Consider the following 192907-nt stretch of genomic DNA (forward strand, 5'->3'; position numbering starts at 1 on the left):
AAGTGGTTTTATGGCGAAGCTTTTTGGGTTCAAAGCACCCATTGTTCATGGCATGGATATGGCAGGGAGACTATTAAGTGTTGCTAGCAAACAAGTTGGCAATAACGAGAGAGTGAACCAGTGTCATTTTAGCTTCAAACGCCCAATATTTGTTTCGCAAATGCTGGACGTTGTTAGTGATGGCAGTCAGGTTTTGCTGGTCAATGAAGAGGGCAAAACGTGTGTGATGATGAGTGCTTCACAGCGCATTAGTTAGGCTTTGACAGCAGTTTCTGGCTTAACCACTCAGCACTGCTCGTCGATTGCCCATCACAGACCACTTTATACGCTCTACCGGTAAACCAGCTTTTAGATGCCACTTCATCAATGAACACTTGAGTGGAAGTGACATTGTCTTTGGCATAATCCCATTTTCGGCGCAGGTGCGCCGCTGCTTCTTGGCCATTATGCTCATCACCATTGCGAATAAAGGTGCAAGGGGAGCTGTTCATTTGCTCGATGAGGTAGAGCACATCGCTTTCTGTACTTGCCAGCGCACTTTGGCTGGCAAAACTTAGAACCAAAGCGGTGATCGGCAGCGTTCTCATTGCTGCCACCACTTAGTGACTGGTATTGGGTTCGCAATATCGAAGGTGCTGTTGTGGATTGGCATCATGACTTTACCTTGTACATCTATGTGTGCTTGGACGCTTTGTTCTGGAAACATGTGGATCTGTGACCAGAGTTCATTGTATGCACTGGTTTCGATCATCGTAAAGTCAAACGGCAATATTTTTCGCCAAAACCACCAAAGTAGCCAGAATCACCACTGAAGTACCTTACTCATAAAATTGTCCCAGCTCTTGCACCAAAAGCTGTGTTGCTTTGGAATAAATATGGCGCTCTTCTGATCCTACTAACTGCACCAGAAGCACCTTGTTCGAAGCCAAACATTGGCGAAGCACACGCAGCACCATATTGATGTCCAACTTATGCTTCTCGCTACTAGAGTTGTGCTTTGAAATCGAGGGAAGGTCGATAGTTAACACCAATTTGTCGCAGTGACTAATAAAACGAGCAAGCTGCTCTTTGAGCATAGTACGACCGCGGTAATTGACCTCATCGGCAAGCAGCCAGTTACAACCCATATCTTCTGCGTACTCAAGCTGTTTTTTGTCGCAACGATTGCGATCAATACCTATATGAAATGAACGGCATTCATTAAAGCGGTTTAGAGCGAAATGGAGCATAGAACCCATCGTCAAATCCAAACACTGATCCATGAGTAAATGGGCGTTGATATTGATAATGCCCACATCCTCCTGATCAATGATAAGGCTTGGTAGAACATCGAGTAGAGTTTCATGGCAATTGGTGATCACCAGCGGCATTGCACCAACAGTCAGCTGTTCAATTAGTTTGTCGTTGAAGTTCAAACTTGTTGCGGGATTCTCGAAATATGGCGGCTTGGTACAAGTGACCTTGAGGTCAGGGAAGTGCCCAATATTTCTCATTAAATGAGAATTGTGCTGCGCGCTCAGCCAATCGTAGGCAGTATCGAGTAAAGAGTCAGCGTCTTCAACTTGAGCGTTGTTAAGAGGTTTAATCGTTTCACAGACGGTCAGTATCGACAGTTTGTTTTCCAGGGCTGGATGATAACAACGTTTCCATAACTGTTTGAAGACGCTGAGCATGATGAATTACCTTTCTGGTGGCAGCGCTCTGGCCGCTTGTAATACATGTAGAATAAATCTGTCCTTGTTTGCCTCTACGCGGTGGGCAGGGGCCATAATGGAAACCGCACCGATCAGCTTTGTGCCTTTAGTCACTGGAGCACTGATACCGGTTACGCCAGGATCAAACTCTGAAGTACTGATAGCAAAGCCTTGACGACGGATCTGTTCTAACTCACTTTGCCAACTCTCTGCGTTCGTTTCTTCACCAAAGTGACGAAGGATTTTTTCGCGGCGAGCCTCTGGCAAATAAGCCAACATCACTTTAGAAGACGCGCCTCGAAGTAATGGCTGACTTTGGCCACGAACATAACTGCAGCGGAGTGCCTGTGCGCTTTCTTGTAAGCTAACACAGAGAGCTCTGTAGCCCACTGGCACCATGTAGGCTGCCATTTCACCTGTTTGTTTTTGTAAACGAAACAAGATGCTTTCAATTGTTTCCAGATTATGTGGACTCGATTGGTAGCTGTGCATAAGCAATAGGGCGGCTGGACCAACAATCAGTGTTTTATCGTGAGCGCTCTCTTCAATTAGGTTCCATTCTTTGAGCAGTTTTATATGTCGATACAAACTACTCAAAGGAACACCAAGTTGCAGGCTTAATGCTTTGGCAGAGACGGGCTCATCCGATACGGCAACTTGCATAAGCAGTTGCAATGGCTTTTCGTTGACCTGAGTCGAGGGTTGCTGTGCGTTTCCCATAATTGGTTATCTATCATCAATAAGGACTACGCAATTTATATTCCTGTCAGATAAGAAAGGGAACAAAATTCATCGATCCCTTTCTCACCAGATGAAAAATACGCAAATTCTGACATGTTATGAATCTTGCGATGCATCAATGCAATTGGGTGAGTATCTAATTAGAGTGTGCTTAATACTTAGGGAGAGATGGAAAATGAAATTTGTTTGTGGAACCTGTCGCCAATTTCAAAGAGACAAAGAGAATGATAAATTTATCTGCAGTGCTTGGGGAAACCCGACGACAATGAAGCGCGATGGTTGTCAGTTTTGGATGCCTAAGAGTGAGCGGCTGTATCCGATTGAGGAATCTAATTTACGGGAATGAAAAAACGCCCAAAGTCTACGGACGGTGGGCGTTGGTTTTATTACTACCAGGCTAGTAAGCGCCGAGATTATTAGAACTTGTATGAAGCACCTAGGTATACAGAACCTGCTGAGAAAGTTACAGTATTGCCGTTGTCGATATTTGCTACATTGAATGCGTCAGCCTCATAAGCCACGCGAACTGCAAGGCCTTCGACCATTTGTGGTGCGTATTCAAGACCTAACCCGTAACGGAAACCTGTTGCAGAATCACTTTCTTTATGACCGCTGTCATTGATATCCATGTTAACGCGAGACAGACCTAGCGTAGCGAATGGGCGTAGACCATTGTCGAAGCTGTAGCCTAGGTTTGCTGCGAGTGAGAAGGCACTTGGGGTCATTTTTAGATCGTTAGCACCTTGAGGAGATAACTCGCCATAGTTTGTGTAACCACCTTCCAAAGCAACGATACGGTTGAATTGGTAACCACCGTACACACGAAGAGAGCGCGCACCGTCAATAGTTGGAAGGCCAGAAATGTCACTCGTTTCTAGCTTGCTTTCAGTAAGACCAAAACCACCACCAATGTAGAAACCTGGTTCCGTAGAGTTTGCCCACGCGCCAGTTGCCGTTAGTGCAGAAACTGCAAGTACTACTGCTTTTTTCATTCCGATACCTTAAAAGAATTTTTAGAGTGTTTGATTGTTGGGGTGTAATGTAAGGGATCTCTATGGGGAACTCTGTGCGAGAAGTGTCGTGAAATGTGGTGGAAGTGTCACAGAACTGTTTGCGACTAACGTCAATAAGTGACATTCCAATACGCAATCGTTTACTCGAATATTATTGAGTCTCATCACACTTTTTTGGAACGTCAGGGTGGTTTTGTCGTACGTTTATCAGTATAACTGCCAACGATTACGACTAGAGAGGTAACGATGAATTATAAACAATTGCCAAAAATCGACCTTCACTGCCACCTAGATGGAAGTGTGCGCCCAGAAACTATTATCGAGTTGGCGGAGCAACAGAACATCGATTTGCCTAGTACGGACGTCAACGTTATTCGCGATATGATGATCGCTCCAGAGACCTGTCCTAACCTCATTGAATACCTAAAGCGTTTCGACTTGCCGCTATCGGTCATGCAAACCAAAGAAGCGCTAGAACGAATCGCTTTTGAAGTGTATGAAGATGCAGCACTTGAAAACGTCACTTATATGGAAGTTCGATTTGGTCCACTTCTACATCGTGAGAAAGGTCTGAATGTTGAGGAAATCATCGGTGCAGTCGTTGCGGGTATGCAGCGTGCTGAAAAGGTACACGGTATCAAAGGCAATATCATTTTGTCGTTACTGCGTCATATGCCAACCGATGAGATTAACGATGTGATTGATGTTGGTTCGCAATATGTAGGCAAAGGCGTGGCTGCATTTGACCTTGCTGGTGGCGAGGAGCTTGGCTTCTGTGAGAAGTTCATTCCGTTTGCTCAGTATGCAAAACAAAAAGGCCTTAATGTTACGATCCATGCTGGCGAGCAGGGAGAAGGTCAGAACGTATATGATGCGATTACAATGCTAGGTGCGGAGCGAGTGGGACACGGTATCCACATTGCGACACATCAAGCGGCATTTAACCTGGTTCATGAGAAGCAAGTGGCACTGGAAACCTGCCCAAGTAGCAACGTGCAAACCAAAGCGGTAGAAAGTATGGACGTTCACCCGATTGAAGACTTTAGACAGCGTGGTATTCCAGTAACGATCAATACGGACAACAGAACGGTGTCCAACACGACTATGACAAAAGAAGTACAAAAAGTGATGGAACAGTTTAACTTGAGCGAAGAAGATTATATGCACATCTATCGCAATAGTGTGAATGCTGCATTTACGGACGAAACTACGAAGTCACAGCTCCTAGCTGGTTAGAAAAACTGAGTTAGTGTTGCCAGAGTTATAAAAAAGACCCTCACCATTGGTGAGGGTCTTTTATTAAAAGTCGACTTCGTAGCCTAAGCTAAACGTCCTACCGCGACCCGAGAAGTAATAGGCACTATGGTGACGGATTTGGCTAAAGTAGTTAATGTACTGCTCATTAAACAGGTTCTCAATACCGACACTGATGCGGCCATACTGTTTCATGTTGTAGAACATCGAAAGGTCCATCAGACCATAGCCATCAAATTTCTGTGCACTGCCCGCACCGTTCTGCTCTTTTGAGCGTGAGAACATGTGGTTGTATTGTACTCGGCCATTCCAGTTATCAGAAAACTGGTGGTTCATTGCGACCAACAGGCGATCTGGTGATAGGTTTTTCAAATCCATATCGCTGTCTACTCGGCCGTCTTGGTTAGTATCTACCTGACCTTCGACGTGCGAGTATAGCGCTTGAAGCTGAGTGGTTGGTAAAATGTGGTAGGTGGAGCTTAGCTCATAACCTTTGATGTCGGTTCTTTGGCGAACAACATCATAGGTTCCGCCTTTGTTTAAGCTCAGGTTAGCGCCATCTTTTGCAATAGACATGTAAGTGCTACCGCTAATGAAGAACTTATCGTTGCTGTAACTTAGTCCAACTTCGTAGTTGTCTGTTACGACTGGCTTAACCGCTGGCATAGTATTGAAATCGATAGGGTGTCCGCCAGATGGCGCATCAACACCAGGCCCGCCGATCCAGTTGCCGCGAAGTACTCGGCCAATATCTGGCAAACCGAACCCTTGACTAAAGCCAACGAATGAAGACACGTTTGGTGTGAAATCATAGACGGCGCCAGCGTTAAATACAGCTTGGGAGAAGGTTTGTTCACCACCGATGATGTTCACTTCACGATGACCGCCGTTGCCGTAGCCCCAAAGTGTTTGACCATTCGCCACTTTCACGCGTGTATTTTCAAAGCGCACACCACCAGACAGGCGCAGTGAATCAGTGACCAGCATGTCACCTTGAACGAACGGTGCGATGCTCTGATACATCATATCTGGCGTCACATCGCGGTTCGATTGGGTCAGTTTTTGTTTGGTCGAGTCTTCTAGACCATCAAGGCCAATCACCCAGCTATCGTCAAGGCCAAGGAGATCCAGCTTCACATAACTGAGTTTGAAACCCTTTTTGGTAGAGACGATTGCGCCTTGGTCATACTGTTTGTCTGGTGTAGGCCACCAAGATGCTTGTCCGTAGACAGCTTCAAAGTTTTGGTAGAAGGCCTGGAATTTAAGCTCACCACCTAAGAAGTCGTAGTGATCATAACCAAAGTTATAGAGCTCAGCGTAGTTAGAGGTTGGATCGCCACTTGGTGTGCCTTTTACAACGGTACCTGGTACGCCATTTTGCCAGTCGCCTTTTACAGCAACGTAGTTTTGGTTGCTTTGTAGTTTGAATCGGCTGGCACTAAAGCTGACGCGTTGATTACCACCATCAAAGTTGTAGCCACCTTTTGCAAGAAAGTTGGTCGCGTTTGAATCTTGAGTTTCACCTTGGATCGAGTTCATGCCAATTGGGTTGCCATTACCGTCGTAATACAGACCTTGCTGCTCCCACGCACCACCGATAAACAGATCATAATCTTCATCGTATTGGCTCAGGTTGTAGTAAACCTTGCCGCCTGTACCGTCTTCTTTGAGGTTAGAAGTCAGTCGTGTACCGATCGTTTGTTTCCAGTGATCGCCTGGTTTGGCACTCTTGGTTACGTAGTTAATGATACCGCCTGTCGCGCCATTACCCTGCACAGCACTCGCGCCTTGCACAACTTCGACACGCTCAAGCATTGAAGAGTCAACGGTATAGCCATTACGGTTACCATTTCGAAGGGGGTTATTTTGTGGAACACCATCGACCATGATAAGTGCAGTACGGCCGCGAAGGTTTTCACCTTGCGTCGATAACTTCTGACGACTCGGGGTCATGCCTGGTACCAAGTTTGCGATAACGCTGGTCAGGTCGTCGGCGACCGCAGTTTGCTGTTTGAGCTCTTTTTCAGAGATAACGTGGATTGACCCTGGGATCTTATCTGCGTCTTGGCTGTAGCGTGTTGCCGTTACCACCATGTTTTCATCGGCGTTATCTTGTTCTGTTTTTGTCGATGACGCTGTTGTTTCAGCTGCGTTGGCTTGAGCAATGGATAGTGCGAGTAGTGAAAGGGATAAAACTCGGTTCCCTGTTGATGATGCCATTAGATGTAATTACCACTGATTTTAAATTTCGTTGCAATGGTAGTGCTTATGATAATGATTATCAATACTTAAATTTCAATGTGTTGTACTTAATGTATAACACATTGAAATGATTAGCGTGCGACGCACATTGGGGTGTTGGAGACAGGGTCTTCAATCACCATCGCATCTAGGTCGAAGACGTGTTTGAGTAATGACTGGGTAAACACTTCTGACGGAGCGCCCTCGGTCATGAGTTGACCATCCTTAAGAACAATCAAATGGTCACAGTAGCGGCAGGCTTGGTTGAGATCATGTAAAACGACAACTACAGTTTTACCTTCTTGATTCATGGTTTGCATGGTGTGCATTAGCTCGACCTGATGAGAAAGATCAAGGTAAGTGGTGGGTTCATCTAGCATGACGATTTCGGTGTCTTGCGCGATGATCATCGCGATCCAAGCACGTTGACGCTGACCACCAGAGAGAGCATCGATAGGCAGTTCGGCTAACTCGCTTATGCTGGTGGCCGCCATAGCACGTTCTACGATTTGGTTATCCTGTTCGTTGAGTTTTCCCCAATGTGAGGTGTAGGGTGCACGCCCATACTCAACCAAGCGGCGTATAGAGATACCTTCTGGGCTAGTATGCGTTTGAGGTAACATCGATAGCCTTTGTGCCAGCGCTTTAGTTGGGATCTTAGTTAGTGGCGTATTGTCAATAAACACCCCGCCAGATTTAGGCTGATTGATTCTTGCCAGTGTTTTCAACAGGGTTGATTTGCCACAGCCATTCGGTCCAATAAGAGCCGTAATTTTTCCCTTTGGGATCGACAGGTTGAGATCTTGGATAATGGTTTTGTTGCCATAGGCAACGTGTAGATTTTTAACAGACAGCATTACCAACCCTTGTGTCGTTTTAATAGAAAGATGAAGTAAGGTGCCCCAATGACGGAAGTCAGAACACCAGCAGGAAGTTCGATTGGTGGCGAGATACCTCTAGCAATAGCATCTGCGATGAGCACCAATAACGCTCCAATCAATGCTGAGCCGATGGCGAGCGCTTTATGATTGTGTCCAAATAACATGCGAGCTAAATGCGGTGCGAGTAATCCAACAAAACTGATGGTTCCGGCGATGGACACACTAAGGCTAGCGAGCATGACGGCGCTGAGTATTGCGGCTATCTGTACCTTTTCGAGTTGCACGCCCAGAGCAATGGCGGATTCGTCACCAAGGCCGATGATATCAAGACGCCATGCGTACCATAGGGCAATTGGCAATAAAATGGCCAAGCCTAGCCAAATATAAGGGAGCTGCTCCCATCCTCTGCCCCACAGACTTCCTGTCAGCCAAATCATGGCGGTGTTGATCTCGATAGGATGGACAACTAAGAGAAAGTCGATACCACTGGCTAATAAGGCGCTGATAGCGATGCCGGTAAGCGCCATTCTCGCTGGTGGTAGTTTTGCCGCTTGGGCGATGATAACCAAAGCAAGTCCTACGCTAACGCCACCAAAGATGGCCGCCAAAGGAAGATACCAAACTGGCGCATTGGGATAGATGGTCAATAGCAGTGTGGCAGCGAACCCAGCGCCAGCACTCACCCCTATCAAGTCTGGAGAAGCAAGAGGGTTTCTGATCACGCCTTGTACCAGCGCACCAGAGACACCAAGTCCCGCACCGACACTAATGGCAAGCAATAGTCGTGGAAATCGATATTGATTAACGACAAAGTCATAGTCTCCACCCTGAAAAAGGGTATCGACGATTTGTGCCAATGACAATTGCGTGACACCAACTAGCATGCTTACGATGCCTACAGCAATCAGAACCAGAGCTAGAATTAACCAAGAAAGCTTCATGAGTTGATGCGGCCTTTTATGGAAATATAGATGAAAAATGGCGTGCCAATCAGCGCTGTCACTACGCCTACTGGCGTCTCGCTTGGGAAGGCGATGGCACGAGCCAAGGTATCAGACAGCATCAGTAACAATGCACCAAGAAGCGCACTGGCTGGTATCAAAACGAAGAAGTTGTTACCAACAAGCTTGCGTGCCATGTGAGGAACAAGTAGCCCTAAAAAGCCAATTGGACCCGCTGTGGAGACACTGACACTGGTCAGTATAACAATGGCTAGGCAAGCAAGTAGACGTATGACAGTAGTGTTGACGCCAAGCCCAGTCGCGACATCGTTGCCCAGTACCAATAAGTTTAATTGATGAGCTAGCCCCCAACTGAGTAGCAGGGCAAACAGACTAATCGGGGCGAGCAGACTGATAGAGTCCCAGTCGAGGTTACTAACAGAGCCAATTAGCCAAGATTGAATGCTATAGGCTTGATCGTCTGCAAGAATAATCGTGGCTCGAGTTAACCCTAGTAGCAGAGCATTAACTGCAATACCAGCAAGCACAAGCTTGACTGGGTGAGGTCGATTTTCGAAGAAACCGCCAAGATAAATAACCAGTAGACCACTTAGCGCACTTCCCAGTGCTCCTGCTACGAAAGTAGGTAACGGTAGGGTCAGTATTCCAAAGCTGGTCAATACAATCATAAGTGCCGCACCCGAATTGATGGCGAGCACCGACGGTGAAGCAAGTGGATTTCGAGTAAGGCCTTGCATGAGCACACCAGCCACGGCTAAGTTGGCACCAATCAGCGCACAGCCCAACACTCTCGGCATGCGGAGCGTATTGATTATCTGATGCTCCATATTATTAGCATCGAAGGCAAACCAATAGTGACTGAGAGCGGAGATCGTTAAATCGAAACTAGACCAAGCGATCAGGGAGATGTTTAGGGAAATAAACATTCCCAAAAAAAGTGCAAGCCAAAGCTTGCACTGTTGGAATTGGAACATAGGTAAACTACGGCTTCTGGATGATGTCAGTTAGGTTTTTAGCAATGCCTTCTGCTGCGATTATCCCTCGGTTTAGTGACCACAATTGCGGCGACACTTTCACTGCTTGCTGTGACTTTGAAACGTTCAGCATCATAAAAAGAGGATTGTTCGCCCAGTCATCATAGACGGTATGGGGTTTATATGGGCCAAGTAGCAGCCAATCTGGGTTGATTTTTAAAAGCTGCTCAAAGCTCACTTCAATGTACGCTTTGTCTGTTTTCGGAACGGCGGGCCCTTTCAGTCCTAATGCAGTAATAACCCCACCCGCGTAGGAGTCTGGTCCATGTAGCCACATGCCTTTGTCTGTTACGACGGCAAACTGAAAGTTGTCTGCTGATGATAGATTCTGGCGATACTGAGCCATGATCTCGTGGTGCTTTTTAATTCGAGCTTTCATTGCAGCTTCTCGGTTTACCGCAATACCGATCTTCAATGCCGACTCTAAGTTTTCCTCATAAGTTTCACCACGGCTTTTTAGAAGAACGGTCGGGGCTATGCTTGAAAGATCGTTGTAAATGGTAGCGTGACGCTCAGCATCCGCGATGATGAGATCGGGCTTGAGCTCTGCGATGGCCTCTAAGCTTGGCTGTGGGCGCACGCCAACAGATTGCCAGGGTTTAATCAGCTCACGAATTTCAGGCAGAATACGTTCGATATTCTTGTCATCGGCGACCCCGACGGGGGAGATGCCTACCGCCGCGAGCGCATCTACAAAAGAGTACTCAAGAGCGACAACACGACTTGGGCTGCCTTGAATAGTAACTTGTCCTTGTTGGTCTTCGAAAACTCGGGTGTCGCTTGCTACAGCGGAAACACAGACAAAAGCGAGAAAATTGACGATAACAGCACGAAGTCCTTGTGCAAAAGAGATATTCATAGCGAGCTCAATGTAAAAAATAACAGGAGCGCAATCCTACATTGATTGGGAATGGTTATCAATAACATTAAAGATAAGTTGCTAATATGAAGCAAAACAAAACATTACATAGAATGAATGGTTTGTTTTGCTGCTGAAGGCCAAAAGAGAGGTGCTATTGAGGGCGTTGTACCGTGATGGTTTTGTCTAACGTGGCGTAATCATTGCCGCCCAAGCGAGATACCGGATCAACTTTGAGAGCATCGATGACCAAGCGCTCGTTCTGCACCGTGACGACTTGGTCATCGATGTAAACTTTTTCTATTTTGGCGATGAGCAAGTGTTGAGGGGTATTACCGACCTCTAGAACATCATGAAGGGTGCAACCAAAGGCGATGGGACATTGCTTTACTCTAGGTAGGTTGAAGCCGTCTAGATCGTCGAGTTCGACCTGACTGGCGATGACTTCTGAGTCACCGTGGCTCAATGTTGCAGAGGTTTGAGTCATGGTTTCAGCGCTTCCAGTAGACGCAATGTGAATGACAAGCTCTTTATTCTTGATAGCGTTCACCGCGGTGTCTTTTAATGTTCCATCTGGCTTTTTACCCACTGAGAGCATCAACAATGGAGGATTGCTCGATATCGGAGCGAAATATGAAAATGGGGCGAGATTATAATTGTCGTCGGATGATTCTGTGAGCGCCCAAGCTATCGGGCGAGGGATGACGGTTTGTGTCATTAAATGATAGATAGCGTTATGGGATAACTCATCGAGGTTGAGCTGCATACTGACTTCTCCGTGTCGTCATTTTTAGTATGTCAAAACAGTATCATAATCAGTTGAAAGTGTGGAGAAAGTGAGCCTTAAACTTACACTAAAGCGTGAATATGGATAAAAAACGCTCCGTCATTGCGGAGCGTTCTACCATTCATTTTCTTACACTCTAAAGTAGGCCAGTTTTTGTGTTAGCTCGTCGGAAGCTTGAGCCATTGACTGTGACTGCTGCGCCAAACTTTGGCTAGCCTGTCTGATCTCGCTAATCGATAAGTGCACGACGCTAACGTTTTCATTCACGTCATTGGCAACGGTACCTTGTTGCTCAGCTGCCGCCGCAATTTGCGTCACCATATCGTAAGTATCGTTGAGTTTAGCTACTGCAGTATCCAGTTTTTCTTGTGTTTGCGAAGCCAAATCCACACTCTCAGACACCTTAGTTTGGTTCGCCGCCATCACTGACAATACGCTGTCTGTGCGCTCATTGAGCTGGTCAATGGTGGCTTGCACTTGCGCGGTAGACTCTTGAGTGCGGCTGGCCAAGTTTCGAACCTCATCGGCAACTACGGCAAAACCGCGACCTTGTTCGCCAGCGCGCGCTGCTTCAATCGCTGCGTTGAGGGCAAGAAGGTTGGTCTGCTCTGAAACTTCGTGAATCACGTTTACCACAGAGCTAATGTCGCTTACGCCTTGTTTTAGTGCTTCCATGAGCTGATGGGTGCTGGTGATGTCATCAGAAATACCGGCGATATTATTCAGCGTATAGCCCATACTGCGACTACCTTCAGCAGCGAAGTTTTTGCTTTCTTCTGTTGTCGCAGAGGTGCGCTCAGAGTTGCCGGCGATATCTTGAATAGTTGATGACATTTCACTCATGGCTGTCGCAAGCTGCTCAAGTTGCTGGCTTTGGGAGTCAATACTAGTAGAGGTTTCTTCGCTTGCCGCGGCAATGCTACTAGAAAGTTGGCCAGAATAATCAGCCGAAGCCTTCGCCGCGGTGATCGTGTCTTTAAGTGCCGACATCATGCGTGCAAGTTCATTGCTTAAATAACCCAGTTCATCCTTACGGTCGCTCGACATGTTTACGGTTAGATCTCCATCAGCGACTCGATGAACGCGTTGTACTAGGCTCTCAATAGGCTTGACGATATTACGAGCAATGAAAACGCTAATAACAATTAACACAATGGCAGCAATCGCATCGACAATCAGCTCTTTTATTAACTGGCTTTGGAATGCTTTGTCGATATCTGCAGTTTGAACACCCGAACCGATAATCCAGTCCCACTCAGGAATGTAATTTACGAAAGAGATTTTTTGTGATTCTTCACCGTTGCTACCAAGCCAGTAATAAGTAACAAAGCCACTACCTTGTTTGGTTGCAACCGCACTCATTTCTTGCCAGAAATAATTACCACGAGAATCTTGTAGATTACTTGCTTTAGTGCCGTTTAACTGTGGGTTAGTTGGATGCATGACTACCTTTTCATCGCTAGTGGCGATAAAGAAGTAATTGTTGCCATCGTAGCGTAGCGCTTCAATGGCTTTCGCAGCTGCTTGCTTTGCTTGCTCTTCACCCATAGATGCACTGAGCTTTTGATAGTGACTTGCTAAGGTGTACGCCACTTCGACATTCGAGCGTACCCGGTCTTTGCGTTGGTCGTAACTTGAGTTTTTTTGAATGATAAGATTAAAAGTACCCAGTGAGAATAAAATGAGTACGGCAAAGCCGACAAGAGCCTGTAATTTCGCTCTGATCGACAAATTATTCAGTTTCACAAAAATATTCCTCTTTACCTTTTGAATGCAGCAAGTTCCATTTGAAATACCATTGACGGTATTTAGATTGCTCAGTAGCAAGTCATAGTATCACTTATTACTGATAATATTGGTACTTATTGACTGGGATTATTTATTAACTGCCGGAATTTTGATCTATTTAATATAATTTACTGTGGTTAGTGTGAAAACTGGGGTGTAAATAGATGATTAGATTATAACTCTCACTATTGTTAGGGTTATCTATATGTTTTTGTTATGGTTTAATGAGGGGTTGATGGTGGGTATATCAAACTGAGTGATTATTTTTGAGAGTAATATATCGTATCGAGTCTGGTATTTTGTCGCTGACATCAAATACATTGCAAGAGAAAAAGTGCTAATTACTAGCACTTTTCATCAACACAACATTCATCTTGCAAGAAGTCAATGACGCCCGCGAGATGCTCGTATTGTGCAACACAAAATAGAGTTCGACCTTCACGACGCTGCTCAATTAAATTAGCCGAAGCAAGACTAGAAATATGGTGTGATAGTGTCGAACCTGGAATATCAAGTCGCTCTTGTATCTCACCGACAGGGATACCTTGTCGTCCTGCCTTGACGACTTGTCGATAGATAGCGAGGCGGGTAACATGTCCCAGCTCTTTTAATGCTTTTGCTGCAACTTCAATCTGCATGTGTCTCTCTCCGCAATGACTATTTCGATAGTAATCGAAATTTGGAGTCAGCGCTAGGGACAATCAAGAAAAGCACCATTGCAAATGCCAATGAACCAAATAGATCTTCCGGACGGTGCATGCCAAGCCAAAGTCGACTAGTCGCCACGCCAACTGCCCATAACATGACTAACGATGAGAGAACAGGACATTGGTGGTTGGCAAATAACCCAGCAAAGAAAAGAACACACACCGCCACGAAAATTGTGTGACCAGAAGGAAAAGAATAGTCAGTTTCACCCAACCAGTGCTTGGTGCGCCATTGGCTCACTTCATCACTCGCTAGAACGATTATCTGGTCTTGGTCACTGCTATCAAGCGTGTAGAACTGCTCGGGTGAAGAGAGTAGCCCCTTTGCTGCTAGTTCATGGGTATATGGTCGAGGGCTTTCTGTCCACTGCTTCAAGAACGTCTTGGCGCCAAAGCTGAATATTAACAGTAACCCTAACTGTGCAATCAGAATCACTTTGTACTTACTGGCTCTCGTCACCCAGAGTGTTATCACTCCAAATATCGCTAATGTGATGAGGAACCCTTGGTGACCAGCAGAATAAGACAGTAGTTGCATCACGGTACCTAGCTCGTTGCTTACTTGGGCACTGAGCTCAAATGGGTAGAGCAGAGATGAGAGAACGAACAGAATGGTCGCAACGATAGCAAGGCAGACAATCCCCAACATTTTATCTTGGGTAAAAAATCGCAGTTGATGAAGGTTTAAATTTGGCATAGAGAGTAGGGAATGCTGATGTAAAACAGGGTGGATAGGGTATTGGATTGATTGTATTGATAATTCAGAGGAATGTCATAATTTGTTCGAATTGCCGTTTTGAGCCGCATATGCTCAAAGGCGCATCAAAACAATAAGGTATAAAGAAGTAAAAAGCAGCATTAAGTGGCAAGCAATGTCGCCACTTGCCACACTAATTCGAGATGCCCCTCACATTCTTAAAGATCACGCATTAGTTCTTCATAATCATCATTTGCTCGTTTGACTATGGTACTTAGCTCATCCGCATCGTATTTACATCAAGCATAGTATTTAGATTAAACATGGTATGTACAATTGCATTATTTGGTCGAGAAATGCTCTCGCAGTGCGGAACGGCGGTTCTGAGTTGGATTGTAACCATCCATAGGAACGGTATCTTCGTAGCCCTCAAGAATAAAACGTTGCGGAGGCAAAGCAGGTGTGACGCGACGAAGTTGAGGAGAGCGTGGTGTACCGACACGTTCATACACCCATAAGCCGCTGCCTGTTTTAAGACGAACAATGCGACCATCAAACTCGAAGGATGTTGTCACGAGTCGATGGTTACGAAGCGCACCAGCGTCGGAAAACGTCAAGATTTCGGTGCTTTGCTTGGGAGCGCCAATTTCAATCCAATTGCCGTAGACGCGGGTTGGGGAAATATGGTTTTGATGACTGGTATAAAACGCAAAGCCGAGCAAGCCAGACAGCACGACGATGACCAACAGTATGACTGCCAGCATATAAGAGTCAGTGTTGGGGGTTGCTCTAGCTCTGATCCTTGTCATTCGCTCGGCCTTCCTTGTCGCCTAATGGAGTCGGGTGCTCAGTTGTGTTTTGAGCGTCTATGTAGGTTATCGGCTAATGCCGTTATAACTTTACCAAACACTAGCTAGGGAATGTTGCCCCCTAGCGATAACCATAGCGCTAGACATGAAAGGCTGACAGAAAGGCTTTGTAATACTTTGTTATTTCAAGACTTCGGTCAACTTAAACGGTAAAAACAGCTGGTTTACATCGACTTTGGCCTTTAGGCGAGCCGCCAATAGATACAAGCCGCCAATTTTACGGTGCAAGAATAACGCATCTGCGGGAGGCGTATGCCAATAGTCTTGCTCCATACTGATAACCGTGCCTGCTTCACTGATGCGCTGTGCAAGGTTGCTGGCACCAAAATCATAGCCGCCTTGATGCTTAAGTGGCTCGCCGGCGAGCTTAACTAGGTTCACGACTGCATCTCTCTGCGCTGGTAGGATTTGTTGAGTAAAGAAGCCTATTTGCTGTAATGCACGATAGAGTGCTTCGTCGTCGCCGTCGAGAATGGCACTGAAAGCGAGACGGTAGCCATCGCTGATACGGTCGTTGTAAGCTCGAGTCGCACCAAAATCGAGCAGGATGACTTTTTGTTGTCGCTCGTCAAAAAGAAAATTAGCGAAGTTGGGATCCGTTTGTACCAGTTTAAAATCGAAGATCTCTTTGAAAAGGAGCTCCAACAGTAAGGTGACCACGCGGTCGCGAGTCTCCTGTTTACTGTCAACTAATGACTCTATCGCAACGCCATCCACGTAGGTCATGGCTAGCACATTGTCGGTTGTGAGTTCATCTCGGACATCTGGTAAGACAAATTGCGGGGAGCTTGCGAGGTAGTCGCGAAATTGGCGAAGGAGTTTGGCTTCTAACAAGTAATCAGCTTCGGCATGAAGCTGTTTTTTGGCCTCTTCCAGTAATCCTTTGTAATCGACATCCTTAGGAATCAGTCCAATCACATTGAGTAGGATGCCTACATTGTCGACGTCACTGTCGATACTTTTCTTGATACCGGGATATTGCACTTTAATCGCCAGTTTAGTGCCATCGTCTGAGTGGGCTTGGTGTACTTGACCAATCGATGCGCTGGCGATGGGTTTGAAGTTAAATTCGATGAAGTTTTGTTTCCAATCTGCTCCCAATTCTTGTGTAAGAACCGAGGAAAGCTGACTGGCAGGCATTGGTGAAGCATCGGAACGCAGCCTTGAAAGAATGTCAGCCAATTCTGGGCTAATAAGATCGCCTGCATCCATCGACATTAACTGACCCACTTTCATCGCTGCACCGCGAAGATGGGCCAGTTGATCGGCCACGCGTTTAACGTTGCTTGGGGTCAGTAGCAATTCGCGAGCCTTGGGGCGCTTGCCTTGAGCAAATTGTTTAGCGCCCTCTGTGACCATAGAGCCGGTAACTCGCGTTGCCAATGAAGCTAATTTCCCGAAGCGGGTGATACGATTGGTTGGGACTTTACTTTCCTGATTGGACATACCGTGTCTCTGACTAATTGATACTGTTTATTTATACCATCACAGACTAGCAAGTGATCAATGACTTGTTTTCGATAACTTTGTGAGGTAAAACGATGTTTTGCCTAAAGTAAATTACAAGGAAGTCATTATGATCAAAGAAAACACGTATTTCGAAGGAAACGTGAAATCCCTCGCTTTCACTCAAGCAGATGGCGACAGCAGTGTCGGCGTTATGGCACCGGGTGAATACACGTTTGGTACCGCTGCTCCAGAGAAAATGACAGTCGTCAAGGGCGCACTGACGGTTCGCTTGGCAAACACAGAGGAATGGAAAACATACACAGCGGGTCAGGCATTTGATGTCGAAGGCGATTCAAGCTTTGATTTGCAGGTAGAGCAAGCAACCGCTTATCTTTGCGAATACCTTTAATAAAAAAGAACGCATCGACTTAATCGGTCGATGCGTGACACACAGGCAGTGGATTGGGGTGTCAAATCTAAAATTCAGTTGCCGGCGTTCAACCCTCAGTAACGTTCAAATTCACCATTGTTGTAATCATTGATCGCCTGCTGGATCTCTTGGTTGCTATTCATAACAAATGGGCCGTAATGAACCACTGGTTCGTTGATAGGCTCGCCTACGAATACCAATAATCCTGTATCTTCCCGTGCGTTGACTTCCATAGCCTCTCCTTTTGAGACTAGTGCAAGTTCGCCTGTAATCAACTTTTTCTCACCCAGTGAGACTTCACCTTGATAGACAAACACCATGGCGTTGTGGTGCTCGGGTGTTCCGATTAAAAGCCGATCACCTTGTGTTGCACGCCAGTCTGCGACGGTAACCGGCACACCAGTTTGTGTTAGAGGCCCTTCCAAAACTTCACTACCAACAGTCAGTGCCCCCGCCAAGAGACGTACTAAGCCAGCTCCTGATTTCCGATATTCAGTAATCGTTTCCGGTTGAAAGTCGTGATATTGCGCAGGCTTCATTTTGTCTCTGGCTGGCTGATTAATCCAAATTTGAAAACCGTGCAGCTGGCCGTCATCCATAATTGGCATCTCGCTATGTATCACACCACGACCTGCCGCCATCCATTGAGCGCCACCAGAGCGTAGCTCCCCAACGTTACCCATATGGTCGCGATGCTGAAAGTGCCCTTGCATCATATAGGTCAGCGTCTCGATACCTCTATGTGGGTGAGGAGGGAAGCCACCAATGTAATCTTTTTTGTCGTCAGATTTGAGCTCATCAATCATAAGAAACGGCGAAAAAGCGCGGTTATCAAAACCATGAACTCGACGAATTTTGACCCCATCACCATCTGAGGTGGCATGCGATGGAATGATTTGTTGAATAGTTCGGTATGAAGTCATCTGGGACCTCCTTGTTAACTGATGATCACACTATAGGACTCTGACGATACAAAGAGCAGAGGGTAAATGTGAAAGAGACGTTCAAATAGTTTGAGCTTAAAACTACATTGGTATTTATCTAAAACTATATAGTTTTGTGACTGGTTCGAGATTTTGAGAGTCTCGTCCTTTAGAAGAGCAACAAAATTTGGTTTATTAGAATGAACCCAACAAGTCGTTGGTGGACGCATTTTCAATGATTGGCGAACAGACAAACCAAGAGAGCAGAGCATGATAGTAGGACTAGATATCGGTGGCACAAAAATAGAGGGTGTCGGACTTGATGCCAGCAGCTACGAAACCTTGGTTGTTCATCGTGAGCCAACGGCAAAGAACAGCTATTCAGATTTTTTGAGTACTGTGATGTCGGTTATTGAAGCGGTTGGCCAGCATGGCGATATCGAATCCATCGGCATTGGCTGCTGTGGCTCGGTTGGGAATGATGGCCTAATGCAGGGCGCTAACGTGACCGTACTGAATGGTCAGGATTTCATCGGTGATATTCAAAAGCAAATCGACGTTCCTGTGGCTATCGCGAATGATGCCAATTGCCTAGCACTTTCAGAGTACAAAGATGGCGCCGCCAAACATGCAACAAACTCTTGTGTAGCGGTCATCGTTGGTACGGGTTGCGGTGCTGGCGTTGTGATTAACAATGGTTTGGTGACTGGCCTTAACAAACTTGGTGGAGAGCTCGGGCATAACCCACTGCCAAACTTTAATCCGGATATCGATGGGAAGCCTCACGAATGTTACTGCGGTTCGATGAACTGCGCTGAGTCATTTGTCTCAGGAACGGGCTTCGCGCGTACCTTTGCTGAAAAGTACGAGCCGGCAGACTCCCGAGAGATTATGGCATCCTATGAAAAAGGGGACGCACGAGCCATCGCTCACTTCGATTTGTATTGTGATCAGCTTGCAAGAACGCTAGGCGCTATCGTTAACTTTGTCGACCCTGAGGTCATCGTACTTGGCGGTGGAATGTCCAACGTAGATGCAATTTATCCTTTAGTCCAACAAAAGCTCTCTCAATACACCTTTACAAAAGCGGTGACGACGCAGGTTGTAAAGAGCGTACACGGTGACTCGTCAGGTGTGCGGGGCGCTGCCTTCTTACACTCGTTCTAAATAGATAAACAAAGCCATACACGCACAAATACTGAATAAACAATGACGACTATGACGCAAAAAGAAGACTTCTTCCTAACCCTAGATTTTGGTGGCTCATCGGTAAAAGGTGCAGTCATGTCGAGAGATGCACAGATCCACGAAAGGTTTTCACTCCCAAGCGAAGCTGCGAGCTATAACCAATGGCTTGATACATTCGCCCCTAAGTTCGATGAGTTGGCCGAACGATTTGCGCTGAAAGGTATTGCGATCAGCACTTGTGGTGCGGTCAATGTGGATACGGGTGTGATAGAGGGCGCAAGTGCTCTAACTTACATTCATGATATCGATGTCAGATCGCTATACCAAGATCGATTTTATCTACCTGTAGAGCTAGAAAATGACGGCTGTTGTGCGGCGCTTGCTGAAGATTGGCTCGGCGCTGGACAAGACGATGATGAGTTTTGCTTACTCGTCTTGGGCTCGGGTATCGGCGGCGCCATTGTCCGTGACGGTGAAGTAATTAAGGGCACACATTTGCATGCTGGTGAGTTTGGTTACTGCATATTGCGTTTTGAAGAGGGTCAGCCTCTTACCTACTCAAATGCAGCGTCAACTCGTGCACTCGTTGAAAATGTGGCGATGGCGAAGCACCAAAATGTTAACGAGCTCGATGGAATACAAGTTTTTGCACTTTATGAACAAGATGACAGCGATGTGGTACCAATGGTCGAGCAATGGTATCGCGACCTTGCCACAATCCTCTTTAATGTTCAGTACTGTTTAGACCCTAAACGGATTCTTCTCGGAGGAGCGGTTAGTAGAAGCCCTCGATTAATTGACAATATCAATCGCAAGCTGGACGAGCTGCAAGCTAGCATCCCGATTGCTCGAATACGTCCAGTTCCCGCACTGACACAATTTGGTAACGACGCCAACCTCATTGGCGCTTTGAAGCATTTTCTGAATAGACAAGGTTAGTAAGATGACGACATACACTTTTCCGCAAAATTTTTTGTGGGGCGCGGCTGCGTCTGGCATTCAAACAGAAGGCACCACAAATAAAGCCAACGATTCTATTTGGGATCTTTGGCACCAACAAAGCCCAGAACGTTTTTATCGTGGCATCAGCTCTCAAACAGTAACGGATACCTACCACCGTTACAAAGAAGATGTTCAAGATATGAAAAAGGTCGGCTTTAACTCTTTCCGTACCTCTATTCAATGGTCTCGACTCATCAAAGACTACGAAACTGGCGAAGTATGCCAAGATGCGGTTGAGTTCTACAACAACTACATTGACGAGATGATCGCAAACGGCATTGAGCCAATGATGAACCTCTACCACTTTGATATGCCAGCAGAACTTCAAGAGAAGCTTGGAGGATTTGAGTCAAAGAAAGTCGTCGATCTTTTTGCAGACTACGCGGAGACCGCGTTTAAACTGTTCGGTAACAAGGTGAAGCATTGGATCACCTTCAACGAACCAATCGTGCCAGTCGAAGGCGGCTATTTGTATGACTTCCATTACCCATGCAAGAAAGATGGCAAACTTGCCGTTCAGGTCGCTTTCAACATCATGCTTGCTCATGCGAAAGCAGTACATCGCTTTAATGCTTTGGAGCTGAAAAACTCGCAAATTGGTGTGGTACTTAACCTAACGCCATCGTATACCCGAAACGACAGTGAAGAAGACAAGAAAGCGGCATGGTATGCGGATCTACTGTTCAACCGCAGCTTCCTAGATCCAATGGTGAAGAATGAGATCCCTCAAGAGCTATGTGATGTGTTGGCTGAGCAGGGCGCGACGCCGGATACTACTGCCGAAGAGATTACGGCGATCACCACGGCGAAGGTCGATTTCTTGGGCGTGAACTACTACGTTCCACGCCGCGTTAAAGCGCGCGAAGCTGAGTATGATCTTGACTACTTTACGCCAGAAGTTTACTTCGAGAATTACGTAAACCCAGAGGGTCGATTCAACCCATATCGCGACAACAACGAAATCTTGCCGACGGCTATCTACGATATCGCTAAAAACGTTCAAGATAACTACGGCAATATCCCTTGGTATCTAGCTGAAATCGGTATTGCGATGGATCTTGAGTCGGAAGGAGAGCCGGGTTCAGATGGTCTGATTGACGATTCATTCCGCACAGGCTTGATGAAAGAGCATCTTGTACAACTGCACAAAGCCATTGAAGAGGGCTCAAACTGTTTTGGTGTGCACCAGTGGACCTTTATCGATAACTGGTCTTGGTTGAACTCTTTTAAGCGTCGTTATGGCTTCTTCCGCCTAGATCTAGAAACAGGTAATCGAATTTCAAAGAAACATGGGGTTTGGTTTAAGGAGCTTGCTACTAGTGGATCATTCGAGAAATAACTTCAATCTTTAGCACAAACAGGGACTGTAGGTTGTCAACGACCTTTATCATTCGATACAGTCCCCACAGCTTCGTATAACCCCAATGATATGGTTTGGGGTTCTCTACCAGTTCCCGAAAAGTGCTGATTACGAAGAGTTAGGATGGCATTGCTGTCTTTACTCTTTGTATTGGCGTTAGAAATTTCTCTTCATCTGTTCCTATACTCAGAGTAAGTGCATCCGCAAGCCCCATAAGCCGTATAGGCTCTCATAAGCATAATAGGTGGTATATGAACGCATTTATTCAAGGCCTTCCAAAGGTCGAGCTACATCTTCACATCGAAGGCTCTCTTGAACCAGAGCTACTCTTCAATTTGGCAAAACGCAATCACATTGATATTCCTTACGACTCCCCTGAAGCGCTTCGCAAGGCGTATGAGTTTGATGACTTGCAGTCGTTTCTCGATATTTATTATCAAGGTGCAAACGCCCTGCAGACTGAGCAAGATTTTTATGATCTTACTTGGGCCTACTTGGAACGTTGTGAGCGTGACAACGTGATTCACACCGAAATCTTTTTTGACCCTCAAACTCATACGGACAGGGGTATTGCCTTTGATACTGTGGTTAAAGGGATTGTTAGCGCGCTAAAAGATGGCCAACAAAAGCTTGAGATTAGTTCGCAGCTGATTATGTGCTTTTTACGCCACTTATCAGAGGAAGCGGCCATTCAAACACTCAAGCAAGCCATTCCATACAAAGAACACATAGTCGGCGTAGGTCTGGACTCTTCTGAACAAGGACATCCACCTGAAAAGTTTGCCCGAGTATTCGAGATGGCGAGAGAGCATGGCTTTTTAACGGTGGCTCATGCCGGGGAAGAAGGGCCAGCACAGAACATTACTGATGCCATCTCAATGCTGGGCGTTAGTCGTGTTGATCACGGTGTGCGCTGTGTTGAGGATGAGGTGCTGGTGGCACAGCTCATTGAAACTAAGATGCCACTGACGGTATGTCCGCTATCTAATATCAAGCTTCGTGTTTTCGATGATATGCAGGCGCACAATATTGTCGAACTGTTAAGAAAAGGCGTTGCAGTGACGATCAACTCCGATGATCCGGCTTATTTTGGTGGTTACATGACCGACAACTTTATAGCGGTTAGTCAGGCTCACTTAATGACACATCAAGAGCTTGCACAGTTCACGTTCAATGCCATTGACGCCAGTTTTATTAGCGATGCTCACAAGCAAGCACTTAGAACCAAAGTCACTGACTATTTGGACTTAGTGATTTAATTTAACGTTAACTGAGGGCGTGTAAATATCCGAGAAGAGTTAAGTCGTCACTCCCGAAAAAGGTGGCAGCCTCAAAAAAGGAATGACGACTTTAGTGGTAGACTCAGAGTTGGTTAATCAACTGAGTGATTTATTTGTAGCGCGTTCTGTTATTAGCTGCAATACAACAAGTTATGAAACCCTAATTAGTGTCCGGTTTTGTGAAACATTTCACTTTATGTAGAGGAAAATTGATGTAGTGCACTTTGTTGTACTACATCGTTTTGCGTTTGATTCTGTGCAACCTCTATTGAGCGCGCTATCCTTAAGCTAGCGTCTTCTCAGCATCCAAAGCGAGGAAATGACATGGAGAAATTGGCTTGGCTAGTGTTGTTTATTGTATCTTGCAACGTTAATGCTTTGCAGCGCTCTTGGGATGAAGTGTCGGTGCCGAGTGAAGGGGAGTCCAATTCAATAGGCAGTTATGCCAATGGCTGTTTAGCTGGGGGACAACAACTTTCTCTAAGCGGTGAAGGCTATCAAGTTATTCGTTCTCAGCGTAATCGTTACTACGGTCATCGTGATATGATTGCTTACTTGACCGATTTAGCTCGGAACGTTGATAAGCTAGGTATAGGACACTTATTAGTGGCTGACATCTCAATGCCAAGGGGAGGGCGATTTACCTCTGGTCACGCAAGTCATCAAACCGGACTTGATGCGGACATCTGGCTGCGACTTCCTAACGCTCCTTTAAAACCCGAGGAAGCCGCTAATCCTAAGCCTTACCCCGTTGTGGACGTTGAAAACTATCGCTTTAAGCAAGACAAGTGGACGACAAACCACGAACTCTTGCTTCAAGTGGCCGCGGTGGATGAACGGGTAGCGCGAATATTTGTTCATCCTCTAATCAAAAAGCAGCTTTGTGAAGTAGAGTGGAAGGACAGAGATTGGCTTCGTAAAGTGCGTCCTTGGTGGAGGCACTATTACCATTTTCACGTAAGACTTCATTGTCCTGAAGGGGAAGGAAAGTGCATTGCGCAAAATCCTCCACGATCGGGAGATGGCTGCGGGCAAGAGCTAGCATCGTGGAAGCCCTACACTCCAGCTAAGAAAAAACCTGCAGAGCAAGTTACTAAAAAAGCACCGCTTAAAAAACGCGTATCAAAACCTAAGTTTCAAGAGTGTATAGCGCTATTGGCTGAGCCTTAGAGGTACTGTTATTGAAGCCGATATTCGATGGTGACTTGGTTGCCATCGACTCGAATATTGGTAATGTCACCGTCGACGGTAAGGCGAGTATTGAACACTCGGTCAGTTTCACTCACAAAATGGCTGCGCATCGATGGTAGGTGGTGGCACGGGTCGATATGCAGTAGGCGACAAAAGCGATCGACAAAGTTGGCGTCTAGAGGTTGGTTGCCATTGAGTCGATTGGACAGCTCAATTTGACTAACGTTAAGGCGCTTGGCCACTTCCATTTGCGTAATGTGCATTTTTGCCTTTTGTGACATCCAGACACGGTAAAGCGCTTCTGTATCTTGTTGTGTAAAGTTCATTATTAACCCTGCAATTAACTGGAATTGTCCCATTCCCTTATGGCGCGTATTTCAGCTTAGCTTCGGCCTGATGTTGTCAGAGCCTTGCAAGCCAGGTAAAGCCACTGTCCGATTGAGGACAAATGCGCGTCAATATTTTGAACTACGTTGTGTCACACTTAAGCTGTTCTCACTATGTAAGAATCCACTCAACTTTTTTCACAGAGTTCCTTGTATGTCGACATAATCGTTATGTCATTGAACAAACGAAAGTAATCTTCTTCTTAAACATTCTACTGTCGAAAAATTGCACGTATTGATAACAATATTAGTGATGCGCTTCTCAAAAAATACTCACTAATTCCAATTTGCTGTCTGGTTGTATAGCATTTGTTAATTATTGTGGAGCTATCGATTTGCAGTGGTAATTGACATAACTATAAAGCTAGGAAGTGGATGGATACATTGACTGCATTTTCTCTTGATATGAGAACGCTGAATTTTGTGATGATTTTGTTCAGCGTAATATACTGCATTGGATTGCTGTTATTCGCTCAGACTCAAGAGAAAGTCAAAGGAATAAGACTGTTTGCATTAGCGCTTCTGGTCATGGGCTCTGGTCCGCTATTAATCAGTTTCCGCGGTGTGGCACCTGACTGGCTGTCGATTGTTACTGCTAACACGTTAATCGCCGTTTCGTTTCATATGATTCTTCATGGCATGTGTTTGTTCCGAGGGGTTCAAGTATGGTTCGCGCATAGCTTCAGTTGGGTCATTCCACTTGTTTTGGTACTGAATCTCTATTTCACTTATGAAGTGAACTCGATAAATCTGCGCATTTTGGTTAGTGCGTTATCAATAGCAGTCGTTACACTGGCAACAGCGTTGGTAGTCATAGTGGGTAAACACAGAGACTACCAGCCTGCAGTTTTTACTATGGCCGCGACGTTTGGATTTTACGGGTTGTTTATGTTGTGTCGGGCTGTTTATACCTGGGACAGTTTTGAGATCCTTCAGTTTATGGATGCAGACTTAGTGCATAAACTAACTTTTCTTTTCAGCATCTTTTTAACGGTAGCCTCAAGCTTTAGTATGATGTGGCTGATCAATGCTCGTCAGTTGGATGATATTTATGCGCTGTCTTATTTTGATTCCTTGACCAATCTGCGTAATCGCCGTGCTCTTGATAGTTATACGTTGGCGCTGGCAGAGAGTGGGGACAAGCCTAAACAAAGCATTATTATGCTTGATATAGACAGGTTTAAATTGATCAATGATCGCTACGGCCACGTCATTGGCGATAAAGTGATAAAGGCAGTGGCTTCGCAGATAAAAGGCACTTCGAATGCGCCTAAAGCTATTTATCGATTTGGCGGCGATGAATTCATTATCGTCTTAAGTAATCAAACCATCGATTTTGCACTGCTCCTTGCGGAGTCCATGCGCAAACGCGTCGCAGAGCACGTACGCGTTGATAGTATGCCCGTCAAAGTGAGTTGCAGCTTTGGTGTCGCAGAGTCCCTTTGTGATGAAAGTTGGGATGCACTGATTGCACGAGCAGACGAAGCCTTATATCGAGCGAAGCAAGAGGGGAGAAACTGTGTTCAAGTCGCTTCTGAACAAGCTCAGCTTAGAGGGAGTCACAAATGTCCTAATAGCAACGGCGCATGAGCTTTACCTATGGTAAAGATGGTCAACCATATTCCGCATGTAATTAACATCGAAAGTAATCGAGTACGTTTTTTGAGTGGGAACTGGAAGATAACCATAGTGCTGATAGCATAAACGATAAATAATCCGAGCTTCTCGGTAAGCCACGGGTTTGATAATGGAAATTGCCCAATAGTCATACAAAGTCCCGCCGCACTCAGTAACATAAAGGCGGTAAGTACTTGATGGATGACCAGAGCAAACTTGTTTTCGACTAGGGCGGAATGGCTAAAACCCCACCAAGCTCGAATGATGAAGCTGATGAAGCTAAGTAACGCCAATGTGACGTGTGTTTTTAATAGAAGCATGTACATAAATATCTAACTAACCTCAAGCGCCATCACCCAAGTTGTGCTCGCTGACTCAAATGTTGAGCTCAGTGTCACTAGCACTAGCAGGGTATAAAGTTTTTACACAGTGTTTACAATTTCATGTCGCCACGATAGGGAATAGTGTTGAGCGGGTCTTTGATGTAAATCAAGTGTTACTTCATTGTTTCTTTTATTTGCTCAATAGGGTTCCTAGAACGTGACGCCCGCCGGACAAAGTGGCTACTTTTACAAACTCATACTTTTTGCTGATGCTCCAATGCACTGAAATTAGGGGCGATACTTTAACTATTTACAGATCTCATACAACATGCCGTTTAGTCATGTTGTTTCCAAATTGATGTAAGTTTGCCTAGTTGTTTCTTGATTGTTTCCGGGTGTATGTTGTTTTCACAATAAATACAACGCACTTAGCGTGACTATTTTTGGTCGGTACTTGCCGACTTACTCTTTCCCCCGGAGAAACAACATGGCGATTAGAACATTAAATCCATATACCAATCATATAGAACAGAAGTTTGACACGTGGCCAGACGATCACGTTGTCGAGCGTATTGACGCGGCGCAGACAGCGTACACAGCTTGGAGGGCAACAAGCTATCAGGAGCGAGCAGCTTTACTTTCCCGCGTTGCTACCCTTTTAGAGGAGCGTGCGGAGCACTATGCTGCTCTTATGACAACAGAAATGGGTAAACTGCATAGCCAAGGTGTTGCGTTGGAAATCCCACTCTGCGCTCATTATTGCTGACAAGCGAGTGCAGGGCGTGTCACTGACAGGAAGTGAAAAAGCAGGAGCGAGCGTCGCTGCGCTCGCAGGAAAGCATTTAAAGAAAGTCGTCATGGAACTGGGTGGTAACGATCCGTTCATTGTGCTTGGTGATGCCGACGTGGACAAAGCAGTGGAGCTGGCTGCAATTGCGAAAATGTTTAACTCAGGTCAGGTGTGTATCAGTGCCAAGCGGTTTATCGTTGCTGATGAAGTTTATGATGAGTTCATGACAAAGTTTGCGGCTACGCTAGGTAGTTTAAAAGCGGGAGACCCTATGGATCCTCAAACAGGTTATGCACCTGTCGTGAGCGTTCAAGAGCGTGACCTCCTGATCAAACAAGTCCAGCGCGCGGTTGAGCAAGGCGCCAGCTTGGTTTTAGGCGGTGCGCCGGAAGAGCTTGAGGGAGCATGGCTTAAGCCTACTATCCTTGCCGATGTAACCCCAAAGATGGACGTGTTTGACCAGGAGTTATTTGGTCCGATTGCTGTCGTTTATCGCGTTAGTAGCGATGAGGAGGCAATAGAACTTGCTAATAACAGCTCTTATGGGTTGAGCTCTGCTGTGATTTCAGAGGATATCGACCGCGCCAATGCCGTTGCTGGTGCTCTCGAGTGTGGCGCATCGTTTATTAATACCTTCTCAATGTCTGAGGCATGTCTACCGTTTGGGGGCATCAAAAACTCAGGTTTTGGGCGAGAGTTGGGCCGCCTTGGGCTAGATGAGTTTGTAAATAAGAAGTTGGTTAGGTTCGCTTAATCCTAATTTCGGTGCCGAGCATGTCCAATTGGGTGTGCTCGTCGCTACTCTGGGTCACTGCGCTGACTATGTTGGACCCGGCCCAAAAGCATGTCGTAATAGCGCTGCCTATCTTCTGTGCTGCTACTGCGGTGAGTGAGGTAGCTAACGTGTTCATGTTGGTCAGCACTTTTAGAAAGGCCAATACTCCATAATGCATTGAGTTCATTTGGTACGATGGAGTATCGAACATCGATAATCTGGCTATCACTACCCTCACTAAGTGCAACAAAACCATCAGAGAACCAAGAGAACCGTTCGATATCTTTGGCTTGCTGAGATGCTAGATCTAACCAAGGAAATGTCTTTTCAATATTGAGCTTAGCCACACTATTCCCGGGATAAAAGGTAAGCCCCTGTCCTGCTCTTACTGCGTCAACGTAGAACCTTCCGTTGTCTTCATAGATGATCTTCCAGACCAAAATATTGCCAAAACTCGGTTTTGCTTCGAGCCTTACAGGGTCGTGATTACGCTCGTTGGCGAGCTCTAAACCAGCGCGTTCGGCTCGATCTCTTTGTAGCATACCTAAGGTTGGATAAACCAGCGCCCACAGAAACGCGATTCGAGCAATGGCTGGGCTTCGCTTCCACAGTGCAAAAGCCAAAACGATGAGCAAAGGGAGCGTGAAGAGCGGGTCGATGACAGAAATGCTGTTCCAAGCAAAGCGATCATTGGTTAGCGGCCAAAGTAATTGTGTGCCGTATGACGTGCACGCGTCTAAAAGCCCATGAGTTGCATAACCAAGTGTGCAATAGAGCCAAGACTGCTTGAATGAAAAGCCACGCTTTTTGGCAATCAATGGGTGCAAAAACAATGTACAAATAAAGCTCCCTATCGGGATAAATAGCAGTGAATGGGTAAATTGGCGGTGAAACTCCAAGAACAATAACGGATCGTGCGAAGAGCGGATTAACACGTCTAGATCGGGTGCTAGTCCAGAAAGCAGACCTAAAACCCCAGCGACCAGAAACCGAGGTCGGTTACTCGCCGATTGCGATAATGATGCTCCCAACAGCCCTTGTGACAATGGATCCATAAATTACGCTGTGACCGCCTGAGAATAAATAACTGAGAATACAATAAGCTATAGCAGCAAATCGGTAGAAGAGACAAGGAGAACGGGAAAACTATACGGGAAAAATGAATCTGCCATTGAAGCTTCTATAATTCAATGGCAGATAGATTAGGGTAGGTGATCAATATTCGATTAGGACTGAGCTGAAGAGGCCACCTCATCGACAAGATAAAGAATCGATTGATAAGGGATCCCGCTGTGATGAGAGAGGCCAATTTCACAGGTAATACTGTTACTAAAGCCTCTGGTACACCCTTGTGGCACTTGTGCCTTGAGAGGAGCCATAGCCGCTTCATTGAGCTCTGGAGTTGTAAAGCCTTTGTCACCCGCCCAACCGCAGCATTGAATATGCTCTGGGATAATGACATCGCTAGCACAGGCTTTAGCAAGCGATAACATCGCGCTCTCCAATCCCATACGTCTTGAGCTACAAGTGACATGCAGCATCACGGTTTCATTTATTGGTGTTAGTGTTAGCTCGCTGAGGAGATAATCACTGACGAATTTTACCGGCTCGACAATGGTCATCGACTTGGTGAATTGTTCGATGCTGCGTTTTGCGCATGGGCTGGTGTCCATCAGAATAGGATATTTGCCGTGCTCCGAAGCTTCCCACAAAGCAAGCTCGAGCTGTTCACTCTTTTGTTTGGCGATGTCGGTCATGCCTTTGCTGTCATAAGGCATACCGCAGCACTGATCACTGAGGGATTTTGGAGTGATGAGTGATACTCGCGCTTTTTTAATAAGTGACAATGTCACTTCTCCAAGGGAGCGTTTATCAAACGCATTGGATTGAGTGCTCATATTGCGGCTTGCGCATGATGGCAAATAGACCACTTTTTTGTCGTTCCCTGCCATGTTGTTTAGGCGGACATGGCCGTCGAACTTGGCGCCTCCGGGTGTTTCCGGTAGCCAAGCTGGGATGGCGTTTTTGGTAAGTTTGCGCATACCTTCGGCGGCCTTAACAACGCGTTCTTGGCCTAAGATGTTAGTAGCAACAGCGCCGCTCTTGAGGCCGAATCGGGCAATAGCAGTCGTTGCGGTAAAGTGATCCGCTGTCCATTTCGCTATCGGGCGGAATTTCTTGTATTTCGGCTCTCGAAGTTTCTTAACTAGATCACCAGTGTTGATGCCGACAGGGCAACGGTCGGCACATAAGCCCGTGGCAGCACATGTGTCGATACCTTGGTATTCAAAGACTTGCTCTAGCTCAGTCGCCTCGACGGTTTCACCAGCTGCTTTGCGACGTTGAAGTTCGCGGAACAGAACGATGCGCTGACGCGGCGATAGGGTGAGGGTACGAGACGGGCAAACTGGCTCACAAAAACCACACTCGATACAGCGATTCACAATGTCATCGGCAGCGGGCATGGGTTTGAGATTTTCGATGTGCGAATGCGGATTATCGTTGATAATCACTCCCGGGTTGAGCAAACCCTCTGGATCGAAGAGCGCTTTGATTTGTTGCATCAGCGCGTAGCCTTCTTGTCCCCACTCGAGTTCAACATAAGGTGCCATATTGCGTCCGGTACCATGCTCCGCTTTTAACGAACCTTGGTATTTGACAGCAACAAGCTCGGCCACATCATCCATAAAACCGCCGTAACGGTCGATCTCTTCCTGACTATCAAACCCTTGGGTAAACACAAAGTGCAGGTTGCCCTCTAGTGCGTGCCCAAAAATGATGGCTTCGTCATAGTAATATTTGTCGAAGAGCTGCTGTAAATCACGTACGCCAGCTGCGAGGCTTTCGACAGGGAAGGCAACGTCTTCAATGATGACGGTGGTGCCGACTTCGCGCACCGCACCAACCGCTGGGAACATACCTTTGCGGATGCCCCAAAGCGTCGCTACCGTCGTTGGATCTAGCGTGAATGGGACAGACTCAATGATGGTGTAATCATTCAGTGCTGTCATCACGGTATCAGTGTGACTGTCTAATGTGTGTTTACAAGATGCATGAACTTCAACTAGGAGTGCGGTGGCTTCAAGGTCTAGCTGCTGGATAAACTCTGGCATTCCCGGTTTATCCGCGACCGAACGTAGAGCACGTCCATCCATCATTTCAACGGCTGCAACCGGTGTATTGGCGATGGTTGCTACCGCTTTGCTGGCAGTTTCAATATCGGAGAACACCAGCAAAGTTGAGGCTTTGTATTTGTGTTCCTTGACCGTGTTATAGGTAATGTCAGCAATGAAACCTAGGGTGCCCTCAGAGCCAATCATCAAATGCTCAAGGACTTCGATAGGATCGCTGTAATCAACGAGCGCATTGAGTGCGTAACCTGTGGTATTTTTTAGACGGTATTTGTGAGCAATTTTCTCAGCGAGCTCACCGTTAGCCTTGGTCGTCTCTGCAAGATATTTAAGCCCTTCAATAAACTCAGGCTTGTCCGCTTTAAAGCGCTCGATACTTGCCTTGTCTCCGGTATCTACCAAGGTGCCATCACTTAAAACGATCTTCATACTATCGACAGTTTTGTACGAGTTTTGCGCGGTACCACAGCACATGCCGCTCGCGTTGTTTGCAGCAATACCGCCAATTTTACAGGTGTTGATAGAAGCCGGGTCTGGACCAATTTTACGTTGAAATGGGAGCAGGTATTTGTTGGCGTCGGCGCCGATGACGCCCGGCTGAAGGCGGATTTTCGCGCCTTCATCGAGGATAGTGTGTCCGCGCCAGTCATCCGTGAGAGCAATCAGTACCGAATCAGACACCGCTTGGCCTGACAAACTGGTGCCTGCGGCGCGAAAGGTAAAGGGAATGCTGTGCTCGCGACAACACTGGATAGTAAAAATCACCTCATCGAGATCTTTAAGGCGCAGCACGATCTGAGGGATCAGTCGATAGAAGCTAGCATCGGTACCATAAGCTAGGCGCTCAGCTTCACCTGTGATGATACGCTGGGAATCGATTCTTGTAGCGAGTTGCTGCTTGAGCAGTTCATAGTCGCGTGTGTGATTCATCTTGGTGTCCTTTATACGTTCTTATTCGTCTTCCAATAACAGTACGATCAACTGACTCGGGCCATGGGCACCGTAGGCGAGCGTTTGTTGAATATCGGCGGTTTTTGATGGACCAGAAATTAAAAGTGCATTGGTCGGCATGTAATGATCCCAATTGTTTTCTTGCATCACTTGCAAAAAGTGTCCGTACAGCGCTGACTTTTTCACGACCGCTATATGGCTTGGTGGTACTAACGATAAGGTGCGAGGCTCGTGCTCATTGGGCCACAGGACCAGTGCACCTGTATCTGCGATGCCACCCAGTGTATGGGTGATGCCGACATCAATGTCGTTAAAAAGCTCTGATTTCCAATCTTCTATCTTCTGGTTGAATGGCGTAACTTGTTTGTCTTGGGCTGCATCTTCGAAATCACGGATATACTCGCCTGCCGTGCCCATAGCAACGCGACTAAAACCGTAACTGTCCATCACATCACGCAAGGCTTGGGTAAGCTCAGAGCGTTGAATAGTTCGAACGTCGGCATGGTTGGCGCTCATCATGTCGACAAAGCGGTCGGCTTTATCGTCCATAGTGATATCTGGATGGCTGCCCCAAGGGAAAAAAGCTAACTCCTCCGCCGATTTTGGGCTCCGCTTCGCTTGCTTGAGTCGGCCAAGAATGTTGTCTTTGGCAAGTCTAGTGTTCATCTTGGTCTCCTCGTTACTGTTTATCGCTATTGGCTTTACTTCGTTCTGCCATGATCTGGTGTAGGGTTTGCTTAGCGGGCTTTGGACTGGTTCGACATTGTGTCCAAGCGCCGAGTTTATTCGGGATAAGGTTTTGCAACTTGGTCGCCATGTACGTACCAGTGTGATACAAGCTCGGATTACTCGCGGCGAATGCAAAGCCTTTCATTGCGGCGGTTTCAAGGCCACTGCTGGCGGCATTTTGCCCTTTTAGTGGTGGCGTCTCTTTTTCCGCTTTGTTTTTGGCTTCTTTACGTAGGCGAAGCAACATATCTGGGATCGGTATTCTTACAGGGCAGACTTCGCCACAGGCTCCGCAGAGACTGGAAGCGGTAACAAGATCTTTGGTTTTATCCATACCCAGCAAATGAGGGGAGATGATTTTGCCAATCGGGCCCGGGTAAACCGTGCCATAAGCATGACCGCCAATTTTGGTGTAGACCGGGCAGTGGTTCATGCACGCGCCGCAGCGAATACACTGTAGAGTCTTACGAAGCTCTTCATCGCGGTAGGCTTGACTGCGTCCGTTATCGAGCAGAATGAGATGTACTTCCTGCGGGCCGTCTTTTTCGCCGTTTTTACGAGGAGAGGTGATCATGTTGAAGTAAGTGGTGATGGCTTGCCCTGTCGCTGAGCGAGTTAGCGCACTGTATAGCGGAGGGACATCAGACAAAAACTCAACGACTTTCTCGATACCAGTGATGGCAATGTGCACGTTTGGCACCGTTGTTGACATGCGCCCGTTGCCTTCGTTTTCTACAAGACAAAGCGTGCCTGTTTCTGCAACGGCAAAGTTGACACCGGATAAACCAATATCGGCTTCAAAGAACTTTTGTCTTAGGCGCGTGCGACCTGTTTGAATCAGGCTATCAACGTCTGTAGTCGGTTTGAAGCCATCGAGATGTTGCTCGAAGGTGTCGCTTACTTCCTGCTTATTCTTGTGAATCGCTGGCATGATGATGTGAGAAGGTTTGTCGCCATCGAGTTGGACGATGTATTCGCCCATATCACTCTCTAAGCATTCAATACCGAGTTTCGCCATCTCGTGGTTCATCTCGATCTCTTCGCTCACCATGGATTTGCCTTTGATGATTTGCTTGGCATCGTGCTCATTCGCAATAGCGGCAATAATGGCGTTCGCTTGTTCTGGGTTTTCTGCCCAATGAACTTGAATGCCATTTTTGTAGCAATTGAATTCTAACTGTTCGAGAAGCTCAGGCAGTTTACTCAGGCATCGTTGGCGAATGGATTCGGCAAGATCTCTTATTTGCTTCTCTTCATCGGCGTCACTAAACGCTGTCTTACGCTTATCACGCAGATAATCCATCGCACCACGGAAGTTGGCTCTGAGCTGTTTGTCACCCAGTGCATTTTTGGCGAGCTGGTGGAACTGTTCAGGAGTTTGACTCATTGTGCATTCTCCTGTGTTCGTTCAAGAAGAAATGAAGCGAGGTGACGCCCTTTGATGGGGTTGCCCTGATACTCAAACGCGCCATTGATGTTAAGAAGGCATCCCCAATCGGCGCTTACCAGTGTATCGGATTGGGTTGCTTCGATATGGTGAGTTTTGTCTTTCACCATGGCTTCGGAGATATTCGGGTGACGTACAGAGAAACTGCCACCAAAGCCACAACATTCGCTCTCATAGTCTTGCATGCGAAGCTCTACATTAGAGAGTTGACTAAGAAGCTCTGTTGCTGTGACGTGGACATTCATTTCACGCCTTGCTGCGCAAGAGGTGTGCATGACGACACTTGTAGGCTGACCTTTGTCATCGAGTTTGACGCGACAAACGTTAACGAGAAATTCGGTGAGCTCAAACACTCGGTCGCAGAACGTATCGACTTGAGCTTGATTGCTGTCGCCCTTAAATAGGCGGCGATAATGGTGATGCATCATGCCACCACACGAACCGGACAATACAATAATCGGGTACTCTTCAGGAAACAGATCCATTTGGCTCTGCGCGACTTGCTTAGCTTCTGATTCATAGCCTGATGTGTAGGCAGGTTGTCCGCAACAGGTTTGTTTTTCAACAAACACAACCTCGATGCCTTGCTGCTTTAAGAGGGTCATAGCATCTAAGCCTGCTTCGGGGTCAAATACGTCTACTAGGCAGGTGGCATAGAAGTAGACCTTGCTCGGTTTAGAGGGATAGATTCGCATTGTATTGCTCCAGCACTAGACCCATTTTTTTGGGTTCCTGTTTTTATATAGACTAGTTGTAAGGTTATGAAAAATAAGCGCGCTTACCTTCTTGAAGTGTTTCACAACTTTGCCGACAGTCGGCAAGTGCGCCTTTGACTAAAACCTAAATCAGTTCATGAGTGCATCGGTAACATGGAAACCGTACACTAGTGCAAGTCCGATAAGGCCAGTGACAACTAGGTAGTAGAATGTAGGAATAATGGTTTTTCTCAATGTCAGACCTTCACGGCCCAGTAAGCCTACGGTGGCAGAGGCCGCGACCACGTTGTGGATGGCAATCATGTTACCTGCAGCCGCACCAACGGCTTGTAGGGCGATCACGGCGGTCGTTGAGATAGTGAGCGTTTGAGCTACCTCAAACTGGAACTGACTAAACATCATGTTCGAAACGGTGTTCGACCCAGCGATAAAGGCACCGAGTGCGCCAATAGTGGCACTCAAAGCAGGGAACGCTTCTCCTACTAAAGCAGAGGCAAAGTTGGCGGTGGTGACTGGCATACTTGCGAGATCGGCACCGTTTACACCCGAGTTAATGAAGATACGAACCATAGGAATGGTAAAGACAAGCACAAAGCCTGCACCAACCAGCGTTTTACTCGACTCACCAAACGCAGCCAGTAATGGTTTCGCAGAGCGTGATTGAATCATGACAGCCAATAGAGCAACGAAGACTAAGATCCCACCCGGTAGATACAGCGGTTGAATAGCCGTGCTAATACCCGTTTCACCAAGAATATTGCTAAACGACAGGCTCACACTGGTCAGGAAACCCTTGAACTCGCTACTCACGCGGCTTGCAACAAGGATAACGGCTAGAAGAACGTATGGTAACCATGCCACCGCCATTGACATCGGTTTTCCAGCATTTTGTTTAAGATCCATTTTTAGCGAACCAAGCCACTCTGTCGGCCATTTATCTTCGCTTTCAAAATCCCACTTTGATTTAGGAACTAGGAAGCCACGTTTGGCCGCGCTGACGACAATCGCAAGACCAATCAGACCACCAATTAGTGATGGGAACTCAGGACCGAGTAGAACGCCTGTTAATGCGTAAGGGACAGTAAACGCAACACCCGCAAAGAGCGCGAAAGGTAGGATATCTAGACCTTCCGTCCAACTGCGGTTTTTGCCAAAAAAGCGAGTTAGCATCATTGCCATCAGAACTGGCATCAGCGTACCCACACAGGCATGGATAATGGCAACGTTAGCGGTGATTTGCTGAAGGTAGAGATCCCACGATGCTCCCTGGGAAACTAGTGACTCACTAATGTTATGCGTATCTAGTCCCTTGTTCACACCAACGATGATTGGTGTGCCAACTGCACCAAAAGAGACGGGAGTCGATTGAATCATCATACCCATTAACACTGCGGCAAGAGCAGGGAATCCAATTGCAACCAATAGAGGTGCTGCTATTGCAGCAGGCGTACCAAATCCAGATGCGCCTTCGATGAAGGATCCGAAACACCAAGCGATGATGATGGCCTGAACGCGGCGGTCAGGTGATATATCGGTAAAGCCATTACGAATCGTTGTAATAGCACCAGTGTGTTTCAGTGTGTTTAGCAAGAAGATGGCGCCAAACACAATCCAAAGCACGGCAATGGTGATGCCGAACCCTTGGAAAATGGATGCTAAAACACGTGTAACGGACATGTCCCATGTAAATAGGGCGATGACTACAGTTAGGCCAAACGCAACGGGCATGGCTTTTTTGGCTGGCCAGTTCAATCCCACCAGAAGTATGGCAGCAACCACAATGGGAGAAAAGGCAACAAGGGCAAGTAAAGTTTCAGACATTAGCGACTTCCTTTTGTCTTGGCTGACTCTTGGTATTGAATGAGTCAGCCGTGTCGTGCTTATTATTTTTGTAATAGGGTTGTTAAGGTGGGGTAAATTTATCCCTTTCTTTTTTGGTGATATAGAGAAATAATGAAAATGATTATTTCCAAAAATGACATAAAAGTATGCGTGCAGACGATTTAATCCTGTTTTATCAGGTAGTAGAAACTGGGGCGTTCAGTCGTGTGGCTGAACAAAATAACCTTACAAATTCAGTAGTTAGCAAAAGAATTGCGAGGCTTGAGGAAGAGTTAGGGGTTCAATTATTATATCGAACAACGCGCAAATTAACGCTAACTGAAGCAGGTAAGGCGCTTGTCCACGGCGCTAAAAATGTGAAGCAAGCCACCCAAGAGGCTATGGAATCAGTTTCAGGTTATGGAGAGAACGTTAGCGGTCATATCAAGATGTCAGTACCAACGATTTCGGGTGATCTTATTTTGGCGGACGCTGTAGCAGAGTTTTGTAATATGCATCCGGGATTGTCAGTCGATATGTCGTTGGACAACCGCTTTGTTGATCTTGTCGATGGAGGCTATGACTTGGTCATACGCACTGGTTATCTGGAAGATTCAAGCTTGATTGCACGCCATATTCTGGACTCCCAGTGGGTGGTGTGTGCCTCTCCATCTTATATTGCAAAAAACCGCAAGCCACTAGAGCCGGAAGATCTTACTCAACATAACTGCTTGCAGTATGCCTATCAGACCACGGGTGCGTCGGAGTGGGAGTTTAAAGGAAGTAAAGGTAATTATATTGTCCGAGTCTCAGGGGCTTTTTCTACCGACAATGCGACAGCACTTCGCAAGGCTGCCTTGGGTGGGCATGGTATCGCTTATGTTCCAAGGTGTCTGGTGTACCACGACATACGTAATGGCCAGCTGGTGGATATCTTTCCGGACCAAGTAGGTAAGAGGCTGGGTATTTATGCTGTCTATCCTTTTACCCGTCAGCCTCCCAATAAGGTGAGGTTGCTGATAGAGCATATCCGTACACGCTACCTTGCGATTTCTCACTATTTTTGAGTATGAGTTTCGATAGTGGCCTGTTTCAACGGGCGACTGATCCACCAAGGGTTAGATTGTCTGGCCACTTCGTAATCACATTTCCGCCAAGAAAAATGTTGCCGTTGACAGTCATTGTTTTAGGGAATTGAGTGATTTTTGAACCGCCGATATAGAGATTACCTTCAATAACAATACCTTCGGGTAGCTCGGTGATAGGTGTTCGCACTACGCTTAAATCACCGTTAACCACCATGCCATTAGGGAGTTTTTCTATAGGTGTCTCGCTGAGATTAATGTATCCACCTGGAATAACGCCTTGCGGCCAAGCTTTGAGTTGGCTACCTAAAAAGTTAGCGTAACCTGTGATTTTGGTTCCTCTTGGCATGAATTCCACTAAACTATCTGAGGCATCTAGGCTACCTTTGATCTCAAGGTTTTGCGGCATCATTTTGATCGGTGTTTTGGCGATATTCAGGTTGCCTTTAACCACTAAACCATCAGGGAGGCTGGTATAAGGCTTATTGCGAAGATCCAAGTTCCCATAGCTGTCTAGATGGTTGAGAATTTTGTAGTAATCAAGCTCAATGGCACTTGTGCTGGGAGTGAGTAGCAATAGAGACAATAAAGCAATGGTGGATCGAAGCATAATGGTTTGGGTTCGTGGTAGTTTGGAACGGAATCAATTTGAAAACGTTAGGTAGTTTGCAATGGAAAAAACAATTTCACAATGGAAATCCATACGTGTTGTGATACTCGGCGCTGTTGGCGCATTGCTGGCATCGACAGTATCGGCGAAAGTGATTACCACGCCGGGTTCGGATGTCGGTGCTGCGGTACTGCTGTCCGACTCTAAGTTAGGGAAACGGGTTTGTTATTACAACGATAAAGCGTACTCATTAGGCGCGGTTATCAATGTTGAAGGTGTGGTTCTTCAATGTGTGGCCGAACAAGATTTTGAGATGAATGGACAGCTCAAATGGAAGGCATTAAAAAGCGAGCAATAATGCTCGCTTTAGTAAACTTGTGCTTTTCAAGTCCCCGCTAATTGCGGTATTAGCGCGCTAGAGAGCGCGTTTTTAGTTCAAAAATCAGCTTCTCTGCGCTCACTTCAAACTTAAATCGAGCTGTAAGCTCTTTACTCTCTTCAACAAGTTCAGACATTTCAAATTCAACGTTCTCTGACACAGTCTTTGCTAAATCGATGTATTTTTGAATTTCTGCTTGAAGCTGGACTTGCGATTCGCCGAATAATTGTACTTCTGCGACGTCATCGCCTTCCTTGATGATGAAACCCATTTCTCCAGCAACGCCGCAAGCGTCGCATACGGTTGGTTCTTCATAGGTGTTTGACATAACGATACCTCTCATAAAATCTGTGGTTATTCTATAACTGTGGAATTTAGGTATCCAGCAATAAATTCATTGCTCCTAAGCTAAGTGTTAGCAAATGATGCACAGGCTTAAGCATGATCCTGTGAACATTAGGTTTCATTTGATATAAATTGTAAATATCTATTTGTTTATCAATATTTTTTTAGTATGCAAGTGGTATGGCTTGTTTGTGATTAACTTCTCAAAAATGAGACTCCTGTACTAATGATATAGTACAGATTAGTACAAGCCGTGGTGCGAAATGGTAGACTTTATAAGTTACTAATCAATCACTTGATTTTTTATATTATTTTAAATGGTATCTGTACCAAGTATGTGTTTCGTGTATGGTTTGTTGACGGGTTGCCGTAACCTGAGTTTGAGCAAATTGATACATAAGTGGATAGAAAATTACATCGAGCACTGCTTTAATTATGGTATAGCATACAGCGTACGCAGATAACGATTAGAGAAGCTTAAGAAATGCCAAAGCGTAGTAAAGAAGATACTGAGATTACGATCCAGAAAATCATGGAAGCGGTCGTTGATCAGATCATTCGTCTTGGTTATGACAAAATGTCGTATACCACATTAAGCCAGCAGACAGGTATATCAAGAACCGGGATTAGTCACCACTTTCCTAAGAAGACGGATTTTACAGCCGCACTCGATGGACGTATCTTTAAAATGTTCGTCGAACATTTGGAATTTGAAAAAGGCATAGATGGATTTACAGGAAGCTGGATTGAAGCTCTTAAGAACCAAGAGTTTTTGGCGATCCTAAAACTTTTGTTCCATCACATCGTTACTTCAGAAAACTCACATGAGTTCGCTTCCAAGGGAATCGACCGCCTTTATAAGCTGGTTGAGACACAGTACGGTGAAGGTAGTGATAAGGAACTAGAATGGCTTATTGGCCGTTCGTTGATCCAGTTGACCAAGTAGTCATCGACTCATAATAATACTGCCCAAACAGTAAGATGAAAACCGCTCAAAGTAGAGCGGTTTTTTTATGTCTGAAGATTATCGAGTTAGAGGGCTATTGAGGTAACACAATCGGGAAGTCATGTGTTGGATGTTTAGTAACAAGTGAAGAGTATCCGTATACTCCTTCGATCAAGTCACTAGTGAGCGCTTTCCATGGTTCATTGTCAGCGATGATTTTCCCATTATCCAGAACAATCAATCTATCCGAGTACTGGGAAGCAAGGTTGAGATCATGAAGTACAACGACAACCGCTGCATTTTGTGTATCCGCTAACTCTCTAGCAATCGCCAATGTGTTGTGCTGATGTGCAAGATCCAGAGCTGATGTTGGCTCATCCAGCATGAGAATCTTTTGGTTGCCGGACTGGTGTAGTTGAGTCAAAACTCTCGCAAGGTGAACCCGTTGTTTTTCCCCTCCAGAGAGCGATGGATAAAGTCGCTGCGCCAAATGTTCTACGTCTGCTGTCCCCATATACCGCTTTGCTAATGAGCGTGTTGCATGATAGCAGAGTTCAAGGGGGATTGCCCCCAGTTCAACGACTTCAGATGTGAGAAATGGGAAGGAGAGTGTACTGTGCTGAGGCAGCAATGCTAAGTGCTTCGAGCGTCGTTGAGCCGGCCATTGGGTCCTTGGTTTACCAAAGTAACGAATATCAAAGTCAGAGGGTGTTTCTCCGCACAGCAGCTTTAGCAAGGTGCTTTTTCCAGCGCCATTGGGCCCAAGCAAGGTTGTAACTTGGCCTGCGTAAAGGTCGATATCGATATCGTCCAATATGACTCTGTTATCAAATCGCATGTTGAGCCCGCGTGCCGAGATGGCTATATCGTCGAGGCAAGTTTCCAGTGTCATACAATTTTCCCTTTTTGCTGAAACAGGAGATATAAGAAGAATGGGGCGCCGACAATCGCAGTTACGATACCGACCGGGAGTTCCGCTGGTGCAACTGCTATACGAGCGACCATATCTGCAGCAGTCATCAAAAGAGAACCCAACAGAGCGGACAAGGGGAGTAGTGTGCGGTGATCAGGACCCGTCAACATTCGCCCAAGGTGTGGGATAACCAGCCCAATAAAACCAATCAGGCCAGAGACGCTCACTGTCACGCCAACCCCAACAGCGGTTAACAGTATCAACTGTCGTTTGAGTCGTTGGACTGGAATGCCAAGGTGCTTGGCTTCTGACTCTCCAAGTAATAATGCATTGAGTGCCATCGCTTTCTTGTAAAAGAACCAGAACAAAACGAATAAAGTGGCTGCCGACAATGAAATCTTGCCCCAACTCGCACCGGCTAATGAACCCATAGACCACAATGAGAGATCTCTAAGCATCTGATCATCGGCAATAAAATTGAGATAGCCAATAGCGGCACCAGATAAAGCGCTTATGGCGACTCCAGCAAGTAACATGATAGTGACAGAGGTGCCAAATTTGCTGGTACCTAATCGATAGACCAAAATCGTGGTCAGTGCACCGCCAAAAAAAGCAAATACTGGGACAACCATCAACGCCATAAAGTCAGGAAACTCAATGCCTAGGGCTGCAAAGCCAACAATCGCCAATGCCCCCCCAAGTGAAGCACCCGCAGAGACCCCAATAATGCCCGGTTCAGCGAGTGGGTTACGAAACAGCCCTTGCATCACAGTACCGCAAACAGCAAGTATGGCGCCGACAAGCATGCAAAGTAGCGTTCGGGGTAGGCGAATATCATGAATGACTAGGTTGACATGAGGGGCTAGATCGTTGGTCTTTAGAGCTAGAGATTGAATGCTCTGCCAGAACGAGATGTTCATCGGCCCAACGGTAATCGAGTACACCGATGACAACACCAGCAATAACGCGAAGGCAGTAAAAATGAGAGTGTTTGAGAAATTTCTTAGCATATAAATCTTAAAGAAAACTGAGTGTTGAGCTTCGAAAGCTTTTAAGGGGTGGCACTCTATGGATAGAGAAGTGCGTTAATGCGCTTTGCCTCTTCTAGGCTTTTCAAGCCAAGTCCACCGACTAATGCATGCCCATCTACGGTCCAAATAGCTTTGTTTTGTCCCGCGGGTGTCGCTGATAGCATCGGCAGAGCTTCTATAATCGCTTCGATGCCACCAAGCTTTGCGTAGCTTCGACCACTGACAAGCACGACATCTGGTTGCATCTCAATAATGGCTTCATTGGATATAGGTTTATAAAATGCAATTTCTGTAGCCGCAGGATTGGTACCACCCGCTAGAGAAATAATGGCATCAGGAGTTGTCTCTCGGCCGGCAACGTTTGCAGGACGGCCTTCGTGAATCAGCAAAAACAAAACCTTTTTCGCCGTTACTTTTGGTTGATTTGCTTCTAACTCCTCAACTTGTTTCGCCACTTTTTCTTTGAGGGCGGTAGCGCTGTCTTCAGAACTAGTCAGTGCAGCAACTTGGTCAATACGCATGTTTAAACCAGTGATGGTTGGGGCGTTATCGACGACTTCCACCTCTACACCAACGCGTTCTAATTGGTCTAAGGTTGGCTTGGGACCCATTTCATCTGAGCCAATTATCATGGTTGGTTGAAGGGCGAGTAGCCCCTCTGACGATAATGCTCTGTGATAGCCAACTTTGGGGAGCGAAGAATCTTCTGGAGTAACGCTAGTCACATCAACGCCTACGAGTTGTTCTTGTGCATTTAGCGCGTACACAAGTTCGGTAACCGATGCACCAACACTGACGATTTTCTCATTGCCTGCAGCCATCGCCTGACCATATGTCAGGGAAAAAGCGGTGCCAACGAAGAGTATTTTTTTTAGAGCATGTTTCATTGCGAAAATCCTAAACAAACCATTTATAACCCATAGGTGGGTGTTTTTTGGGGGGCTAACGAATCGTCTTTGCCCTGAACTTGAATGGATTATGCATGCTAGTGAAAATAATATCAATTATCATTTGCATAATCATTTTGTGGCTATTATGATCTTCACCGTTTTAGATTAAGCCTTATACAGCAAGGCGTTGAAAGATATCGTGAGCAGTTATGAAAATTGATTTAAGTCAACTCAATGAGTCGCACTTTGGTGTCAGCACCCCAGATCCCTTGCGTTTTGCATTTGGGAAAAAGACATCTCCCCATGCTGGTGGAATGGGAATGTCAGTTCCCTCCGAGCAATATGAAGGGCTGTTTAACGACTTGACTGCTGAACGTACGATGCGCAGTAAAAAGCGTTGCTTGTATATTCATATCCCTTTTTGTCGTGTTCGCTGCACGTTTTGTAACTTCTTTCAAAATGCCTCCAGTCGTCGACTGGTTGACGACTATTTCGAGGCACTGCTCAAAGAGATCGAGATAAAGTCAAAGCTGGAGTGGACACAAAGCGGCCTGTTTCATGCGGTTTATATTGGTGGAGGTACGCCAACGGATCTCTCGCCAGATCAAGTCCGTCGTTTAGGAAAAGCCATTCATGCCTCTTTCCCATTGGCAACGGATTGCGAAATTACTCTGGAAGGGAGGACTAATCGATTCAGTGAGGAGATGTTCGATAGCGCGCTTGAAGGGGGCTTTAATCGCTTCTCTTTTGGTGTCCAGAGCTTCGATACCAAGGTAAGGAGAAGCGCTAAACGTCTGGATGATAGAGAAGTTGTAATGGAGCGTATATCCCAACTTGCTGCGCGTGATGAAGCGCCAGTGGTCATCGATCTGTTGTATGGGCTTCCTTATCAAACTCTCGAAGTATTCGAGCAAGATCTGAAGGATTACATGGAGACAGGCGCTCATGGTGTCGATTTGTATCAGCTCGTCGTGAGTGGCTCTGCACCTATGGTTGGGTTAGTCGAAAAAGGTCGCTCTGAAGCGCCAGCATCGTCTGCCGAGAAAGCGGAAATGTATAAACTCGGCGTTGATTTTATGGCCAAGCATTTCGTGAAGCAGTTAAGTGTCAATCACTGGGCGAGAGACAATCGAGAGCGTAGTCAATACAACAGTGTTGCAAAAACCTTTGCTGAAGTACTGCCAATCGGTGCTGGAGCTGGGGGCAATATCGGCGGCTACGGAATGATGCATCATCGCACCTTAGATGCCTATATGGAGGCAATGCGTTCAGGCAAAACAACGATTGCAATGATGAGCAAGCAAAGTCGTTATGAACCCGTATTAGCGAGCCTTAAAGCAGGGTTTGATAGCGGAGTTTTACGTCGAAGCATGTTAGTGAGCTTTGAAGGTGAAGATACTTTTGATTTGCTGACACCTCTGTTTGATATCTGGCAGCAAAACGGGCTTGTAGAGTTACATGACGACTACGTCGTGCTAACCGTCGCCGGTGCATTTTGGTCCGTTACGCTTGCACAGGGCGCAATTGCGGCCATCAACACAATGATTAAAGATAAACCAACAATGCCAAATGGCATTGGCCATGCACATTCGATGCTGGCCAAAAAACATCAAAAAGCGAAAACTCACGCTGCATAGGAAATACAATGACCACTGAATTGAAGCAAAACGTTGCAAATATCTTAGAAACTGAGCCGTCACTACTCCCCGCTGCGATTGCAGAAAAGCTGGGTGTCAGTGAGCGTGATGTTGTTTGTGCCATGCCAGAAGAGATGGTGGCTTATGAGAATGGAGACATTGCTCAGAACATTCTAGAGTCCATTACCACTTGGGGACCAGTGACAACGATTGTGCATTCATTCGGTTCTATCTTTGAAGTTAAGGCGCCGTTCCCAAAAGGAAAAGTTGCGCGAGGTTACTACAACTTAATGGGTAAAGAAGGTGAGTTGCATGGCCACCTAAAATTGGATCTGATTAAAACCGTCGCTTTGGTCAGCAAACCATTTATGGGTAGCGAAAGTCACTACTTTGGCTTTTTTGATGAAGCAGGTAACAACGTGTTCAAAATCTATCTAGGTCGAGACAAAAAACGTGTGTTGATTCCAGAACAAGTAGAAAGCTTTAAAGCACTTCAACAAAAACTGCGTGGCTAACACCGCAGTTACTAGAGATGACTGAATAGAAAATTTATTATAATTATTAGAGAAAGTGAGGTTTCAACATGGATCAACAAGTTAAGCAAGAGCGCCTGCAAGGACGTTTAGGCCCGGAAATCAAAGAGTTTCGTCAAGAGCGCAAAACCATTCAATTGGCAACGGTTGATCAAGAAGGTCGTCCAAATGTCAGTTATGCACCGTTTGTACAAAACCAAGATGGTTATTTTGTTCTTATTTCTCAGATTGCACGTCATGCGCGTAACTTAGAGCAAAACCCAAATGTGTCATTGATGATGATTGAAGACGAAACTGAGAGTAAGCAACTGTTTGCAAGAAAACGCCTGACCTTTGACGCCGTTGCCTCAGTTGTAGCCCGTGATACTGACCAATGGAAGTTGGTCGTTAGTCAGATGAAAGAGCGTTTTGGTGAAATTATTGACGGATTAAGTCAGCTAGAAGACTTCGTTTTGTTTAACTTGAAAGCGGAACATGGTCTGTTTGTCAAAGGCTTTGGTCAAGCGTATCAAGTGTCTGGCGATGACCTTGTCGATTTTGTACACCTCCAAGAAGGCCACCGTAAAGTAGCAGATTCTGAAGCTTAAACAGATTTTGGAGTGAAGAACCTTTACGTAATAAACGTAAAACCATTCAAACATTACTCCATCCAACACAGCGTCATCCCCTTGAAAAAGGGGATCTTTCACCATGAGTGACTCGCACAAATTGGGAGCATTACTCGCTGACAAAGATCCTCACGTGCGTGAGGATGGCGGTTTAATGTGTTCCGTACAAACTGTTATGGCCTAGGTTTGGTCGAGAAGCCGCCTTTAGTTCGTAAACCAATTGAGCGAGCAAAAGCACTCCAGTCGCAGCGAGGCCGACCAGTATACCGCCCCAGATCCCAGCAAGTTCATAGTGAGACATCAATAACCAAGCTGCGGGAAGGCCAAACATCCAGTAACCGATAGCGGTCATGATGGTCGGCAAAACCACAATTTTCATTCCACGTAGGAGGTTTATTGCCAGTAGTTGCCAAGCGTCAACGACAAAACAAAGTGCCACAACCCATATCAATGAAGAAAGCATATCAGTGAGCGTGTGTTCACCTTCGCCATCAAGTTGGAAAAGGCTGGCGATGGCTTCTGGCCATATAATGAAAACAACCGCGAGCACTGCGCTTAAAATAGTCACGAGAGCAAAACTGCGCTTTGAGACCGCTTTCACACCGTCTAGATTATCATTTCCGAACTCTTTACCCACTAAGATAGCAGCAGCTTGCGAGAAGCCGAAGTTGATGTTCCATGTAAAACTAAGACATTGCAGTAAGATCTGATGCAGCGCGAGTGCCGTAACGCCAATAAATCCAGCCATAAGCGTACCGCCGTAGATCAACCCCATTTCGAGCGCAGCGGCAATAGCAATGGGAATGCCCATCGACAGCAGTGGCAACATGAGTCGCCATTCGTATTCCTCTAGGTGAAGCCAAGGCGCGAAACGATAGTAGGTTGGGCGCTTGAATACCCAGTAACCATAGCCAATCAATACCAATGTGGCGGCTAGAGCTGTGCCAAGCCCCAGTCCGGTAATGCCCCAACCCAAATTGAACGCGAGGACGTAACTAAACGGTACGTTAAGGGACACGGTTGCAAGTGACATGATCATCACGGACTTAGCGTCGCCGTAGTTGCTGGTTAAGCCTCGTAGAATGAGGAGCAGCAAAGTTGGTAACATTGCCCACTTGAGTGTGTCAAGGTAGGTCATTGCTACCACAATCACTTCTTCTGGCTGTTTGGCCATTCGTAGGAAGTCAGGGGCAAAAACAAACGCTGAAGTCAGCACAACGGTTAGAAGTAGCGATAGCATCACAGCGCCTTTAACCGCGAGTCGCACTTGTTTTTTACCATGTTCAGGTCTCGCGACACTTTGACCGTAAGCAATGGCAATTAAGTTAGCAACACAACCAACGGTGCTGCCTGCAACAAGGAAAACAAAAGTATAAACAGATGCACCAAGACCGCCGCCAGCAAGGTCGCTAACGCTTAGTTGTGCCATCATCCAGACGTCAGTAAGTACCAGCGCCATAGCAATGAGCTGTGAAATGATAAGCGGTGTTGCGAGTGACAGAATACGCTTCATGAATAATCCCTGGTGATGGTATGCATATTTTAGATGCATACTTATGGTGTTCAATTAACATTTATGTCACTCTGTCATTACTTCAGATCATGTGATTAATTATGAACCCATATTCGAATATTCCTTACTCACATAATGCTTTAAAAGTGTTTGAAGCTGTTGCAAGGCTTATGAGCTTTACGATGGCTGCCAAAGAGCTGCATGTCACGCAAAGTGCTGTGAGTAGACAAGTGAAGCAACTTGAGGATGAGCTCAGTGCATCTTTGGTTATTCGTGGTCACCGTTCAATACAACTTACGCTAAAAGGGCAGGCGTTGTATGAAGTTCTGGGACGAAATTATGCGGCACTGCAGTCGTTACTTGATTCTTGGAAGGAGCCAGACGCCAGTAAAATTGTGATACGGGCTGCTCTGAGTTTCGCAACACGTGCCTTGCTACCGAAAATACAGCAGTTAAATGAGCGATTTCCCAGTTATGAAATTGCCGTCATTCCAGTGATTGATGAGGAAGAGAGCTTAGGAAAAGGGGACTATGATTTGTTTGTATTCACTACGCGCAACAGTAAAAACTACGAGAATGACCCTGAGATATTCTTCATGCGTGAAGAGTACATGGCGCCAGTGTGTACTCAGCAGTTGATAGGTGATAGACGTGATATAGAGCATCTACTTACACTACCTAGACTGCACCCAACTCTTGATCATCTTGATTGGAGAGCTTGGTTGAACAAGATCCATCACACAGACAGAAGTGTGCCCCGAAATTCCACCTTTTTTACGCTTGATCTCACGCTTAGCGCATGTCTGTCAGGTCATGGGGTCGCGGTAACCGATCTATTACTAGCATTACCCGAGCTGGAGCGAGAATACTTAGTCTGTCCAGAGGATGCTCGGATACATTCAAGCGGTTGGCGATATTTTTGTCACCAGCGAACGCAATCACCTATCGTTGAAGAGTTAGTGGATTGGCTCAAACAGGAAACTGTTGAAGAGCTCAGAAAGCTCGAGCAGCTTTCTGAGCGACATGGTTGGGGGCCGATTAGTGATTAGGAAGGCGCACTACTGAGCAGCAAAAACTCGTAGCCATAATCCCATCGGCGTCGTCACGCCTGTTGAGATGTTTTCTATTTTGCCTTTGTTGATCACAGCAATAGTTGGTGTAACGCTGATATTCCACTGGCGACTTATTAAGCCATTTGAATCGTTGATGACTGGAAACTCATATTCCTTGGCCTGCATATATCGATCAACGCGCTCATCGGTTCCTGAAGAGAGTGCCACCGAGACCACTTGATAGTGGTTTGAAAACCAATCTACTGTAGGGCTTACCAATTTGCATGCTCCGCACCAAGTTGCCCAAAAATAGAGTACGACCGGCTCTTCGTGACTTTGCTTAATAATGTTTACCGGAGCGTTATCCAAAGTTATTGCTTCAATTGCAGGAGCATCTCCTTGTGGCATGTTTAGGCTTCGGTACCAATCGATTGCAAGTGACACAAGGGTTATCAGGATGAAGATACTGACAAGCTCTTTGCTCCATTTTATGAGTGTAGGTTTCCATCCAGAAGGTTTAGAAGGTTTAGTCATTTGATGTTCCACTTGCAGCGTTGAGTGCTTGTGTGACACTTTCTGAGGTTAATATAACGGGTAGCGCAATCCCTTCTGGGTGTTTAGGACCATAGACAATATTGAACGGCACCCCATATCGACCATAGCTCTGCAGATAGCCTGTGACACTGTCACTTGATGTGGTCCAATCGCCTCGCATAGTGACGACATTAGCTTGTTGCAGGTTACTGTAGACTGGGTTTTGAAGGACGACACCAATTTTGTTGGCCTTACAGGTAATACACCAGTCTGCGGTAATATCAACGAATACTGTTTTACCTTCTGCTACCAACGTAGGAATGGATTGGGCGTCCAGTCGTTTCCAATTGAGATCATCGACAACCGGAGTCGACCAACTATCTGCAGTGACGCTGCCAATAATCAAACCGCCGCCTAACGCAAACACCGAAAAACCAGACATCAAGATGAGTGCTTTTCGTCCATAGACCTTTCCGATCAGAATGACACTTGTAAGGACTATTAGGCCGATAATCGCAATCGTTGCGGTTGTACCAATAAATGCGGAAAGCAAAGAGGTCAACCAAAGACCGGTTAATAACATCATTGCGCCAAACACAAGCTTGATTTTATTCATCCAAGCTCCTGGTTTAGGGAACGCTTTTACTAGTCCTGGAAAAACGGTAAACAGCAGCCAAGGAATGCTCATGCCAATGCCTAAAAAGGCGAAAATTAGCCACAGTTCAACGTAGCTCGCACCCAAGGCGTAAGCGACGGCCGTTCCAAGAAATGGTGCGCTGCAGGGCGTTGCTAACAAGGTCGCAAACATACCTTGAATGAAATGCCCGCGGTAGCTATGGTCACCTTTTGTGGCGAGCCAAGTACTCATCGAACTTGGTAGTTGAATGTTGAACAATCCAAGTAGATTGGCGGAAAACAGCAAAGTAACAACAGCCATAAGAATGATGAATCCGCTGCTTTGGAACTGAATCCCCCAACCAATCATGTGGCCAGCCATCTTTAATCCACTAAGTGCGCCTGCCAGCAATAGAAATGAGGTGATGATACCGGCAGAAGATGCCAAAAATGATAATCGAACTTGGCTTCTTGATTGGCTTGCACCTGAGATGATTGAGTTGAGTTTCATCCCTAATACCGGGAGAACACAAGGCATTATGTTGAGAATAAGTCCACCCAAGAGCGCAAAACCAAGCATCACAAAGAGTCCACCTCGATTGGGTATTGCCATTGGGCTTGTGGAAACGATGGTCGACGTTTCAGCCAGAACCAGTTCATCCGACACGGTAACCTGAATGCGTTTACGAGCAATATTGGCGTCACCTAGCCAGTTGCTAACGTCAAAGTTGGCGTAGAGTGTTTGTCCATCAATAGTGAGTTTAGGCTGAGAGAAAAACTCATCTGCTACATCTTTCCCATCAACAAGAATAAACGGTTTTTGCCAAGCAACCTTGGAATCAAGCTTAAGCGTTAAAGTTTGCGCTTGTTGATCCCAGTAGCTATTAGTCACTTGGACCTGTTCGCTGGTTTTTGGGGTTAGGCTCATACCTTGCCCAAACAAATAGGCCGCGTCGGAATCCAGAGTAAGCAAGTCTGGGTCGATGGTCAGTTCGATGGGGTAGTCGGTAATCACACAGATATTGGTGCAACTTGGCAAACGTAGGTTTGCTTTTAGTATAGCCGGCTTAGCTGGGTCACTAACCGTTACGATTAGCGGAAAACTCACTTTGTGTTTATAGCCTAAAGTGAGCACGCCTAACTGCTCATAGTACGCAGGTATCGGCCAGTGCCAATTGACGTGCTCTATGTTGATTGAGTCGCTCCAGTCAAACTCAGGCGCAACACCACCTTCACCGGGACTGCGCCAATAGGTTTTCCAATCTCCGTCTAGTTCGACATCCAGAACCATCTCCATTTGACGGGATGAGGGGTCGATATGCCCGGTGGACAGCACTCGAACTTTGACAGGTGGGTGCATGGGATCTGTCATCCAACCTGTCGATTGAGCAGAAGTGTTCACGCTGTAGAGGGCAGCGAAACTTGTTATAACGAGCATTAACATAATGCTTGGTAGCCGGCTCATTAGCGGGACAATAGGGCGTGCCATAGAAGCGGCGCGTTTAGCTTTAGTGTATGTATTCGACACGGTATTCTCCAAAAAGTGATTAATAGACCTTGGTGAATACTTTTTTATTCCCGAAATGTGCAGAGCGTTAGATGTAGCCGGTATTTGGTAGACTTCTCATCTGAGCGATTGAAGCGCTTATATTGTGTGAGAGGAGCAGAAGCTATTGCTATCAGTGCAATGAGAACCAGAAGAGGGACTAGATCTTCAATATTAGGAAGTGATTGAGTGAGTAGCTTCTTAGTGACAAAACACGGTTCTTTTCCCGAAGCAGAGTCGTGAACAAGTTTGTTTAAAGATTCTCTATCGAGTAACTCCGCTAGCTCTAGAGTACTTGTTGATGCTACTGAGGGCATTTGGATGTTGCTATGAAAGGCGACAGTGGTTTTTAGCGTACACAAACCCACTACCAAAAGGGCAGTGAGAAAGAGCAAAACGCGAAACGTAGAGTGCCTAAAGGTTTGCAATATCGTTCTCTAATTGTGAGAGTGGGGTGGAAACGCAGGTTTAACAGCTCCCTACGGTAACGTCTTACCGAAAAAGATCAAGTGAAAATGATTCTCACAATGGCTAGGCTTGGATTTGCCGATAGGCTGGGTTGATGTGCTTTGCTAAATAACTGCACAAAAAAGAGCAACGCGATGGTTGCTCTATTTGGGCTGCTTTGCCTAGGCGGCTTTGCTGACTAATCGCAAAATCGCTTTATTAATACCGATAAGATCATTGACGGACGTAGCGCCATTAATCGCATCAAGCAGTGATTCCTTGCTACAGCTTGGGATAACATCAATGTTTTTTACTTTTCCCTGAAGTGTGTTTTTCATCAATTCAAATTGTTTTTGTTCGAACATGATATTGAGCCTGTGACGTTGTTTATTATTTGCGTTGCGCCGCTATCTTACCTTCTTATTGTGACAATTGTTTGGTTTTTATTGCAACAGATTGTGGTTTGAGCGGCGTAGTCTCTCGACCGAGCGCTTATGATAGGGATTTATGCTAACTGATTCCAATGCGAACTGGCAATGAAACGGCGGCTCTTATAGGTGGTGCATATCCTAATTGAGACTCACTTCATTAACTGCTTGATACTCAAATTGTATTAGTAAAAAAGTTTGTAACCTGTTGTTAACGCTGTGTGTGCTGTTACAAGGTGTGCACGTATTTGTGTGATCTTAATCGAAAGAATCGTTGTAAGGTCGTGCTGACGAGAGATAAAAAAAGCCCCTTAACAAAAGGGGCTTGGTGGGAGAATTTAGCTTTTACTTACCAGAGAGCCAGAATACGGCATCATTCACCTTATCACTTCGCGGCGTACCCTTAGCGAGAATCTCATACTCAGTACCCGCTCTGAGGCCCATAAACGAAATGATTTCCTGCGTTGAATTACTTCTATCTAAAAGTAGGTAGTCGTACTCTGGATCGACGCCATCAAGGATCGCTTGCGCACGCTCTTTATCGACACGTGGTACAGACCAATCGTGATATAGGAAGAAAATCGAAGTCATTGTCTCTGAGAAACGAATGCTAGCAATACGATCGCGTTTCTCTTCTGGTACCTGTTCGACAAACGTCGCCAGATCCGGCTTCATATCTTTGGCAATATCGATCGCAGGGAATAAATAGGTGAATGCACTTGAGAAAAACAGTGCCGTTATAATCGCCATTTTACTCCACTGTGGCCAACCTTTACGTTCAACAACAATCATCAGAGCGATAGCTGCCAATGGGATCAGCGCTACTAAATGCCACGAGCTCAGCCATTCCATGAGTGCTGGTGGAATTTTATGTTCTGGAAGTAAACCAGACCAAAGAGGAACCACAGCGAACGCAACCAGTACAAATGACATCAGAGCAAGCCATGCGCGGCGATACCAGTCAAACCACTTGCCCGCAAAAGTCATCAAAGTATCTGCGATAATCAATGCAAACAATGGCATTAGTGGCGCCAAATACATAGAACGTTTTGTCACGGAGTAGGACAGTACGAAAATTGCCAATGCGAACCAGAATGCGAGGAAACCATCAACCCAAGAAAGCTGCTTAGGTTGACGTAACTTGTAAATAAAGTGGCCCAGCCAAAGTAGCAGTAAAGGTGTCCACGGTGCACTATATTCCAAAACCCCTTTTACGTAGTAGAAAGGTTTGCCAGCGTGGTTGTGGCCCAATGTATTCGTCGCTGAGCCTGTCAAACGGCCTACTTGGTTGTCCCAAAACCAAGCTTTCCAAAGCTCCGGAGACGCGGTTTTGTAGAATGGGTATATCCAACTTGCTGCTACCAAACACATAGTCGCAATACCGACAAGGTGCATAACGATAAACTGCCCCATAGGCGCGGCTTGCTCTGGAAACTTTTTGCGTAGGTGAAGTGCGCGTAATACTAGCGGCACCCATGAAAGGCCGATACACAGTACGATCGCAACAGGACCCTTACTTAAGAATGCCAATCCTGTGAAAGCACCGGCAACAATCAAGTAACCAAGCTTCTGGCGCAGGTAGGCTTCACTGAAGGCCCATGTAGCCGCAATCGTGGTAAACATTAACGCAGCATCAACACGAAGCCAGTGGAAGTTGAGTATAAAGCCTTCTAAGGTGCCCAGAACAGCGAGTGCCATCCATGCAAAGTTTTCACCTTTAAAAAGGTAAGCAATGCGATAGGTAGCAGCCAGCGAACCAAGACAAAGGAGTGAGAGCGCTAAGCGTCCTGCCATGATGGCATCGAGACCTGTAGCATGCATCAAAAGAGTCGAAATAATAAAGAAAACAGGAGGCTTTTCGACGAATGAAATACCGGCGAACTGAGGGATGATAAAGTCCCCAGTGAGGTACATACTATGAATAATCGCAGCTACTCGAGGTTCGTCTGGTGTCCAGACATCGTGATCGAAAAGACCACTAAACACCACGGCGAGAATGGCGAGTACCAGAATAAACTTCCAGTTCTGGTTTTGATCACCGGATTGCGTTGTTGACACTTTTTTTCTCCACTGTTGCTGCAAGTCAAGAGGCTTGCAAGCACCATGTTAAAACATTCATTAAGATAAAAGGGTAAATTCTAGTCAGCTAGAATTGATGCATCAATAGTTTGTATCTGAAATACAAGCGTATTTCTACAAGAATTGACGTCGTCCTGACAGGAGGATACCTTTCTATAAGTTAGCTTTATATGTTGTTTTTGTAACGATTGATAATTCTATACTTACAGCGACATGGGTATAAAGCGATAAATTGCCATTGCAAATGGTTCTCATGGTACCTACTGCCAAAAAATGTGATATGGATCTACTATTATCGCCAAGGTGATGGGGTTCCACCTACTTAACCGCCACTTGGCTGATGACTCCTACAGTTTCTAAAAACACCTGCAATATTCCCTTGCCCACGACTTTTGCTCTCGATGTTGTAAGGTATTTGGCTCAGTCTTATCACTTTACAGTTTGAACTCAATGACGTTGGACTCGCTTTCATTAATTATCTTCTTAACAAAGTCATCGACCGGCATCGGTTTGTCAAAATAATAACCCTGACCAATTTCACAGCCAATTCTAGCCAAAGTATTGGCTTGCTCTTCGGTTTCGATGCCTTCAGCAACCACGAGTAAATCAAGGTTATTGGCCATAGCAACCATGGCTTGAACGAGCTGCTGATCTTTGGAGTCGGTAATGATGTCACGGACGAACGACTGGTCAATTTTTATACCATCCACCGTGAATCGACGAAGGTAACTTAGAGACGAATAGCCGGTACCAAAATCATCTAGCCAAACTTCAATGCCACTTGCGCGGATTTCTTTTAGTGTTCGTTCCGCCTCATCTTCATCTTGCAGTAGTAAACTTTCTGTAATTTCCATGCGGATAGTGCGCGCAGGGACATGGTATTTCTCCATATAGAACGCGAACATTTCCACTAGGTTTTGTCGATAAAGCTGTTTGGACGAGATGTTAATAGAAACATGAAAGTCGTACGCAAAGTAAGGCATCCATTGCTGAATCTGGAAGCATAAACGCTCTATCAACCACTGACCAAGTGGCAGAATCATCGCCGTTTCCTCAGCGATCGGGATAAAGTCGGCCGGTGGAATTATGCCCAATACGGGGTGGCGCCAGCGAACTAATGACTCTGCGCCCATGATCCGGCCAGTCTTTAGGCAAACCAAAGGCTGGAACCAAAGCTCAAATTGTTGTAAATCGGCGAGGGAGCGTCGAAGTTCGCGCTCGATATTCGCTCGGTGCGTGACCGACTTGAGCATTTTTGGTGTAAACATTTTATGTGTGTTTTTACCATCAGCTTTTGCTCGATACATTGCAATATCGGCGTTTTTGATCAGATCTTCTGCCGTTTTACCATTTTGTGGATAGCGAGCGATACCTATGCTTCCGCCTACCACTAGCTCTTCATTTTCCATTAGAATCGGAGAGCGAACGGCAAGAAAGATTTTCTTCACTAAACCATCTACATCTTCTGTCGTTTTAAGATGTGGGATCAACATTAAAAACTCGTCACCGCCGATCCTTGAAATCATAGTCAGGGGATGATCGTTGGTGATTTCACGCGTACATGTGGACAGTTTTTCTGCTAGTCGCATCAGCAAAAAGTCGCCACTGTCATGACCATAGTTGTCATTGATAACCTTAAACTCGTCAAGGTCCACAAATAACACGCTAAACGATGTTGCAGGGTAGGATTTAATCGTACCTTGCAAGTGTTGAATGAAGCGGGTTCGGTTCGGGAGATCGGTTAGCGCATCATGGTAAGCTAAATGCGAAATTTTCTGAGTGCGCTGTTCAAGCTTTGACGCCATAGACTGAACGGCGATAGTCAAATTACCGATTTCATCTTGCCTTTTCATTGTGTTCATTGCTTGCGCAAGTTTAAAATCACCGCGTCCAATGGACTCTGCCTGCTCAGTGAGTTTAACCAATGGTCGGCTCCAGTGACGAGAGATAATGGCAGCCATCAGCGCCGAAAAAGAGAGTAACAGTACTGCCGCGCCTAATACTCCAAGATATAAGGCTTTTTGAGAACGGTCATTGGTAGATTCAATCAGTGTCGCCATATTGGCGATGTCGCGATCTACTTTGTCCAACGAAAACTCTAGATATATTCCACCTATGATTTCATCCGCAGCTTGAATAGGACGAATAATGACTAAGCGGTCATCCGAAAACTCATGCACTCGCTGACCTTGGCTTAGGACTGCGCTGACATCTTGGGAAAATGGCAGCTTTCGTCCAAGCATTTCTAAAGAGTGGTCACCGTTATGGAATACATGCCCTTTACTATCAAAAACGACGAGTTTTTCTAGCTCATCCATTTGAAGTAGAGGTTCAAGTAGATAGCCAGCCTCTTCTAAGTTGTACATATAGAGTGGATCAAACATCGACTCGGATAGATAACTTGACATCTGATCAGCACGTTTACTGAGCTCGGTGCGAAAGGTTTTACTGTTTTGCACAGTCAATTCGTGAAGCAACCTCTGTGAGTGATTGGATGCCAACCACAGATGTACTGCTGCACTGGTTAGTGTCATCACTACTGCTAGTGCAAATGTCACTAGCATATACTGCCCTTGTAGTCGTAACTTCAGCTTCATTGCCCGTCTACCTATTGAAACCACATGCGTTCAATTTGCATGCGGCTTTGATTGTAATCGGTGAATGATTGCAATTGTTCGGGGGGGATGGCCTCGAACTTTGAGGTTTTCTGAAACTTATACAGTGCGGCTTTTCCTTCTGTAGATTGATTAGCGTTGATTAAAGCGGTTTCGACGACTTCTTTAACTTCAGTCGGTAAGTCGCGACGCAGCAGTATCACACTGCGAGGCACAAATTCGGTGCGATAGATGATTTCCATTTCCGGTTTAATATGAGGTGGCATATCACCGGAGTCTTCCCAGTTGGTGTTGGCAAACGCCCCCGCATCCGCTTGACCATGCGCAACCCAAGTCGATAGGGAGATCTCGTCGGCTCTACGAAGAACGTCACCTGCAACGACGATGTTGATATCGTCAGGATTGGCCCCTTGGCTTGGAGAAGTTTGAGAACTGAGTGCTAATGGTTGTTTGAGTAAGGTTTGTAGTGGCATGTAAAAGCCCGAAGTAGAGCTTCGGTCTTCAAGTACCAATGTTTTTCCAATAAGGTCTTCAAGAGAGTGTATTCCACTGTCTTTGCGCGCAAAGAAAACCGTTTGGTAGTCTGCTTGCCCCTTTTTCCAGCGATGTAAGCGGATGTCGGCGCTGTGCTCTTGTTGAAGCTTCAATGCAGCAAACAGAGTCTCTGAAACCATATCGATCTCGCCGTTGTCTAGCCATTGGCCGAGTTCCATGATGGAGTTGGTAACTTTAACGCGTCCACCGACATAACCATAGGGAGCGAGTTGTTGACCGACGTACTTCGCTAATGGTGAAGTAAAGCCGATATGTTTTCTTGCTTTATTACTTAATACACCAACAGTGAACGTTTTGTTTTGCTCTGCGTGTAATTGGCTGGTGGTCGATGTTGCTGTGTTGAATGAACTAATGCTGATCTCACCGTAGCTGACCGCGCTGTAGCTCACGACTCCAAACCCTATAGTTATCGGCACTAGCACGCTCAGAGTCTTGCCAAGCAAGTTCTGGGCGGGGGCAACTATGGATCTTAGGAAGGAACTTATAGACATTACAGCAAGCCTTACGAATTACGATACAAATATACTAGGTGATAGCTCTCGACTTTCGAACAAAATGGATGCGTTAGATACATTTTGAAAGTGATTGATGGAACATTGCCTATTGATGTGGCGAGCAGAGCCTGTTCAAAAGCAAATTTTATTAACGGAACTATCTGTTATGATTCGGGATGTTAACATAATCATTCATCATGTGAATGTTTATATTGCTAAAAATAATCAGCTCATATCTGGTGCATGTCTCGCCTTTTGAAGTTGAGCCCAATAATGGATTAAACTTCGCGTTATCCATGTCGATATAGTGATTGGAACGGTGCATTACGGCGCCGGGATAATAGAGTAGGTGGTTTTTTGTGAGAAAGTTATTGTTGGGGCTCGGTGCCACTGTCTTGTTATTAGGCGCCGGAGGCGGGGTAGCCTATTATCTAGGCTATTTTGACGACTCTCAAGAAGCTCAAAACAATACCGCGGACAAGGTACCAGCACCTATTGTAGCGGTAGAGCCCACAAAGATAGGAGAACCTACACCAGAGCCTGAACCTCTTCCAACACAATATTATGTTTCACGCGCCGCTGAAACTGTATTCTTGCAGCCGGAGCATTCAGCAACCCCCGACGGAGTCGCTTACTATGGCGAGCAGCTAAACGTGATGGAACGACGTGGTGACTGGATCCGAATTGCTCCGATTTACCAGTTGGAAGAAGGTGCAGATGAAGTGTCACAGTGGGTCAATAGTGCGAACTTGTCGGTTGAACCTGTCAAGTTGTCGGGAAGTGATTGGTTCGATGTGCTTCAAAAATACATAGAAAATAGCGACCACTACATGAGCTTTCAAGAAGCCTTCCTTGAGGCCAGCACTCAACTCATCAAAGGCAAACAATGTCGACTTGCTGATTTTGAAGAAGTCGGCGGTTGGATCAAGTCAATCAATCATCAAGATAGGGTTTACTTTACCTACTGTGGTGGTATTGAAGCCGAACATAAGATCTATTTGAATGTTGCTAGTGGTGAGATTTTTTAGCAAACGTATACCACCACTACCATTAGCACTACCATTAGCACTACCAAGGCGACTGTTCTCGCTCCTTTGCTGCCGCTCGAGCCATCTCTTGTACACATTGCTTAAGTCGCTTTAGTGAGGTGAGGTCGCCATGCTCGATGTGCTCGATAGGGGCGTATCCATTGAATACCGTGGAATTATTGCGAACGTTGATGAAGTTATTAACAAAATGAGAGCTTTCAAACGCAGTGCGTAACAAGCCGTCTATTTCGACAATAAGATGGACGCGTTCGAATGTCGATGGGCTTACTGGCACGGTTGCTGGCGTGACCTTAAGTCGTGCGTGCTGCTCCTGTGAGAGTTCAAGTATGGCTTCGGTTTGTTGATTTGATGCACCCCAGCTATCGAGCACACTTAGCGCATACTTGATGAGTGTAAGTCTTTCATTCTGTGACAGTTCCATTACCTTATCCTTTTTACCACTCCTCGTTTGAATATAGATGCTGAGTGTTGTTACCTCAAGATGGTGTTCATTTAAGCTTGTCGTGGAATGGTTTAGTTTTTTTTATTTGTCTTCTAATTAGGTTAGGCACATAATGCGAGCCTATTCGTATTGAGATCGTTTCTTTGAGTCAGTTCAGTGTGTCATTTTTGCTTGCTTTTGTTGTCGCGTTTTTCGCGCCAATAGGGTTTGCTGCATCTGATACTAATGAAGGAGACCGTGTTGTAAGTACAAGCATCACTGCTTGGACTCAATCCGGCCGTTCTTACGACGAGAGCACTTATGAAGGAAGCTCTCATAACGATCACAACGACTCGATAACAACGCCAAGTCAACTGTCGAGTAGACTCGCGTCTAAGCTTAATCAGCGTTCGTCTCATTCACGTAAACCGAATCGACCAACGTCCAATTCATTAGGTGACCCTGACGCGCAGGGTATCCTATCTTCTTGGCGCTGGCTTAATAATGTTCAAGAGTCACGTGAACAAGAAGCGCCAGATTACACTCAAATCGCCGACTTAGGCGCCTCATGCTACGTTGAACAGTTTATTTGTTCAGCTGCATCAAAGCTACTTACCCCTTTTTATCTTCGTCACGCTGCTTCAAACCACCGTTTAAGTGGTTGGAAAGATAGCAATGCTTTATACGTCTATCTAAGCTCGCTCTACGCTTAATTCTCCCTTGTGATTTCTTAGTTACTAAGCTTGTGCTCCATATCGCACAGGCGATCTAGTGCATTTTATTATTTTTAAGTTCAGCCATCAGGCTGAGGGAAAACTATGCGTACAAAAAAACAACCCAGAGCAGTGTTGAATCAATACTCCACATGGAAATACCTTGTATTGGTGGTCACCATCGTGATTTTAGCTCTTAGTGCAATGCCATCATGGTTCGGTGAGAAACCAGCGATTGAAATTAAGTTAAGTCAGCAGAACACGCATTTAGATACGCCATTTAAAATCCATTCACTGCTGACAGGGCAAGGTGTTGAAACGACCTCTATCACTGTTGAAAATCATGTTGCTCAACTTGTATTTGATAATGAAGCTGAACAAACGGATGCCCGTGATGCGTTGGGTAAATGGGTGGGTAAAGCGGATACTATGTCTTACTCCTACACATCCGTTGCACCTCAATGGCTTCAAACGATGGGCTTTACTCCGATCAAACTGGGCCTCGATTTGCGTGGTGGTGTTCAGTTTCTATTGAATGTTGATGTGGACCAAGCGGTCTCTGAGCAACGTGACGCTGTAATTGATGAAATCAAGCAGCAGCTTCGCGATGAGCGAATTTTTGGTGTATCTGTGCGACCAGACGCGCACACAGCTATTCGTGTTACTGCCAAAGATAAACAAGGCGAAATCGCTGTTCGTAAGTTCGTTAATGCCACTTACCCTGAGTGGCAAGCCAAAGGGGAAGGTGATGCTCTGTCGATTACGATGAAGCCACAGCCTTACACTGAGTTTGAAACGCTAACCATGCAGCAAAACCTAAAGATCATGCGCCAGCGTATTGAAGAGCTAGGTATCACAGAAGCGATGGTTCAGCGTCAGGGTAGTACGGGTATTCGTATCGAGTTACCGGGTGTTCAAGATCCTTCTCTCGCAAAGCGCGTGATTGGTGCAACCGCTAGCCTCGCATTTCATGAAGTCAGCACGTCATCCAATCCAGTGTCGACCTTGCGTATTAAAGACGAGCAAGGTCAGTTTGTTACGCTGGTTAAAAAGCCAGTATTGACGGGTGAACACATCGTGAATGCGCGCGTGGGCTTTGACCAAATGAAACGCCCAGAAGTCGATATATCGCTTGATCACGCTGGTGGCAAGAAAATGAGTGATTTCTCGTCTACACATATTGGCAAGCCAATGGCAACTGTGTATCGCGAGTATGGTGTGAATGCCCGTGGTGAGACTGAGCGTAGTGAGAAAGTCATCAGTGTGGCGACGATTCAATCTCAACTGGGTAGCCAATTCCGTATTACTGGTTCGGGTAACCTAGAGGAAGCCCAACAACTTGCACTTCTGCTACGTGCAGGTTCACTGACGGCACCGGTCACGATTGTAGAAGAACGTACTATTGGCGCGTCGCTGGGCGCAGAGAACATACAAAACGGATTTGCGGCGTTGGCACTAGGTATGGGACTGACCTTGACGTTTATGGCGCTATGGTATCGCCGCTTGGGCTGGGTTGCGAACGTGGCACTGATTCTGAACATGTCTTGTTTACTTGGCTTGATTGCTCTGGTTCCGGGAGCAGTGTTAACACTACCCGGTATTGCAGGTCTAGTGCTTACTGTAGGTATGGCGGTGGATACTAATGTACTTATCTTTGAGCGTATTCGAGACAAGCTGTCAGAAGGTCGTAGCTTTGCTCAAGCGATTGATCAGGGTTTTAACTCGGCTGTGGCGACCATTTTGGATGCCAACATCACGACAATGATCACAGCGGTGATCTTATACGCTATTGGTAATGGCCCTATTCAAGGCTTTGCTTTAACACTTGGGCTTGGTCTACTCACTAGTATGTTTACGGGAATTTTTGCCTCCCGCGCTATCATCAATCTTGTTTGGGGTCGCGACACTCGTCGTGAGGTAAGGGTTTGAGCATGAAACAGTTTTTTAAATCGCACATTCGTAACGTTCGTTATTTTACAAACATATTGTCGATTGCTTTAGTGGTGTTGTCTATCGCTGCGGTGGGAATCCGTGGATTGAACTTTGGCCTAGATTTCACGGGAGGTGTGGTATCTGAAGTCCAATTGGGCAGTGCTACGACTCAAAGTGAGCTGCGAGACACCCTGGTGCCTGTATTGGGCGAGGGGATTTCCGTCACCAAATCGGGTGAAGAAGGTCGTTGGAGTATTCGTTACGCTGCAGACCAAGACGCAGCGAAACATCAAGCGTTCAAAGAAGCGCTAGCGCATGCCTATCCGCAATCGAAAGTGGTGAGCGACAGCATAGTAGGTGCTCAGGTTGGTCAAGAGTTATATGACCAAGGTGGCCTAGCTCTGTTGGTTTGTTTGCTGTGTATTCTTGGATACTTGAGCTTCCGATTTGAGTGGCGTTTGGCAAGTGGTGCATTAGCGGCTCTGTTGCACGATGTGATCTTAGTCTTGGGTTTCTTCGCGCTAACCCACATGGAGTTTAACTTAACGGTATTCGCTGCGGTTTTAGCGGTGCTAGGCTATTCGTTGAACGACTCTATTATTATCGCCGACCGAATTCGTGAAATCCTAAAACTGAAACCGAATGAGGAAACGGCAGACGTTAGCGATCAAGCCGTCATCGCCACATTCGCTCGAACCATGGTGACTTCTGGTACAACGCTCATTACCGTTGGGGCGCTTTGGCTTCTAGGTGGTGACGCGCTGCAAGGGTTTGCTACGGCGATGTTTATCGGTATTTTTTCTGGTACATGGTCGTCGATTTCGATGGGCACTGTTATCCCAGAATGGTTACATCTTGAAGCGAAGCATTATCAACCCGTTGAAATTGACACGGCACCTTAATCAACGACGGATTTAAAGTTGGGGCACCTCGTGGTGCCCTTTTTGATTTTGGCTGCTCTAACTGTCAGAGAGGTACTTACTCTCATCTACCGTATCAATTTGGCTTTGCTCTAAGAACTGGTTGGCGTAATCCATATACACTTTGCTGCGAACAAACAAACGAAAGACTTCGATATCCACATGCTTATCTAGCGCCATATTGTGCAGAATATCGAGTGATTGGCTAATGGTTTTCGCTTTTTTGTACGGTCTATCTGACGCAGTGAGTGCTTCAAAAATATCGGAAACCGCCAGAATTCGCTCGGGAATGGATAGTTCGTCTCCAGTTAATCGCCGTGGATAACCTGTCCCTTTCATTGTTTCATGGTGAGTGGTGGCGATACGCTCAACGTTTTGTAAGTCCTCTGGGAATGGAATGCTACTTAGCATTTGGATACCAGTGATCATATGTTCGTTAATTTTAAAGCGTTCTTCAGCTGTGAGTGTACCTCGTGATATGGTGAGGTTGTGCAGCTCGCCTAGGTTATACAGATGTTCAGGGACATCGACTTTGATGCCAAGCTCCGGTGGGTAAGAAATCTCACTGTGATGAGGAATAACATGCTCGATTTTATCGCTGAGGAGTGATTCAGTGACAGGGAGAGAGTCACTCTGCTGGGGCATGCGTTTCTCTTCTACCGGCGACAGGCCTAGTTGGTTATCGAAATACCGTTGCCACGGCTGTTTAGCAATCTCGATGAGCCTCTCTTTGTCTTGGTCAATTAAAAATTCACCACCGATATTGATGTTAGCAACAAACGCAAACTGCTCGCGAAGCATTTGTTGGCGGGCTTGGAGCGTTTCGATGATTTGCTGTTTATTCTCTGGCGCGTCAATTTCAGACTTCAGTGCCTCAATTTCTGCATCACGCCATAACACTTCAAAGCGAGTTCTGACTTCATTGATGCGGTTGTAATTGGTTTCAAGCTTAGTCCCTTTATCTACGACGTATTCTGGCGTGGTTATTTTGCCGCAATCATGAAGCCATGCGGCTATCCTAAACTCACGGCGCTCCGCGTCATTTTTAAAATGGAAATTCTCAAACGCGGGATCTTTCGCCTGTTCAGCCGCGTCAACCAACATGAGTGAAAGTTCTGGGACGCGCAGGCAGTGCCCGCCTGTATATGGAGATTTGCTATCAATGGTTTTCGCAATAAGTTGGATAATCGATTCTATGAACGCCTCTTGTGATTGCTGATATTGATTTAGGGATTGAGACATCTCGTAGATAGCGCGAGAAAGCTCGTCCACTTCACGAACAGGACTGCTGTATTTTTTGACTTGAGCGTATTGACGACGTTTGACTTTGTCAGTTTCCTTAACGAGTCGATATATTGGAGCCGATAGGGGAGTACTGAAATACCAAACAATAGGTACCATGATCACCAGTGCCGCGAGCGTCCAGATTACATTGTAGATGACGTACTTATAGACATTGCCAAGCACTTTTTCTTCGGGTAACGAGATGATTAGGTATTCTTCGGGTGTTATATTCACTTGATCAACGAAAACATAACTTGGCTTATTGTCGATATCAATGGCAGTGATATCACCAAAACTCGCAGGATCGGCGAGACGAGATAATAACGTTTCGTTGTTAATGTGTCCCAAAGTTTGTCTTGGGGCTGCAAGCCAGCGAGATCTCAATTGTTCTACTACGCCAAGATCGACTAGGTATTGAAGAGACTGGTTGATAAGCGAGACATATGGACGCAGTTCCTCTCTTGCAGCAAAGGTAAAGCCTTTCGGTAAAATACTATCGTCGGCAATAGTCCGAAGAATTAAATCTCCTTCATCATGGCGTTCTAGCTTGTTGAAGAGGATCGCCCGATTGTCTAACACTGCACCTATTCTTTGCTCTTTAGCATCCTTTATTGCGTCGCTGTAGGTATTATATCGATAAACAGTAATATCAGGATACGCATCGATGAGTTTTTGCGTCACTGACCAGCCATCAATCATACCAATGGTTTTGCCGGACAGATCAGATAGTGAGTTTATCGGTGAGACGTTTCGGTGCGAGATCACTGCATAGTCGAGCTCGTAGAGTATATCGCCTTCAAGGTGTGAATCGCTGATGGTGTTGCTCGTTGCGATAGACTGAAGAATATCAATATTTTGTTTTTGGAATCCTTCGACGAGCTCGTTCCAATGCAAACCATTGATGTATTGGAACTGTAAGCCAGTTGCATCGGAAATCAGTCTAAATAGATCGGGTGCTAATCCAAAGGGCTGACCGCTCACAGCAAAGTCGATAGGCTCCCAATTGAGCTGGTTAGAAACGGTGAGTACCGGAGCATTTATCACAGTGGTGATTTGATCGTCACTCAGCGGCATAGTGCCGACGTAAGGAAGGTTATTACCCTTTGAATCAAAATGATTGCCTCCGATAATTCGACCATCGAAACTGCTCACATAAACTTCTGCTCCCTTAAGAAGTTCGACATCTTCTAAAGACCGCTCAAAATGACCACCAAGCTCTGCCAGAGAGATATCGACACCAATGACAGCATTTCGCCCTGGTAAGCGTTTGGAGAAGGTTTGCCCAGTGATTCTGATGTTGTGGAACAGATAGGGTTGAGACTTACTCACTGAATCAGGTTTCGCACGTGTGTACCAGCCACGTTCGGTTGGATAGTAATTGCTAATACTGGTGACTTTTCGGCTAAGTTCTAGGTTGTCGAAGAAATATCGAGTGCTTTTGATTCGGTTATTGCTGTTGGTCTGGTGTTCAACCACCATCCACTTTTCGCCTTCCATTAAGTCAAGCTGCCCGCGGATATATTCAGGTTCTAGGTTAAATAACTGAACAAAGTGGTCATCATCAAAACCGACATAGATACTGTGCAAAAATTCGTTACCAACAAAAGCAGCACCGAACAATTCGATCAGCTCTGCAGTGGTTTTTTTTCCTGGTGTGGTTGAAAGCAAATAGGCCAATTGATTGGTTGTATGTTCTCCAACATGATCAAACTGTTCGAGGCGGTCGGATACAATGGAAGAGACAAGTTCAAGCGTTTCGAGCGCAGTATCAACTTCTCGTTGTTTGGTTAGCGAATAAATCACGGTGGCAGACAGTATCGCAGTGGCTGAGATCGCGATGATAAAGAGCAGCGCTACTGCGCGGCGAATAGAGAATTTTTTAAACCCACTGGACTGTTTAGACATGGACAAGCGAAACCTAGTTGAGGCCAAGGTTCCCCTGCACAGTATGAAAGAAACCTGACTCTATTTATCTAATTTTATTGATTTATTTAAATATAGTAGACATTTTCGTTTGCGAATAAAAAAAGCCTCGCGAACGCGAGGCTTAATGATAGTTTTATCGTGTTTATATCTCTTTGTCTTTGCCAAGAGAGAGCAGCCAAAGTGATACCGCTGCAACCCCGACAAATCCAGATAAGATGATGACCGGCATTGCCGCGTAGCCAAGCACGTGCCAAATAACCGATTCTAATGTGCTCATTCAGTGCTCCTTTATTGCCAGCCTTCAACGCCTTCCATATCAGGTAGACGGTGTGCGATACCTTTGTGGCAATCTACACATGTCTTTTCGCCTGATGCTAGCGCCGTTGAGTGTTGTTGTACGCTTCGTGGACCTTGTTCAGAGAAGTCCATAAAATCGAATTCGTGACAGTTTCGACATTCTAGTGAATCGTTACCCTTCAGTCGTGCCCATTCACGTTCTGCAAGGTGACCACGTCGAGCTTTAAATTTCTCTTCCGTACCAATAGTGTCGAGTACGTAGTGAGCGAACAGCTCTTTTGATGCTTGAACCTTACGAATGATCTTATCTGTCCAGTTATGTGGAACGTGACAATCAGAACAGATAGCACGAACACCAGAACGGTTTGACCAGTGAATGGTTTCCTGGATTTCCGCTACGATAGGAGCATGACAGCCCGAGCAAAACTCCTCGGTGTTGGTCATTTCCATACCCGTGTTAAACGCACCCCAAAACAAAAGTCCGCCAGAGAAGCCGAGAAACAGAACAACGCCTGCCGCGACTTTACTTGGTGACTTAAGACGTTTCCAAAACGCTTTTAAAAATTTCATATATAGCCTCTCTCTACTTCAATTGGCTATTCAGTACGCAATGAATCAACGCGCTCAAAGTCGTTGCCAACCAACGGTTGAGCATCAACTTGAGGTACGTGGCACTGAAGACAGAAGTAGCGACGAGGAGACATATCAGCCAACACAGCGTCTTCACGGTTCATGTAGTGAGTCACACTGATTTTGGTTGCACCTGCTTCTTTCGCATTTTTCCAGCTATGGCATGCCAAGCACTTGTTCGCGTTAAGCGATACTTCATAGTTACGAATTTGGTGAGGGATCAGTGGAGGCTGATACACATATGAACTCTCTACCAGTTGGTCTTTAGGTGTGTGTTTGAAGTCATCCGCAGGACGAGTGTCTTCAAGGTTTGTACTCCCACGAAGTGAATCTAGACCACCAGTTCCACCCGGGTTATTCAATTCTGCTTGTGCTACGCCGGCGATAAGTGCACCAACAGAGAGAATAGCAACAATCATTTTTTTCATTTTTGTTTCTCCGCCTTTAGGCTAATTCTTCGATGGCTACTCCATATGGAGTAGCCGCTTTGCTCATTCGTTCTCTGTTAAGCCAATTTAGTGATCTTAACAGGGCACTTCTTGAAGTCTGTCTGTTTGGACAGAGGATCAGTCGCATCGAGAATCAACTTGTTGATTAGGATACGAGCATCGAAGAATGGTACGAATACCAAACCTTGAGGTGGACGGTTACGACCGCGTGTTTCTACACGTACGCGAACTTCACCGCGTTTGTTTGCCATGAGAATTTCTTCACCGCGGCGAACACCGCGAGCCTTGGCATCCTCTGGGTGCATGTAACATACCGCATCAGGGACTGCTTTATACAGCTCAGGAACACGACGAGTCATGGTACCTGTGTGCCAGTGCTCAAGAACACGGCCTGTACATAACCACAAGTCAAACTCTTCGTCTGGCACTTCTGGTGGCGCTTCGTACGGTGCTGAAATAATCAAAGCTTTGCCGTCTGGCTTGCCGTAGAAGTCCCAACCTGAACCTGCTTTCGCATATGGATCTGAACCTTCTTTGTAGCGCCAAAGTGTTTCTTTACCATCAACCACTGGCCAACGTAGACCGCGTACTTGGTGGTAAACATCGTATGGTGCTAAGTCGTGACCATGGCCGCGACCAAACGCTGCGTACTCTTCGAAAAGACCTTTTTGAACGTAGTAACCGAAGTGGTGTGCGTCATCGTTCAACTCACGAGCTTCTTCGATAGGGTACTTGTCGACTTGACCGTTCTTAAACAGCATGTCGTACATTGTTTTGCCACGGTATTCTGGTGCTTTCGCTAGAAGCTCTTCTGGCCAAACGTCTTCCATCTTGAAGCGCTTTGAGAACTCCATTACTTGCCATAGGTCAGACTTCGCTTCGCCCACGGTTTCAACTTGCTGGTACCAAGCTTGAGTACGACGCTCTGCGTTACCGTAAGCCCCTTCTTTTTCAATCCACATAGCCGTTGGAAGAACAAGGTCAGCCGCTTGTGCTGTTGCTGTTGGGTATGGGTCTGACACAACGATAAAGTTCTCTGGGTTGCGGTAACCAGGTAGACGCTCTTCGTTGATGTTTGGACCTGCTTGCATGTTGTTATTACACTGAACCCAGTAGCAGTTTAGAACGCCGTCTTTCAACATGCGGTCTTGCAGAACTGCGTGGAAGCCAGGTTTCGGTGGAATGGTACCTTCAGGCAGTTTCCATTCTTTCTCAGCAATCGCACGGTGTTTAGGGTTTGCAACCACCATGTCCGCAGGTAGACGGTGAGCAAAAGTACCTACCTCACGAGCAGTACCACATGCTGATGGCTGACCTGTTAACGAGAATGGGCTGTTACCAGGAGTTGCGATCTTACCGGTTAGTAGGTGGATGTTATAAACCAAGCCGTTCATCCATACGCCACGAGTATGTTGGTTCATACCCATTGTCCAAAGTGACATCACTTTAGTGTTTGGATCAGCGTATTGTTTCGCAAGTTCAATCAATTTCTCTGGCTCAACACCTGAGATTTCTGACGCTTTTTCTACTGTGTATGGAGCAACAGACTTCTTGTACTCTTCGAACGTGATATCGCTCATGTTGCCAGAGTTAGGGTTTGCTGCCGCTTTTTGCAGTGGATCGTCATCGCGCAGACCGTAACCGATATCGGTGTCAGCTTGCTTGAAGTTGGTGTGCTTGTTTACGAAATCCCAGTCAACAGCGTCATTTTCAATGATGTAGTTAGCAATGAAGTTTGCGATCGCTAGGTCAGACTGAGGATTAAAGATGTAACCGTGATCAGCAAGCTCGAATGAACGGTGGTAGTACGTAGAGAGCACGTTAACGCGAACATGAGGGTGGCTTAGACGACGGTCGGTAATACGAGTCCATAGTACTGGGTGCATCTCTGCCATGTTTGAACCCCAAAGCACGAATGCGTCAGCGTTCTCGAAATCATCGTAACAACCCATAGGCTCATCGATACCAAAGGCACGCATGAAACCCACTACCGCAGACGCCATACAGTGACGTGCGTTCGGGTCGATGTTATTTGAGCGGAAACCTGCTTTCATCATTTTTGCTGCAGCGTAACCTTCCATGACGGTCCATTGGCCAGAACCGAACATACCGATGCTGGTAGGGCCTTTGGCTTTGAGAGACGCTTTCCATTTCTCAGCCATGATGTCGAATGCTTCGTCCCAAGAGATAGGCGTAAACTCACCGTCTTTGTCGAACTTGCCATCTTTCATACGAAGTAGAGGCTGTGTTAGACGGTCATTACCGTACATCACTTTAGACAGGAAGTAACCTTTGATACAGTTCAAACCCTTGTTAACTGGCGCTTCAGGGTCACCTTGGGTCGCAACAACTTTACCGTTTTGCGTCCCTACTAGTACAGAACAGCCTGTACCACAGAAACGACAAGGTGCTTTATCCCAGGTAATTTTTGTTTGGTCGGAGCTAGCAATCAGGTTGGTTGCTGACGCAGGAAGGGTAATACCTGCTACAGCCGCCGCTGATGCCGCTGCGTTCGCTTTCACGAACGCACGTCTTGTCATTTTCATACTTCACCCTCTAATTGGGAATGGTTACTTCCAGTGTTGTTTTGATCGTCATCTAGTCCTGTCTCGATTTGGTGAAACACCAAGGCGCAGGTTAGGACGTTAGGTAAGTTGTTGATAGCGTCGATAGTGTCAGTGACGAAACCTTGATTCTCAGTCTCAAGGACGACAACAATCTTGCCTTCTTCACTGTCTCCATAGATCTCCGCGTTATCGAATTTTTCGATTTCGCTCTTAACTTCTTCAAGGTGTTCTGCCCTGCAGTTAACTACCAAGCTTGAGATATGTACTTCGTTTAGTGACATTAAACGGTGTTCTCTTTGTTATTTTTAATTCTGTTTTTAAACATTGCTCACTGAGATAGAAGAGGTAGGGCACGGAGACACACAGGCTCCACATCCATTACAATCTGCTAACTCCAATTGAGGTAACGCGACACCACCTGCACGTAACTTAAACGTAATCGCCATTGTTTCACAGCTATCACCACAGCTTCTGCACTCAACATTGTTATGTGCTAAGCATGTGTCGTTAATGACGGCTTTGGCGTTCCATGGTTGTGTCTCGATACCATTAAATATAGGCTCTGGGCAGATTTCTGCACACTTGTAGCAAAAGGTACATTCATCAACTGTGAAGTTGATAGCGGGATAGCCGCCGTCACCTTTATAGATAATTCCTGTTTCACAAACTTCTTCGCATTTTCCACAGCGGGTGCATAAGTCTGTAAATTGTTCAAGATTGTTGACCCAAGGGAGTCTGATTTGAGTAGAATCGATGGCTTTGCGTCTAAACAAGCGTCGTTTTGCAATATCTACCATTCATGGCACCAATGAAATGTGTAATAACAAGAGTGTAGCAAATCCCATCTGTTAACAATCTTTAATTAATAGTCATATGAATTGTAGTTTTCGACACATTTGTATAAATACCTCCTAGGAGGTAATTGAGTGTTAAGCTTGTTTTGGATCAATAAATTACTGACAATAGATAGATAGTGTTGCCTTCAACTAAAGCCTATTGGATACGAAGGTGTTTGCGGGCATTTGATAGTTTGATGAGATGAATGGATTATGAAAAAACCGACAAAATCCGTCACTGGTACTATCGCGAAGGCGATGATTTTAATTTTGTTGCTCTCGTTAATCACAACCAATTTCGCGATTTTGACCTTAGCATCGAGTTTGAACGATGCAGAAGCGGTCAATGTGTCGGGCTCTATGCGAATGCAAAGCTATCGATTGGCAAACGACATTCAAATGGATTCACCTGAGTATCAAATCCATGTGGAGCAATTTGAACGTTCCTTGTACTCACCCTCTATGAAAGCGCTCCAATCTTGGGATGTGCCAGAGGAAATTACTCAAGATTATTATCAAGTCATCATACGTTGGCATGAACTCAAGAAAATCTTGATGAGCGAAGACCGCCAGCAATATTTGCACCTGGTAGCAGACTTTGTAGATGGTATTGACCACTTCGTACTGCAGCTTCAGGAACATTCGGAAAACAAGCTGATTCGTTTAGCGTGGGCGGGTGGTATAGGTTTGGGCGGGATCCTTATCGTTGCTATCTATGTAGTATTGTTTGTACGTAAGCAGATTGTAAGGCCGTTAGGCCAGTTAATTTCAGCCAGTGAGCAGATTCAAAATCGCTACTTTGATGTGAAGGTTGATCTACGGTCTGACAATGAGCTTGGTATTTTAGGCCGTGCTTTCAAAAACATGGCCGATGACTTGGGTAAACTTTACCGAGGGTTAGAGGATGCGGTAAATGAGAAAACACATAAGTTGCAGCATGCTCATCAGTCATTGGAAGTGCTTTATCAATCGTCCCAAGAGCTCACAGCCACACGTATATCTCATGAAAACTTCAGAGCCATCCTTAGTTACATCTACAGTATTGAAGGCATAACGGCAGTTGAGCTTCAAGTTTCTGAAGTAGAGGGCACACCATGGGTAGCCAGTGAAGGTCGATTCAATGGCAATTCTGAACGCATTAAGACTCTGAGACTCGATGGTGAAACCTTAGGGCAATTGCGATATCAAATTGGCTTGCCTTGCCCTGATGAACAGCTAGTGGACAACTTTGCGCAAATTTTAGCGCGGGCGGTTTACTACAATAAATCACAGCGGCAGACCGAACAGCTTATATTGATGGAAGAACGAGCGACAATCGCGCGTGAGCTTCACGATTCTTTGGCTCAGTCGCTGTCTTATTTAAAGATACAGGTTACACTGCTCAATCGCTCTATTAGCAAGGAGTTTGGCAGTCTTGAGGGCAGCCGCTCTGCTGTCGTGCTCAAGGATATACGAGAAGGTTTGGATAATGCTTACATCCAGCTTAGAGAGCTACTTACTACATTTAGGCTATCAATCAAAGAAGGCACGTTTGGAGAAGCGTTAACAGAAATGCTGAATCAACTCGATAGCCAAACCTCCGCCGATATAGCGTTAGATAATCAAATGTCATCTTTGGAGCTAGGTGCCAATGAGCAAGTGCACATACTGCAGTTGATTCGAGAAGCTGTGCTAAACGCGATTAAACATGCACAAGCCTCAAAAATTCAGGTCTCCTGTTTAGACGAAGACAATGCAGTGGTAACGGTAAAAATAACCGATGACGGCGTAGGGTTCGATCAAGCGATGGAGAAGTTGGATCACTACGGAATGAGTATAATGAAAGAACGTGCAGCGCGCTTAAACGCAGATTTTTCGATACATTCTGTGAAAGAGCAGGGGTGTGAAGTGCGATTCACGTTTCAACGAATAGATGCAGTATAGAATGTTTTCTGTACCGCAAAAATATAACCAAGCTAAGGAGCCACTCAGTGAGCGAATGTAAAGTCATGTTAGTCGATGACCATCCATTAATGAGGCGCGGAATTGGTCAGTTGCTCAGCTTTGAGGATGACTTTGAAGTCGTCGCTGAAGCTAGTAATGGCTCAGATGCTGTAGCCTTGGCCAAAGAAATAGAACCGGATTTGGTGCTTCTCGACCTCAATATGAAAGGCATGTCGGGTCTAGATACGCTAAAAGCGCTTCGTGAAGATGATTTCCAGGGCTTTATTGTCATCCTGACAGTCTCCGACATTCCTGCCGATATCGATTCGTTGGTGAAAGCCGGTGCCGACGGCTACTTACTAAAAGACACTGAGCCAGATGAGATAGTCGAACTGCTTCGTGGTTTAAGTGATGGCAGCAAAGCGTTTAGCGGTGCGATCAAAACGTATTTGAGTGAGCGTGCGAATGTCAGTGATGTGTTTACCACACTAACAGAAAGAGAGATGCAAATTCTTAAAGAGGTAGCGAAAGGGTTTAGGAATAAACAAATCGCAGACCGCTTGTTCATCTCTGAATCGACAGTCAAAGTACACATGAAAAGCTTGTTGAGAAAGCTGCAAGTACCATCGAGAACAGCTGCAACAATTTTATATCTAGAGCGTTATGGTGAAGCTAAATAGCGCTGATTGAGCTGCTGCGTTCAAACAAGTGATGAACCCAATTCCCGACCTAGAGTCGGGAATTTTTTGTACATATCGATACCTATCTGACTATTCTGTCGCATCACTGGTCAGTCATATCTCTGGGATCCACGGATAAAAAAAAAGCCCCCACCATTAGGTGAGGGCTTGATAGATTTTAGTGTGTTGTTACAGCTTCTTAGAAAGCACACCAGTCAATGCGATGATGCCGATACCCATCAGCATGATAGGGCCCTTGCCGCTGTCGAAACCGCTAGAGATACCTGCCAACGCTACGATAGCTACTGCTACAGGGATAACAAACTTAACTAGGTTGTACCACAGACCGAATAGTGGGAATTTAACTTCACCATCGTTAGTGATCTCTTTCTCTAGTTCTTCGCGGCTTAGTCTCCAGCCAGCGAAGATACATACCAACATACCGCCAACCGCTAGGAAGATCTTATCCGTCATTAGGTCGAAGATATCAAACGCGCCAGTATCAAACAGAGTAGGACCTACGCCACCAAGCGATAGTGATGCAAACACACACAATACTGCCATTACTGCTGCTGCAGACAGAACCGCTGTTGAACGCTTAAGGCCTTTCTCGTCGATTAGGTAAGACACGACAACTTCAAGCAGAGATACAGAAGAGGTTAGTGCTGCTACCGTTAGACCTACGAAGAATAGTAGTGCGAAGATAAGACCAACGCCGCCCATTTCAGCAAATAGCTGAGGAACAACGACGAATACTAGACCAGGACCTGCTGCAGGCTCCATACCCAGAGCAAACATTGCTGGGAACATTGCGATACCCGCTAGGATAGCAACACCCGTGTCCATGGCCGTAACCATACCTGTCGTTTGAACTAGGTTCTCTTTCTTCTTCAGGTAGCTACCGTATGTGATCATACAACCCATACCAAGACTTAGAGAGAAGAATGCTTGACCAAGTGCTGCAAGCACAACGCCGCTATCTACTTTCGAGAAGTCTGGGCTGAATAGGAACTCAACACCTGCCATCGCGCCAGGTAGTGAAAGACCTTTCACAGATACAATGATTAGGATAAGGAATAGGATCGGCATCAGGATCTTACCTGCTTTTTCGATACCACCAGAGATACCACGGCTAACGATGATGATATTCATTAGCAAGTAGATACCCATCCAAAGAAGTGGTTGCACAGGGTCTGTGATGAAACCACCAAAGCTATCACCGATTGCTTCAGGTGTGCTCAATAGGCCTGTGGCGACTTTCTGAACATAAGCAAGCGCCCAACCACCTACTACAGGGTAGAAACCCATGATAAGTAGACCACTTAGTACGCCAATTACCCCAACAAATGTCCAGCGACCGTCTGTTGATTTAAAAGCACCAACTGCACTGCGGCCAGTCTTACGACCAACAGCAAATTCAGTCAGCATTACACTAAAACCAATGAAAATAACAAATGCAAGATAGATAACGATGAATGCACCACCGCCATTTTCACCTGCTGTGTATGGGAATTTCCAAATATTACCAAGACCTACAGCAGAACCTGCTGCGGCCATTACGAAGCCAAGCTTCGAACCCCAATTGTCGCGGGGTGCTGCGTTTGTGTTGCTCGTTGCCACGATAACTCCAATTAATCTGTTGTGTTTGTCCGTAACTTTGGCGCCGAAACGTTGTGTGTATTTTTTTATATACACTTTCTAAAAGTTGTAGAGGCGCGCTAACGGTGACAAGTAAACCAGTTTATGGTTGCAGTTGGAACCCTTAAAAGTGTTTTTTTCTGACTTTTGTAGGAAAAATGTTGTCAACTGCTGATTATTTAAACGTTGAAGATGTGTGTTTCTATAAAGTTTCACGCGACCAGCATCAATTTCTGATTTTCAATGATCGCTCCGTTGCATATTATAGGCAATGATTCTGAAGAAATTTAGATTTTTAGCATGAGTGTGTTCAACACCGACAAGTTACAAGGTGAATATAATCTGCTAGTGATCGACTAACATTTCATCTATTACGCGCTAAAAATGCATGTTTACTCACAAGGTATTGGAGTAAAAAAGCGAATAATTTATGTTGTTTTCAATGTCAATTAATGGCTGTTATTTTTCTTCTGTGTGGAGTGTAAAAAATACATTCCGCTCAGTCGGCCAGAAGTTTCGATGAATACTTACAAGGTAGTTAATAATTCTAGTTATTTCCAGATAGTGCCGACAAATAATCTTTTGCAAGAAATCAAAGGAGAAAGGAAATAGCTTGCAGTGGGGGAATGGGAATGAGAGGGGAGAGATGTGCCTCTATTCGGTATCGTGAATAGAGGCGCTAATGGATTACACTTTAAAGCGGCTTAGGATAGCTTCTTGTTGGTGTACATTCTCAAATTGATCTGTCATTGCAGTGTTCGCGCCATCAGCAGCTTCAGATACCTGTTCGCTAAGATCTTTAATTTTAACCGTATTGGCGTTGATTTCTTCGGCGACGAGGCTCTGCTCTTCAGCTGCAGCGGCAATTTGCATGTTCATGTCAGAGATCTGCGCAATAGATTGGCGTATACGCTCTAGTGCATCGTTTGCAAACTGCGCGCGGTCTACAGCGAGCGTTGCACTGTCTTTACTTTGTGCCATTGCTGCCGATACCGAATGTGCGCCAGATTGAAGTTGCTCGATCATGCTGCGAATTTCGGTCGTTGACTCTTGCGTGCGCTGTGCTAGCGTCCTAACTTCGTCAGCTACCACGGCAAAACCGCGTCCGGATTCGCCAGCACGTGCTGCTTCAATCGCAGCGTTTAACGCTAGCAGGTTAGTTTGATCGGCAATGTCGTTGATGACTTTAAGAATCGTTTCAATGTTGTCTGTGGCTGTTTCTAAGCCCTGAACTTCAATGACAGCTTCCTCAATACTATTTGATAGGTTAGTAATGGCGCTTGTGGTATCCAGCACGACTTCTGAACCTTCTTGAGTTGCACTGTCCGCTGCTTGCGCTGCGCTTGCTGCACTTTGTGCGTTATTAGCAACCTCTGATGATGTACTTGCCATCTCATTCATTGCAGTAGCGAGTTGCTCTAGTTCTTGAAGCTGCGTATTCATCGCTATTGCTGAGTGCTTCGCACCCTCAGTCGTTTGTTGCGTTAACGCCAAAATCTTAGTAGAGATTTGTTTAGACTGAATAATCTGCTGCTGAAGGTTCCCAGTAAAGGTGTTAAAGCCTTTAGCGAGGTCGGAAAATTCTTCATCTGTATTGGTATCAAGGCGATGGGTCAGGTCACCATTACCATTAGCCATATCTTGAATTGCCGCATTAAGGTCATTGAGTGGACGCATCAGGAAGCGAATCAATACGGTTAGCGCGATGACGCTAACGATTAGACCAATGACAGTAAATAGAATCGATTGATTACGCATGTTACTGATTGCAGAAAATGCGATACTTTTATCAATGATTGCACCGACGTACCAGTTCTCTTCAGGTACTTGCACTAGATTGACTTGGTAGTCTTGGCCTTTGATAGATAGCTGCTGAGCGCCAGATTGTAGCTGAATACCTGGAACAAACTTAGTCACCGGTTGACCGTTGAAGCTGCTATCAGGGTGAGCAATGGTCATACCTTTGTCAGTTACGACAAACAAATACCCTGCACCAAATAAATCGGTTTGATTCACGAGATCAGCCAAGGTTGTTAAAGTCACATCAAAGACAACGCTGCCAATAAAGCGACCGGAGTCGTCGTTAAGTGCAGAGCCGAGTGAAATGATGACGTTTTTTGTCGATGAGTCGACATAGGGGTCGGTAATGATAGTGCTATTGATCTGTTTTGCTTCTTGGTACCAAGGACGTGTACGCGAGTCATAGCTGCTATCTGGTACCCATCCGTCGTTGCTGATTAGAGAACCATCAGCTTCATAACCGACACCAACGGCTTGAAAACTACTTTTCAGTGTAGGAGTCGTGATGACGTTGGTGATGAATTCGCGATTTTCAGGATTGATTTCTAGAGATTCAGTTACCGAACTCGCGATATCACGCTTGGCATTTAAGTCATAGGTAATGGTGTTTTTAATGCCTGTTGTCAGCTCATGGATACTGCTATCAATGTGATCTTGAAGCTCACTACGTACAGTAACCAACTGAGTAATACCCAAGGTTGAGACGGTAACGAGCAGTAATGCCGCTGAAGCGGATACGATTTTGTGGCTAAATTTCATACTACGTCCTAGATTCGCTAAAACTATTGATCTATTGGTTGGCTGACATTGAATGTATACAAGGTGCTATGAGATGGATTTATTATTAAGAACACTGTTTTGTATAACTTGATATTGTATCGGTACCAGAGAGGGATTCTTTAGCTTTTTGAGTCACTAATTTCATTGCCTCTGACTGATTTCGTTGGGTATAGTCAGACGTTAGGTAGACGACAAGGAATCAAAATGAAAACAATTGGTCTGCTTGGTGGAATGAGCTGGGAATCGACAGCGAACTATTACAAAGCAATTAATGAAGGTGTAAAGGTAGCGAAAGGTGGGTTCCATTCCGCCAAGATTGCGCTTTATAGTATCGACTTTGCTGAAAATAGAAGTAATGCAGCGAAGTGGTGGTTGGCATGCTGCGGCTGAGCATTTGAGTCAGGCTGCTCTTTCAGTTCAGGCGGCAGGTGTTTCCAAGCAGCTTGCAGAAAACATTTGCCGCGCTGCAAGAGAAATAGTACTTGAGGAAATAGATTATCAAATGGTGACGGTAAGTGTTGGTTGTGTCATCTATCAAAATGCGAGTGACTTTAAGACGCTGTATGAAGCCGACAAACTCATGTATGCTGCTAAAAAACAAGGCAAGAACCAGGCCGTCATCGAATATCTGCCTTCAAGTGTTCAGATTATCCAGTCGGCGAAATAATCGTTTTTAGCCACCGTAGGGGGATACCGCAGCTCACTATGTTGGGGTAGGGTGTTCGACACAGCACGTGGGCCTATGAATAACAAAACCAATTTAAATTTACTCTACACATTGCAAGTGCTGCTCGCAGAGCGTCATGTCAGTCGAGCTGCATTACGATTGAACCTAACACAGTCGGCGGTCAGTCGTCAGTTGAGTCAGCTTCGTGAGATCTACCAAGATCCATTACTTGTGCGTGATGGTAGCCACTATGTTCTTACTCCACGCGCCCTAAAGCTCAGCAATGAGATTGAACCTCTTCTCGATAATATTCAGCGTGTGCTCGGAAATGACGAGTTTGATCCCAAGCACTACCAACAGACCTTAACGTTTTCATCCTCCGATTATGTGGCTCAGTATATCTTCCCAGAACTGGTAGGGCGCATTGGAGAAAGCGCGCCATTAATGGACTTTTCCTATCGTCTTTGGGAGCCCAATTTACTGCAGCGCCTAGGAGATACTGACGTTCAGCTAGCTTCAACTATGCTGCCGGAAGCAGCAAGCGGTTTGAGCTCACGAAAAATTGGTGAAGACATACCTGTGATTGTGACGCGCCAACATCATCCACTGACAAGTCGTAAGACTCTGAGGTTTTGTGATTTGGAAGCCTATCCTCACATTCGTATTTCAGCGGGGGGTGATAAAGACAGCTTTCTTGATTCAGCAATGAAAAAGAAAGGCCTGGAACGGAGAATTTTAGTATCAACTCCATTTTTTAGCTCAGCTTTTGCGATGCTTTCACAAAGTGATGGATTGCTTACGTTGCCAGAGCATATTGCTGTAAACCTTGCTAAGCAACTTGGGCTACGCATCTTCGAACTGCCATTCACTCCGCTTAAACACCTCTACTGGCTAATTTGGCACCCGAAGTATGACCAAGATCCTGCACACACTTGGTTACGTGAACAAGTACTAGCGCATATGCGCACCTCGATGTACTCGGTTCGAGAGTAACCGCTATGATCTAAAGTCATGATGGCAATGATAAATCGTGATTTCAAATCATTAAGGCTGAATGGTAGATTGAAGCTCAACGGAGGAAACAATCTATGAGCTTCACTATTTGGTTATCACTGTTGGCTATTTGTCTATTGGGGGCGATGTCGCCGGGTCCGAGTCTGGCGATTGTCGCCAAACATAGTTTAGCTGGAGGCAGACAGCATGGCCTTGCAACGGCATGGGCACACGCATTTGGAATTGGTGTTTACGCGCTCGTCACTGTCCTTGGTCTATCGGTATTGCTGCACCAGTTTCCTATGGTGTTTAAGGGGATTTCTCTATTAGGTGCCCTGTATCTCGCGTGGTTAGGTTATAACGCACTGCGTTCAAAAGGTGGGATAGTTGAGCGGTTAGAATCCGGCAAGCAAGTCTCAGTAATGAGTGCAGCAAAAGAAGGTCTTTTGATCTCACTACTCAGCCCAAAAATCGCTTTGTTCTTTACCGCATTGTTTAGCCAGTTTGTTGCCTTGGGGAGTGAGGTATCTGACAAAGCGATTATCGTCTTTACTCCATTAGTGGTTGATGGTCTGTGGTACACCTTAATCACTTTCATGCTGTCGTCACCCCGCTTGTTAACTAGACTGAAATCAAAAGCAAAGTTGATTGACCAGTTATCAGGATTGGTGCTTATTCTACTAGCAGTTCGCGTTGTGATGACCTTGTAATTGCTTAATTAAACTTGTGAATCACCGTTTACCTTCATAGACTTAGATAATTCCGATGTGCTTTGGAGAATCATGTGAAACGATCCTTTGTCTTTTTGTCTGTAGCTGTTTTATTGCAAGGTTGTAATGAATACACCAGCGAGCCACGCCCAGAGGTCTTTACGCTCGACAATATAGATAGACTGGTAGTAGAAGATATTCTGATTCCAGAAAAGCTGGACCCAAGAGACAGAGAGTATCGATATAAATCTGGCTCGGCAGATTTGAACAATGATGGCCGTGATGAGCTATTGGTACTGATGCAAGATCCCTATTTTTGTGGCTCAGGAGGATGTACAGCTTACTTGTTTGATGATACTGGAGCGATCCTTCATCGTTTAACTGTAACTGCGGTGCCCATCCTGCTCTCCAATCGCGTCAACAATGGTTGGAAGGACTTTTACGTATGGAGTGACGGTGCGTTGAGAGCACTAATTCACGATGGCAACAGTTATCCCACTAATCCCTCTGTGGCACCTGTGTATGATCGTCAACTTGAGTTGAGTGCTGCCAAGCAGCGTGTTGAAGTTCAACAGGTCTTCGTGCAAGACGGCTACGATCTCAAGCAGGTCGTCGATATGCCGATTTTTTATCCTGCTCACAGTTATCAGTTTATTTTTAAACATCATGGTGATACCGCCCATTTGTATCACGCTAACATCGATATGGTGACGGGGGAGATGCACATTGAGGCCAAACCCTCTTCTCAAGTTATTGAGTGAGTTTTCAAACTGATATTTCTCAATTATGAGAAGCACATTCTAATGAACTCCTATATTAGCTGTCCTAGTCTGTAAGAAATAACATCGCTAAAGGACTAGCTTAATGATTCTTTCCACTCTCCATCGTCATTTTTTTACACTCGGAATTGGGTTGTTAATATTGGTCAACGGGTCTGTGGCGTCAGCATCGGACAAAGCAAGAACAGTACACCTATATAATTGGGAAGCGTTTTTGTCTGAAGAAGTGATTCAGAACATAGAAACCGAACATCATTTACATATTGAGGAAACCTATTTCTCCGATGAGTCGGTGCGTGATGAGCTGCTGCTGAGTAAGCGCCGTAACTCTATTGATCTTGTTGTCATCGAAAGTGTTCGCCTAAATATGTTAGCTGACCAAGGCGCGATGCAACCGCTCACGGAGATAAGAACACAGCTGAAGCCGCGTTTTGACAATCGCTGGTTTGAGCAGTGTGGCGATTACGGTATTCCTTATGCTTGGGGAACCAGTGGATTACTGTATCGCAAGTCAGCTTTCGAAAAACCTATAGATTCATGGCAACAGCTGATTGAGCCTCAAGAACAGTTGCGTGGACGTGTGTCCATGTATTATCACCCCGTCGATCTAATTGGCGCAGCATTGCTCGCTGTTAATAAAGATCCGTTTACCGGTGATATCGATGATTTAAAGCTTGCCTATCAAGCATTAAAGAAACAGCGAGCTTATTTGAACTCGACCGAATATGTATTAGATGCAATTGATGATCCCAGTTTACTCGACAACACAGATTTGGCATTTGGTTTTTCCGGTGATGACTATGTTTTAAATGAGTTCAATACTGATCCAGATGGAGAATGGCAATATGTTGTGCCCAAAGAAGGCACGTTTGTTTGGGTGGAATGTTTGGCTGTACCATCAGGCATTATCACTAAACCACAAACCAAGCAGGCAATAGACTATTTAACTAGGCCAGATGTCGCGGCGAAAAACGCGCAAGATTCTTGGTTTTCTACACCAAACTCGAACGTCAAACGTTATCTTGATCAGGATTACTTAAGTGACCCTGTGATCAATCCATCTCCTGAGCTTATTGAGAAAAGCTACACCCACAGAGAGATTAGTGACCATGCCTTATCCGTCAGACAACGAATTGTGAAGGAACTTAAGTAACGATGAAGTTAGTTCAACGCTTACATTTTGCTTTGACTCCAGTTGTCGGTGCGTTGGTTATATCGGCAGGGATCATTGTTTACCTTTGGCAAGTGAGTGAACATCGGGCACTCGAGCGTGACCTTTGGTTAAATCGCCTATCCAGTGCTTTGATTGCGGCTGAGTATGAAAGCCGTGCAATCGGATTTCTCAGTGGTGAGCTTGCTGCATCAGAACAATTTGTTCGACATCTACAAGATACGGGTGATTACAGTGTAAGAAATTTTTTGGATGCGCATATTGCTTACCTAATGTCTGAGAAACGCACTGAGCAGATGGGCACCGTGCATCTATTTGTTATCGATGACCTGTTTACGATTACTGCTGCGAGTAGCGCGAGCGATCCTTTCTCAGCTCGTGAGTTACCGAGTGACATTTATCAAGTGGTGTTTGATACCCATGTATTAGTGACGCTTGGAGAGCCATTTACTCGAAAGAGAGAAGTGTATATTGCTGCTAATGGTGAGTTGAGGGCAACGGTCATCAGCGCGCATGATCCCGTTCACGCTCCGGGTGATAAACGTTCCCTAACACGAAAGAAGCGGAGCTTGTTGGTGATTGATGCGCCAATGCTTCAAATCAACAAATTGATTGAGACTGTGAGCCATCTTCCTGATGTGTCGTTGTCGTTTGGTTCGATCAAGGATTATGAGTCAGAGGTTTCTCACACTCATATTGAAAACGCGTTTATTGATGGCGAGGTATGTCAAGTCAGTGCTTTTGGCATCTCACTAGAACTGACTATTCTAGATAGCTATTACAGTCCATTTAAGCGTGAGCTATTGGCTCAGGCGCTAGGCTACGTTGCGGTGATTATAGTGACTTTGCTGTCGATTGTGCATATTGTGGTAAGGCTGAACGTTACTGGTCCAATACAAAGCTTGCTTGCAGACATTCAACGTGGAGGTCTAGAGCTTAGGTATTTTAAACGCTCCAAAGAGAATAGTGAGGTTGCGGTGTTGCGTAACGCCTACATTGATAGCTTGACCAAAGTAAAGTTCGAAGCTGAGTTTGATAATCTTACTAAGCTTGCCAATCGTAAATCCTTTATTGAATATGTTGATCAACGCGTAGCGAGCTACGCCAACGACAGCAGTTATTTAGTTGCTTGGGACATTGTTAATTTTAGACGCATCAATGACATCCATGGCCAAGACTACGCTGATCAGCTTTTGGTTCGTCTTAGCGAACAACTGCTCTTACTGACCAATCACAATCAGAACAAGCTGGGGGTAGGTTGCAGTGATTATTCAATGAGTCGCTATGGGTCAAACACTTTCTGTGCGGTATTAACATCCCCCAATTTAGACAACGCTAAAGCGCTGGCTACTTTATTCAGAGCACGCTTTTTCCAAGCCTTTCAGTCTTCAGGCTTTGCCTCTCACATTGAAGTTGCAATGGCGTTGATACCGCTAACCAACAATCAGCATGTGCAGATGTGGCAAAAAGGCGTAGAAGAGGCGCTGAGCAAAGCAAAACAGATCACTAACGGTTTACCCATCAGTGTGTTTGACGATGATCTACTTAGTGAGTTGAGCAGAAAAGCAGACATTGAGAAACAACTACTCAGTTGCATTAAAGATGGTGCATTTGAGCTTAATTATATGCCCTTAGTTGACTCGAACACCCTAGAAGTTGAGAGTATTGAATGCTTAATTCGCTGTCCTGTTTTGCGAGACAAAGGGGTTGGTCCCGATGAGTTTATTCCTATCGCAGAACAAGCAAATGTAATCATTGAGATAGATAAATGGGTATTAGACAATGCTCTGTTTGAATTAGTTAAAATGACCAAAGAGTGCGGCTACACTGGTTGTATATCGATTAATATGTCCGCTTTAGAGTTATATAACGACAGTTTTATTGAACACTTGTGCAGCGTTTGCAGCAGCCATGGTGTCGAATACCACAGAGTTATATTAGAGATCACCGAGACCAGCTATGTGAAGAGTACGCAGGAGACGATTACAATGATCCGCTCGCTACGTGATTTAGGCTTTAGGATCTCTGTTGATGATTTTGGCACAGGTTTTACTTCCATCAATCAATTGCTTCACTATCCAGTGGATGAACTCAAAATTGACAAGACTTTTGTCGACCTAATTCTTTTGCAAAGCGATGAAAAGAAAATGCTCAAGTCTATTATTGCGTTAGGGCACAGCTGTGGTGCCAAAGTGGTGGGAGAAGGGGTGGAGACCCAACTGCAGAAAGAGTATTTGAACTCATTAGGGTGTGACTACTTACAAGGTTTCTATATAAGCAAGTCATTGACATACATAGGCTTTTGTAACTTCTATAACAGGCTTAGCTCCAACTCAAGGAGTGAAAATGTAACTGAGTTAACCGTTCGTAGTGATGGTTGATTAAGCAGTCCAGATGACGACGAAAAGCGGTCTGCCTGCTCCGTATCATAGCGGTGAGGCAAAGGTATTCACAGCGTCAGATCAAGTCTGTTTCTAACGGTCTTCTTGATAGCTGTGTTAAACGTTCTAATAGGTGGTCATTTTCCAAATCGGGATCATAGATCACACTGACATCCAATACTAATGTCATATCAGACAAATCAACGGGTTGAGAGAGCGCATTCTTTAATTCTCTAAGGTGGTTATTACCGCTAGATTTATTATTTTTTCTGTGCAGAATAATAAATTGGGCGCCACTATAGCGGTAAACACGGTAGTCTGAATCAAAGATAGACATGATTCGTCTGGCGGTCGCTTTAATGATGATGTCGCCGTAATCAATACCATAGCGCTGATTGACCTCAAGTACATTATGCACACGGATTGACAGCAATTCGTAGCTTTTCCACGAAGAATGGTGTTTGATATCTTCGTTTAGCGACGCTCTATTGAGCGTGCCTGTTAGCGCATCGTTACGCTGAATTTTCTTCCGTAGGCTTGCATCAAGCCAAAACACGTATGAAATAAACGTTACCAGCACCACGAGTGTAATAGAACTCGTTTTTTGCAATGTCAGTAATTTGTCTAATTCGCTGCGATACTGCTCGGCAATCGGGTTTTCTATTCGAAACTTATCATTGATAAAACGGATGATTTGGTCGAAATTTAATTGAATCCTTTTTAGTAAAGGTAGCCTTAAGTCTGGTTGTTTTGCGGTAAGTTGAAGCGATTTTTCTAAGTTTTTGAACTTATTAAAGTGCTGTTCAAAAAAAGACCGATAGTTGGCTTGAGCAATGAATCGGGAGGATTCTTTACTATTCAAAATAATATCAAACCGGCTCCATGTTAGATCGTACGCTAGGTTTACCTTAGCGTTGTCATAGGGTGTGATGCTAACTTGAGTAATGAGATTCGAATACTCTTTTACCAATTGTAGAACAAACCAGGTTGCTTCATTTTTGCGATCCGATAGATCAGCATTAATGCTGTTAATGCGGTCGATAGTGAATAGGTTGACCATGAGTACTAGCGACGTAAGCAAGACAAGAGTAAGCTTGGTAATATTTATGGGTATTTTGTTAATGATTGACTTGAGCATCATGATGAATCTCCGAAATGCTTTAGTATCTTATTTCTTTAAGTTGCCAAATCATCTTTGCGTGGTAATCGGTATTGTTAATCTCTGGGTAGTCGGTTAAGGGGAAGATAAGCCAGAATGGTCCTTTATCTCGTACGGGCATTATTTGGCCATTCTTTCTGTTGGCGATAATAGGTTGGTAGTTTTTGATATCCTCAACCGCAACTTCAATTTGGTAATCGTTTAAGGCTACCAAGGTAATCGATTCAGGTATTGGAGTCTTCATGTGATTGAAAATATCTGCCACTTGAACACCAGTAAATGACGTCACTCCTTCTATCCAGGGTAACTCCGTGGCGATCTCTGTTTGTGGGAACTCTGAAAAGTCTCGGTCGGACAGTGTTTTAATAGTGATACCATTGCTGACAAAACTAAGTTGAGCAGCATTAACTGTGAATATGAATGAAGCCAGAAGAAGTGTGATCCATCGAGTCATGAGTATATTTCCCTTTATAATTGATTATAAGAAAAGTCTAGGATTGTGTTTTGTCGCGTCAAGGAAAAACGCGTCGAAAAGTAGCAATGAAAAAGCCGAGCCCTATGGGGACTCGGCTAAACTTATGTTTAACGGTTGACGCTAAAACGACTATTTATTTGAGAACAGTTTTCGCAGTGCTCACGACATTTTCTGTAGTGAAGCCAAACATCTTAAATAGTTCACCTGCAGGTGCAGACTCACCAAAGGTAGTCATACCAACGATCTTGCCACCAAAGCCAACGTACTTGTACCAGAAATCGGCAATACCCGCTTCAACTGCAACACGTGCAGTCACGCTCGAAGGCAGTACAGACTCGCGGTATGCTTCGTCTTGCTTGTCGAACACATCCGTAGCTGGCATAGAGACCACACGTACTTTCTTGCCTTCTGCAGAAAGCTCAACTGCTGCGTTAACCGCTAGCTCAACTTCAGAACCTGTTGCGATAAGAATTAGCTCTGGCGTCCCTTCACAATCTTTCAGTACGTACGCACCTTTTGCGATGTCAGCCACTTGCTGCGCGTCACGTTCTTGCTGGGCAAGGTTTTGGCGAGAGAAGATAAGCGACGTAGGACCGTCTTTGCGCTCAATTGCAAATTTCCAAGCGACTGCTGATTCAACTTGGTCACATGGACGCCATGTGCTCATGTTTGGCGTTAGGCGAAGTGATGCCATTTGCTCAACAGGTTGGTGCGTTGGACCGTCTTCACCAAGACCGATAGAGTCGTGAGTGTAAACTTGGATGTTTTGCACTTTCATTAATGCAGCCATACGCATTGCGTTACGTGCGTATTCCATGAACATAAGGAAAGTTGCACCGTAAGGAACAAAGCCGCCGTGAAGCGCGATACCGTTCATGATCGCTGTCATACCAAACTCACGAACACCGTAGTGAATGTAGTTGCCAGACGCATCTTCTGCAGTAAGAGACTTAGAACCAGACCACATAGTTAGGTTGGACGGAGCAAGGTCAGCAGAACCACCTAGAAACTCAGGTAGCATTGCACCAAACGCTTCTAGTGCGTTTTGAGACGCTTTACGAGAAGCGATGTTCGCAGGGTTTGCTTGAAGATCAGCAATGATTTGTGTTGCTTTCTCTTCCCACTCAGCGGGTAGTTCACCATTTACGCGGCGTTTGAATTCTGCAGCCAACTCTGGGTAAGCTGCTTCATACGCTGCAAGTTTCTCGTTCCACGCTGCTTCTTTCTCAGCGCCCGCTTGTTTCGCATCCCACTTAGCGTAAACGTCTGTCGGAATTTCAAATGGGCCGTGCTCCCAACCTAGTTGTTTACGAGTTGCCGCAATTTCGTCTGCGCCTAGAGGTGCACCGTGACAGTCGTGTGAACCTGATTTGTTTGGTGAACCAAAGCCGATGATGGTTTTAGTACAGATAAGCGTAGGTCGCGGATCCGCTTTAGCAGCTTCAATCGCTGCATTGATAGCATCAGAATCGTGACCATCTACTGCTGGAATAACATGCCATCCGTATGCTTCAAAACGTTTAGGTGTATCGTCTGAGAACCAACCTTCAACTTCGCCATCGATTGAGATGCCGTTGTCATCCCAGAATGTGATGAGCTTGCCAAGGCCTAGTGTGCCAGCAAGAGAACACGCTTCGTGAGAGATTCCTTCCATCAAACAGCCATCACCCATAAATGCATACGTGTAGTGGTCTACGATGTCGTGGCCGTCTTTGTTGAACTGAGCCGCTAGTGTTTTCTCAGCCAGCGCCATACCCACTGCGTTTGTGATGCCTTGACCTAGCGGGCCTGTTGTCGTCTCAATACCAGGCGCATAACCATACTCTGGGTGGCCAGGTGTTTTCGAGTGAAGCTGACGGAAGTTCTTTAGCTCTTCAATTGGCAGCGCATAGCCTGTTAGATGAAGCAGTGAGTAGATCAACATAGAGCCGTGGCCGTTTGATAGTACGAAACGGTCACGGTCAGCCCATTCTGGGTTAGATGGGTTGTGGTTTAGGTGTGAACGCCAAAGTACTTCAGCGATATCAGCCATACCCATTGGCGCGCCAGGATGACCAGAGTTTGCTTGTTGAACGCCGTCCATGCTCAAAGCACGAATAGCATTAGCGAGATGTTTACGATCCATAATACATTCCGAAAAAATTGATTATAAAGAAAGAAAATTGAAGAGGGGAACGCAAACGTTCCCCTCTAGAAAATAATGTGGATTAAAGCTTAGCTTCAATCATCGCCTCAAGTTTGCCTTGGTCGATAGCAAAGTTGCGGATGCCCTCTGCTAGCTTCTCTACCGCCATTGGGTCTTGGTTGTGCTCCCATAGGAACTCAGCGTGAGTCATTGCTGCAGGACGCTCTTTAGAGCCTTTAGAGTCAACTAGCTTCTCAACAACTTCACCTTGTGCTTCTTCTAGCTCAGCAAGCAGTTGTGGGCTGATCGTTAGGCGGTCACAGCCAGCGAGCTCAAGGATTTCACCTGTGTTACGGAAGCTTGCACCCATAACGACTGTGTTGTAACCATGGTCTTTGTAGTAGTTGTAGATGCCCGTTACAGAAATTACGCCTGGATCTTCTGATGCTTCGAAGTCACGACCTTCTTTCGCTTTGTACCAGTCCATGATGCGGCCAACGAAAGGAGAGATTAGGAATACGCCTGCTTCAGCACACGCACGTGCTTGAGCGAATGAGAATAGAAGCGTTAGGTTACAGTTGATGCCTTCTTTTTCTAGGATCTCTGCTGCGCGAATGCCTTCCCAAGTAGAAGCTAGCTTGATAAGGATGCGGTCGTTTGCGATACCTGCATCGTTGTACATTTTCATTAGCTGACGGGCTTTTGCTACGCTACCTTCCATATCGTAAGAAAGACGAGCATCAACTTCTGTTGAGATACGACCTGGGATGGTTTTAAGAATTTCTTTACCGATGTTAACCGCAAGCATGTCGCAAGTGTCTTGTACTTGCTGTGCTTTGTCGTCGCTTTGAGATTTCGCATACTCGATAGCTTGGTCGATAAGAGGTGCGTATTCTTCGATCTGCGCCGCTTTTAAAATCAGAGAAGGGTTAGTTGTTGCGTCTTGTGGTTGGTACTTGCGAATCGCTTCGATATCGCCAGTGTCTGCAACAACAGTAGTTAGTTTGCGAAGTTGCTCTAATTTATTGCTCATCGGTTCGTTCCTATTCTAGAGGGCAGAGAATTTGAGACTTAGCCTCGAAATACAAATGCTAAACAGCGGCTCAAAGATTCACTTTATCCTCAACACCGCTAAAAGACTGTTTGGTCACAAGGGTCTACAATTGCCTGAACATTTGCATCACTCGTGAGTAAATGTTGAAGTCATATTTACCCTATGTACGATTAAAGTCAACCAAATACTAGTACAAAATCTGTTATTGCCAGGGTTATTTTCGGTTTTTGCTAGCTCGCACAAATTTGTGGAGCAAAGATAGTAAACGTAAGGGCTCTGGGCTAGTTTAGGTGGTGAAAGGTTCCGTTGAGAAATTGTAATGAAGGTGAGCGAATGATATGGTGTCGATATGTTTGAGCATATGATTGAGCTATGAGCCAATGCTCATTTTTATAAAATCCTTGTGGTAAATGCATCGATGAAGAATGACAACAACGAAACCAGCAATGACTTACTGACCGAAATCGCGGTGGCCTACTATCAAGACGGGGCGACACAAGAGGAGATATCGAAGAAGTTTGGTGTTTCTCGTGCCAAGATTGGCCGTTTACTTAAACAAGCTAGGGATGAAGGTATCGTTGAAATCACGGTTAAGTATCATCCGGTCTACAGTGCCAAGATTGAACAACGACTTATCGAACGCTTTGGCATCAAACGTGCCCTGATTGCACTCGATCAACCGGATGAAGAGTCGCAGCGTATGCAAGTGGGTGGCTTAGTATCCAACTATTTGGCTCAAACTCTTCGAGGCGGTACGGTTGTCACGGTAGGGCAAGGCCGAAATGTGTCGGCGGTTGCTCATCATATGGGGGTTATTGCCCCCCGCGATTGCAAATTTGTATGTGGTATCGGTGGCATCCACCCAAGAGGCGGACGCTTCAATGCAGACCATATCTGCCGTCAATTAGCGAAAAAGTATGGTGGTACTTCCGAGACACTTTATGCGCCTGCTTATGCTGAAAACCGCGATCAGAAAATGGCCTTTATGCAGAACGCTACCGTAAAGCAGACACTGGACCTGGCTCGCAAAGCGGATGTGGCTGTGGTTGGTGTCGGTGACATGAGCGAAAATAGTTACATGGTGGATTTAGGCTGGTTCACAACTGACGAAGTGGTTCAGTCTCGTTTGAATCAGGGCGTTGTTGGTGATTTCGCTGGCTACGACTTTTTCGATATTCAAGGAAGAGCGGCCAACACTGTGATGAGTGACCGTGTCATCGGATTAGGGCTTGAAGAGTTTCGCCGGATTTCAGAAGTGATCGCGATTGCGTCTGAAAACAGTAAGCCAATGGCACTGCTTGGTGCGCTGCGCACAGGTGTTATCGATGTCGTTGCAACAAGCGTAAGCAACGCACTGACAGTACTTAACCTAGATGAACAGATGCTAAGTCTGCCAGACAGCCCACAACAAGATTAGGAAAATTCCGTCTCTTTAATGACATCAAGTAGAAATGAATAGCGCGCCGCTAGCCGTTTACGTTTCTTCTGCACAAAGTATAGGGGCTCACTCACGAGCTCCACTGTCTGCCAGATATCCACTTTCTTTTTATACTCTGAATACTCGATAGCCACCTTAGGCAGCACGGTGATGCCGATTCCCATTGCGACAGGTTGTAAGATTTGGCTATGCTGATTGATATAGCTGACTTTTCGAAAATCTTGCCACTCGGCATCTTCGAGTTCTGCAAACCCACTTTGATCAATCAACTTTTGCAAATAATACTGAGCATCAGGGTGGTCGATAACACCCAACTGCTCTAATGCCTCTCGTGGGCTGAATTTTGAGACAGCAGACTTTGAGCCAATTAGACACAACTCTAGTTGCCCTAAGTGCTCTGCGGATAGATCTGGGTGCTGTGGTACTGCAGTAACAATGCCAGAGTCTATGCTGCCGTTGGTGACACTTTCTATGACGCGTCGATTAGGAGCGGCTTCGATGTTCACTCTCAAGCCTGGGTATTGAGTCTGGAGATGAAGTAGTTTTGGATAAAGCGCCGTGCTTATCGCGCCAGATGCCGAAAAACTGAGGCTCCCAGATTTAGGATCATCGTATTTGAGCTTTTCCAGTAGTGAAACTTCTCGCTTGGCCAATTCACACGCATAGTCGTACACCAGTCTACCTTGCTCGGTTAGCTCAAAAGTTTTTCCTTCCCGAGTTATCAACTCAGCTTTGAGGCTAGCTTCAAGCTTTTTGATGTGCTGGCTAACACCAGGTTGAGTCATAAACAGCTTTTCAGCCGTTTGGGTAAAGTGACCAATCTCTACTAGAGTTTTAAACGTATTAAGCCAAGTTGTGTTAATCATACACTCTACATTTGATAACAAATCCTTATTGCTTGAAGAGTATATGATAAATAACGACGAATCCATCAGAAGTATCTTATTCTCAACGAGAGAGGGACACCACTCATGACTTCACCCAATACCAACCACACATATCCACGTACTTTTAGCCACATTGGGATATCGGTTCCCGATTTGGAAGCTGCCGTGAAGTTTTACACCGAAGTGTTGGGCTGGTACTTAATTATGCCGCCAACCGATGTCACCGAAGACGACTCCGCCATTGGGGTCATGTGTACCGACGTATTTGGAGAAGGGTGGAACCATTTTCGCATCGCACACATGTCGACGGGCGATCGCATTGGTGTCGAACTGTTTCAATTTGATAATCAAGAAAACCCAGAGGATAACTTTGAGTACTGGAAAACGGGCATTTTCCATTTCTGCGTACAAGACCCGGATGTGGAAGGGCTCGCTGAGAAAATTGTCGCTGCAGGTGGCAAGCGCCGCATGAAGGAGCCGCGCTATTACTATCCGGGGGAAAAACCGTATCGCATGATCTATATGGAAGACCCGTTTGGTAATATCCTTGAAATCTATTCGCACAGTTACGAGCTGCACTATTCGAGTGGTGCTTACACGGGCTGATTGAGCATCAACATTTGGTGTGTTTAGTGAACAAAAGCGCCGCCCTTGATGGGCGGCGCTACAATGATCATTGCTCCCAAGAACGGTAATTACACCTCTAACGGTAAGTCGGTTCTTTGTCCCCATTCCGTCCACGAGCCATCATAGACTGACAAGTTGGTGTACCCACAAATATAAGCACCAAGAGCTAGAATGCATGCCGTTACACCTGAGCCACAACTGAACACTAAATGCTCGCGTTTACTGCCACTGATGGATGCAAACAGAGGTGCTAACTCTTCCTGAGGCTTTAATGTACCGCCTTCCATAAGTTCGGCAAATGGCAAACAGACTGCGCTAGGAATGTGGCCGCTGCGTACGCCTTCTCTAGGCTCTGGAGTTTCTCCCTTAAAACGAGCCAGAGAGCGAGCATCGACGATGCGAGCATTGCGCTTTTGCGCGTGGTCTAATACTTGCTCTGCCGATAAAAAATAGTGTCTGTCGAGCGATTGAGATAGCTCAGCAGGCTGTGGCGTTGTATAGTCACTATCTACTTCGTACCCAGACTCTTTCCATGCCGGAAGTCCGCCAGAAAGCACGTACACCTTCTCAATACCTAATGACTTTAACATCCACCAAGCACGGGGTGATGCGAATGTACCAGAGTTGTCATACACGACGATGGTGCTGGAGGACTGTATGCCAAGATCCGACGCGAGAGTATTAAAACGCTCAGCCGATGGCATCATGTGTGGCAGCGTGGCGTCTGGATCGCAAAATACCGTATCATAGTCAAAGCGCTGTGCCCCTGGTATGACGCCGCTTTTGTCTTTTTGCGGCTCAAGAGGAATTTGAAACTCGATGCTGGCATCAAGAACTATGGTGTTAGGGTTGGCGGCAAGTTGTGAGTGAAGCCATTGGGGAGAGACGAGGGTGTTGGTCATAAGCCACTTCCTTATTATTGTTTTATTCCTTGTTTTTAGGATGCAGGCTAATCGCGGCGATGTCTATACCCGCTTTCTTGGTACAAACTGAAGTGTGAACATGGTCAGCGTGGTAAGCACTGCCCAAGTTGGTAGGTGTTCGCCTTGCCTAAGGAAGAAGAGGTGACGTTGAGTTCGACTTGTGAGCCGACAGGGCATAAGGAGTGTTGATTGGCAACCAATCTTGTTGTCGAGCCATCGGCAAGCTTCACCACCATATAGTGACGATTGCCATCAAGCGATTGAGTAAGAACATGGCTTTGCACAGTCGCAGTCACTGTGCCGTCGATAGTAGGGCTGGTTACCTTAAGTAACACCAACAATAGGCTCACGCCAGCGATAAGAAGGATAAACGCGATGGCGAATGGTTTCATGCGACGTACTCCTTTGTTGGTGTCGAATAGAATTAGCTACAGACGGGGCATTGTTTAGATTTAGGCAGTCCCATCTCGCGCCAGCTTAATGTGAGTCCATCAAATAGCATCAACTTGGCGACTTTCGGTGTTCCATAGTTGGCAATGACCTTGATGGCTTCCAGTGCTTGGGTTGCCCCAATGATCCCGACAATAGGCGACATTACACCCGCTTCAACACAGCTTAGGCTGGTTTCTCCAAACAGTGCGCTCAAACAGCAATAACATGGTTGCGTGCTGTCTTGATAGGTAAAGACAGAAATTTGTCCTTCCATACGAATTGCCGCGCCGCACACCAAAGGGATTTTATGTTGGTAACACAGACGATTAAGTTGGTTGCGCGTTTCCACGTTGTCCGTCGCGTCTAGCACAAGCGTATGTTTGATGATTTGCGCTTCAAGCTCGTTATCGCTCAAACGTTTGTCAAAGGCGTGAACGATGAGATGAGGGTTGAGCTTCTCTAACGCTTGCCTTGCTGAGTCCACTTTCTTCAGCCCAATGCTAGCGTCATGATGCAGTACTTGGCGCTGTAAGTTTGATAATTCGACCACATCATCATCTACTAAGGTTAAAGTGCCAACGCCCGCAGCAGCAAGATATTGGCTGGCAGCACAGCCGAGGCCGCCAGCACCGATGATAAGGATAGAAGATTGCTTGAGTGCTTCTTGACCGTCAAAATCAAAGTTTTTCAGAATGATTTGACGGTTGTAGCGAAGCATTTCTTCATCAGTAAGAATATCCAAAATCACCTCTTAGAACAGTGTTGGATTGAATAATTGGATTTGTACAGTCTCCCCAACTTCTACTGAGCCGCGCTCGCGCTCCAACACGACAAAGCAATTGGCTAGACTCATTGAGCGGAATGCACCAGAGCTTTGGTTGCCGGTCGTTTCGACAACAAACTGGCCGTTTTCAATACGATAGATACCACGCTGATAATCGGTGCGCCCCGGCGCTTTTTTGAATGCGCTGCGAGTGATAGCTGGGATAGATTCCGGTGATTTCCACTCGCTGTTACCACCCAGTTTAGCCAGTAGTGGCTGAACCAAAACATACATAGTCAGTACAGCCGAGACAGGGTTGCCTGGAAGGCCACAGAACCATGCACTATCAAGCTCGCCAAACGCAAAAGGTTTGCCTGGCTTAATCGCAAGTTTCCAAAAGCCGATTTGTCCAAGCTCTTCAAGAATATCTTTAGTGTAGTCAGCTTCGCCAACGCTTACGCCGCCTGAGGTGATCACCACATCGGCCATTTGCTGCGCTTTTTCAAAGGTCGCTTTTAATGTCTCTTGGCAATCAGGAATGATGCCTAAGTCGATGGCTTCACATCCAAAGTTTTCAATCAGTGGTTTAATGCCGTAGCGGTTGCTGTCATAGATTTGACCCGGCTCTAGCTCGCTACCAAGTGGTTTAAGCTCATCACCAGTGGAGAAAAATGCCACCTTGGGTTTGCGATACACGTTAATGTGGCTAATGCCAAGCGTTGCAATCATTGGGATATCTCGCGCTGTTAGGCGAGCACCTTTATTCAACACTACATCATTAGCACGAATATCATCACCAGTCGGGCGGATGTTCATGTTGGTTTTGATGTTCGGCTGATCAAAGGTGATAAGGTCACCGTCGGTGGTGGTATTTTCTTGCATGATCACCGCGTCACAACCGGATGGGATTTGAGCGCCAGTCATAATGCGAATGGTAGTTTGCGCTGGCCACTCACCTTCAAAAGGGGCGCCAGCAAATGATTTTCCAACCATTTTCATGGTGGTCGATTGCTCGAAATCACTAAGGCGAATGGCATAACCATCCATTGCTGAGTTATCAAATGGTGGGACATTGATTGGAGAGAGAATGTCTTCTGCCAATACATACCCCAGCGCTTCAGCAAGCGGCAATGTAATGGTATCGATAATTGGCGTGATTGGTGTGAGCATTTTATTCAATGCTTCTTCTATAGGCATCAAGCCCGGTGCGTCGCAGCAACCCATAAGATAAGTCATCCTAATTGAATCTTTAAAACCAATTGACTGTAACACATTTTTGCTGGCGAATGGCTTATCCCTTTGGATAAAAGCGACGATTTGAACCGCAAATCATTGCAGTTACAAAGCAATACGGAATTTGTGGGTGTAATTAGCATTAAATCCGAGTATCCTTGTCTGCCCTTACGGGAGTTAGTGCGAGGATGTAAGATGTCAGGTTTAAGTGAATCAGCAAAATTGGTTAAAGCAGCGTTATCAGAGCGCGGTTTGGAAACACCAATGTTGCCAAATGAAGTGTCGAGAGAAGAAAAGAAAGAACGTATTGAACACCATATGCGTGAGATCTTAACTCTACTTCAATTGGATCTTGCCGACGACAGCTTGATGGAAACACCACACCGCATTGCAAAGATGTACGTGGATGAAATCTTCTCTGGTCTTGATTACCAGAACTTCCCGAAAATCACGGTTATCGAGAACAAAATGAACGTTAGTGAAATGGTGCGTGTTAAAGACATCACGGTGACCAGCACTTGCGAACATCATTTAGTGACCATTGATGGTAAGGCTGCAGTGGCGTATATCCCACGTGGTAAAATCATCGGTCTATCGAAGATCAACCGCATTGTCAGATTTTTCGCTCAGCGCCCACAAGTGCAGGAGCGCATGACACAGCAAATTCTAGTCGCTCTGCAGACACTACTCGAAACAGACGATGTCGCGGTGACTATGGACGCCGTTCACTACTGCGTGAAGTCACGCGGTGTGATGGATGCGACCAGCGAAACAACAACGACGGCATTAGGTGGAATTTTCAAGTCCAATCCCGCAACGCGGCATGAGTTTTTGCACGGTCTTAGATAAATAGTTTTAATCAGCGCCTTCTAAATGAGAAGGCGCTGTTGTATTTGTAAAAGGTTTTCGTTCATACTATTGATTACATAAAGGGTTTAATTAGAAATAATCGGCATTTCTATAATTGCATTGCAACGAATAATCGCAATATGAAGACTAAAAGCATAATAAGCCGTGGCTATTCTTTCTGTTGGACTAGGTAGATGAACAGACTTCAAAAGATCTACAACTACGCTGAGCCTAATATGTCGCTTGTGGTGATAATGGGGGGGGCGGGGTTCCCACTCTATTATTGGGTGTGGGAGTACTTGTTTCCGCAAGCGTATGAAAACTTGGGCTTGAGGCTTCTTTGTACTGCCTCAGTGCTTGTGATGGCGTTTCGGAATCACTTTAGCAATCGAATAAAAAAACTCCTTCCAGCCTACTATCTTTTTGCGATGGGGTTGTGCCTTCCGTATTTCTTCTTTTTTATGATGCTGATGAATGGTTGGTCAGACGTTTGGGTATTATCCTTCATGTCGTCTATTTTCATTCACATCTTACTCGTGCACGATACTCGAATGATGTATATGCAAGCCTTTGTTTGTGTGGCTTTGGCGAGCCTAACCGCTTACCAAATTAAAGGGCCAGAACTAAGTTTTGCAGAACATCAATCGTTTCTACCTATTTTTGCGTTTACTTACGTGTTTGGTAATTTATTTTACTTTCGTAATCAAGTTGAACACGAAGCCAAAGTCTCAATTGCAAAGTCTTTTGGGGCTGGGATCGCTCATGAAATGCGAAACCCGCTTAGTGCACTCCTTTCTTCGTTTGAAGTCGTACGCTCGATAGTACCTAGCAGTAATTCATCTTACCGAAATTCACATCACTTGAATGCTCAGGAAATTCAAATTCTCAATGACATTATTGAAGATTCGATGAAAGTGATTTGGACCGGAAACGAAACGATTGACTTACTATTAACCTCTATCGACCAGAATAGGGTTTCTACCTCAACGTTTTGTAAACATCGAGCCAAAAAAGTTATAGAGAATGCGATTGATAGCTATAGCTATAAAAATGCCACAGAAAAAAGACTTGTTGCTTTGGAAATGGATAAAGAGTTCGAATATCTAGGCAGTGATACCTTGCTCAAGTATGTCATCTATAACCTGTTGAAGAATGCCTTCCGTCATCGTGGCACGGGTCGTTTCAAAATCACGGTATCTTCAAAAAAAACGTCCGATGGCTACAGTGTATTTATCAAAGATACAGGGCAGGGTATCGAGCCGCAGCTTATTAAGAACATTTTTGAGGATTTCTACACGACAGGTAAAAATGGAACCTTTGGCCTTGGTCTGTCGTTCTGTAAGAAAGTGATGAAATCGTTTGGCGGCAGTATTGTATGTCGCTCTGAATTTGGAGAGTGGACCGAGTTTGAGCTTGTTTTCCCAGACAGCAACTCGACGCAAGTCGCCACAATTAAACAGGAACTTATGAAAGCGAAATCGGTGCTGTTTATTGGCAGTGAGCAAGGTGTATTGGGAAGCGATATTAGACAAGTCGGGCTTGAAGCGGATTTAAATTTGACTCAAAAGTCTCTTGTTGACGCTGTCGAGTTGGAAGAGCATCAGTTTGAGTACAACCTTATCGTCATTGATGGTGCTCTCGATGCTGCAGGTTGGGCGCTTATGTCACGCTTAGAAGGTAAGCTCAGTTTTACAGAGGGGCGTATAGCGTTTATTCATGATGAACACTCTTCTCGTAACCTGTATTTCCAACGATATGTGGATGTTCAGTTGTTTAGCATTCAGAAGTTTGTACAAGATCCATCTGCAGCTGTCGATTATCTGCTATTTGATGATTTTGATGTTGAGCAGCCGGCGCACTCATACAATGAGATTTCGACTAAGCGTACGGTCATGATTGTTGACGACAACCACTCGCTGCGTTCCATCACTAGCATTATGCTGGAAAAGCAGGGGTTGCATGTTATTCAAGCAGAAAACGGTCAGAAAGCTTTGCAAATATTGGAAGAAGAAGACGTCGATTTGATCTTAATGGATATAGAGATGCCTGTTATGGACGGACTCACTGCGACAAGGCGTATACGTCAGTCGGAGAGCCACTATGCTTCGATACCTATCGTTGGTTATACCGGCGATAAGAGTGATGAGACAGTGGTCAAGATCAGCGAGTACGGTATGAATGACTATCTTGTTAAGCCGACGCCAAAAGATGAGCTTATAGATAAAGTAGCCACATGGATTTACTGATTCTTGTTTGAAAAAGAGCGCCAGTTTGAGCGCTCTTTTCTGATCTAAGATATAAATCACTACGAAAAAGAAAGATCAGGGTTATCCCATGCCCTTTGGCAGACCTCGAGTACGCGATTCAGCTCTGCTTTACTGTGACCCGAGTTAATCGAAAATCGAATTAAGTGCTTGCCGTGCGGTGTTGCTGGTGGGCAGAATACCGAACCAAATACTCCATTTTCCTCAAAAAAGTTTCTAATCTTTAGTGTGTTATGCACGTCCCCGGTATCGATACCAAAGATTTGTGATTCGCTATCGATATCAAAGCCAATTGAGCGCAGCCCTCTGTTCAAATAGTCCGCATTTTTCTTTAACGTACGCCTAGCTTCGTCGGCGTCTACAATCACGTCGAATGTTGCGTTCAACCGATCCATCTCATAAGGCAGCATGGCGGAACTGAAGATGGATGGAAACGCCAGTAGCGGGACTAAGTAGGCGGTCTGTTCATTGGCCAAGATAGCCCCAGCCCGGTAAGCAAAGGTTTTAGCAAGGCTGGCAGTAATGAAGTCTACATGCTCTGTGAGTCCAAGCTCCGCGACTAATCCTGCTCCGTTTGGACCGTGTGTACCTATAGAGTGGGATTCATCCACGACTAACGCACAGTCATACTTGTAGGCAAGTGATACCACGTCGACAAGTGGGGCGATAGTACCTATGGTGCTATAGATAGAATCGACTAAGATGATACCGGAACCATGGCGCTTTAATTGTCGCTCAAGATGACGCATATTGTTATGCATGAACATATGAACCTCTGCGCCAGCAATTCTAGCTCCCTCCCACAGCGACGCATGGGCGAAGAAATCCACGTAGACATTGGTATCTTTATCACATATGCCCTGTAGTAAGTCGATGTTAGCGTTCCAACCAGATTGGGCGACGACACAGCGATCGAAGCCGGTTAGTTTCGCGAGCTTCTCTTCGAAAATGGGTTGATTTTCAGCGCCGCGTAGCAGAGCGCCCGACATGAGAAGGCTCTGATCATTGTCACGAATAGCTTGGATATGGGCATTTTTAATCGCATCGTTATTGTGTAAATCCAGATAGTCATTTGTCTGCATCACAACGTCACCTGACTGAGGCGGCATACCGAAAATGATAGGTTTATGGTCAGCGAGAATATTAATTCTATCTTCGATGATTGCGTCGAACTTCTTAGTGATAAAATCTGGGAGAGACTTTTTGATCTGAGTTAGTTGCATAGCAGTTATTCTCTATAAAAATTGATTTATATGTCGGCCGATGCATTTATTTATTGCCGACGAGAGAATACCTGTCACTATTGAATATTTTATTATTTGTTGCTGATTGCAAAATGAACTATATTGGGTGGGAATAGTTTTATTCTGATTATACCCGTTGGGAGTCTAACTGGTTGATAATCGTATCGTTATTTATAAATTCTGACATTATTATCAAATAAAATCAATGCTTACTTGCTAGCTCTGGCCAATACATTTTTACAAATCCAATCGTGACCCAAGCAACGGCTAATGAAGCGACTGATAATTCCAAAAATCCAAAATTATGTAGCCAATGCCATTGTGGATGTTCTGCCTCAAAGAACGTAGTTAATCGGTGCATAGCGATAGAGCTAATCACAGATGGAAACGTAATAGCGGCGATGGACGGCTGAAACTTCAAACGCAATAATCGAATATAGCAGAGATAGATTAACATCGTCATTGTGATTGCTATTCCAGCTAGCGCACCTGTGAGTATAGGATCAGGCTCGGAGAAGTTAACCAAGTATGCGGATAATGTGAGGTTGATCGGCGCAGCCATGATGGCCAGAGTAGGTCTTGCACGCTTAGGTAACATCCCTTCAAAGACCAATCTATAAAGGACCAGTGGCAGCATAAAAAAGTAGATGGTGATACAAACAGATGCGATGGTTTCTGAATAAACAGTATGACCAAATTGAGTGCCTGCGAGCGAACTGCTTATTAAGCCAACCGGATATAGAAACCAGCTTGGTACTATATTTGATATGCGAAAGTTTTTTAATTGGTAATAAAAAAACAAAATGGCCATACAGATATGTAACGTTAACGCGGCAAACCAAAGTGGATAGGCAATTAACGGAAGAATGACCGCGAGATAGTCACATAAAATGAGTAGAGCCATACTCATCGGCGCCATTAAGCTACCGGTAAGGGGATGTTTAATGTCCGCAGAAAAAATATGTCTGTTGAGAAGATATTTAATCAGTACCGGAAAAAGTAAAAGTGCACCAAGAGACGCTAATATTGGTTGCACGTTTTTTCCAAATTCTGGAACATAGAGTGCCCATGCATGCCCAAGACCAATCATGCCAAGCGCAAGGGATGCTTGTGATGTGGGCACATTGTGGAACTGTGTAAGGCGCTTTAACGAGGCAAGGCTAATGGTCACTGAGGGCTCTCTTAGATATCCATATCAATCGACGGCTAGAGCATAGCAGTCTAGCCGTCCGATTATACATGCTTTTTGTAGAGACGAAACCATCACCACAGTTTGTAAGGTTAGTTTGTTTCTTTTCTCGGCAAATCTTCCTGACGCAGCTTTTCATTTTTTAGTGTTCTGTGCAGCAATTGGCTGTAAATTGGTTGGCCACCAAGCATCTGCGCGACGATCGTTGCGCCTAGGCCTGTAATGATAAGCGGTAGAATGAGATGGTAATTGTTCGTCATTTCAATCACCAGCAAGATGCCAGTAATTGGCGCGCGCACGGTAGCAGCGAATAGTGCGCCCATGCCAGCAATAGCGAATACACCCGGTTCAATAGGCAATTCAGGAAACAGTGAATGTGCGACTAAACCAAAGGCATAGCCAAACGATGTACCCAAGGCTAGCATAGGCGCGAATATTCCTCCGGGTGCGCCAGAACCAAAGCAAATCAGCGTGGTAAGAACTCGGCCAATAAACAAAAGAATGAGGACACCCGCACTAAAGCTACCATTGGTTATCTCCGGTATTAAACCAATGCCTCCCCCTGTCAGCTCAGGTACGTATAAAAGTAGCAAACCGAAACTGCCACCGATCATTGAGCCGGTAAACAAAAATCGTTTCAGATCGTTTTTGTGGATACGCACAAACATATCCTGAAACAGTGTGACCAGCCGATTGAACACAACCCCAAAGCCACCAAACAAAGTACCTAACAATAGGAATAACCACAGGACGGTGAGATCCGGCGAGTCATATTGCGGCATCGTAATTACTGCATGCTGGCCATTAATAGAGCGGAATACAATGGTAGCCGTCACCGCAGAGATGAGTACCGCTTTGATGGAAATAAGCGAGTAACGAAAGTGCGGGCGCATTTCTTCAACAACAAACATAATGCCAGCGAGGGGTGCGTTGAAAGCAGCCGCAAGGCCACCGGCAGCGCCAGAGGCAAGTAGTGTATGTCGACTATCATCGTTTTTAACTCGAAACAGGTCGGTTACCATACGGCCAATGTTGCCACCCATCTGAACCGTTGGCCCTTCGCGTCCCAATACCATTCCGGAGCCAAGGGCGCCCAAGCCACCAAAGAACTTAACTGGCAGTACACGCCACCAACGAACAGGGCGCATGTTGTCCATTGCTCCTTCAATTTCGGGAATACCGGACCCGGCAGCTTCGGGGGCAAATTTGTGCACCAAAAAATAGCCGATGAACGCCAAAAATGCGCTAATGACAAAGGCGAGCAGCCATAGAGGCAGTACAGAACCTATTTCATCTTTTAGCCAGTCAGTGCGAGTTTCAGTGACAAAGTGCACACCAATCTCAAACAAGGTACCGACGAGCCCGGCCAAGATACCAACTACGCAGGAAAGCAGTAATACCGAGATAGGCGTTTTATCGCTAGAGAGAAACTGATTAATCGTTCCTTTTGGTACGCGGGCGAGTAACGATTGTTTTATTTTCTCTCTTTTGGTCATAGGGATGGGTGCCTGTATGGGGGAATGAATCTTCAAGGTTGAAATTATACGACCTAGCAAAATTGGCAATAGTGGTAAGAATGAAAAGTAGTATTCCACTTATCACTACTTCTTATGCTCTGGTGCGAAATTTCATCAATGCTCGACCATTTTGACGTAAGTTCAAAAGCGTCACTTATTTTTAGTAGAGAGCTTGAAAAAAGTCATTTTTGTACCATAGTTAAATCGTAGGGTTCATATTCGACAAACACGGAGGATTCCAATCCCTACCTACAATTTGGATGTACAACTTAAGAAACACATACTACTGCCTCGTTTTTATATCTCAGCCGATAGACTTGGTTCAGAGATTCGCAAACTCACGATTGAGTAACGAGGGATCAAGGCGCGCGCAAAGTGCGCCTTTTGTCTTCTATAGAAAACCACTCACTCTCCTCAGATGTCGCTTACCATTACCACTCACCATTAGATGGCTTTCGTATATCAGTACCGTGGCTAGAATAGTGCAGCGCGTTAGGTATATACTTTGGTGATTGACAGACATCGAGTAAGACAATGAAAAATCAAATACCTACCAACATCATCACTGGGTTCCTTGGCGTAGGTAAAACTACGGCCATTCTCAATTTACTAAAAGAAAAACCGCAACATGAGAATTGGGCTGTATTGGTCAATGAATTTGGTGAAGTCGGTATTGATGGCGCCATGATGGCAGAAGGCGGAGCCATGATTAAAGAGGTTCCGGGTGGTTGTATGTGTTGTACTGCGGGAGTGCCCATGTCGGTGGGTATTAATGCTCTGCTAAGACAAAAACCTGATCGCCTGATTATCGAACCAACAGGCCTTGGTCATCCTAAGCAAGTGATTAAAACGCTAACCTCAGAACAATACCAAAATTACATTGATTTGAGAGCGACCATTGCGCTGGTGGACCCACGTAACTTGTCTGATGAACGCCACCTTGAAAACAACAATTTCAACGATCAACTTGCATCGGCAGAGGTTATCATCGGCAATAAGGTTGATGAGTGTAGTGCACAAGATATCGACGTATTCAATGATTGGGTAACAGATCAGCAACCCGCGAAAATGTTCCATAAACTGGTGAAAAACGGCCAACTTCCTGTTGAATTATTGGATCTTGAAAGGCGAGAGGTCTTGGCGGAGGAAAATGGTCATGCTCATCATCACGACCATGACCACAGCGACTTAGAACCCGTATTTGAACTGCCACCGGAGAAGCCATATATTCGCCGTGAAAACCAAGGGCAAGGCTATTTCAGCTGTGGTTGGATTGTTGGTGAGGAGCACAAGTTCAATTTCGACGAGCTGTTTTCACTCTTTAGTGACCTTAATGCGGAGCGTGTCAAAGCCGTCGTCAACACCGATAAGGGCTGCTTCGCATTCAACGTCGCAAATCGAGTCGTGTCCGTTAATCAGATGTCACTTGAGGGCTATGAATCACGCATTGAGGTTATTGATTCGCAATTGATGCCATGGGAAGACTTAGAAGGCATTCTATTGAGGTTATGTGGTTTGAACGGCGCATAATATTGCAATCAGACACTGAGCATTGCAGATGACTTAATGAGTGAGGCGAAATGCCTCTCTTTTTTTGTGTGAAAAATGAGTAAATCCGCTGGTGAACTTTGCCGGACGTTCATTCTAGACTATTGTTATTATTGAAATAACAATAACTTGCAAACAAGCAAAGGAATGTCGGATGAGCGTAGTGTGTCGGGTGGTAAGCGCTGTGGTTATGCTGCTGGTAAGCGTAAGCTCCTATGGTAATGAAACGGATTTTTCGACGACGAGCAGCATTGAAGCAACCTATGTGGGAAGCGAAGCCTGCATAGAGTGCCATCAGAAAGAAGTAGAACAATGGAAAGGGTCCGATCACGAACGAGCCATGGATCACGCTACCACGCAAAGTGTCTTGGGAGATTTCGACAACGCCACGTTTGAGTTTAAAGGTAAAGAAAATCGATTTTTCAAAAAAGGAGAGCAGTACTGGGTCAACATAGAAGGACCAGATGGCCAGTTCCACGATTATCAAATTACCTACACGTTTGGTTACTACCCACTTCAACAGTACATGGTTGAATTTGACGATGGACGTGTCCAGTTAATCCCCTTCACATGGGACTCTAGAGGTAAAGCACAAGGCGGCCAGCGTTGGTATCACCTCTATCCGGATACAACGAGCAGCGATGAGTTCTACTGGACAAATACTGGGCAAAACTGGAATTTTATGTGCGCTGATTGCCATTCGACTAATTTAAAAAAGAACTACGACAAAGAGGGTAATCGATATTCGACAAGCTGGTCAGAAATAACCGTGGGCTGTGAGGCTTGTCATGGCCCGGCAAGTTTACATATTGAGCTCTCTAAGCAAAATAACCCAAACCAATTTAGCTCAAGTAGTCACTATGGCTTCGATCGCGACCTTTCCAAAGCCGTATCCGAGTGGGTCTATCAAGGGGGAAGTTCTACTCTTAAACCAAAAGCCATTAAGGACACACAGCAAGTCAAAGTATGTGCTCAATGCCATAGTCGTCGAGTGCAATTGTCTGAGCAGTACGACCACGTGCAAGGAGATATCTTTGATAAGTACCTTGTCTCTAATCTAACGCCTGAGCTATATCATTCAGATGGTCAGATTTATGATGAAGTGTATGTCTTCGGCTCGTTTGAACAATCTAAGATGGCACAAAAGGGCGTAACCTGTACCAACTGTCACGAGCCCCATTCAGCCAAACTTAAGATTCCAGAACAGGCCGTTTGTGCTCAGTGCCACGTTGCTTCGGAATACACACCAGAAAAACACACCTTCCATGAGGCAGGTAGCGAAGCGAGCCAATGTACAACCTGTCACATGCCGGAGACTACCTACATGGAGGTCGATCCACGACGCGATCATAGTTGGCATGTACCTAGACCGGATATGAGTAAACACATCGGCACGCCTAACGTTTGCTCTTCTTGTCATGAGGACAAGGGGACGGATTGGGCCATTCAAACGTTGGCACAGTGGTTCCCAGATTCGAATTATCAAAACAGTCAGCATTATGGGATTGCATTTTATGCTGCAGATATTGGTCACCCAGCGGCGGCCGATGCGCTTTCCTATATCGCGCAAGACATTAACCAAGCATCGATTGTAAGGGCGTCAGCATTACAAAGAATGGCGAACTACCAAGGGCAAAATAGCTTAATCGCGCTGGGTAGAGCGGTGAAAAATAGTGAGGCAATGATTCGAATTGGTGCTATTCAAGGTAGTGCGCCTTATCCAGCTCATCAACGTTGGCAAATCATTGCACCGTTGCTTGATGACGATGTTCTCGCTGTTCGTGCGGAAGCTGCTGGTGCGTTAGCGCAGTATTGGCGAGAGCTTAACCCCCTACAAAAAGATCAACTTAAAGCGCCACTGCAAGAATACATTGATATTCAGCAATACAATGCCGACCGTGGTTTTGGGCGCACCAATCTTGGCAATGTCTACGCCGCTCAAGGCAAACCAAAGCTCGCGATTGAAGAGTACCAAGGGGCGATTGCTATTGAGCCCTATTTTGAGAACAGCTACATCAATCTCGCCGATCTGTATCGAGGTCAGGGTGACGAAGCATCGGCGGACAAAACACTCGCGCTTGGGATCAAAAACCAACCAAAATCGGCTGCTATTCATTACAGCGCTGCGTTGTCAAAGCTTCGTCAAGGCGACAAAACCATGGCTAGCCAACTACTTGATAAGGCGACACAGCTAGAAGCCAATAATCCGCAGTATTGGTTTGTGTATGGGTTAGCGATGGAAACGGCGGATGTTAACGTCTCACTCAAAGCGGTTGATAAGGCCTATCAGTTGAGTAGAAATCCAGAGCATCTGTTTTCTAAGTGCGACTTAATGCTCAAGCATAAGCACCAAGGTGCGGCACAGTGTCTCAATCAATTGTCGAAGTTAGCACCACCAGAAGTTATACAGCAGCTAAAATCACGCTATCAACCGTGAAAAAGCATTACCTCTATAACCAAAAGTTATAGAGTGACTAAGTAGTATTAAGTCAATTATTGAGGTCTATTCATTTAAACGAAGACGAGCAAGCAAAAGGTGTGAACCCATGAATCAAGCGCAAACAGAACTTAACCGCCTAGTGACAGAAGTGGGAAAATCAGTGATAGGCCAACAACACGTGGTGACAGCACTGGTGGTTGGCTTGATTACCAACGGCCACATCTTGCTTGAAGGCTTGCCTGGTACCGCAAAGACTCGCTCAATTAAGTCGCTGGCCGAGCGTTTGAATACCAGTTTTGGGCGTATTCAGTTCACACCAGACTTACTCCCTTCCGATGTTACAGGTACCGAGATATATCAAGACGTGGATGGCAAGCCCCAGCTTCATTTTCAAGCAGGCCCCATTTTCAATAGCATCGTTTTAGCCGATGAAATCAACCGTGCCCCTGCAAAAGTACAAGCAGCACTCCTTGAGGCTATGGCGGAAGGTACAGTTACAGTGGGTGGTGATAGCCATAAATTGCCAGAGCTGTTTATGGTGCTGGCAACGCAAAACCCGATTGAACAAGAGGGTACTTACCCACTGCCAGAGGCGCAGATGGATCGCTTCATCATGAAAGTTACGGTGGATTACCCAGAAGATGACGCTGAGCGCGATATCATTCGATTGGTACGAAATGAGGAGCGCGCAGTAGGTGGGGCTGACAGCTCGAAGCTAACAGATGAATCGGAGTCAGTGACCATTTCTACCGATTCCGTGTTTGCCGCGAGGCGTGAAATGCCAGAGATTGAAGTTTCAGAACTGGTTGAAAACTATATTGTTAACCTTGTTATGGCGACAAGACAGCCTGAGCGCTACCCAGAGTCCTCTCTCGCCGATTGGATCCTCGTCGGCTCATCGCCACGTGCTTCTATTGCTCTAGATAAGTGTAGCCGTGCTTATGCTTGGTTACAGGGTCGTAATTATGTCGAACCTGATGATGTAAGAGCGGTCGCTAGTATGGTACTTGGCCATAGAATTGCTTTGTCCTACAACGCACTGGCTGAACAAGTGACACAGCAAGATGTTGTTAATCACTTGCTTGATGTTGTGGCTATTGGCTAAGTCGCTAGAGGTACTTCTATGGCTTCTAAACACGCCAATAATCACGATCATCGAATCCACACCTCGTATGAGCGCTTGGTGAAGCTGCAATCACAGGTTCAGTCGTTTTCGTTGTTACCACATTTGGTTGCTCAATCGCGAATGTCAGGCCGACATGGCTCGCCTTTTCGTGGACGCGGCCTCAACTTTGAGGAGCTTCGTCACTATCAAATGGGCGATGATATTCGCAATCTCGATTGGAAAGTCACCATGCGTACAGGCAAACCCCATGTTCGCACTTACACAGAGGAGAAAGACCGCAACTTTATTCTCTGTGTTGATCAGCGCAGCGGGATGTACTTTTCTTCCATTGATACTATGAAATCAGTGGTTGCTAGCGAGATCGCTGCATTATCCGCGTGGCGCATTTTGAAAGATAACGACCGGGTCGGCTTTATCATTAGCCGATCGAATCAGATTGAATATCTGAAACCACAACGATCTCAAAATCACCTGTTACATGCGTTAAAGCGACTCAATGACGCGAACCATGCGTTAGATATCTCTAGCGAGGATAGCGAGCGTGCTAACTTTTCTTCCACCATTCGAATGCTCGGAAATTTAGGGCTCAAAAATGCCACTATCTTGTTTATCAGTGACTGGTCAGGCGCGACAGAGTTTGATTTGGATCGGCTCAAGTACCTTCAGCAGCATAATGATATTTTGAGTGTGGTGATTTCTGACCCATTGGAAGCGGCGTTACCGGCTGATATCTTAGATTCTGCTTCGTTGGTGTTTGGAGACGGAAAGTATCAGCTGAGCGTGACGGAAAAAACTAAATTGGACAAAGCGAACCAAGGTTTAAAAGCACACGCTCATCATCGCCTGGAAAAGCTAGGGCAATTAATGGCAATGAAGCGATTGCCTGTGATAGAGCTATCCACAGATGGCCAACATATTGATGCTTTCAAGCGCGCCGTCGGAGGGTTTGCATCATGACCCAAGCTGCCCCGAGTTCCTATATTCTTCGCAATATGTCAGAAGTCCCTAATCCTGATGCTATCTCTTGGTTTCCTCAAACTTTGGGTTGGCAGGTTTTAGCCTTGTTGATTGTTGCTTTCATTATTTATAAATTTGCGCTCGCGTATTGTAACAAGCAGATGCAGCGTTATCGAAAAGAAGCAAAGCAGGTATTGGAAATGCATCGCAACACCGATGAAATGCCACTGGTTTGCTACGACGTGCTAAAAAGCACCTTTCACTATCTGTATCCAAACCAGCCACAGCAATTTAACCGAGCTTGGCTATCGACGTTGAGTCAAACATCAGACGCAAATCTATCCAGCGAACTAGACCTAGTATTAGGCGAGAAGTGGCTGAAAACGCTGGTCACTCGATCTGTCGTGTTAACTGACCAAGAAGCCGAGCAGGTTTACGACATGGTTTGTCTTTGGGTTGATACACATACGACACCAACATGGCTTAAGCGACATTGGTCATTGAGCGCCACGATTTCGCGAGCTCTGAACAAAACTAAGCGTGCTATCTCTGGCGTAATGGGAGAGACGTCATGAGTTGGGACAGTCTTTCTTTAATTCATCCTTTATGGCTGCTGCTATTACCACTGCCGATCTTAGTGTATCGATTGGTGCCTGCATACAAAACGAAGCAGAGCGCTATTAAGGTACCTTTTTTCCGCAGCCTACTAGATATTCTTGGGGAAGAGCCTGAACAGGGCGCAAGTCAGCTAAATCCGTCGTGGTGGCAACGGGCTATTTTGGTTGTCTCGTGGATCTTATTAGTCTTTGCAATGACCAAGCCAACCGTGTTGGGTGAGCCTCAAACCCGAGAGAAGCTGGGTCGTGATGTGATGGTTGCCGTCGATCTTTCTGGTTCGATGTCTGAAATGGACTTTCTATCACCGGATGGACAAGCGATTTCCAGACTTGACGCAGTAAAAGGTGTACTAACGGATTTTGTCGCAACGCGTGATGGAGACCGTCTTGGTCTGATTCTTTTTGGTGATGCCGCCTATTTGCAAACCCCATTTACCGCGGATCACGATGTTTGGCTTGCGCTATTGAACCAAACCGAAGTGGCGATGGCAGGGCAAAGTACTCACCTAGGGGATGCGATTGGTCTCGCGATTAAGGTGTTCGAGCAATCACAGGGTGAAGCTGAACGCGAAAAAGTCGTGATCGTGTTAACCGATGGTAATGACACAGGAAGCTTTGTTGAGCCCAAAGATGCCGCAACGGTAGCAGCAGCGAAACAGGTACGGATTCACGTTATTGCAATGGGTGATCCAGAAACCGTTGGTGAGCAGGCACTGGACATGCAGACCATAGAAAACATCGCTAACTCATCGGGTGGCCAAGCATTTCAGGCGATGGATCAAGAGGCTTTGCAACAAGCCTATCAAGCCATTGGAGAGCTGGAGCCGAAATTGTACGAAAGCACACAGTATCGACCGAAGCAAACCGTTCACCAATACCTAATGATGATCGTCGTTGTACTGTATTTAATCGCATTTTCAGCGGCAACAATACGTCGTTCATTGTTCACAGCGAATCAAAATGCAGAAACTAAACAGCAGGAGAGCGAGTCATGAGCAGCTTGGCTATTGAGCAGTTCTTCTCTCAGTTTCATTTTATGCGCCCGATATGGTTACTAGCGTTTGTGCCGCTGGGATTATTGCTACTACTTCGCTGGCGCCGAGAAACAACCGCTGCTTGGAAAACGATTATTCCCGAGCACTTGCAAAAGGCACTCATTATAGGAGAGCAGGGCTGGAAGAGTCAGCTACCTCTTAAGTTGCTTAGTGCTATTTTAGGCACTGCCATTGTTATCTGCGCAGGGCCGACATGGGAGCGTGAACCTTCGCCATTTGGTGAAGATCAAGGCGCACTTGCCATTGTGCTTGATGTCAGCACGTCTATGGATCAAACAGACTTGCCGCCGTCACGTCTAGAGCGAGCAAAATACAAGATTCGAGACTTATTGGAAGCAAGAAAAGGCGGTAAAACGTCGCTCATTGTTTTCGGTGGTAGTGCTCATACAGCGATGCCGATGACACAAGACAATCAAGTCTTCTTGCCATTCCTCAATGCGATCACACCTGAAGTGATTCCAGTGCAGGGAAAGAGTGTCCAATCGGCAATACCTGAGCTTCAATCGCAGTTAAAAAACTTTCCTTCAGCTTCGATTTTGATTGTTTCTGATGGTGTTTCTCAAGAAGGGATTAAACTCTATCAAGATGCTTTTCAAGACACGAACCAACTGGTGATGGTCTTAGCTGTAGGAAACCAGGCTATTCATAGTAGTTCTGCGACCGACTGGGACAGTTTGAAGCAACTGGCCAGTGCAACCGATGGCCGATATTACTCACTGACCACGGACGACAGTGACATCAACAGTATTGCGTCTGATGTTGAGCGTCATATGCAGATCTCGGGAGAGTCGGCGATGCCGTGTCGGGACATGGGTTACTACCTCGTGTTTCCAGTGATGCTGTTGGCGTTGTTGTGGTTTAGAAAAGGTTGGTTGGTTCAATGGGCAATTCTTGCCACGTTAATGAGTCCAAATATTTTTCTAAACCAAGCTCATGCAGACACAGTTTCCGCAGTAGCAAGTAGTGAGCAAATCAGAGAGCCGAAATCAGCCGTCGAAGAATTTTGGGACAGTGCGACTCAAACTTGGATGGATTTATGGCTGACACCAGAGCAGCAAGGCCAGTGGTACTTTAACCGAGGGGAATTCATCAAAGCGGCTAATCATTTTCAAGAGCCAATGTACAAGGGCATCGCTTTTTACTATGGACGCGACTTTGCCTCGGCGCAGTCGCAGTTTTTGCAGGTACAGGGTGATGAACGAGCGGTTCTTTATCTAGGAAACGCCTTGGCAAGACAACGAGAATATCTTGCAGCACGAAATCTGTATAAAGATCTTATCGAGAAAACCAATGATGAAAGTATCGCTGTGGTGGCAAAGCAAAACTATCAAGCCATGAGTGAATTGGTAGACGAGATTAATCGAGTGAGTGAAAGCCAATCGGGTACCACTGACGGACCAGAAGAGTCGATGGAGCTTGGAGACAACCCGAGAACGGCCGACGGCGCTGAAGAAAATACTGCCTCAGAGCTGATGTTAAAAGAAACCTTGAACGCTAACGAGATATTGGGAAGCCAGGAACTTGCAGATAAGTGGCTTCGCAAAGTTGAAGCTGACCCAAAAAACTTTTTGCGAAACAAATTCCAAATCCAACTTCGTGAGCAGGGGAGCCAACAATGAACATCGTTAAGTTAGCGAAACTCTTTACTCAAGTGGGTTCATTATTATTTCTGGCCTTGATGACCTTGCTCGTCCCGATTTCGGCGCAGGCAAGTATGACTATCAATCAGTTGGAAAGAGAAGGTGACGTAGAGATAACCTCTTGGCTTAGCAAAGGGGAGAACGCATCAGAGCCGGCCGCGATACGTGAGCAAGTTATTCTTTATATCGAGGTTGCCACACCAAGGTGGTTTACTGGTGGTACACGTATCTCTGGCTTTGGTATGCCGGATTTGATTGTGAAGCAGCGCAATCAACTTGCAACTAACTACACGGAACGTAAAGGCGGCCAGACATGGTCGCGCCAACGCTGGGAAATAACCTTATATCCTCAGCAAAGCGGAGAGTATCGAATACCCAAAGTACCCGTTAGAGTTCAAGTATCTGCTCCGGATGGTTCAAATGTCTCTGGGACACTGTATACCGAACCGATGTCACTGTTTACCTATCTTCCGGATGCGTCGTTTACTCAAGACGAAGCCTGGTTCTCTGCTAATGATGTTAAAGTGCAGGAATCTTGGAGTGCATCGTCCGAAGAGCTGCATGCGGGTGACAGTATCGTAAGGACTCTCGAGGTTGAAGCTGACGATACTCTCTCGATTATGTTGCCACCACTGAGCGATGACAGCATTGCTGGCGTGAAAGCGTATCCGAAGCCCAGTGTTTTATCAGATAGCCAAACGCGAGGCGTATACAAATCAAAACGTGTCGATGAGGTCACTTACATTGTTACCACAGGCGGCGAAGTGGTGTTTCCAGAGCAAATCGTTCGCTGGTGGGATGTCGAAACGCAATCTGTACAGACAGTGACTTTGGAAGCTAAAAAAGTACGGGTTGCTCACACTTGGCGTTCACTTTTCAATACGTATAAAACTGAATTCGTTATACTTTCGATTGTTATCTTAGCGCTGCTAATAGCTTCGAGATTGATATATCGATTCTTTAAAACTCACCCAACACCACCTTGGTGGGAGTTGGCTCAAGCCATTCGTCATCGCGATTGGCCGAGTGTTAGGCGTCTGATATACAGAAAAGGCCGCCAAGTGAGCGGTGAAGTTGAACTCAAAAAAATGCGCAGCGATGCTTCTTGGCAACAAACCAGTCAAGAGGTGCAAGGTGATAGGGTAGATGCCGCCCAAAGTCGTTGGATGTGGCGTCAGCTAAAAGACTCGAAACGGGGTAGCTTAAAGCACGGCTCACCAAACCCCGGTTCACCAGAAAGTAGGCTTCGAGAAAAAGCGAGAGTCAATCCGTATTAAAAGGTTTAGATAGGTGGCGAAAACCGAGCTAAGCCTCTGCAGGTGATAAAAAGGTAATAATGAAAAACACCGAGCTCAACCTTATCCCAGTCTTTGTAGCCATCTATGAAGAACAGAGCCTATCCAGTGCCGCGACACGTTTGGGTATTAGTCAGCCTGCGGTAAGTAAGGCACTCAAGCGATTACGAGAGATATATGAAGACTCCTTGTTTCATCGCAACGCCAGTGGCGTAGAGCCGACGACGTTTGCCAATGACATCTATCCAGCATTGGCAACGTCGCTTAAAAATTTCAATTCAACCCTAGAGGCTTCACGAGACTTTAATCCCAAAACGTCAACCAAGACGTTTTCTATCGCTTCTGTTTCTGCCGCAAACTATGCCGTGTTGCCTGAACTGTTAGTAAGGTTTGCCAAAATTGCACCTAAGGTGTCGCTGGAAGTTCACCCGTTATTTACCGAAGATCATGAGTCTGATTTGCGATTGCAACGTTATGATTTAGTTATTGATAGGACGCGTGCTGATGTGACTACGCTAAAAACCAAAGAGATCTTCAAAGAGAAGCTCTATGTGGTTGCCGCCAATGATCATCCAAGATTAACTGGCGAGACAATAACAACGGACGAATATTTGGCCGAGCAACACGTTGTGATGTCTCGCTGGCAGACCCGTCAAAGCTTCTTTAGTGAAAAGGACTTTCCCGAGTTTGGGAAACGAAAAATAGTGTATCGAGCGCCCGGTGAAGTGGACATGCTTCCTGTGATCAGTCAAACGGAAGCCATTGGGCTTATTACCCACTCAACCCTTACTAAGTTTTCTCTGGGTCTGAACGTCAAAGCGTTACCAATGCCATTTGGCGCCTCTGAGCATGGGCTAAGCATGGTGTGGCACCCAAGCCGAAATTCCGATTCCGCGCATCAATGGCTGCGAAATCAAATCGCCAAAATTGCCAGCACGATAAATAGATCATCCAACAAGTAGAAAACGCCCAGAGTTATTCGCTTTGGGCGTTACTTCTTTCAAACCATCACGAAGCGTATTTTAGCGTCTTGCTGGAAATGTACGTCGTGCGATGCGAGTTAAGATTATGCTGCTTTTGTGCTCTTGTAGTTGCCTAAAAGGGCACGATAGAGCTCGTTATCATTGAGTACACCTAACAATTTACCCTGCTCGGAGAGCAAAATAGGTTGACCACTTCTGTGCTTGAGTTCAATAGCGTCTCGCATGGCTATATCAGGACTCACAACAACGATTGTAGACGGGGAGACGTCTTCCAGCTTGTTTTTTTCATTATCCCATTCCAACAAACTAAGACCGGGCTGTTGAACCAATGAAAGTGAGTCTGAAGTTTGTTCTACCCACACTTGTTGGCTGCAACAGACTTGTAAACGTGAGTCTTCACGTTTTAGCTCGCTGGTGGGTCGCATCAAAGAGCGTCCTTTGAGTACGTTTAAAGGGTTGGTATGCGCGACAAAATCACGTACATAATCATTTTTAGGATTAAGAATAATCTCTTCTGGCTTTCCGTGTTGAATCAAACGACCAGATTCCATGATTGCAATGTTGTTGCCAATTTTAAGCGCTTCATCGAGATCATGGCTGACGAATAAAATGGTTTTGTTGAGTTTTTCTTGCAGCATGATGAGCTCGTCTTGAAGCTGGGCACGTATCAAGGGATCAAGTGCTGAGAAGGGCTCGTCCATTAACAAGATATCGGTATCCATAGCAAATGCTCTTGCAAGACCAACACGCTGCTGCATTCCGCCAGACAGTTCGTGAGGATACTTATCTTCCCATTCTGACAGACCAACCATATCAAGTTGCTCGCGAGCTCTGTTTCGGCGTTCTGATTTCCCTACGCCTTGCAGTTCTAAACCAAATGCCACGTTATCAAGTACAGTTAACCAAGGCATTAAAGCAAACTTTTGAAATACCATAGATACACGGTGAGTCCGCAAATGGCGTAAACTGTCTTCATCGCAGCTTGATAGATCAACTTGAGCTTCGCCATCTTTAACTTCAAGGTTGCCACGAGAGATCTCGTTTAATCCATTCACGGCACGAAGTAAACTGGATTTCCCTGAACCAGAAAGTCCCATGAGAACACAAATCTCTCCTTCTTTAACCGCCATAGAGACATTATCAACACCGACGACTTGCCCTGTTTCATCGATAATCGCTTGGCGCGATTTGCCGCTGTCCAATTGGTCTAGTGCCAACTGTGGCTTGTCACCAAACACGACATCGAGATTTCGAATAGTAATCGCATCCATAATTACGCTTCCCTTTGGTTTGGTGATTTGCATAGGCGATCGAGGATGATCGCTACAAGAACAATCGCTAATCCCGCTTCAAAGCCTTGTGAAATGTTGACTGTGTTCAAAGCACGAACGACTGGTTTTCCTAAGCCATCGGCTCCAACAAGGGCGGCAATCACTACCATAGAAAGCGACAACATAATGCACTGAGTCACCCCCGCCATTATATTTGGCATTGCTGCGGGTAGTTCGACTTTGAATAGTAGTTTCATGCGAGTCGCACCAAACGCTTTACCCGCTTCTACAAGTTCTTCTGGTACTTTTGTGATGCCGAGATACGTCAATCGAATTGGTGCTGCGATAGCAAAAATAATGGTTGAGATCAGCCCCGGTACGATACCAAGCCCAAATAAAACCAAGGTTGGAATTAGGTAAACGAATGTTGGAACTGTCTGCATCAAATCGAGGATCGGTCTTAAAATGGTATACAGCCAAGGACGGTGTGCGGCCATGATCCCAACAGGGACGCCAATTAATACAGAAATCGTTGTCGCGGCAAAAACCAAAACAAAGGTTTCTAGCATTTCTTGCCAGTAGCCAAGATTAAGAATGGTGAGTAGGGCACCAATAACAAACAAAACGAGTGGAATACTACGGTGTAAGTACCAAGCAAGTGCCGCGGTAATCGCAATAGGCATTGCTGGTGGCATCCACTTAAAAATATCGACAGCAAAAAGAATGATTGTCTCTAGGAAGATAGCGATCGCATCAAATAGACCCGCTGCATTAAAGGTTAACCAATCAACCCCTGCTTCCATCCATTGACCCAATGGGATTTTGTTGTCTGTAATAAAATTCACAATACAGCCTTTGTGGTAATGATTATTCTAGCGTGTGACAAGAGGTGGGCGAGGTGCCCACCGAGCACATCATTCGTTAAGCTTTTGAATTGATGTAGCTGTTTATTGCGCCTTGAGCGTCTTCACCAGCTAGCGTTTTCACACCTTCTAACCAGGCTTCAACTTGTTGTGGATTCGCTTTCAACCACTGCTGAGCTGCTTTCGCAGGTTTCACATTTTGGTTCAATATCGCTTCCATTAGTTCGTTTTCCATTTCTAAGCTGAACTGTAGATTTTTAAGCAAGTTACCGACATTTTGGCACTCATTTATGTAATCTTTGCGGACGTTGGTGTAAACATTGGCTCCGCCATAGTTTGGACCGAAGAAGTCATCGCCGCCGTCTAGGTAAGCCATATCAACATTGCTGTTCATTGGGTGTGGAGCCCAGCCGAGATAGACGATCCATTGGTTACGACGAACAGCTCGTGATACTTGAGACACCATGCCTGCTTCACTTGACTCTACTAAGCTGAACTCCTTCAGGCCAAATGCATCGCTGTCGATCATTGATTGAATCAAACGGTTACCATCATTGCCTGGCTCAATACCGTAGATGCGGTCTTTGAACTTGTCGCCATGCTTTGCAAGATCTGCAAAGCTTTTTACGCCAGCGTCATAAACGTATTTAGGCACCGCTAGGGTGTACTTTGCTCCTTCGAGGTTGGCACGGACGGTTTCAACAGTGCCGGCTTCACGGTATTTAGCGATATCTCCCTCCATTGTGGGCATCCAGTTGCCAAGGAAGATATCGATATCACCGTTCGCCATTGAGGAGTAGGTAACAGGAACAGACAGTAGATCAGTTTTGGTTTGATAGCCTAGGCCTTTAAGTAGTTCAGATGTTACAGCTGTGGTGGCGGTGATATCTGTCCAACCCACATCAGCAAAACGGACAGTTTCACATTGATTGGCGTAAGCGTTCATCGCAAGACTACTTAAAGCGATGGTTGAGAGTGTTTTTGTCATCATAGACATGGTGTTTTCCTTGTAATGGTTACTGACTTTTGCGGTTAATTTAGCTCTCTACGCGGAGCATTAATTCGTTGTTTCTGTTGCCAGTCTGGTGCAATCCAAACGGGTTGATTGGTCGATTTGAGCATTGGTTGACCCAGAATCATGTCTGCGGCACGTTCAGCCACCATGATGGTGGGCGCATTTAGATTGCCGTTGGGAATCGTTGGGAAAATGGAGGAGTCGACCACACGTAAACCTTGGAGCCCTCTTACGCGGCAGTGTTCATCCAATACCGCCATTGGGTCGTTATCAGCGCCTATTTTGCAGCTGCACGAAGGGTGATAAGCGCTTTCGACATTCTCCTTCACCCACTGGTCGATAGCAGCATCACTAGTAATCTTGCCTCCAGGTTGAATCTCTTCACCACGATAATCGTCCATTGCTGGCTGCATTAAGATTTCTCGAGTAAGACGAATACAGTCTCGCCAGTCTTGCTTATCTTGCTCTGTGGAGATGTAGTTAAACTCGATCTTCGGTTTATCTTTAGGATTGGCAGAGGTAATGGCAATGGATCCGCGACTTTGAGGCTTGTTTGGGCCAACATGAACTTGGAAACCATGTCCATCAAAGGCCGCTTGACCGTCATAACGCATAGCAGCGGGTAAGAAGTGATACTGGATATTCGGCCATTTCAACCCTTCACGCGAGCGAATAAATGCACACGATTCAAAGTGATTGGTTGCCCCCAAGCCCTTGCGTGTTAATACCCATTCTGTCCCGATGAGCCCTTTGCTAATCAGCCCTAGCTTGCTGTTAAGCGTGATAGGCTGAGAGCAATGATATTGGAAGTAGACTTCAAGGTGATCTTGCAAGTTTTCGCCCACACCGGACAGTTCGTGGGTAAGCTCAACCCCCGCTTGTTCCAATACTGCTTTCGGGCCAATGCCAGAGAGTTGCAAAAGCTGAACTGAGCCTACCGAGCCGGCACTTGAAATGACTTCTTGATCGGCGAACACTTGTTTGATCACGCCCGATTTTTCAAATTGTACGCCAACCGCTCGTTTGTTTTCGAGTAGGACTTTGTGTGCAACCACACCTTTTATTAGGGTTAAGTTGGTGCGTTTCAGCGCACGCCTTAAGTAAGCGTTAGACGTAGAAGCTCGCACTCCACCATCAACCGTCATGTGCATTGGACCAAAGCCCTCTTGCTGATAGCCGTTGTAGTCTTGAGTTTCTGGATAGCCGGCTTCTTTACCTGCATCAATGAACGCTTGGTAAAGTGGGTTGCGTTTCATGTCATTGCCATTACATGTACCCACAGGACCACTACCACCACGGTAATTGTCTTCGCCGCCAATCCAGCTTTCCGCTTTACGAAAGTAGGGCAGGCAGTTTTGATAGTTCCAATTTTTCGCGCCGTGCTCTTCCCATTCATCAAAGTCACAAGCATGACCACGCACATACACCATGCCATTGATGGATGAGCTGCCACCGAGCACCTTGCCTCGTGGGCAATGAAGCTGGCGGCCATCGAGGCCTGTCTCTTCAACAGTTTCAAACTGCCAAGCGTATTTCTCGGTATTCATCGGGTAAGAAAGGGCTGTGGGCATTTGGATGAAAATACTTTTATCGGTACCGCCTGCTTCCAGTAGCAGCACCTGATGTTGACCACTTTCGCTAAGCCGATCCGCCAACACACAGCCGGCCGAACCCGCGCCGACGATAATATAATCGTAGCGTTGCATCATTTAATCTCTCCGTGATTTGAGTTAGGCGTAAGGGCTGGCGTAACTGCCAAGCTCAATCAACACACTCTTAGTTTGGGTATAGTGTTTAAGAGTCTCTGGGCCATTTTCACGGCCAATGCCTGAATGTTTGTATCCACCAACAGGCATTTCTGCAGGAGAATCTCCCCAGGTGTTGACCCAACAAATACCCGCTTGCATTTGATGAATAACACGGTGAGCACGAGAAAGGTTTTGGGTAAACACACCAGCGGCTAGGCCGTAGTCAGTGTTGTTCGCTCGCTCAATAACTTCTTGCTCGTCACTGAACTTAAGCACCGACATGACAGGGCCAAAGATCTCTTGCTGGACGTGGGGCATGCTGTCTTCACAGTCAACAAACACGGTTGGAGCAACAAAGTTACCGTGCTCTAGACCTTTGTCAGTCACTTGATAGCCACCTGTTAGGAGCGTTGCACCACTTTGTTTGGCACTTTCAATGGCTTGTAGGACTTTACTTAAATGGTCTTTGGAAATAAGTGCACCAATTTGAGTGTCCATATCCATAGGGTTACCGACAACGAGTTTTTCTGTTCGAGCTTTAAGCTGCTCAATAAATTGCGGATAAATCGAATCGTGGACAAACACACGTGTGCCATTGGTGCACACTTCGCCTTGAGTGTAAAAGTTAGCCACCATGGCAGCTGAAACCGCATCATTAAGTTTGGCATCGTCAAAGACAATCATTGGTGATTTTCCACCAAGCTCCATCGTGACTTGTTTTAGTGTCTTCGCACTGTCGGCCATCACTTGTTTGCCTGTACCAGACTCACCGGTAAAAGATACTTTGGCGATAGCAGGATGTGCTGTTAGCATTTGGCCGACACGGTGGTCACCTTGGACAACGTTAAATACACCGTCAGGCAATCCTGCTTCAGTGAAGATTTCAGCCAGCTTGAGTGCAGTGAGAGGCGTTTCTTCAGAAGGTTTGAAGATCATGGCATTACCAGCGGCTAAAGCTGGAGCCGATTTCCACATCGCAATTTGAATCGGGTAGTTCCACGCGCCAATGCCAGCACAAATGCCCAAGGGCTCTCGGCGAGTGTAGAAAAACTGATTTTCGCTCAATGGCTGCTGCTCACCTTGCATAGCTGGCACTAAGCCCGCAAAGTACTCAATGACATCCGCACCCGTTGCAATATCAACCTCAATCGCTTCTTGGAGTGGTTTGCCTGTGTCTGCCACTTCAAGTGCGGCCAGTTCGTCGTTACGTTGGCGCAAAATTGATACGGCTTTAAGTAATATCCGACTACGCTCAACAGGATTCATTGCTGACCATACAGCAAAGCCTCGCTTCGCTGACTCGATTACTCGCTCTAGGTCTTGCTGACTTGCAAGGCCAATGGTCGCGAGAGGTTCGCCATTGGCAGGGTTGTAGGTAACAAAGCTTTCACCAGACGTTGATGATTGTGCTTTTCCATCGATAAAGAGTGTTTTCATATCCATTTGAAGGTCTGACTTTAGAGTTATTTTTGTAAATAGAAAGTGAGTTGTTTGTCGAGATAGTCGTTGATGATCGCTCGCGCCTTGTCTGCATCTATGCCTTGCGGGTTGAGCGTCCCACGAAGCCAGATACCATCAATCAAAGCCGCAATACCATGAGCAACGATGTCAGCTTGCTGAGCGTCTAGAAGTCCCTTTAGTTCAATCTTAAGGTGGGAAAGCAAGCGCCTTTCATTCACATGCTGGAGGCGTTTTAGTTTGTCATCGTGCATTGAGTATGACCAAAACGCTAACCAAGTTTTAGCAACTTGGTTCTCTGCCTGAAAACCGACAAAGTTTCCATCAACAATTGCGATGATTCTTTTTTGGTGGGCATTGATGGGTATTTGCGCAAGCTTAGATGTAATGGTCGTAGAGTGCTGGCGCAGTATCTCTCGCATCGTTTCCTCAAGTAGCCCATGTTTACCGCCAAAGTAATGATTAATTATTCCGGTAGAAACGCCGGCCTCTTTGCTGATCAACGCAATACTTGCGGCGTGTAAACCCACGCGATCGATAACCGCCATAGTGGCTTTGACAAGCTGAGGCTTCCTGATTTCTGGCATGCCAACTTTCGGCATTTTGAGTCCTTTTTATTTTTAATTGAACGGTTAGTTAAATATAGAGTAACGAAAATTTAGTTAGACCTCAAATGATTTACATAAAACTCATACGTAAGGTGAATTGATAGTTGGTATTGATGCAACTTTTGTTGCCTTGATAGATAGACTAATGAAATTGCAAATAATTGATGTTTCATTGTTTAAAAACGGTGCCTTGAATGGTGTTTTTGCGGCTTTCATGACGTCATGAAAATTAGAGTTGGACTCATGCTATTCATTACTATTACTTGATAGTGATAGAAGATCGGTTTTGAAGCTAAATGATCTGATTGAAAATGTTTTGAGGTCTTAATAATTTTTGTTGAAGGTAACGCTTTAGTGCGGTGGTGGTGTGGTAGTGATGTGGTAGTGGCAGCTCGCACACTTGTAGCCTGATTTCTAGGGCGACAACAAGAAAGGAGCCAACAACATTGTTACTGGCTCTGGGTTAAAACTGTTCTAGAGAATGTCCCTTACTCGATAATACGACATCGCCAACACTAAAGCCGGTGTCTTAAATAGCCTCCCGCCAGGGAACGGCATATGCGGGATCTTGTCGAAAATCGCAAAGCGTTCTGCGGTAGTTGCAACACACTCAGCCATCAGTGTGCCGGCCATCCCCGTTGCAGCAATGCCGTGGCCGGAAAAGCCTTGAGCAAAGTAGACATTGGGTTTTAGACGGCCAAAGTGTGGTGCGCGATTCATTGTGATCCCGACATTTCCGCCCCATGCATAATCGATTTTTGCATCGGACAGTTGAGGGAATATATCCACCATGCGTCCACGCATCGCTTTTTCGAGATTAAACGGTGCCACTCCTGAATAGCTGACTCGTCCGCCAAATAGCATCCTGTGATCGCCAGAGCAGCGGAAGTAATCTAGAACAAAGTTGATGTCACAAGCGGCGATGTGATCTTTCATAAGCGCGCCGGTGACCCCTTCACCTAAAGGCTCAGTGGCACAGATGTAAGTACCGACTGGCATGATTTTGTTTTCTAATTTCGTCTCTAAACCATCCATATAGGCGTTACAAGCTAGGATGACATGATTGGCTTTTACCGTTCCATTTTTGGTGAAAAGCTTAGCAGGATCGCCATGTTCAATTTTGGTCACCGCGCTGTCTTCATAAAACTCTGCGCCAGCTTGTTTAGCAGCATTAACCAATCCAAGCGTGTAATTAAGCGGGTGCAAATGGCCGCTGTTGCTGTCGAACATTCCAGATGTGTATTTTTGGCTTGCGATGTGGTGGTGGGTCTGTTCTTGATCCCACAACTCAAGTGATTCGTAGCCGTAGTTTTCGGTCAGGTCGTCATACCAAGCTTTGAGCTCTTTATCGTGGCGAGGTTTAACGCCAACATGCACCATGCCATCTCGCCAATCACAATCAATGTCGTACTTGTTGATGTTGGATTTGGTCAGTGCTAGTGCCTCAACTGAAATATCCCAGAGCTTTCTTGCATCGGATTTACCGACTAACTTTTCTAACGTGTCTTGCTCGGATGCCCAGCCAAAGATGGCTTGACCACCGCTTCTTCCCGAAGCGCCCCAGCCAACGCGATTGGCTTCGAGAACGATCACTTTAAAACCTTTGTTAGCAAGTTCTAGTGCAGCGGTGGCTCCGGTGATGCCAGAGCCAATTACACAGACGTCGGCAACATGATCTCCCATGAGTTTAGGAAAATCGAATTGCTGATTTCGCGATGCCGCGTAATAAGAGTCTGTGTGCTTCACTTTCATTTTGTATCCTTACTTTACTTGTACCACTGATATTCTAATGGTGAGACTTGCGCCGAGAAGCGAGCTTGCTCATGTTTTTTGTTTGCTAAGTAAACCTTACAGAATTCTTCACCAAAGCTGCGCTTCATAAACTGGCTATGAGCGAACTCATGCAGTGACATATCCCAAGAGATAGGCAGCATGGGCAGTTCTAGCAGGGAAGCGTCACCTTCAATGGGCTCCGGTGGAGTGAGTTTGTTTTCGATGCCGTCGAGAATAGACGCGAGTAACACTGCGACGGTCAAGTAGGGATTAACGTCGGCACCAGAGAGTCGGTGCTCGATACGTTTATCGGATTGACCACTTGCAGGCACTCGTACCGCAACGGTTCTATTATCCCAACCCCATGTCGCGTGCAGTGGCACAAACATATTGGGCTGAAGTCGTCGATAGGAGTTAGCGTTAGGCGCGAAAATGGCCATGCTATCTTCAAGGTGTGCCAATACGCCAGCAATGGCGTTCAGAAGAATGCTCTCATCTTGACCAAAAACATTGGTACCAGTTTCATCTCGCAGGCTGATATGCACGTGACAGCCGTTGCCTGCATACTCGGTATAAGGTTTCGCCATAAAGTTGGCATAGAAGCCATGCTTTTTCGCTACTGCTCGAACCACACGCTTTAACAGCATAGCTTGGTCGCAGGCCAACAGAACATCGTCTGTATGCTTGAGGTTGACCTCGAATTGGCCTGGTGCGTACTCGGCAGTAATGTTCTCTGCGGGAATATTCTGTTCTTCACAAGCGCTGATGATCTCATCTAAGAAGGCTTTGAACTCGTCCAGTTCTTCTAGGGAATAGACTTGGGTTTGCGTCATGCGCTCGCCACTGATGGGCATGAGAGGGGGTTGTGGGTTACCTGCTTCGTCGGGTTCAAGATCTTGTAGATAGAACTCAAGTTCAACTGCGATACAAGGTTTGAGTCCTTTGCTAGCGAACTTTTCTAGCTGAATTTCAAGTACATGTCTTGGGTCGGCAAAGAAAGGCTGGTTCGACGTTGGCTCAAACATGGTTACGATCGCTTGGGCGCTGTTCTCTTGCCACGGCGTGGTTGTGAGTGAGCTTGCCACCATTCGGCAGATCCTATCACCGTCGCCTTTTTCAAACCCAAGTCCGGTTTCTTCTACCGTCTCCCCACAAATATCCAGTGCGAATACCGAAGCGGGCAGACAAATACCTTGTTCTAATACTTTGTTCAGTTGGGTGATGGGGACACGCTTGCCACGAACAACACCGTTCATATCGAACAGAATCAAATCCAAACTGGTGACGTCTGGATGCTGTTCAATAAATCGTTCAATTGTAAGCTTTTCGTGACCAAGTTGAATTGGTTCGATGTTGTCTGCGCTACTCGCAAGTTGGCTCGTTCCCACTGTGGTTCCTCCACTTTTCCCAACGATTCCTTATGTATCAAGCCCTAGATTGGGCTCAACCGTGTTGGTTGCTTTTTAACCATAGACATAATGTTCAGTAAAACACAACACTAATGTATCTAAAATGTTAATCATCATCTCAAAAGTTGCAAAATAATTAACATCATTGTTTGACATTTATACAGCTCAGTGCCAATGCTAAATGGGAGCTTATTGATAAATTCGTTGAGCGAGTAACGAAAAGAAGGATTTATGGAAACGATTAGGAAATGGATAGAAGAGAACCGTATTACTGAAGTTGAGTGTTTAATCCCGGATATCACGGGCAACGCTCGAGGCAAAATCATGCCAGCGAAAAAATTCCTTCGAGAAGGGGGCATGCGTCTTCCCGAAGTGGTTTTTTTCCAGACTGTGACCGGCGATTGGCCAGACGATGAAAGTATGATCGACCTGACCGAGAAGGACATGACTCTGGAGCCTGACCAAAACACGATTCGATTTGTTCCTTGGACGAAAGAGCCCACGGCGCAAGTGATTCACGACTGTTACACCGTAGAGGGTAATCCAGTCGATATCTCACCGCGAGCTGTATTACGCCGTGTGTTAAGTCTTTATGAGAAGGAAGGCTGGCACCCCGTTGTCGCACCAGAGCTCGAGTTTTTCCTTGTTCAGAAAAACCTAGATTGGGATTACCCACTTGAGCCGCCGATTGGTCGCAACGGTCGCCCAGAAACGGCTAGACAGTCATTTAGTATCGATGCGGTTAACGAGTTCGATCCGATTTTCGAAGACATGTACGACTACTGCGAAGCGCAGGGTTTGGATGTAGACACTTTAGTGCATGAGTCGGGCGCCGCGCAGATGGAGCTTAACTTCGACCACGGCGAGCCGTTAGACCGAGCGGATCAAGTTTTCCTATTTAAACGTACGGTGCGTGAAGCAGCGTTAAGACACGATGTTTACGCGACCTTTATGGCAAAACCGATGGAAGATGAGCCGGGCAGTGCCATGCACATTCACCAAAGTCTGGTCGATAGTAAAGGCAAAAACCTATTCGCTAACGAAGATGGCTCAAACAGTGAACTGTTCATGAACTACATCGGTGGTATGCAGAAGTACACACCAGCAGCAATTGCGTTTTTTGCACCGAACGTGAACTCCTACCGTCGATTGGTGTTTGGTGATTCGGCGCCAACTAACGTGGCTTGGGGTGAGGATAACCGTACTGTAGGCCTTCGTGTTCCAGTGTCTGATCGTGATTCAAGGCGTTTAGAAAACCGTTACGCCGGTGCAGATGCTAACCCATATCTGGCGATGGCGCTCACCTTGGCATGTGGTTATTTAGGCATGAAAGAAAAACTCACGCCTACCGCGAAAAGCACTGGTGACATGACCACCGAACCTTACTCGCTTCCTCACAACCTAGAAGATGCGCTTGTTCTACTAGAGAACAGCGATGAACTACGTGAAATCCTAGGCGATCGATTTGTATCAGCTTATGTGGCAATCAAGCGCAAGGAGTACAAAACCTTCTTCCAAGTGATCAGTTCTTGGGAGCGAGAATTCTTACTTTTAAACGTGTAACTAAGGCAACGCTATCGAACAGAGCATCAATTAAACAGCAGGAAATGGAAATTAATTTATGTCAGTACAAAACGGATCAAAATGGACAGAGCAAGACAGCGCACACTGTCTCCATCCATTTACTAACTTCAAAGCACTAAACGACAAAGGTTCACGAGTGATTACTCGTGCCGAAGGCATCTACATCTACGATGAGCATGACAACAAAATCTTAGATGGCATGGCGGGTCTTTGGTGCGTAAATATGGGCTACAACTGTGAGCCTCTTATTGAAGCGGCGACTAACCAGCTAAAGGAGTTGCCTTACTACAATCTGTTTTTCCAGACGACGCATCCACCTGCTGTTGAACTTTCGACGCTTCTTGCTGAAGTCGCGCCAGAAGGGATGAATCATGTGTTCTTTACTGGGTCAGGCTCTGAGTGTAATGACACTGTGGTTCGCATGGTTCGCCACTACTGGACAAGCCTAGGCAAGCCAAGCAAGCAAACCATCATCAGCCGCAAGAACGCCTACCACGGCAGTACTATGGCGGGCGCAAGCCTGGGTGGTATGGCGTTTATGCATGCGCAAGGTGGTTTGCCACTGCCAAACATTACCCATATTGATCAGCCATATCACTTCGGTGAAGGACAAGGGATGGATGCAAACGAGTTTGGCTTGGAGCGTGCACGTCAGCTCGAAGCAAAGATCCTTGAACTTGGCGTAGAGAATGTCGCAGCATTTATCGCTGAGCCTATCCAAGGTGCTGGTGGCGTAATTATCCCGCCAGACAGCTACTGGCCAGAAATTCAACGCATCTGTGATAAATACGAAATCCTTTTGATTGCTGATGAAGTGATCTGTGGCTTCGGGCGTACCGGTGAATGGTTTGCTAGCCAAACCTACAACATCAAACCCGACCTGATGTGTATGGCAAAAGGCATTACCTCGGGCTATCTACCACTTGGTGGTGTGATGGTGCGCGACCATGTCGCTAAGGTGCTGACGGATGCAGACACTGAGTTTGCCCACGGGTTTACCTACTCAGGTCACCCAGCGGCCTGTGCGGTTGCCATTGCCAATATCAAAGAAATGCAAAACCGCAATATCATCAATCAACTTCGCGAAGATACCGCGCCTTACTTTGCTTCACGTTGGAGTGAGCTTTTAGATCATCCTATGGTTGGTGAAGCAAGATCTAAAGGTCTGGTTGGTGCGATTGAACTGGTCAAAGACAAACAAACCAATGAGCGATACCACAAAGACCTCGATGTAGGTACACGTTGTCGTGAGAACTGTTTTAACTCAGGTGTCGTTCTTCGAGCGGTGGGGGACACCATGATTTGTTCGCCACCGTTAATTATTACCCGAGACGAGATCGATGAATTTATCGAGAAAGCAAAACTCGCTCTCGACAAAACACTCGCCGACGTTTCGCAGTAGCCGACGAGACTACCCAATACCTAGAAAAGCACAATAAAGGTATTAACCAAAGAGCAAACAGGAAACGGAGATCCAAATGGAGAAAGCAAAAGCATACTTTGGTGTAGCGTTAGGGATGACAATGGGGCTTACCTCAATGACATCTTTTGCTGCTGAGGAAAAAGTCCTCAACATTTACAATTGGTCAGACTACATCGCAGAAGACACCATCGCGAAATTTGAAGCGGAAACCGGCATCAAAGTCGTGTATGACGTATTCGATTCAAACGAAGTGTTGGAAGCGAAAATCTTGTCGGGCAATACCGGCTTTGACCTTGTTGTACCGAGTAACGACTTCTTAGGCCGTCAGGCGAAAGCGGGGGCTTTCCAAAAACTTGATAAGTCTAAGCTGACCAACTACAAGAACCTTGATCCAAAACTGATGGGGATTCTTGCTGACACTGTCGATCCAGGGAACGATTATTCAGTCCCTTACCTATGGGGTACGACGGGTATTGGTTACAACGTTGAGAAAGTGAAAGCAGTACTAGGTGAAGATGCCCCTGTCGATAGTTGGGATCTCGTGTTCAAGCCAGAGAACATGGAAAAACTCAATAAATGTGGTGTGGGCTTCTTGAATGCGCCAACCGAAATCATGGCGGCTGCGCTTAACTATATTGGCAAAGATCCAAACAGTACCAATCCAAACGACTACAAGAAAGATGCATTGGCGTTACTCAAAGAAGTTCGCCCATACGTGACGTACTTCCACTCATCGCAGTACATCAATGACCTAGCAAATGGTGATATCTGTGTCGCGATCGGTTGGTCTGGTGACGTTCTTCAAGCGGCTGATCGTGCTGCTGAGGCAGACAATGGTGTAGAAGTGGCGTACACAATTCCGAAAGAGGGTGCACTGGCTTGGTTCGACCTAATGGCGATTCCTAAAGAAGCGAAGCACCCAGAGAATGCTCACTTGTTTATCAACTATCTACTTCGTCCAGAAGTGATTGCTGAGATCAGTAACTATGTTTGGTATGCAAACCCGAACCCACCATCGCGTGAGTTTATCGACGCAGAGATTCTAGAAGATCCAGGAATTTACCCAACGGAAGAAGCGCAAGCGAAGCTGTATAGCTCGAAGATGTTGCCACACAAAACATCTCGTGCCATGACTCGCGCTTGGACCGACTTCCTTAAAAACTGATAAGTCACATTTGGCGACCCAACTTGGGTCGCCGCGTTTGCTTGGAGACTACCATGACAGTGATGTCACTCGACACAGAGCTTAACCACCAGCACGTTGCCCCAGTGCCACCAAAACCACTTCTTGAAATTCGAGGCCTGACTAAGGACTTCGATGGTCACGTAGCCGTGGACAACATCGATCTCACCATCAATCAAGGCGAGCTATTCGCGCTACTAGGCGCTTCGGGATGCGGTAAATCAACACTGCTTCGCATGTTAGCAGGATTCGAACAACCAACCGCTGGCCAAATCATTCTTGATGGCGAAGATTTAGCAGACATTCCGCCTTACAAACGACCAGTGAACATGATGTTCCAATCGTACGCGCTATTCCCACACATGACGGTGGAGAAGAACATCGCCTTTGGTCTGAAGCAAGACGGCATGCCAAGCAAAGAGATCGACGCGACAGTGAAGCACATGCTCGAGTTGGTACGAATGACGGATTTTGCCAAGCGTAAGCCGCATCAACTATCAGGTGGACAAAGACAACGTGTCGCGTTGGCAAGAAGTCTAGCCAAAAAACCAAAACTATTGCTACTCGATGAGCCAATGGGTGCACTGGATAAAAACCTTAGAGAAAAGATGCAGCTTGAGGTGGTCGATATCCTAGAAAGTGTCGGCGTAACCTGTGTAATGGTAACCCACGACCAAGAAGAAGCCATGACTATGGCAACCCGCATCGCCATTATGAACAAAGGGCAGTTCGTACAGATTGGTTCGCCAGAGTCGATTTACGAGCACCCGAACTCCAAATTTGCCGCGAAATTTATTGGTTCGGTCAACATCTTTGAAGGCGTGCTTGAAACCAATGAAGCCGACCATTCAACCGTTCGCACTCCCGATATGGGCAACCCTATCTCCATCAGTCACGGTATCTCTGGTGCGCCAGGTATTTCAGTGTCGATTGCTGTTAGGCCTGAGAAAATCACACTGTGCGACCCTATGAATCCGTCGCCAAATCATTGCAGTGGCATTGTTGAAGATATTGCTTACATGGGCAACCAGTCGATTTATCACGTCAGACTCGACTCCGGAAAACTGGTGACCGCAACATTGCAAAATACCAGTCGCGTTAGGAAAGGAATGCCTACATGGGAGCAAAGAGTCAATCTTTGCTGGGACAAGGAAAGTTGTGTGGTACTCAAGATATGAAGAAACCAGCCAAACTTAATATTTGGAGCATTGTACCGACACCTAAGTGTCTGCTACTCGCCGTACCATACGGTTGGCTCCTACTGTTCTTTCTGCTGCCGTTTCTTATCGTATTTAAGATCAGTTTTGCAGAAGCACAGATCGCCATCCCGCCTTATTCAGAGCTACTGAGTTATGCTGAGCAACAGCTGCAATTACTGCTCAATATAGGGAACTACCAGTACCTGATTGAAGATGATCTCTATGCGTCTTCTTATATTCAGTCGATTCGTATCGCCTTTGTCTCGACGTCGTTGTGTCTTATCATTGGTTTTCCGATTGCGTGGGCAATTGTTCACTCTACGCCAAGTACTCGTAATGTGCTTTTGATGCTCATTATCCTACCTTCGTGGACGAGCTTCCTGATCCGAGTCTACGCATGGATAGGTATCCTAAAAAATAACGGACTGCTTAATAATGTCTTGCTGATGTCTGGCGTTATTGACGAGCCATTGCAAATCCTTCACACAGATACGGCTGTTTATATTGGCATTATCTACACCTACTTGCCGTTTATGGTGTTGCCGCTGTACACAGCGCTAATGCGAGTCGATTATTCGCTACTTGAAGCCGCGAGCGACTTGGGCGCTAAACCAATGACAACGCTGTTTACCGTGCTGGTTCCACTGACACGAGCGGGCATCATCGCAGGCTCTATGCTGGTGTTTATTCCAGCCGTAGGTGAATTTGTTATCCCAGAGTTGCTCGGTGGGCCCGATACCGTTCTAATCGGTAAGGTCTTGTGGCAAGAGTTCTTCAACAACCGAGACTGGCCTGTGGCATCCGCCGTCGCCATAGTGATGCTGCTTATTCTGATGCTGCCAATTCTATGGTTCCACCGCTATCAAAAACGTGAATTGGAGGCTCAAGGATGAACGACATCCCAGTTTACAACAGCAAACTTAAATGGGTGATATTGGGCGTGGGCTTTGCGTTCCTTTATCTACCAATTCTGATTCTGATCATCTACTCGTTTAACGAGAACCGCTTGGTAACGGTTTGGTCTGGATTTTCATTCAAATGGTATTTTGAGCTGCTTGAAGATGACTTATTAATGGGTGGTGTGAAGCTCAGTCTGATTATTGGGTTCCTATCGGCAAGTGCTGCTGTGGTTCTAGGCATCATTGCCGCCTTTGTCCTTAACCGGTTTGGAAAGTTCAAAGGAGAGACGGGCTTTGCGTTTATGATTACCGCGCCTTTGGTGATGCCAGAAGTGATTACTGGTTTGTCATTGTTGCTTTTGTTTATTGCAATGGGGCAGGTGTTCGATATCTTCAGCCAACGCGGCATGATGACCATCTGGATAGCCCATGTGACGTTTTGCACTGCTTATGTCACGGTAGTTGTTAGCTCACGGCTTCAAGAAGTCGACCGCTCAATTGAAGAGGCCGCGATGGACTTAGGTGCACCGCCTTGGAAGGTGTTCTTTCAAATTACGCTACCTTCTATTGCACCGGCAATTTTGGCGGGTTGGTTGCTGGCGTTTACCTTGTCTTTAGACGATCTCGTGATTGCGAGTTTTGTGTCAGGGCCAAGTGCAACGACTTTACCTATGGTGGTGTTCTCCAGCGTCAGACTTGGGGTGAGCCCTAAGATCAATGCACTGGCGACGCTCACGATACTAGCGGTTTCATGTGCCACATTTATCGCGTGGTGGTTGATGGCAAAGGCAGAAAAGCGTAGGCTGCTAGAAATGAAGATGAGTCAGCAGTAAACGGAATTAACTAGCTGATAATTAAATCAATTTGGAGAGAGATTCATGGATGTAGGGAAACAGCTAAAAACCATTCGTACAATGCGTGGACTATCGCAGCGAGAGCTAGCAAAGCGAAGCGGTGTTACCAACTCCATGATCTCTCAAATTGAGCAAAATTTGGTGAACCCTTCAGTGGGTTCACTTAAAAAAATCCTCGACGCTATTCCAATCTCTATGGGTGAGTTCTTTACGTTGGATGTCGAACCGAAAGACGAGATTTTCTTCAGCGCCGATCAAATGGCAGACCTAGGCGACGGCAAGATAAAAATGCTGCTCGTCGGCGCCAAGCGAGAAGGCAGAGAACTTGCTATCCTCCGCGAAATCTACCCACCCGGTTCCGACACCGGGACAGACTTCATGCAGCATGAAGGAGAAGAAGGGGGTGTTGTCATCCGTGGTGAAATCGAAATTACCGTTGGCAGCCAAACCCGAGTCCTCAAAGCTGGCGACTCTTACTATTTTGAAACCAGAAAACCGCACCGTTTTCGCAATAGAGGGAAGGTAGAGTGTGAATTGATAAGTGCGGCGACTCCGCCGACGTTCTAATCGCGTATAATGGCGTTAAGCAATTCAGCCTAATACCCACGAATAAGGACATTCACGTGACGGTACTCATTCTTTGTTTAATTTTTGCCTCATTTCTTCCCTACCTAGTCAAAATCCCATTGGCGATCGCGATGGCAAAAGAGGGTGGATACGACAATAATCACCCTAGAGAACAGCAATCTCGTTTAGAAGGCTTTGGTGCGCGAGCACTAGCATCACACCAGAATGCTTTTGAATCTTTGTTGGTATTTGGGATAGCGATATTGCTTGCGATAGCAACAGAGACGACGACTGAAAGCGTACAACACCTCGCAATCGTGCACATCGTGTTTCGAGTCATCTATCACGCCCTCTACTTAATTGATAAGAGTACACTTCGCTCAATCTCATGGTTTATCGCGATAGCGTGTTCGTTTGCCATTATGGGGCAGTGTTTGCCCAGCTAGCCGTTTCCTTAGTCCTTTAACTCTCTATGCCTTGATTATTCTTTCGCCTATCCCCAACTCTAATCATTGGAGAGCATCATCAAGGATTGATTGAATGGATTACTTTTACGCTGTTGTACTGTTTGCCGTATCATCGTCGGTCACACCGGGGCCGAACAACATCATGGTGATGACGTCAGGTTTGAATTTTGGTTTGAAAAGAAGCCTACCTCTTTTGACCGGAATTTGTGTTGGATTTGCTCTCATGTTATTGCTTGTCGGTTTTGGTTTCGCACAACTGTTTGAGCTGTTTCCTAGTCTGCACTTTATTATTAAGTGTGTCGGTGTTGTCTACTTGCTTTATTTGGCATTTCTCATCGCTCGCTCAACGGGAGTCGCGGAATCCTCAGAACAATCAAGGCCGTTGACCTTTCTTAAAGGCGCGTTATTTCAATGGGTGAATGCAAAAGCGTGGGTCGTTGCAACAGGAGCTATCGCTGCATTTACGACAGTTGGAGCGAGCTTCACTGGTCAGAATGTCATGATTGCAACAACCTTTCTTGTGGTTTCATTTCCATGTGTCGGTGTTTGGCTGCTATTTGGTTCTTTGTTAAAGCGCGTGCTTAATACGGCCAAAGGTATGGCTATCTTTAACTACTTTATGGCGGGGTTATTGGTGTTTTCAGTGATCCCTGTTGTAGACGAAATCATGTCTCAACTTCAATAGATGTAACCTTGTAAACCAAAAGGTGCTCAAAGACTTGAGCACCTATATGATTCATGCGAAACAATGTGACGATCTAATCCAACTCAATCCATGTCGACTTCATTTCGGTGTACTTATGCAGTGCGTGAAGCGATTTATCACGGCCATTACCACTTTGTTTATAACCACCGAACGGCATGGTCATATCACCCCCATCCCAGTTATTAACGAACACGGTACCTGCGCGTAGTGCTCGAGAGCAGCGAACCGCAGTAGAAATATCAGAAGTCCAAACTCCGGCAGCTAGGCCGTATTCACTGTCATTGGCGAGAGTGATGGCCTCTTCGATTGAGTCGAACGTTGTGACACAAAGAACAGGACCAAAAATCTCCTCTTGGAAGATCCTCATATCCGATGTGACGTCGGTAAACACAGCTGGCTGAATAAAGTAGCCATCTGTTTGTGTCATAGTGGGTTGACCACCAAATGCGAGCGTCGCACCTTCATTTTTACCAATGTCAATGTAGCTAAGCACGCGCTCGTACTGTGCGGCATCAACAATTGCTCCAACGCGGGTATTTTCTAGAAGCGGGTCATTAGGCTGCCACTTCTCCATGTATTTCAATAGTAGTGCGACAAACTCATCTTTGATCGAAGAGTGAACGAGCAAACGAGAGCCTGCAGTACACACCTCGCCTTGGTTATAGCAAATAGCGGACGCAGCGGTAGCAGCTGCTTTTTCTATGTCTTTGACATCGTAATGCACAATATGGGGACTTTTACCGCCACATTCCATAAAGGCGCGTTTGAGATTTGATTCTCCGGCAAAGGAGAGTAGTTTTTTTCCGACAGCGGTGGAGCCAGTAAAGGTGATACAATCAACATCGTTATGAAGGGCTAACGCTTGTCCCGCCTCGTGCCCAAATCCTGGGAGTACTTGGAATACACCTGCTGGGATCCCGGCCTGTTTAGCAAGATCGGCTAAAAGGATGGCGGTTAAAGGAGATTTTTCTGACGGTTTCACGATCACAGAGTTACCAGTGGCAAGTGCCGGGCCAATTTTCCATGCAGCCATTACCGTTGGGAAATTCCACGGTACAACCGCTGCAACCACACCAAGCGCTTCTCTGGTGACCAGTGCGAGTGCATTTTCTGTCACTGGGGCCACTTCATCGTACACCTTATCTATGGCTTCCGCGTTCCATTGAATGCAGCGTGCTGTTGCTGGAGCGTCATAGCCCATTGCATCAGAAATGGGTTTACCCATATCTAGGGATTCAAGAAGTGCAAAGTCCTCTTTGTGCTCATCAATTAATTTGGCATAGTTGAGTAGAATCGCTTTTCTCTCTGCAGGCGCTAAACCGCTCCAGACTCGACTTTCAAATGCCGAGCGAGCCGCTTCAACCGCGATATCAACGTCCTGTTGAGTACACCGAGCCACATGAGCGAGTGAGTGTCCTGTTGCAGGGTTAATGATCTCAAATGTTTCGCCGGAAGCTGAATTGACAAACTCGCCATTAATGAATGCCTGAGTTCGAAAGCTCAATGCCTCTGCTTTGTCATGCCATGTCATGTTGTCCATAAATATCCTTTCTTAATTCCTTTCGTTAGAAGCTTGCCGGTGAGTTTGCACTGATAATGACGCAATCCACATCAGTGGTATTTCTAAATCGGTGAGGGCGCTCACTATCAAAGTAGTAGCTGTCACCTTCAACTAAACGGGTGACTTGTTCTTCAACAGTGAGCTCAAGCTCACCTTGCACAATGACCCCACATTCTTGTCCCTCGTGGCTGAGCATTTCTTGACCCGTATCTGCGCCTGGAGCGAGTGTTTCTCTTAACATGCCAATGTGGCGATTTTCGTGATAGTGGCCAATCTGCCGATAGCTAATTTTACCGCGACCAATTTCTGGCTGCTCCGCTCGTCGGGTAAAGAATTGCTCTGGCTGCGGCTCATCGACGGCAAAGAAATCTGCCATTGAAGAGGGGATTTTACTGAGTAGCTTGCTTAGAGAAGCCACCGAAGGGCTGACCGCGTTGTTCTCAATTTGAGAAATAAATCCATTGGTGACCCCAGCGCGCTTTGCTAGCTCTCGCTGCGAGAGTCCCGCTTGTTCGCGCAGCGCTTTGAATCTCGGTCCAATCTCCATTTCCATGAAATGAATACTCCCTAGATAACTTGAAGTGATTATTAAACTAAACACAATCCTAGCTCACTAAACGCAAAAAACCAGAAATCGTTTATAATTTTATCATTGCACCGCTCAAAAGAACGTTCTATAGTCAATTTTGTTTAATATTTAATAACATTGCATTTACATTGGGCGGTATGGGTGTTTAGCGGTGTTTAGTAAAAGAAACAATCATTCATTCAACTATAAACAGTTCAACTAAGATCAGTTCAACTATGACCGTTGGGGTGCACTATGCATGGGACGAACAATAAAAGCATGGATTCGCTAGTGAGCGAACAATCAACCAATAAAGACGCTTTTTGGATGCCTTTTACGGCAAACTCGCAGTTCAAAGCGTCACCGCGAATGTTGGTATCTGCTGAGGGGATGTATTACACCTCAGAGGATAAAAGAAAGATCCTTGATGGCACCGCCGGACTTTGGTGTTGTAATGCAGGGCATGGTCGACACGAAATCAGTGAAGCAGTAGCCAGTCAAATCCACAACTTGGACTTTGCACCAACCTTTCAAATGGGACACCCATTACCGTTTCAATTTGCAGAACAATTGGCTGAGATAGCCCCATCTGGTTTGAACCGAGTGTTTTTCACAAACTCCGGATCTGAGTCTGTCGATACCGCTTTAAAAATTGCGTTAGCTTATCAGCGCGCGATAGGGCAAGGCACAAGAACTCGCTTGATTGGCCGAGAGCGTGGTTACCATGGTGTGGGGTTTGGTGGCATCTCCGTTGGAGGCATTGTTAACAATCGCAAAGCGTTCGGTAGTTTGCTTACTGGCGTTGATCACTTACCGCATACATTAAGTATTGAGAACAGCGCCTTCAGTCACGGTTTGCCTGATTACGATCCGGGCTGGGCAGAGAGTCTCAACAACATCGTTACTTTACATGATGCGAGCAATATTGCCGCTGTCATCGTAGAGCCGATTGCTGGATCCACAGGAGTGATTCTACCGCCGAAAGGCTATTTAAAACGACTACGCGAGATCTGTACCCAACATGGTATTTTGCTCATTTTTGATGAAGTGATCACTGGCTTTGGCCGTATCGGTAGCCCATTCGCTGCTCAAGAGTTTGATGTTAAGCCAGATATTATTACCACGGCTAAAGGGCTGACTAACGGCGCTATCCCAATGGGAGCGGTGTTCGTTAGCGATGAAATTTATCAAGCAATGGTCGCTCCTGACAGCCAAGCTATTGAACTGTTCCATGGTTATACCTATTCAGGTCACCCAGTTGCGGCGGCAGCGGGTCTCGCAACCTTGGATATCTATCGTAATGAAAACCTCTATACCCGAGCGGCGGATCTTGCTGACTACTGGCAGCAAGCGGTACATAGCCTAAAGGGCTTACCTCATGTGAAAGATCTACGTAATTACGGACTCATCGCAGGCATTGAGCTCGAAGGCATTAAGGGTAAACCGGGTTCTCGCGCTTATCAGGTGTTTACTAAGTGCTTTGAGAAAGGCGCACTGATTCGGGTAACGGGTGACATCATTGCACTGTCACCACCTCTGATTATTGAAAAACAGCATATTGATGATCTATTTACACTTATTGCCGATGTTCTACAAAATATTGAATACAAGGAATAAAACTTATGTCAGTTTTGGTATCAAACTTTATTAATGGCGAGATTGTTGAAAGTAGTAGCCAGCGAAATGCCGATTTATTTAACCCTGCTAATGGCACGCTAAGGGGGCAAGTTCAGCTTTCTAGCGCAGAAGAAGCTATGGCGGCCGTCGAGGTTGCCAAAAAAGCACAAGTCGATTGGCAAGCGACTCCGCCACTGCAGCGCGCGCGCGTGATGTTTCGCTTTAAAGCTCTATTGGAAGAAAATGCCGATGAGCTGGCAACATTGATTTCGACCGAGCACGGCAAAGTTCATAGCGATGCACTGGGTGAGCTAACTCGAGGTTTGGAAGTGGTCGAGTTTGCTTGTGGTATTCCCCACCTACTTAAAGGCGAACACTCGCTGAATGTTGGCCGGGAAATCGATAGCTACTCCATGATGCAGCCGGTCGGTGTTTGTGTAGGGATAACGCCGTTCAACTTCCCCGTGATGGTACCGCTGTGGATGATCCCAGTGTCTCTCGCCTGCGGTAATAGTTTTATTCTCAAGCCTTCGGAAAAGGATCCAAGTGCTTCACTAATGCTGGCAAAGTTACTGAAAGAAGCAGGTTTGCCAGATGGCGTATTCAATGTTGTGCAAGGTGATAAAGAGGTCGTTGATGCTCTGCTGGAAGCGCCAGACGTAGCGGCAGTGAGCTTTGTTGGTTCGACACCAATTGCAGAAGCGATTTACTCAAAAGGCAGTGCGAACGGCAAGCGCGTTCAGGCATTGGGCGGTGCGAAAAATCATCTCGTTGTTATGCCAGATGCCGATCTTGAGGGCGCAACGAACGCGATTATGGGCGCGGCCTATGGCGCGGCGGGTGAGCGTTGTATGGCTATTTCGGTAGCGGTTGCAGTGGGCGATGAGGCGGCGGATAAGTTGGTTGCTGCTCTGAAAGAAAAAGTGCAAGCACTGCGAGTCGGTCCTGGGCTTGGCGTTTCTCCAGAGAACGAAATGGGGCCATTGGTCAGTGAACCACACATGAACAAGGTGCGTGAGTACATTCAAATGGGTGTTGATCAAGGCGCGACACTGGTCGTCGATGGCAGAGATATCGATACGGGTGCTCCGGGATATTTCGTGGGTGGTACACTATTTGATAACGTCACCGCAGATATGACCATTTACAATGAAGAAATCTTTGGTCCAGTACTCTCTGTGGTTCGAGCGAAGGATTATCAACACGCTCTAGCGCTTATTAATGATCATGAGTTCGGTAATGGTACGGCGATTTTTACCCGTGATGGCGATACGGCTCGCGATTTTGCAGAAAAAGTTGAAATTGGAATGGTGGGTGTAAATGTGCCAATTCCAGTCCCAATGGCATTTCATAGCTTTGGTGGCTGGAAACGTTCTATTTTTGGCCCACTGAATGTGCATGGCAATGATGGTGTTCGCTTCTATACTCGTATGAAGACAGTGACAGCTCGTTGGCCAAAAGGGCAGCGTGAGAGCGAATTTGTAATGCCAACAATGAAGTAGGTGATAAATGAAGATAGGGATTATTACTTGTGGTCATGTCGATCCACCGTTATCCGATTATGGTCAATACGCAGACATGATTGAAGGTTCGTTGGTCGAGATCAACCGTGACTTTACGTTTCAAGACTACGACGCTACCAAAGGTGTGTTACCAGCGCTGGATGAATGCCACGGCTTTATCATCACAGGCAGTGTGCACAACGCGTACGATAATCATCCGTGGATACTTATGCTGCTGGATTGGGTTGGACGTTGCGAAGCGCAGCGCAAGCCTTTGGTGGGTATATGCTTTGGTCATCAACTGATCGCGAGAGCACTAGGCGGTAAGGTGCAAAAGTCCGATAAAGGTTGGGGACTCGGCAGCTATGAAGTGCAGATGCAGACGCAAAAGAAGTGGATGAGTCTATCGGTAGACAGTGCAAGACTTCTCGTCAGCCATCAAGATCAGGTAACGATCGTTCCTAAAGCGCTTACGGTGGTTGCAGGTAATGAGTTTTGTCCTAACTTCATGTTGGTAAAAGATAATCATATCTTCACGGTTCAAGGGCACCCGGAGTTTAGTGTGCCTTTTACTCAGAAGCTAGTGGAAAAACGTCAGCACCTCATCACGCCGGAGCACTATCAACGAGCGTTTGTTGATTTAGATCAGCCACAAGATTCAGCGCTTATTTTGCACTGGATCGATAACTTCTTTGTTATGGCACAACAAGGGAAAAGCGCAGAGCGAATGCAACAAGCGGTCTGATGATTCTCCTGGGTATTACCGTCTCCAATAGGCTTGGTGTCATTCTTTTTTCTAATGAAGAAACATCAGGCCTATTTGTACATTAAGTGATAGTCAGGAATATAACTTTCCCAGATAGCCGGCTCACCAATCGCCAGTTTTAGCTCGTTGATAAACTCCGAGACCAAAAGAGTCTGTTTTCTATGTGGATAGAGGGCGTAGATACCTTTATCAAGAGTCGACAGAGTATGGTCAGTAAGTAGAGGAACTAACCCCAGCTCATCAATGGGTCTTTCTAGGTTGAACAGATCAATCACTGCATAACCCAAACCATCGCGCACAGCCGCAATTAAGGTACGTACGTCACTGACTTTGTAGTTGCCTTGCATTTTAAACGAACGAAGTTCACCGCCGTTAGGTTCTGTACTCATCTTAAAGGTATCTAGACAAACTGTGCCGTTGTTGTAAATAATGGCAGGCAAGTTAATCAGCGCTTCTGGTGTTGTGGGTTTGCCGTGAGTATCAATAAATGACCTCGATGCTATGACGGCAAAGTTGGAATTAGCAATTTTTCGGGCAATGAGGTTGGAGTCATCAAGTTTGCCCATCCGAATCGCCACATCATAGTGATCGGCAATAATATCGGTACGCCGGTCGTCTAAATGCAACACTACCTGAACATTAGGGTATTTACGCATAAATCGCGTTACGACAGGTTGAATGTATTGTTGGCCAAGGAACATAGCAGAGACGATACGAATGACGCCTTTCGGCTCAGACTGGTAGGAGTCCGCGATGTTCTTAATGTTATCGAGTGTATCAATGAGTTGATAGGCTTCTGCCAAAATATCCTCTCCGGCAGAGGTCAGGGAAAACGAACGTGTTGAGCGATTGAGTAATTGAACACCTAAGTGTTGTTCGAGCTTCTTGAACTGTTTGGATAGTGAGGAGTTGTCCATATTGTTTAACGATGCGGCTTTGGCAAATGAGCCTTGTTGGACGACATCGACAAACAGTTTAAGTTGCTGAGAAATGGACATGGATTTGCTGCCTTAACTAAATGATTCGTAGACATAATAGTTAAGGGGTATAAAGAATGAAAGGGGCGTTTGATTTATCTAAATCAAACGCTCCTCCAAATAAAGGCTAGTTGTCGACGACCTCTTCGAGAATATTACCGGTTGCACCGCTCGGTGCACTGATGTTTAAGTATCCAGAAAGCGTAGGCGCGATATCATAAGGCGTGACTGGGCGGCTTATGGTTTCAGCTTTCAGTTTGTTGCCCGCAAAGATAACCGGCACATGAGTATCATATCGCCAAGGCGAACCATGCGTTGACGCGATGGTGAGTCCGTCCATATCGTTGATGTAAGTACGTGAGCCGAACACCATGTATACATCGCCTGAGCGCAGTGGATGATAGTTATTGCGAATCAATTGATTTACACGAGAATCCGCCACGCGATTGTTAGCGATGTCTTCACTGGTCACTGCTGCGGCAACGCCTTTTACTTTCATCACGTCTTCCGCGATGAGCTTTTGAACGTCACTCAGTGATAGGTTTTTCTTCGCAATTAAGTCGTGATCGAGGTAGATGTATGGCTGTGCGTAAAGCTTGATGACCTCTTCACCCAATCCAAACTCGCTCTTTAACTTGCTCATTAACTCTTGGGTGAGTAGGGCATCTTTATTAAAGTAGAACGGCTGTCTAAAGCCTAATGTATTAAGCGTTGGTGCTGCTTCTGGTACACCATGGTCAGCGGAAAGTACGATTAACGTATTGTCTAGACCTATGGAGTTGTCGATATTGCTGAACAGATCTGCCAAGGTTTTATCGAGCCTAATTAAATTATCTTCAGTCTCTAAACTTGAAGCACCATACAAATGCACCACGTAGTCGTTAGAAGAGAAGCTGATGGCTAAAAAGTCGGTTGCGGAGCCAGTTCCCAGTTTCTCTTGCGCCATTAGCGTTTTGGCAAATTCTGCCGTGATCTCATCACCCGCAGGGCTAACCGTTAGCATGGTGGAGTAGTACTTGTATGACGCAGGTCCGTATGGGTGCGGGAAGGTTCGTGCAAAGCCACCAAGGTCTACTTTGTGGTCTTTAGCTCGTTCTTGTAAAGAGTAGCTTTCTTTAGGCAAGGAGAGCTCCCAACGTTGACCTGAATAACGGTTAGGAATCGCTTTTTCATTCCAACGATTTAGCCATTGTGGATTGCTGTCGTAGTAGTAATTACTGGTGACGAACTCTGACTGTGCTTTTGAGAACCAAAAAGCTTTGCCGCCATGGCCCGCTAAAGATATCGCCCCGCGATCTTTTATCGATACCGAGAACACACGAGATTGACCATTGTTGGAGATAATTAGCTCATCACTAAAGGTGGTCGATAAAATAGGGTCTGGAGAGCGTCCATCCCCCGCGGCGGCTTTTTGAGTGGGGTCGATCTCCGTTGCTTTATCAACTCCGGCACCTGTGGCGAGCATTGCGTAGTTAGGATCCTCTACATTATAAACCAGTCGGTCAAGCGAACGATCGAACCAGACGTTACCCACCATCCCATGTACTGCTGGTGGCGCCCCTGTTGCTAGGGAGACATGACCTACGATTGTTTCGGTATTGGCGTGTTCATAGTTGGCGTTTTTGTAGTAGACACCTTCGTCCATTAGATAGCGAAAACCACCTTGGCCGAAGTTGTGTTTGTAGCGCTCAATGAGATCGGCACGTAATCCATCTACGGTGATCTGTACTACCAGTTTCGGCTGGTTGGCATCGGCGTGTGCCATGGTGGGCAGCAAAAGCCAACCGGAAAGTGACGCTGTCACCAAAAGGGCGCGTGTCACGTGAGAGGTTATATTGAGAGTATGTTTCATACAGGTTCCTTGCCAAGACGTTAGTGATCTTTTGCCAGACGTAATCCCATGTCCGACATAATTATAGATTGGCTAGCGAAGTCTCGACGAAAATTTTCTGATTCATCAGCATCATAGGAGAAGCTTCCACCTCGAACGGATTTATGTGACAAGCCAGAATCTGAGTGTTTGGCATTGTTGGGGTTATCGACAGGAGAAAAACGGTAAAAACCGTCATCAAAGGCATCTTGAACGAATTCGCCGACGTTACCCGTCATGTCATAGAGTCCAAGTTCGTTTGGTTGCTTAAGTCCTACAGGATGAGCGCGATTGTTTGCGTTTCCGACATACCATGCGACGTCGTCAATGTTGTTAGAACCCGCATAGGTGTAGCCCTTAGACTCGTTTCCGCCTTTTGCAGCAAATTCCCACTCTGCTTCGGTAGGTAGGCGATAGTTTTCACCTGTCAGTTCGTTTAAACGCTCGACAAAGTAATTGGCCTGTTGCCAGCTTAGGTTATTTACAGGCACGTTAGGGTCGGCAAAAAAGCTCATCGATGACCCCATAACGGATTCAAATAGCTCTTGAGTGACTTCAAATTTGGAAAGGTAGAAACTGTTCACTTTTACAGTGTGAGCTGGGCGCTCTGACTTAGCGGCTTCTGGGGCATCGGAGCCCATCACATACTCACCACCCTTAACTAGCACCATGTCTTGGTTGATTTTGAGGGCAATAGGGTGATCTGGCTTAGTTGCGCAGCCAGAAAGTAGGATAGGTAGCGCGATGATAGCGAAGACTACGAATAGTTTGGTCGCATTCCATGCCTGTTTTTCCTCTGTGTGATGGTTCATGTGCGTTGCTCTTGTCAGTCAAAAGTATCCTCTAAATATTAACTTCAGCGCACTTTCCTTTTGGTTATATGCACTATAACAATCACCTCTCTGCACTTGGGATACACTAAGCTCGTTATCCGATATAAGGTTTATTTCTATGGTTTCTAGCGCTAACGCGACCACATCTCCAATGGCATCTTCTTCAAACGCCGAGTCACCGATGCAGCTAACTCAAGGACCACAATTTCAAGGAAGACCCTCTAAGCGAATGCACGTGATGGCGAAGCCAATTGGTGCTGTGTGTAATATCGACTGTAACTACTGCTACTATCTGAGCAAACAAGATTTGCTTGAATATAAGAAAGGCTGTTCACCAGAGATGGATGAAGCCATGCTTGAGCAGTACATCAAAAACTACATTCAAGGTCAGAACACCCCAGAGATCATTTTCTCTTGGCAGGGTGGTGAACCGACCATGCTCGGTCTGAACTACTTCAAAAAAATCGTCGAACTACAGGCGAAGTACCAGCCACCAGGTGTGAAGATTTCCAACGATTTGCAAACCAACGGCACCTTGTTGGATGACAAATGGTGTGAGTTCTTAGCTAAGCACAACTTCCTCGTCGGTTTAAGCATTGATGGGCCGCAAATGCTGCACGATGCTTATCGCACCAACCGTGCTGGTCGTGGTACTCACAAACAAGTCATGCAGGCAGTCGAGCTATTACATAAATACAAAGTGAGCTTCGCCACGTTAACGTGTGTGAACAATATAACCAGCAAAAATCCTCTAGAGGTTTACCGCTTTTTGCGCGATGAAGTTCGCTCACCTCAAATGCAGTTCATTCCTATTGTTGAGCAAAAGACGTTTCGTACCGATGCGCCTCAGACAGGGCAATCGAGTGAGCAGTTAAGACAAGGCGATAAGCGCCTTATTCCGGGTAATGCCAACTCTACTATGGAGCCTTGGTGTGTATCGGATGAGGCTTGGGGTAATTTTCTTATCGCCGTCTTTGACGAATGGGTTCAAAAAGACATTGGTAAGGTGTTTGTTCAGTATTTTGAAGCCAGTGTCGAGACGTGGATGGGACGTAAAAATCCACTGTGTACGCTAGGGTCACTGTGTGGAAAAGGGCTGGCAATGGAGCCAAATGGCGATGTGTTTAGTTGTGACCACTATGTCTACCCAGAATACAAGATTGGCAATATTAATACCGATAGCCTAGAAAATATGGCGTACAGCAAAGGTCAGCAAGAGTTTGGTTTTGCAAAATCTCGGACATTGACGAGCCAATGTCAGCAATGTGACTACCAGTTCGCTTGTTACGGAGAGTGTCCAAAAAATCGCTTCATCAAAACTCGAAATGGAGAGCCTGGTTTGAACTATCTGTGCGCGGGATGGAAAAAGTTTTTCTCTCATGCAGACAAAGCGTTAGCGTACATACTACGAGCTACTGGAAATCCTGTGGCCCATGGCAAGTTTAGTGATAGAGCGGTCGCTGAGCAAAGAAAGATGGCCATGCAAAGTGTGGTTCAGAACGCCAATACAACCAATGCAACCGGCTTTAATCCAAAGTTCTAACAAGCCACTCAGTATCCATTTTAGGAGCGAATCATGAATATCAAACCTTTGGCGCTGGCAGGCCTGTTACTGGCATCAATCAGCCATTACGCATTTGCAAATAATACCGCTATCGGAGAATCCAACGCAAAGGCGGTGTCATCTGCGCAAGAGTCTACCGAACAGCGCATTCAACGTTTGTCTTATGTTGCACAAAACCAAGCAGAAAGCGCAGAAGCGCGTGTCGATGCACTGCATGAACTCAGCCAATACCCCAATCAGAATGCGTTGGTGGCGGTTACGCGTGCTTTGAAAGACAGTAATCCTGATGTGAGGGAAGCAGCAATAGTCGGTGCAAAACCTTATCAATTTGAGTATCGATGGAAGCTAGTATCCCCGTTGCTGTCTGATGGTGAAGAGTCGGTGCAAATAGCGGCGGCAATTAACTTATTGCCAGATTACTCGACCATGGCTGACGAACAGCAACAGGCGATTGATAAGATTTATCCTACAGTGACCGCATACCTTGAAAGACAATCAGGCAAGCGCAGTCAATTACTATTGGGTGACGTTTATCGTTGGCAATTGCAGTGGGAGAAGGCAGAGCAGCAGTATCTTGCACTCATAGATGATCCGGAGCTGACGACACAAGCATCACTTAGCTTATCTGATAACTATCGCGCCCAATCTAACGATAAACAGGCACTAAATGTACTGAACCAAGCAATCGAACGTGACGATGCTTCAGCACAGCTTCAATATGCGAAAGCGCTGACTTTGGTTCGTATGGAGAATAAATCAGAAGCTGCGAGCGCTATAGAGAAGGCGACAGAACTCGCGCCGGAGAACAGTTACTACTGGTATTTGAATGGGGTATTACAAGAGCCATTAGATGTAGCAAAAGCGACTCAATCGTTTGAGCAAGCCTATTTGATCTCGGGTGCACCAGAGCAGCTTTATGCAGTGTGCGATATGTACGTTCGTCATAACAACGCGAAAACAGAGGCATGTTTAGAAGAGCTAGGTAAGGTGGCACCGCCGTACGTGATTGAGCAATTGAAAGCGAAGCAAAATCTTTGAGCCATTTCTCAACTATATGTAACAAAGAAAAAATCCACTACAAAAGAGTTGGATAGCGTACCGAATACAGGCATCCTGTAGTTATAATTTTGTTACAGGGTGTAGGTACAATGACAATTGAAGACGGTGTGATTCATATCGACTCTTTCTTAGCCGTAACTATGGGCATTATTGTTTTGTTTGTGGGTCGTCGGCTCAATCAGGTTGTGGGGTTTCTAAAGGAGTTTAGTATCCCTGAGCCAGTTTCGGGTGGTATTGTTTTTTCGGTACTGTTCGCACTCTTCCATATGGCAACGTCGCTCGAAGTCTCTTTTGACTTAATGGCGCGCGACGTGCTCTTGGTTTACTTTTTCACCACCATTGGTATTAACGCCAGCCTAGGTGATCTGATGAAAGGCGGTAAGCCGCTCATTATTTTGCTTGCTATCACCGTCGGTTACATGTTGCTCCAAAACGTCACGGGTATAACCGTTGCAACGGCCTTTGGCTTAGAGCCAGTGGCGGGTCTTCTCAGTGGTACGGTATCTTTGATAGGCGGCCACGGTACTGCAATTGCTTGGGCACCAAAAATTCAAGAGCAGTTTGGCCTCAATACAGCGATGGAAATTGGTATTGCGAGTGCCACCTTTGGTTTGATCCTGGCCAGTATCATGGGCGGTCCAATCGCCAAGTTTCTTATTAAACGTTATGACCTCAAGCCTGCTGAAGAACAACACTTAGATGTGGGTGTTGCTGACAACAAACCAGAGCCAAAAATCACCTCTTATGATTTCCTCGATGCGATGCTTGCTATACATACCTGTATTATTGTCGGTGTGTTTCTCAATGAAGGGGTAGAGTATCTTGGTCTACAACTGCCTCTGTTTGTGACCTGTCTGTTTGCAGGTATCATCCTTTCGAATATTGTCCCGCACAACTACCCACGCATCACCGGCACAAAATGGCCAGCTAACAAACCGGCTGTGGCGTTGATTGCGGATATGTCGCTTGGCGCATTTTTAGCGATGTCACTGATGAGTATGCAGCTTTGGACACTAGTAGATTTGGCTGGGCCGATATTTGCCATTCTTGGTGCCCAATTTGTGGTCGCGATTTTGGTTAACCTGTTCATCATTTTCCCAGCAATGGGCAAAAACTACGATGCAGCGGTTATCTGTTCTGGCTTTGGTGGTATTTCACTCGGCTCGACACCAACAGCAATGGCTAACATGTCAGCCGTGGCGCAAAAGTACGGCAACTCGCATCAAGCGTTTATTGTAGTGCCGCTGGTTTGTGCGTTCTTTATTGACTTGGCGAACGCCTTTATTATTCCTTACTTCATGGGGTTGTTGGCTTAAAACTTCTAAGAATCTAAATAAGCATATAACCTTGGTGGTGTTGAGAATAGAAGGGGGCTCATTGCGAGCTCCTTTTTACATGGAGTATCGGTTAAAATCCCAGTGTGTTTGCAAACAGGAGGTGATGGCTAATTCATTTGTGCCCCAAAATCAGACAGAGTGGAATTGAACTTGATTTCAGCTTCCACAAATCGACTTACTTACCCTCATGCATACAACGCTAACTATATGACCAAACTCAGCGTGCCACTACAACATCTAAGCACCTTTAGTTATAGTGTCTTTCTCTAATTTGCCACTATTCATAAAAAGGAGGGAACCTATTACAAGTCCCCTCCTTTGCAGATACTTATTGATGCAGATTATTAGCCGCTATACACGGACGTAATCATCACTTTACTGAGCACTATTTTTACTCATAGTTAGCGTTTGTTTTTCGTCATTGGTCAATGTAAATACGTCACCTGACCTAGAAATAGTATGTACATTTGATGTTTTTTCACCAATATCATACAATCCTCGACCGCCATTGGTATCGTCGATAGCCGTATAACTTAAGCTGGCTTCGTTAATATCTCCGTCAAAATCTACTTTTACGATTTCATGAGACTCACTGGTACGAGTTTCTGTAAATGACCAATGCGTTGTATTCCCAAATTCATAGGAGATTAATGTCGCTACTCCCTCGCCATGTGTAATAGTCCAATATCCCGTCAATGGTGTATTGTCCGTTGCTACTTGTTTATCAAGAATAGCGATGACAGGCTGTTCTTTGTCGTTATCATCTATTTCTACTTCATTAAAAAAATCAAGTTCTAGTTTTCCATCTTCAAGATAGGTAATCCGAGCTTCTCCACCTATCTTCGGTCCTGTTTCACCATTAGTATCTAAGGATACTTTCCCAAAAGTAACAATGTCTCCATCAATAGAATATTCACCAATTTGCATGCCACATGGCTCACCCCAGCGATCCTCTTCTTGGCAATAGCTATCAAACTCGGTATGAACGTAGGTGTTATCTAATCCGAAAGCTAAAACCATATAGTGCTCGTTGGTATAGTCATTTTCTGGATCTTCATATTTTTCGTATGATGACCATACACCGTCAAGGGTACTAGGCAAGATAGGCTGTTCAGCTTTTTCTACATCAAAAGTAAATGTCGCAATTGCTGGTACGTTGACACTATCGTCTGCCGATAGGGTAAGAGACGCTTTCCCTTCGTTTGTAGGTGTACCTTCTACGATTACTGAATCACCGTTTAGCTCAGCCGTTAAGCCTGAACCAATGCTTGCGGTGATAACAGCGTCGTTATCAAGGTCAATAAATAGCTCTGATATGTCGATGCCTTGATAGAAAGACTCTCCAACAGTGCCTGTCCAGTCATTAATTGATGTTCGAAGTGCTGACTCTTTTTCTTCGTTAATAGTTGGTGGCGTATTTGGTGACACAACTTGGTAAGAAATGGTCATAGGGTAAGAGCGAGCACCATCGTTATCTATGGCAAAAACATCAAAGGTAAATGTGCCTGCTTTTTTAGTAGATAATGTCAGTGTATGTAAAACAGCACCTGATGTATCACGCTCAATAGTGACGTACTGCTTGAGATCATCAATGTCTATACTGATCATGTTATAGTCATCGATCGTACCGTCACTATCTTTGAAATAATTGCTCAAGTCGACTTCTTCAAGGCTATTAAGCTCAATATTATCAAGAAGTAAAGTAGAGTTTTTAGTCGTAGGGCGATTATTTTCCGTCGCGGTAATAGAGCCATCGACATCGCCAACTTCAATTGTTATCGATTTGTCGATAAGCTCTCCTAGCTCGGCCTCTGCAATAATGTCAGCCGCACGTTCTGCCACTTCAATCTTTTGTTCTGGAGATAGGCCGGCATTATCAACTAAGGTTTCGCCGATTACCTCAAGTTGTTTACTCACGACATCAGTACCTGACGTTGATAAGTAATCACCAAATAATAGGTCTTCAGAGAGCTGCTCAATAGATAAATTTAAGTTGTCGGCAATAGCCTCGCGAACAGTCTGTTTAGCATCATCAAGTGATTGACCTGTTTGCATAGCATCGACAACAAGATCCGTCATTGGGTTAATAACCGTTGCTCCCTCTGGTGCTTTCAGTTCAAACTCAGTGGTCACAATGCCTCGGGTTTCATCATAAGTGACCGCTGGAACAGCGGTTATACAAAGAGTTTTATCTTGGAACTCATTAGGAACCTTACCAACGCCGCCAGCCTCGGTTGTTGCTATAACGTCACCATTACAATTACCGTCAGTATCAACACGAACTTCAGCGTCAACTAGGTAGCCATCAATCGCTTGAATATTGAAGGTGGTTGAAGGTTCTGGAGTGGTAGAGCTTGACTCATTGCCACAGCCAGAGAGGAGTAGAGCCGAAATTGTAGTGGCCAGCAGAGATTTCTTTGTTACAAGTGAATACACAAAAATTCCTTATTTTATGTCTTAGATCAAATTTACGTGGGATTTTTAACATATAAGCTGTGGGCATTCTAATTCACACTGTCAATGTCTTCTGTTGGCGGTGCGCCAGTTGTGAATGATAGTGTTTTAACTTACTGATAGATTAAACATTCCAGAATTTGTACTGAGTGCACAAGTCCGATAATTTTAAAAAAAAAGTTATTTTTTTCGTACGAGTTCAGACAATAAGTGCGATATCTATGGAAAGAAAGGTGTAGAAGAAGGATCTAACGGCTGAAAGTGGCGGCTTTTCTAACTTGAAAACAAGCAGTACTACCATAAATTATTAGTCGTAGATCTAGGCAAAGGGCACCAGATTTCCGGCTTGGTGAGTCGCTTAGTTCAAGTTCGAAGGCAATATATTAGCATTGGGTGAAAAATTTAAATGCGTGTGAATAAATCAAGCAGTTATCGCCCTGTTTTGATGATTTAACCCACTAACAACGATTTGAAATATAAAATCAATCTGTAGACATATAGCGAACTTGGCCACGAGGTTAAGGAGACTTACAATACCTTAGATGGTCGATAAAGTGACCTACGCCTGTGGCACTGGACACTCAAATAAGCAAGTTGCCATACTTCAGTTAATTCATGCTCTACTAAATTAGATAAAACGCAACTCGGAATTGTCCAATAACGAGCTAGAAGCTACGCTCAGGCGCTGACTTTGAATCTTGAAGGTTAGGAGTGCGCGTTGGGTGGATTCCGCATGGAGTGCGGAATGACGAAAACTGAAACCTAGAATACTAACGTCCAATCAATTGCCATCGTTCAATGCCGAAGTGTCATGAAAGTGCTCTCATCTTCATAAAAAAAACGCCTCAATAGTTCAAGATAAACTTTCTATTGAGGCGTTTAAGTTCATTTGTTAATTCAAAACCGCAGAAAAGGACAAGGCCAACCTATTTTCGTTTCTGCGCATATTAGAGAGCACTACTTACCAAAATAAGCAACAATCACCTTGTCATTATCAAGCTCTCTAGAGAACACAAAAGCATTGTCGTTAGCAATCTCGGTATGCTTACCTGCACCAATAGCCGGATGACGGTCTCTGAATTGACCAACAGTTCGCCAATGTTCGAGCAACGCTTTCTTATCATCACTTAGTGTCCACACCATGTCTGAGCGGGTGCCTTGGTGGAAGTCGTCGGCATATGGGCCAATATTTCGACCTACTTCGTCACCGTAATACACCTGAATCGCACCTGGGCTCAGAAGTAAGGCATTCGCCGCGTTTTTCTGCATGGTGTAGTCTTTGAAACGGCTGAAGAAAAGCTCGGTATCATGAGAAGACATGTAGCTTACTGGGTTAAAGTCTTCCGACTCTTGAATTGAGTTGGCGTAATTCTGGTAGGTGTCCGCCATTTGGCTGAAACACGCGGCGCCTTTATCCAGCTTCTTCTGCATATCAAAGTTGATGAGTGCATTGAAGCCGTCGTCAAAATAGGGGCTGCGATACGCACTGTGTCCCCAAACTTCACCCATCATCCAGAAGGGTTGTCCAGATTGATTGTTGTCTTTTCGCCATTGCTCTAGGCTTTGCGTCGCCTCGACTTTTAGCCTTTTCCAAACATCGCCTTCTACGTGTTTTACGGTATCGACGCGATAACCATCAACGCCAAAGCGTTTCACCCAATCTGTTTGCCATTCAATGAGATAGTCGGCAACGGTGTAATTGTCGCGTTTGGCGACACGGGTTCCAGGATTATCAAGCAGCCACTGGGGAGGGGTTACTGCCTTAGTGGACTCGGTTTTAAAGTCCGGGAGGCCTGCGAGCGATAAGGTAATGTCACTTGAACCTGGTTTGTCGTAGCCTGGCAAACCGGTACGAACCCAATCCGCGCCCCACCAGTGGCTCCATTCTTCGCTTTGGTAGTCGATATTGCTGTGATAGCTGTGCCAGTTTTCTGATGCTTGGGGTTGCCACTTGGCAAACATTGCTGGTAACTGGTGCTCTTGCTTGATTACGTTGAGGTCATCATATTGAATGTCGGCAAGTGTTGAATAGCCAGGGTGGTTGATGACCGCATCCAGCAGCACTTTAATGCCGCGTTTGTGTGCTTCGTCTACTAAACGCTTTAAGTCATCATCGTTACCAAAGCTTTCATCGATCTTGGTGAAATCACGAGTCCAGTAACCATGGTAGCCATAGAATGGGAATGAACCGCTGTCGCCACCGCCAACAAATCCATGCACTTGCTCGACAATCGGTGATAGCCAAATCACATTTGTGCCAAGTGATTGGATGTAATCAAGCTTTTCGGTAATGCCATTAAGATCGCCACCGTGGAAAGTGCCGATGTTGTCTTTACCATCAGATTGGCGGCCATATGGCTGTGGTTCACCTGGATTGGAATTGTTGAATCTATCTACCATCACAAAGTAGATGTTAGCATTTCGATAATTTAACTCATCAGACAGCTCAACCGTGTCGACAGGCTCGAGTAGAGTCAAACCACCAGACGCCGCGTTTGGTACTACCGTCACTTTGCCGCCTTTTACCGTGACTATATCTCCAGTGAAGACATCTTTTAGCTTAGTACCATCGGCATAGGCATCACCGACAGCAATGGTCTGTGCCTCGTTTGGGAATGCTGCGCATTGAACGTTAGGAATAGGGCGCTTGAACTTTTTCTTAGCGACTTTCTTAGGTTGCCTTTTGAATACCAAAGACTTGGTTTCTTCGTCGTAGCTAAAGGAGTAATCACCGGTAAAACGGATGTTAAGAGGCAGAATTGAGTCTTCGCCACACAACAGAGGAATCGGTGTATTGAACTTAATTTTGCTAGGTAGTTGATTATCGCAGCTGCCATCAATGCCCGACACTTTTAATTGGTACTTATCTTTGGTCAGTGGTATCACCAACGGCTCATCTGCCGTTATAGGATAGTCACGGCTGGTGGTTGAAGTTGAAACCGTGATATTGGGTGATGCTAGCAGCCCAGGCGAGGCTAGTAGCATGCAAGCAAGTAGGGTCTTATGTTTCATGCTCATTCCATTTTTTGTAGTTTTCCAAGGCTAATATAAAACGCATCAATGTCAGCCACATCCTTCTCACTGCCTACGCCTTAGAATTTGCGTCTGGTCACAAAATGACCTTGGTGTGGGCGTAAATTGGGGGGAGGAGGGGAGAAACGGTATAACTTGCTAGTCTTGGGTGTCTGAGTTAGCCCGTGAGATCGAAATGAAGCCCTTGTTAACCCTATTACTGTTTGTTTTTAGCCATAGCGTCCTCGCTACTGAGCTTTGGCCGAATCAATATGTTTCGGGTCTACAGCCTATAAAGACGCTTGCTGATGTAGAGAGCCTTTCAGAGTTATATGACTGCGGCGAAGTAGAGCGTCAGGAGTTTTGTGCTTTTGAGCAAAGCTATCGCGGCATTGAGCTTGATGTGGTTATTTCGGTCAATTCAGACGGTGATGCCACTGAGGTTAACTACTCTTTTCCTTTTAGTGTGCATGATTTTACCTATGTTCAAACTGCCTTGCGTAAGGACAGCTATCACTTAGTTGAGGTCAAAATTGGTGATGAAACACTCACTGTCGAAGAATTGATCAATCAGGGCACGGCTCAAACTGCGGATAAGAAACTGGTTGAGTTTTTGAACTTATATCCCACTTTTGTGTCCAAACAGTTTACCTGGATCAGGAAAAATGAGATTCAGAATACGTTAGCAACAAAGACGCTATTAATGACCAGTGACGCTGAGCGCATTCATTTGATTTGGAATCGTTAGTCGAGCAAGTGTGTTCAACACAACAAGCTCATCGATGTTACTCACAGAGTGTCACACAACGGTCTTACGGTTGTCATTTCACTGTTACATAAGAAACGTAACGTGAGATGCGTAAAGTTTAGAAGGAGTTAATCATGAAAAAGATGAGACGTGCACAACTGCATCGCTGTCGTATTCAGTATTGGAAAGAAACGAACCAGAAAGCGACGAGCAAAGATAAAGCATAATCAATACGTTACATACCAAGACGTGAAGCCAGCATCCTTAATTATGCTGGTTTTTTCGTTTTTGGGCTTTTTCTTATAGACACCATTTTAATCTCGCCCTACAATCGCCCCGTTTTGGGGAGTAGTCACCCGTTTATTTGCCGTCATCTCGTTAAGTTATTGCAGGTATAGCAATGAACTTATCCGGCAAATATAAGTGTTTTCATAACGCTTTGACGAGACCAACGCAATCAAAGGCTCAGCACATTTGTGTGCTGGTGTGTTATTGGTTTGCGGAAGGTCGCCTAAAATAGTCCCGTCCTTCCGCTCGGAGGACTTATGAGCCCATCTATCTATCTTGGCTTCCTGCTGCTGACTCTTGCGTTAGTCGCATTGGATATCTATCAAACTCGCGGCGGTCAAATTACTATTTGTAAAGCGGCGATTTGGAGCGGTTTTTGGTTTGTACTGGCATTCGTGTTTGCTGCAACCATCTATCTATTTTGGCATGTGTACGCGCCAGACAGCGATTACAGCGCAGAGAAAGCAACAGTATCGTTCCTAACTGGCTATTTGCTTGAAAAATCGCTTAGCGTCGACAACCTATTTGTGTTCGCTATCATCTTTCATCAGTATTCTGTACCTCAGCATTTGCGTCCGCGTGCGCTATTGTGGGGTGTGATTGGTGCGTTGGTACTGCGTGCCATCATGATCAGTGTCGGTGCTCAGCTGCTTGCTCAGTTCCACTGGGTGATGTATCTGTTTGCTGCTTTCTTGATTTGGACGGGTATTCAATTGGCGCGTGACCATGGTGATGATGAGATCAATCCACTTCCAGAGCGATTGATTAGAAAACTGTTGCCAGTGACGGAATCATATCATGGTAATAGTTTGTCAATTATTGAAAATGGTAAACGAGTATTCACTCCAATGCTGGTGGTGATTGGCGTGATTGCCTTTATGGATATTTTGTTTGCATTGGATTCAATCCCGGCAATCTTTGCTGTGACTCGTGAGGCGTTCCTTGTGTTGGCGGCAAACGTGTTTGCTCTGCTTGGATTACGTTCGCTCTATTTTGTTCTTGAAGGCATGATGAACCGATTCGTGTACCTCAAACCAGCGCTTTCTTTCATTATGATATTTATTGGTATTAAGATGGCATTGGTAGGATCACCTTGGGAGATTCCTACTTGGTTCTCTTTGTGTGTGATTTTGTTCACCATGACAGTGGCTTCAGTGGCATCGCTGTACAAAGAAAAACAGCAGCTCAAGGTTGTTAATAAATAGAGCTAACAATAAATGCGTAAAACCTCCCATTGTTCGGGAGGTTTTTGTTTATCATTTTGCTAACAAATTGAACTTATAAAGCGTTGTATGGAATGTTTATTCACCAAACTGTTTGTTTTGGGTATAAAAATTCACCAAATATAAATAGGCGCATCCAGAGGTTGTTAAAGGTTTGTTTTATTAGATAATCTAATCTGAAATACCAATTTTTGTCATTTTTTAAACAGCGTTTTTTTGCCTAATATTGTCACCAACAACAACGAGTTACCAAGTTTCAAGAGAGGCAATCATGGCACAAGCAGTGAACATCGAAACCATCGCTATCGCACCCTCTATGGATAAGAAAACCTACGCGGTTAACTTCAAAGGATTGATTGCACACTTACTAGATATTCTGTTCGGCAAAGGTGAAGTTGAAACAACTTACTATGCGAACGAGTTATCTGGCCACATGCAGCGTGATATCGGCATTAATCGATAAAACAAGCATGATAAAAAGCACCTTTGATAGGTGCTTTTTTTGTATTTGGCGTAAGCAAAACTAAGCGCTGAAGCCACCACGTTGCTGTAGTTGTTTAACTAATGCGACTCGCTCACGCTCTAGCGGACTTGGAGTTGCTAGCGTTGTGTGGGTAGCCAGGTCATTCTTAGTAGCTGTTGTCTCTTTTTTATCAGCGATTGGAGCTGATAAAAAAATAGGCGTAGAAACAAAATGTGGACGCTTCATGGTGTCTAATCTCATCTTCTCGACGTTAACTTAACGTCATTATTTCAGGCTGGACTATCAACCACATCCCCCTTAATTTGGATCGGTGGGGCGTAGTGTATTGGGCGTATCCCTTTATCTCAGAGCTAGTTACGGATTAGTGTTTGGGCTTATACCGATCTTACAGAATGCTCGTCAAATCAGATAAAACTGATTCATCGCAACATTTCATTGGCTTCGATCCGTATTATGAGATGACTTGGGTTTACAACCACTATAAAGGTGAAAATTATGACAAGTCTTATCGACAGGTTTCTCAAATATGTCACGTACGACACGCAATCTAACCCGTCGCAGGCAACATGCCCGAGCACACCAGGCCAAACTGAGTTTGCTCGATTTTTGCAACAAGAACTGATTGCATTAGGTCTATCCAACGTTACGCTAGATTCTAATGGATATATCATGGCGACCTTACCTTCTAACGTAGAGGCTGATATTCCAGCGATTGGTTTTATTGCTCATATGGATACGGCGCCAGACGCCTCTGGTAAAGGTGTGAAACCTCAGTTGGTAGAAAACTATCAAGGCGGTGATATTGCACTTGGAAAAGGGGATGTGGTGCTTTCGCCAATTCAGTATCCCGATCTCCACGCGCTTCATGGCCACGATATTATTACGACCGATGGCACGACGTTACTCGGAGCCGATAATAAAGCCGGTATTGCTGAGATCATCTCTGCCGTTGAGTTTTTGATGGCAAATCCAGAGATCCCCCATGGTGACATCAAAATAGGTTTCACCCCTGATGAGGAAATTGGTCGCGGTGCCGATTTGTTTGATGTCGACAAGTTTGCTGCTAAATGGGCTTACACAGTTGATGGCGGTCCGGTAGGTGAGCTTGAATATGAAAACTTTAATGCAGCGGCGGCCCTCGTTGAGTTTAAAGGCGTTTCTGTCCATCCAGGTACAGCAAATGGTAAAATGGTCAATGCCATGACCGCAGCAGCGCGATTTCACGCGGATATGCCGCTAGAGGAAACACCAGAGTGCACATCGGGTTATGAAGGCTTCTATCATCTACATAATGCGCAGATGTCTTTGACCGATTCATCGCTGCATTACATTTTGCGCGATTTTGACAAGGACGAATTGGCACGCAAAAAAGCCTACCTAGAAGACAAGGTGGCCACGTTTAATGCGCAGGGTAGTAAGGTGAGCCTTACTATCACAGATAACTATTCGAACATGCGCGAAATGGTAGAGCCACATCCACATATTATAGAGATTGCCAAACAGGCAATGGAAAGCTGCGATGTGAAGCCAAACATTAAGCCAATTCGTGGTGGTACCGATGGCGCTCGTTTGTCCTTTATGGGTTTACCTTGTCCAAACCTGTTTACCGGTGGTTATAATTTCCACGGTATTCATGAATTTATTACTGTTCAAGGTATGGAGTTAGCGGTAAAAGTGATCGTACAAATTGCGAAAGACACCGCGATTCGTTATCGTTAATACTCATTCTTAATGCGTAGTAGGCGACCATGGAAGATGTTCAAAAAATTATCGCATTTTTAATTGAAAACAAGCTGTTATTGAGCGTCTTGGTCATCACACTGATTTTGATAATACGCCGCATCACACTCTCGGGAATTCGAGGGGATGTGGCGTTTTTGTCTGAAGATCAGCGTAAATGGATGTCGCGGACTAAAAACGGCTCGTTCGCGATCATTGTTGTCACTCTGTTTCTGGTTTGGAAATCAGAAATCAGTGAGTTCGCACTATCAGTGACCGCTATCGCCGTTGCTATTGTCGTTGCCTCAAAAGAGATCATTCTTTGTTTTACCGGTTCCATCCAGCGGGCGAGCTCGCGGTCGTTTCGTATCGGTGACTGGATTGAAGTAGGAAAGACCAGCGGCGAAGTGATTGAGCACAATCTGATGGCCACTGTGATACAAGAAATTGACTTGTACCATGGTCAATATCATTTCACAGGAAAAACCATCACACTGCCTAACAGCATGTTTTTTACCTACCCAGTTAAGAACCTCAACTTCATGAAACGCTACGTATACCACAGCTTTTCAATTGTTGTTCCTGGCTTCAAAAACCTATTTCCACTGCTCCCTGAGTTGATTGTTAGAATCGAGAAGCACAGTGAAAACTTTATTGATGTCGCTAGACGCTATAATGGTGTCATTGAAAAACACGCGGGTGTCGATTTACCAGGTTCCGAGCCCCACATCCACATCGCGAGTGGTGCTACTGGTGAGCAAATTGTCCATGTGATGATTTTCTGCCCAACTGAGCTTGCCACTCATCTAGAGCAAGAAATTCGTGCGGACTTCATGATGCTGCACGATCTATCGTTTCCAGAGGAAACTTCAAAAGATTGATACGAATCAATCTGTTATATTTTGAAACACTTTCATCATAACTATTAATGCTTTTCGGACATTCAGCTGACTCGTGATTTGTTAGTCTGCCAAAGCTTGTTCCAATCAGAAGAGAATAGGGTGTTTCAATGCCTAGAAAAATACTCGTTGCCAGCGTTATTTCTGCACTATTTTTAGCAGGATGTGGTGAAGCAACAAAGTCCAACCAAAATGCACCAGCGCCTCTTGTGCAAACTACTGCTGTAGAGGTCGTCCCACATCAACAAAGTAAGTCTTACATTGGACGCATGGATGCGGTTGAAGATACAGCCATTACTGCACAAGTAACTGGCTATTTGATGGAACGCCATTTCCAAGAAGGGCAGATCGTCGAAAAAGGTCAAAAGCTATATTCTATCGAGCCATCATCATTTGAAGCTCAAGTCGCGAGTGCTAAAGCTAAAGTGTCTGAAGCGGAAGCAGCACTGAAAAAAGCCGAGCTTGATTTTGAGCGTGGCAAAAACCTTGTTAAGTCTAACAACATTTCTCAAGCAGAATTTGATGCGTTGACTGCGACTCTGATGAGCGCGCGCGCTCAACTAGAAGCAGGAAAAGCTCAGCTTAAAGTGGCGGATGTAAACCTGTCTTATACCACCATTCTTGCTCCGTTTACTGGCAGAATCTCTGATAGTAAGGTCAGCCAAGGTGATCTTCTTTCTCCTTCCTCTGGTGTATTAACCACACTCGTTAGTATGGATCCTATATATGCGTCATTCAGTATCAGTGAGCGTGAGCGTTTAGCTCTAGGCATGGATACTATTGAAGGTAACGGATCGGATGAATCAAATGGCGTTGCAGTGAACATCATTCTAGAAGATGGCCGAGTGTTTGAAGAGCAAGGCAAAATCGACTTCTTGGGTAACCGAATTAACCTCAATACCGGTACGCTGGCGATGCGTGCTGTCGTTGAGAATCCACAGCAGCGTTTGCTTCCGGGTCAGCACGTGCGTGTTGAGCTTATGGAAAAAGAAGCGATCGACGTAGTGACAGTACCTCGTCGCGCGGTTCAAACTGATCTTGAAGGCGACTTTGTTATGGTCGTAACTGAAGGAAATGTGGCAGAGCGTCGTAATGTTGCTCTAGGCACACAAGTTGAAACTGGCGTCATCATCCAATCAGGATTGAAAGCGACTGATGTTGTCATCACTCAAGGCTTGCAGCGTGTAAGGAATGGCGTGCCTGTTCGAATCGATGAGTCGAAGCCAGCAGATCAAGGTGCGTAATAGATGCTAAGTCGTTTCTTCATTCAAAGACCAAAGTTTGCTTTGGTCATATCAATCATACTCACGCTGGCGGGTGCCATCTCTTTGATGGTGTTGCCGGTTGCTGAGTATCCAAAAATTAGCCCGCCATCGGTCAGTGTCACGGCATTCTATACAGGTGCAAGTGCAGAGGTCGTAGAGGAGGCGATAGCCGATCCGATCGAAACCTCGGTGAACGGCGTTGAAGATATGATTTATATGTCTTCAAAGAGTGCTAATGACGGTTCATACAACCTCAATGTGACGTTTGATATCGGTACCGACCCTGACATGGCTCAGGTCAACGTGCAGAACCGTGTGTCACAGATTGAGTCGAAACTGCCACAAGAAGTTCGTATGGTTGGTGTAACGGTGAAAAAACGTTCACCAGACCTATTGATGGTACTGAACTTCTACTCACCTGATGGTCGTTATGATGACAAGTTCCTGATTAACTACATCAACTTGAACGTTAAAGACCAACTTGCTCGTGTTAAGGGCATTAGTGAAGTTAACGTAATTGGTGGTGGTGAGTATGCGATGCGTGTTTGGCTAGACCCAGACAAGCTAGCCAACCTCAAAATGACGACCTCTGACGTTTACGCTGCATTGGCTGAGCAAAACGTACAGGTTGCTGCGGGTCGTGTAGGTGCTGCGCCATATGCAAACCCACAAGAAGTACAGTTTAACCTGGTAACCAAAGGTCGCCTAGAGTCGATTGGAGAGTTTGAGAACGTCGTTCTGCGCGCAAATTCTGATGGTTCAACGGTTTACCTTAAAGACGTAGCTCGCGTAGAACTTGGTAAGAAGTTCTACGATGGTAGTGGTCAGTTCCGTGGTGAAGATGCTTCTATCGTTGCGCTTAACCTTCAATCGGACGCCAACGCGCTGGAAAGTGGCAAGGCAGTGATGGATCTGCTTGAGCGTTTGAGTGTGAACTTCCCTGAAGGTATGGCTTACGAAACCAGTTACGATACCACTGTGTTCGTTGCTGAGTCGATCAAAGGGGTAGTTAAGACCCTAATTGAGGCTATCATACTTGTTATCGCGGTAACGTATCTGTTCCTTGGTAGTGCGCGTGCAACGCTTATTCCGGTTGTTGCGATTCCGGTATCGCTTATCGGTACGTTTGCTGTCATGAACATGACGGGCTTTACTGTGAACACGGTAACCCTGTTTGGTATTATCTTGGCGATTGGTATCGTGGTGGATGATGCGATTCTCGTTATCGAGAACGTAGATACCATCATGAAGCGCAACCCTGATATGTCACCAAGAAAAGCGACCTTGATCGCGATGAAAGAGGTGACGGGGCCAATCATCACTTCGACGTTGGTATTGCTTGCTGTATTTATCCCGGTAACGCTGTTACCTGGTATCACCGGCATTATGTATCGTCAGTTCGCTCTGACCATCTGTATTTCGGTTGTTATTTCTTCTATTAACGCACTGACGCTGTCGCCAGCCCTATGTTCGTTGGTTCTGAAGAAAGGTGGCGGCAATACAGCCCGTTGGTTCCAAACATTCAATCGCGCACTCGAGCGTATTACACTGCGCTACGGTCAAGTCGCTGGGTTCCTTGTGAAAAAGGCACTCCTGCTTGTTACCTTCTTTGTAATAGCGGTTGGCGCGGTAAGCTTCCTAGCGAAAAACACTTCTACGGCTTTTGTACCTCAGGAAGATAAAGGTATTTTGCTGGTTAACGTTCAGCTTCCAGATTCAGCGTCTTTGTCTCGTACTACAGAAACAACCGACAAGTTGGTTAACTTGGTTGAACAAGAGCCAGGTATCGATGGAATCACGGTAGCGAACGGCTATGCGTTTATGACTGGCGCGGCAGCATCGAATGGTGCATCGCTGTTTATCAAGCTGAAAGACTGGGATACCCGTAATGGTTTTGAAGGGGATCACTCTTCGAATGCTATTGCTGCTCGTATTAACGGTATGGCCGCTCAGCAAATTCCGGGTGCGGTCGTGTTTGCAATGGGGCCTCCGGCAGTTCCTGGTATGGGCGCGGCTTCTGGTTTTGAATTTGTGTTGGAAGATACGCTAGGCCGAAGCCGAACGGATCTCGCATTGGTGATGCAGGATGTGATTCAAACCGCGAACCAGCAGCCAGAGATCGCTTATACGTTTAGTACTTTCCGTGCCAATGTACCGCACTACTACGTAGACATTGACCGTGAGAAAGCACAACAGCTGGGTATTCCACTGTCGTCGATTTTCCAAACACTACAGGGTAACTTAGGCTCTTTGTACGTGAATGACTTCACCATGTTTGGTAAGAACTTCCGCGTAACAATGCAAGCAGACGCCGAATATCGTAGTGGTATGGATGACCTTCAGCTGTTCCATGTTCGTTCTTCTAAAGGTGAGATGATTCCTCTGAGCACGCTAGTGTCTTACGAACAAGTCTTTGAACCCGACGTCGCGTGGCGATATAACATGTACCGCAGTGCGGTAATCCAAGGTCAACCAGCACCCGGTTACTCAAGTGGTGACGCGATCGCCGCAATGGAGCGCGTAGCGGCGGAAGTTCTGCCAATGGGTTATCAGTACGAGTGGACAGGTATGGCTTACCAAGAGATCTTGGCGGGTAACCAAGCGATTTATGCGTTTGCGCTGGCTCTGATCTTCATCTACCTATTCATGGTTGCTCAGTATGAAAGTTGGGGTATTCCACTCGCCATCATTCTCGTGGTTCCGGTGGCGACACTTGGATCATTTGTCGCGTTGAATTTAGCGGGCATTCCGCTGAACTTGTACGCTCAGATAGGTCTCGTCCTGCTTATAGCGATGGCAGCGAAGAACGCGATTCTTATCGTGGAATTTGCCAAGATTGAACGTGAGAATAAAGACGTCCCTGTCGATGATGCAGCCGTACGTGGCGGTATGTTGCGCTTCCGAGCGGTTAACATGACATCTTGGTCGTTTATCCTAGGTATGATACCGCTCATCTTTGCATCGGGAGCTGGCCACATCAGCCAAAACTCGTTGGGTATTTCGCTTGTTGGCGGTCTATTGTGTGTACTCCTTGCAGGTACATTCTTGATCCCAGGCTTCTATGCTCTGATCCAGCATCGCCGTGAAAAAATTCATGGTGGTAATACTAAGCTAGTACCGCTGGAAGATGACGAGTAACGGCGAGTGAGCCATTCGTTAATGATCAAGCCCCTCCACGTGAGGGGCTTTTTGTATGTCGCAAATTGTCATGATGTCATGACAAATCTCTACATTCCGAGTTTGAACTATCGAAGACATTTATTGAAGTTGATGTACGGTTTGCTGGTATAGCTAGTGTATAGTAACCATCTGTTTAGTAAGACTAATTTATGGGTTGTTAGCAGCTTGTAACAAATGTCTCATTAGGAATACACCTACAAGAACATAATAATTCGCGTTTGTAGTATTCTGTAAAATTATGTATCTTTGCGGCCGATTCGATAGATGTAGTGGATTGGACGATGGTAAATCAAAAACTGTTGATAGTAGAAGACGATGCAAAACTAAATGTAATGCTAGGCGATTACTTTAAGACCCAAGGCTTTGATGTAAAAACAGTTTATGATGGAGGCGAGTCTGTCGATTTGATTGAATCTTTTCAGCCTGATATTACCATTCTAGACCTTATGCTTCCGGGTCAAGATGGCCTATCTATTTGTCGCGATGTTCGTGACAGCTACAACGGCAAAATTCTAATGCTAACAGCAAGTGATGATGACTTTGATCACGTAGCCGCATTGGAAACCGGCGCCGATGACTTTGTCTCTAAACCTATCAAACCTCGCGTATTATTAGCACGCGTAAGAAACCTTCTAAGACGCCCAGCCGAAGACGCGATTGCGATGGAAGCGAACACTATTCAAGTTGGTCGTCTAAAAGTGTGTCAAAACAGCCGCAGTTGCCGACTCGGTGAGTGTGACGTGTCATTAACGGACAGTGAATTCGATTTACTCTGGTTGCTCGCTAAATCAGCGGGTGAGGTGTTATCTCGTGACTATCTCACCAGACAGCTTCGTGGTATCGACTACGATGGCATCGACCGTACCATTGACAACCGCATTGTTACCCTTCGCAAAAAGCTATTTGATGATGCGACCAACCCAAAAGGTATTATCACAGTACGTGGCAAAGGCTACCTGTTCGTTACTGATGGCTGGAAAGCATAGGACTGACTGGTTTGTGGAGACTATTTCTTGAATCTCTAATTGGCGTAATACTGCTCTTTACCGCAAGTATTTACGGTTACGAGTATGTGATTTACGGCAAAACCGACCCAGATTTGGTTGATGCCAATCTTAGGGTAGAAGCGTTTCGCGACATCATGAATCATGTTGCGACCAACGAAAGTGATGAGCAGGCGATTGAGTTACTCGAAGCATTTGCTGAGAAAACGCACCGATTGCTCGACTCTCACACACCTTCCGAATTGCCGAAAGAGGTGGCTAGCCACTTTGAAGAACAACCAGAAGTCCATTTCCTGCTTGATGACAACGATCACTTGTGGCTCAAGTTCGACAACAACGCCAATTATTTTCATCTGACTGACGATCCTGATTCTGAGCTCATTAAAGCGATTGAATTTGCCAACCAAGTGGTTTGGTTGTTCTTTTTCGCAGGCTTCGTCGCCTTTAGCTTTTTATTGATTTGGTTCCTAAGCCGTCGCTTGCGCGTGCTGGAAAAAACAGCCAATGAATTTGCGAGTGGCAATCTTGAAGCAAGAGCTTCTGAAGGGCAGTGGGTTCGCCTTGGCAAGCTCAATAAATCTTTCAATCACATGGCAACGAAAATCGCCAATCTTATGGTAAGCAACAAAGCACTAACGAATGCCGTTGCTCATGAGTTGCGTACACCGATTTTCCGTATTCAATGGCAAAGTGAAGTGTTAATGGAGCAGCTTAGCGATCCTGAAGCCAAGCAGCAGCTAGCCAGTATTATTGAAGATACGGAAGAGATGGAACACCTCGTGGATGAGTTGCTCTACTACGCGCGAGTAGAGCGCCCAGATGCCGCTATTGAGCTTGAGGAAATCGATATTGCTGCCTGGCTAAAAGAGCATCATGTGAAATGGCAGACGCACATTGGTCATACGTTCGACTTACAAGTAGCCAGTGAAAGCGTCGATGTGAACATGGATCGCTTCTTGTTATGCCGAGCCTTAGTTAACTTGATCAGTAACGCAAAACGCTACACTGAACAGCGTATTGTCGTTAAGTTGGTGGAAGGTGGCGACCATATTGCCATTGAAGTGCACGATGATGGCATTGGTGTTGACCCAGAGCACTGGGATCGTTTGTTTGATCCTTTTTACCGCGTCGATAAGTCTCGAGACCGAGCGTCTGGTGGCTATGGTTTAGGGCTCGCTATTGTTAAGCACATCATGTTGCGTCATGGCGGTAACGTCGACGTTAGTCATAGCGAACTTGGTGGCGCTTGTTTTACCTTGGTGTTGCCTCACTTCTCTCAGTCTTAAGTTCCCTTTTGTTAGTTTGTTGCCGCTTCGTCTGCTTGAATGCAGACGAGCGTCGGTGTCCAGTGATATACTTCGCGCTATGGATTAGACATAACAAACTGAACTGAATGAAATTTATCCACACTTCTGATTGGCACCTCGGCCGGCAATTTCACAATGTGTCTCTGCTAGAAGACCAGCAGCACGTTCTTGAGCAAATCACACATTACCTTTCTGAGAATGACATCGATGCCTTGTTGATAGCAGGTGATGTTTATGACCGCTCTGTGCCACCAACTGCTGCAATCGAAGTACTCGATGAGTTTCTTAATCACGTTATTCAGCAGCTTGGTATTCCTGTGATTATGATTTCAGGAAACCATGATGGCGCGAAACGCTTAGGCTTCGGCTCAAGGCAATTTGGTCAAGCTGGGCTGCACATTATCAGTTCGTTAGAACAGATTACCACGCCAATTGAGATTCAAGACAAAAATGGCGAATCGGTGTTGTTTTATGGTCTTCCGTACACCGATCCAGAGCAAGTACGACATCACTATAAAGTCTCGGTGAGCAACCATGATGAAGCGCACCAACATCTTGCAGAGCAGTTGAACACGGTGTTAGACCCAACAAAGCGCAATGTCCTTCTTAGCCACTGCTTTATCGATGGCGCGCAAACCTGTGAGTCTGAACGTACGCTTTCTATCGGCGGAGCAGACCGCGTCAGTTATGAGCATTTTCAGCAGTTTGATTACGTTGCGTTGGGACATCTTCATCAAGCGCAAAAGCGCGGTGCGGAACATATTCGCTACTCTGGTTCTATCATGAAATACTCGTTCTCTGAGCAGCACCACAATAAAGCAATGACGCTCGTCGAGTTTTCTTCCGAAACATCTAACCCCGTCATCACAAGTGTACCGCTTACAAGTCCACATGATATGCGAATCATCGAAGGTGACTTAGCGGACTTATTGGAGCAAGGTAAAAACGATCCTAAAGCTGATGATTATTTACTAGTTCGTCTTACCGACAAACACGCGATACTCGATCCTATGGCTAAGCTTCGTGAGGTATATCCAAACGTATTGCACCTGGAAAAACCGGGTATGTTGATTGGTGTCGAAACCGAAATGGGGCAGGCTCGATTGGGGCGTTCGGAACTCGATATGTTCCAAGACTTCTTTTTGGAAGTACAAGGTGACGGAATGAATGAGAGCCAAACCGAGATGATTACGGATGTGCTAAACACGCTTCAGACAGCGAAACAGGAGCAGTAATTCTATGAAACCTTTAACGCTGACTCTCAAAGCTTTTGGTCCTTTCTCTGGTGTTGAACATATCGATTTTCGCACTCTGGGTGACTCGCCGCTATTTTTGATCAACGGGCCCACGGGTTCAGGCAAGAGCTCTATCTTAGATGCTATCTGCTATGCGCTCTATGGCGAAACGACAGGCAGTGAGCGTACTGGTGACCAAATGCGCTGTGATTACGCTGATGCCAAGCTTTTAACTACCATTACGTTTGAGTTTGAATTGGCTGGGGTTCGTTACCAAATCACACGTAGCCCTGATCAAGAAGTGCCTAAGCAGCGCGGTGAAGGGATGACAAAAAAATCCCACACAGCACAGCTTGTAAACCTCGACAGCGACGAGCTTATTGCCAATAAACCTAAACCGGTCGCTACCGCCATCCAAGAGCTGATGGGGCTAGATGTGAAGCAGTTTCGTCAGGTCATGGTTATTCCACAGGGTAAGTTTCGAGAACTATTAACGGCAAGCTCTAAAGAGCGTGAAGCGATTTTTGGCCAGTTGTTCCAAACTCAAATTTACACCACTATTGAGCGAGTGCTGTTTGAGCGAGCTGCGGGCATTCGAAAGGCGAAAGAAGAGTTCGATAACCAAATCAAAGGCGCTTTAGATGTCGCATCGGTGGAGTCGGAGTCACAGCTTTCACAAGCGCTCATTGAGTTAGCACCGCAGTTAGACCAAGCAGAAAGCGAACTGAAAAAAGCGGAAAGCCAGAGAAGCAAAGCGCAGCAAGAGCTAGACAATGCACTAGAACTAAGCAAAAAGTTTTCGGCCAAAGCAAAGCTTGAGCACGCGCAACTAAAACACCAACAAAGTAGTGAAGCTATTGAGTTGGTCAAGACCGAGCTCAATGCTCATAAGGCCGCTGTTGCTATTCAGTCGGAGTATGATAGCCAACTGCGTTTAACCAAAGAATCAGCGACATTGGCAGAGCGTTTGCAAACTGGGCAAGGCAAAATTGCAGCCGCGAAGCAAAACCAGTTACAGGCTCAGGCAGCGTATGACGAGGCGAAGAAAGCGAGTGATAATGCTGAGCCATTAAAGCAGGAGCGTTTTGAGTTAAACGCTCTAATTGAGCGCCTAAAAGAGCTCGATAGTAAGAAAGTTGAGCTACAACAGGCAAATCAAAAGCTCAGTAGCATTATTGCATCTCAATCCACACTTGCTGAACAGATCCAAGCGATGACACAACAAGAAGAGTCGCTGCATGCTGCTTTCGTCGATGCTGAAAAACAGAAGTCGCAGCTTAGCGAACTCACTTTGTCATTGGATCTTGAGACCAAGAAACAGCAGGCGCTGCACGCAATAACTCAGATAGATGCGCAGCTTGAAAGTAAACACAAACAGCGAACTGAGCTAACTAACACAATTGCCTCAAAAGAGTTAGTCGCAAACAAGGCGCGCCAAACGCGTACTGAAGCAGAAATTGCTTGGCACAGCGGGCAAGCCGCTTTACTTGCAGCCTCGTTAGAACAAGATACGCCGTGCCCGGTGTGCGGTAGCGTAGATCATCCGAATGTGGCTACGTTCTCTGGTGATGCGGTGACACTTGAGCAGGTTAATAAGCTAAGAGAAATAGAAACCACAGCAAAAGATGAGCTTACTCGTTATCAACAGTTATTCGCTGAGTTGGAAAGTCAAATCGCTACACTGATTGCGCGTAAGCAAGAGTGGATAGATTCCTTAGATGTCGATCATCAGCAGGATCTCGGTGAGTTCGCTCAAGATGTGCAGCGGACGATTGCGGATCTATCTGCCCGCATTACTGGCCTGAAAACGTTGAACATTGAGTCATTGCAAACGCAATATCAGAAAGCGACGGCAAAACGTGTTGAACTTTCGCAACAGCTCGAGCAAACAACCGTTCAAGTGAATGAGTTCACGAGCCAAGTCCAGCAACTGAGTGGTGTCGTTAGCTCGCTAGAATCCGGTAATAATACGGGGTATGCGACAGCACAAGCGGTGCTAGAGCGCCAACAAACGATAGAAACACAACTTGCTCAATTAGCCGCTTCGCTAGAGCAGGCGACGCATGCACTGAAGCTGGCGAGTGAAACGCTCGCGAAGTTTGAATCTCATCTTGAGACTTTGCAAAAACAGTTCGAAGAGTTAGAGCTAGCTCGTGAGAGCGCGTCAGCGATATGGAAGGTGGCACTAGGCAACAGTGCATTTGAGTCCGAGCAAGTGTTCTTGAATGCTAAGCTTAGCTCAGAACGTGCGGAGAAAATAGCGCAACAAATCGAACATTATCAGCATGAAGGTATCCGACTCTCAGAGCAGTTAAACCTACTGACAGAGCAGCTCAGCGAGCAATCAATGCCAGCAATAGAGCAAGTCACCGAGAATAAACAGCAAGCCGATGTAGCCTACCAAGCCGTGCTCAAGCAGTATCAAGTTTATCAGTCACAGCAAAACAGCTTACAGCAAGTGCGCAAACGAATTGAAACCCTGAGAGCACAAAATGAAGAGCTCGATAAACAGTATCAAGTCGTCGGTACTCTGAGTGACGTTGCCAATGGACGAACCGGCAATAAAATCAGTCTTCACCGTTTTGTGCTTGGCGTTTTGCTCGATGATGTTCTGATCCAAGCGTCGCAACGACTAAGACTAATGAGTAAAGGGCGTTACGACTTAAAACGCAAAGAATCGCGTTCTAAAGGTAATGCAGGCTCTGGCCTTGACCTGATTGTCGAAGATGCTTATACCGGAAAATGGCGCGATGTAGCAACGCTCTCTGGTGGCGAATCATTCATGGCTGCCTTATCCCTTGCGCTCGGTCTGTCTGACGTTGTGCAGTCCTACAGCGGTGGTATAAGACTTGATACTCTGTTTATTGACGAAGGCTTCGGTAGCCTCGACCCCGAATCTCTTGACCTAGCGGTACAAACGCTGGTTGAGCTTCAACAATCAGGCCGTACGATTGGGATTATTTCCCACGTGTCTGAGTTAAAAGAACAAATGCCGCTTCGACTCGATGTACATGCATCTCGCGTCGGTAGCACGGTTAGTTTGGTCAACTAGGAGAAGCAACATAATGCGCGACCAAATCACCTTTTTTGAACGCTTTGAAGCCGATATCATGGCGGGTAAAAAGACCATCACGATTCGCGATAAGTCAGAGATTGATTTCGAACTCGGCCGCACTATCCCTGTCGCCACATTCGAAGATGGACGAGTATTCGGTAACTTGAATATTCGCTCCATTACACCAATTTCATACGATGACATAAACGCAAAACATGCTGAACAGGAGAATATGACTATCCCACAATTACGAGAGGTAATCAGTGAGATTTATCCGGGCGAGGATGAGTTGTATGTGATTGAGTTTGTGGTGGTATAGCACATCAAAGAAAACTCCCCGATGGCGCAACGCTGCGGGGAGTTCGATGTAGGTTGGACTCTTCCTACCCAGATTTCTACGTCTGATTACCCAAATAACAATCGTTGACACGCTAACAGCGATTTAGGCAGTGATAGTTTCAGTTCCCATGTCCTTGGGATATCTTGTTCAGTTCCTTGATAACACGCGGCTAGTGTCGCACCGAGCAGTATCGCGCGGCCGCAGTTGTCTCCACCACACAGTATATTTTCGCGAATAGTGGCTTCATAGCTAGTGGCATTAAGTAGCAAATGAACAGTCACTGGAAATGATGCTTCTAAACCGCAGTGCATGCCTAGCTCTGTAGCCACCTCACTCGAGGGTTTTAAAACCCGCTCTTCGGCGAGCTTAATCGCTTCGTCTGTTAGATCTGATAGGCCTTTAGCACTATGCACGCACTCTATTGGCGTTTTACCTGATAATGCGGCTTTCAGAATAGCCGTAGAGGCGAGAGCATAAGCGACTGCTGTATCATTATTGTTGGTGACGCGCACCGCTGACTCAACAAGTTGGTTGAGGTTTTTATCTTTATGATGGACAGCCAACAGTGGTGGCAGTTTAGAAACCGCAGGGTTTTGTTTATCGTCTGCTCCCAGATTCGACAATGGCTTATCTTCAGCTTCAAGTGCATGAGCGTTAAGCAGAGTGAGTTTGGTCGGCTTATCTATGTAACCACGCCATTTACCTCCCATATCAAACCATTCTCGAAAGGCTTGAATGTATTGCGCTTCACCGTATTGCCCATGCTTGGCGATGGCATCCAGCATCGAAATCATCTGAGCACCGTATTGTGAATAGTCGCCGGGCTTTTTACCTTCGTGAGCGTAATACCCTTTATCTATGTAGTCTTTAGCGTTTGGCGCATGGAACTCTGGGGTACCATTTGAGAGGGTTTTGATGGCGACTTGGTCATACAACCAATGAAAGCCCATAGAGGCCGCATCGGCGACAAGGGCGCCAATCACGGAATTTAATGCTCGATTCTTTTCACTATTCATCTCGTGTCCATACATCACAGAAGTCATCCTTTAGTCTGTTATTGTAGGCGCTTTGGGGTAGACTTTTTTGGGGCTAACGCAAATTTCTGCGCTAAGGCCATAGTGTTCGAATAAGGCTGCTAGCCTCACGAGATTTATTCAGTACGGAACTTATGTGAAAGGAAGAGCGATGAAAGACGAGACTTTATCAATACATCACGGCTACGAGACGGATCCAACCACCAAATCGGTAGCAACCCCTATTTATCAAACAGTGGCGTATGAGTTTGATAGTGCCCAGCATGGTGCTGACCTCTTTAACCTTGAAGTTCCGGGCAATATCTACACCCGTATCATGAACCCGACCAACGACGTACTTGAACAAAGAATGGCGGCTCTAGAAGGCGGTATTGCGGGGCTTGTCGTGAGCGCGGGTAGTGCGGCCATCAACTACGCTATTTTGACGCTGGCGGAAGCGGGAGACAATATTGTATCCACGCCTCAGCTCTATGGTGGAACCTACACTCTGTTCGCACACATGTTGCCAAAGCAGGGGATTCAGGTGAAGTTTGCGAAAGATGATAGCCCTGAGTCGATTGCTGAGCTTATTGATGAGAATACCAAAGCGGTCTATTGTGAATCGATTGGCAACCCAGCAGGTAATATCGTTGATATCGAGGGTATCTCGACACTGGCACATCAAGCGGGTGTGCCTGTTATTGTTGATAATACGGTTGCGACGCCGGTACTGTGTAAACCGATCGAGTTTGGTGCAGATATCGTTGTCCACTCGTTAACTAAGTATGTTGGCGGCCATGGTACCTCCTTGGGAGGCATCATTATTGATTCTGGTAAATTCCCTTGGGAGAAACATAAAGATCGCTTTCCTGTATTCAATCAGCCTGAGCCTTCGTATCATGGCGTTGTTTATACTGAAGCATTTGGTCCAGCGGCTTTTATCGGCCGTGCTCGTACGGTGCCACTTCGTAACACCGGCTCTGCATTGTCACCGATGAACGCGTTTATGCTACTTCAGGGTCTAGAGACCTTATCGCTTCGAATGGAGCGTCACACAGAAAATGCCATCAAGGTCGCCGAGTTTTTGCAAAATCATGAGAAGGTGAGCTGGGTATCTTACGCTGGTTTAGAAAGCTCGCCACACTATAAACTGGCGGCAAAATATATGAAGGGAAAACCTTCCGCAATTTTGTCATTTGGTCTAAAAGATGGCTACGAAGCGGGCGTTCGTTTTTATGATGCCTTGGCAATCTTTAAACGTTTGGTCAACATTGGGGATGCTAAATCACTTGCTTGTCATCCGGCGTCGACAACTCACCGTCAAATGAGTGAAACTGAGCAGCGTGAAGCTGGAGTGAGGCCTGAGATGATTCGCTTGTCTGTGGGTATTGAACATATTGATGACATTCTTGCCGACCTCGAACAAGCTTTGAAAGCATAAGTTTGTTCAATAAAAAATCGGGCCTTTAGTTTGGCCCGATTTTTAGTTAAGTCTTGCTATGACTTATTGTGTCTTTTCTACCATTTCTTCAACAGTGTACTCAAACTCTGGAACCGTGATTTCAACGCGGCGGTTTTGCGCACGGCCTTCTTTAGTAGAGTTGTCCGCAATTGGGTTCGCTTCACCCATACCGCTTACAGACATTCTCGAACGGTCGATACCCTGAGACTCTAGATAAGCTGCAATAGACTCTGCGCGTTCTTCAGAAATGCGTTGGTTTACTTCTTCAGGACCTGAAGAATCGGTGTAACCGACAATGGTAACTGTCGCTTCTGGGTGCTCATTCATTAGCGCGATGAGAGGATCAAAGTCAGACTTCTTACTCTCTTCTAGCTCTGAGCTATTGAAGGCGAACGTTTCTTGACCTTGAACTTGCTCGAAGGTCTTGGTCAAAATGACCGCTTCAACAACAGGTGGTTGCTCTTCCACCGGAGCTTGTGTTGCCGCCGCTGCTGCCGCTGCTGCGGCCGCTGCATTACCAAATGAGTAAGACACGCCTAGCCAGAAAGTATCGACATCTGTGTCAAACCAACCATCTTTGACACCATTGATTCGTTGATACTCAAGACGGCCAGACCATGCTGTAGCGAAGTCATACTCAACACCTACACCGCCCATAAGTGCAGTATTCGTGCGGTCGCCATAAGTTGTGTATGCACCACCAATCTTACCAAATACAGCCCAGTCATCGGTAAATGGATAAGAGAACTTAGGTGCTAAAGTGAATGCACTCATGTTTGCATCTTGGCGATAACCTGTAGACCCGTCGATGAACGACGTTTCGTAGCTACCTAGCCAGTCATAAGCAAACTCAAGTGCGATATAGTCATTCCAATCGTATCCGCCAAAGAAACCTGCACTAAAACCACTATCTGTACAAGGTGCTCCGGAGATGTTACAAGCGTCGGAGAGTTGCGAACCCCCTAAACGAGCGCCTATATATGTACCTTCGTCGGCGAAGACGGGTGCTGTTGCCGTCAGTGCGCCTAATATTGATGCTGCTACCACTGTTTTTCTCATAATGACGTCCTTTTAATCGTTAACGATGCGATTAGATACATCACCAGTAAAAATAGGTTAGCTTTTGTGTATTTTCAAAAATAAACAGATAAGTTTCATATTGTTGCAGCCCAAAGCGCGTCTACAGACCGTTTTCGCCGGCTACTTGACAGAAACCCCTGAATTTTGAGTGTAAGAGAGGGGCTTGTAGCGACGGAGTATGGGATCGATTATCGATATCAGCCATTGTATCTTGTGCTCATTCTTACGAGAGGCTTTGGTGAGTATCGCTAAGTCGAGTTGTACAGGGGCTTTTTCTGGAACTTCAGTGGTTTGATAACGTATGGTGTAACATTCATCCAGCAGTTGTGTCATTAGAGCGTGGTTATCGACGAAAATGGTCGCCTCGGCATCACTTTTCAGTAGTTTGTAGAGGTCGATATGCTCATTGAGATCCGGGATAAGGTATTTCACATACTCACCATCGTTATTGCCAAACAGCTGACCAGTGCCAGTATGTATGTACTTTTGGTAGATTGATTGTGGCTTATCCGTTAATGCATGGACGGCTACGTCCACTTCTTCAGTCAATAACAAGGATTCAGAGAGCTTGGTCCATTGTCTGATCTCTATAGGCGCTTTCGTATGCTCACGAATAGCTTGAATGATTTCTTTACCGCAGGAAATCAGATAGGGCTCAATTAAATGCAGCGTAATTTTATCTACTGCGGAAGGAGAGAAGTGATCAGGGGCCAGTGCCTCACTAATCTGATTGAGAGCGTGTTTGATCTTAGGTTCAATCGTTATTGCATAGCTAGTGGGTGTTAACCCTTGTGCATTACGAATGAAAAGTGGGTCATCAAGCTCATCACGAAGCTGCGCCAAAACTTTCGATACGTAGGATTGAGAACGACCCAATGCTAGGCCTGCTTTGGAGGTTGAGCCTGCTTCCATTAAGGCCAAAAAAACACGTAGGGCATTGAGGTCGTTCATATGAGTTCACACCAGTGAAATTTGGACATAGCTAAAAAGTAAACGAAATAGCTCGATTTCTCAATACCTTGTATCTATTTACTGACTTAATGATTAGTTGAGAACAACATAGCCACGATTCGTCATACAGTTTTTGATGACGGTTTGTTGGTCTTGTTTGTACTGCTCTTCATTGTCTCGATTCGCGCGACCGCGACCAAGAACCCCTGCGGCAAGACCGACAGCTGCACCTTTTTTAGCGCCTTCTGTACCTGAACCACCTGCGATAGCAACACCCGCGGAACCTAGCGCTGCGCCTTTAGCCGCGCCACTAATCGCACCACCTGATGCTTGCTGTTTTTGCACTTGGCTAGCGGCTTCTTGACATTTGTGCAAATCGTAGACGTAGTCCTTTTCATCCACACCTTCCATATCAACAATGATGTTCGCGAAGCTTGGTAAAGATACGAACAGGGTTAGCGCTAAGGTATAGATTGTTTTATTCATATTCGTGCTCCAATTGGTTAGAGCGCCATGTTAAACCATTGAAATGTCGAGTTTGGAATATCCTTTATTACCAGCAGAATTTTGCTGTTTTAGTCGGTTGTTGCTGGTCTTGACAGGTCCGATTTAATGCGCATTTACAGTGTGAATTAGAGTTGAAAAGGCATCAAAAAGAAAAAGGTAATGGTCTACGGTGCACGTTTATAAAACTTGATTTTAATCAATTGAATGCGTAAATATTTTGTTTCTGATATGTGATGTTGAATCTATCAGTAACAGTTAATGGTATTGAAAATACGTAGCTTACAGCTGTTTATGGCTTTTAACATTCCTTTTTGTCATTAAGTCTATCGAGTTTTTGCATTATATTATTTTAAATGTGTTGAATATTATTTGTATGCCAAAGGGAATATCAAAATCAATAAATAAATAATAAAGGCATGAAAATTATTATAATTAGAACTGTTTCGTGTGTGCTTGCTATATATATTAATAAATACACAAAAGGAAGTCGTATGAACAAAATAATGATAGCGTCAGTTGTTGTGTTGGCGTCGTGCAGCGTGCACGCTTCTCGTGAAAGTAGTGAACCCATTAAAGTGATCGAGCCTGCTGTAGGCCTTGATACTGCAAAGGTTGAGCTAGGAAAGTTGAACCAAGACTCTCCGCATCAAATACCATATCTTGTAACTCTTGCCACAATGTCGCGACGGGTGGCGTTGATAATTTGCCTGCCTCAATTGGCCATCAATGGGCGGTGGGTGGAATTAACTCTCCAACGGTACTAAATTCAGATTTGAATTTTGTTCAATTTTGGAATGGTCGCGCGAAAGATTTACAAGAGCAAGCCGCAGGGCCAATTGAGAATCCGATTGAAATGGCATTTTCTCATGAGTTGGCGATTGGAACATTAAAGTCGATTCCACAATATCAACAATGGTTTAAAGAGGCTTACGGTAAAGAGGAATTTACCATTACAGAAGTCACTGATGCGATTGCAACATTTGAAAAAACACTTCGCACTCCTAACTCTAAATTTGACCAGTGGTTGAAAGGTGATGACGCAGCATTGACTGCCGAGCAAGTGGAAGGTTACGCCTTGTTTAAACAGAAAGGGTGTACAGCTTGTCACAGCGGTCCTTTGGCTGGGGGGCAGATGTATCAGAAAATGGGGCTAGTTAAGGAGTTCAAGACTGACAACCCTGATATTGGCCGTAAGGCAATAACAGGCAACGATTTTGATAAGTATGTGTTTAAGGTGCCAACCCTTCGCAACATTGAACTGACTTATCCGTACTTCCATGGTGGCTCTGAGTGGGACTTACAAAAGGCGGTGGAAACGATGGCTGAGATTCAGCTAGGTCAAACGTTGACTCCGCAAGAGTCCAAGAAGATCACTGCCTTCCTTACTTCTTTGACCGGTGAGCAACCAAAAGTGACATTGCCTCATCTTCCACCATCGACACACGGTACGGCTCGTCCGCAGATCTAGCAAATTTATATTTGTTTACTCATTGCAAAGCCCCCACAAGGGGCTTTGGTGGTTCTAATTGATGCTTCTTTTTGTGACATAGGTATAATGCCCAGTTCAGCGTAATGACAACTAATATCAATAAGGAATTCAGTTTGAATTTATTCGTCAGAGACCTCACCGTTATCGATTCTTCTTACCTATGCGAACAGCGTGGAATGGTAGGAGAGAGTTGGATTGTGGATGTAGTATTGTCCGGTGAACTCAATGAGATGAGCATGGTGCTCGACTTTGGCAAAGTAAAGAAACAGATCAAACACTTAATTGATGAGTATGTTGACCATCGCTTACTAGTTCCTATGAAAAGCGGCGCTGTACGCTACCAAGCTTCAAAACCCGGCTACGCCAAATTAGATTTCCTAAGGGGTGAACGAAGCATGCATCTCCATAGCCCGGATCAAGCATTTTGCTTGATTGATACTGACGAGATAACTATAGAGTCGGTTACGAACTATATCTATGAGATCTTAAAAGGCAACTTACCTGAAAATGTACAAGGGCTTGAGATTACACTGCGCCACGAAGTGATCAATGGTGCGTTTTATCATTACACCCATGGCCTTAAAAAACACGATGGCAACTGTCAGCGTATTGCACATGGTCATCGCTCTCCGATCGAGCTTGTGGTCAACGGGCAGCGAGATGTGGACCGTGAAGCCGCGTTTGCTGAGCGCTGGCAAGATATCTATCTTGGTTCGTTAGAAGACAAGGTCAGTCTAGCAGACCTTAGTTTAAGTGATAATGCGACGGGTATTACTGACGATACGCACTACGGCTTTCGCTATTCAGCACCACAAGGTGAGTTTGAGCTTGCTATTTCAAAGCTAGAGACTGAAATCCTTGATACCGATACAACCGTTGAGCTTTTAGCGAACTATGTTGCGGATGAGGTGAGCAAAACCTTGGCGGAAAATCAAACATTGCAGGTGATTGCCTACGAAGGTGTTGGCAAAGGTGCCATGGCATTTCGCTCTTAAAGAGTGACTTTCTTCTCTCAAAAAACGCCCTTAAATGGGCGTTTTTGTATTTTCAATCTAATCTTGATGTATCGTGCGTATAACGGAGTTGAGTTTATCTGCGTTCGACATGGAGAGAAAAGTGTTCAGGAAATCAAGACTATGGCTGATGGGATTGCTGTTGGTAATCACCGGATGCACAACAAAATTTCTTTATAGTAACCTTGATTGGTTACTGGTTGAATATATTGATGATTACGTCACGCTTAGTGACGGCCAGGAAGACATCCTAAGTGAGCGAATCTTGGTCCTTGGACAATGGCACAAAGAGAACGAGCTTCCTCAATACGTAGAACAATTGGATGCGATTCGCGCGAAAGATCCAAAGCAGGTTGATAGCGCTTATGTGCTGCAGCAAATGAATGATGTGAGAGCGCATACTAAAAGACTTGTAGAGCAAGTCACCCCAGATCTTTATGCGCTAACGCAGCAAATGAGTGATGAGCAAGTTAAAGAGCTTATCGAAAATTTTGAAGAGAAGAATCGTGACTTTGTAAAAAAATACCAAGATATGAATGACGATGACGTTCGACAAATTTATCAAGAGCGCATTGAAGAAAATTTTGAACGTTGGTTCGGGACGGTCACTGATGAGCAAAAAGGTTTTGCAAAAGAATGGGCGTCTAACATGCAAGTGACAGTGTTCGACTGGCAAGAGCACCGCAGGCAGATGAACTACTACATGCGACAGCTTCTTAATCGACGCAATGATCTCGCTTATTATCAGCCAGAGTTTCAACGCTTTCTCAATGACTCAGACAGCTACTACTCATCAGAGCTTCAAGCGAAAATCGATCACAATCAACAGCTCGCTGGCAAGTACATCGCTCTCGCTATCAACAGCATTAATGCCAAACAGCAGGCGCATTTGGCCTCAGAGATTGATGACTGGCGTGATATCGCAAAAGACTTAATGACCTCAATGACATTAGACCATAGTCCAAGAGAAATTCTCGCACTTACCGCGTACACTAAACGGGTAGTAATATAAGGAGTGAGTACCCCTATGATGGAGTTAGGACTATTCTGGACAGAAAAAGCACTATTGGTCGTTGGTGCGTTGTTTATTTTGACCGGCATTGTGCAATACGGACGCCGCAGCCACGATTGGAAAGGCGTGGTGACCATGTTTTATAAACGCGTACCAATGAGTGTTGCTGAATACAAGCGTTACAGGCTCGGAGTGGCGTTGATCATCTTTGCTATCGTCCTTCGCTTTGCTCTTCATATTTTCTGGCCACAATACTAGCTAAGTCATACTGCGTGATGTGTAGCGAGCGTTTCTAATTTGGCTTTCACTCACTCTAGTTCACAGTTATAGCGCGGACTCTCTGTTACGCTTGTTGAGGCAAGCATAGAAAAGGGACGCGTTATGATTCCAACATCCTCATGTTATCCATCTCTTCCTGAGACACTCTATACCTCTGTTCAAGTTCGTGAAGGCGAAGTGCTTGCTGCACGGGCATGTCATGTTGACATGTATTCCCTGATGTTGCGCGCAGGCCAAGCTGTGTTTGATGAGCTAATTCTTCGATACCCAAACGTTAACCATATCCTGGTTTGCTGCGGTAAAGGCAATAATGGTGGAGATGGTTATGTTGTTGGCAAGCTTGCTCTTGAGCGTGATCTTGTTGTGACCCTTTGGCAGGTGGGCTCTTCACAGGAGTTGATAGGTGATGCTGCTACTGCACGTGATGCATTCGTTAAAGCGGGTGGGGCAATTAGTGCCCCGGAAAATACGGTTTTGAGTTCGGTAGATGTGATTGTTGATGGACTGCTAGGGACTGGGATTAAAGGCGAAGTTAGACCTTACTTTGCTCACCTTATCGAACGTCTTAATCAGGCCAAAGCGCCAATAGTCGCGATAGACACACCAAGTGGTCTAAATACGGATACCGGCGCTGTAGCGGGCACCGCGATTGTGGCTGACCACACGGTCACTTTTATTGGTGTGAAACAAGGATTAGTGACAGGGAGGGCAAGAGCTCACACTGGTATATTGAGTTTTGCAGGTCTTGGTGTCGATGAAGTATTTACAAAGCAAAGCACAGAAAACGCGCTACTCGCGCAGTCGTCTTGGCTTGAGTTATTGAAAGCAAGATCGCGTGATACTCACAAGGGAAGGCAAGGTAGTGTGCTTGTTGCTGGGGGAAATGATGGAATGAGCGGCGCAGCCTATCTCGCTTCTTGCGCGGCTTTAAAATCAGGAGCGGGGTTAGCCGCGACCTATGTGCATCCCGAAAGTTGTTTAGCGATTCGTGCTTTGCTTCCTGAGGCCATGGTTAGTGGTAATGAAGTTGATTCTGTTTTGCTAGAGCAGCGTTCGCAGTGGGCAAGCGCACTATGTATAGGTCCGGGCCTTGGAAGAGATCATTGGGGAAGGAGTCTTTATAATTCCGCCATACAATTTAGTACCAAGTTCAATAAGCCAATGGTTGTTGATGCCGATGGTCTTTATTGGTTAAGCCTTGCCCCTGAACATATAGACAATCGAGTATTAACGCCACACCCAGGGGAAGCCGCAAGACTATTAGGTGTCACAAACGCTCAGATTGAAGACGATCGTTTTTCAGCTGCACGTCACTTGCACCAAAAGTTTGGTGGTGTGGTTGTACTTAAAGGTGCTGGAACCATTATTTGTGATAGTTCAACGACCGTTGTTTGCCATGCTGGTAATCCGGGAATGGCGACGGGAGGGATGGGGGATGTGCTGGCGGGTGTCATCGCTTCATTCTTGGCTCAGGGCTACCCTATTTTTAAAGCTGCAGTTCTTGGAACACTCGTTCATAGCTGCGCAGCGGATAGAAATGCGCAGATGAAAGGGGAAGTAGGCATGATGGCTTCTGATGTACTTAATGATATTCGTTATGTATGTAGTGCAAAAAAGTGCTGGGATTGAGCAATTAAACAAAATTTTTTCAAAAAAACGATCTTTTTGAAGAAGCTTTGAGTGATTTTTGAGCGCTAAAATGACAGGTTTTTGCTTAGATTTGTGCTGAACGATGAGATTATCATCAATAGATAAACGTTTGCTTGGGAAAATTTGAGTAGAAATATGTTTGGTGTTTTTTATTAAGTGTTTGATTTTAATGTAATTTTAAGGTTGATTTGATAGGGGTGAGAGATTTTGCTTCGGGCGAATTTGTAGCTTTTCGGAATAGTACCACAAAAAAAATTGTAATATCAGTCTTGCGAGAAAGTTTTCGCGACCTATAATGCTGAAAACCGGAGCGTCTGCCAACGCTCCGGTTTTTTTGTGTCCGAAGAAAGGTGCACCGTCTGCCAACGGTAAGCCAACGCATCATGTTTAGACATATGCCCACTGGAACATGTACTAATAAATCGAGGAATTTTTACAATGCGTATCGAACAAGAACTTAAGTTAGGCTTTAAAGATGTACTGTTTCGCCCTAAGCGTTCAACACTGAAAAGTCGTTCTCAAGTAAATTTAACGCGCGATTTTACATTCAAGCACAGTGGTCGTCAATGGTCTGGTACACCAGTTATCGCTGCAAATATGGATTCAGTGGGTAGTTTTGAAATGGCAACGGCTCTTGCGCAACACGGCGTAATGACAGCTATGCACAAACACTACACTGTTGAGCAGTGGGCAGAGTTCGTAAAAGGCGCTTCTAAAGAGACGCTAAACAAAGTATTCGTATCAACAGGTACGTCTGAGCGTGATTTCGAGAAAACTAAAGAAATCCTGGCGCTTAGCGAAGATCTCGAGTTCATCTGTATCGACATCGCAAACGGTTACTCAGAGCACCTTGTTGAGTACGTGCAAAAAGTTCGTGCTGAGTTCCCTAACAAGACTATCTCTGCAGGTAACGTTGTAACTGGCGACATGTGTGAAGAGCTAATCCTAGCGGGTGCTGACATCGTTAAAGTTGGTATCGGCCCAGGTTCTGTATGTACTACACGTGTAAAAACAGGTGTTGGTTACCCACAGCTTTCTGCAATCATTGAATGTGCAGACGCAGCACACGGCCTTGGCGGCATGATCATCGGTGATGGCGGCTGTGCATGTGCGGGTGACGTTGCTAAAGCATTCGGTGGCGGCGCAGATTTCGTAATGCTTGGCGGTATGCTAGCAGGCCATGAGCAATCTGGTGGCGAAGTGATTGAAAAAGATGGCGAGAAATTCATGAAGTTCTACGGCATGTCTTCTCAGTCAGCAATGGACAAGCACTCTGGTGGTGTTGCTCAATACCGCGCAGCAGAAGGTAAGACCGTGTTACTGCCGTTCCGTGGTGACGTAAACGACACTATCTCAGATATCCTTGGCGGTGTGCGTTCAACTTGTACATATGTTGGTGCAGCTAAGCTTAAAGAGCTAACTAAGCGTACTACGTTCATCCGTGTACAAGAGCAAGAGAACAATGTATTCGGTAAAGAGTAAATAGCCGCCATTGGCTAACAATTGTAAAAACAACTAAACGTTGAAATTACGAAACCATACGTTGAAATAAAAACAACCATACCTTGAAATAGCTTATTTAGTGTACAACACTTAGGTAAGTTTACTACAGGTATGGTTGTTTATTATGAAAAAACGGATTCTTACAAACTCGTCAGTTAAAAACATATCACGCTTTGTCAGCCTTAAAACTGACTCCATTCATACAGTCGAATCCGACTTAGAGTTTGATGCCTGTTTTCACTTTGAATTTTCGGCAAAAATTTTGACTTTTGAAGCTCAACCCATGGGCTTCGAGTATCGTCTCGATGGTAAGCGACGTAGGTATACTCCTGATTTTTTAGTAACTTACAATGACAATTATCAACCATTTTATGAGATTAAACCAAAGCATATTGCGGAAACCGAAGAATTCAAAGAAACCTTTTTCGCACAAAGAGAACAGGCCCTAAGTATGGGCAATGATCTAAAAGTTCTAACTGAGGACGATATTCAAATATATCCATTGCTCGATAACTTGGAGATCATCCACCGCTATGCTTGCGATGACCGTCTTAATTCGCTCCAGCACCAGATACTGAGCTTGTTCAGGAAGTATGGAGAACTACGAATAGAGCAAATTGTTAAATACTCTTCAGTTCATTCTTCTAGATCATTACCAGCTCTTTACGACCTGATTGCCAGACAACTTTTGAAAATCGACATGCATCAGCGGATTGACTGGCAAACTCCGATTTGGAGCTCATAGATATGAGTGATGAAGACACGGAACGATTTGGTGAGCTGTTTCCACGCTCTCGCTCTGGCATTGCATCTAAGCCGAAGGAAACGTTATCGCTTCCTCTTTGGAAAGACATCGACTTAGTCTTCAAGGATGTTTTTGGTGTAAGTGAAGAGCGTAGAGATGAAGCTATACATAGGTACAACGTTCTAGAATTTCTTATTGAGAGGTATGGAAAAAATTTCTCTAAAAAAGAAATTGATGACGCATTCCCAACTTTAAAAGAAAAGTTCGGTTCAACTACGCCTTCGGCTAGCAGCATTTACCGATATTGGAGAACTTTTAAGACATCGGACTTTCAGCTGTCATCACTTATACCCAAAGTCACAGCTGGAAACACGGAAAAAAACGTGCCGGAAGAACTTGAGCCGTTAATTCAAGAAGCAATACAAGATTATTTTTCAGCTGAAGAACAAACAGCTGCTTCTGCATATCTCACACTTGAAACCAAAGTTTTTAGGTATAACGAAACTAATGATACTAAGTACAGTTTGTTTTCAATACAATCATTTAGAAACAGGCTGAAAAAGCACACTGAGTACGAAAAAATTGTGCTTCGGAAGGGAAAAAGTGCGGCTGATGCGACCTTTAGGAAAGTGGGGCAAAGACCCGCAACAACAAGAGCACTGGAACGAGTAGAGGCAGATCATACCAGACTTGATCTATTTGTTATTGATGAGCGCTATGGTATACCGTTAGGACGGCCTTGGCTTACACTTTTATACGACACTCATACAAAGAGCATAATAGGCTTCTACCTAGGATTCGAGCCACCGAGCTACCTTTCAGTCTCATTAGCCCTTGAAAACTCTATTTTACCGAAAGATTACGTCAAAGAATTATATCCCTCGGTAGAAGGGGTTTGGCCTTGTTATGGTCTCCCAGAGTATTTAATAGTCGACAATGGTGCTGAGTTTAACAGTCATGATTTCAAAATCGCGTGCAAAGAGCTGAAAATCAAGGTGAAGAAAAATCCAACTAAAAAGCCTTGGCTTAAGGGCTCAGTAGAGCGTTACTTTCGCACAATCAATAATCGACTATTGTCTCGGATACCTGGAAAGAGTTTTACTAACATATTCGAAAGGAAAGACTACGACCCGCTTAAAAATGCCGTAATCGACAGTTTACTTCTTCAAGAAATGATTCATATTTGGATTGTTGATATGTATCAAAATGGGAAGAATGGTCTTGAAAACAACATCCCGAATCTGAGTTGGGTTGATGCTGTCAATTCTTCAGTGCCCCCACGTCCTTTCAAAGGCTCCAGAGAGGAACTGAAGTTTAACTTGGGGAAAAACCGCGAGGTAGCTCTCAATATAAATGGGGTTAGGCTTGGTACAACTGTACGCTACTCTAGTGATCGTCTAGCAAAATATTTTGGAGAAGCAACTTGTAAAGACATGAAAGGCGTACGAGTAAGAATCAAGTATGATCCTAGCTGTCTTGGTAGGGTGTATGTACTTGATGAAAAGAAAGAAGAGTTTTTTGCTGTAGAGGCAATTGATGCTGACTACGCCTATTCTGTTTCTGAGTGGTTACACAAGACCTGTTGTAACTATGCAAGACGATATATTCGAAAGAACTATAACCACAGAGATGTCGTTGAGGCTTGGCGAAAAATACTCGAAATCATTGATGAGGCATTTGATAAAACTGGTCAGAACCAGAAGCGAAACTCATTAGGTACCATAACTACATCTCGGGTGCAGCGGGTGAAAGAGCACACTGAAAGAGCATCTTCCGTAGCGAAAACACAACAGCGAGATAAAAGCATCAAGTCGGAACTCGATGATGAGTTCGATTGGGATATTGAAGTCAATACTAAGGGTTGGTCAATAGAGTGAATTGTTATCGAGGTAATTGACATGGAATGTCAAAAAGTTGAAATAACTGCTGATAAAGTCAAACAGATCTTTATTCAAAACCCTCAAATTACCGACATCATTGACGATATTTCAGATTGTCGAGAGTTCAGTGACGGTATCCATGAGCCAGACTGTATGATTGTCGTAGGGGATACGGGCGCCGGTAAAACAACGATAATTGATAAATACTTAGCTAAAAACCCTCGATCTGAGACAAACGACGGCTCTATCATACCGATTTTGTCTACATCACTTCCTCCTAATGCCACCCCAATAACCGCTTCTGAACAATTTTTATCTGATCTAGGAGACCCGCTAGCTTTCTCAAGAGGAAATGATCCAGTCAAAATTGCGAAAGAAATGAGTGACTTAATGAAATTGTGTGGAGTGGAGTTAATCATTATTGATGAATTTCAACACATGATCGACAGGAAGAACAAGCAAATCTTACATAGCGCAGCTGATTGGCTGAAAATGCTCATCGTTCGTTCGAAGATTCCGGTAGTGCTGTTTGGTATGCCATACTCTGTGTTGATTTTGGAAGCAAATAACCAACTTGCAGGGCGTTTTGAGTTGCAACATACACTTGAGCCTTTTCGATTGAATAACAAAGAAAATCGCATCTTGTATAAGACTTTTCTAGCAATGCTTGATGAGGCTCTTCCATTTCATGAATCTTCAGATCTTGCAGCTCCAGATATGATGAAACGTATATATGCTTTCTCTCAGGGTAATTTGCGACGCATAAGAAAGTTAATTAATAGGTCGAGCCGTCTAGCATTACGAGATAACTCAGATAAGATTTTGCTCAAGCACTTTGCGAAAGCTGCACCAAAAGTAAGCAGGGCTGCATGCGAGAAACAAAATCCTTTTCGGGTAAACGTAAATGAGTTAACGATTAAACAACCACCTAAGGACATCGGCTGGGAGAATTATCTTAGCCAGCAAGAAAAGGATATTTCCCCTAGAGATTTATTTTGAAATGCTTTGTTTCCTTACCTACCTGTCATCCGAGTCAGTGAAAAACTAGACTCACCTTAGTAGCATTTCTCCAGTGCACTTCCAGCACGGCTACACCCCCCGAAAAGCTTCAATGACTCTTTGATTGAATCTTGCCAGTTGAATACTTGATTCAAATGAATCGGTGTTTTTGCCATTAGGTGGCTCTGAGGCAGGCAAGTCATCACTCCAGTTAAATGAAATCTCTGCTATCGATGCTGGAAAAAGCTGAGCATCAAAAGCTTTCGTTTTGCTTGATTCATCCACGCGAGACGGTTGTGAGTCTGGACATTCGTATTTTAGATATAAACAGGTATCCGGAATGTCAGTCTCAATTTCTTCTGCACATCTAATCATGTTCGACTCGGCGAAGGTGTATAACCAAGCTTCCTGATTAGGTGACTTTGTGACACGGAGGATACGACCGAGCACTTGGCGAAAATAGAGCTCTGTTTTAATCTTAGTTAAGTAACAACAGACCTGCAGCCTAGGAATATCGGTCCCTTCGCTGACCATACCAACACTAACAATCCAGTTCTTGGAATGGGTCTCTTTGAACTCCTTTATTTTTTCATGAGAACTTGTATCTCTGTAGCTAACGACTACCGAAGATTGCGCGTAACTATTAGTTAAGATACTGGCTATTTTGTTAGCTTCTTGGATTGAAGACGCCACAATGAGTCCACCGGCGTTTGGGCTTTCTGCTTGAATACTAATGAGCCGGCTAACTGCTTCCCCGATTAGGTGAAGAAGCGCTTGTTGGTCTTTGAGTATTAGAGCATATGTTACATCGCCCTCATTTAACAGTTCATCGATGGTGTTATATGAACGTAGACCTTCGCTCTCGGTAACCTTTACTTCCAAGCAATCAATCAGGGCTATTTTCGGTTTACGACAAACGCCATCTTGAACTGCTTGAGCAAGCGAATACCGATAATCACATACGATTTTTCCTTCGGGGTCTGTGTAGGATGCTAACGTAATTGGTGTTTTATCAGAACGCCATGGTGTGCCAGTTAGTGCGAGAGTGAAAGTTGCAGCATGTTGTACGTCACTTAATAACTGGTAACCCCATGAGTTACTGTTGAGTTCATTATCTCCGCCACAATGATGGATTTCATCAAATATACAAAGCACTTTGTATTTTGAAAGGGTATCCCAAAAGCGTTTGGTCACGAACCGAAGCGATTGGTAAGTCATAGAGCAGCCTGTTTCACCGAGCGCGCCATTGAATGAACATTCTAGTAGTTGTGAAAAAGTTGATTTTATCCCATCTGCGACAGCCTTTGAGGGGGAAAAACACAGCACGAAGTCGATTTCCCTTGAGTCGAACATTTGTTTTGCTAAAGTCGCTGCCATAATTGTCTTACCTGCACCAGGTGTAGCCTGAGCAAGAAAGTGTGCGTGTCCACTTCTATACTTTGATAGGGCTAATGAAACGCACTCAGCTTGCCATTTTCTTAACACGACTTTTCCTCTTGTTGTGTTACAAGCTTTATGGCGTCTGTCCAGACATTTAGTTTCGCGACCAATGCAGCAGCGTTATTAACGGCATCTGTATGAGAAGGGAGTAAAAGGTTGTGGAGACTTTTTGAACGACTCATAAGTAGCTTATACTCATCAATTTCAGCAAGTGCGATTGTGAGGTTAGATTCGATGTCTTTTTTTTCATCTATCAGCATGGATTTGACTGAAGCACTATCAATTGGCCCGCCATTGTTAGACCGTTTTGTTGAAACACGCTTATCTTTCAAGATGAAATTCGCTTCCGCAAACATACAGGTTTTTTTGTATGTTTTATTGTGACGTAGACCTTGGCTCTTCAGGACCCCCTGTTTCTCGAGGTTTTCTAGTTGACGAGCCACATAAAGTCTTGCGGTATCTTTGTTGCTGTAATGCCCGGATTTCTCGGTAATTAGGTTTCTGATTTGCGTAACTCGAAACTCGCTCATCGACGGTAGTGAAATAATTTCGTAGATATCACGATTAACTCGAACTTTTTTGGTCATAATCTTCTGCTGTAACGAAAAGTGCGGATTATAGTCCGTGGTAATATTTGCATCAAGAGTCGATAGTCATTCATTTTAAGAGTTGAATGAAATGAATGACTTGGCGAAAGGTTTCGGCAATAATCTGCGTCTAATGAGGAAAAACAAATCCATTTCTCAGGATAAACTTGCGTTACTTGCGGATATCGACAGAAGTTACATTGGGAGAATTGAACGGGGAGAGGTCAACATCACACTCGAAAAAGCTTATCAGTTAGCGAGAGTGCTCGGGTGTGATGTTAGAGACCTTCTTCCTTAGTTAGCTACTTATTCAGCAGTAATTTGCTCTTGAACTCGAATGAAGGTGGTTCGTTTATTATCAGCTACTTTACAGTAGTTTTGAGGATTATAGTCCTCTTTTGGGGTTAAAACAAACAGCCGACTGGCTGTTTGGGAAGTAACAGTGTTGATGTTGTGAATGTACTCTACCTACTCGGCAGTTCACTCATTCGTTACCCTGAAACAGTCGGCATGGTCATTATCAGCTACCTACTCGGCAGTTCACTGTTACTGTTCTAAGAATAGCTCATTATTTTCAATTAATTAGATGCTAATAAGTACTTTTACCCTTTTTGTTGCGGTCGTGAAAAATATTCATAAAATCAGGAGGTTGTAACAGTCCTCAAAACAAGGGTTAGATTAAAGGTACAGGTTGTAAAGAGTGCTCTGAGTTTGATAAACCATAGCTACTGAAAACCGAGTCCCCCTCGTTGTGTTGTTCCGAGAACATTCTGACATTGAGTCGAAAGTTATTGTTTGTCTTACTGCTGAACTCTTCAAGTGAGTGGTAGTGTGACAATACGGTATGCTCTTTTTGAGTAAATGATGATGGGTCAAACAGCTCGCCTCTGGATTTAGCACGTTTCTCTAGACGTCTGATTTTTCTCTCTTGCCCAGCTGTTGTTAATTTATCTATAGATTGGCAGCGCTTAAACGAAACGTATCGACAACCTTCTGGCACAAGAACAGTCTTTGATATACTAAAATACTGCAGTTTTTCCATTTCGACGAAGTAGTGCTGCTTAAGTAGTAAATCGAGCTCCATTTTGTTTGTACTGATAAATGAAACCTTCTTCCCAACCGTTTCATCACACCAAAGTGGAAATGAAACGCCAGTATTTCGTGTCTCATATCGATAGTTGAAACCATGTAGAACACGAAGGCACTTTGCTGCAAGTGATTCATTGTTGCATCGTTCTGGAAGAAACGTGACTGTTCGGTAATACCATTTCATGTTCAGTCTCCTTTATGCTGGAACAATCCACCCTTAATCAAGTTTGCCATTACGAAGTGCATATCATTGATAGCTTCTTGATCTGGTTTTTCGTTAGAGCTCAACACTTCAACATAATGATCTGCTTTTTGCAGTAACGAAAACAAATCCTTTCCTGTAGAGGGATGACGATAGCAAGTAACATCTTCGCGATGAACGCCAAACCTTCCGACCCTTAGTCTCTCTGTTGCTTCAGGATACCAGTCGTCAATGGTTGCTATAGCTGCTCCAGTTTTAAAGGCTCCTAATATAGGACTACGTTCGCCATCAACAGTTGTATGCTGAAAAATTCGACTGTTTTGAGATTTAGATTTGTTTTTACTGCCGCTTTCTTTTTCTGTGAAAGCTTGGCTTGGTCGCACTATGGCATTGGTTGGTAGGTGCACGGAGGCTCTGACTTCAAATATCGCCAACCCATTAGGGCTAGAAAAAGCGGTTTTTATCATTTCTGTTATGGCCAACCAATCTTTATGATTTTCAAAGCCTTTTCGTGACATATAGTTATTACGGATATCATCAAATTTAACCTTTTTCCCGTTCCATGGCCAAGGCGTAAGTTCAATGTTCCAGCAATAAGCTTTACGGGTGTTTTTCCACAGCCACGTGCCGTCGCATATATTGATCAAGTATCGGGTAGCTAGCTCAGTCCAGCCGATTTTCTTTTCATACAGTTCTACAAGTTTCATTAACGTTTGTTTAACTGAGCTTGAATTACATTTATACGGTTTGCGTAGCTCAGAAGAAAATGAGACGGAAAAGCAGCATTCGATATGACTAGATCCATATGGAACGTGACAGAAATCAACCTGATGTGGGTTCCCCTGAGCCAAAGCCTCAGAGGTAGCACTTTTCTTGGGTTTGCCGGATGCATCATAGGCTAATGATGCCGTTTCCATTTGTCCGAGCAGACTACGAGATGTATAAGTTAAAGGTGTTTTTTTATCGTCGGGCCAAACGACAAAAAAGCAGACATCTGATGGGTCGATAGAGCGTTCATAGGCTAGACTCGAGGGTAGTTTCATTGCTGATACTCCTGGGTTGCATCACTAGGTAATTTTGATGGCTGTTTAGCGACCATAAAATGGTGTTAGCATCGGTTGTGGAGCCAAAAGTGATTGATTTAATGAGTCCAACAATGCACTCAGCGAAAGCGTGTTTATAACCTCTGAGAGAGTTCGGTTTATCTTTAGGCTCTTCTAACAAATGATAGCCAACACAGCTTGCCATAAGCTGATAGTCCTCTTTAATGGCAGCTAATAGATCACCTAGGTTATTGTTTGGCTGTGTGTGAAGCGATAACCACCTTCCAACCTTTATTGGGATAGATTGGATCGCTGCCTCTATCGTGGTGAATGAGTTGAGATATTTAAAATCGTCAATCGCAATCTTTGCTGAACCTCGAGCAAGTCGCTTTGGTAGTGCTGTAATTAACGTTTGTTGGTCAATACGTTGAGCAAAATTAGTGTTCAAAATAAGACTAAATACTGCATCACATTGCCAGTCATCATGGGTAGCGGGAGCTGATATAGTCCCATTGCCTTTTTCCACAAACTCGGCTGTTAACCCGCGCTTTTCGACATGGAGTTGGTGAATACATATCGCAAAGGATCCGACACGAAACGTGGTGTAGATGCTATTTAATCTGCGTTCGAATGCGTGAACGAACCCAAAGAAAGCGGTAAGTGACGGAACCCCCACCGTTACCGGAGAGCTTAAAGCCGTTGCGCCACAAACCCTGATATTCGGTAGGACAAGATATGACCCATTAGTATGCTGTGTACTATCATTGATTGAATTTGATAACGCTCGCTTCAAAAGCTCAGTAAAGAGCTTGGTCATCGCTGGATCGTATGCAAAACGTTTGGTGGCTCCTAAGCAAGATAGGTCATGATTCAGATGCTGAACAAGTATGGTTGAATCCAGAGTGTGGTCTTGCATTGCCAACCAAGCGTTGACCATATTCAGAACCTCAATTTTACATTTTCTACGGAGCGCCTTTCGCGCATTTTCAGGCATTAGGCGTTTATTAAGGCGTTGGTACTTTGTTAAGGATTGAACATGCTCTGACGTTAACCAGCTGCGTTTGCTGTTTAATCGATGGTGAGGGGTGGTGGAAAACTTGGTATTAGACTTTAACATTCTAAATGCGCCGCCACATGTCATCGCGGTGACACCCATATTAGTGCTTCGGCTATACCGTGTCGTCGATGTATGCCAATATTCATCTTGGAGTCCTTGATAAAAGTGGCTCTGCATGGAAAGAGATGCAACCGGCGAGAGTGAAATGTAGGATGTATCGTTATCGGGAAGCGATATTTGAGTTAAGTAATTCGTGGCGAGCGGAACACTGATGGTCACGTGAGCAATTGAAGCCAACTGCTTTGCTATAGCTTTACGAGTTTTTTGATAGCAACCTAATTTTGTTAGTGTTTTCCAAAGTGGATGATCAACATCTTTAAGAAGCTCAGCCAAACATGATGTTACGCCATTCCAACAAAACTCATTGGTAAGTAATGCGCTCTTATTTACGTATTTTGAATCATGTGCGTATGACCAATGGTATGGCGGGATTTTTGAAGAAGAGAGTAGAAAGCTCGGTAACTCACCTAGGGCTTCGGTTCGAATAATGCCTTCAGACCGTATATCCGGAAATTTTAGGTTATGGCTTTGTCGATAGTTCACACAATTTAAGCAGTTAGCCCACCATTTTTCATCTCGAAGTTTTTGCTTGCATTTGGCTCGGTCTAGCAGGTCTTTCTGATCATCAGTCCTATCGGTTAAATTGACCAATATCGTTAGTGCATCAAGTTCTTTGCCATCGATCGCAATATGCGCTGTGAGAGGGCGAAATGCGCGCTTCAATGCCGCTTTTAAGTCGTCCGGATTTGATTCGATTAGCTCTTTCAGAGTTTGCACTTACCACCTCGACACATAGAACGAACGGTTAAACTCATCGGTTTGGAACTCAGCTAACCAAAGACAGAAAATATCGCCGAAATGAAATAAATAGTCGCTAGGCTCAGTAGCGCTGTTCGGCTTGGTTCTGCGGTTTGGCTTCAAAATTCGTTGTTCAACCATTGATGTTATCTGATCGAGGCTACAATTTAGCAACACGGTCACTTCTAACGCATTCATTTTAAGGTTGGCGATTAACCCCTTGTTTTGCCACAAACGCTTTTCTAAGTGGCTGAAAAGCTCGCTTAGGATGATATTGTGTTGAAGATTCCGTTCAGGCAACCGAATCGAACTGAAAAATAGTCGGCCTAGAAGGTCTTTTAGTCGTAACTCAGATGTACTGACAACAGCATGCTCAAGGCTGAACTCTATTTCATCATCGATCATTGAATGAAATGCTCTTGGCCAGTTTGCGAAAAAATGGGTGAATGAACGATGGTCGAATTTTTTGTCATTAAGGTGCATCCACCAATGTACCAAGCCCCAGCGATAGCTTTGAGGGAGGCCTGGTAGATCTTTAGATTCATTACCAGCAAGCCAATTTGCTACAGCGGATATAGCATCACTGCTACTCCCACGACTATGTTTAGCTATAGGTACTTTGCAATTGCCACATATTCCATTTACCCCCGATGTCCTATAGTCATATTCGGCACCACAGTTACAAGTGCTGATTAACGGCACATCGTGAACGTGGCAATGACCGTACCCCTCCAAATGCCAGAGGTAGGAAGCATAACCATCATTTTGGAGGCACAAAGGGCAGCAGGGTATCGAGTTAGTGCGGAGCAAACTACGAGGAAACACTTCAGAACCTCGTATCACGGCAGACGTCGAAGGTGAATACTTCAAGTTCGTTCTGTTTATTGTCAACCCAAGTAGTTCAGTCGGTTCATTAAATGTCAGTTGAGCGAGTTTCAGGAATGACGCCGTTCGCGCGCTGGAACTATTTTTAGCTGAGTATGGGTTTATTCGAGTTATATCAGTAGGAAAGCTCTTATAGCCATTATGGTCGATGTCTTGCAGGTAGCGTTTTGTAGCCTCAAGGAAGCGATGGACATCCTCATATCCATTGCTGTTAGCAACCCTGATAAAGAAGCTCTCCAGACTCTCGTTAGTGTGGGGCTTTGGCCTTTGCAAAAACATAAAGTTTCTCCTCTAATTCCACTATAGGAGTTCAAAACGAGTCCGACTGTGTTTTCGTTTGGTTTGAGATGTTCGACACAAATTGGCAGGTTGAAGGCTGCCATACTTGAGCTAATCTATTTCACGATAATTTCGCAAACCACCTACCACGAAAATGTCCAAGGACGTGCTGACGTCGTTCTCGGCAAACACGCCTTTGCCCCAAACTTTGCTAAAGATGCTGCTCGTCAATATCCTCTCATAATATTTAGCATTGAAAAAACTAATGATAAATCTCCACTGAAAAGTAACCATTTTCAGTGGTTTTAATTTGTTGAGAGCGAATAAAAGAAAGCAGTACAGTCTTAATTCGTGCTTTGTGAGGTATTTTTCAGGAGGGAAACCGCTAACGGTTACTATGGCCACACTAAGTTTATGAATTTACCATACACATTAGAAGGGAAATAACTAGTGAATGAATTTCACTTCAGCCTGAAATCTAAGTAACTTTTTTCAATTAAATCAAAGAGCAATAATTGACTCATCAAGTTAAGTGTCACACGAAGACGCTTGAATAAAAATTGCAAATACTCTTGAGGGGTCATTATGAATCAATATAAAAAATCACTAACGCTCTTAACCTGTGGGGTTCTTCTAGCAAGCACACCATTAACAGTAAGTGAGCTTACGGGAGCATAGCTTGCGTAAGCATGTCGAGGTGGCTCTAGCCGAAG

Annotated in this window: 162 protein-coding genes, 6 pseudogenes and 2 riboswitches (1 of these 170 only partly in view); of the genes and pseudogenes, 84 read left to right on the forward strand and 84 right to left on the reverse strand. The window is 45.5% G+C overall.

Translation table 11 applies throughout. From position 1 onward, the window contains the following. Positions 1–256 carry the end of a MaoC/PaaZ C-terminal domain-containing protein gene (locus tag ACJB0T_RS04135; protein WP_479293889.1) on the forward strand. 599 nt of this gene lie to the left of the window's left edge, so only the last 256 of its 855 coding nucleotides appear in the window; the start codon falls outside the window, past its left edge; it ends in the stop codon at positions 254–256. On the opposite strand, the gene ACJB0T_RS04140 is transcribed toward ACJB0T_RS04135, so the two are convergent. From ACJB0T_RS04140 to ACJB0T_RS04160, 5 genes and pseudogenes are all read right to left on the reverse strand, one after another. Continuing rightward, a complete protein-coding gene (locus ACJB0T_RS04140) occupies positions 249–587 on the reverse strand; it encodes a DUF5329 family protein (RefSeq protein WP_479293887.1) in 339 nt (112 codons plus the stop codon). The genes ACJB0T_RS04135 and ACJB0T_RS04140 overlap by 8 nt on opposite strands. After that, positions 584–816, reverse strand: a pseudogene (locus ACJB0T_RS04145) (MBL fold metallo-hydrolase); the annotation flags it as partial. The gene ACJB0T_RS04140 and the pseudogene ACJB0T_RS04145, both read right to left, overlap by 4 nt. Before the next feature lie 2 nt (positions 817–818). Next, a complete protein-coding gene (locus ACJB0T_RS04150; protein WP_479293885.1) occupies positions 819–1673 on the reverse strand; it encodes an arginase family protein in 855 nt (284 codons plus the stop codon). A 6-nt stretch (positions 1674–1679) separates the two neighbouring features. Next, complete coding sequence (locus tag ACJB0T_RS04155) at positions 1680–2414, reverse strand: IclR family transcriptional regulator (protein WP_479293883.1); 735 nt, start codon at positions 2412–2414, stop codon at positions 1680–1682. A gap of 437 nt (positions 2415–2851) precedes the next feature. Beyond that, positions 2852–3427, reverse strand: coding sequence for a porin family protein (locus ACJB0T_RS04160; RefSeq protein ID WP_479293881.1), 576 nt, complete (start codon positions 3425–3427; stop codon positions 2852–2854). A gap of 267 nt (positions 3428–3694) precedes the next feature. Here ACJB0T_RS04160 and add point away from each other — a divergent pair, with 267 nt between their 5' ends. Further along, positions 3695–4684 carry an adenosine deaminase gene (add, locus tag ACJB0T_RS04165; protein ID WP_479293880.1) on the forward strand — a complete coding sequence of 330 codons (990 nt, stop codon included), beginning with the start codon at positions 3695–3697 and terminating at the stop codon, positions 4682–4684. Between the two features lie 63 nt (positions 4685–4747). Here the strand turns inward: add and ACJB0T_RS04170 are convergent, their stop codons facing one another. From ACJB0T_RS04170 to ACJB0T_RS04220, 11 genes are all read right to left on the reverse strand, one after another. Beyond that, a complete protein-coding gene (locus ACJB0T_RS04170) occupies positions 4748–6922 on the reverse strand; it encodes a TonB-dependent receptor (protein ID WP_479293878.1) in 2175 nt (724 codons plus the stop codon). 113 nt (positions 6923–7035) lie between these two features. After that, the gene (gene fecE, locus ACJB0T_RS04175; RefSeq protein ID WP_479293876.1) at positions 7036–7800 is read right to left on the reverse strand and encodes a Fe(3+) dicitrate ABC transporter ATP-binding protein FecE; all 765 of its coding nucleotides are present in this window, start codon (positions 7798–7800) and stop codon (positions 7036–7038) included. Further along, positions 7800–8765 carry a FecCD family ABC transporter permease gene (locus ACJB0T_RS04180; protein WP_479293874.1) on the reverse strand — a complete coding sequence of 322 codons (966 nt, stop codon included), beginning with the start codon at positions 8763–8765 and terminating at the stop codon, positions 7800–7802. Before ACJB0T_RS04180 ends, fecE begins: the two co-directional genes overlap by 1 nt. After that, positions 8762–9760, reverse strand: coding sequence for a FecCD family ABC transporter permease (locus ACJB0T_RS04185; RefSeq protein ID WP_495292911.1), 999 nt, complete (start codon positions 9758–9760; stop codon positions 8762–8764). Before ACJB0T_RS04185 ends, ACJB0T_RS04180 begins: the two co-directional genes overlap by 4 nt. Positions 9761–9767: 7 nt before the next feature. Then, positions 9768–10679: a Fe(3+) dicitrate ABC transporter substrate-binding protein gene (locus ACJB0T_RS04190; RefSeq protein ID WP_479293872.1), complete on the reverse strand. Its 912-nt coding sequence runs from the start codon at positions 10677–10679 to the stop codon at positions 9768–9770. A 154-nt stretch (positions 10680–10833) separates the two neighbouring features. Further along, on the reverse strand, positions 10834–11445 hold the full coding sequence (locus tag ACJB0T_RS04195; RefSeq protein ID WP_479293870.1) for a flavin reductase family protein: 612 nt from the start codon (positions 11443–11445) through the stop codon (positions 10834–10836). A gap of 150 nt (positions 11446–11595) precedes the next feature. Beyond that, complete coding sequence (locus ACJB0T_RS04200; protein ID WP_479293868.1) at positions 11596–13212, reverse strand: methyl-accepting chemotaxis protein; 1617 nt, start codon at positions 13210–13212, stop codon at positions 11596–11598. A 386-nt stretch (positions 13213–13598) separates the two neighbouring features. After that, the gene (locus tag ACJB0T_RS04205; RefSeq protein ID WP_112462466.1) at positions 13599–13892 is read right to left on the reverse strand and encodes an ArsR/SmtB family transcription factor; all 294 of its coding nucleotides are present in this window, start codon (positions 13890–13892) and stop codon (positions 13599–13601) included. A gap of 19 nt (positions 13893–13911) precedes the next feature. Then, on the reverse strand, positions 13912–14658 hold the full coding sequence (locus ACJB0T_RS04210; protein ID WP_479293865.1) for a phosphatase PAP2 family protein: 747 nt from the start codon (positions 14656–14658) through the stop codon (positions 13912–13914). A 341-nt stretch (positions 14659–14999) separates the two neighbouring features. After that, positions 15000–15422, reverse strand: a complete 423-nt coding sequence (locus ACJB0T_RS04215; protein WP_479294560.1) for a DUF2850 domain-containing protein — start codon at positions 15420–15422, stop codon at positions 15000–15002. A 225-nt stretch (positions 15423–15647) separates the two neighbouring features. Next, positions 15648–16973 carry an ABC1 kinase family protein gene (locus ACJB0T_RS04220; RefSeq protein WP_479293863.1) on the reverse strand — a complete coding sequence of 442 codons (1326 nt, stop codon included), beginning with the start codon at positions 16971–16973 and terminating at the stop codon, positions 15648–15650. A 130-nt stretch (positions 16974–17103) separates the two neighbouring features. Between ACJB0T_RS04220 and ppnP the strand changes: the two genes are divergently transcribed. Further along, on the forward strand, positions 17104–17385 hold the full coding sequence (gene ppnP, locus ACJB0T_RS04225; RefSeq protein ID WP_479293861.1) for a pyrimidine/purine nucleoside phosphorylase: 282 nt from the start codon (positions 17104–17106) through the stop codon (positions 17383–17385). Positions 17386–17480: 95 nt separating this feature from the next. Here the strand turns inward: ppnP and ACJB0T_RS04230 are convergent, their stop codons facing one another. Further along, entirely contained in the window at positions 17481–18329 is an 849-nt protein-coding gene (locus ACJB0T_RS04230) for a pirin family protein (RefSeq protein ID WP_479293859.1), read from the reverse strand. A gap of 270 nt (positions 18330–18599) precedes the next feature. On the opposite strand from ACJB0T_RS04230, the gene ACJB0T_RS04235 reads away from it, so the two are divergent. The 5 genes from ACJB0T_RS04235 to mepA all read left to right on the forward strand — a co-directional run bounded on the left by ACJB0T_RS04235 (position 18600) and on the right by mepA (position 24329). Next, positions 18600–19496, forward strand: coding sequence for an ROK family protein (locus tag ACJB0T_RS04235; protein WP_479293857.1), 897 nt, complete (start codon positions 18600–18602; stop codon positions 19494–19496). Positions 19497–19538: 42 nt separating this feature from the next. Further along, entirely contained in the window at positions 19539–20456 is a 918-nt protein-coding gene (locus ACJB0T_RS04240) for an ROK family protein (protein WP_479293854.1), read from the forward strand. A gap of 4 nt (positions 20457–20460) precedes the next feature. Further along, complete coding sequence (locus ACJB0T_RS04245; RefSeq protein WP_479293852.1) at positions 20461–21858, forward strand: glycoside hydrolase family 1 protein; 1398 nt, start codon at positions 20461–20463, stop codon at positions 21856–21858. Positions 21859–21910: 52 nt separating this feature from the next. Further along, positions 21911–22010: riboswitch (purine riboswitch) on the forward strand. A 120-nt stretch (positions 22011–22130) separates the two neighbouring features. Then, positions 22131–23138 carry an adenosine deaminase gene (locus ACJB0T_RS04250; RefSeq protein WP_479293851.1) on the forward strand — a complete coding sequence of 336 codons (1008 nt, stop codon included), beginning with the start codon at positions 22131–22133 and terminating at the stop codon, positions 23136–23138. Between the two features lie 345 nt (positions 23139–23483). Then, the gene (mepA, locus tag ACJB0T_RS04255; RefSeq protein WP_479293848.1) at positions 23484–24329 is read left to right on the forward strand and encodes a penicillin-insensitive murein endopeptidase; all 846 of its coding nucleotides are present in this window, start codon (positions 23484–23486) and stop codon (positions 24327–24329) included. An 8-nt stretch (positions 24330–24337) separates the two neighbouring features. Here mepA and ACJB0T_RS04260 read toward each other — a convergent pair whose 3' ends face one another. Beyond that, complete coding sequence (locus ACJB0T_RS04260; RefSeq protein ID WP_479293846.1) at positions 24338–24676, reverse strand: helix-turn-helix domain-containing protein; 339 nt, start codon at positions 24674–24676, stop codon at positions 24338–24340. Between the two features lie 435 nt (positions 24677–25111). On the opposite strand from ACJB0T_RS04260, the gene ACJB0T_RS04265 reads away from it, so the two are divergent. After that, complete coding sequence (locus ACJB0T_RS04265) at positions 25112–26326, forward strand: GGDEF domain-containing protein (RefSeq protein ID WP_479293844.1); 1215 nt, start codon at positions 25112–25114, stop codon at positions 26324–26326. Here the strand turns inward: ACJB0T_RS04265 and ACJB0T_RS04270 are convergent. After that, positions 26296–26673 carry a SirB2 family protein gene (locus tag ACJB0T_RS04270; protein WP_479293843.1) on the reverse strand — a complete coding sequence of 126 codons (378 nt, stop codon included), beginning with the start codon at positions 26671–26673 and terminating at the stop codon, positions 26296–26298. The genes ACJB0T_RS04265 and ACJB0T_RS04270 overlap by 31 nt on opposite strands. Before the next feature lie 490 nt (positions 26674–27163). On the opposite strand from ACJB0T_RS04270, the gene ACJB0T_RS04275 reads away from it, so the two are divergent. Further along, entirely contained in the window at positions 27164–27442 is a 279-nt protein-coding gene (locus tag ACJB0T_RS04275; RefSeq protein WP_479293842.1) for an aldehyde dehydrogenase family protein, read from the forward strand. Next, entirely contained in the window at positions 27402–28220 is an 819-nt protein-coding gene (locus tag ACJB0T_RS04280; RefSeq protein WP_479293840.1) for an aldehyde dehydrogenase family protein, read from the forward strand. Before ACJB0T_RS04275 ends, ACJB0T_RS04280 begins: the two co-directional genes overlap by 41 nt. Positions 28221–28264: 44 nt before the next feature. Here the strand turns inward: ACJB0T_RS04280 and ACJB0T_RS04285 are convergent, their stop codons facing one another. From ACJB0T_RS04285 to ACJB0T_RS04310, 6 genes are all read right to left on the reverse strand, one after another. After that, positions 28265–29296: a metal-dependent hydrolase gene (locus ACJB0T_RS04285; RefSeq protein ID WP_479293837.1), complete on the reverse strand. Its 1032-nt coding sequence runs from the start codon at positions 29294–29296 to the stop codon at positions 28265–28267. A gap of 171 nt (positions 29297–29467) precedes the next feature. Beyond that, positions 29468–32302: an FAD-binding and (Fe-S)-binding domain-containing protein gene (locus ACJB0T_RS04290; protein WP_479293833.1), complete on the reverse strand. Its 2835-nt coding sequence runs from the start codon at positions 32300–32302 to the stop codon at positions 29468–29470. 21 nt (positions 32303–32323) lie between these two features. Then, the gene (locus ACJB0T_RS04295; protein WP_479293831.1) at positions 32324–32989 is read right to left on the reverse strand and encodes a LutC/YkgG family protein; all 666 of its coding nucleotides are present in this window, start codon (positions 32987–32989) and stop codon (positions 32324–32326) included. A 13-nt stretch (positions 32990–33002) separates the two neighbouring features. After that, a complete protein-coding gene (locus tag ACJB0T_RS04300) occupies positions 33003–34439 on the reverse strand; it encodes a LutB/LldF family L-lactate oxidation iron-sulfur protein (protein ID WP_479293829.1) in 1437 nt (478 codons plus the stop codon). Beyond that, positions 34436–35194 (reverse strand): (Fe-S)-binding protein, encoded by a 759-nt coding sequence (locus ACJB0T_RS04305; protein WP_479293827.1) that lies wholly within the window; start codon positions 35192–35194, stop codon positions 34436–34438. The genes ACJB0T_RS04300 and ACJB0T_RS04305 overlap by 4 nt, the downstream gene beginning before the upstream one ends. A gap of 150 nt (positions 35195–35344) precedes the next feature. After that, a complete protein-coding gene (locus ACJB0T_RS04310) occupies positions 35345–37036 on the reverse strand; it encodes an L-lactate permease (RefSeq protein WP_479293826.1) in 1692 nt (563 codons plus the stop codon). 167 nt (positions 37037–37203) lie between these two features. Between ACJB0T_RS04310 and ACJB0T_RS04315 the strand changes: the two genes are divergently transcribed. Next, positions 37204–38103: a LysR family transcriptional regulator gene (locus ACJB0T_RS04315; protein WP_479293824.1), complete on the forward strand. Its 900-nt coding sequence runs from the start codon at positions 37204–37206 to the stop codon at positions 38101–38103. A 25-nt stretch (positions 38104–38128) separates the two neighbouring features. On the opposite strand, the gene ACJB0T_RS04320 is transcribed toward ACJB0T_RS04315, so the two are convergent. After that, a complete protein-coding gene (locus tag ACJB0T_RS04320; RefSeq protein ID WP_479293822.1) occupies positions 38129–38731 on the reverse strand; it encodes a hypothetical protein in 603 nt (200 codons plus the stop codon). Positions 38732–38792: 61 nt separating this feature from the next. Here ACJB0T_RS04320 and ACJB0T_RS04325 point away from each other — a divergent pair, with 61 nt between their 5' ends. Further along, positions 38793–39089 carry a YnjH family protein gene (locus tag ACJB0T_RS04325; protein ID WP_479293820.1) on the forward strand — a complete coding sequence of 99 codons (297 nt, stop codon included), beginning with the start codon at positions 38793–38795 and terminating at the stop codon, positions 39087–39089. Between the two features lie 49 nt (positions 39090–39138). Here the strand turns inward: ACJB0T_RS04325 and ACJB0T_RS04330 are convergent, their stop codons facing one another. Beyond that, positions 39139–39438, reverse strand: a complete 300-nt coding sequence (locus ACJB0T_RS04330; protein ID WP_479293818.1) for a YfcZ/YiiS family protein — start codon at positions 39436–39438, stop codon at positions 39139–39141. Positions 39439–39939: 501 nt separating this feature from the next. On the opposite strand from ACJB0T_RS04330, the gene ACJB0T_RS04335 reads away from it, so the two are divergent. Then, complete coding sequence (locus ACJB0T_RS04335; protein WP_479293816.1) at positions 39940–40401, forward strand: TetR/AcrR family transcriptional regulator; 462 nt, start codon at positions 39940–39942, stop codon at positions 40399–40401. 94 nt (positions 40402–40495) lie between these two features. Here ACJB0T_RS04335 and ACJB0T_RS04340 read toward each other — a convergent pair whose 3' ends face one another. From ACJB0T_RS04340 to ACJB0T_RS04350, 3 genes are read right to left on the reverse strand one after another with little or no spacing between them, the layout of a single operon-like run. After that, on the reverse strand, positions 40496–41293 hold the full coding sequence (locus ACJB0T_RS04340; protein WP_479293814.1) for a heme ABC transporter ATP-binding protein: 798 nt from the start codon (positions 41291–41293) through the stop codon (positions 40496–40498). Further along, positions 41290–42324, reverse strand: coding sequence for a FecCD family ABC transporter permease (locus tag ACJB0T_RS04345; RefSeq protein ID WP_479293813.1), 1035 nt, complete (start codon positions 42322–42324; stop codon positions 41290–41292). Before ACJB0T_RS04345 ends, ACJB0T_RS04340 begins: the two co-directional genes overlap by 4 nt. Before the next feature lie 56 nt (positions 42325–42380). Continuing rightward, entirely contained in the window at positions 42381–43232 is an 852-nt protein-coding gene (locus tag ACJB0T_RS04350) for a heme/hemin ABC transporter substrate-binding protein (protein ID WP_479293810.1), read from the reverse strand. Between the two features lie 212 nt (positions 43233–43444). Here ACJB0T_RS04350 and hutW point away from each other — a divergent pair, with 212 nt between their 5' ends. The 3 genes from hutW to hutZ all read left to right on the forward strand — a co-directional run bounded on the left by hutW (position 43445) and on the right by hutZ (position 45992). After that, positions 43445–44872: a heme anaerobic degradation radical SAM methyltransferase ChuW/HutW gene (gene hutW, locus ACJB0T_RS04355; RefSeq protein WP_479293808.1), complete on the forward strand. Its 1428-nt coding sequence runs from the start codon at positions 43445–43447 to the stop codon at positions 44870–44872. 8 nt (positions 44873–44880) lie between these two features. After that, on the forward strand, positions 44881–45387 hold the full coding sequence (gene hutX / locus ACJB0T_RS04360; protein ID WP_479293807.1) for a heme utilization cystosolic carrier protein HutX: 507 nt from the start codon (positions 44881–44883) through the stop codon (positions 45385–45387). Between the two features lie 68 nt (positions 45388–45455). Continuing rightward, positions 45456–45992 carry a heme utilization protein HutZ gene (gene hutZ, locus ACJB0T_RS04365; protein ID WP_479293805.1) on the forward strand — a complete coding sequence of 179 codons (537 nt, stop codon included), beginning with the start codon at positions 45456–45458 and terminating at the stop codon, positions 45990–45992. Between the two features lie 172 nt (positions 45993–46164). On the opposite strand, the gene ACJB0T_RS04370 is transcribed toward hutZ, so the two are convergent. Then, positions 46165–47526 (reverse strand): MATE family efflux transporter, encoded by a 1362-nt coding sequence (locus ACJB0T_RS04370; protein ID WP_479293803.1) that lies wholly within the window; start codon positions 47524–47526, stop codon positions 46165–46167. Between the two features lie 101 nt (positions 47527–47627). On the opposite strand from ACJB0T_RS04370, the gene ACJB0T_RS04375 reads away from it, so the two are divergent. Continuing rightward, complete coding sequence (locus ACJB0T_RS04375; protein WP_479293802.1) at positions 47628–48575, forward strand: LysR family transcriptional regulator; 948 nt, start codon at positions 47628–47630, stop codon at positions 48573–48575. Between the two features lie 9 nt (positions 48576–48584). Here the strand turns inward: ACJB0T_RS04375 and ACJB0T_RS04380 are convergent, their stop codons facing one another. From ACJB0T_RS04380 to ACJB0T_RS04405, 6 genes are all read right to left on the reverse strand, one after another. Further along, a complete protein-coding gene (locus ACJB0T_RS04380; RefSeq protein WP_479293799.1) occupies positions 48585–49112 on the reverse strand; it encodes a protein disulfide oxidoreductase in 528 nt (175 codons plus the stop codon). Beyond that, positions 49105–51192, reverse strand: a complete 2088-nt coding sequence (locus ACJB0T_RS04385) for a protein-disulfide reductase DsbD family protein (protein ID WP_479294559.1) — start codon at positions 51190–51192, stop codon at positions 49105–49107. The genes ACJB0T_RS04380 and ACJB0T_RS04385 overlap by 8 nt, the downstream gene beginning before the upstream one ends. Before the next feature lie 710 nt (positions 51193–51902). Continuing rightward, positions 51903–52085 carry a hypothetical protein gene (locus tag ACJB0T_RS04390; protein WP_495292912.1) on the reverse strand — a complete coding sequence of 61 codons (183 nt, stop codon included), beginning with the start codon at positions 52083–52085 and terminating at the stop codon, positions 51903–51905. 408 nt (positions 52086–52493) lie between these two features. Then, the gene (locus tag ACJB0T_RS04395) at positions 52494–54206 is read right to left on the reverse strand and encodes an ArnT family glycosyltransferase (RefSeq protein ID WP_479293795.1); all 1713 of its coding nucleotides are present in this window, start codon (positions 54204–54206) and stop codon (positions 52494–52496) included. Between the two features lie 314 nt (positions 54207–54520). Further along, positions 54521–54584, forward strand: a riboswitch (Fluoride riboswitch). Between the two features lie 77 nt (positions 54585–54661). Next, the gene (locus ACJB0T_RS04400) at positions 54662–56824 is read right to left on the reverse strand and encodes a putative bifunctional diguanylate cyclase/phosphodiesterase (RefSeq protein ID WP_479293793.1); all 2163 of its coding nucleotides are present in this window, start codon (positions 56822–56824) and stop codon (positions 54662–54664) included. Positions 56825–56835: 11 nt separating this feature from the next. After that, positions 56836–57786 (reverse strand): phosphate/phosphite/phosphonate ABC transporter substrate-binding protein, encoded by a 951-nt coding sequence (locus ACJB0T_RS04405; protein WP_479293790.1) that lies wholly within the window; start codon positions 57784–57786, stop codon positions 56836–56838. A 464-nt stretch (positions 57787–58250) separates the two neighbouring features. Between ACJB0T_RS04405 and ACJB0T_RS04410 the strand changes: the two genes are divergently transcribed. Then, on the forward strand, positions 58251–58919 hold the full coding sequence (locus tag ACJB0T_RS04410; protein ID WP_479293788.1) for a hypothetical protein: 669 nt from the start codon (positions 58251–58253) through the stop codon (positions 58917–58919). Between the two features lie 40 nt (positions 58920–58959). On the opposite strand, the gene ACJB0T_RS04415 is transcribed toward ACJB0T_RS04410, so the two are convergent. After that, positions 58960–59361: a hypothetical protein gene (locus ACJB0T_RS04415; protein ID WP_479293786.1), complete on the reverse strand. Its 402-nt coding sequence runs from the start codon at positions 59359–59361 to the stop codon at positions 58960–58962. A 164-nt stretch (positions 59362–59525) separates the two neighbouring features. Here ACJB0T_RS04415 and ACJB0T_RS04420 point away from each other — a divergent pair, with 164 nt between their 5' ends. From ACJB0T_RS04420 to secF, 3 genes are all read left to right on the forward strand, one after another. Then, positions 59526–60074 carry a hypothetical protein gene (locus ACJB0T_RS04420; protein ID WP_479293784.1) on the forward strand — a complete coding sequence of 183 codons (549 nt, stop codon included), beginning with the start codon at positions 59526–59528 and terminating at the stop codon, positions 60072–60074. Positions 60075–60179: 105 nt separating this feature from the next. Next, positions 60180–62003 (forward strand): protein translocase subunit SecD, encoded by a 1824-nt coding sequence (gene secD / locus ACJB0T_RS04425; RefSeq protein WP_479293782.1) that lies wholly within the window; start codon positions 60180–60182, stop codon positions 62001–62003. Between the two features lie 2 nt (positions 62004–62005). After that, positions 62006–62908, forward strand: coding sequence for a protein translocase subunit SecF (gene secF, locus ACJB0T_RS04430; protein ID WP_479293780.1), 903 nt, complete (start codon positions 62006–62008; stop codon positions 62906–62908). Positions 62909–62965: 57 nt separating this feature from the next. Here the strand turns inward: secF and ACJB0T_RS04435 are convergent, their stop codons facing one another. From ACJB0T_RS04435 to napF, 7 genes are all read right to left on the reverse strand, one after another. Next, the gene (locus tag ACJB0T_RS04435) at positions 62966–66115 is read right to left on the reverse strand and encodes an HD domain-containing phosphohydrolase (protein WP_479293778.1); all 3150 of its coding nucleotides are present in this window, start codon (positions 66113–66115) and stop codon (positions 62966–62968) included. 163 nt (positions 66116–66278) lie between these two features. Beyond that, positions 66279–66413, reverse strand: coding sequence for a TIGR02808 family protein (locus ACJB0T_RS04440; protein ID WP_112462508.1), 135 nt, complete (start codon positions 66411–66413; stop codon positions 66279–66281). A gap of 11 nt (positions 66414–66424) precedes the next feature. Continuing rightward, positions 66425–67003, reverse strand: a complete 579-nt coding sequence (locus ACJB0T_RS04445; protein ID WP_112462509.1) for a NapC/NirT family cytochrome c — start codon at positions 67001–67003, stop codon at positions 66425–66427. A gap of 26 nt (positions 67004–67029) precedes the next feature. Beyond that, positions 67030–67491 carry a nitrate reductase cytochrome c-type subunit gene (locus ACJB0T_RS04450; RefSeq protein ID WP_479293773.1) on the reverse strand — a complete coding sequence of 154 codons (462 nt, stop codon included), beginning with the start codon at positions 67489–67491 and terminating at the stop codon, positions 67030–67032. A gap of 77 nt (positions 67492–67568) precedes the next feature. Next, entirely contained in the window at positions 67569–70058 is a 2490-nt protein-coding gene (gene napA / locus ACJB0T_RS04455; RefSeq protein ID WP_479293771.1) for a periplasmic nitrate reductase subunit alpha, read from the reverse strand. Continuing rightward, positions 70055–70360 carry a chaperone NapD gene (locus ACJB0T_RS04460; RefSeq protein ID WP_479293769.1) on the reverse strand — a complete coding sequence of 102 codons (306 nt, stop codon included), beginning with the start codon at positions 70358–70360 and terminating at the stop codon, positions 70055–70057. The genes napA and ACJB0T_RS04460 overlap by 4 nt, the downstream gene beginning before the upstream one ends. Before the next feature lie 36 nt (positions 70361–70396). Continuing rightward, the gene (gene napF, locus ACJB0T_RS04465) at positions 70397–70876 is read right to left on the reverse strand and encodes a ferredoxin-type protein NapF (RefSeq protein ID WP_479293766.1); all 480 of its coding nucleotides are present in this window, start codon (positions 70874–70876) and stop codon (positions 70397–70399) included. Between the two features lie 249 nt (positions 70877–71125). Between napF and narQ the strand changes: the two genes are divergently transcribed. Both narQ and ACJB0T_RS04475 read left to right on the forward strand, forming a co-directional pair. Continuing rightward, positions 71126–72838, forward strand: a complete 1713-nt coding sequence (gene narQ, locus ACJB0T_RS04470; protein ID WP_479294557.1) for a nitrate/nitrite two-component system sensor histidine kinase NarQ — start codon at positions 71126–71128, stop codon at positions 72836–72838. Positions 72839–72885: 47 nt separating this feature from the next. Continuing rightward, complete coding sequence (locus tag ACJB0T_RS04475; RefSeq protein WP_112462514.1) at positions 72886–73518, forward strand: response regulator; 633 nt, start codon at positions 72886–72888, stop codon at positions 73516–73518. Positions 73519–73707: 189 nt separating this feature from the next. Here the strand turns inward: ACJB0T_RS04475 and ACJB0T_RS04480 are convergent, their stop codons facing one another. Then, positions 73708–75138, reverse strand: coding sequence for a sodium-dependent transporter (locus ACJB0T_RS04480; RefSeq protein WP_479293763.1), 1431 nt, complete (start codon positions 75136–75138; stop codon positions 73708–73710). Positions 75139–75843: 705 nt separating this feature from the next. Continuing rightward, positions 75844–77715 carry a methyl-accepting chemotaxis protein gene (locus ACJB0T_RS04485; RefSeq protein ID WP_479293761.1) on the reverse strand — a complete coding sequence of 624 codons (1872 nt, stop codon included), beginning with the start codon at positions 77713–77715 and terminating at the stop codon, positions 75844–75846. 225 nt (positions 77716–77940) lie between these two features. On the opposite strand from ACJB0T_RS04485, the gene ACJB0T_RS04490 reads away from it, so the two are divergent. The 7 genes from ACJB0T_RS04490 to ACJB0T_RS04520 all read left to right on the forward strand — a co-directional run bounded on the left by ACJB0T_RS04490 (position 77941) and on the right by ACJB0T_RS04520 (position 84437). After that, a complete protein-coding gene (locus ACJB0T_RS04490; RefSeq protein ID WP_479293759.1) occupies positions 77941–78126 on the forward strand; it encodes an aspartate racemase in 186 nt (61 codons plus the stop codon). Beyond that, positions 78092–78403: a diguanylate cyclase domain-containing protein gene (locus ACJB0T_RS04495; RefSeq protein WP_479293757.1), complete on the forward strand. Its 312-nt coding sequence runs from the start codon at positions 78092–78094 to the stop codon at positions 78401–78403. Before ACJB0T_RS04490 ends, ACJB0T_RS04495 begins: the two co-directional genes overlap by 35 nt. Before the next feature lie 75 nt (positions 78404–78478). Next, positions 78479–79396 carry a LysR family transcriptional regulator gene (locus ACJB0T_RS04500; RefSeq protein ID WP_479293755.1) on the forward strand — a complete coding sequence of 306 codons (918 nt, stop codon included), beginning with the start codon at positions 78479–78481 and terminating at the stop codon, positions 79394–79396. Between the two features lie 95 nt (positions 79397–79491). Then, complete coding sequence (locus ACJB0T_RS04505; protein WP_479293754.1) at positions 79492–80106, forward strand: LysE family translocator; 615 nt, start codon at positions 79492–79494, stop codon at positions 80104–80106. Between the two features lie 74 nt (positions 80107–80180). Continuing rightward, positions 80181–80867 carry a COG3650 family protein gene (locus ACJB0T_RS04510; RefSeq protein WP_479293753.1) on the forward strand — a complete coding sequence of 229 codons (687 nt, stop codon included), beginning with the start codon at positions 80181–80183 and terminating at the stop codon, positions 80865–80867. Between the two features lie 232 nt (positions 80868–81099). Beyond that, entirely contained in the window at positions 81100–82038 is a 939-nt protein-coding gene (locus ACJB0T_RS04515; RefSeq protein WP_479293752.1) for an ABC transporter substrate-binding protein, read from the forward strand. Between the two features lie 2 nt (positions 82039–82040). After that, positions 82041–84437 (forward strand): EAL domain-containing protein, encoded by a 2397-nt coding sequence (locus ACJB0T_RS04520; protein WP_479293750.1) that lies wholly within the window; start codon positions 82041–82043, stop codon positions 84435–84437. Positions 84438–84513: 76 nt separating this feature from the next. Here the strand turns inward: ACJB0T_RS04520 and ACJB0T_RS04525 are convergent, their stop codons facing one another. The 4 genes from ACJB0T_RS04525 to tal form a co-directional block, all read right to left on the reverse strand. After that, positions 84514–85578 (reverse strand): diguanylate cyclase domain-containing protein, encoded by a 1065-nt coding sequence (locus tag ACJB0T_RS04525; protein WP_479293747.1) that lies wholly within the window; start codon positions 85576–85578, stop codon positions 84514–84516. 19 nt (positions 85579–85597) lie between these two features. Then, on the reverse strand, positions 85598–86050 hold the full coding sequence (locus ACJB0T_RS04530; RefSeq protein ID WP_479293746.1) for a putative pterin-binding protein: 453 nt from the start codon (positions 86048–86050) through the stop codon (positions 85598–85600). A 154-nt stretch (positions 86051–86204) separates the two neighbouring features. Continuing rightward, positions 86205–88196: a transketolase gene (tkt, locus tag ACJB0T_RS04535; RefSeq protein WP_479293744.1), complete on the reverse strand. Its 1992-nt coding sequence runs from the start codon at positions 88194–88196 to the stop codon at positions 86205–86207. Positions 88197–88278: 82 nt separating this feature from the next. Beyond that, complete coding sequence (gene tal / locus ACJB0T_RS04540; RefSeq protein WP_112462527.1) at positions 88279–89229, reverse strand: transaldolase; 951 nt, start codon at positions 89227–89229, stop codon at positions 88279–88281. A gap of 439 nt (positions 89230–89668) precedes the next feature. Here tal and ACJB0T_RS04545 point away from each other — a divergent pair, with 439 nt between their 5' ends. Then, positions 89669–90667 carry a sugar-binding transcriptional regulator gene (locus tag ACJB0T_RS04545; protein WP_479293742.1) on the forward strand — a complete coding sequence of 333 codons (999 nt, stop codon included), beginning with the start codon at positions 89669–89671 and terminating at the stop codon, positions 90665–90667. Here the strand turns inward: ACJB0T_RS04545 and ACJB0T_RS04550 are convergent. Next, positions 90664–91554 carry a LysR family transcriptional regulator gene (locus ACJB0T_RS04550; RefSeq protein WP_479293740.1) on the reverse strand — a complete coding sequence of 297 codons (891 nt, stop codon included), beginning with the start codon at positions 91552–91554 and terminating at the stop codon, positions 90664–90666. The genes ACJB0T_RS04545 and ACJB0T_RS04550 overlap by 4 nt on opposite strands. Before the next feature lie 105 nt (positions 91555–91659). Between ACJB0T_RS04550 and ACJB0T_RS04555 the strand changes: the two genes are divergently transcribed. Beyond that, positions 91660–92181 (forward strand): lactoylglutathione lyase family protein, encoded by a 522-nt coding sequence (locus ACJB0T_RS04555; RefSeq protein ID WP_042495493.1) that lies wholly within the window; start codon positions 91660–91662, stop codon positions 92179–92181. An 89-nt stretch (positions 92182–92270) separates the two neighbouring features. Here the strand turns inward: ACJB0T_RS04555 and ACJB0T_RS04560 are convergent, their stop codons facing one another. The 4 genes from ACJB0T_RS04560 to moeA all read right to left on the reverse strand — a co-directional run bounded on the left by ACJB0T_RS04560 (position 92271) and on the right by moeA (position 95544). After that, positions 92271–93104 carry a sulfurtransferase gene (locus tag ACJB0T_RS04560; RefSeq protein ID WP_479293737.1) on the reverse strand — a complete coding sequence of 278 codons (834 nt, stop codon included), beginning with the start codon at positions 93102–93104 and terminating at the stop codon, positions 92271–92273. 104 nt (positions 93105–93208) lie between these two features. Beyond that, on the reverse strand, positions 93209–93517 hold the full coding sequence (locus ACJB0T_RS04565) for a hypothetical protein (protein WP_479293735.1): 309 nt from the start codon (positions 93515–93517) through the stop codon (positions 93209–93211). Between the two features lie 32 nt (positions 93518–93549). Beyond that, positions 93550–94299 carry a molybdopterin-synthase adenylyltransferase MoeB gene (gene moeB / locus ACJB0T_RS04570; RefSeq protein ID WP_479293733.1) on the reverse strand — a complete coding sequence of 250 codons (750 nt, stop codon included), beginning with the start codon at positions 94297–94299 and terminating at the stop codon, positions 93550–93552. 9 nt (positions 94300–94308) lie between these two features. Continuing rightward, positions 94309–95544 carry a molybdopterin molybdotransferase MoeA gene (gene moeA, locus ACJB0T_RS04575; RefSeq protein WP_479294555.1) on the reverse strand — a complete coding sequence of 412 codons (1236 nt, stop codon included), beginning with the start codon at positions 95542–95544 and terminating at the stop codon, positions 94309–94311. 204 nt (positions 95545–95748) lie between these two features. On the opposite strand from moeA, the gene folE reads away from it, so the two are divergent. Beyond that, positions 95749–96402: a GTP cyclohydrolase I FolE gene (gene folE, locus ACJB0T_RS04580; RefSeq protein ID WP_479293731.1), complete on the forward strand. Its 654-nt coding sequence runs from the start codon at positions 95749–95751 to the stop codon at positions 96400–96402. Between the two features lie 194 nt (positions 96403–96596). Further along, positions 96597–98648 (forward strand): hybrid sensor histidine kinase/response regulator, encoded by a 2052-nt coding sequence (locus tag ACJB0T_RS04585; protein ID WP_479293729.1) that lies wholly within the window; start codon positions 96597–96599, stop codon positions 98646–98648. 59 nt (positions 98649–98707) lie between these two features. On the opposite strand, the gene cqsA is transcribed toward ACJB0T_RS04585, so the two are convergent. The 3 genes from cqsA to clcA form a co-directional block, all read right to left on the reverse strand. Next, complete coding sequence (gene cqsA, locus ACJB0T_RS04590) at positions 98708–99889, reverse strand: alpha-hydroxyketone-type quorum-sensing autoinducer synthase (RefSeq protein ID WP_479293727.1); 1182 nt, start codon at positions 99887–99889, stop codon at positions 98708–98710. A gap of 223 nt (positions 99890–100112) precedes the next feature. Further along, positions 100113–101075, reverse strand: a complete 963-nt coding sequence (locus tag ACJB0T_RS04595) for a TDT family transporter (protein ID WP_479294553.1) — start codon at positions 101073–101075, stop codon at positions 100113–100115. Positions 101076–101191: 116 nt separating this feature from the next. After that, entirely contained in the window at positions 101192–102595 is a 1404-nt protein-coding gene (gene clcA, locus ACJB0T_RS04600; protein ID WP_479293726.1) for a H(+)/Cl(-) exchange transporter ClcA, read from the reverse strand. A 555-nt stretch (positions 102596–103150) separates the two neighbouring features. Between clcA and ACJB0T_RS04605 the strand changes: the two genes are divergently transcribed. From ACJB0T_RS04605 to ACJB0T_RS04650, 10 genes and pseudogenes are all read left to right on the forward strand, one after another. Then, positions 103151–104146, forward strand: coding sequence for a CobW family GTP-binding protein (locus ACJB0T_RS04605; protein ID WP_479293724.1), 996 nt, complete (start codon positions 103151–103153; stop codon positions 104144–104146). A gap of 172 nt (positions 104147–104318) precedes the next feature. Further along, positions 104319–106601 (forward strand): multiheme c-type cytochrome, encoded by a 2283-nt coding sequence (locus tag ACJB0T_RS04610; protein WP_479293722.1) that lies wholly within the window; start codon positions 104319–104321, stop codon positions 106599–106601. Positions 106602–106710: 109 nt separating this feature from the next. Continuing rightward, positions 106711–107296: pseudogene (locus tag ACJB0T_RS04615) on the forward strand (AAA family ATPase); the annotation flags it as partial. 65 nt (positions 107297–107361) lie between these two features. Then, positions 107362–107709: pseudogene (locus ACJB0T_RS04620) on the forward strand (AAA family ATPase); the annotation flags it as partial. Positions 107710–107727: 18 nt separating this feature from the next. Beyond that, the gene (locus ACJB0T_RS04625) at positions 107728–108687 is read left to right on the forward strand and encodes a DUF58 domain-containing protein (protein ID WP_479293720.1); all 960 of its coding nucleotides are present in this window, start codon (positions 107728–107730) and stop codon (positions 108685–108687) included. Further along, on the forward strand, positions 108684–109262 hold the full coding sequence (locus ACJB0T_RS04630; protein WP_479293719.1) for a DUF4381 domain-containing protein: 579 nt from the start codon (positions 108684–108686) through the stop codon (positions 109260–109262). The genes ACJB0T_RS04625 and ACJB0T_RS04630 overlap by 4 nt, the downstream gene beginning before the upstream one ends. Beyond that, positions 109259–110299, forward strand: coding sequence for a VWA domain-containing protein (locus ACJB0T_RS04635; protein WP_479293718.1), 1041 nt, complete (start codon positions 109259–109261; stop codon positions 110297–110299). The genes ACJB0T_RS04630 and ACJB0T_RS04635 overlap by 4 nt, the downstream gene beginning before the upstream one ends. After that, the gene (locus ACJB0T_RS04640; protein WP_479293716.1) at positions 110296–111978 is read left to right on the forward strand and encodes a vWA domain-containing protein; all 1683 of its coding nucleotides are present in this window, start codon (positions 110296–110298) and stop codon (positions 111976–111978) included. The genes ACJB0T_RS04635 and ACJB0T_RS04640 overlap by 4 nt, the downstream gene beginning before the upstream one ends. After that, positions 111975–113276, forward strand: coding sequence for a BatD family protein (locus ACJB0T_RS04645; RefSeq protein ID WP_479293715.1), 1302 nt, complete (start codon positions 111975–111977; stop codon positions 113274–113276). Before ACJB0T_RS04640 ends, ACJB0T_RS04645 begins: the two co-directional genes overlap by 4 nt. 59 nt (positions 113277–113335) lie before the next feature. Then, a complete protein-coding gene (locus tag ACJB0T_RS04650) occupies positions 113336–114256 on the forward strand; it encodes a LysR family transcriptional regulator (RefSeq protein WP_479293713.1) in 921 nt (306 codons plus the stop codon). A gap of 104 nt (positions 114257–114360) precedes the next feature. Here the strand turns inward: ACJB0T_RS04650 and choV are convergent, their stop codons facing one another. From choV to ACJB0T_RS04690, 8 genes are all read right to left on the reverse strand, one after another. Beyond that, positions 114361–115548 carry a choline ABC transporter ATP-binding protein gene (gene choV, locus ACJB0T_RS04655; protein ID WP_479293711.1) on the reverse strand — a complete coding sequence of 396 codons (1188 nt, stop codon included), beginning with the start codon at positions 115546–115548 and terminating at the stop codon, positions 114361–114363. 2 nt (positions 115549–115550) lie between these two features. Next, positions 115551–116393, reverse strand: a complete 843-nt coding sequence (gene choW, locus ACJB0T_RS04660) for a choline ABC transporter permease subunit (RefSeq protein ID WP_479293709.1) — start codon at positions 116391–116393, stop codon at positions 115551–115553. Positions 116394–116469: 76 nt separating this feature from the next. Next, complete coding sequence (locus tag ACJB0T_RS04665; RefSeq protein ID WP_479293707.1) at positions 116470–117408, reverse strand: choline ABC transporter substrate-binding protein; 939 nt, start codon at positions 117406–117408, stop codon at positions 116470–116472. Positions 117409–117443: 35 nt separating this feature from the next. Then, positions 117444–119135: a choline dehydrogenase gene (betA, locus tag ACJB0T_RS04670; RefSeq protein WP_479293705.1), complete on the reverse strand. Its 1692-nt coding sequence runs from the start codon at positions 119133–119135 to the stop codon at positions 117444–117446. 21 nt (positions 119136–119156) lie between these two features. Beyond that, complete coding sequence (gene betB / locus ACJB0T_RS04675) at positions 119157–120617, reverse strand: betaine-aldehyde dehydrogenase (RefSeq protein ID WP_479293703.1); 1461 nt, start codon at positions 120615–120617, stop codon at positions 119157–119159. Positions 120618–120637: 20 nt separating this feature from the next. Next, positions 120638–121234 (reverse strand): transcriptional regulator BetI, encoded by a 597-nt coding sequence (gene betI / locus ACJB0T_RS04680; protein ID WP_479293701.1) that lies wholly within the window; start codon positions 121232–121234, stop codon positions 120638–120640. Between the two features lie 480 nt (positions 121235–121714). Beyond that, positions 121715–122992, reverse strand: coding sequence for an NAD(P)/FAD-dependent oxidoreductase (locus tag ACJB0T_RS04685; RefSeq protein ID WP_479293699.1), 1278 nt, complete (start codon positions 122990–122992; stop codon positions 121715–121717). 14 nt (positions 122993–123006) lie between these two features. After that, entirely contained in the window at positions 123007–124365 is a 1359-nt protein-coding gene (locus tag ACJB0T_RS04690; protein ID WP_479294551.1) for a glutamine synthetase family protein, read from the reverse strand. Positions 124366–124653: 288 nt separating this feature from the next. Here ACJB0T_RS04690 and ACJB0T_RS04695 point away from each other — a divergent pair, with 288 nt between their 5' ends. The 9 genes from ACJB0T_RS04695 to ACJB0T_RS04735 all read left to right on the forward strand — a co-directional run bounded on the left by ACJB0T_RS04695 (position 124654) and on the right by ACJB0T_RS04735 (position 133283). Further along, entirely contained in the window at positions 124654–125985 is a 1332-nt protein-coding gene (locus tag ACJB0T_RS04695) for a glutamine synthetase family protein (protein ID WP_479293697.1), read from the forward strand. Between the two features lie 58 nt (positions 125986–126043). After that, positions 126044–127408 (forward strand): aspartate aminotransferase family protein, encoded by a 1365-nt coding sequence (locus ACJB0T_RS04700; RefSeq protein WP_479293695.1) that lies wholly within the window; start codon positions 126044–126046, stop codon positions 127406–127408. Positions 127409–127484: 76 nt separating this feature from the next. After that, on the forward strand, positions 127485–128594 hold the full coding sequence (locus ACJB0T_RS04705) for an extracellular solute-binding protein (RefSeq protein WP_479293692.1): 1110 nt from the start codon (positions 127485–127487) through the stop codon (positions 128592–128594). 53 nt (positions 128595–128647) lie between these two features. Then, the gene (gene potG / locus ACJB0T_RS04710) at positions 128648–129790 is read left to right on the forward strand and encodes a putrescine ABC transporter ATP-binding subunit PotG (protein WP_479293690.1); all 1143 of its coding nucleotides are present in this window, start codon (positions 128648–128650) and stop codon (positions 129788–129790) included. Then, complete coding sequence (potH, locus tag ACJB0T_RS04715; protein ID WP_418642911.1) at positions 129787–130704, forward strand: putrescine ABC transporter permease PotH; 918 nt, start codon at positions 129787–129789, stop codon at positions 130702–130704. The genes potG and potH overlap by 4 nt, the downstream gene beginning before the upstream one ends. Then, positions 130701–131543 carry an ABC transporter permease subunit gene (locus ACJB0T_RS04720; RefSeq protein ID WP_353499469.1) on the forward strand — a complete coding sequence of 281 codons (843 nt, stop codon included), beginning with the start codon at positions 130701–130703 and terminating at the stop codon, positions 131541–131543. The genes potH and ACJB0T_RS04720 overlap by 4 nt, the downstream gene beginning before the upstream one ends. Before the next feature lie 45 nt (positions 131544–131588). Beyond that, positions 131589–132131: a cupin domain-containing protein gene (locus tag ACJB0T_RS04725; protein WP_479293687.1), complete on the forward strand. Its 543-nt coding sequence runs from the start codon at positions 131589–131591 to the stop codon at positions 132129–132131. A gap of 56 nt (positions 132132–132187) precedes the next feature. Continuing rightward, positions 132188–132577, forward strand: coding sequence for an MAPEG family protein (locus tag ACJB0T_RS04730; RefSeq protein ID WP_479293685.1), 390 nt, complete (start codon positions 132188–132190; stop codon positions 132575–132577). A gap of 94 nt (positions 132578–132671) precedes the next feature. Beyond that, positions 132672–133283, forward strand: a complete 612-nt coding sequence (locus tag ACJB0T_RS04735; protein WP_479293683.1) for a LysE family translocator — start codon at positions 132672–132674, stop codon at positions 133281–133283. 73 nt (positions 133284–133356) lie between these two features. Here ACJB0T_RS04735 and ACJB0T_RS04740 read toward each other — a convergent pair whose 3' ends face one another. Together ACJB0T_RS04740 and ACJB0T_RS04745 are read right to left on the reverse strand one after the other, a co-directional pair. Beyond that, positions 133357–134844, reverse strand: coding sequence for an aldehyde dehydrogenase (locus tag ACJB0T_RS04740; RefSeq protein ID WP_479293681.1), 1488 nt, complete (start codon positions 134842–134844; stop codon positions 133357–133359). 25 nt (positions 134845–134869) lie between these two features. Continuing rightward, entirely contained in the window at positions 134870–135418 is a 549-nt protein-coding gene (locus ACJB0T_RS04745) for a cupin domain-containing protein (RefSeq protein ID WP_479293679.1), read from the reverse strand. A gap of 342 nt (positions 135419–135760) precedes the next feature. Here ACJB0T_RS04745 and aptA point away from each other — a divergent pair, with 342 nt between their 5' ends. From aptA to ACJB0T_RS04760, 3 genes are read left to right on the forward strand one after another with little or no spacing between them, the layout of a single operon-like run. Beyond that, positions 135761–137050, forward strand: a complete 1290-nt coding sequence (gene aptA / locus ACJB0T_RS04750; RefSeq protein ID WP_479294549.1) for an omega-aminotransferase AptA — start codon at positions 135761–135763, stop codon at positions 137048–137050. Between the two features lie 5 nt (positions 137051–137055). Beyond that, the gene (locus tag ACJB0T_RS04755) at positions 137056–138552 is read left to right on the forward strand and encodes a CoA-acylating methylmalonate-semialdehyde dehydrogenase (protein ID WP_479293677.1); all 1497 of its coding nucleotides are present in this window, start codon (positions 137056–137058) and stop codon (positions 138550–138552) included. A gap of 7 nt (positions 138553–138559) precedes the next feature. Next, entirely contained in the window at positions 138560–139297 is a 738-nt protein-coding gene (locus tag ACJB0T_RS04760; protein ID WP_479293676.1) for a glutamine amidotransferase-related protein, read from the forward strand. Positions 139298–139368: 71 nt separating this feature from the next. Here the strand turns inward: ACJB0T_RS04760 and ACJB0T_RS04765 are convergent, their stop codons facing one another. The 3 genes from ACJB0T_RS04765 to ACJB0T_RS04775 form a co-directional block, all read right to left on the reverse strand. After that, positions 139369–140316, reverse strand: a complete 948-nt coding sequence (locus tag ACJB0T_RS04765) for a LysR family transcriptional regulator (RefSeq protein WP_479293674.1) — start codon at positions 140314–140316, stop codon at positions 139369–139371. A gap of 106 nt (positions 140317–140422) precedes the next feature. Further along, positions 140423–142060 carry an alkaline phosphatase family protein gene (locus tag ACJB0T_RS04770; RefSeq protein ID WP_479294547.1) on the reverse strand — a complete coding sequence of 546 codons (1638 nt, stop codon included), beginning with the start codon at positions 142058–142060 and terminating at the stop codon, positions 140423–140425. A gap of 107 nt (positions 142061–142167) precedes the next feature. After that, complete coding sequence (locus ACJB0T_RS04775; protein WP_479293672.1) at positions 142168–142977, reverse strand: formylglycine-generating enzyme family protein; 810 nt, start codon at positions 142975–142977, stop codon at positions 142168–142170. Positions 142978–143179: 202 nt separating this feature from the next. Between ACJB0T_RS04775 and ACJB0T_RS04780 the strand changes: the two genes are divergently transcribed. From ACJB0T_RS04780 to gltS, 3 genes are all read left to right on the forward strand, one after another. Further along, on the forward strand, positions 143180–144541 hold the full coding sequence (locus tag ACJB0T_RS04780; RefSeq protein ID WP_479294545.1) for an anaerobic sulfatase maturase: 1362 nt from the start codon (positions 143180–143182) through the stop codon (positions 144539–144541). Between the two features lie 33 nt (positions 144542–144574). After that, positions 144575–145600: a HEAT repeat domain-containing protein gene (locus ACJB0T_RS04785; protein WP_479293671.1), complete on the forward strand. Its 1026-nt coding sequence runs from the start codon at positions 144575–144577 to the stop codon at positions 145598–145600. Positions 145601–145710: 110 nt separating this feature from the next. Continuing rightward, the gene (gene gltS, locus ACJB0T_RS04790) at positions 145711–146937 is read left to right on the forward strand and encodes a sodium/glutamate symporter (protein WP_479293669.1); all 1227 of its coding nucleotides are present in this window, start codon (positions 145711–145713) and stop codon (positions 146935–146937) included. 396 nt (positions 146938–147333) lie between these two features. Here the strand turns inward: gltS and ACJB0T_RS04795 are convergent, their stop codons facing one another. Further along, positions 147334–149394, reverse strand: coding sequence for a hypothetical protein (locus tag ACJB0T_RS04795; protein WP_479293668.1), 2061 nt, complete (start codon positions 149392–149394; stop codon positions 147334–147336). Positions 149395–150369: 975 nt separating this feature from the next. Continuing rightward, the gene (locus ACJB0T_RS04800) at positions 150370–152424 is read right to left on the reverse strand and encodes an alpha-amylase (RefSeq protein ID WP_479293666.1); all 2055 of its coding nucleotides are present in this window, start codon (positions 152422–152424) and stop codon (positions 150370–150372) included. 196 nt (positions 152425–152620) lie between these two features. Here ACJB0T_RS04800 and ACJB0T_RS04805 point away from each other — a divergent pair, with 196 nt between their 5' ends. The 13 genes and pseudogenes from ACJB0T_RS04805 (at position 152621) to yqfB (ending at position 169150) form a co-directional block, all read left to right on the forward strand. Then, positions 152621–153172, forward strand: a complete 552-nt coding sequence (locus ACJB0T_RS04805) for a hypothetical protein (RefSeq protein WP_479293664.1) — start codon at positions 152621–152623, stop codon at positions 153170–153172. Positions 153173–153717: 545 nt separating this feature from the next. Then, positions 153718–154665, forward strand: coding sequence for a TerC/Alx family metal homeostasis membrane protein (locus ACJB0T_RS04810; RefSeq protein WP_479293662.1), 948 nt, complete (start codon positions 153718–153720; stop codon positions 154663–154665). A gap of 289 nt (positions 154666–154954) precedes the next feature. Then, positions 154955–155146: a hypothetical protein gene (locus ACJB0T_RS04815; protein WP_353499447.1), complete on the forward strand. Its 192-nt coding sequence runs from the start codon at positions 154955–154957 to the stop codon at positions 155144–155146. Between the two features lie 516 nt (positions 155147–155662). Then, the gene (pepT, locus tag ACJB0T_RS04820) at positions 155663–156886 is read left to right on the forward strand and encodes a peptidase T (RefSeq protein ID WP_479293658.1); all 1224 of its coding nucleotides are present in this window, start codon (positions 155663–155665) and stop codon (positions 156884–156886) included. A gap of 29 nt (positions 156887–156915) precedes the next feature. Next, complete coding sequence (locus ACJB0T_RS04825; RefSeq protein WP_479293656.1) at positions 156916–157767, forward strand: mechanosensitive ion channel family protein; 852 nt, start codon at positions 156916–156918, stop codon at positions 157765–157767. Between the two features lie 128 nt (positions 157768–157895). Continuing rightward, positions 157896–159029, forward strand: coding sequence for an efflux RND transporter periplasmic adaptor subunit (locus ACJB0T_RS04830; protein WP_479293654.1), 1134 nt, complete (start codon positions 157896–157898; stop codon positions 159027–159029). Positions 159030–159032: 3 nt separating this feature from the next. Beyond that, positions 159033–162188, forward strand: a complete 3156-nt coding sequence (locus ACJB0T_RS04835) for an efflux RND transporter permease subunit (RefSeq protein WP_479293652.1) — start codon at positions 159033–159035, stop codon at positions 162186–162188. Positions 162189–162511: 323 nt separating this feature from the next. Continuing rightward, positions 162512–163216, forward strand: coding sequence for a response regulator (locus tag ACJB0T_RS04840; RefSeq protein WP_479293651.1), 705 nt, complete (start codon positions 162512–162514; stop codon positions 163214–163216). A gap of 11 nt (positions 163217–163227) precedes the next feature. Continuing rightward, positions 163228–164520, forward strand: coding sequence for an ATP-binding protein (locus ACJB0T_RS04845; RefSeq protein ID WP_479293649.1), 1293 nt, complete (start codon positions 163228–163230; stop codon positions 164518–164520). Positions 164521–164627: 107 nt separating this feature from the next. Then, positions 164628–165776: an exonuclease SbcCD subunit D gene (locus ACJB0T_RS04850; RefSeq protein ID WP_479293647.1), complete on the forward strand. Its 1149-nt coding sequence runs from the start codon at positions 164628–164630 to the stop codon at positions 165774–165776. Positions 165777–165780: 4 nt separating this feature from the next. Then, positions 165781–166653: pseudogene (locus ACJB0T_RS04855) on the forward strand (AAA family ATPase); the annotation flags it as partial. Between the two features lie 1629 nt (positions 166654–168282). Then, a pseudogene (locus ACJB0T_RS04860) lies at positions 168283–168828 on the forward strand (SbcC/MukB-like Walker B domain-containing protein); the annotation flags it as partial. 13 nt (positions 168829–168841) lie between these two features. Beyond that, positions 168842–169150: a N(4)-acetylcytidine aminohydrolase gene (gene yqfB / locus ACJB0T_RS04865; protein ID WP_479293645.1), complete on the forward strand. Its 309-nt coding sequence runs from the start codon at positions 168842–168844 to the stop codon at positions 169148–169150. A gap of 86 nt (positions 169151–169236) precedes the next feature. Here the strand turns inward: yqfB and ACJB0T_RS04870 are convergent, their stop codons facing one another. Next, positions 169237–170202: an ADP-ribosylglycohydrolase family protein gene (locus ACJB0T_RS04870; protein WP_479294544.1), complete on the reverse strand. Its 966-nt coding sequence runs from the start codon at positions 170200–170202 to the stop codon at positions 169237–169239. Positions 170203–170356: 154 nt separating this feature from the next. On the opposite strand from ACJB0T_RS04870, the gene ACJB0T_RS04875 reads away from it, so the two are divergent. After that, entirely contained in the window at positions 170357–171625 is a 1269-nt protein-coding gene (locus ACJB0T_RS04875; RefSeq protein WP_479293643.1) for an O-acetylhomoserine aminocarboxypropyltransferase/cysteine synthase family protein, read from the forward strand. A gap of 63 nt (positions 171626–171688) precedes the next feature. On the opposite strand, the gene ACJB0T_RS04880 is transcribed toward ACJB0T_RS04875, so the two are convergent. The 3 genes from ACJB0T_RS04880 to ACJB0T_RS04890 form a co-directional block, all read right to left on the reverse strand. Continuing rightward, complete coding sequence (locus ACJB0T_RS04880; RefSeq protein WP_353499435.1) at positions 171689–172705, reverse strand: OmpA family protein; 1017 nt, start codon at positions 172703–172705, stop codon at positions 171689–171691. 141 nt (positions 172706–172846) lie between these two features. Further along, on the reverse strand, positions 172847–173677 hold the full coding sequence (locus ACJB0T_RS04885; RefSeq protein ID WP_479293641.1) for a LysR family transcriptional regulator: 831 nt from the start codon (positions 173675–173677) through the stop codon (positions 172847–172849). Positions 173678–173770: 93 nt separating this feature from the next. Next, positions 173771–174163 (reverse strand): glycine zipper family protein, encoded by a 393-nt coding sequence (locus ACJB0T_RS04890; RefSeq protein WP_479293639.1) that lies wholly within the window; start codon positions 174161–174163, stop codon positions 173771–173773. A gap of 512 nt (positions 174164–174675) precedes the next feature. On the opposite strand from ACJB0T_RS04890, the pseudogene ACJB0T_RS04895 reads away from it, so the two are divergent. The 9 genes and pseudogenes from ACJB0T_RS04895 to ACJB0T_RS04935 all read left to right on the forward strand — a co-directional run bounded on the left by ACJB0T_RS04895 (position 174676) and on the right by ACJB0T_RS04935 (position 184754). Continuing rightward, positions 174676–175652 (forward strand): annotated as a pseudogene (locus tag ACJB0T_RS04895) (cytochrome-c peroxidase). A gap of 134 nt (positions 175653–175786) precedes the next feature. Continuing rightward, positions 175787–176668: a 6-pyruvoyl trahydropterin synthase family protein gene (locus ACJB0T_RS04900; protein WP_479293637.1), complete on the forward strand. Its 882-nt coding sequence runs from the start codon at positions 175787–175789 to the stop codon at positions 176666–176668. Between the two features lie 121 nt (positions 176669–176789). After that, the gene (locus ACJB0T_RS04905) at positions 176790–177698 is read left to right on the forward strand and encodes a DUF6279 family lipoprotein (RefSeq protein WP_479293635.1); all 909 of its coding nucleotides are present in this window, start codon (positions 176790–176792) and stop codon (positions 177696–177698) included. A gap of 18 nt (positions 177699–177716) precedes the next feature. Next, complete coding sequence (locus ACJB0T_RS04910; protein WP_042496071.1) at positions 177717–177956, forward strand: hypothetical protein; 240 nt, start codon at positions 177717–177719, stop codon at positions 177954–177956. A gap of 123 nt (positions 177957–178079) precedes the next feature. Then, positions 178080–179606: an NAD(P)H-hydrate dehydratase gene (locus tag ACJB0T_RS04915; protein ID WP_479293634.1), complete on the forward strand. Its 1527-nt coding sequence runs from the start codon at positions 178080–178082 to the stop codon at positions 179604–179606. A 459-nt stretch (positions 179607–180065) separates the two neighbouring features. Then, a complete protein-coding gene (locus tag ACJB0T_RS04920; RefSeq protein ID WP_338166501.1) occupies positions 180066–181109 on the forward strand; it encodes a GMP reductase in 1044 nt (347 codons plus the stop codon). Positions 181110–181254: 145 nt separating this feature from the next. Continuing rightward, positions 181255–181875 (forward strand): TnsA endonuclease N-terminal domain-containing protein, encoded by a 621-nt coding sequence (locus tag ACJB0T_RS04925; protein ID WP_479293632.1) that lies wholly within the window; start codon positions 181255–181257, stop codon positions 181873–181875. A 2-nt stretch (positions 181876–181877) separates the two neighbouring features. Further along, positions 181878–183752 (forward strand): TnsB C-terminal domain-containing protein, encoded by a 1875-nt coding sequence (locus ACJB0T_RS04930; RefSeq protein ID WP_479293630.1) that lies wholly within the window; start codon positions 181878–181880, stop codon positions 183750–183752. A 21-nt stretch (positions 183753–183773) separates the two neighbouring features. Continuing rightward, positions 183774–184754 carry a TniB family NTP-binding protein gene (locus tag ACJB0T_RS04935; RefSeq protein WP_479293628.1) on the forward strand — a complete coding sequence of 327 codons (981 nt, stop codon included), beginning with the start codon at positions 183774–183776 and terminating at the stop codon, positions 184752–184754. A 90-nt stretch (positions 184755–184844) separates the two neighbouring features. Here the strand turns inward: ACJB0T_RS04935 and ACJB0T_RS04940 are convergent, their stop codons facing one another. Next, a complete protein-coding gene (locus tag ACJB0T_RS04940) occupies positions 184845–186239 on the reverse strand; it encodes a DEAD/DEAH box helicase (RefSeq protein ID WP_479293626.1) in 1395 nt (464 codons plus the stop codon). Continuing rightward, positions 186233–186781 (reverse strand): VspR family transcription factor, encoded by a 549-nt coding sequence (locus tag ACJB0T_RS04945; protein WP_228174117.1) that lies wholly within the window; start codon positions 186779–186781, stop codon positions 186233–186235. Before ACJB0T_RS04945 ends, ACJB0T_RS04940 begins: the two co-directional genes overlap by 7 nt. 91 nt (positions 186782–186872) lie before the next feature. Between ACJB0T_RS04945 and ACJB0T_RS04950 the strand changes: the two genes are divergently transcribed. Then, complete coding sequence (locus ACJB0T_RS04950; protein ID WP_124942110.1) at positions 186873–187079, forward strand: helix-turn-helix domain-containing protein; 207 nt, start codon at positions 186873–186875, stop codon at positions 187077–187079. A gap of 375 nt (positions 187080–187454) precedes the next feature. Here ACJB0T_RS04950 and cas6f read toward each other — a convergent pair whose 3' ends face one another. Genes cas6f through ACJB0T_RS04970 form a run of 4 tightly spaced genes read right to left on the reverse strand, consistent with a single transcriptional unit; the run spans position 187455 to position 192194 of the window. Then, positions 187455–188054, reverse strand: a complete 600-nt coding sequence (gene cas6f, locus ACJB0T_RS04955) for a type I-F CRISPR-associated endoribonuclease Cas6/Csy4 (RefSeq protein ID WP_479293624.1) — start codon at positions 188052–188054, stop codon at positions 187455–187457. 2 nt (positions 188055–188056) lie between these two features. After that, entirely contained in the window at positions 188057–189115 is a 1059-nt protein-coding gene (csy3, locus tag ACJB0T_RS04960) for a type I-F CRISPR-associated protein Csy3 (RefSeq protein ID WP_479293622.1), read from the reverse strand. Further along, entirely contained in the window at positions 189087–191009 is a 1923-nt protein-coding gene (locus ACJB0T_RS04965; RefSeq protein WP_479293620.1) for a type I-F CRISPR-associated protein Csy2, read from the reverse strand. Before ACJB0T_RS04965 ends, csy3 begins: the two co-directional genes overlap by 29 nt. After that, positions 191010–192194, reverse strand: a complete 1185-nt coding sequence (locus ACJB0T_RS04970; protein WP_479293618.1) for a TniQ family protein — start codon at positions 192192–192194, stop codon at positions 191010–191012. Positions 192195–192907: the final 713 nt, after the last annotated feature.

The organism is Vibrio sp. CB1-5 (assembly GCF_059412285.1).

What these genes read in the sequence shown, in the direction of transcription:
- ACJB0T_RS04140 (WP_479293887.1), bottom strand. Translation starts at nt 587, where the DNA reads ATGAGAACGCTGCCGATCACCGCTTTGGTTCTAAGTTTTGCCAGCCAA.
- ACJB0T_RS04150 (WP_479293885.1), bottom strand. Translation starts at nt 1,673, where the DNA reads ATGCTCAGCGTCTTCAAACAGTTATGGAAACGTTGTTATCATCCAGCC.
- ACJB0T_RS04155 (WP_479293883.1), bottom strand. Translation starts at nt 2,414, where the DNA reads ATGGGAAACGCACAGCAACCCTCGACTCAGGTCAACGAAAAGCCATTG.
- ACJB0T_RS04160 (WP_479293881.1), bottom strand. Translation starts at nt 3,427, where the DNA reads ATGAAAAAAGCAGTAGTACTTGCAGTTTCTGCACTAACGGCAACTGGC.
- add (WP_479293880.1), top strand. Translation starts at nt 3,695, where the DNA reads ATGAATTATAAACAATTGCCAAAAATCGACCTTCACTGCCACCTAGAT.
- ACJB0T_RS04170 (WP_479293878.1), bottom strand. Translation starts at nt 6,922, where the DNA reads ATGGCATCATCAACAGGGAACCGAGTTTTATCCCTTTCACTACTCGCA.
- fecE (WP_479293876.1), bottom strand. Translation starts at nt 7,800, where the DNA reads ATGCTGTCTGTTAAAAATCTACACGTTGCCTATGGCAACAAAACCATT.
- ACJB0T_RS04180 (WP_479293874.1), bottom strand. Translation starts at nt 8,765, where the DNA reads ATGAAGCTTTCTTGGTTAATTCTAGCTCTGGTTCTGATTGCTGTAGGC.
- ACJB0T_RS04185 (WP_495292911.1), bottom strand. Translation starts at nt 9,760, where the DNA reads ATGTTCCAATTCCAACAGTGCAAGCTTTGGCTTGCACTTTTTTTGGGA.
- ACJB0T_RS04190 (WP_479293872.1), bottom strand. Translation starts at nt 10,679, where the DNA reads ATGAATATCTCTTTTGCACAAGGACTTCGTGCTGTTATCGTCAATTTT.
- ACJB0T_RS04195 (WP_479293870.1), bottom strand. Translation starts at nt 11,445, where the DNA reads ATGCAGCTCAACCTCGATGAGTTATCCCATAACGCTATCTATCATTTA.
- ACJB0T_RS04205 (WP_112462466.1), bottom strand. Translation starts at nt 13,892, where the DNA reads ATGCAGATTGAAGTTGCAGCAAAAGCATTAAAAGAGCTGGGACATGTT.
- ACJB0T_RS04210 (WP_479293865.1), bottom strand. Translation starts at nt 14,658, where the DNA reads ATGCCAAATTTAAACCTTCATCAACTGCGATTTTTTACCCAAGATAAA.
- ACJB0T_RS04215 (WP_479294560.1), bottom strand. Translation starts at nt 15,422, where the DNA reads ATGCTGGCAGTCATACTGTTGGTCATCGTCGTGCTGTCTGGCTTGCTC.
- ACJB0T_RS04220 (WP_479293863.1), bottom strand. Translation starts at nt 16,973, where the DNA reads ATGTCCAATCAGGAAAGTAAAGTCCCAACCAATCGTATCACCCGCTTC.
- ppnP (WP_479293861.1), top strand. Translation starts at nt 17,104, where the DNA reads ATGATCAAAGAAAACACGTATTTCGAAGGAAACGTGAAATCCCTCGCT.
- ACJB0T_RS04230 (WP_479293859.1), bottom strand. Translation starts at nt 18,329, where the DNA reads ATGACTTCATACCGAACTATTCAACAAATCATTCCATCGCATGCCACC.
- ACJB0T_RS04235 (WP_479293857.1), top strand. Translation starts at nt 18,600, where the DNA reads ATGATAGTAGGACTAGATATCGGTGGCACAAAAATAGAGGGTGTCGGA.
- ACJB0T_RS04240 (WP_479293854.1), top strand. Translation starts at nt 19,539, where the DNA reads ATGACGACTATGACGCAAAAAGAAGACTTCTTCCTAACCCTAGATTTT.
- ACJB0T_RS04245 (WP_479293852.1), top strand. Translation starts at nt 20,461, where the DNA reads ATGACGACATACACTTTTCCGCAAAATTTTTTGTGGGGCGCGGCTGCG.
- ACJB0T_RS04250 (WP_479293851.1), top strand. Translation starts at nt 22,131, where the DNA reads ATGAACGCATTTATTCAAGGCCTTCCAAAGGTCGAGCTACATCTTCAC.
- mepA (WP_479293848.1), top strand. Translation starts at nt 23,484, where the DNA reads ATGGAGAAATTGGCTTGGCTAGTGTTGTTTATTGTATCTTGCAACGTT.
- ACJB0T_RS04260 (WP_479293846.1), bottom strand. Translation starts at nt 24,676, where the DNA reads ATGAACTTTACACAACAAGATACAGAAGCGCTTTACCGTGTCTGGATG.
- ACJB0T_RS04265 (WP_479293844.1), top strand. Translation starts at nt 25,112, where the DNA reads ATGGATACATTGACTGCATTTTCTCTTGATATGAGAACGCTGAATTTT.
- ACJB0T_RS04270 (WP_479293843.1), bottom strand. Translation starts at nt 26,673, where the DNA reads ATGCTTCTATTAAAAACACACGTCACATTGGCGTTACTTAGCTTCATC.
- ACJB0T_RS04275 (WP_479293842.1), top strand. Translation starts at nt 27,164, where the DNA reads ATGGCGATTAGAACATTAAATCCATATACCAATCATATAGAACAGAAG.
- ACJB0T_RS04285 (WP_479293837.1), bottom strand. Translation starts at nt 29,296, where the DNA reads ATGGATCCATTGTCACAAGGGCTGTTGGGAGCATCATTATCGCAATCG.
- ACJB0T_RS04290 (WP_479293833.1), bottom strand. Translation starts at nt 32,302, where the DNA reads ATGAATCACACACGCGACTATGAACTGCTCAAGCAGCAACTCGCTACA.
- ACJB0T_RS04295 (WP_479293831.1), bottom strand. Translation starts at nt 32,989, where the DNA reads ATGAACACTAGACTTGCCAAAGACAACATTCTTGGCCGACTCAAGCAA.
- ACJB0T_RS04300 (WP_479293829.1), bottom strand. Translation starts at nt 34,439, where the DNA reads ATGAGTCAAACTCCTGAACAGTTCCACCAGCTCGCCAAAAATGCACTG.
- ACJB0T_RS04305 (WP_479293827.1), bottom strand. Translation starts at nt 35,194, where the DNA reads ATGCGAATCTATCCCTCTAAACCGAGCAAGGTCTACTTCTATGCCACC.
- ACJB0T_RS04310 (WP_479293826.1), bottom strand. Translation starts at nt 37,036, where the DNA reads ATGTCTGAAACTTTACTTGCCCTTGTTGCCTTTTCTCCCATTGTGGTT.
- ACJB0T_RS04315 (WP_479293824.1), top strand. Translation starts at nt 37,204, where the DNA reads ATGCGTGCAGACGATTTAATCCTGTTTTATCAGGTAGTAGAAACTGGG.
- ACJB0T_RS04320 (WP_479293822.1), bottom strand. Translation starts at nt 38,731, where the DNA reads ATGCTTCGATCCACCATTGCTTTATTGTCTCTATTGCTACTCACTCCC.
- ACJB0T_RS04325 (WP_479293820.1), top strand. Translation starts at nt 38,793, where the DNA reads ATGGAAAAAACAATTTCACAATGGAAATCCATACGTGTTGTGATACTC.
- ACJB0T_RS04330 (WP_479293818.1), bottom strand. Translation starts at nt 39,438, where the DNA reads ATGTCAAACACCTATGAAGAACCAACCGTATGCGACGCTTGCGGCGTT.
- ACJB0T_RS04335 (WP_479293816.1), top strand. Translation starts at nt 39,940, where the DNA reads ATGCCAAAGCGTAGTAAAGAAGATACTGAGATTACGATCCAGAAAATC.
- ACJB0T_RS04340 (WP_479293814.1), bottom strand. Translation starts at nt 41,293, where the DNA reads ATGACACTGGAAACTTGCCTCGACGATATAGCCATCTCGGCACGCGGG.
- ACJB0T_RS04345 (WP_479293813.1), bottom strand. Translation starts at nt 42,324, where the DNA reads ATGCTAAGAAATTTCTCAAACACTCTCATTTTTACTGCCTTCGCGTTA.
- ACJB0T_RS04350 (WP_479293810.1), bottom strand. Translation starts at nt 43,232, where the DNA reads ATGAAACATGCTCTAAAAAAAATACTCTTCGTTGGCACCGCTTTTTCC.
- hutW (WP_479293808.1), top strand. Translation starts at nt 43,445, where the DNA reads ATGAAAATTGATTTAAGTCAACTCAATGAGTCGCACTTTGGTGTCAGC.
- hutX (WP_479293807.1), top strand. Translation starts at nt 44,881, where the DNA reads ATGACCACTGAATTGAAGCAAAACGTTGCAAATATCTTAGAAACTGAG.
- hutZ (WP_479293805.1), top strand. Translation starts at nt 45,456, where the DNA reads ATGGATCAACAAGTTAAGCAAGAGCGCCTGCAAGGACGTTTAGGCCCG.
- ACJB0T_RS04370 (WP_479293803.1), bottom strand. Translation starts at nt 47,526, where the DNA reads ATGAAGCGTATTCTGTCACTCGCAACACCGCTTATCATTTCACAGCTC.
- ACJB0T_RS04375 (WP_479293802.1), top strand. Translation starts at nt 47,628, where the DNA reads ATGAACCCATATTCGAATATTCCTTACTCACATAATGCTTTAAAAGTG.
- ACJB0T_RS04380 (WP_479293799.1), bottom strand. Translation starts at nt 49,112, where the DNA reads ATGACTAAACCTTCTAAACCTTCTGGATGGAAACCTACACTCATAAAA.
- ACJB0T_RS04385 (WP_479294559.1), bottom strand. Translation starts at nt 51,192, where the DNA reads ATGAGCCGGCTACCAAGCATTATGTTAATGCTCGTTATAACAAGTTTC.
- ACJB0T_RS04390 (WP_495292912.1), bottom strand. Translation starts at nt 52,085, where the DNA reads ATGTTCGAACAAAAACAATTTGAATTGATGAAAAACACACTTCAGGGA.
- ACJB0T_RS04400 (WP_479293793.1), bottom strand. Translation starts at nt 56,824, where the DNA reads ATGAAGCTGAAGTTACGACTACAAGGGCAGTATATGCTAGTGACATTT.
- ACJB0T_RS04415 (WP_479293786.1), bottom strand. Translation starts at nt 59,361, where the DNA reads ATGGAACTGTCACAGAATGAAAGACTTACACTCATCAAGTATGCGCTA.
- secD (WP_479293782.1), top strand. Translation starts at nt 60,180, where the DNA reads ATGCGTACAAAAAAACAACCCAGAGCAGTGTTGAATCAATACTCCACA.
- secF (WP_479293780.1), top strand. Translation starts at nt 62,006, where the DNA reads ATGAAACAGTTTTTTAAATCGCACATTCGTAACGTTCGTTATTTTACA.
- ACJB0T_RS04435 (WP_479293778.1), bottom strand. Translation starts at nt 66,115, where the DNA reads ATGTCTAAACAGTCCAGTGGGTTTAAAAAATTCTCTATTCGCCGCGCA.
- ACJB0T_RS04440 (WP_112462508.1), bottom strand. Translation starts at nt 66,413, where the DNA reads ATGAGCACATTAGAATCGGTTATTTGGCACGTGCTTGGCTACGCGGCA.
- ACJB0T_RS04445 (WP_112462509.1), bottom strand. Translation starts at nt 67,003, where the DNA reads ATGAAATTTTTAAAAGCGTTTTGGAAACGTCTTAAGTCACCAAGTAAA.
- ACJB0T_RS04450 (WP_479293773.1), bottom strand. Translation starts at nt 67,491, where the DNA reads ATGAAAAAAATGATTGTTGCTATTCTCTCTGTTGGTGCACTTATCGCC.
- napA (WP_479293771.1), bottom strand. Translation starts at nt 70,058, where the DNA reads ATGAAAATGACAAGACGTGCGTTCGTGAAAGCGAACGCAGCGGCATCA.
- ACJB0T_RS04460 (WP_479293769.1), bottom strand. Translation starts at nt 70,360, where the DNA reads ATGTCACTAAACGAAGTACATATCTCAAGCTTGGTAGTTAACTGCAGG.
- napF (WP_479293766.1), bottom strand. Translation starts at nt 70,876, where the DNA reads ATGGTAGATATTGCAAAACGACGCTTGTTTAGACGCAAAGCCATCGAT.
- ACJB0T_RS04485 (WP_479293761.1), bottom strand. Translation starts at nt 77,715, where the DNA reads ATGAAATTTAGCCACAAAATCGTATCCGCTTCAGCGGCATTACTGCTC.
- ACJB0T_RS04490 (WP_479293759.1), top strand. Translation starts at nt 77,941, where the DNA reads ATGAAAACAATTGGTCTGCTTGGTGGAATGAGCTGGGAATCGACAGCG.
- ACJB0T_RS04495 (WP_479293757.1), top strand. Translation starts at nt 78,092, where the DNA reads ATGCAGCGAAGTGGTGGTTGGCATGCTGCGGCTGAGCATTTGAGTCAG.
- ACJB0T_RS04500 (WP_479293755.1), top strand. Translation starts at nt 78,479, where the DNA reads ATGAATAACAAAACCAATTTAAATTTACTCTACACATTGCAAGTGCTG.
- ACJB0T_RS04505 (WP_479293754.1), top strand. Translation starts at nt 79,492, where the DNA reads ATGAGCTTCACTATTTGGTTATCACTGTTGGCTATTTGTCTATTGGGG.
- ACJB0T_RS04520 (WP_479293750.1), top strand. Translation starts at nt 82,041, where the DNA reads ATGAAGTTAGTTCAACGCTTACATTTTGCTTTGACTCCAGTTGTCGGT.
- ACJB0T_RS04525 (WP_479293747.1), bottom strand. Translation starts at nt 85,578, where the DNA reads ATGATGCTCAAGTCAATCATTAACAAAATACCCATAAATATTACCAAG.
- ACJB0T_RS04530 (WP_479293746.1), bottom strand. Translation starts at nt 86,050, where the DNA reads ATGACTCGATGGATCACACTTCTTCTGGCTTCATTCATATTCACAGTT.
- tkt (WP_479293744.1), bottom strand. Translation starts at nt 88,196, where the DNA reads ATGGATCGTAAACATCTCGCTAATGCTATTCGTGCTTTGAGCATGGAC.
- tal (WP_112462527.1), bottom strand. Translation starts at nt 89,229, where the DNA reads ATGAGCAATAAATTAGAGCAACTTCGCAAACTAACTACTGTTGTTGCA.
- ACJB0T_RS04545 (WP_479293742.1), top strand. Translation starts at nt 89,669, where the DNA reads ATGAAGAATGACAACAACGAAACCAGCAATGACTTACTGACCGAAATC.
- ACJB0T_RS04550 (WP_479293740.1), bottom strand. Translation starts at nt 91,554, where the DNA reads ATGATTAACACAACTTGGCTTAATACGTTTAAAACTCTAGTAGAGATT.
- ACJB0T_RS04555 (WP_042495493.1), top strand. Translation starts at nt 91,660, where the DNA reads ATGACTTCACCCAATACCAACCACACATATCCACGTACTTTTAGCCAC.
- ACJB0T_RS04560 (WP_479293737.1), bottom strand. Translation starts at nt 93,104, where the DNA reads ATGACCAACACCCTCGTCTCTCCCCAATGGCTTCACTCACAACTTGCC.
- ACJB0T_RS04565 (WP_479293735.1), bottom strand. Translation starts at nt 93,517, where the DNA reads ATGAAACCATTCGCCATCGCGTTTATCCTTCTTATCGCTGGCGTGAGC.
- moeA (WP_479294555.1), bottom strand. Translation starts at nt 95,544, where the DNA reads ATGGGTTGCTGCGACGCACCGGGCTTGATGCCTATAGAAGAAGCATTG.
- folE (WP_479293731.1), top strand. Translation starts at nt 95,749, where the DNA reads ATGTCAGGTTTAAGTGAATCAGCAAAATTGGTTAAAGCAGCGTTATCA.
- ACJB0T_RS04585 (WP_479293729.1), top strand. Translation starts at nt 96,597, where the DNA reads ATGAACAGACTTCAAAAGATCTACAACTACGCTGAGCCTAATATGTCG.
- cqsA (WP_479293727.1), bottom strand. Translation starts at nt 99,889, where the DNA reads ATGCAACTAACTCAGATCAAAAAGTCTCTCCCAGATTTTATCACTAAG.
- clcA (WP_479293726.1), bottom strand. Translation starts at nt 102,595, where the DNA reads ATGACCAAAAGAGAGAAAATAAAACAATCGTTACTCGCCCGCGTACCA.
- ACJB0T_RS04605 (WP_479293724.1), top strand. Translation starts at nt 103,151, where the DNA reads ATGAAAAATCAAATACCTACCAACATCATCACTGGGTTCCTTGGCGTA.
- ACJB0T_RS04610 (WP_479293722.1), top strand. Translation starts at nt 104,319, where the DNA reads ATGAGCGTAGTGTGTCGGGTGGTAAGCGCTGTGGTTATGCTGCTGGTA.
- ACJB0T_RS04625 (WP_479293720.1), top strand. Translation starts at nt 107,728, where the DNA reads ATGGCTTCTAAACACGCCAATAATCACGATCATCGAATCCACACCTCG.
- ACJB0T_RS04630 (WP_479293719.1), top strand. Translation starts at nt 108,684, where the DNA reads ATGACCCAAGCTGCCCCGAGTTCCTATATTCTTCGCAATATGTCAGAA.
- ACJB0T_RS04635 (WP_479293718.1), top strand. Translation starts at nt 109,259, where the DNA reads ATGAGTTGGGACAGTCTTTCTTTAATTCATCCTTTATGGCTGCTGCTA.
- ACJB0T_RS04640 (WP_479293716.1), top strand. Translation starts at nt 110,296, where the DNA reads ATGAGCAGCTTGGCTATTGAGCAGTTCTTCTCTCAGTTTCATTTTATG.
- ACJB0T_RS04645 (WP_479293715.1), top strand. Translation starts at nt 111,975, where the DNA reads ATGAACATCGTTAAGTTAGCGAAACTCTTTACTCAAGTGGGTTCATTA.
- ACJB0T_RS04650 (WP_479293713.1), top strand. Translation starts at nt 113,336, where the DNA reads ATGAAAAACACCGAGCTCAACCTTATCCCAGTCTTTGTAGCCATCTAT.
- choV (WP_479293711.1), bottom strand. Translation starts at nt 115,548, where the DNA reads ATGGATGCGATTACTATTCGAAATCTCGATGTCGTGTTTGGTGACAAG.
- ACJB0T_RS04665 (WP_479293707.1), bottom strand. Translation starts at nt 117,408, where the DNA reads ATGTCTATGATGACAAAAACACTCTCAACCATCGCTTTAAGTAGTCTT.
- betA (WP_479293705.1), bottom strand. Translation starts at nt 119,135, where the DNA reads ATGATGCAACGCTACGATTATATTATCGTCGGCGCGGGTTCGGCCGGC.
- betB (WP_479293703.1), bottom strand. Translation starts at nt 120,617, where the DNA reads ATGGATATGAAAACACTCTTTATCGATGGAAAAGCACAATCATCAACG.
- betI (WP_479293701.1), bottom strand. Translation starts at nt 121,234, where the DNA reads ATGCCGAAAGTTGGCATGCCAGAAATCAGGAAGCCTCAGCTTGTCAAA.
- ACJB0T_RS04685 (WP_479293699.1), bottom strand. Translation starts at nt 122,992, where the DNA reads ATGAAAGTGAAGCACACAGACTCTTATTACGCGGCATCGCGAAATCAG.
- ACJB0T_RS04695 (WP_479293697.1), top strand. Translation starts at nt 124,654, where the DNA reads ATGGAAACGATTAGGAAATGGATAGAAGAGAACCGTATTACTGAAGTT.
- ACJB0T_RS04700 (WP_479293695.1), top strand. Translation starts at nt 126,044, where the DNA reads ATGTCAGTACAAAACGGATCAAAATGGACAGAGCAAGACAGCGCACAC.
- ACJB0T_RS04705 (WP_479293692.1), top strand. Translation starts at nt 127,485, where the DNA reads ATGGAGAAAGCAAAAGCATACTTTGGTGTAGCGTTAGGGATGACAATG.
- potG (WP_479293690.1), top strand. Translation starts at nt 128,648, where the DNA reads ATGACAGTGATGTCACTCGACACAGAGCTTAACCACCAGCACGTTGCC.
- potH (WP_418642911.1), top strand. Translation starts at nt 129,787, where the DNA reads ATGAAGAAACCAGCCAAACTTAATATTTGGAGCATTGTACCGACACCT.
- ACJB0T_RS04720 (WP_353499469.1), top strand. Translation starts at nt 130,701, where the DNA reads ATGAACGACATCCCAGTTTACAACAGCAAACTTAAATGGGTGATATTG.
- ACJB0T_RS04725 (WP_479293687.1), top strand. Translation starts at nt 131,589, where the DNA reads ATGGATGTAGGGAAACAGCTAAAAACCATTCGTACAATGCGTGGACTA.
- ACJB0T_RS04735 (WP_479293683.1), top strand. Translation starts at nt 132,672, where the DNA reads ATGGATTACTTTTACGCTGTTGTACTGTTTGCCGTATCATCGTCGGTC.
- ACJB0T_RS04740 (WP_479293681.1), bottom strand. Translation starts at nt 134,844, where the DNA reads ATGGACAACATGACATGGCATGACAAAGCAGAGGCATTGAGCTTTCGA.
- ACJB0T_RS04745 (WP_479293679.1), bottom strand. Translation starts at nt 135,418, where the DNA reads ATGGAAATGGAGATTGGACCGAGATTCAAAGCGCTGCGCGAACAAGCG.
- aptA (WP_479294549.1), top strand. Translation starts at nt 135,761, where the DNA reads ATGCCTTTTACGGCAAACTCGCAGTTCAAAGCGTCACCGCGAATGTTG.
- ACJB0T_RS04755 (WP_479293677.1), top strand. Translation starts at nt 137,056, where the DNA reads ATGTCAGTTTTGGTATCAAACTTTATTAATGGCGAGATTGTTGAAAGT.
- ACJB0T_RS04760 (WP_479293676.1), top strand. Translation starts at nt 138,560, where the DNA reads ATGAAGATAGGGATTATTACTTGTGGTCATGTCGATCCACCGTTATCC.
- ACJB0T_RS04765 (WP_479293674.1), bottom strand. Translation starts at nt 140,316, where the DNA reads ATGTCCATTTCTCAGCAACTTAAACTGTTTGTCGATGTCGTCCAACAA.
- ACJB0T_RS04770 (WP_479294547.1), bottom strand. Translation starts at nt 142,060, where the DNA reads ATGGCACACGCCGATGCCAACCAGCCGAAACTGGTAGTACAGATCACC.
- ACJB0T_RS04775 (WP_479293672.1), bottom strand. Translation starts at nt 142,977, where the DNA reads ATGAACCATCACACAGAGGAAAAACAGGCATGGAATGCGACCAAACTA.
- ACJB0T_RS04780 (WP_479294545.1), top strand. Translation starts at nt 143,180, where the DNA reads ATGCAGCTAACTCAAGGACCACAATTTCAAGGAAGACCCTCTAAGCGA.
- ACJB0T_RS04785 (WP_479293671.1), top strand. Translation starts at nt 144,575, where the DNA reads ATGAATATCAAACCTTTGGCGCTGGCAGGCCTGTTACTGGCATCAATC.
- gltS (WP_479293669.1), top strand. Translation starts at nt 145,711, where the DNA reads ATGACAATTGAAGACGGTGTGATTCATATCGACTCTTTCTTAGCCGTA.
- ACJB0T_RS04800 (WP_479293666.1), bottom strand. Translation starts at nt 152,424, where the DNA reads ATGAAACATAAGACCCTACTTGCTTGCATGCTACTAGCCTCGCCTGGG.
- ACJB0T_RS04805 (WP_479293664.1), top strand. Translation starts at nt 152,621, where the DNA reads ATGAAGCCCTTGTTAACCCTATTACTGTTTGTTTTTAGCCATAGCGTC.
- ACJB0T_RS04810 (WP_479293662.1), top strand. Translation starts at nt 153,718, where the DNA reads ATGAGCCCATCTATCTATCTTGGCTTCCTGCTGCTGACTCTTGCGTTA.
- ACJB0T_RS04815 (WP_353499447.1), top strand. Translation starts at nt 154,955, where the DNA reads ATGGCACAAGCAGTGAACATCGAAACCATCGCTATCGCACCCTCTATG.
- pepT (WP_479293658.1), top strand. Translation starts at nt 155,663, where the DNA reads ATGACAAGTCTTATCGACAGGTTTCTCAAATATGTCACGTACGACACG.
- ACJB0T_RS04825 (WP_479293656.1), top strand. Translation starts at nt 156,916, where the DNA reads ATGGAAGATGTTCAAAAAATTATCGCATTTTTAATTGAAAACAAGCTG.
- ACJB0T_RS04830 (WP_479293654.1), top strand. Translation starts at nt 157,896, where the DNA reads ATGCCTAGAAAAATACTCGTTGCCAGCGTTATTTCTGCACTATTTTTA.
- ACJB0T_RS04835 (WP_479293652.1), top strand. Translation starts at nt 159,033, where the DNA reads ATGCTAAGTCGTTTCTTCATTCAAAGACCAAAGTTTGCTTTGGTCATA.
- ACJB0T_RS04840 (WP_479293651.1), top strand. Translation starts at nt 162,512, where the DNA reads ATGGTAAATCAAAAACTGTTGATAGTAGAAGACGATGCAAAACTAAAT.
- ACJB0T_RS04850 (WP_479293647.1), top strand. Translation starts at nt 164,628, where the DNA reads ATGAAATTTATCCACACTTCTGATTGGCACCTCGGCCGGCAATTTCAC.
- yqfB (WP_479293645.1), top strand. Translation starts at nt 168,842, where the DNA reads ATGCGCGACCAAATCACCTTTTTTGAACGCTTTGAAGCCGATATCATG.
- ACJB0T_RS04870 (WP_479294544.1), bottom strand. Translation starts at nt 170,202, where the DNA reads ATGTATGGACACGAGATGAATAGTGAAAAGAATCGAGCATTAAATTCC.
- ACJB0T_RS04875 (WP_479293643.1), top strand. Translation starts at nt 170,357, where the DNA reads ATGAAAGACGAGACTTTATCAATACATCACGGCTACGAGACGGATCCA.
- ACJB0T_RS04880 (WP_353499435.1), bottom strand. Translation starts at nt 172,705, where the DNA reads ATGAGAAAAACAGTGGTAGCAGCATCAATATTAGGCGCACTGACGGCA.
- ACJB0T_RS04885 (WP_479293641.1), bottom strand. Translation starts at nt 173,677, where the DNA reads ATGAACGACCTCAATGCCCTACGTGTTTTTTTGGCCTTAATGGAAGCA.
- ACJB0T_RS04890 (WP_479293639.1), bottom strand. Translation starts at nt 174,163, where the DNA reads ATGAATAAAACAATCTATACCTTAGCGCTAACCCTGTTCGTATCTTTA.
- ACJB0T_RS04910 (WP_042496071.1), top strand. Translation starts at nt 177,717, where the DNA reads ATGGAGTTAGGACTATTCTGGACAGAAAAAGCACTATTGGTCGTTGGT.
- ACJB0T_RS04915 (WP_479293634.1), top strand. Translation starts at nt 178,080, where the DNA reads ATGATTCCAACATCCTCATGTTATCCATCTCTTCCTGAGACACTCTAT.
- ACJB0T_RS04920 (WP_338166501.1), top strand. Translation starts at nt 180,066, where the DNA reads ATGCGTATCGAACAAGAACTTAAGTTAGGCTTTAAAGATGTACTGTTT.
- ACJB0T_RS04925 (WP_479293632.1), top strand. Translation starts at nt 181,255, where the DNA reads ATGAAAAAACGGATTCTTACAAACTCGTCAGTTAAAAACATATCACGC.
- ACJB0T_RS04930 (WP_479293630.1), top strand. Translation starts at nt 181,878, where the DNA reads ATGAGTGATGAAGACACGGAACGATTTGGTGAGCTGTTTCCACGCTCT.
- ACJB0T_RS04935 (WP_479293628.1), top strand. Translation starts at nt 183,774, where the DNA reads ATGGAATGTCAAAAAGTTGAAATAACTGCTGATAAAGTCAAACAGATC.
- ACJB0T_RS04945 (WP_228174117.1), bottom strand. Translation starts at nt 186,781, where the DNA reads ATGACCAAAAAAGTTCGAGTTAATCGTGATATCTACGAAATTATTTCA.
- ACJB0T_RS04950 (WP_124942110.1), top strand. Translation starts at nt 186,873, where the DNA reads ATGAATGACTTGGCGAAAGGTTTCGGCAATAATCTGCGTCTAATGAGG.
- cas6f (WP_479293624.1), bottom strand. Translation starts at nt 188,054, where the DNA reads ATGAAATGGTATTACCGAACAGTCACGTTTCTTCCAGAACGATGCAAC.
- csy3 (WP_479293622.1), bottom strand. Translation starts at nt 189,115, where the DNA reads ATGAAACTACCCTCGAGTCTAGCCTATGAACGCTCTATCGACCCATCA.
- ACJB0T_RS04970 (WP_479293618.1), bottom strand. Translation starts at nt 192,194, where the DNA reads ATGTTTTTGCAAAGGCCAAAGCCCCACACTAACGAGAGTCTGGAGAGC.